Source organism: Spiroplasma citri (genome assembly GCF_001886855.1).
In the GTDB taxonomy this organism is placed as follows: domain Bacteria; phylum Bacillota_I; class Bacilli_A; order Mycoplasmatales; family Mycoplasmataceae; genus Spiroplasma; species Spiroplasma citri.
Window position 1 is genome coordinate 57,672 of sequence record NZ_CP013197.1, and the last position, 230,686, is coordinate 288,357.

Sequence of the window (230,686 nt, forward strand, 5' to 3'; positions counted from 1 at the left end):
TTTATGGGGCATTTCCTTTTTATGAATAAAGATAATCTTTGAATTGGGGCAAGAAAACTAATGAGGGACTATCGTAAAAAAGATGATTATGGTAGCAATCCACCATCAGAAAGCAAAGAAGAAAGAATTAAACGATTAGAACAAGAACTTGCTGATTTAAAGAAAGAACACAATGGTTAATTTTAGAAAAGGATAATATCATACCAAATTGCACTTCATAATGCAATTTTTTTATAAGTTTTTTTTGGAAATATGATATAATTTAACTATAAAGAAATGAGGCAGGAGGACTACACGATGTACATCAATCCATTCGAAAGAATGAAAAATTTAAAATTAAATACTGATGAAACAAATACAATAAATATGAAAAGCAATGATCGAAACATAAATTTATTACAAGGCAATAATGAAGATGGGGAACTAACAGGAGATTCTCTAAACAATAATAATCATAATATTAAAACTAATGAACTTAAGATTGATGGAATTACATTATCAAGTTTTGAAATTATTCGTGATTTAATGAAAATATTTAAAGAAAAAAATAACGAAATGCAGTTTTTCTTAGCAGTTATGGACAAAGGAAATTGTGATTCAATGTCTGAAATTGCTACTTCATTTTTTTCAATGCCGCTTGTTAATATTAATTTATTACGTATTGAGTTATATGCTTCACCATTTTTATTTCTACTTAAAAAAATTATTAAAGGACTACCGAAAGTTAATTTAGAAGATAAAAAAGTTTTATGAGATCGTGTTAAACTATTTGCACGAACTTTAAAACAAAGTGAATCGTTAGAACAAGTTAATGATTCGAATTCAATTGTAATTGTTAATGAGTTAGAATTTGATGATCCATTAGAATATATTAGAAGAGAATTTGAAGAAATTCTACGTGCTTATGACATTACAGAAAATATTGTAGTAATTTTTAATAATATTGATTTAGTGGAATATGTCAAATTTAAACAAATATTTAGTCTAGTACAAGCTATTTTTAAAGGAATTTTACAGTTTAAATTTATTGCTGGATTAAATCCACTTTTAATTGAAACTTATGTTAAACAAATGTATGGCAATTATGCAACAGACCAATTGGTTGCACATGAAGTTAGTGTTTATAACAAACGATATATTATTAAAAATGAGGATGATAATGTCGTTACTAAAGAACCAACAAAAGAAGCAGTTGATTCTTATCATCCAATGTCAGATTTTGCTTCTGTTTCTGTTGAAACAGAAGATGAGGATGATGAAACGATTGGCTTTGATTATTGAGCTATGCGCGGTGGAAAGTAAATAGAGGAGGATAATTAAAATGTTTGTGTTTTTAGTAACATTAGGGTGAAGCCTAATGATAATTGGAGCGATAGTTCAAATTTTTATTGCTATTTTAAACCTTTTGGTAATGCAATCTGTTGCGCTTCCATCAATTTTAAATTCAATGAATGATATTTTCCAAAAATCAATTTTTAAACAAGAACAAATTTTAAGTTATTTAACAGGAGATATTTGAGGATATACAATTATTGCTTTAACAATTTTTGTTGCATTATTGGTTATTACATTAGTATCAGTTCAACTGCATCGTGTTAAAAAAGGGCAATTAATTGCAAAACCATATATTAAAATGATCTTTGTTACATTAATTATTGCAGCACTAATTTATGGGAAAGTAGCAGTATTAATATTAGCAGCATTAATGTTTATTGGTTTATTATTCATTGAATCATCATTATTTGATGTTGAGTTTTTACAAAATTTTGTTGAAGAACGAAATATGATTGTTATTTACCACCAAGATAAAAAACTTGAAAGAGAGGTAAATAAAGAGGGAAAGTATCATGGAAGCGTAACTTTGGGAGTTGACGCGACTATCGCAGGGATCGGAGAAACCGAAAGAAATTTCAAAAACAATGATTACGTAAGAGAGGATGATAGTAAAAAATTATCTCATCAAAAATCAAATTCATTTTTTTTATCAAATGAATTAAATAATTTATTTAATTCTGATAAAAATGATGTTGATGAACATGAATTAGCAAATTTAATTAATAATATGACACAAACTATGACAAATCCACCAAAACCAGCGGTTTTTGAAACAAAATTAAATACAACGGAAACTAATTTAAAGCAAAACGAGTCTAAAGAATTATCAAAACCACCAGTTGTTAATGAAGTTGAGCAACAGGAAACATCAAAATTGGAATTAGAACAATTAGAAGAGCAAAATTCATCAAATGATGAAGACTCACAAGGTGAAACAGTTGCGGAAATCCCTCTTCCATTCTTGGATACCAAATCAAATGATGATTATAAGTTCAATGCTGATATTAAAGGTTTTGTTGATAAAACGGCTGTAAACGAAAATAATGATTTTAATGAATCAGAAGATGAAAAACTAAATTTTTCTTTTTTAGATGATGAATTTTTAAATTCATCATGAGCAGCAGACAAAACAATGACAAGAAAAGAAAAGAGACTTTATAAGAGACTTTATGATAAATGAAGTGAAATGCAGCAACAGGCTCTTAATATCAAACAAATGGTAGAAGAAGAAGTAGAAATAGCAGAAGTAAAACCTAAATTTATTAAAAAGAAAGCTAAAATTTATAATGTCCTTGCTAAACAAGCAAATGGATTAGTAAAAAAATTGAAGTTAGGACCAGAGCATGAATTAAAATTAATGCGTATTGCTGAAATATTTAGTAATAATTCGCAAGCCACAGTTGATTTTCTTAATGACCAAATTTTAGCAACAGATAGTAATGTAATTGATAATGTCTTGAATGACAACATTAATATTGATGAGAAGTTTAATGAATCATCAGAAAATATTAGTTTAGAAATTAATACTTTTAATAATGTTGTAGATAATGATAAAACAAAAAAAGAGATAGAAATTATGAACAAAAATATTAAACTAGAAAACCAAGAAATACAACGTACAGGAATTATTTTTATTCCATCTGACCATAATATTGATAAATTAAAAGGAGAATTATTACCTGATATTAAAACATCAGATGATGAAGAATCAAAGACAGATAATGTTTCAGATAATTATGATTATCCTTTTGCTGAACTAGTAGGGTTAGATGATTCACAAGTTGAGCATAATGATGAAATTAATTCAGTTGTAAATGAAAATAATTATGATGATGAAATAAAACCTTCTGAAAAAAATGACCTTTCAGAACTATCAGTTGAGCAACAAACAGAAGAACAAATAGAAAACAATTTGGCAGAGTTAGTTGAAGATGAAATAAAACCAGAAAATGAGTTAAAAACTGATGCAATTAATTTAGAATTAACTCCTGACCCACTAGATACAGCATTAGCAAACAATATGGCAACAGATATATTTAATATTCCAATGAATGAAAAAGAAAATATTATTTTAAGAAAAACAGAAGATAGTACACTTGCAGAAATACTTACAACAAATGCTGAAGCAACAAATCAATTAGAAGTTAAGACAGATGAATCAAATGAAAATAAAGAAGAAACTTATCAAAGTCAATTATTGCATGATGTTGTCTCAAGTGAAATAAATGAAACGCTACAATTAGAAATTAAGCCAATTTTAAAAGAAGAAGTGTCATATAGTTTAGATGAATTAGATGATAAAATTATGAATGGTGATTTTTCAAATTTGGATGATGAAGTAATTGAATACTTTAATCAGCAAAAACCAGAACCTATTAAAGAAACAGTGTTTGCAGAAGAACCAGTATTAAAGGAACAAGCACCACCATTACAACAAGTTATGCCAAATGATTTTGAATGTCGTTTTGAAAAAATTGAAGGATTAATTAAAGATTCAATTAACTTGCATACAGCACACACAAAAACATTAGGAGAAGTACAAGAGCACTTAAAAACTTTAACTTTAAAAGTAGAATCATTAGAAACAAAATCAGCTGATTTTGCAAAAAAAATTAAAGATGTTGAAACTAAAAAACATATTAAACATCATGGTGTTGTACCGATTGATCAATTTTATCCTCAAATTAGTGATATTAATTTAGTATCAACACGTTATAATTTATATAATAAAAAAGGATATTCTAATACATATGGAGTTGCTAATTCTAGTGAAAGTTCATATGGCTTAGGTAATTATTATCGAACTAAAAATGGTAGTTCATCTCAAGAAGAAATAAGTGTAAATAATAATCAATTTGCTGACTATAATCACCTTAATTTACATAATATTTCCAAATATACTAAACAAGATATTCCTTTTGAAACAAATTGTCCATTTTGTAAAAAAAATAACAAATAAAAATTATTATTTTGTTGATTAACATTGTAAATAATTTTATTAAAAAAGTTAAATTTAGGTTAATTAAATTTAACTTTTTTTATTTAGAAAGTAGTTTTTCTTTTCATTCGTTTAAAAATATGTTAAAAATAGACTAGCAATGAGATATTTCATTGTTAGGACATTAAACATAATAATTTAAGTATGAAAGGAAATATTCAATTGCTGAATAATAATTAATAGTAAATGAGAGGAAATAAACAATGAGAAAATTGTTCAGTGTTTTTGTAGCAGCAACTTTGCTAAATGGTTCGAGCCTTTTTCTTGTTGCATGTGCCAAAAAATATTATTTCGATAGTAATATTTGAGTTATTACCAATGCTGGTATTGTGACCGATGCATCTTTTAATGAATCAGCATGAGATGGAGCAAGTAAATATGTTGTTTCACAAAAAGATAAAGAAATTTTACCATCAAATTGAAAAACAAGTCGTTATCGAGCTAGTTATTATGAACCAGCAAGTCATACACCATCTGACTTTAAAACAGCTTATTTAACAGCATATATTGCCGGAGCAAAAACATTAATTATACCAGGTTTTGTTCATGGTAATACAATTGGATGAGCCGCTGAATTAGCTGATAATTTAATTTATATTGATGGAAGTAGTCAAAATATTCATTTAGGAATGGACCCCAAAAAACCCTTAGCAACAAATGTTGTTGGAATAAGTTATGAAGCTGAATCCTCTGGTTTTTTTGCGGGAATTGCAGCAGCATTATGATTAAATGCTAATCAAAGTAAATATCCTTCGGGTTTAAAAATATCTACATATGGTGGAATGGATAATCCTGGTGCTGTTTCAAATTATATGTGAGGTTTTTTAGTAGCTGCTGATGTTTTTAATACAATCATTAGTAACAACAATTTTCCAAACTTATTTAAAATTAGAGCAGATATTTTAGCACAAGTTCAAAAAATGAATCCAGCAATAACTTCTTTACAAAAAGTTGAAAAAGTACAAAATGTTATAAAAAATAATGAATCATGATTTTCACAATCATTTGAAGTTGGACATGGGAAAGATATTTCAGATGAATTACTTTCTCGCAGAGCAAGCATTATTTTCCCTGTTGCAGGTCTACAAACCCAAGATACTATTGACCGAATTAAATATAATAAATCACCAGCTAAAGTTATTGGTGTGGATACAGAACAATCTAAAATTTATGGAGAAGACATAATTGTAACAAGTGCTTTAAAAGAAATTGTAACCTCAACCCAAGAAGCTCTACAAAATATTTATTCGGATAAATGTGGCTATCAATCTAATAGCAATACTTGAGATAATAATAAAGTAACATCGGAATGTTGAATTAATACTGACCAATCATCAGTACAACATCCAACTTGAACAGGGATTGAAACAACAAAGTCAATTAATGAAAATACTGTTAACTTTATTCATAATAAAACTGATAATTTAACAAAGGATACAGCATTTGATAAGATCATTAAAGTATTACAAGATGTTTATTCACGAGGAATTGGTGATATCCCTCCTGTTGCAGCGAAAGTATTTACAACAACATTATTAAATACATATCAAAATAGTGATAGATTGAAAGCTTATATTTTAGATGCAATTGAGGCTGCTTTGCAATAGAAGGAAAGGACATAATATATGAAAAATAATAATGAATATGTAATTGAAATGAATAATATTACTAAAGTTTTTGGTGATTTAATTGCAAATGATGATATTACCTTAAAAGTTAAAAAAGGAGAAATTCATGCTTTAATTGGAGAAAATGGAGCAGGAAAATCAACATTAATGAGTATTTTATTTGGTTTGTATGAACCAACAAAAGGAGAAATCCTTATTAATGGAAAACCAGAATATATTAATAATCCTATTAAAGCAAATAAATTACGGATTGGTATGGTTCATCAACATTTTAAATTAGTTGATATTTTTACTGTACTTGATAACATTACGTTAGGATATGAACAGCTAAAAGGGAAAGTATTTTTAGATCGTTCAAAAGAAGCCCGTGATATTGCTCAAATTGCAATTAAATATAATTTGCAAGTTGATTTTGGTTCAAAAATTGCAAACATTTCAGTTGGAATGCAACAACGGGTTGAAATTTTAAAAATTTTGTATCGTGGAGCAGATATTTTAGTTTTTGATGAACCAACAGCTGTGCTAACCCCACAAGAAATTGAAGGTTTATTGAATATTATGCTAGCTTTAAAAAAAGATGGGAAAACGATTATTTTTATCTCCCATAAATTAGATGAGGTGAAAAAAATTGCTGATCGAGCAACGGTTATTCGGCGTGGAAAAGTTGTTGAAACTTTTAATGTGCAAGATAAAAATGAAAAAGAAATTGCTGAAGCAATGGTTGGACGTAATTTAGTTGAAATTAAAAATTCAGGGCAAGCACCACAAGAAGATGTTTTATTAAGAATTGAAAACTTATCAGTGAAAAAAAAAGGTCTAACTCGTTTGATGGCTTTAGATGATTTTAATTTAACCGTTCATGCGGGAGAAATTGTTGCAATTGCTGGAGTAGAAGAAAATGGACAGACCGAATTAGTGAATGTCTTAACCGGATTAGAAAAAGGAACCTCGGGGAAAATAATTTTTAATGATATTAATGTAACCAAAAAAAGTATTTATGAGCGCTATCAAAATGGAATGTCCCATATTCCTGAGGATCGTCATAAATATGGCTTAATCTTAGAATTTAATGCAATTGATAATGTTGTTTTACAAAATATTAATCAAAAGCCATTTTCAAATTGTGGTTTATTAGATAAAGGAGCAATTCAGTTATATGCTCAACAAATTGTTAATAAATATGACGTGCGAGGTGCAAATTCTGGATTTGCTGTTACACGTAGTTTATCAGGAGGTAATCAGCAAAAATTAATTATTGGGCGAGAGTTATCACGGCAACATAATATTTTAGTTGTTGTCCAACCAACAAGAGGCTTAGATGTTGGGGCAATTGAATATATTCATAATAAAATTTTAGAAGAAAAAGCACAGGGGAAAGCAGTCTTATTAGTTTCATATGAATTAGAAGAAATTATGAGTTTAGCAGATCGCATTGTTGTTTTACATAATGGACGCATTACTGGTGAAGTTGCTGGCAATAAAGTTAAACGTGAGGAAATTGGTTTAATGATGGCAGGAAGATATCAAAAGAAAGGAATAAAAATTAATGCAAACACAAATTAAAAATTATGGGTGATTATTAAAACAAAAAACAAGAATTTTCTTTTGTTCAAATGAATTTAAAACTAAAATGAATTATTTTAAAGCATCTATTTGTGCAATTATTGCAGGAGTTTTTCTTAGTTTTATTATTATTGGTGCAAATGCATCAGATCCATTATTATTTTTTAGTTATGTTTTTCGGTTAGCTTTTCACCCATTATTAAAAGATTCAACATTAACTTATTGAGCAATTTATATTGTTGCAGGATTAGCTGTTGCGGTTGGTTTTAAAGCCGGACTATTTAATATCGGTGTTCCTGGCCAAATGTTATTAGCGGGTAGTATGACAATTGTTTTAGGTTTAAAAAACCCAGCAATTAGTCAAGGTACTGGTGTAATTGGAGCATTATTTATTTCAATTATTGCTGGTGCAGCGTTAGCAACAATTGCAGGAGCATTAAAAGCTTATTTTAATATTCATGAAGTTGTTTCAACAATTATGCTAAATTGAATTGTTTGATATGTTATGAAATGAATGTTTATGAATCCAGCGCATGGAATGTGAAATTCAAATCAAAATTCAACAATTGATATTGTGACAACAGCCCCAAATTTTAATTTAGTATTGAATGGACAACTGTGAATTATTCCGTTTATTATTGCAATGTTACTATTAGGAATAATTGTTTTTATTATGAATTATACTGTTTTAGGGTTTCGAATTAAAGCAGTTGGAAAATCAAAAAATGCTTCTTTATATGCTGGAACAAATGTCAAAGCATATACTATTGTTTCAATGGCACTATCAGGTGCTTTAGCTGGCGTTTTAGGAATGTTATATTATATGACGCAATCAACAGTATTACAATTTACAACAGATGCATTACCAGTTGTTGGATTTGATGCAATTGCTGTTGCATTAGTTGCTTTTACAAATGGGTTTGCTATTTTACCAATTGCTTTACTATGAGGAATTATTAAAACAGCTGCTTTGCAAGCAACGCAATTACCTGATTTTCAAATGTCAAAACAGATGGGTCAATTGATTTTTGGAATTATTATTTATATGACTGCAATTTCTACTTTATTTATTTATTTTAAACCAATCTTTTGATTGCGTCGTTGATGAAATATTCAACACAATGTAGGATGAAAGCAAGAATATAATAAATATCAAGCACAAATAAAGGATTATCAAAAACAAATTAAGAATACAAATAAAATGTATCGAATTAAAATGCAAGAATTAAAAAAACAAGGAACTAAAGAAGAAATTAAAGCATATCGGAATGAAATTAATGATCAATTGACTTTATATGCTGGAAAAATTACCACTTTAAAAACAGAAATTCGTTTTTTTGAAAATTTAAAATATAAAGAAGCAACAAAAATTGGACAATGTGGTCTTAAAACAAAATATAAATTAGCAACATTTATTGCCCTTGGTTCGGCATTAGATCATTTTGTACAAGTAAAAAATGAATATTTATTAAAAAAACAAAAAATTAGTTTTTTAAAAAATAATTATTATCAAGCAGTATGGAAAGTAAAAGGACAAGCAAAACAAGAATTATCACAGTTTTATAATTTGCCAAAAAAAGAATTGTATGCTAAATTAGCACATTTACAGTCACAATATGTTGACTTAGTGCTAAATCAAGAGGAAGCTATTAAAAAATTGCGTGAAAGTTATTATCCTGTTTTTAATCAAATTCAACAAAAATATTTAAATGATTTTAAAACATTGCAAAAAAAAGAAGCAATGATTACTAAAAAATTAAATCAAGAAATTAAAGCATTAAAGCGCCAACAACGTCATGAAATGTATCAATTTAGAATAACAAATTATCAAAGCAAGAAAAAAATTAAACGGGAATTAAGAGTGATTAATTGTCAAATAAAAGGAGATGTTAGGGTTCAACAAGAAGTGGCACTGTTAAAACAAAATTTAAAACTGCAATTAAAAGAGATGAAACAACAATTTAATATTGAATATCAAGTTATGCGTAAAAAACATAAAACAAAGATGCCACAGTGAAAAAATGAATTAAATCAAAAATTAAAGCATATTAGAAAAGTTGTTTCAGAAGATAATAAAATTTTAAAAGCAGAATATCATCGTCAAAATGCCACTTATCAAGTGCAAAAAGGAGGAAAAAAATAATGGAAGCAGTTTCACAATTATTTGCTAATGGGTCAGTTCTTTTTGCTGTATTATTAATTGCCGCAATGGCGGGTTTGTATTCAGAACGAGCAGGAGTTGTTAATATTGCTATTGACGGAATGATGATCGTTGGTGCATTAGTCTATGCGTTGCTTGGAAAAGTATTATCACAATATGGTAATGGAATGCAGATTATTGCTTTATTAATTGCCGCAATTTGTGGTGGAACCTTTGCCTTATTACATGGTTTTGCTTCAATTACTTTAAAAGCACAACAAGTAATTTCTGGAACGGCGTTAAATTTATTAGCAACTGGAATTGGATTATTTTTTGTTAGTATTCCATCCTTAGCAGCTGGAAATATGATTAAAACAGACTTTAGTACAATTGGGATTGATTCATATCAAATTATTAATATTTTCTTAATTATTGCAATTGCTTTAGCAGTTTTTACCTTTGTTTTCTTTAGATTTACAAAAACAGGATTACGTTATGTTGGGTGTGGTGAGAATCCTAATGCAGTTGATGCAGCGGGAATTAATGTAATTAAAATAAGATATAAGGCAGTTATTATTTCTGGATGTTTAGCAGGACTAGCAGGGGCAATGTTTACCCATTATGTTTCTGGACAATTTCGTGGTGATGTTCAAGGACAAGGATATATTGCTTTGGCAATTATGATTTTTGGACAATGACGAATTCAATATATTACATTAGGAGCAGTTTTATTTAGTTTTTTAATTGCTTTAGCAGGAACATTATGACGTTTTGCTGGTTGAAATATTGCGTATCCATCAAATCAATTATTAAAAATTTTACCATTTGTCTTTGCATTAGTAACAATGGTTATTTTCTCGAAATATTCGAAAGTACCAAAAGCATCCGGAATCCCATTTGATAAATCATTACGATAAAAACAACCGATATTGGTTGTTTTTATTTACATTTTCTTATTTTTTTATAATTAATGTATTCTGAGGATATATTCTGTAAAAAATAAGGGGAAAAACTATTTATGAAAAAACTATTCATTATTTTTAGTGTTGTCGTATTATTTATCACTGGAATAACTAGCAAAATTACAAGTTGTCGAATGATCAAATATCGTGATGCTAATTATAGTAATTCAAATTTACAAAATGATATGTTAATTTGGATGAAAATTGCCAGTGATGTTAGTAATGAGATAACAAATTATGATAACGATGGAAATATTAAAAATTCAAACGAATTTCCAGAATTAAATCAGTTTTATAATTTAGTTAATCAACATAATCAGTCACTTGTTCTTGACCGTTCAAATGATCAGATTAATTTAGGATTAAGAAAGTTTCAAAATGAATTTAAGGAAATATTTCAAAAATTAACTGTTAAAATTAGTGAAACATATCAAAATTATTTTAATACTTTAGAGAAAAAACCATTATATCATCTTGAAGAAGAAGATAAATTTATGACCGCGTAAAATATTCGGTTGGTATAAAATTTCCAAAAAATAAGAAAAAGATAGATATAAAATTCTATCTTTTTTAATTAGGTTAAAATTGTCGTTAACCTTGCTTAGTTTTAAAAAATAACAGCAAAACCAACCAAATAAAACTCTCCTACTTGGAAAGTCGTAAAACCAAGCAAGCGAGGATAAACAATATAGGAGTGACCGTACCGCTACGACATAATGGAGCCAATTCTTTTAGGCAATATAAAAGAGTTATTGTGGTTTGGGGATAAATCTTTAACCTGCAATCGTTGAAGGCTAAGTGTTCCACAATAAAAAAATTTAGAAATCTTACTATTTATAAGGAGGATTTGAAAGTGTCTTTAAAAGAACTCTGTTGAAAAGAGTTAAAAATTAAATTAGCAAATAAGACAGTATTAATTAATAAATGTCAGTGTTATATCAATGAGTACTTTACAAAATTAACCAAAAACAAAAAAGGTGGATGATATTGTAAAAAGTATGCTCGGCATTGTTTAGCAAGATTAGAATTTATTAACAAACAAAAAATAAGTTATAATCTTTGATTTTTGACTTTACAATGCAAAAATAATCACCAAATTATTAAAAAATTAATTTTTAAGAAAAATAAAAGATGAATTATTAATATCAAAAATTAGAAAGGAGAAATTATATGGTTGAAAATAATATCAAAAATACAATTAGCGAGTTAATTAACGAGATTAAAACAACAACAGAAAACAATTTAAACAATTTAGAACAAATTATGGAAGCTTTAATTGATAAAGTTAATAATATTGAAAATATTTTAAATCAAATACGATAAAAAATTAAACCAACTATTTATTAAAATTAGTTGGTTTTTTATTTTTGATAAATAAAAAAGAAAGGAGATAAAAATAATGAGGAAAAGTTGTCCTAAATGTAGATCAAAAATAGAAGGTGATAATAAACATTTATGATGCACAAATGTTTATTGTATTTTTGCAAAAAACCCATATATTTTTAAAAAGAAAAAATAGATAAATATGTTTGTTTGTGACTCTTATTTTATTTTGTTTTTTATTTAAGTTTTTAGATGATCGCTTAGTTATTTAAAATGTTGTGAAATATTAGAAAATTTGGAGAAAATTTAATATGTTTGATAAAAAGCAATATAAAGAATGAAACATATTATCAAAATATTTAAGTTAATATGAAATATTTAGATATTTTAAAAGAGTTTATGATTATAAAAATGAAGAACAATTAAATCAAACACTTAATAATTATTTATGGGTGATAATTATAATTCAGAATCAATTAAATTTAACAAACTTAAAGAAGAAAATGAAAAAATTAAAAAAGAACTTGCTGAAAAAGATAAAGAAATTAATAGTTTTAAACAACAAATATATATGGCACATAATTTTAATCAAAATTTAGGCAGTGAAATTGAATAATTAAAACAACAACAATTATATAAAGAAGATTTTTATTATCAAAAAATATGTAATGATTGTGATTATTTATCAGATAATTTTAAATTAAATATTAATGACGATAGTTATTGCCAAAATTGTTCAAAAGATAGTTTTGATTTGAAAGAATTTACTGAAATTATTTGTTTTAAAGATAACTTAAAATATGACACATTACCTAGTAAGGAGGATAAAACATGTATTTAGTTATAAAAGATTCAGATAATATAAAAGATCATTATAAAATAACGGATTTAATTTCAAAAAAATACCGATCATGAAGAAAAAGAAAACTTTTGATGTAAATTTGGTTTAGAACAATATTGAACGGGATATTGTTGATCAAGCGGAATAATAAATTATATAAAAGATATTGATGAATATTCAACAAAAACGCTTTAATGATTTAAACGGAAATACACAAACACCATTTTATCAACACAAATTTATTTATGTTGATAAAAATAAAAGTTCAAATTATGGATATTTTTTAAATTCAGTTAATAACCAAAATGCTAGTGATTTTTGAAATACAACACAAGGAAAACATTTAAAAAATTATATGATTAACTATAAAAAGTGAAATTCAGATAATGATTTATCAAAATTAACTTATGAAGCGGTTTTATCATATTGACGAGATTATGTTTCAGATATTCGTAATCATTTAGCGGTTAATGAAAGCATCAATAATTTTAAAGCATTAAATGATTTAAATATTAGTGCTTTGAAAATGAATGCCAAAGATATGAAAACTATTAGAAATAAAATTGAAAACTTTGTTTGAAAAGAAATAAATAAAGATTATATTATTCAAATATATAAAAATAACAAATGACAGAAATTAACTGATGATGATTTAAACCAATTAATAACTAATCAACAAGAACAAACAAAAGAAATAATGCTAAAAATCAAAGCACTAAATACATCAATGTTGTTATTTGGTGAAACAAACCAATTTAAAGTTATTAATAACTTAAATTATGATGAAAATAAAGTAATTGATTTAAGTAAAATTAAATATCAAAATCAAGAATATAATTTTAAAGATAAAAAAATGATATTTTTAATAATTATATTATGAAATATATTAAGCAAGGTTTTAAAATTAATAAATTAGATGAAATCTTGAAACAAGATATTGATTATCAAATATCATTACAAGGATTAAATGGGCAAAAGATTAATATTAATGATAATGAATTACAGGAATTTATGAAAAAAATTCAAGAAAATAAATATAGTGAGCTAAAAATTACTATTTATGCTTTGAATAATAGTTTAAAAGCAGTTGGGAATGTTTTATATAATTTAATAAACAACCCAATAACAGAAAATTCCCCCAACAAACCAAATGAAATTCCCCCAACAGAGGGAATAATACCGAACATTCCTAATAGATCAAATGGAAATAAAGAAAATAATGGGAATGAAGAGAATAATAATCCAAATAAACCAGAAAAACCAAACAAACTACCCGATCCCAATAATCCTAATGGAAATAATGAAACAGGATGCAAAAAGTTTTTTAAAAAACCAGTTAATTTATTTTTTATGACTTTGATTAGTTGTGGGATAATTGGTGGTTTTATAACTTGAATTATCATTAAAAATCAATTAAATAAAAAAATTGGTGGAAAAATAGAAAATAAAAAAGTAAAAATAAAAAAATAAAAAAACAATAAATAATATCTATTTATTCCCCTTTCATATTAATATCCTTATTACGCATTTTAAGGGGCAAATTATCAATGAAAAAGTTATATTATATAAATTTTATATATAATCTCATATATCCTTTATAAAATAATTATTTTAAATATAAAAATAGTTTTTAAAAGAAAGAGGTGCAGAAGATGAAAAATGTAATACCAAAAAAAATAAAAGACGCTAAATATCGTTTTTGACGCAATATAACAATAACAGATGTTTTGATAATTGCTGCTTGAGTTGGATTAACAATTATGTTTATATTTGGTTTTCAATGAAAACTATGAATAAAATTATTATCATCATCAATCATGATTTTAATTAGCTTACCACTAATTATTACAAATAAAAAGACTAATTTAAAAAGATGACAATACTTGTATTATAAAATAAATTTCCTATTTAGTTATAAGAAATATAGTAAAAACAAAACTATTTTACTGGTGCCATATAATAAAGTTATTGATGATAATTATATTGCAACACACGTAATTTTAAAGGGTACTTTAAAAAAACTTTAATTGGAGCAATTAAAATAAAGGGATTCGATATCACTTTATTAAGTGGCGAAGAGCAAATATTAAGATTACGAGACTTGCAAGATGTTTTTAAATTTGCTAATTTTCCAATAACTTTTTTAAAGTTAGAATTACCATTAAATTTTGATGACAACATTAAATATTTACAAAAACAAATTAATAAAACGCAAATTCGTTATAAAAACAAAGAAATTAGTTTTAATCAATTTGTAAAAATTACAAAACAAATTAAAAATAATATTGCCTTTTTTTAAAAAAAGAATTAATTAAAATAAACGATGAAATTAAAACTGAAAAATGTTTTTTTATTTTTATATATGGAAATAGTCAAAAAGATTTAAATGAAAAAATATTATTTTTAGAAAATAAATTATATAAAGGAAAAATTAATTGCAATACTTTATCTAATTACGAAATAACAAAAATCTTAAAATTAATGTGAAATCCGTATGAAAAACCATTAAATAAAACAGATTTTAATAAAAATAAAGATAATTTAGCAAAATTATTGCAATTTAAATACCTAAATATTAAACAAAATTATTTTATAGCAAATGATTTATATTATTCAATTAATACCATTCAGGACTACCCTTTATTTATTAACGATTTATGAGGAGCATGTTTATTTTCAAATGAGCAAACTATTATATTATTTGAAATATAAATCCTTTAAATTATGATGAAACAAAAAAAGCAATCAACAGTGCCATTCAAACAACCCAAACAAGACAAGTAATGACAAAATCATATGTTAATACAAATGAAAATAACTATGAATTAGAAACATACTACCATTTAATTGATGAGGTTAATGGTGGTGGTGAATTATTAAAAAATGTTAATATTTTATTTTTAAATTATGGAACAAATAAAAAAAACATTACTACAAGCACAAACACGATTAACAAAAGCATTAAAAGAAATGGATATTAAACTTAATCCATTGTGATATCAACAATTTAATGGTTTAAAAGGTTTTATACCATATAATAATAAGGTCATAATAAAAAAATATGGTCGATAAATGCCAACAAGTACCTTAGCAGTATCATTTCCATTTATTGATAGTGGTTTACATGATAAACAAGGAATGTACTTAGGAACAAATAATATGGGAAATGTTGTATTGTTGGATCAATTTAAAATTACAAGTAAAAGAACAAACCATAATATGTTTATTCTTGGTTCATCAGGAATGGGAAAAACATATTTTTTAAAAAAATAATAATAAATTTTCATATTCAGATGGGGCGAAAAGTGATTGTTACTGACCCTGAAAGAGAATACCAAGAATTATGCAAATATTATGATGGAAATTGAATTGATGCAGGAGATGCTTCTATAGGAAAAATAAACCCCCTACAAATTTTAGATAATAACTTTATTGATGAATTAGAAAATACCAATTCATCACCCCTGTCAAATCATTTACGATTTTTAGAACAATGATTCAAAACGCTTTATCCTGATTTTAACGGGCGAGAAATTAATTTATTAACAAAATATTTGAAATTATTATATCATCAATTTAAAATTACAAATAATAGTGACATTAATAAAATTAATAATAATGATTTTCCAATTATGAATGATTTTTATTATTTATTAGAAAAAGAATATAAAAACAATAAAAATCAACTTTTAAAAGAATTTATGGATTTAATAGCAACTGATTTTTTAAATGATGGAAAATATCAAGCACTTTGAAATGGTCACACAACAATAAAATTTAATAACAACTTTATTGTTTATGATGTTTATAATTTGTTTGATTTAGATGACAAAAAAACAAACGCAGCACAATTAATTTTAATGCTAAATATTATTAAAAAAGAAATAAAAGAAAATCGTTTTAAAGATAATAATCAAATTGTAATAATTGTTGATGAGGCTCATTTAGCAATCGATAAAGATAATCCAGCTGCCTTAAATTTTATGTATCAAATGACAAAGCGAATTCGGAAATATAATGGTGCTTTGGTTGTGGCAACACAAAATATCGCTGATTTTGTAGAAAATGAAACAATTTTTAAAAAAACAACAGCAATTATTAATAATAGTCAATATTCGTTTATTATGGGGCTAAAACCTAATGACCTAGAAAAAGTTATTAATTTATATAAAAGTTATGGCCGATTAACATCAGTAGAACAAGATTATATTGCTCGTAGTGTAAAAGGACAAGGGCTATTTTTTGTTTCTGGATTTGAAAGATATCGTATTGAAATTCAAGCAAACAAAAAAGAAAAAGCAGGGTTTGGAAAAAAAGATAATTAAAAAAACAAGTAAATTTAATTGTTTTTTTTAATTTTTATGAAGAATTTTATTAAATTTTTACTTTTTTAGCAAAAAATAAAAAAGAGGATAAAAATGTTAAAAACAAATTTAGGAAAATTAATAAATGGTGACGCATTAACTTTTATTAAAAGTTTAGAAAATGATATCGTTGATTTAATTTTAACTGATCCACCCTATTTATATAATTTACCAAAAAGAAAAAACGAGCAAATAAATAAAAATAATATATCAAAAAGTATAAATAAATATATTAATGCTATCTATGATAATAATTTGCATAATTCATTTGATATAAATACTTATTTAGATGAGTTTTATCGAATTTCAAAAACTAAATTTATGTTAATTTGAATGAATAGATGACAAATTAAAGATTATTTAGATTGAGTTTATAAAAATAATATGAATTTTGATTTTTATTTTTGAGAAAAAACAAACCCAATGCCAACTAATAATTTTATTTTGCAAGATAAAGAATATTGTATGATTATTTACTCTAAAAAACACCAAATTCCAAATTATCAAAATAACTATGAAAATAAAAAAACAATATTTAAAAATTCAACAGGATCAGCTTATAAAATAACAGAACATCCAACAGAAAAACCACTAAATATATTTTACGATTTAATTCAAAAATATAGAAGAAGATTGAAATAAGCAACAACAAAAATATAGTGAAGCACAAAAATCAACTTTTAAAGAGTTTTGTAATAAACATAATACTTATATAGAAATTGTTTTGCCAGCAACAAGACAAGAATGATTTGAAAAAATGGGAATATGTCAATTTACAGATATTCAAGTATGAGATAAAAAAACAGATACGCGTAAAATGGGACAATTAATTCCTGAAAGTATAAATTATTATAAATTAAATGAATGAGTTAATATTGAAATAAATTTTATGAAACAATGAATGAAAAATAATCTTAAAACAAAAATTTAATAATTATCATGCTAATTATTTAACAAAAGCAGGTTATGAAATAGAGCCTGGTGAAATTGGAGGTAAAGGTAGTCATAATGCAATGAATTTTCGAGAAGTTAAAGAATTTGAACGAAATAAATTAGAAAATGAAATTAATAATCTATTTGATGAATACAAGTCTAGCAAAGGCAATATTAAAGAATTTAGCAAAATTAAAATTATTAGTGATGATTATGATGGCTTAATTTATGAAATTAAACAATATTTAAAATATGAAAATAATTTTAAAGATTATGAAATAAACCAATTAATTAAATATTTAGATTTAGCAGAAAAAATAAAATATTACAAAATTATCAAGACCATTCCTAGTGCAAAAGAATCAGATTTTAAAAATATGAGTTTAATTGAACAAGAATTTAATGAAATGGTTTTTAAAATCAATCCGATTATGCAAAAAGGATATGATTTGGTGAGAAGTCTAGAAAGAGAGTTATAAAAATATGTGAAATAAAATTAAAAAGAAAAAAATAATTTTATTGATTGGTTTATGTTTTGTTCCAATCATTTTTATTTTTTGTTTAACATTATTTGGAATAGGTTATTCAATTTTTATTAATTGAAAAGAAATTACAATATTTATCAATGAAATTAAGCAATTTCAAATATTATCCTGATGAAATTATATAATTAAAAATGAATATGGATTACTAATAACAGTTGGATTAAGTTTAGCGCTTTATTGCTGGTTTTTTTATTTTGTTTTATTTAGTAAAGTGAAGAGTAAAGAAACTGCAATTAAAACAACCGATAAAATAGATTTTGGTGATAGTAAATGATTAAGTGTAAAAGAAATTGATGATATTAGTGAAAAAATAAATATCAAAGATAATTATAAAAATACAGGCTTTGTTTTTAATTGTAATAAAAACAAAAAAGATTTATTGTTTAATTTAAAAAACAATATTCATAGTGTTATTGTTGGCTCAACAGCAAGCGGAAAAACACAAGGCATAGCATTACCAACAATTTATTTAAATGGAAAATCAACTGCTAAACCAACTATGATCATAACCGACCCCAAGGGAGAATTATATAATTTAACTAGTGGGTTTTTAGCAGAAAATAGTTATAAAATAAAAGTTATTGATTTTCGTAATTTAGAGAAAGAAAATACTTGAAATCCATTAAAACTAATTTATGACGACTTTATTAAAATGATAATGACAAATAACAAAAAAGAAAAAATGAGATGAAAAATAAAATATCAAGATAAAATTAGTTCACTTAGTCATATGTTAATTGACAAAAATATTGAAGATGAATTTTGAAATAATTCAGCAAGTATTATTATTCAAGGAATTATTTTGGCAATATTAGAAGATTATGAAGATAAAATAAGCAAAAATAATTTAACAACAGAAATAGAAGAAATTTTAAAAAAAGAATTATTTTTCAACAAATTTAATATGGCTTTTGTTGCTGCCATTGCTAGTATTAAAAAAGTTCTAGTTGAATGACTTAATAATCGTAAAAATACCAGCATTGCCAAAATAACCGCAAGCCAAGTTTTAGTTGATAGTAAAGAAAATCGAACACTAGATGCTATTTTAATGACTGTTGCAAAAAGTTTAGAAATATTTAACAATGATTTTATTCGCAATTTAACATCTCAAAATGATATTAATTGCAATGATTTTATCGAATATTCAACAGTTTTATACATCATATTTAGTGATGAAAATGATAATTACTATAAATTAATAGCAATATTAATTAGTCAAATTTATCAATTTTTAACAAATAAAGCAAGTGAAATAATTGAACAAAAACTAGAAAAACCAGTATATTTTATTTTAGATGAATTTGCTAATTTAACAAAAATAAACAACATTGAAAAATGAGTTAGTATTTCGCGCAGCAGAAACATATTTTTTCAATTTATTTTACAAGATATCAACCAATTAAAATTAAATTATGGTGATACAATAGCAAAAATTATTTTAAATAACTGTGGGATGCATATTTTCTTACATACCAATGATTTAGAAACAATAAAATATTATAGTGAATTATTTGGAACAAAAACAATCGAACAAATTAGTATTAATGAAAATAAAAGCAATATTAGTGTTTCGAAAAATTTAAAAAGTCACCTCTTAATGTTAACTAGTGAGTTAGCAAATTTAAAACAAGGACAAGGAATTTTTAAAATAGCACGCTATAACTCAATGAAAATAACTTTAAAACTATGAAAAGATTTAAAGTTAGTAGAAAAAACAAACATATTTCAATTAAAAGAAATTAATTATATAAATTTTAATAAAGAATATTTTTATGATATTAAAAATAACAAAAAAGAAATAAAAGAAAATGAAATTAATGAATTTGTCAATTTAACAACAACAGAAATTAAGACAAATATTAATAATTTAAAAATGCAATTAAGAGAGTATGAAAATACAAATTACAAATCTATTCAAAATAAAACAATGATAAATTTATTTTTACAAAAAATCAAAAACCTTGAAATAGAATTAATCAAAAGACAAGAAACCAATAATTATTCTGAAAAGGAATAATTATTTTTTATAAATAGTAAGATTTCACAAAGTGGTCAAGCTGGAACACTTAAAAATGAATGAAGTGTGAGGATATCTCTAAGGTTAATCAACTAATTAAATTAGTACTACATGGGGCAGAAGCGTAGTCGCAAGTGATTAACTAAACCATACCTAAGGGAAACTCTATCTAAATGATAAAAACAATAAAGTTATTTAACAAATAACTAGTGAAATTAAAAAAAGTATAAATGCTTATTTTATATCTTTCTTTAACAATTTTAATATAATAAAATTAAATTATTATTACTTTTAATAAAAATTTGGTTTTTTATTATATAATTAAAATTATTACGAAAGAGTAAAAATGGAAAATAAATGTATTAGTGAATCTGAATTAGAAAAAAAGCTTATTAATAATTTAAAAATTGAAGGTTATGAATATATAAAATTAAATAATGAAGAAGATATTAAAATTAATTTTAGAAATCAAATTTTTAATCATAATAAAAATGAATTAAATAATAAACCATTAACTGATAAAGAATTTGAAAAATTATTATTTAAAATTATGGGTAAAAGTATTTTTAATTATGCAAAAATATTAAGACAGAAAATTACAATTGAGCGTGATGATTTTAAAAGAGAAGATTTAGAATTATTTAATAAAGATAAATGATGTGATAATATTTTTCAATTTACTAATCAATTAACAATAAAAAGTATTTTTCAAAATAGATATGATATAACAATTTTAATTAATGGTTTACCTTTAATACAAATTGAGTTAAAAAAACCAGGAATAAATTTTAAAGAAGCTTTAAATCAAATTAATAGATATAAAAAAGAATCTCATAAAGGATTATTAAAATTTATTCAGTTTTTTATAATTTCTAATCTTATAGATACTAAATATTTTTCAAATAATGATGGTAATATTTTATTTGAAAATTCTTTTTATTGAACTGATGAATTAAATAATAGAATAACTAATTTATTTGATTTTACTAAAAATTTTTTAAATAAATGTCATGTTAGTAAAATGATTGCAAGATATATGATTTTTAATGAAAGTAAAAAAATATTAATGATAATGAGACCTTATCAAATTTATGCAGTTGAAAAACTTATTAAAACAGCAAGCGAAACTAATAATAATGCCTATGTTTGACATACAACTGGATCTGAAAAAACTTTAACTTTTTTTAAATTAAGTCAAATTTTAAAATATATGCCAGAAAAAGAAAAAATATTTTTTTAGTTGATAGAAAAGATTTGGATTTTCAAACCATTGAAGAGTTCAATAAATATGAAAAAGATAGTGTTGATTATACTGAAAGTACTTATAATTTAATTAAAAATATTCAAGATTCCACTAAAAAAATAATATTAACTACAATTCAAAAAATGGCTAATGCTTGTAAAAATGAAAAATATAAATCAATAATGGCTAAATTTAAGAATAAGAAAGTGATTTTTATTATTGATGAATGTCATAGAAGTCAATTTGGAAAAATGTATGTTAGCATTAAAAAAATTTTCGAACATGCACAATATTTTGGATTTACTGGCACACCACGATTTGAACAAAATCAATCGGAAGATGGAAGAACAACAGCAGATATATTTCATAAATGTATCCATAAATATTTACTTAATAATGCAATAGCAGATGGTAATTTTTTAGGTTTTAATGTTGACTATATTGAATCAATTAGAAATAAAAAAGACACTAATGATGAATTGATTGAAGATATTAATAATGATGAATTATTAATAGTTGATTCCAGAATTAACTCTATTTCAAAAAATATAATAGAAACATTTTCAAAAAAAACATACGGAAAGAAATATAATGCTATATTTGCTGTTAAAAATATTAATATGGCAATTAAATATTATAAAACATTTAAAAATTTAAAACATAATTTAAAAATTGCTTCAATTTTTACATTTGAAGCAAATGAAGATTTAAATAATAAAGATTTTTCTTTTAAAATAGAATTATAAAAAATAATTAAAGATTATAATATAAACTTTGATACTAATTTTAATATAAACAGATTTAATGAATATTTTATTGATTTACAAAAGAAAGTTAAAAACAAAGAAATTGATTTATTAATTGTTGTTGATATGTTTTTAACAGGTTTTAATTCACCCATAACTAGTGCATTATATTTAGAAAAATTATTAAAATATCATAAATTAATCCAAGCATTTTCACGAACAAACAGAATTATAAATATTACTAAACCATTTGGTAATATTGTTTGTTATCAAACTACTAAAAAAACTGTTGATGAAGCAATTTTATTGTTTTCTAATAGTACAAATACTGATCAAATATTAATGAAACCATTTGATTATTATGAACTAGAATTTATTAAGTTAGTGAATAAATTAAAAAAAGATTATAATTGTGCTTATGATGTAGGAAATGATGGTGACGAAGTTAAAATTAAAGAATTTATTTTTTTATTTAAAGAAATAGTAAAAATATTATTAAAATTAGAAACATTTATTGAATTTGATATTAATAAAAGTAAATATAATTTTAGTGAAAATGAATATAATGAATTTAAATCTCGTTATTTATCATTTAGTGATGAAAAAATTAAAAAAGAAAAATTATCTGTATTAGCAGATGTTGATTTTGAACTAGAATTAATTTATAGTAATAAAATTAATGTTCATTATATTTTAGAATTATTAAAAAAAATAGATTTAAACAATATTAAAAGAAAAGAAAAACAAATTAAAGAAATAAAAAAAGGATTACAAGAATCAACTGATCCAGTATTAAAATATAAATCACAATTAATAAATTCATTTATTGAAAGAGTTATTTCTACTCTTAAAAATACTGCAGATTTAGAAGTATTATATGAACAATTTTGTGATAAAAAATATGAACAACAAATAATTAAAATTAGTAAAAAATATAATATAGATAAATTAGATATTAATGAAATTATTAGTGAATATCGTTTTACTAATCAATTGCCTTCTAACTTAATTAGAGAAAAAATTAATCAACAATATACTGAAAAAATAGCTATTAATAGTATCTAAAATAAAAGCAAAAAATGAAGTAAAAAAAGAATTAGAATTAAATATAATTAATTTAATTAATGAGTTTGAAAGTTAGGAAAAAATATTATGACAACACATGAAAAACAAAATGTACAACAACAATTATTTTCTAAATTATGAGATATTTCTAATACTCTACGAGGGACAATGGAGCCATCCGAATATAAAGAATATATATTAGGATTAATATTTTATCGTTATTTATCAGATAATGTACAATCTATAATAGAAAAAGATTTAAAAATAGAAGGGATTGATTATCAAACTGCTTTAACTGACGAAAAATATCGTAATGATTTTTTAGAAGTTTTATATGATAATGATAGTGCTGGATATTATATTGAACCGGAATATTTATGACAAGAAATAATTAATAAAATTAATATTGGAAAATTTGATATTTTCTTATTAAGAAAAGCGTTTGAAAAATTAATTGAATCAACAATTGGTTATTCATCAGAAAAAGAATTTGAAAATTTATTTGATTCTGTTGATTTAGATTCTAGTAAATTAGGAAAAACAGAAGCAGAGAAAAGTAAAATAATTGCTAAAGTAATGTTAAAAATTAATGAATCAGAAATTGATATTTTAGGTGATGCCTATGAATATTTAATTAGTAAATTTGCTTCTGAATCAGTAAAAGCAGCAGGTGAATTTTATACACCACAACCTGTTTCTAAATTATTAGCTAAATTAGTTAGTCAAGGAAAAACGGAAATTAAAACTGTTTATGATCCAACATGTGGTTCAGGTTCATTATTATTAAGAGTATATAAAGAATTAAAAATTGGTCATTTATATGGTCAAGAATTAAAAACCAACTCATATAATATTGCAAGAATGAATATGATGTTGCATGGTTTAAAGTATAATAAATTTAATATTTATAATGGTGACACATTAGAAGATGATGGTTTTAAAGGACAAGAATTTGAAATAATTGTTGCAAATCCGCCATATAGTTCTCATTGATCGGCAAATCAAAAATTTTTAAGTGATGAGAGATTTAGTGCTTATGGAAAATTAGCACCAAAAACAAAAGCTGATTTTGCTTTTATTCAAAATATGATTTATAAATTATCTGATAATGGCGTAATGGCTGCTGTTATTCCTCGTGGAATTTTGTTTAGGGGTAATGCTGAATTAATTATTAGAAAATATATGATTGAAAAAAATTGAATTGATAATATTATTAGTTTACCAGTTAATATGTTTTATGGTACATCAATTCCCACTTGTATTATTGTGATGAAAAAATGTAAAATTGATAATTCAATTTTGTTTATTGATGCTTCGAAAGAATTTCAAAAGCAAGGAAATAAAAATACTTTAACCGATAAAAATATTATTAAAATTATTAATATTTTTAATAAAAGAAAAAATATTGATAAATTTTCTAATTTAGTTGATATAGAAATAATTAAAGAAAATGATTATAACTTAAATATTGCTCGTTATGTTGATAATACAGAAGAAAAAGAAATTATTAATATTAAAGCATTACAAGATAACTTAATTAATAATGAAAAAGAAATTCAAAAATTAGATGAAGAATTTAATTTAATGTTAAAAGATTTGGTGATTAATAATGAATAAATATTTGGTGCCAAAAATTAGATTTAAAGGATTTAATGATTTTTATTATAAAACAACTTTTAATAAGTTTTATAATAAGGGTAAATCTGGAGGAACTCCAAGTACAAAAAATAAAGATTTTTATAATGGAGAAATATCATTTTTATCAATTAAAGATGTTACCAATCAAGGCAAATACATTTTTCAAACTGAAAAAACAATAACTAAAAAAGGACTTAAAAATTCTAGTGCTTGATTAGTACCAAAAAATTCATTAATATACTCTATATATGCTTCTGTTGGGTTTCCAACAATCAACAAAATTCCATTAGCTACTAGTCAAGCTTTTTTTTCTATGGAAATTAATAATTTATATTTTTCGACAGAATACTTATATTATTTATTACTTAAATTTAAGAAAAAAGAATTAAATAAATTTATTATAAAACAAACACAGCCCAACCTTTCTAAGAAAATAATTAATCAATTTATTTTTAAAATACCTAGTTTACAAGAACAAACTAAGATTGTAAACTTTTTTAGTATTATTGATAGAAAGATTGAATTAATTAAAGAACAATTAAGTTTATTAGAAAAACAAAAGCAATATTACTTAAATAATATGTTTGCAAATGAAAAAAGTTATCCAAAAATTAGATTTAAAGGATTTAACGATGAATGAAAAAGTAAAAAAATAAAAGAATTAGGTAATATTAAAACTGGTAAAACACCTTCTACAAAAAATGAAAAAAATTGATTAAATGATGTTCTTTGGATTACTATTCCAGATATGACAAAAAAATATTTAACAAATTCTAAAAAGAAAATTTCTTTAATGGCAAGTAAAAAAAACCCTATAGTAAAAGAAAAATCAATTTTATTTTCATGCATAGGTACAATTGGAAATATTGGTATTACAACAACTATAACATCATTCAATCAACAAATTAATTCTATTTCTTCAATAAAAGATGGTGTTGAATATGTATATTATTTATTTCAATATAATACTGAAAAAATAAAATCTTATTCTTCGGCACAAACACTTCCTATGATTAATAAAAATTATTTTGAAAATATTGAGATTTTTGTTTCACTTAATTACAAAGAACAAACTAAGATTGCAAACTTTTTTAGTATTATTGATAGAAAGATTGAATTAATTAAAGAACAATTAAGTTTATTAGAAAAACAAAAGCAATATTACTTAAATAATATGTTTATTTAATTTATGGTTTTTATCTGATTTTTATATAAAAATAAAACTTTTACAAAATTAAAGTAATTTTTTGGTTTTTGTAAGTGTTTATATTTTGATAATGGTAAAAGTATTAATACCATCAATTATTTTCTACAAAATTAAATGAGATTATTGCTGACATTCATTTTGAATCATTATAAAATTTTACTATCATGCAATGATGATTTAAAAGGAATATAATTATATGTTAAATATTTTTAATACTATTAATTTTAGAGAAAAAGTAAATACTGATGTTAATGAAATAGGAAAAAAATTAATATTAGAAGAATGAGAAAGAACTGATCAAGAATTAAGAAAACAAAATTGTAATGGCCAAAATGGATATATTATGTGGGGTAAAAGACCTTTTACAGAAAAAACAGAGTATGGTGATATTACCTTTTTTAGAACATTATTTCGTTTTTTTAATAAAGATACTAATAAATATGAATTTGTTTTCTTATTTGACAAGAAAGTCGGAAGAAAAAAACGAAGTAGAATTAGTATTTTTATTAAAATAGCAATTTGAAAATTAATGGATAGTGCTAAAAGACAAAGAGATATTATGGATATGTACCCAAAATTAAATATATCAAAGATGACAATCACAAACATTAATAAGGAAATTGATTTTACTAAATTATTTAAAGAACAATTAAAAACAAAGACTGAAAAAATAATTGTCCAAACACCATATTTGTATGCTGGAGTTGACGACTCTTTTAGTAATTTAACAAAATATAGAAAAATAGAAAAAAATATGTTTAGAACAGCATATTTTCATACTGGGTATGATGAAAAGATATGTATTTATTAATTAAAATTAATAAATTTTTTTAGTATGTTTAAATATCGATAAAATAAAAGAAAAATTAAAATATTTTTAATTTTTCTAAATTTATGGTTAATTTTTGTAATTTTTATTATATTATTTAATTAATAAAGATTTTTTGCACTTCATTTTGCATTTTGCAAATAACCATTTAAGGTTTCTTGATAATCAAAATATAATCCAACAACTGTATTTGTTGCATCATAAATAGCACCATGTAAAAATATTTTAGGATGATTTATTCCTAGTCATAAATGTTCACTAGCATCAGCTTGTAATAATTCCCCAAAATATTTGCTGCGTTCTCTTAAAGGATGTGATTTATCTTTTTCTCTTAATTTCTGTTTTCTAGGAGATTTTATTTGATTTAGAGACATTAAGTTGTACAAAACTGAATAAGAAATTTTTATTTTTTCATTTTCAAGTAATTTTTTTAAAATGTATAAAATTAAAATCAATATATTTAGTTTTGTAAAGATTAAGAATATTTTCACAAATTTCTGGTTTTGTTTTGTTATATGCTGTTCTACCACGTGAATGATCGGCAAAAGAAGTCATATTTTGTGTATCATAAATTTTCATTAATTGTTCAATTCTACGAATAGACAAATCTAAAATTTTAGCAGCACGTTTTTTTTGTTATTTCATTATTAATAACTTTTCCAATAGTTTTATATTTATGTTTTTCTGTCATTGTTAATTTTCTTTCCATAGTTATCACCAAATTAATAATATAAATAATTGCGAAATTTTTGCTAGATAACTATTACGAAATTATCACAAGATAAGGACAATTTTTAATAAAAAGAATTGACTTTTGTCTCAAACCAATATAAAATTTATAAGCGTATATTGTGAAAAGTGAGGTTAATAATTAATGGCATTAAAAGAAAAAGAATTTGGGCATTACGCTAAAAGAATTGATTACACAAAAGTAAGTGGGAATTTAGATTTACCAAATTTAATTGAAATTCAAACTGAAACATATGATTGATTCAAAAAAACAGGGATTAGCGAAGTGTTCCGGGAGGTATTTCCGATTGTTGGGCATGAAGGAAATATCGTTTTAGAGATGTTAGATTGAGAATTTAGAGAGCCACGAAGAACAATTTCTCAAGCAAAAGATGAGTCAAAAATTTTTGAAGCACCAATTTATTCAAATTTAAAATTAACAATTAATTCAAAAGATGTAGAAGTTGAAAAAGCAATTGTTAAGGGAGAACCCGAATTAATTAAAGCGTGAATTGAAGAACGTGTTGGGCATATGATTACAATTTTAAAAAAAACTACTGATGTTATTTATTATGATATTCATTCTGGCGATGAAATAGCAACATGTACAGTAACAATTAAAGAAAGATTAGATGATAAACTAATTGTTGATATTACAATTGAAAAAGAAGGTGAAGTCTTTTTTGGTGATTTTCCACTAATGACAGGAAAAGGAACTTTTATTGTTAATGGTTCAGAAAAAGTTGTTGTTTCACAATTAGTTCGCTCACCCGGAGCATATTATAAAATTGATTTAAATCGTAAAAATGGAGAAAATGTTTATTATGTTGATTTAATTCCGTCACGAGGAACATGGTTAGAATTTGAATCAGATCATAAAAAAATTAAAGTTGGAAAAGAAGAAAAATTTGAGAATGTTTTTTATGTAAAAATAGATAAATCTAGAAAAGTATCGGTTGCTAATTTCTTAACAGCGTTAGGAATTATTAAAGAAGATGCCCTAGATATTTTTGGCGATAATAAATTAGTAAAAAGTACTTACGAATTAGATCCTTATACAGGTGATATTTTATATGACCAAAGTATTGCTGTTCAAGAAATTTATAAAAAAATTCGTTCAGGAGAAACGGCAACACCAGATGGTGCGACAAAATATTTATATGGATTATTATTTGATAAACGTAAATATGATTTAACAAAAGCAGGACGTTTTAAATTAATTCAAAAATTATCAGTTGAAAACCGAATTTATAACAAAATATTAGCTGAAGACATTAAAGATGTAAATGGTAAAGTTGTTTTTACCGAAGGAACTTTAATGGATAAAGAAGCTATTAACAAGTTAAAAGGAATTTTAAAAGCAGGTGCTTGTTTACAAGAAGTTAAATTTAGTGATGAAATTATTTGTTCTAATAAAATCCAAAAAATTAAAGTATATGTTGATAATGAAGTTCGTTCTCGTGTGGCAAATATTATTGGAATTGATCCTAATGCAACTGATGAATATGTAACAGTTCCTGATGTCTTGGCAACATTTTCATATTTATTAAATTTAACAGATGGAATTGGGGAAGTTGATGATATTGACCATTTAGGAAATCGTCGTGTCCGAACAATTGGGGAATTATTACAAAATCAATTTCGAATTGGATTACTAAGAATTGAAAAAAATGTTAAAGAAAAAATGTCAACTTCAAATTTATTTAAAATGAAACCTTCAAATATTATTAATAATAAACCCTTATCAGCGATTATTGGGGAATTTTTCAATTTATCACAGTTATCACAATTTATGGATCAAACAAATCCTTTAGCTGAATTAACAAATAAACGTCGATTAACAGCCCTAGGGCCAGGGGGGCTATCAAGAGAACGTGCTGGATTAGAAGTCCGAGATGTTCACTACTCACATTATGGTCGTATTTGTCCAATTGAAACACCAGAAGGACCAAATATTGGATTAATTAATAACTTAGCAACATATGCCAAAATTAATTCATATGGTTTTATTGAAACACCATATCGCCGTGTTATTGGTTGCAAAGTTACCATGGAAAATGATTATTTAACAGCGGATGAAGAAAAAAATTATGTTGTTGCACAAGCTAATATTCGTTTAAGTGATAAGGGTGAAATTTTAGATGAACAAGTGGTTGCACGTTTCCAAGGAGAAAATATTATTGCCGGACGAAATGATGTTGACTATGTTGATGTTTCACCAAAACAAATTGTTTCAATTGCAACAAGTTGTATTCCATTTTTAGAAAATGATGATGCCAATCGTGCTTTGATGGGAGCCAATATGCAACGACAAGCAATTCCTTTAATTGCTCCAAATTCACCATATGTAGGAACAGGAGTTGAATATGCTGCTGCTCGTGACTCGGGATTAGCAATTGTTTCACAATATGATGGAATTGTTGATTTTGTTGATGCAACAAGAATTGTTTTAAAAACAAAAGAAGGGTTAAAAAATTATAATTTAGACACTTTTGTTCGTAGTAACCAAGGGACATCATTAACTCATGTGCCATTAGTGCGTCAAGGACAAAAAGTTGAAAAAGGACAGGTTTTAGCTGATGGACCATCAATTGATAAAGGGGAACTAGCCTTAGGACAAAATGTGGTAGTTGCTTTTACAACATGAAATGGTTACAACTATGAAGATGCTATTATTGTTTCAGAACGCTTAGTATCAGAAGATGTTTTTACATCAATTCATATTGAAGAATATACAATTGAACGTCGTCAAACAAAACAAGGACCAGAAGAAATTACGCGTGAGATTCCTAATATTTCTGAAAATGCACGCAAATTTTTAGATGATGATGGATTAGTTATTATTGGGACAGAAGTTAAACCAGGTGATATTTTAGTTGGGAAAGTAACACCAAAAGGACAAACCCAATTATCACCAGAAGATAAATTATTGCAAGCAATTTTTGGTGAGAAATCAAAAAATGTTAAAGATAATTCATTACGAGTTCCAAATGGTGGTGAAGGAATTATTCAAGCAATTAAACGCTTTCCACGAGAAAAATATGAAGTATCAGCTGATGTTTTAGAAGTTATTAAGATTTATATTGTTCAAAAACGAAAAATCCAAGAAGGAGATAAAATGGCTGGTCGTCATGGAAACAAAGGGGTTATTTCGAAAATTTTACCATTGGAAGATATGCCACATATGGAAGATGGAACACCAGTTGATATTATGTTAAATCCATTGGGGGTACCATCACGGATGAATATTGGACAGGTGTTAGAAATTCACTTAGGAATGGCAGCGAAAAAGTTGGGACAAAAAATTTCAACCCCTGTTTTTGATGGGATGATAAATGAAGAATTAATTGAAATTATGGATAAAGCAGGAATGAAAAACTTTGGGAAAGAAGTTTTAATTGATGGTCGAACAGGTGAAAAATTTGATAATCCAGTTTCGGTAGGAGTAATGTATATGTTGAAATTATCACACATGGTTGATGATAAATTACATGCGCGAAATGTCGGACCATATTCATTAATTACGCAACAACCATTAGGAGGAAAAGCTCAAAATGGGGGACAGCGTTTTGGAGAAATGGAAGTATGAGCATTAGAAGCTTATGGTGCAGCCCATACATTGCGTGAAATTTTAACAATTAAGTCTGATGATATTAAAGGAAGAACACGTGCATATGAATCAATTGTTAAAGATAAAAAGATTCCAGAACCAGGGATTCCAGAATCATTTAATGTGCTAACTCGTGAAATCCAAGGGTTAGGATTTAATATTCATATGATTGATGAAAAAGGAAATATTAAAAATATTAAGAGTTATGATGAAGCAGATTATGTTGATGAAGATTTATTAACAGATTGTGATGAATTTGAAGATGAATTTGATATTGATAATTTTATTTTAAGTACTAATCGTGAACCACAAAAAAAAGAACATTTAGAGGACTTTGTTAAAGTTGAAGATAGTTTTGATTTGGTAGATAACTTAGATGATAATGAACTTGATGACATTGACAATGAGATTGATGAAATTAATGATCAAGATGAATTAGATTAAGGGGGAAGAAAAAAATGATTGAAAATAATGAAAAAAATAATCGTATGATTAAAATCGGCTTAGCAAACCCCGATGATATTCGCAGTTGGTCATTTGGGGAAGTAAAAAAACCAGAAACAATTAATTATAAAACATTAAAACCAGAACGTGATGGATTATTTGATGAAAAGATTTTTGGCCCAACCAAGAATTTTGAGTGTGCTTGTGGGAAGTACAAAAAATCAAAAAATAAGGGAAAAATTTGTGAACGTTGTGGTGTAGAAATTACTGAAGCGATTGTTCGTCGTGAACGAATGGGACATATTGAATTAGAAGAACCAGTGACACATATTTGAATGTTAAAAGCAGCACCAAGTCGGATTGCTTTAATTTTAGATATGAAGACAAAAGAACTTGAAGAAGTTGTTTACTTTGTTTCATATATTGTGTTAGATGCTGGTGATGCAAAATCATTAAAACAAAAAATGGTATTAGATTTAGGAAATGCTAAAACATCAGCCCAAACACGTCAACGATTAACAAAAACATTACGTGAAATTTTGGATACACTAGAACCTGACACAATTGCTTATGAAGCGGGAGAAACAATGATTGAAGATTTAAAAAATACTTCGTTACCATTTTCAATGGATGAATGTGCCCAATTCATTAATCGTCATACTAATGCACGCTTTGGAATTGGCGCAGAAGCGGTGGAAGTATTATTAAAAAACTTAAACATTGATGATGAAATTGAAAAAATTAAGCAAGATTTAAAAGATAAAAAAACACAATTGGATCAAAATAAATTAATGAAACGTTTAGAAGTTTTAGATTCGTTAAAAAAATCAGGTTCACGACCAGAATGAATGATCTTACGAGCAGTACCAGTAATTCCGCCTGATATTCGCCCAATTATTCAATTAGATGGTGGTCGTTTTACAACATCAGAGATTAATGATTTATATCGTCGAATTATTATTCGAAATGAACGATTAAAAAAAGTTAAAGCAATGGGAGCACCAAGTGTTATTGTTAATAATGAAAAAAGGATGCTACAAGAAGCCGTTGATGCTTTATTAGATAATGAACGCAAAGCGCGACCAGTAACTGGAAAAGATAAACGCCCATTAAAATCATTAACAAGTATTTTAAAAGGGAAACAAGGTCGTTTCCGTCAAAATTTATTAGGGAAACGAGTTGACTATTCAGGACGTTCAGTTATTGCAATTGGTCCTGACTTAAAAATGTATCAATGTGGATTACCACGTGATATGGCTATTACATTATTTAAACCATTTGTTATTAGCAAATTAGTTAAAGATGGTTTAGCAGCAAATATTAAAGTTGCGGAAAAACTAATTTTAAATCAAGACGATAAAGTATGAGAAGTTTTAGAAGAAGTTATTAAAAGTCGGCCAGTGTTATTAAACCGTGCACCAACTTTACACCGATTAGGAATTCAAGCATTTGAGCCAAAATTAGTAAAGGGGAAAGCAATTAGATTACATCCATTAGTAACAACTGCTTTTAATGCTGACTTTGATGGTGACCAAATGGCGGTTCATGTACCAATTACAGAAGAAGCAGTTGCTGAAGCACGAAGTTTAATGTTAGGAAGTCGAAATATTTTAGGTCCAAAAGATGGTAAGCCAATTGTTACACCAACCCAAGATATGGTGTTAGGGAATTACTATTTAACCTATGAAGAAAAAGGACAATTAGGAGAAGGAACAATCTTTAAAGATTTAAATGAAGCTGTTATTGCATATGAAACTGGAGCTGTCGCTTTGCATGCTTTAGTTGCCATCCCTGTTGCTGGTTTTGTAAATAAAAAATTCAATTCAGAACAAATGAAAGATTATATTATTACAACACCAGGAAAAATTATTTTTAATCAAATTTTTAAAGAAGAGTTTCCATACTTAAATGAACCTAATATTGAAAATTTAACAGCATTACCAGCTCGCTCATTAATTAAAGACAATGTTAACTTGGTTGAATACTTAGCTACTTGAAAAGTTAATCCACCGTTTAAGAAAAAAGATTTATCAAATATTATTGATCGCTACTTTAAACAATATGGAGCTAATAAGACGGCTGAAATGTTAGATAACATGAAAAACCTTGGTTTCAAATATTCAGGGAAATCGGGTGTAACAGTATCAGCAGGCGATGTTAAAGTATACGACAAAAAACACGAAGAATTTAAAGCGGCAGATCAAAAAGTAAAAGAAATTAATGATTACTTTAAAATGGGAATGCTAACAAGTCGTGAAAAACAACACCGTATTATTAGCGTTTGATCAAAAGTTAAAGATAACATTCAAACTGAATTAGAACATGTTTTACGTGAAGACCCAAAAAATCCAATCTTTATGATGGCGGATTCAGGTGCACGGGGAAATGTCTCAAACTTTACCCAATTAGTTGGGATGCGGGGATTAATGAATAATCCAAAAGGAGATATTATTGAATTACCAATTAAGTCTTCTTTCCGTGAAGGCTTAACAGTGTCAGAATTTTTTATTTCAACCCATGGGGCGCGAAAAGGAATGGCGGATGTTGCTTTAAAAACAGCTGACTCGGGATATTTAACAAGACGATTAGTTGATGTTTCGCAAGAAATTATTATTACAATGAAGGACTGTAATGCTCGTCGTGGTTTTGTTGTATCAGATATTATTGAACAAAAACATGCTAATATTATTGTGCCATTATTTGACCGCTTAGTTGGTCGCTATAATTTAAAAGATATTAAATTAAAAAATGGTGAAGTTATTCTTGCTAATACATTATTGAGCGAAGAAGATACTAGAAAAATTGTTGATAATGATATTAAGGAAGTTATTATTCGTTCTGTTTTAACTTGTGAAGCAGAAAAAGGTGTTTGTCAACGTTGTTATGGAAAAAACCTTGCAACAGGAATGGAAGTTGAAATTGGTGAAGCAGTTGGTACAATCGCTGCGCAATCAATTGGTGAACCAGGGACACAGTTAACAATGCGAACATTCCATACTGGTGGTGTGGCTGGGGGAGCTGATATTACCCAAGGGTTACCACGGATTAAAGAATTATTAGATGTAACCACACCAAAAGGATCAATTGCTGTTATTTCTGAAATTGATGGAAAAATTAGTGACATTCGTGATGAAGGTGGAATTCATACAATTTATGTTAAATCAGATAGTGATGAACGAAAATATAAAACACAATATAATGCTGTTTTAAGAATCAAAATTGGTGATAAAGTTGTTCGTGGCCAAAAATTGACTGAAGGTTCAATTAAAATTAAAGAATTATTAGAAGTTGCCAAAATTGAAGATGTTCATAATTATATTTTAAAAGAAGTGCAACGAGTTTACCGCTTACAAGGAATTGAAATTTCTGATAAATATATTGAAATTATTATTAAACAAATGTTGAATAAAGTTAAAATTATTGATGCTGGTGATACTGAATTATTACCAGGGGAAATTGTAACGGTTAAACGTTATCGCAATGAAACAATTAACGCTGTTCGTTCAATGAAAAAACCGCCAACGGCAAAACATGTTATTTTTGGAATTAAAAAAGCGCCATTAGAATCTGAATCATTCTTATCATCAGCGTCATTCCAAGATACAACACGAGTATTGGTTAAAGCAATTATTAAAGGCAAAGTTGATTGTTTAGAAGGATTAAAAGAAAACATTATGTTAGGACATTTAATTCCAGCTGGAACAGGGTTAAAAAATCCAAAAGATATTATTACGGCCGGAATTGCAGCGAAAGCTGAAGAATATTAAAAAGACCATACGGTCTTTTTTTTCTTGGGAATATTGCGGATAAATATTGACTTAATTTTTTGTTTTATGTAATATTATATATGGATTGTATTCTTTGATACACTCGGGTATGTGAAACAGAAAGGAGAAAGTTTAATGCCAACAATTAATCAATTAGTGCGTAAACCACGTAAAGATAAAGTGTGAAAAACAAAAGCTCCTGCTTTAAACAGAGGGCTAAACTCTTTACAAAAAAAACCTACTAATGTTAAGGCACCACAAAAAAGAGGTGTTTGTACAAGGGTTGCAACAATGACCCCAAAAAAACCGAACTCAGCATTACGAAAATATGCTCGTGTTCGTTTAACAAACGGAATGGAAGTAACAGCATATATTCCTGGTGAAGGACATAACTTACAAGAACATAGTGTTGTATTAATCCGTGGGGGAAGGGTTAAAGACTTACCAGGGGTTCGTTACCATATTATTCGTGGTACTTTAGATACTGCTGGGGTTAATAAACGCCAACAAGGAAGATCACTATACGGAACAAAAAGACCAAAAGCTACAAAAGCTTAATTAAACAGAAAGGAGGATTATTACGATGCGTAAACACCAAGCAGAGAAAAGAGATGTTTTACCAGATCCAATTTATAGTTCAAAATTAGTAACGCGTGCAATTAATAAAATTATGATTGATGGAAAAAGAGGAGTTGCTCAAACAATTTTATATGGAGCATTTGATATTGTTAAAGAAAAAACAAAGACTGAACCGTTAGAAATTTTTAATAAAGCAATTGAAAATATTACTCCACATTTAGAATTAAAAGTTCGCCGAATCGGAGGAGCTAATTACCAAGTTCCAATCGAAGTAAATGAAGAGCGGAAAGTTACATTAGGATTAAGATGATTAATTAATTATGCAAGATTACGTAATGAAAAAAGTATGATTGATCGTTTAGCAAATGAAATTATTGATGCTTCAAATGGAATTGGGGGAGCAGTTAAGAAAAAAGATGATACTCATAAAATGGCGGAAGCTAATAAGGCTTTTGCTCATTATCGTTGATAAAAAATAGAAAGGAAAAGAAAAATGGCAAGAGAATATTCTCTAGAAAATACGAGAAATATTGGAATTATGGCACATATTGATGCTGGAAAAACCACAACAACAGAACGCATCTTGTTCCATACTGGTAAAATTCATAAAATTGGTGAAACCCATGATGGAGCTAGTCAAATGGATTGAATGGCTCAAGAACAAGAACGTGGAATTACAATTACTTCTGCAGCAACAACGGCATTTTGAAAAAATATGCGTTTAAATATTATTGATACTCCAGGACACGTTGATTTTACTGTTGAAGTAGAAAGATCATTACGAGTATTAGATGGGGCAGTTGCTGTCCTTGATGGGCAATCAGGAGTTGAACCCCAAACAGAAACGGTTTGACGTCAAGCAACAACTTATGGTGTACCACGGATTGTCTTTGTTAATAAAATGGATAAAATTGGAGCTGACTTTTTATACTCAGTAAAAACAATTCATGACCGTTTACAAGCTAATGCCCATCCAGTTCAAATTCCAATTGGAGCTGAAGATCAGTTTACAGGAATTATTGATATCGTTGAACGAAAAGCTTATCATTATGATGGCGCAGCAAACGAAGAAGCAAAAGAAATTTCAATTCCAGATGATTTAAAAGACTTAGTTGAAGAATACCGTATGAAATTGATTGAAGCAGCGGTTAACTTTAATGAAGAGTTAATGTTAAAATACTTGGATGGGAATGATATTTCAATTCCAGAAATTAAAAGTGCAATTCGTGCTGCAACATTAACTGGTGATTTTTTCCCAGTCTTTTGTGGAAGTGCTTTTAAAAACAAAGGAGTTAAATTAATGCTGGATGGGGTAATTGATTATTTACCTTCACCACTTGATATTCCATCAATTAAAGGTGTTCTAGAAGATGGAACCGAAGTTGAACGTCATGCTGACGATAGTGAACCATTTTCAGCGTTAGCATTTAAAATTATGACAGACCCATTTGTTGGAAAATTAACATTCTTTCGTGTTTACTCAGGAGTGTTAAAAAAAGGAAGTTCTGTTTTAAATTCAACAAAAGATAAAACAGAGCGCATTGGTCGTTTGCTAAAAATGCATGCTAATAATCGTGAAGAAATTGAAGCAGTGTATGCTGGTGATATTGCAGCAGCAGTTGGTTTAAAATTAACAACAACGGGAGATACACTTTGTGATGAGAAAAACGAAGTCATCTTAGAATCAATGGTTTTTCCAGAACCAGTTATTAACTTAGCTTTAGAACCAAAAACAAAAGCTGACCAAGAAAAAATGAGTTTAGCATTACAAAAATTAGCAGAAGAAGATCCAACTTTCCGAACATGAACAGATGAAGAAACAGGACAGACAATTATTGCTGGAATGGGTGAGTTACACTTGGATATTTTAGTTGACCGAATGAAACGTGAATTTAAAGTGGAAACCAATGTTGGAGCACCGCAAGTCTCATATCGTGAAACATTTAAAGATAGTGCTGAAGTGGAAGGAAAATACATTAAACAATCAGGAGGGCGTGGACAATACGGACACGTATGAATCAAGTTTGAACCAAATCATGATAAAGGATTTGAGTTTGTTGATGCAATTGTTGGTGGAAAAATTCCAAAAGAATTCATTGGTTCAGTTAAAAAAGGATTAGAAGAATCAATGCAAACAGGAAAATTAGCAGGATATCCAATGATTGATATTAAATCAACGTTATATGATGGGTCATACCATGATGTCGATTCGTCACAAATGGCTTATGAGTTTGCTGCTAGTTTAGCATTAAAAGAAGCAGCTAAAAAATGTAAACCAGTTATTTTAGAACCAATTATGGCTGTTGAAGTTACTGTTCCAGAAGAATACTATGGTGATGTAATGGGAAACTTATCTTCACGTCGTGGTCAAATCGAAGGAAATGATCAACATGGAAATGCCCAAGTTGTAAAGGCAAAAGTTCCATTATCAGAAATGTTTGGATATGCAACTGACTTACGAAGTTTTACCCAAGGACGTGGAACTTATACAATGTTGTTTTCACATTACCAAGAAGCGCCAAAGTCAATTACTGAAGAAATTATTAAAAAAGTAGGAAAATCAACAGACTAATTATTACAAAATGGTTTAATCTACCATTACTAAAAAAAGATTGCAAAGTAAAAAGAATTAATTTACAATAGTTATGACATTTGTCTATTAATTAAAAATATAGGAGGAAAAGATTAAAATGGCAAAACAAAAATTTTATAGAAGTTTACCACACGTAAATGCTGGAACAATTGGCCACGTTGACCATGGTAAAACTACTTTAACAGCAGCTATTACAACTGTATTAGCTAAAAAAGGATTTGCAGAAGCCCAAAAATATGACAATATTGATAAAGCTCCTGAAGAAAAAGAACGTGGAATTACAATTAATACTTCACACGTTGAATATCGTACTGATAAAAGACACTATGCGCATGTGGACTGTCCAGGACATGCCGATTATGTTAAAAACATGATTACTGGTGCTGCGCAAATGGATGGTGCAATTTTAGTTGTTGCGGCAACAGATGGTCCAATGCCTCAAACAAGAGAGCATATCTTATTATCAAGACAAGTTGGTGTACCAAAAATGGTTGTTTTCTTAAACAAATGTGATATGATGGATGGCGATACTGAAATGATGGATTTAATCGAAATGGAAGTTAGAGATCTATTAAGTGAATATGGTTTTGATGGAGAAAAAACACCAGTTATTAGAGGTTCAGCCTTAAAAGCTCTTGAAGGTGATGCTCAATGAGAAGAAAAAATTATGGAATTAATGGATGCAATTGATAAATGAATTCCTGAACCAGAAAGAGATACTGCAAAACCATTTATGATGCCAGTTGAAGATGTTTTCACAATTACAGGTCGTGGAACAGTGGCAACAGGTCGTGTTGAACGTGGAATTGTTAAAGTTAATGAAGAAGTTGAAATTGTTGGCTTAAAAAGCGAAACTAAAAAAGTTGTTGCAACAGGTTTAGAAATGTTTAGAAAATTATTAGATGATGCTAAAGCTGGAGATAATGTTGGGGTTTTATTACGTGGAGTTGATCGTAGTGATGTTGAACGTGGACAAGTTATTGCTAAACCAGGTTCAGTTAAACCACATAAAGAATTTAAAGCACAAGTTTATGTTTTAACAAAAGAAGAAGGTGGGCGTCATACACCATTCTTCGGAAACTACCGCCCACAATTTTACTTCCGTACAACTGATGTTACAGGTTCGATTAAATTACCAAGTGGTGTTGAAATGGTTATGCCAGGGGATAATGTTGAGATGACAGTTGAATTAATTGCCCCAGTTGCAATTGAAGAAGGAACAAAATTCTCAATTCGTGAAGGTGGACGTACAATTGGTGCCGGAACAGTTGTTTCAATTAGTAAATAATAACATTAAAAAATAACTCGCTTTGAGTTATTTTTTTATTAATAGAATTAATCTCGTTTTTATATTTTTTTCTTATATAATATTAAGTAAGTCCTGAAAGGAGTACTAACAATGGGATATAATCCAACAGTTAATAATGCAGAAGTTCCAGCAACAAGTAGTTTTTGAGGAAAATTCTTTGTATACATTTCATTTCTTTTAATTACCCCAATTTTCTTATTTATTTTATCAAGAAATAATTTAATTAGAAATAAAGAAAAAATTGAAGAAACAGCTTCTGATATTGATGTTCAATTAAAACGAAGAGTTGATATGTTAACAAAATTAATTGATAGCACAAAACAATATATGAAATATGAAAAAGATACTTTATCAGCAGTTGTAGAATTGCGTAGTCAAGCAAATAAAAACTTAAATGTTAAGGAATTAGATCAAATTAATAATGCTGTTACAAGCCAAGTAGGTAAAATTAATGTATTAATTAATGTATTATTAGAAAATTATCCAGATTTAAAAGTAATAACAGTGTAATTGAATTATAAGCAGGAATTAGAGATTGTGAAGATAATATTGCAGCTGCACGACGTTTTTATAATTCAGCAGTTCGTGACTTTAATGCTAGTTTAAAAACATGGCCATCAAATGTTGCGGCAAGTTCATTAAAATTAAGTACATTCTTATACTTTGAAGCTAATGTTGCTGACCGCCAAGATGTTAAAATAGATTTAGGCCAATAATTATTTTGGTTTAATTCTATTTTTTAATTAATTAAAAAAATATAAAAGGATAAAATAAAAATAATTAAATCAGACTTAGAAACAATTGTTGAACATGATTTTCAATTATTAATGCAAAAACATAAATTAAAAAATCTTAATTTTAAATATTTTAAAAAACGATATATTTTTTTAAATTTTATATTAGTTGTTATTACTTTTTTCTTATGATTTTTACTATTATCAATAATTATGCAAATGACACTTAGTTTTTTAAAAGGATTATTAGGAATAGGTATTGCTGGTAAAATTATTTTAATTCTTAGTAGTTTAGTTACTTTAAGTTTAGGAATTTGGTTATTTACAAAGTATTATCAAGCAGCAAAATTACAAAAAATTATTATGCAGGAATTACCATTTGAGAAATTTTATCAAATTGGACTTAATGCTTTGACAAAAAACAGTATCAAATTGCTACTATTACTCAAAAATTTAATCTTTTTTCACATATGGGAGTGCCCAATACGAAAGATATTAAAGAAGACTATGTCATTAATTTTTATGAAAATAATATTAATTACTCATTTGGAACATTAACACGGCGCGAAGTAATTGGTTGAGGGAAAGATGAAGAAATTATTTATACGCGATATCCATATTTAACACTTGATGTTAAAGAAATGCCAGGATTAGTTGCTACAATTAAAACAATGCAAATCTTCTTAAAAATTTTTAAAACAAGGGATAATACAACATTAGAGTCAACAGAATTTAAAAAGATGTTTTCTGTTAACGCAAATGACCAAATTTTAATACGAAAATTAGTAATTCCAAAAGTAATAGTTAATTTAATTGAATTAGCAAAAGAAGAAAGAAAATTTCCAACGATGCACTTTGATGATGGATATTTAACAATTGTTTTTGATAATTATTTTGTTAATAGTTTTGATGATCCCCAAGGACGATTACTTGGATTTTATTTTATTGGAACTTATCAAGACATTTTGACAAATATTATTGAGGTTATTCAACAAGATGTTGAATGATTATTGACTGTTTTGCAATGAGTTTTAGTGTATGCTTTTAAGCAGTAGATTTTTGTGGTGAAATTGGTTTATTTAAAATAATTAAATTAATGGTATTAAATCCACCAATAATTGCACAACTTCAGAGAACATATCCTAAGCCAACATATCACAATTGCTTAATTACAAGACTAAAACTTGTTTTTAAAATTAGTTGGATAGAAATTAAAGTTAAAAAGAAAAAAACAATTGTAATTATTAAAACAAAAAAATAAAAGTATAAACTCAAACGTAATCGATTTTTTTCATTGTCATAATAATAAATTTTTGAAAAAATAAAGGGGTTTTTAATAATTAAATAATTAATAAATAACATAATTAAATTAACAACAAGAAAAATTGAACAATAAATTAACTTATCTTGTGATGAAATGTTTTTTAATGCTAAGAAAATAATTATAAAAATAATTGTTACAAGACCTAATGCAACAAAAAGCCATAATAAATATCACTTAATTTTTTTAAGATAACTTCGGATACGAATAATTTCCATTGTTGTCTCCAATCATTTTATTAGTTGAATATATCTTACTATAAATTTTAATGATAATATTATTTTTTCATTTTTTATGCTTTAATATAATAGAAAAAATGAGGAGGGCATTTATGTATAAAGTAATTAAAGTGACACCATATTTTTCAGAACGTTTATGAGGAGGACGGAAATTAGCCGACTTTGGTTTTCAATTACCAACAGATTACTTGTATGCTGAAGCGTGAGTGATTAGTGCATTAGACAATGGAATGAGTTATATTGCAAATGGTCCAGAGGAGTATCATTAAAAACATTTTTTGCAAATCATCCGGAATATTTTGGTACGACAGATAAAGAATTTCCTTTATTATCAAAATTATCACAGCAAATGATTATTTATCCGTTCAAGTTCATCCTAATGATGAATATGTTTTAAAACATAATAAAATGTTAGGTAAACCTGAATGTTGATATATTCTTGATTGTCCGACTGATGCTAAAATGATTTATGGACATTATGCGCAAACAAAAGTTGAATTAATTCAATTGGTTGAAAAAAAGTCTGGGCATAATTATTTACAGAAGTAAAAGTGCAAAAAGGTGATTTTTTATATGTTCCTCCTGGCAAAACTCATGCCATTACCCCAGGCGTAACAGTTTTTGAGTTACAACGTTCATCAGATATAACTTATCGTTTTTATGACTTTGATCGCGCTGATAAAGATGGAAACTTTCGCCCCCTTCATTTACAAGAATATTTTGATGTAACAACAGCTCCTGATACAACTGACCAAGTTATTCATCGAAATGAAGGAATTTTAATTGATAATGAATATTTTACATTACATTTATTAACAAAAACACAAGAACTTGATTTAACTAGTATAAAATGAGGGCAAATAACAGTTGTTGAAGGAAAAATAGCAATTGAAACAACAGAACTTTTGGCAGGAGAATCAGCAATAATTGTAGAATTAGTACAAAAGATAACAATAAATGTTGCTGGTAAAGCATTATTAAGTTATAAAAGATAAATTCAAGTTATGCCATTATTAGCAATTTTAATTTTTACTTCAAATTTAGATATCATTTATATTGTATTAATTATGCAATCAGTGGACAGTTTAAAAGCAATTTGAGCATTAATTATTTTAAAACGAAAAAAATGGGTAAAAAATTTAACAGAAACTAAGCATATTACAGAATTTGATAATAAAGTAAAAAAAATAAAAATAAATGTGAAAGAAATGTAAAAATTTTGCATTTTTTTATTTTTTGTGTATAATGTTATTTTTTATTTTGATACTAAAAAACAGGGAATGTATGATATAATTATTTTGTAATAAAACGGTTATAAAAGTGGCTAAACTAAATTTAATAAAACATATTAAGTTTTTTTGAATGGGGTAATCAGAAACAATGGAAAAAATTAGATTATTAACGCTAGAAAAGAAAGGAATTTTAAAAAAATTCTTGTATCAGAATGAAGAGGTTAAATTAGGTGATGAAATTGCTTTAATTGAAAATGAAAATGGTGAATCTATCATTACAACCCCAATGGATGGAATTATTGTTAAGCCAATTAAAGAAGGTACTAAAATTAAACCCAATACTGTTATTGCTCATTTGTTAACAACTGAAGATGAAATTGAAAAGTATTATTTTAAACGTCTCGAAGATAAAAAATTTACTCGCTTAAATAAAAAAGGGATAAAATTTTCGACAACAAAAAATGGTCAATATGGAACAAAATGAAAAGATGTTGAAGAAGATGATTATTCAGGAATTAGCATTGCGAGCGAAGATACTTTACATCCAACTTTTACGCCACCTTTATTGAATCAACATCAAGCTTACAATAATGAAAACATTATTAATTCAAGTGCTGTATTAATTAATGATCAGCAACCATATGATAATTCAATATTATCGCAAAACTTTAGTCAAAATAGTGGAGAACCTTTATTTGAAGAGAATACTATTAATAATATTCCTTATTTTTCAACAAATATTGAACAAAATCAGCCTATTAATTTTCAACAACAAAATAATATATCATCACAAGAACAACTTTTTGAAGAACCCACTAAAATAAAACAAGAAGAACACAAACGATGAGATGAAACAAAATTATCTTTTGGTCCTAAGAAAGCACGCAGATTATCATTTAAAAATTTAAAAATTGATGATAATGATATTATTAATAATCGGGAAAAAATCCCTTCAATTGATACAATTAAAAATCCAATGAATCAAGAAAGAAAAAGTGAGGCGAAATCAACAATGGTTAATATTCCTAATTTAAATAGTAATATGTTTCAAGAAAATAACTTTGAATCACAAACAAATAGTTTAAATCAGCCGCCGCTGCTTCCTAACCAGAATATTGTAACAAATGCTGTTTCAATTGGGCAAGCAGAATTAATTGAACAAAATCAAGTAAAAGAATATGCAAAATATTTAGTTAACACAACAAAACAACAAGATGAAGCACCAATTAACGCAGCAGCATTTTTAGGAGGCCAAAATGAAAATACTAGTTTTCGTAATCTTGTAAATCAACGTCGTGAACAATTACATAATAATAATGATTTTCATGAGTTATCATTAGAAAGTGATAATTCTAAAAATTCAATGGATTTTTTAGCTGAAGATGGTCGTCCTAAAATTTTACGTAATATTGTCCAAGGAAGAATGAATGATTTAATTAAAAGAAATGTATCACCAGAAGTACAAACTGGGTATAGTAGTTCTGATTCTAATTATAATGATAATGTTAATACTTTTAAAACAAGTGAAAAAAAATTATCTGATGAAATTTATATTTCAGCTGATGGTTATACAATTGATCCAAATGAATCAAAAGAAGCGAAAGAAAAAAAACCAGGGTATTTTTCACCATTAAAATCTTATCGTGATCGTTTATATGAAAAATTAAATGATAATGGGCAACGAGAAAAAATTTTAAAAACAAGAAATCAACGAGAGTTAATTAAGAAAAGAATGGAACAAATTGCAAAAGGAAATGTTGAAGTTGATTCTGTTTTAGGAGAAATTAGTAATTATCAACGTCCTTCTTTTGAGGAAATTGAATCACAATATGAAATGTTAGATAATGAATATTATGATAATAATAATTCGCAACAGAAAAAACCAAATGATGATATAATTAAACCATCTTCACTAAACGAAAAACAACAATCATCTAAACAGTTAATTCAGCCTGAAAACCATGATGAAAGTAATCACGGCTCAAGAACAACATTATCATTACAACAAGGTGTAAATGATAATAATGTAATGATTGAATTGGCAATTTTAAAAGAGCGTTTAGCTAATCAAGAACAAAATAATCGTCAAAATGAATTATTACGAGAAATTCAAAGTTTACGTCAAGTAAATAATAATACAGATGGAACAAGCATTGAAAAAATGATGCAATATATGTTAATGCAACAAATGTTAAAAACAATGAATGAATCAGATCCTGTTTTAAAAGAAATGTTAAAAGAATTTAAATTTAATAATAAGCAGGGGAATGAACTAAAAACTGAACATAATTGTGAAACACATAATTTACAAGTTAAAAAATTTAATTCCGAAGAAACTACTATTCCTAATACTTATGGAAACTTGGTACAACCATTAAATAACAATTTGAATATTATTAATACTAATAGTCAAATTGAACCACAGGGATTAGAAACAAGAGAAGAAATTAAATTGACAAGATATCCTGCGATTCAATCAATGATTATGTCTCAAGCACATGTGCCACCATTAACAATTAATAGTGAAATTGATATGTCATCAATTATTGATCAACAACGAAAATTAAAAAATGCTAATGCTGACCATGGTGTTCGTTTTTCAACAATGAGTTTTTTAGTAAAAGCAGTTTCGTTAGTTCTAAGTGAATATCCAAAATTAAATTCATATTATGATTCTAAAACGAATCAAATTGTAATTAAAAATTCGCAACACATTGGTTTAGCAACAGAAACTAGCGAGGGATTAGTCATTCCAGTTATTAAATTTGCTGAACGAATGAGTTTAAAACAAATTGCAATTAACATTCAAGAAACAATTGAACGTTTACGTCAAGGTGAATTATATGATTATGAATTAAAAGGAAGTACTATTACTATTGCCAACTATGGAATGGTTGGAGCAGTTAATGCAACACCAACAATTTTTTATCCTAATTCAGCAGTAATTGGTGTTGGACGTATCGTTCGTAAACCAATTGTTATAAAAGGCGATAAACTAGTAATTCGTTCAATAATGAATCTTGCTTTAACAATTGATCAACGAATTATTGATGCTGCAGAAGCAGGGATTTTCTTAACACGAGTAAAAGAAATTTTAGAGTCACCAGAATTAATTACATTATCATAAAAAAATCTTATTAATTTGGCATCATGTAATCGAAGTGCAACAAATCAATTCTGAAAGGAGTTGATTTTTTATTGAAAAGAAACATTATTTTATTTTGCGGTCCTTAGTAACTAAGTATGGAAAAGATATTGTTATTAATACTGTAAATAAGATAGTAATTAATAATTTAAAAGAAAATGAATAAATTATCCGCGTAATTTATTAGCGGTAATTTATTCAATATTGTTTATTTTGAGCGTAGCGAACACGCGGAGCGTGACGCGATATTTTTTAGAAAGGAGATGTATTATGCCAACTTGATTAACGACAATATTTAGTGTTGTTATTGTATTAGCAATTTTTCTTTATTTTGGTTTATTAATTTACCAAAAAATTAAACAAATTCGAGGAAAGAAAAAAGATAAAAAAGAAATTGAAAGAAAGGAGAGTAATAAATAATGTTAGGTATGTATTTAACAACAGCGTTTAATTTTTTAACAGCACCTACACCTAAAACTATGTCTGAGGGTATGACTGGTATTTGAACTGATTTATCTAGTGCATTATGAAAAGTTAAAGAAGGTATAACAAATATTTTACCTGAGATAATGGTTTTCTTAGGTGAAGCGTGAGTTATATTAATTCCATTTGCTATATTTTGTATTATTAAAATCTTAAACTTTTTCCGTGTTATGGTTAAAGGATTTTAATATTTATTATAATCTATTATATATCTTAGCTATGGCACACTAGCTTTTATGTGAATTAAATAAATAATTTTGTTGTTTATTTTTGCACTATACACTGTTTACAAATTTATTTTTTAATAAACTTTATTACTATCGTTAATATTGGGATAATAAATATCCCTATTATACATATAAATTTAACTATATTTTCTATAGTTGATAACTCTATATTGTTTATTATTCATAATATTGAGTCTGTTATGAAAAATATTTTTTTAGTAGGATTTAATAAAAATAAGAATATTTCTATTAAGGGTCATACTAGTAATAGATTTGGGAAATAAATTTTTATAATATTTTTTATAAATACACCTACTTTTTTTAAAAACTTGTAAACAGTATATAGTGTAAAAATATCAACTTAATTATATTTAAGGTATTATTATGGTTTTCTCTCTGTATAAAAATATTTATAAATTTGTTAATTTATTAAAAATTCAAATAATAAATTTAAAAGTTATTATTAAAATTATTATTAGTGAAATAATTGTTTTAATTGGTGATACCATTCATGATAATCAAAAAATAGATGGTATCACATTTGTAAAAAATGAATTTATTAAATAGAAAAATGAATTTATTATTTCTTCGATATTTTATTTCTTCTTTCTATTTAAAATAATTTATACAGAGAGAAAACCATAATAATATCAACTTAATTATAAACTTATGATTTTATATTTTAATAACTATTGTTAAAAATTAAATAGTATTTTTCAGTGTGCCAATTTTTATTATTTTTATATTTAACAATGTTTATTAACAGTGTTTATTAAACATTAAATAAACAATATATTAGCATTATGTATAACATTGTTAATAATCAGTGTTTATTACAATTAAAAAACATTATATAAACATTATTTATAACATTGTTTATTAAACAAATATTTAGTTAGGAGATTATCTTATGGATATAAAATTTAAAACAACTAAGGAATGTAAAAAATTAAAGAGAGATTTTATTATTAGGAATTTTGTTTTTGGTTTTGTTTATTTTCAATTTTTCATTGTTCTTATTGAAATTATTGTAGGTCTTGTTTTGTTTTCAAATAGAGAAATAATTGTTGGTATTTTACTTTTTTCTTTATTTTTATTTTTAATATTTATTCTTTTATTTTTTATAATTCAATGTCATATATGCGAAATTAAAGAATATAAAGTTATGTTGTTAAAGAAAAGAATGTTACCGTTAGAAAATATAATTGGAGGATTAGGAAAAGGCACAATGTTAAGACCAGTAAGACGAGGAGATGATAAAATTGAGTAATTTTGTTAAGAAAAATCATAATGTAGAAAATTATTTTATTAGTAAGGAATTTATCCCTTTTACAACAGAAAAAGCAAGTTTTATTAATTTACCTAATCATAATCGTCATATTGGTTTTTGATTGAGTAATAAGTTTATTTATCCGAGTGAAAAACATTTGGAACAAGTAGCAATCGGTTTGATTTATGATAATTCTTACCCTATTGTAAAATATGATGAAAATTTAAAGCGAAATATTTGAAAATATTTAACTGGAACAGAATTAATCAATTTATATAATCAATATAAACAAAATTATTTTACTAAAATGAAAAAAGCGTTATTTTCAAGTGAACCTAAAAAAGTAAAAGCAAATAATAACAATAATAATTTAACAAATTGAAGTGTTGAAAAAGAACAAGAATTAATTAATGATTTGAAAGACTTAAATTAAATGAGTTTATATGATTATTGAGTTCAATTTGTTAGTTATATTATTGGTGCAAATGCCCCCTGAGTTTTTATATGTTATATCTTTTGTGTTATTTGTTGTTTTATTTTTTGGAATGTTTTTTAAACTTATTCAAAAAATATGGAGTTTTTAAAAATGCAAAATGATTGAATTAAATTAAAAGAGTTTTTTATTCATATATTTTTGTTTATCGATAAAACGAATGTTGAAAGTATTACAATGTGGAATTTAACGCAAAATGAATATTTAACCTTGATGGTTGGTGTTTGAGTTGTGATTTTGTTTTTAACTTGGTTTTTCTTGTGAATGGTTTTTAAGATAGTTGGGTATTTTAAATAATGAAAAAATTTATATTTTTCTTTAAAAACTATTGTTATATTAGTGGTTCAATGCTTTTGTTTAGTTTAATTGATTTATTACTTTGGTTAATTTCTTTGTATTGTGTTGGTTTAGTATTTTGAATATTATTTGCTTTGCAATGTGTATATTTTGTGTGATGATTGTGAAAAAATATTTTTTATCAGTTAAATTCTTTTGGGTTAGTAAATTTTGTTTGAGATAATCCGTTATCGGTAATTATTGGTAAGTTAGGAACTGGTAAAACATTACTTTTAACTTATTTGTCGCAAACTATGAAATTATTGACAGATGAAATTTATAGTAATTATCCGTTAGAAGATGATAAGGTTAAAGTTTTAACATTTAAAAATTTAGATTTTACTGATAGAACAAAACCCGTTCCCCTAGATGATAGTGTTATTTTATTTGATGAAAGTTATTTATATATTGACGGAACTAGTCCTCACGATGAAAAAAAAGTTCATAGTGGTAAAATACCGTGAATTGTTTTAGCGAGACATTTTGGACATCGTGCGTTGTTTACTGCTCAGCGTGAGGGTATGATTTGAAATAATATTCGCCAGTTAGCAAGTGGAATTATTATTCCAATTTCATTGAAAAAACCAGTTATTAAGAAAGGGTTTAATTTTTTTAATCGTTTCTTTATTATGCGAATTGGTATTTTTCAAGATATAACGGATTATGAAATTTGAAAAACAAAATCAGTAGAACGAACAGCAGAAGGTAAAAGAGTAAAACATAAGTCGGATGTTGGGTTAGGAATTCGGTTTTTTAAAATAATTATTCCCCTTGAATTCGCTAATAAGTATGATAGTCAATGGTTAAAGTTTGTGCGTGATTTAAAGAATGATGAAATTGTTAATAAAAAAGAATATTATTGGTCGGAAATCACAAAATTAAGTGTTAAAGAACGATTGGAGTTATTTGATATTGATATTTTGAAAAAGAATTTAAAACCTAAAAAAGAGAAAGGAAATGGTAAAGATGATTAATTTATTAGTTGAAAATAATAATAGTAATTGAGACAAGATTTTTAGTTTTGTTTTTGATATATTTTTGTTTATTTTTGATGTAATTTGAAATACAAAATTACCGATGACAAATACGTCAATTGCTTATTTTTTAATCTTTTTTATGGTTATTAAGTTATCGATTTATGCAATTCACGGGACATCAACACAATATAATAATTTAGGTTCAACAGTTAATAATGGTGTTTCACAAGTATATTCTTCAACAGTTCGCGGTGTTTCTGATACTAAACAAGGTATGCAAAAACATATTAAAGAGCGTAAACAATTTAAAATTAATCGTAATAAAAAACAATTATCAAGTTTAGCAAAACAAGCAAAAACAAGAGAACAAGGATATAGGAGAGTGCATAAGTAATGATTAAATTAGTTTTATTGGTGGCGGCGATTGCGATATTTGGAACTGGTTTTATTACTGTTATTATTAATCAATTTACATCAGCAAAAAATATTATTATGGATTTATATAATTCTGATACTTGGTTGATTTGATTATTTGGTAGAATGGCAGTTTTGTTTAGTCATCCGTTAATGTTAACAATATCGAGTTTATATATTGTTGGGTTTATTGTTTCAAAAACATTGTATAGTTAGGAGTTGAGTTTATGAAAAAATCGTTATCTTTATTTGCCATATTTATTTTAACTTTTTTGGGTTTGGTTATTCCATTTATTACTTTAACGGCGTTTAGACCCTTAAATGAGGAGCAATATACGCTTAAACAAGAAAGTAGTACTGGTAAAGGTATTAATGAAACTGATTTTATTAATACAATGTTTTTACGCAGTAGTTTTTTTGAAAATTGGTCGGAAACAAATTATTTTATTAATCCAACTTTAAAAACATCAAAAAATTTATTGTTTAATGATAAATGGTATTTAGATTTTTTACAAGATAGTTATTCAACCGGAGTTGTTTATGATAAACCTGGTGAAATATTTTTGAATTATTATCGACAATGACATAGTTTAAAAAATAAGTATATGGTTGAAAAATTTTATGATGTTAAAAAAGAGAATTTTTTGAATGATTTAACTGATTTTATTTATGCCTTTGCTGTAAAATATAAGATGTTTAATGTATCGAAAGAAATTGTGGAAAATGTTGACCGTTATAAAGAAAATCATTATCCAAGAGTTAAGTTGAACCAAGATAATTGAAAATTAATTGAAAATAATTATAGTAATGAAATTAAAAATATAAATAATAAAAATTAACAATTTTATAATTTCCAAAATTAAAAATAACTGAATATCATTTATTATTTATATTTTTAATTTCATTACTATAATTATTTTCAATTAATTTTCAATTACTACCTTCTGGTGGTTTTTGTGGATTATATGATGGTTTTGGTGTCGGTTTATTTTCTTCATTATTATTTGGTTTTTTAGATTTTTCACAACTGATTAGTGTTGTTGTGCTTGTTGCGTTTAATCCAATTGCTCCTATTATGCTAAGTCATTTTTTCATATATATTGCTCCTTTTTATTGTTTTATATATAATTGTTTTTATCACATATCAATTATATATCAATTATTCGTATTAAATATTAATTTTATAAGTTAATGAAAGGTATATAAATGTTATGTATAGTCATTTAAGTTTTATGGATAAAGTTAAATTAGAACAATTATTATTATCAAAAATTTTTTTAAAAAAGAATGGTGAGCAGAATATTTCTGCAATTGCTAAATATTTGAATAGACATCGTAGTACTATTTTACGAGAAATTAAGCGTTTTAAAACTATTGATGAATATAGTACTTATAAGTCAGATAAAATGTATTATGAGAAAAGAAAAAAGAATAATAAAAGATTTAAGTTTACAGAAGAACAATTAAATTTTATTCATCTGAGATTTAATGTTTATCATGATTCACCATCAGAACTTATTTATCGTTATTTTTTAAAATTTAAAGTTAAATTTCCCGTTTGTGTTAAAACATTGTATAAATGAATTCGTTTAGGTTTTTATGGTTTTTTAAAACAGAATTTACGACACCATGGTAAAAAATACAAAAGAAAAGGAAAATCTGATAATCGTGGTAAATTAACTGATTTTAAGTCAATTTGAGATATTGATAATAAAGTTTCTAATGTTGGATGACTTGAAATGGATACAGTGGTTGGTAAAGACCATAAATCTGCTATTTTAGTTTTAGTAGAACAATTAAGTAAAAAATATTTTGCAATAAAATTAGAAAATTATACTGCTAGGGAAGTTGAGAAAAAGTTTAAAGATATTATTATAAAAAATAATTTAATTGGAAAAATAAAAGGAATAATAACAGATAGAGGGAAAGAATTTAGTAAATGAAGAGAAATGGAAATATTTGCTGAAACACAAGTATATTTTTGTGATGCTGGTTCACCACAACAAAAACCTTTAATTGAATATATGAATAGTGAATTAAGACATTGATTTCCTAAGGGAACTGATTTTAATAAAGTTAGTCAAAAACAAATAGATTGAGTAGTTAATGTTATAAATGATAAACTCCAACCGTGTTTAAATTGAATAAGTGCAAAAGAAGTATTTTTACAGAATATTAAATAAATTTATTAATTAAAATTTAATAAATTGTTTTTTAGTGTGTTTAAATGTGTGTAAAATAAAAGAAAAATTAAAGTATTTTTAATTTTTTTAAATTTATGGTTGATTTTTGTAATTTTTATTATATTATTTAATTAATAAAGATTTGTTGCATTTCATTTTACATAATTCATTTTTAATTAATAAGATTTTTTAATTTTTTAAAATTTTATAACTATAGATTTTTCCTTTAATAATTAAATTATCTAATTCAATTAATACGCTGTTGTTACGATCAATAATTATAGTAAAAATTAAGTCACCACGATAAATTAATCTAGATATAATATTAATTTTATTTTTGTCTAAAAGTTCTCGTAAAAATACTTCATTTAATGACCGTAATAAAATTCCAATTTTAATTTGTTCATTAATTTTTTCTAATTGAGCAGAATTTAAAATAATACGTGTAATTGTTGCATATCCATTTTTAATTCAATCTTCGGGTAAACTGTAAATTGGATTAAAATACCGAAGAACTAGAACAATAATATTTGTTATATTTTTTTCAATAATATTTTCTAAGATAGTTTTTCCTGCAATATGTCGTGTTTCGCCGTTATCAGTTTTGTAAATATTTTCACGACGATTTCCAATAACATATGCATACACATTATAATTTGCTTTTTTATCTTTATACTTTTTTAAGAAGTTAATAACATCTGTTTCTGTTTGAACGTAACTAGCGAAACAAAGAAATTTAACATTACGAATTATTAATTCTTTAGTTAAAATTTTATTTTTCTTAATTATATACATTTTGTTATTCTTTTTCTATTTTTACTCCCTCAGGCACTACATATTTATACCTATTACATTATATAATATAAAATTAATGATAAGATTTATTAACATAATAATCCTTTTTTAAACTAATGCATTATTTGTTTTAATGTTCCAAAAAATATGTTTTTAAGATGTACAATTAATTCTATGTCAATATCTAGCTAAAATTTCGTAAATTTATTTAATTGATAATTGTTTCATAGTATATCTTTCAGTTCATGGATGATTTGATTTGGGTTTATGAGCTTTAGATTTTGGTAATGTTTTTTCTGTATTTTTAACTGTTGGAATATATTCTAATAGATTATAAATTTTGTTTTCATACTTAAGATACAATGTTTTATCAAATGCATTAATTATTGTAACATTTGTTTTTGAATTAAAAACTTTTAGTTTTTTATTATCATAAGCTAAGTACTTTTTATTGGCATAACTAATTGATGATCCATTACCTGTTCTTCTTGTTGAAGTTATTGATAAAAGTAAATTAATTTTGTCACTTTCTGGTGCATCAACAAAAGCAGAATTGTTATAATCAATGGGAAGAGCAAAGTGTTTATTGAATTTAGGCAGAAATTCTTTTAAGAACTTATTTGTTTCTTCAAGAGTAGTTACTTTTGCAAGACTTAATTCATTTTTTAGACGATCTTGTAAAGCACCTCATAACCGTTCAATTCGACCTTTTGCTTGAGGAATTGAAGTAGTTATGATTTCGACACCTAATTCATTACAGCATCTGCTGAATTGAGTAAAGGTGTCTTTTTCTTCGTTTTTACTATTATTTTTTTGATAAGTAAAAATTGTTCGCTTATCTGTATAAAATTCCATAGGAATACCATAGTTTTTTAAAATTTGATATAAAACATTATAATAACCATTTAAGGTTTCTTGATAATTAAAATATAATCCAACAGCTGTATTTGTTGCATCATCAATAGCACCACGTAAAAATATTTTAGGATGTTTTATTCCTAGCCACAAATGTTCACTAGCATCAGCTTGTAATAATTCCCCAAAACATTTGCGGCATTCTCTTAAAGGATGTGATTTATCTTTTTTTCTTAATTTCTGTTTTCTAGGAGATTTTATTTGATTTAGAGACATTAAGTTGTACAAAACTGAATAAGAAATTTTTATTTTTTCATTTTCGAGTAATTTTTCTTTAAAATGTATAAAATTAAAATCAATATATTTAGTTTTGTAAAGATTAAGAATATTTTCACAAATTTCTGGTTTTGTTTTGTTATATGCTGTTCTACCACGTGAATGATGGGCAAAGGAAGTCATATTTTGTGTATCATAAATTTTCATTAATTGTTCAATTTTACGAATAGACAAATCTAAAATTTTAGCAGCACGTTTTTTTGTTATTTCATTATTAATAACTTTTCCAATAGTTTTATATTTATTTTTTCTGTCATTGTTAATTTTCTTTCCATAGTTATCACCAAATTAATAATATAAATAATTGCGAAATTTTTGCTAGATAACTATTATGAAATTATCACAAGATAAGAACAATGTACAATTAATTCTATTTACATTTTTTTGTTTTAAGTTATAATGAATAGGGTTATTTATATAATCAAATATGGCGGTTGTGGCGAAGAGGTTAACGCTCCGGATTGTGGCTCCGGCATTCGTGGGTTCAAGTCCCATCAGCCGCCCCATTTTTAACTACAAAAGTAGTTTTTTTATTTTTAAAAGAAAAAATATAATATAACATAATAAAAAACTCCCCTATTAAAGTTGTTAAGCAAATAGGGGAGTTTTTTTACTTAACTATAAGATATTGTGAAAAGCAATATATGAATTTATAATTTCCAAAATAATTTATTTCCGATAAAAAAATTTCTAATTAGTTAAGGCCTGTCTATTTACTTAATAAATACAACTGATATAATGAAAATGTTGACGTATTTAAAATAGCATTTTATTTTAAAGTAATTAATATCAAAATAAAATTATATATTATGGCAATTTAAATTTAATAATTTTACATAATTTTTTATTGTATTATTTTTAGTTATTTTTTTTGCTGTAATTTTAAAAATAAATTATGGGAGGTAACATTATGGACTCGTTACAAGTTGGAGATAGTGTCTTAGTACATGCTTATAAACATAATGGTTCAGTTTACCGTAGTTGAGAATCGGCGGTTGTTTTATTACTAGAAGAAGAATATATTGTTTTAGTAAATGAAGATGTCACTGTTACAGAATTGAATGGTAGAAAATGAAAAACAAATGAACCAGCAATTTGGATTTTTAATCGGAAAAATTGAAGTAATATTATTTGTATGCTTAAAGATACCGGGATAAATTACTATTGTAATATTGCATCGCCATTTATTATGGAGCAAAAAACAATTAAATATATTGATTATGATTTAGACATTAAAGTTTTTGCTGATGGTAGTTATAAAATTTTAGATCTAAAAGAGTTTAATCGAAATCGTATTGCTTGAAAATATAGTCGTGATATTGTTAATGCAATTTGAACAGAAATTGATAATTTAAAATATTTAATTAAAAATAAACTTTTTATTTTTGAACATAGTCATGCAGAAGCGTTATGACAACAATATTTAGCATTAAAATCTAAATTACTTAAATAAGGTTTTATTGTTTATTTTCTAAATAATAGATATAATAAAAGATATAATAAAAGTGTTTTAGAGAGGAGATTTCTAATGGGGCAATATAATTTTTAAAAAAATTTTTTATGAGGTAGTGCTTTTCTGGTCCTCAAACAGAAGAGACATTTTTGGAAGATGGAAAATCTGCATCAAATTGAGATCATTGATTTAGTTTAGAAAAATATCGTTTTTTTAACCAACAACCTTGTTTAAATGATTTTTACCATCGTTATCAAGAAGATATTAAAATTGTAAGGGAGTTAAATTTTAATTCATTATGAACATCAATTCAATGAAGTAGATTAATTCCTGATGGAAAAACAATTAATCCAAAAGGAGTTGAATTTTATAATAATGTAATTAATGAAATGGAATCCTGTAAATGCAAGCAGTAATTTTTGCCTCTTGTTAATTTGATGATAACATCATTTTTAACAAATGCAACTCTTTTGGCATCGTACACGATGCCTTTTATTTTTTCTCAAATTGTAATATTTTTCATCCATCGGATGCTAAATCTAAAATATCGTTAATTTTGTAATGTTCCATATAAGATGCAATAACGCCTCATTTATCTTTAAATAAATTTAAGTACATTTTGGTTCATTCTAAACATTGCAAATCATAATGTTTTTTATGATGTGAAATACGAAAATCAATAGGTTGACAATTAACTCAATCAAATGATGTTGTTATTTCATCTCAAGTTTTATTAATATATTTACTTTTATATTCTGTCATTTTTTAATTCTCCTTAATCCAGAAGGGATTAAATTTTATGATGATGTTTTTAAAACATTAGTTGAAAATGGTATTAAACCAATTCTAATTTTATATCACTGAGATACGCCAATGTGAGCAGAAATTCAGGGTGGATTTGAGAACCGTAATGTAATTGAATGATTCCGAAAATATGTCCGCGTTGTATTTCAATACTTAGAGAAATATAGTAATTTATGATTTGTTAATGATGAGAATTCTACTTTTACATTAGATGCTTATATAAAACAGCATTTGCTAAAGCAATTCATCATTTAAACCTTAGTACAGCAATTGCGAAAGAAGAATTTGATTTAGCTAAGTCAAAAGTTTATCTTGCTAACGATGCATTGTTAGGAATTGACCATGATTGAGCGCCACCGTATCAATTCCGAGAAGGTGACCAAGCAGCATTTGAAAATATAACGGATGATTTAAAAATTTCTTTTTAGACCCAAACTTAAAAGGAACTTATCCAGATGTTTTTTTTCAATGGTTAAAAGATGAAAAAATTAATTTTATGATTAGTGATGAAGATTTAAACTTATTAAAAAAACATCAATTGGATTTAATTGGTTGAAATTATTATCGCCCATGTTATATTACTGGGGATAATTATGTTGATAATTTAAAAGAATTGCACCAAAAAAGTCATGCTTTTTTGTACCGGGTTTTAAACAAGTATTTCCAAAAGGCATTGAATATACAAAATGAAATTGAATTATTGATCCAAAGATGTTAGCGACTGGAGCGGAAATATTATGAAAAGAATATCAAAAACCCTTAATGATTATTGAAAATGGAATGGGTGATTTTGATGATAAAGCAGCACCATTAATTTTAGATCAAGATCGAATTCGCTATTTAAGTTTACATTTAGCAGAAGTATTTAAAGCATTTGACCGTGGAGTTAATTTAATTGGTTATTCATTATGAACTTATTGTGATATTTTTTCGCCAAGCGGAGGATAGCGAAAAGATTATGGCTTGGTTTCTGTTAATTTTAATAGTAAAATTAAAACGCGAACACCAAAATTATCTTATGTTTGATATAAACGAGTAATTACAACAAATGGTAAAAATCTTGCATATGATGATATTGATGTTTTAACGAATTTATTAAAAACCGAATTAACAACATGAGACTTTTGACAACAATAAGGAGGCTGACATGAAAATTGTATTAATTGGAGCAGGACGAATTACAAAATGATTTTTAGATGATTTACAAAATACAAAATATAAAGATCAAATTACTTTATTTGGAATTTACAATTTAACTTATGTAAAAGCTTTACAATATAAAGATACTTACCAAATTCACAAAGTCTATCAATCATTAGATGAGTTAATTAAAGATGCTGCAAATTTTGATTTAGCATATATTGGGATTAAATAATGCTTATGCAACCCATAAGGTAATTTCTACTTCTGTTTTAAATATTCATCATAAAAATCAGGGCATTTCAACAATTATTGCTAGTGATAGTTTATCCAGTGATTTATCAGCACAAATTTTAGGAACAAAAGGTTATATTAGAGGGTGGGGTAATTTGCAAAAGTACAATGCTGATTATCAAAAAGATTCTTGTCATATAGCATATACTTATCAAGTTTATGATTTATAAGGTAATTTAATTAAAACTGTTGATGAACCATTTACAACGGCTGGTGAAGGACTACGGTTTGAGATTGAGCATGTCTATGATTTATGAAAAAATAAAAAAAATGAGTCAAATGTTGTTACGAAAGCAATTTCATTAGAAATTATTAAAATTTTAGAATTAACAAATAATACTAATGATCATCAAATTATTGAATTATAGAGAGGAACAAAATTAATGAATGTTTTAGCAATTGACTTAGGTGGAACTAGTTCTAAGTGTGCTGTTTTTTCAGAAAAAAAAGTTATTCGTTGTGAATTTAAAGTTACAACAAATAAAGCAGCAATTTTACAAACCATAAAAGAAGAAATTGATCAACAATTAGAAAAACATCAAATTGATTGATCAACAATTAGTCAAATTGGTTTTGCAATTCCGGGTTTCTTAGATGAAAAAAATGGAATTGTTGCTTTAGCTGGCAATTTAAATTGACGTAATTTTAATATTAAAGGAGAAGCTGAGAAAATTTTTCAAAAACCAGTTAATATTATTAATGATGCTAATGCAGCTGCATTAGCAGAATATTGAGATCGTATCTATGATAAAAAAGAATCATTAGTTTTATATACATTAGGAACTGGAATTGGTGGCGGAATTGTTTTAAATGGTCAATTGTGAACAGGTGCAAATGGCTTTGCTGGTGAACTTGGTCATGGTGGTTGTTTTCAAACTTTATTTGCCTGTACTTGTGGATTAGAAAACTGCATTGAACCAGTTTCTTCAGCGACAGGTTTAACAAAATTAATTAACCAAACTGCTGATGAAAATCCGGGTAGTTTATTACACCAATTAAAAGAAAAACATGATTTAAAATTAGTTGATATTAAACCATTATTTGATAAAAATGATGAATTAACAATTGCAACAATTACTAGAGGATTAATTCCATTAGCATATCATATTGTAACAATGTTATATATTCTAAATCCAGAAGTAATTATTTTAGCTGGTGGTGTTACTAATTTAGGGGTAAAATTGAAAAATATATTACAAGAGTTAGTAAAAGCACGAATTGGTGATTTTATGTTAAAAACTTTTACAATTGAGATTTCAAATTTACAAGATAAGGCAGGAATGTATGGGACAGGATATTATGCTCTTTCTAAAATGGATGAAACAAAATAAGAAATGGAGAACATAAAAATGAAAGAAATAAATTTTGAAGAAATATCATTTGGAATTATTACTTATGCTGGTATGGCAAAATCAAATGCATTAATTGCAATTAAGTCTGCAAAAGAAGGAAAAACTATTGATGCTAATAATTTAATTGCAGAAGCAGAACAAAATATTATTGAAGCAGAAAAGCAACATATGACGATTATTCAAGAAGAGGTACAAGGGACTAAACATCAAATTCCCGTGTTATTTATGCATGCCGAAGATCAAATGATGACAGCACAAATGGTTATTGAATTAGCAAAAGAATTTATTGAATTATATGATAAATTACTTGCAAAAAAAGTTTTGGATTAATTGTTATGCGCCTTGGTGTTAGCTTATATCCACATTTGTTTACAGAAAACTATGATTTAGAGACATATTTAACAAAATGTGCAAAAGCTAAAATTAAGGTTATTTTTACTACCTTGATTAATGTTAAAAAAGTGATCAAAAGTTATTTAATCGCTTTTTACAATTAACAAAAACAGCAAATAAACTAGGAATTGATGTTTATGGTGATGTGAATGGTGCTGTTTATGAGGAATTTGAATTAGATAAAAATAATCGTGAACAAGTTATGGATTTTTTTATGACTGAATTAGGATTAAAAGGAATTCGTTTTGATTAAGGAATTAGTGGTGAAGATGTTGCAAAATTAACACATAATAAAGAAGATATTAAAATAATTTTAAATGCATCAAGTCCAACCCAAGAATTAGCATTTTTATTATCATTAAATGCAAATAAAAATAATTTGGTTGGATGTTGAAATTTTTATCCGCAACGTTATACAGCTAGTTCGTTAATGTATTTTATTGAAAAAAAATCTATTTATAAAAAGTTAGGAATTCCATTACAAGTTTTTGTTGCTTTACAACGAAATGATGCACAAGGACTCTGACAATATAATGATAAATTACCAAGCATTGAAATGCATCGTGATTTAACATTGACCGCGTAAAATATTCGGTTGGTATAAAATTTCCAAAAAATAAGAAAAAGATAGATATAAAATTCTATCTTTTTTAATTAGGTTAAAATTGTTGTTAACCTTGCTTAGTTTTAAAAAATAACAGCAAAACCAAGCAAGCGAGGATAAACAATATAGGGGTGGCCGTACCGCTACGACATAATGGAGGCAATTCTTTTAGGCAATATAAAAGAGTTATTGTGGTTTGGGGATAAATCTTTAACCTGCAATCGTTAAAGGCTAAGTGTTCCACAATAAAAAAATTTAGAAATCTTACTATTTATAAGGAGGATTTGAAAGTGTCTTTAAAAGAACTCTGTTTAAAAGAGTTAAAAATTAAATTAGCAAATAAGACAGTATTAATTAATAAATGTCAGTGTTATATCAATGAGTACTTTACAAAATTAACCAAAAACAAAAAAGGTGGCTGATATTGTAAAAAGTATGCTCGGCATTGTTTAGCAAGATTAGAATTTATTAACAAACAAAAAATAATTTATAATCTTTGATTTTTGACTTTACAATGCAAAAATAATCACCAAATTATTAAAAAATTAATTTTTAAGAAAAATAAATGATGAATTATTAATATCAAAAATTAGAAAGGAGAAATTATATGGTTGAAAATAATATCAAAAATACAATTAGCGAGTTAATTAACGAGATTAAAACAACAACAGAAAACAATTTAAGCAATTTAGAACAAATTATGGAAGTTTTAATTGATAAAGTTAATAATATTGAAAATATTTTAAATCAAATACGATCAAAAATTAAACCAACTATTTATTAAAATTAGTTGGTTTAATTTTTGATAAATAAAAAAGAAAGGAGATAAAAATAATGAGGAAAAGTTGTCCTAAATGTAGATCAAAAATAGAAGGTGATAATAAACATTTATGATGCACAAATGTTTATTTTATTTTTGCAAAAAACCCATATATTTTTAAAAAGAAAAAATATATAAATATGTTTGTTTGTGACTCTTATTTTATTTTGTTTTTTATTTAAGTTTTTAGATGATCGCTTAGTTATTTAAAATGTTGTGAAATATTAGAAAATTTGGAGAAAATTTAATATGTTTGATAAAAAGCAATATAAAGAATGAAACATATTATCAAAATATTTAAGTTGATATGAAATATTTAGATATTTTAAAAGAGTTTATGATTATAAAAATGAAGAACAATTAAATCAAACACTTAATAATTATTTAAACAATTTACCAATTAAGGATATTGAAGAATATGAAAGAGAGATTTTAAATAATGACAATAACAGAATCAATTAAATTTAACAAACTTAAAGAAGAAAATGAAAAAATTAAAAAAGAACTTGCTGAAAAAGATAAAGAAATTAATAGTTTTAAACAACAAATATATATGGCACATAATTTTATTTAAATTAAATATTAATGATGATAGTTATTGCCAAAATTGTTCAAAAGATAGTTTTGATTTGAAAGAATTTACTGAAATTATATGTTTTAAAGATAACTTAAAATATGACAAATTACCATAAATTATGCCTCAGTTTTAATTGCGATAATGGTTGTATTATCACAAGTAATGCGAATCCAAATTATTCCAAGAACATCAATTCCATTATTTTTATAAGTGGAGTTATTTTAAATTGATATTGGTGTTTGTTAATTGGATTTATGGGACATTTTCTATCAGATTTAACATTATGAGGTTTTACTGTGGGATGATTATGTTGAAATATCGGGACAGGTTTATTAGCAGTTTTAATTAAAATAATTAATTGAATAAAAATAAATCATAGTATTAAAATTATTCTTATTTTATTATCAAACATAATTATTTATCTTCCGATTGATTTTGTTCTTTTTTGATTAAATCTTGGAGTTTTAAGTATAGAACAAATAATTATCGGAATATTAATTACGAACACAATATGTTTGCCAATTTTCTATTTTATAACATTAAAAATTAAAAAAAGATTAAAAATAATTTTATAGAGAAAGGAACTATCAAAATGAAAGAAACAGAAAAATATATAAGTTATCAAGTTATGACAAATAATTTAATTTTAACAAAATCTTATTATGATATTAAAGGTAATAAATGAATTGAGTTAAGGATAAAAAATTTATTGTATCCTTATGCAAGTATTAATATAAATAGCAAATATTTTAAATTACAATATAACAAAGATTATTGTTTTATTACAATTTTTAAAAATAAAAACTTTTATATTAAAAATAAAGATGGAAAAATTGAGGGTGAGATTAGTTTAAAAAAATCCACCCTTTTTTATTAGAAATGAATAAGCAAGTTTTAATTAAAAAAGCAGAACAAAAACAAATATACCAAGAAAATTTAAAATATTTTAATAGTAATAAATTTCCAAAAAAAGATGATTAATTAGACAAAATAAAAATGAAATTTTTCAAATATTTTGGCAAAGCCAAAATGTATGATGAGCAAGCATTTTGGCTTTATAAATTTAATAAATTTTAAAAGGTAAAAATTTCCAAAAAAGGGAGGATAAAAAGATGAAAAAAGAAAATAAACTTAGGTCATCACCACCAATTGCAACTTTTAAAAAATATAGTAGTAAAAGTGTTAATAAACTAATAAGACATAATTTTAGAATTGGAATACCTGAAAATATTAATCCTGAGTTTACAAAATATAATTTTTATTGAAATAAATTTTATGAAACAATGAATGAAAAATAATCTTAAAACAGATATAGGATATTTGTATTCAGCAGTTCACATGGATGAAACAACACCCCATATTCATTTTGGTTTTATTCCAATTAGTAAAGTTTTTTCAAAAAAACTTAATAAAGAAAGATACATAATTAGTAATAATCTTATTTTTGGCGGTAAAAAACAACTACAAAAATTCAATAATTATCATGCTAATTATTTAACAAAAGCAGGTTATGAAATAGAACCTGGCGAAATTGGTTGTAAAGGTAGTTATAATGCAATGAATTTTCGACAAGTTAAACAATTTGAACGAAATAAATTAGAAAATGAAATTAATAATCTATTTGATGAATACAAGTCTAGCAAAGGCAATATTAAAGAATTTAGCAAAATTAAAATTATTAGTGATGATTATGATGGTTTAATAATATTTAAAATATGAAAATAATTTTACAGATTATGAAATAAACCAGTTAACTAAATATTTACATTTAGCAGAAAAAATGAAATACTACAAAATTATAACTACTGTTGCTAACCCAAAAATAGCAGATTTTAAAAATATGAGTTTAATTGAAGAAGAATTTAATGAAATGGTTTTTAAAATCAATCCAATTATGCAAAAAGGCTATGATTTGGTGAGCAGTCTAGAAAGAGAGTTATAAAAATATGTAAAATAAAATCAAAAAGAAAAAAATAAGTTTATTAATTGGTTTATGTTTTGTTCCAATTATTTTTATTTTTTGTTTAACATTATTTGGAATAGGTTATTCAATTTTTATTAATTGAAAAGAAATTACAATATTTATCAATGAAATTAAGCAATTTCAAATATTATCATGATGAAATTATATAATTAAAAGTAAATACGGATTATTAATAACAGTTGGATTAAGTTTAGCGTTTTATTGCTGATTTTTTTTATTTTGTTTTATTTAGTAAATTGAAGAATAAAGAAACTGCAATTAAAACAACCAATAAAATAGATTTTGGTGATAGTAAATGATTAAGTATAAAAGAAATTGATGATATTAGTGAAAAAGTAAATATCAAAGATAATTATAAAAATACAGGCTTTGTTTTTAATTGTAATAAAAACAAAAAAAGATTTATTGTTTAACTTAAAAAAATAATATTCATAGTGTTATTGTTGGTTCAACAGCAAGCGGAAAAACACAAGGCATAGTATTACCAACAATTTATTTAAATGGAAAATCAACTACTAAACCAACTATGATTATAACCGACCCCAAGGGTGAAATGTATAATTTAACCAGTGGTTATTTAGCAGAAAATGGTTATAAAATAAAAGTTATTGATTTTTGTAATTTAGAAAAAGGAAATACTTGAAATCCATTAAAACTAATTTATGATGACTTTATTAAAATGATAATGACAAATAAGGAAAAAGAAAAAATAAAGTGAAAAATAAAGTATCAAGATAAAATTAGATCACTTAGTCGTATGTTGATTAACAAAAATCCCGAAGATGAATTTTGGAATGAATCAACAAGTATGATTATTCAAGGAATTATTTTAGCAATATTAGAAGATTATGAAGATAAAATAAACAAAAATAATTTGATAACAGAAATCGAGGAAACTTTAAACTAAGAATCATTTTCCAATAAATTTAATATGGCATCAGTGGCAGCAATCACTAGTTTTAAAAAAGATTTAGTTGAATGACTAATAATCGAAAAAATACCAGCATTGCCAAAATAACCGCAAGTCAGGCTTTGGTTGATAGTAAAGAAAATCGAACACTAGATGCTATTTTAATGACTGTTGCAAAAAGTTTAGAAATATTTAACAATGATTTTATTCGTAATTTAACATCCCAAAATGATATTAATTACAATGATTTTATCGAATATCCAACAGTTTTATACATCATATTTAGTGACGAAAATGATAATTACTATAAATTAATAGCAATATTAATTAGTCAAATTTATCAATTTTTAACAAATAAAGTAAGTGAAATAATCGAACAAAAACTAGAAAAACCAGTATATTTTATTTTAGATGAATTTGCTAATTTAATAAAAATAAACAACATTGAAAAATGAGTTAGTATTTCGCGTAGCAGAAACATATTTTTTCAATTTATTTTACAAGATATCAACCAATTAAAATTAAATTATGGTGATACAATAGCAAAAATTATTTTAAATAACTGTGGGATGCATATTTTCTTACATACCAATGATTTAGAAACAATAAAATATTATAGTGAATTATTTGGAACAAAAACAATCGAACAAATTAGTATTAATGAAAATAAAATCAATATTAGTGTTTCGAAAAATTTAAAAAGTCACCCCTTAATGTTAACTAGTGAGTTAGCAAATTTAAAACAAGGACAAGGAATTGTTAAAATAGCACGCTATAACCCAATGAAACTAACTTTAAAACTATGAAAAGATTTAAAGTTAGTAGAAAAAACAAACATATTTCAATTAAAAGAAATTAACTATATAAATTTTAATAAAGAATATTTTTATGATATTAAAAATAACAAAAAAGAAATAAAAGAAAATGAAATTAATGAATTTGTCAATTTAACAACAACAGAAATTAAGACAAATATTAATAATTTAAAAATACAATTAAGAGAGTATGAAAATACAAATTACAAATCTATTCAAAATAAAACAATAATAAATTTACTTTTAAAAAAAATCAAAAACCTTGAAATAGAATTAATCAAAAGACAAGAAACCAATAATTATTCTGAAAAGGAATAATTATTTTTTATAAATAGTAAGATTTCACAAAATGGTCAAGCTGGAACACTTAAAAATAAACGAAGTGGGAGGATATCTGTAAGGTTAATCAACTAATTAAATTAGTAATACATGGGGCAGAAGCGTAGTCGTAAGTGATTAACTAAACCACACTTAAGGGAAACTATACCTAAATGAGAAAAAGTTAATAAAGTTATCTAACAAATAACTAGTGAAATTAAAAGAAAAAAAGAAAAAGAAGGTTAATTAATTTCTCTCTTTCTATCGATAAAAATAATGTAATAAAACTGATGACAAATTATTTTAAGCAGTATAAAATTTTACTATCATGCAATGATGATTTAAAAAGAATATAAGTATATGTTAAATATTTTCAATACTATTAATTTTAGAGAAAAAGTAAAAATTGATGTTAATGAAACAGGAAAAAGATTAATAAATATTAGAAGAATGAGAAAAAATTGGAATGGCCAAAATGGCTATATTATGTAGGGTAAAAGACCTTTTACAGAAAAAACAGAGTATGGTCACATTACCTTTTTTAGAACATTATTTTGTTTTTTTAAATAAAAATACTAATAAATATCAATTTGTTTTTTTTATTTTATAAGAAAGTCGGAAGAAAAAAACTAAGTAGAATTAGTATTTTTATTAAAATAGAAATTTTAAAATTAATGGATAGTACTAAAAGACAAAGAGATATTATGGATATGTACCCAAAATTAAATATATCAAAGATGACAATCACAAACATTAATAAGGAAATTGATTTTGCTAAATTATTTAAAGAACAATTAAAAACAAAAACTGAAAAAATAATTGTTCAAACACCATATTTGTATGCTGGGGTTGACGATTCTTTTAGTAATTTAACAAAATATAGAAAAATAGAAAAAAATATGCTTAGAACAGCATATTTTCATACTGGGTATGATGAAATAAAAAGCACTAAAAATAAAAATGTTCTAAAAGATAAAAAAATTTTTATTATTATGAAATCAGTAAAAAATAAATACTATCTTATTAAAAAATATAAAAAAGAATTTTTACATTTTTTAAATCAAAATTTTAATATTGAAAATTGTAAATTAACGCTAGCAGGTGATGGAACAAAATGAATCCAAAAATTTGCCAATGAAATTGGTGCAATTTTTATTTGATGAAAGAATTAAAAACAATATTTTCTTATCGAATAAGAAAAATTAACTAAAAATTTAACCGATAATGAAAAAATAAGAAAACAAATTTATTGAGATATGAATAAATTATTTAAAAATGGCGATCCTGATGAAGTAATAAAATATTTAAAAAAATTAATTACAAGAAAAAATATTAAAGAATATCCATTTTTAAAAGATAAAAAAGATAAAATCAATGGTTTCATTAAATATATCAAAAATAATTCTGAGGGTATTAAAGTTTATAAAGAGAATTGATATATGGGGTCTTATACCGAACCACAAATTTCGCATAATGTAAAATGATTAAAAAAATATGGTGCTAAATCATATAGTGAAAAAGTTTTTAAAAATATGATTGCATTGAAAATGACAAAAGAAAATGGTGTTAATTTAATTGAGTTTTATCTTAATAAATTAAACAAAAAAAATGAAAAAGAATATAATTATTATTTTAAAAATGAAGATAAGTATAATCAGCAATTTTTAATAAATAAAAATGTTGCTCACCAAGCACAATGTTTTGTCTAAAATTTAAAGTAAAAATCAATAATTTAAAATAAATTTATTAAATAATTTGTGAATTATTATTTTTTGTATTGTAAATTATTACTTTTATGTTATGATTAAATTAATTAAAAAAGATAAATTTATCTTTTTCTTAGGAATTTTATTTTAATAGATAAATATTTATTAGAATAAGGTATCACCAACCGAATAATTTACTCCCTCTTTAACGTTAGATTTTCAAGTTCGTCATTTTGTGGCCTTATGTGTAGAAGACATTATTGTATCAACGCAGTTTTTAAATGATGATGAGTTTACAACTTTGCAAAACATTAATTTACATTTAATTACATTAAACTTAAAAACAGATAGTGGAGTATCCCCTACTGAAAAGGGGATACTCCTTGATCAAACAATTCATTTTGTTCGCCCAGATTTAGCAGAGTATATGATTCGTAGTACGCTTGTTCGGATTAAATATCAAGATTGTGATTTGCATGCTCGGCCTTTTAATGGTAAATATTTTGAAAAAGGTGATTTTGTGATTTTAAATAATAAGGCACAAAATTATAAAGTTGAAGTTCAAATTATCACAAAGCGGATTATAAACGACGGTATTCGTAATCTCGTTGGTCAATTAGATGAAAATGAGCAAAAAATTGTTGATTGTTTATTACCAAATCGAGAATTTAGATTTAATTTAAGTTAAAAAAGCTGTAGTTAAAACCTATGGCTTTTTTATTTTAAAATAACTTTTATAATCAAGTGTTATGAAATAATGCATTAAGAAGAACAAAAATTGACTATCAAACAGAAAAAAATTAATTTAACAGCATTAGGAATTAATAATTTAAATGACTTAAAACATTCTCGGTAGTTAGTTTGTCTGACCTTGAAATGACAGTTTCTTTAATAATATCTTGTGTTTTTGAATGGATATTAACCCTGGGTTTTTATATTTAAAATTATTTTATAGTTTTGATATTATAAAAAAATGCTCATCTTCTTATATTAATCTAAGATTAAAATTAGGTTCAATATTAGGAGCGGTAAAAAAATCATTAAAGATTAAAAAAGAAAATAAGTTTGAAATATTTATTGAATTATTTTTAAAAATCTAAGTAATTCCAAATTAAATCTTAGTATTATCTTTATAATTATGTTAAAATCTAATAAATTAAGGAGGAAACGTAATTAATGTCATTTACTGTAATAAAACACCCGTTAATTTTGGATAAATTAACAAGAATGCGCAAAAAGGAAAGTAATTCAAAGGTCTTTAAAGAAAATTTAGATGAAATTGCGCAATTAATGACGTATGAAATATTTCGAAATATTGAATTAAATGAATTTGAAATTGAAACACCAGTAGCAAAAACAAAGGGATATAAAATTGCAAATGATATTGTTTTATTTCCAATTTTAAGAGCAGGATTGGGGATGGTTAATGGAATTATTAATTTAGTCCCAAATGCTAAAATTGGACATATTGGATTATACCGAGATGAAAAAACCTTAGAACCACATGAATATTTTGCCAAAAAACCAGAAAATATTAATAAAGCAAATGTTTTAGTTTTAGATCCAATGTTAGCAACAGGGGGCAGTGCTAATCTTGCAATTCAAAAAGTTAAAGAATGAGGAGCAACTAATATTAAATTAGTATGTTTGGTAGCTGCACCTGAAGGAAAAAAATGCGTTGAAGAACATCATCCAGATGTTGATATTTATGTTGCTGCATTAGACGAACGCTTGGATGAACATGGCTATATTATTCCTGGCCTAGGTGATGCAGGAGACCGTATTTTTGGAACTAAATAAAAAAAATAAATTAAATTGAAAAAACCATTTTAAAGGTGTAGAATATAAACTGTCAATAATAAGTTTAATAATTTTTTTGGGAATACTAATAGTATTGACGATGATATATTTGACATTAAAACGAGATTGAACTTTATACACAGGATTATTCTTGGGGTATTTGTTTTCTCTTATAGGTTTCTTAATCATTTGTTTTTCTGGATGATTGTTAAGTATAAGTCTAAATAAGTACTTTTTTATCTTATTGTACCTAGTTCGCTTAGTTATTTATGCTATACCTATAGTTATTTATGCTGAGAATACTAGTTTTTTTAGTATCTACACAATAATTGTCGGAATTAGTTTATACCCATTTTCATCGTTATTTGCAAATGTTAAATTTCCCATTCATCAACGCAGAAAGGAAGGAAAAAATGGCAATGAATAGTAGCTTTGGTCAATTTCTTACAATGGATTTAATCCCTGATCCAAATAAAAGTGGAATGGATGCATGAAGTTATACAATTTTATTACCGCAATTAATAACGATAGTTATTACTACCTTTATTATTATGCTTTTATCAATTGGTTATTATAAACGCTTAAAAAAACTTGGCCCAACCGATGTTCCAACTGGTTTAGTACTTTTTGCTGAAATTACAATTAAGTGAGTTGAAAAACAAGTTGTTGATTTGATGGGACCAAAATATAAATTTTTAACAGTTTATGTTATGTACTTATTATTGTATATTGGGATTGGAAATTTAATGAGTGTTGTTGGGTTTGAATCACTTGCAACGGCTTATACTGTCCCATTATCAATGGGATTGGTTACTTTTCTTGGAATATATTATTTTGGGATTAAATATCAAAAACTAGTATATTTTAAAAAGTTTTTTATCAATCCGTTAGAATTATTAACCCAATTTGTTCCTTTGATTTCAATTTCATTCCGTTTATTTGGAAATATTTTGGGAGGAACAGTTATTATTACCTTGTTCACAGCTTTAATGAACTTTATTTGAGGACATATTCCTTATATTGGGCCTGTTGATTTATTGGCTGGTGTATTTTTACCTTTTTTAAGTATTTATTTTGATGTTTTTGATGGTTTAATTCAAGCATATATTTTTTCAATTTTAACAATTGCTTATTGGGCAAGGGAAATGAAAACAGAAACGAAAGAAAAAAAAGAAAAGATAATTAAGGTGAAAAAAGAACAAAAAGTTAAAAATGTTAATTTAAATGGCTAAAAAAGGATTAAAATAAAATTATATATTTGTTAAGGAAGAGGAGAATTATAATATGATAAATTTTATGACAATAGATTTGCTATCAAATATGATGACAATATGATTCATGGCTGGAATTACTGATGGATTTACAAAGGGAATGTCATTATTGGGAGCAGGATTAGCTGCCATTGGTTGTTGCGGTTCAGGAATTGGACAAGGGTATACTGGTGGAAAAGCTGTTGAAGCAATTGCTCGAAATCCAGAAGTTGAAAGTAAAGTTCGAACACAATATATTATTGCTGCTGCCATTACTGAATCAGGGTCAATTTATGCATTAGTTATTGCAATTATTTTAGCATTTGTTACTGGTTAATAAAAAGTAAAAATTGGAAAGAAAGAAGGCTTAGATGTCTATGACAATGTGATTAATGTCAAAACCAATTGAACCAGCAGAAATTATTAATCAATTATTTCCTAATTTATGGGTTTTTATTGCCCATGTTATTGCGACAGTTATTTTATTAATTTTGTTATCAAAATGAGTTTATAATCCATTTCGAAAAGCAATGCGTGCTCGTCGCAATAAAATTCGAGAATTAATTCAAGATGCTGCTGAAAAGCAAGCAAAAGCAAAAATTGATCAAAAAGAAGCATCAAAATTGTTAACAACGGCAAAAGTAGAAGCAAATAGTATTATTGTTGCAGCTCGAACTGAAGCAGAGGCAAAACGTCATCAAGTTTTGGAAACAGCAAAAGCTGAAGTTATGCAGTTAAACGAACAAGCCCATAAAGAAATTCAAAAAGAAAAAGAGCAATATTATGATGATATTCGAAAATCAATTATTAATGTTGCTTTTAATGCAGCTGAGAAATTATTAGGTAAAGAAATTAATAAAGAAAAAAATGAGAAATTAGTAGAAGAGTTTATTAAAGAATTAGAGTAGTAAGATTATGTTAATTAGTGAAAAATTTATTGATAATTATGCTGCTGCTTTAATGGACTTGGCGCTTGAAACAAAAAAAAATGATCATTTCTTAGAAGTTAGCAATATAATTGTGGAATTATTTAAACAGGAACCAGATTATATTAAATTAATGATGAATGCTGACATTCCAAAAGAAGAACGAAAGAATATTTTAGCAAAACCATTTCAAAAAGTTATTGATCCATTAATTTTAAATGCCCTTTTTTTATTAATTGATCGCGAAGCTTTTTGCTATGTTAGAAGAATTTTTAAACGGTTAAGAAAACTAATTAATATTAGTTATGATGTTCAATATGGAAATATTTATTCAACACAGCCATTAACAAAAAAACAAATTACAACAATTGAAACAAAATTAAGTAAAAAATTTGGCTATCATATTGAGTTAGTTAACAAAATTGATTCATCTTTATTAGGCGGAGTTCGAATTAAAATTAAGCACGAAATTATTGATGGTTCAATTGCAGGACAATTAGAAACAATGCGACAAAAAGCAATACATAATAAATAGAAGATGGGGTGAAAAAGTGGCTTTAAATGTAAATGAGATTTCCGAAATAATTAAAAAGCAAATTAAAGAATATGGTAAAAAAATTGAAATTCATGAAGAAGGAACTGTTGTTACGGTTGGAGATGGAATTGCTTTAATTGATGGTCTTGACAATGCAATGATGAGTGAATTGCTAATTTTTCCGAATGAAATTTATGGTATGGTATTAAACTTAGAAGAAGGAGCTGTTGGAGCCGTTTTAATGGGGGATGATACAACTGTTCGTGAAGGTGATCAAGTTCGCCGATCAGGAAAAATTGTTGAAACTCCAGTTGGTGATGCGTTGTTAGGGCGTGTTGTTAATGCATTAGGGCAACCAATTGATGGGAAAGGACCATTAAAAGCAAAAAAAACACGCCCTGTTGAGCGAATTGCGCCGGGAGTTATGACTAGAAAATCAGTTGATGAACCAATGGAAACAGGAATTATGACAATTGATGCAATGATTCCAATTGGAAAAGGACAACGAGAATTAATTATCGGTGATCGTCAGACAGGAAAAACAGCAATCGGAATTGATACCATCTTAAATCAAAAAGGGAAAAATGTAAAATGTATTTATGTTGCAATTGGGCAAAAAGCATCGACTGTTGCACAAATTGTGGAAAAATTACGTGCTGCTGGTGCATTAGAATATACGACAGTTGTTTCAGCCACAGCAAGTGAATTAGCACCATTGCAATACTTAGCACCATATACAGGTGTTACTATTGGTGAAGAATGAATGGAATCTGGTGAAAATGTCATTATTATTTATGATGATCTTTCAAAACATGCTGTTGCTTATCGAACAATGGCACTATTATTACATCGCCCACCTGGCCGTGAAGCATATCCTGGTGATGTTTTCTATTTACATAGTCGTTTATTAGAACGCGCAGCACGAGTAACAAAAGGATATGGAGGCGGAAGTATTACTGCTTTGCCAATTATTGAAACACAAGCGGGTGATATTTCAGCATATATTCCAACTAATGTTATTTCAATTACTGATGGGCAAATTTTCTTAAATAATGATCAGTTTAATGCTGGGATTCGCCCAGCGGTTGATGCGGGATTATCAGTGTCACGGGTAGGTTCAACAGCACAAATTAAAGCAATGAAACAAGTTGCTGGTTCTTTAAAATTAGAATTAGCACAATATCGTGAACTACAAGCCTTTGCTCAATTTGGCTCTGATTTGGATGATGCGACAAAAGAAGTATTAGAACATGGGAAACGAGTGATTGAAATTTTAAAACAAAAACAATATTCACCCCTTTCACAAATTGACCAAGCAATAATTTTACTAGCAGTTAAGAAAAAAAGAATTCGTTGAATTCCAGTTGGTAAAATTCAAGAATTTAAAGAAGAAATAATTGAACATTTTAATACAAAGGCCCAAAAATATTATACTGAATTAGCAAAAGTGAAAGCCTATAGCGAAACATTAATGACTAATATTGATAATGAAATTATTAGTGTTGTTAAAAAAATTACCAATAAAATTGCTGATTATAAACCAGAAATGTTTGGGCAAATTGAAGAGTGAAACCAATTAGGACAATAAGGTAAAAAGAACCAAATGGCAGTCGGAACAGGTTTAAAAAAACAAATTACTTCAATTACTTCAACATCTAAAATAACACAAGCAATGAAATTGGTAGCAACAGCAAAATTAAAAAAAGTTGGTAAACGAATTTCTAATTCAAAACCGTATTTTGCTGAAGTTTGTACTGTTTTTAATGACATTATTAGTAAAGCAGATGATTCAATTTATCAAAAAAAAGATGGTACAAAAGTTAGTGAACGTACTTGTTGAATCATTGTTAATTCAAATTTAGGTTTATGCGGTGGTTATAATATTAATATTAATAAGTTAGTGTTACAACAATTAAGAAAAAATGATTGTATTATTGCGATTGGTTCTAAAGCAGAAACATTTTATGCCCATAAAGGCTATGAAATTATGCAGACAAGAAAAGATATTGATATTAATTTTTCTTATGATGATGCTCGTGAGTTTGCACAAGAAATTTTATCTGGTTTTAATGGGAATACTTATGATGAAATTAAAATTGCTTATACAAAATTTATTAATAATGTAACTTTTGAACCAACAATTTTACAATTATTGCCAATCATTAAGGCAGCGCAGCATGAAGAACCAAAGCACATTAATGTCATTACTGAATTTGAACCAGATCCAACAACAATTTTAGAAAATGCGGTACCAATGTATTTAAATACAATTTTATTTTCATCAATTGTTGAATCACAGGTTTCAGAACAAGCATCACGGCGAGTAGCAATGGAAAATGCAACAGATAATGCAAATGCGATGTTAGAAAAATTATCGTTATTATATAACCGTAAGCGACAAGCAGCAATTACACAGGAAATTACGGAAATTGTTGCCGGAGCTGGCGCACAAGAAAATTAAGAGGTGGTTAAAAAATGGAGAAAAATGGAAAAGTAGTACAAGTGTTAGGACCTGTTGTTGATGTACGGTTTACCGAAGAGTATTTGCCTGAATTATATAATGCTATTACGGTTAATAATAATGGAACAAAGTTAGTTTTAGAAGTTGTTCAACATATTGGTGATGACACCGTACGGGCAATTGCCCTAGGGCCAACAGAGGGAATGGTTCGGGGGATGGATGTTATTGATACGAAAGCTCCAATTACAGTCCCTGTTGGTGAAGAGGTTTTAGGACGAATGTTTAATGTTCTTGGAGAAGCAATTGATGAAAAACCACAACCAAAAACAAAGTTAATGCGTCCAATTCACCGCGAAGCACCATCATATGAAGAACAACAAACAACAGCGGCTATTTTAGAAACAGGAATTAAAGTTGTTGATTTATTAGTTCCCTTTGCAAAAGGAGGGAAAATTGGTTTGTTTGGTGGTGCTGGAGTTGGAAAAACAGTACTAGTGCAAGAACTAATTAATAATGTGGCAAAAGCACACGGAGGAATTTCTGTTTTTGCTGGTGTCGGTGAACGAACACGAGAAGGTAATGATTTATATTATGAAATGATTGAAGCTGGCGTTATTGATAAAACAGCCTTAGTTTTTGGCCAAATGAATGAAACACCAGGAGCTCGTATGCGAGTTGCCTTAACTGGATTAACAATTGCTGAATATTTCCGTGATGATAAGAACCAAGATGTTTTATTGTTTATTGATAACATTTTCCGTTTTACCCAAGCTGGTTCTGAAGTATCAGCCTTATTAGGACGAATGCCATCAGCAGTTGGTTATCAACCAACTTTAGCAACTGAAATGGGAGCTTTGCAAGAACGAATTACATCAACTAAAAAAGGAAGTATTACTTCTATACAAGCAGTATATGTACCATCGGATGATTTAACCGACCCAGCGCCAGCAACAACATTTGCTCATTTAGATGCTAAGGTTGTTTTAGACCGGGAAATTGCAGCATTAGGAATTTATCCGGCGGTAGATCCACTAGGAAGTTCATCACGGTTATTAGACCCCTTAGTGGTTGGTGAAGAACATTATGAAGTAGCGCGAGGAGTACAAGAAATTTTACAAAAATTTAAAGAATTGCAATCAATTATTGCAATTTTAGGAATGGATGAATTATCAGATGAAGATAAATTAGCTGTTGCAAGAGCACGAAAAATTCGTAACTTTTTATCACAATCATTTTTTGTAGCTGAAAAGTTTTCTGGAAAAACAGGAAAATATGTCCCTGTGGTAGAAACAATTCGTGCTTTTAAAGAAATCTTAACAGGAAAGTATGATGATTTACCAGAACAAGCATTCTTATATGTTGGAACAATTGATGAGGTTGTTAAAGTGGCTGAAGCTTTAAAACATAATTAAAATGGCAAATCAAATTAGTTTAAAAATTATTACACCACAAGGTGTGATTGTTAATCGCTTAGTTGATATTATAACAGTGAAAACAATTACGGGATATATAGGCATCTTATATGGACATATTCCTCTTGTTTCAACAATTGTTCCATCTGAAATGACATATAAAGTTAATAATAAAGAATATAAATTAAGTATTGCTGGTGGAATTTTACAAGTTGAGCAAGAATTTGTTAAAATTCTTGCTGACGAGGTTGAACCGATTAGTTAGATACGAAAATAGAAATCTCTTTTTGAGATTTTTTTGTTTTAATTTTCTTAATTATAAATACAAAATAAAACATGATAAAATAATAATATGTGAGACTACTTATATGATAAAGTAAGTAATATTAAAAGAAAGTAGGCAATGCAATGATAGTAAAAATGATTGTGTGTGATATTGATGGAACATTAGTAACTGATAAAGAAAAAAAGATTCCGACTGCAAACATTGAGGTTTTAAAAAAGGCCCAAGCAATGGGTATTTTAGTAACTATTGCTTCAGGACGGGTTCCTAGTAGTTTATCTGATTATGCAACAACATTAGGAATCCTTGAACATTGCCCATATGTTATTGGCTCTAATGGCGGGGCAGTTTTAAATTTAAAAACAAAAGAATATGTATATGATGAAATAATTTCATATCAAGATACATTATGGGCAATTAATATTGTACGAGAATTTGGTCATGACTTTTATTTAGCACCACTTAATGAACAAGAGGCTTATGTTTCACAAGCAAGTATTATTAAAGATGATCTTTTTTTATTTCGTAATACTGACATTAAAGCAATTGTTTTAGATTGAAACGAAATTCCTCAAATGCGTAAGGTTGTAATTTCTTGCCATGATGAGCAAAAACAAAATTGATTACGACAACAAATTGCGGTTAGCAAAACATTAAGAACAGAAGTTACTGGATATGGGTTTATTGAGATCATTCCTAAAAATGTTAATAAATGACAGGGAATTTTAAAATTAATTGAAGTGCTTAAGCATAAAGAAAATTGCCATCTTGATTCAGATGAAATTATGTGTTTTGGTGATCAAATGAATGACTATGAAATGATTAAAAATTCAAAATATGGAATTGCATTAGCTAATGCTACGCCGCAATTAAAAGAAGTTGCTTTTGCAGTTACGGAAAAAGATAATAATGCTGCAGGAATTGCTGATTATCTTTATAAAACAATATTAAAATAGAAGATGAGGTTGCAATGTTAAAAATTAATGGTAATCAAATTAAATTAATTGTTACTGATGTTGATGGTACATTGATTACTGATAATCAAGAGTTACCAGCCCTTGTTCAAAATAAATTACTTGCATTGCAAGAAAAAGGAATTGCTGTTTCAATTGCATCAGGACGAATGCCCCTTGGTTTTGATAATTACACAAGAGAATTAAAAATTAAGGATTATTGCCAGTATGTTGTTGGTGCTAATGGTGCTTTAGTGTATGATGCTAAAAATAATGAGCCAGTTTATAGTAATTTAATACCAATTTCGGATTTAGTTGTTGTAATTGAAATTTTATTAAAATATCAATGTGATTTTACAATTTCGTATCAAGATGATAATAATTTATATTGTGCTGGTGAAAAATTATTAGAAATTAAATCAAAACCATGCGCATTTTTAGATGGAATGAAACAAGCAAAACCATTTTGTCGTGATGACATTAGAATAGCCAATAAAATTGTTGCAAAGCATTCATCTAATATGATGTTTCAAGAAATGTATACTGTATTAAAACAAGTTTCAAATATTAATGTTGAGCCATTATCTGACTATGGGTGCGATATTGTCCATGTTAATTCAAATAAAGGACAAGCAATTTTACATTTAATTGATATTTTAAATCAAAGACAAGGCCGAGAAATTAAATTAGAAAATGTTTTATATTTTGGTGATAATTATAATGATCGTTCTGTGTTTGAAATTTTACCTTATGCAATTGCAATGGAACATAGTCCAACTACAATTTTAGATTTAGCATACGATATAGCTAGCAGTAATAATGCAGCAGGAATTTATCATTATTTAAATAGCATTGAAAAAAATAATTAAAATTAATTTAAAATGCAATAATTTTGGTAATTTTATAGTATTATTAATAAGAAAATAATTTAATTTAGAGAGGGATGTTTTAATGAACTTATCAAGTATGATGTTTTTAGCAATTGAACCACAAGTAGCCAATACAATTATTTATGTTTTTGAAATAATTGCTTTAATTGTATCAATTATTATGATTATTGTTGGTTTATTACAAAACAAAAAAGCACAAACGGGATTAAGTGCTTTAAATGGTGGTAATGATGAATTATTTGCTAATAGTAAAGAACGTGGGTTAGATCGAACATTGTCAATTTTTATGTTAGCATTTGGTTCAACATTATTAATTATTACATTATTGATAAATTTATTAACGAAAGTTCTATTGTAATAATTAAGTTTTTAAAAATATCATTAATTGAAAAGAGATTTAAAAATGTCTCTTTTTTCATTTAGGGGGAAAGGTATATGCACGAGCAAATTGTAGCCATTTTAAAAAAACAAACGAAACCAATTGATACGATTGAATTAGCACAGTTATTAAATATTAATAAAATTGATGATAATAAAATGTTGTTAAAGGCTTTAGTTGAATTAGAAAATGATAATATTATTGGAGTAACACAACAACATCGTTTTTACTATTTTGATCCAAAAATTTATTTACGAGGACTTATTAGTATTAATAAAAAAGGTTTTGGTTTTATAAAAATTAATGAAAACCAAGAAGAATATTATGTTAAACAAGATGATTTAAATAATGCCTTAGACCAAGATCAAGTTTTGTTTATTTTAAAAAAACAAAAAAATGATAATAATTCTAAAAAAGCAGAAGCACAAGTAATTAAAGTTTTGAAACGAAATAATGAATATGTCGTTGGGGTTATTAAAAAGAATCGTCATCAACAGAAATATTTAGAAATTTTAAATAATAAATTAACCCAATATCGTGCTGAAATCATTAATTTGGATGAGGCAATTGAAAATACAATTGTCAAGGGAATTATTACAAGTATTAATAGTAAAAACAATTTAATGCAAGTTAAAATCATTGAGATTATTGGTAATACTAATCAAGTCGGTGTTGATGTTTTAGCTATTTTACATGAATTTAATATTCGTACTAAATTTAATGAAGAGGCATTAACTGAGGCGAACCAAATTAACCAAAATATTGATGTTGCAACGATGTTAGCAAATAAATCACGCCGTGATTTACAAACAGAAATGTTTGTTACAATTGATGGTAATGATTCAAAAGATTTTGATGATGCTATTTTAGTTAAAAAAAATCAAAATGGTAATTATTTATTATTAGTTGCAATTGCTGATGTTGCACATTATGCTCCACATAATAGTTATCTTGATAAAGAAGCTTTTGAACGAGGGTGTTCAGTTTATTTAATTGATCGGGTTGTCCCAATGTTACCAGAAAAATTAAGTAATGGGATTTGTTCCTTAAATCCTTTTGAGCCACGATTAACATTAATTTGTGAAATGGAAATTGATCAACAGGGACATGTTGTTAATTCTAGTATTTATGAAGCCGTGATTATTTCAAAAGCGCGATTAACTTATGATGAGGTTAATAAGTTATTTTGCCAGGAAAAAAAATCATATTTCAGCCGAAATTGCTCAGATGTTGTTTTTAGCGCAACAGTTATATCAAATTTTAGTTTGAAAAAAAGAACATGATGGGGTTGTTGATTTTGATTTAGATGAACCAAAGTTTATTGTTGATAAAAATGGTAAGATTAAAGACATTATTGTACGAGAACGTGCTGACGCGGAAAAATTAATTGAGAGTTTTATGATTCGTGCTAATGAAACAGTAGCAGAAACGATTTATTGAATGGATTTACCATTTGTTTATCGAGTTCATGATAAGCCAAAGCCAAAAAAATTGTTTGACTTGTATACCCAATTATCTTATTTAGGTTTAAATATTAAAGGTAAGTTAGAAAATATTCATTCTAAAGATTTACAGCAAATTTTAAATAAGTTAAAGGATAAGGAAAATTTTAAAGTTATTTCAGCGTTAGTGTTACGAAGTATGGAAAAAGCTAAGTATAGTGATATTAATGATGGCCATTTTGGTTTGGCATCTTGATGTTATACGCACTTTACTTCGCCAATTCGGCGCTATCCCGATTTAGTTGTTCATCGTTTATTAAAAGAGTATTTATTTCAAGGAAAAGTTAAAATTACTGATTTAGAACAAACGCGAGCTTTTGTTAGTCATGCTAGTCAACAGTCATCCCTTGCAGAATTACGTGCAATGGAATGTGAACGAGAAGTTGATAAAATGAAAGAAGCCGAATATATGGAAGATAAAATTGGATATGAATATAATGGTATTATTGCAGGGGTTACTTCGTTTGGAATTTTTGTTGAATTACCAAATACAATTGAAGGATTAGTTCATATTACTGATTTAAAAAATGACTATTACGTTTTTGATGAAAAAAGTTTAAAATTAATTGGAGAACGAAAACGGAAAGAATATTTTTTAGGAAAAAAAGTACGAATTAGAGTAAAGAAAGCAAGTAAAAAACTACGACAAATTGATTTTGAACTAGTTGATTAAGGAGTTGATATTAATGTTGACAATTACAGTTAATAAAAAAGCACGGTATAATTATGAAATTATTGAAACCTATGAAGCTGGCATTGTTTTGACAGGCAGTGAGATTAAGTCAATTCGGAATAATGATGTATCAATTAATGAGGCGTTTGTTATTATTCGAAAAAATGAGGCGTTTGCTATTAATATGATAATTGCTCAATATAAATTTTCAACAGCATACGTGCCAGATGCTGACCGTACTAGAAAATTGCTTTTACATAAAAAAGAAATTAAGAAAATTTTGCAACGAATTAAATTAGAACGTTTAACGTTAGTACCATTAAAGTTATATCTTAAAAATAATTATGCTAAATTAGAAATTGCTTTAGTTCGTGGGAAGAAGAATTATGATAAACGTGAAACAATTAAACAACGGGATAATGAGCGTTTACGCCGGAAGTATTAATTCTTAAACTATGATATAAATTTTAAATTAATAAGGTTCAACATCATAATCGCCTTTATTTTAAGGCTTTTTATGATATAATTAACTTAATTAATTGATAATAAGGGGTAAACAAATATGAAGTGAGAACCGCAACAAACGATTGAAATATTAAAAGAATATGTTTATAGTAAAAATAGACTTGATGAATATCGTAATCGTGTGGCTTTATCAAATTTACAATTACCACCTTTTTATTTAAAAGAAGATAAAAATCAATCTGTTTCTTCCGTTGTTGTTCGTTTTATTAATGAAAAAGAAATTAAAAAAGCATATGATAAGAATACTTATCAATGAATTATAAATAGTTTAGAAGAAACTATTTTAAGTTCGTTAAAAATGGGTGAAAATGTTACTGGAATTCATCGCCATGAAAATATTTATTTAGCATTATATGAAGATGATGGGGATTTAAATTATTTAATTGAAATTGCTAATTATATTAATACAACTGTTAAAATTATTAATTATACATTATATGAAAAATACCAAGTTGTTCGTGAAGTTAGAATTGGAATTGGAATTGCTAATGATCCATCAATTGAAAAAATTAATGATTTAGAGGATAGTTTTATTGTTCCATTTGATGAAGAAATTAAAGATAGTGTGCAATTAGCAGAAACATATGCGGCAGAAGTTATTATGTTTAATAATTTACCAGTTTGTACTGATGCCTGGGTTTTTATGAATTTAACTGATGAAAATCAAGAACTAATTCGAAAAAATTCACGTCAATATTTTAATTTAAGAACACCTCGCCAACGTTTATTTACGGATTTAGTTGAACCTAATGTTGCGGTGGAACTTGAACGAGGTACATTGCAAGTTGAAGAATAGGATAAAAATAATTAGTTTAAAGTTATTTGGTCTTGTTCTTTTTTTGTTTAACATCATTATTATTTCGGTATAATCATAAGTAGAAAGTGAAGTGGAAGAAAATGCAAGCATTAATTTTTCAAGGAAAAAAGAAGATTGAATGAGCCGAAACTAACGAGCGAATTATTAAAAAAGCAACAGATATTATTGTAAAAATTGAGGGGTTTACTTTTTCACATGCGGATTATCGCCCATATTTAGGCTATGATAATAGTGTTGTTCCTAACACAATTATGGGACACGAAGGAGTTGAAATTGTGACAGCAATTGGAGATGATGTTACAAAACTTAAAATCGGCGACCGTGTTGCGATTGGATGTGTTACTCACTGTAATATTTGCCAATGATGTGAACAAAAAGCATTTGCTAATTGTACGAATGGTGGTTTTATTTTGGGAACTAAAATCAATGGAACGCATGCTGAATATGTTCGTGTCCCTTATGGGGAGAATAGTGTTATTAAAATTCCAAAAAAAAATGAATTTAACTGATGCATTAATGTTAAGAGATGTGTTACCAACAGGATATGAAAATGTTATTAAAAAAATTAATTTAAAACAAATTAATAATGTTGCAATTATTGGTGATGAGCCAATTGGTTTAGGGATTTTATTGTTGTTAAATAAATATAATAAAAAATTGATATTTATGGTCATCATAGTCAAAAATTAAATTATTTTAAAAAAATGGGGGCGCATAAAATTTATGATAGTACTTTAACTACTTTTGATGTTAAATATGATTTAGTAATTGAATGTGTAGGTAATAACCGAGGTACTTTTGAGCAGGCACAACAAATGATTAATTTTAATGGTACAATTATTACAATTGGTGTTTTCAAAAAACCAGTTGTATTTAACTTACAACAATTATAAAATCAAAATATTACTATTCATACCGGAATTTTAAATTGTTATACTTTAAAAGAACTTGTATTAAAAATTGAAAATAAAGAAATTATTCCAAAGTATTTAGTATCAAAAACTTTTAATAAAAATGAAGTGTTAAAAGCATATGAAACTTTTATGGAAACAGATATTTTTAAAGTTGTTGTCAAATTATAACAAGCAATAGAATAGGGTGAAGGAAAGAAATGGGTTTTTTTCAAAAATTAAAAGCAAAACGTGAAGAAAAGAAGCAAATTAAATTAGAAAAGGCGTTACGCAAAACGCGCTTAACTTTTTCTAATGATATTAAAAAATTAGCACATAAGTATAAAAAATATGATGATCAATACTTAGAAGAATTAGAAGAAATTTTAATTGCAAGTGATATGGGAATGAATATGGTTTTACAAATTACTAATCAAATTCGAAAAAAAGTGCGAAAAGGTTGAAGTATTGAAGATACAAATGATTATTTAGTTGAAGTAATTATGGATTTATATAATGATCCAAAAAGTAAACAAAATAAATTAAATATCAAAGACCAACGATTAAATGTTATTTTAATGGTTGGTGTTAACGGTGCAGGTAAGACAACAACTATTGCTAAATTAGCAAAACAATTTCTTGACCAAAAGAAAAGTGTCCTATTAGTTGCTGGTGATACTTTTCGTGCAGGGGCTGTTGAACAGTTAAACCAATGAGCAGAACGTTTGTATGTCAATATTGTTAAACCATTAAAAGAAGGTCAAGATCCAGCTAGTGTTATTTATGATGGATTAGTTCAAGGAAAAAAAGAACAAGTTGATATTATTATCATTGATACAGCTGGGCGTTTACAAAATAAAGTTAATTTAATGAATGAATTAAATAAAATTAATCGTATTATTAAGCGAGAAATTCCTGATGCTCCACATGAAACATTATTAGTAATTGACGGGGTTACTGGTCAAAATGGTATTTCACAAGCAAAGAACTTTTCAGAGGTAACCGATGTTAGCGGTATTGTTTTAACAAAAATGGATGGTACGGCTAAAGGGGGCGTTGTTTTAGCAATTAAAGACCAATTAAATATTCCTGTTAAATTAATTGGTTTAGGTGAGCAACCAGTTGATTTACAAGAATTTGATATTGAACAATATATTTATAATTTGACGAAAGACTTATTTAACAAGAATGAAGTGGAAACAGAATAATGAAAGATTTGGAAAAATCAAATGAGTTAATTCTTTTATATGAATTATATCGGGAATTATTAACAACAAAGCAAAAAGAATATTTTGAGTTATATTTTTTTGATGATTATTCCTTAAGTGAAATTGCTGGTTTAAAAAATGTTTCTCGTAATGCTGTATATGATTCATTGATAAAAATTACAAATGCTTTGCATAAATTTGAAAATAACTTACAATTAGAATATAAGCAGCATCAGCGAGATATTCTTTATCAAGAATTTGAAAATATTAAGGAATGTGCTGGATTAATAAAAAAATTAAAAAAAATTGATAGTGATTAAGGAGAAACTAAAATGAATATTGTAATGATTGGTGATATTTATGCACAAGCCGGACGAATAGCTATTAATAAATATTTGCCACAAATAATAAAAAAATATAAGATTGATTTAATTATTGCAAATGGTGAAAATACTACCCATGGGAAATCGTTATCCAAGCATCATTATAATGAATTAAAAGAATTGGGGATTAATATTATTACTTCCGGGAATCATATTTTTCGTAATCCAGAAGTTTTAAATTATATTGAAGAAGTAAATGATTTATTAAAACCAGCAAATATGAATTCGTTTACGCCAGGAAAAGGAACAGTTGTTGTTAAGATTAATAATAAAAAAATTCGTGTTACTAATTTAATGGGGCGTAGTTTTATGGACCCAGTTGATAATCCTTATACAATTTTTGAAGAGATTATTAATAATGATAATAGTGATCTTCATTTTGTTGATTTTCATGCGGAAGCTAGTGCAGAAAAATTAGCTTTTGCTTGGAACTATGATGGTATTATTACTGGTTTTTTTGGAACACACACCCATGTTCAAACGGCAGATAATCGAATATTGCCAAAAGGAACAGCATATATCACTGATGTTGGGATGTGTGGTAGTTATAATTCAATTATTGGAGCAAATCCAGAGGAAATTATTATTAAAGAAAAAACTGGTTTACCAGTGCGTTTTGAACCAGCAACTGAAAATGATAAATTAATTTTTTCAGCAGTATGATTACAAGTAGATGATAAAACTAATCAAGCAGTGAAAATTGAACGAATTTTAATTCGTCCAGAAAATGAAACTGATTTTTTAGCATAGATAAAGGAGCAACTTAAATGACTAGTTTAATTAAAACGAATGTAATCATTATTGTTATTTGTATTATTCTAGGAATTTTTTTGTGTTGTTATTTTTTTCTACGTTGTTATCGTCTTTTAAATAAGAAAACAAAACGAGGAGAAATTCAATTGCCCGAATATATTGAAAATAGACACTTTATTACTTCTGATCAATATGAATTATCAACATTAGGAACAATTGATAAAACTGGTCAGGATATTATTTTAGCAGTTCATGATTTATATGGTAGTAAGGAAAATTTTGCTGGTTGAATTAATAATGCGACATGAGCTAAGAATAAAGTTTCAGTAATTGCTTTTAATCAACGAAATGTTAGGGATAATGTACCAACTAGGATTAAAAATGTTGGAATTTTAGTTAATGATATTATTGATGTAATTACAGCTTTAAAAAATAAATATGAACAACAAAGAATTGTTTTATTATTAGAAGGATTTTCATGTGGTTTAATTAATTTATTATTAGAACAAAAACCATTAATTGAAAAGGTTATTTTTGTTAATCCAATTACAAATTCAAATGGAATAAGATTTTCAATACTTAGTAAAATTGGGATTGGATTTGGATTTTTATTTAATTTAAACAAAATTCTTAAAATTCATATTGATTATCAACTTTTAAGTCAAAATGAAGCCTATAGTACTTTAAAGATAGAAAAAGAACAAACTTATTTTTTAAATCAAATTTTACAATTCAATTATCTTAATAAAAAGATAGTAAAACAAATTAATAATCTCAAAGTAAAGACTTTAATATTGCAAGCAGAGGCTGATAAATTTTATAATGCAAAACAAGTAGTTTTAATTACTAATCCACTGGTTAAAATAAAAAAAATTGAGACAGCAAAACATTATTTATTTACTAATCAAACTATTAGTGCTGAAATTTTTAATGAAATAATTAATTTAAATTAAAATTAACTAATTTTTAAGTTATAATATATTTGTTGTCAAGTAACAACATAAAAATTATTCAGAAGTGGTTAGTACGCTAAACAATGATCCACTAGCAACCCTATATTTAACTAGAAGGTGCTTTTAGCAGGGCAAAATGATATGCTACCAATAAGATTTATTAGTTATTGAATAGGACTTAACTGTTAATTTATATGTAAACATATTGTTATTAATGCCACATTATTCTGATGTGGTTTTATTTATGATTAAGGAGAAGAAAAGATGGGAAAAGAACGAATTTTATTTACATCAGAATCAGTATCAGAAGGACACCCGGATAAGATTTGTGATCAAATTTCAGATGCTGTTTTAGATGCATGTTTAAAAGAAGACCCCTTATCACGAGTGGCATGTGAATGTTTTATTACAACTAATCGGGTTATTATTGGTGGTGAAATTACGACAAAAGCAAAGGTTGATTATGCCAATGTAGCACGGAAAGTGTTAAAAGAAATTGGGTATAATAATGCAGAATGAGGAATTAATTGACAAAATTGTGAAGTTGAAATACTAGTTAAAACACAATCACCAGATATTTCTATTGGTGTTGATAAAGCCGGAGCTGGTGATCAAGGAATTATGTTTGGTTATGCAACAAATGAATCAGATAATTATATGCCGTTAGCAATTTCAATTGCTCATGCCTTAGTAAAGAGAGCAAGTATGCTACGCAAAAAAGGAATGTTTATTGGGGCACGACCAGATATGAAATCACAAGTAACATTAGATTTAACTAATGTTAAACATATTTATATTGATACAATCTTAATGTCAATTCAACATGATGAAGATATTGATGAAGCTAAATTTAAGCATTTTGTTATTACAGAAATTATGGAACCAGTTGTGCAAGAATTTAAAATGAATTTAGATTTTAAAGTTTTAATTAATCCAACTGGTCGATTTGTAATTGGTGGGCCAAAAGGTGATGCTGGATTAACAGGACGAAAAAATATTGTTGATACATATGGTGGATATGCTCGTCATGGTGGTGGTGCTTTTTCGGGGAAAGATGGAACAAAAGTTGATCGTTCAGCAGCATATATGGCTCGTTATGTCGCAAAAAATATTGCTGCAGCAGGACTAACTGAACGATGTGAGATTCAATTATCTTATGCAATTGGCGTGGCTGAACCAATTTCAATTTTTGTTGAAACATTTGGAACTAATTTTGTAACAAATGATATTATTTTGCAGGCAATTAAAGAAAATTTTGATTTTCGTCCCCAAGCAATGATTGAAACATTAGATTTACAAAAACCAATTTATCAACAAACTGCAACTTATGGACATTTTGGTCGTTACCATACTGAACTACCATGAGAAAAATTAGATAAAGTTCAAAGTTTAATAAAATATTTACCAGTTGTTTAATTTTTAGATATAATTAACATAAAGAATAAGAGGAGAAAAACTAATGAAGTATAAGTTAATTGCTCTTGATTTGGATGGTACAACAGCAAGGAGAAATCGAATTTCAAAGCAAAATGTTACAGCCATTAAGTGAGCATTGGCAAATGGAATTAAAGTAATTATTGCAACTGGCCGTAGTATTGGTGCCATTAGAAAAGTAGCAAAAAAATTAGGCATTATTGAAAATAAAATGCCAGTAATTGCTTTTAATGGTGGAGTAATTTATGATTTTCCGAAAGAAAAGATTATTCAACAAAATGTTTTTTCTAATGATGAATTAATTAATGTTTTTTATCTTGCTAATGAATGTAAAATTCAATTATGAGCATATTCAGTTAAAAATGAGCATTTAGCTTATGTTAATACTAAGCATAGTTTGATGATTAAATGAATGAGTTTTCACACAAAACGAAAAAGAATATTAGTGGGTGAACCTACTGCTTTGTATGATCAAGCTTACAAGTTTGTTATTAGTGGTAAAAAAGAGAATGTGTTAAAATTTAAAGCAAAAATTTTAGTAAAATATGAATTTAATATTTTTGATTGGTCATATTTACCAAACCAAAGTTTAAATTTAGAAATTAGTCCAAAAGATAGTGACAAAAAAGATGCTTTAGAATATCTTGCTAAAATATATAATATTCAACCAGCAGAAATTATTGCAATGGGGGATGGTTCAAATGATTATGAAATGTTAAAATGAGCTGGTGTTGGAATTGCAATGGGGAATGCCAAAGCGGATATTAAAACTATTTCTGATGATACAACTGCCCATTATCGTCGCTCAGGAGTAGCAAAAGCAATTAATAAATATTTTAAAAAATAAAAAATATCATCAAAACTATTGATATTTTTTTTGTTTTTTTTATAATTAATGTGGTCGTAATTTAAAAACAAAAAGTTTAGTATAACTAAACAAAATTACTAAAGGAGGGGTGTCTATGCTACTAGGAGAAAAAATTAAACTATTACGTCAAAAAAATAATTTAACAATTGAAGAATTAGCAAATCGTTGTGAATTAACGAAAGGTTTTATTAGTCAACTTGAACGCGATATTTCTTCTCCGAGTATTGAAACACTAGAAAGTATTTTAGAAGTTTTAGGCACCAACTTAGCAGATTTTTTTAAACAAGAAAAAAATAGAAAATTCGTTTATGCAGCAGAAGAACATTATAAAGTTGAACAAAATAATTATCGTATTGAATGATTAGTTCCTAATGCACAAGTAAATGAATTAGAACCAATTTTAATTCAAATTAAACCGCAAGGAGAATCAGAACGCATATTACCATTTGAGGGTCAGATTTTTGGTTATGTTTTAAAAGGTACAGTGTTAGTTTATTCTGGACAAAAAGTACAAAAAGCACATACTCGTGATAGTTTTTATTTATATGGTAATAATCAACACTATTTAAAAAACGAAACAAATGAAATTGTTGAAGTATTATGAATATCAACACCACCAATATTTTAAAAGATTAGAAAAGGAGCAGGAGCATTGGAAACAAATATTTTAGAGTTACGAAACATTTCAAAACAATATGATGGGAAAGTGGTTTTGAAAGGAATTAACTTAAACATTAAAGAAGGAGAATTTGTCACATTACTAGGACCATCAGGATGTGGGAAAACAACAACATTAAGAATTATTGCTGGATTTGAACAACCTAATAGTGGGGAATTATTATTTTTAGGGAAAGACTATTTAAAAACACCCGTTCATAAACGAGAAGTTAATACTGTTTTTCAAAATTATGCCTTATTTCCGCATTTAACTGTTTTTGATAATATTGCTTATGGATTAAAAGTTAAGCGTAATAAATATGATGTTATTGAAACTGAAGTAAAGAAATTTTTACAATTAGTAGGATTAGAAGGCTTTGAAGATAAATCAGTTGAACAATTATCGGGAGGGCAACGCCAACGTGTTGCATTAGCACGAGCATTAATTAATAAGCCAAGGGTTTTATTATTAGATGAACCAATGGCTGCATTAGATGTTAAATTACGAAAAAAAATGCAAGCAGAATTAAAAGCTTTGCAAGGAGAAATTGGAATTACTTTTATTTTAGTAACACATGACCAAGAAGAAGCATTAACATTGTCTGATCGTATTATTGTAATGAATGATGGAGCAATTCAACAAGTTGGTACACCCGCGGAAATTTATAATGAACCAGAAAATTTATGAACAGCACAATTTATTGGTGACTCAAATATTATTTCAAATGCAATTTTTATTAAAGATAATTTAGTAACAATTGATGGTAAAAAAATTGTTTGTGTTGATCGTGGATTTGGTGAAAATGAAAATCAAATTGATATTATTATTCGTCCTGAAGATATTGATATTGTTCCAGTGGGAAAAGGATTCTTTACAGGAACAGTTAAAAGAGTTAATTTTAAAGGAGTTCATTGGGAAATTATTGTTAAATGTAAAGAACGAAAATATTTAATTCATTCAACAGATAGAGTTGAAGAAGGTGACCAAGTTGATATTTCGTGAAATGTTGAAGATATTCATGTTATGTGGAAAGAGATTGATGATTAAGGAGCAAGAATGATGGAAAACAAAAGTAAACCACCAAAAAAGGGTAAAGGATGATTTAAAAAACAAGATAGTAAGGTTAAATCAATTAGTCAACATTTTGCTGCTTGATGTCGAACAAAATATTTAAACATTTCTTATCATGCGAAACAAAACAAATGGTTTAAAAGAGGATTTAATCCAATTTTATGGCCATATCTTATCATTATGATTTTGTTAATTGTTGTACCATTATTAATTATTTTATTATATTCATTTATTCAACCAACGGGAAATAGTTTAGGTTTTGAAATTAATTTTAAAAATTTTGTAACTTTTTTTTCAGAGCAAAAATTTGTGATTGCACTTTTCTTAGCTTTAGGATATTCATTAATTGCGGCCTTAATTGCAATTGTGATTGCGTATCCAGTTGCTTATGTGATGGCGTTTTGTAAATCAAAACTATTGTCAAAAAATATTTGAATTTTAGTAACCTTACCAATTTGAATTAATATGTTACTAAAAATTATTGGATTACAAACACTGTTTAATATTATTGCTCCAAGTTTACTTGGAACACCAATTTCGGTTGTTATCGGAATGATTTATGCATTTTTACCATTTATAATTTTACCAATTTATAATAGTTTAGATAAAATTGATACATCATTAATTGAAGCTTCAAAAGATTTGGGAGCAAACGGTTTTAAAACATTTTGAAAAGTTATTTTTCGTCAATCAATCCCAGGAATTATTGCAGGTGGAACATTATTATTAGTTCAAGCAGCAACTTCTTTAATTATTGTTAAATTTATGGGGAATGGTTGAATTAATTTAATTGTTGATGTGATTGAAGCATATTTCTTTAAAGGAGAAAACTTTGGAATTGGCGCAGCAATATCAGTTGTCTTAGCCCTTATTGTTTTTTTAATTATTGTGTTATCAAATGCATTATCAAAATATTTTGAAATAAGAAAGGGGCGTCGCAATGAAAAAGTTTTTTAAATCATCTTATATGGCATTAATTATGTTATTCATTTATATTCCGATTATGATTTTAATTTTATTTTCATTTAATAGTGGTGAAAGTATGAGTATTTTTAATGGTTTTTCTGATCGTTGGTATAAACAACTTGCTAATGAACAACCTTTTTTACAAAGTATTATTGTTTCAGTCTTTACAGCGATAATTGCAACTGTTGTTTCAGTTATTATTGGAACTTTAGCTGCAATTGGATTAAGTCGGGCACGCCGAGTTACACAAAAAATGACATTATCAATTACTAATATTCCGTTAATTAATGCTGATATTATTACGGCTGTTTCGTTAATGATGTTATTTATTGCCTTAGGAGGAAACTTTGGAATGTTAACATTAGTTTTAGCACATATTTCATTTGATGTACCATATGTAATTATTACAGTATTACCACGCTTACGGAAAGTTGATCCAAAATTAATTGAGGCTTCATTAGATTTAGGTGCAAAACCATCTCAAACTTTACGAAAAATTATTTTACCAATTTTAAAACCAGCAATTATTGCAGCTGCAGCAATTGCCTTTGCAATGAGTTTTGATGACTTTATTATTTCCTATTTTACTGGTGGTGATGATGTCAATGTTGCAACTTTTATTTATACAATGAAACGAATTAAGCCTTTTATTAATGCTTTTGGAACAATTTGTATTGCAATTATTGGAGTTGTTATTATTGGATGAAATGGGTGAAATGTTTATAAAATTAATTATAATAAATTTCGTCGAGAAATGCTAAAAGGAACTTATAAAGATAAAGATATTATGCGTTATGAAAAAAAATTAGCTTTACTTTATCATCAATTAAATAATAAAAAAATTAATAATGAAAAACAAAAAGAACAATTACGTTGAAAAATTGTTAGACTAGAAAAAAAATACGATAAAAGTGTTTTATGAATTAAGAATAAAAAACAAACTTTTATTGAGCGTCAAGAAACTAAAGAAAATATTAACAAAATATCACGGAAAAAATTCCGTTGATTGGCAAAAAGTTGAAAACCATTGTTACTAGCAACAATTTCAGTTGGTTCAATTGTGTTACTAACAGCAGTTTATATTAAAAATAATATTTATGATTTAGCAGTGGCAAATTGAGGTGAATATATTACTTCCGATTTAATCCGTGATTTTGAAAAAAAATATAATGTAAAAATTAAATATAGTGTTTATGATAGTAATGAAACATTATATAACAAATTATATACGACACATTATGATGTAATGGTTCCAAGTGATTATATGGTGAATAAGTTAGCACAAGAAGGCCACTTAGAAGAAATTGATTATCAAAAATTAAATGATGTTGATAAGAATTTTAACATTATTAAACCTAACCCAAATTATCATGGACAAGATGTTACAGAAAGAACAATGGGAAATGAATATTTTAATGATTTAAATGTTGATATAGCAACAGTACAAAAAACAAATCCAGAATTTTATCAAAATTGTATTGTTCCTTCTACTTTGGATCCAACAACATCAAAATGTTTTGATAAAAATTATGCGGCATCATTAGTTAATGGATTATTAAATGTTTTAAATAAAAATAAATTGAAAAAAGTTATTCTTCAAAGTGGAGAGAGTGAAGTTACTCAAAAAACAATTGTCAATTATAGTTTACCTTATTTTTGAGGGGAAGTATCAATGGTGATTAATCCAACAGAAAGTAACTTAAATTTTTTAAATGATATGTTTGCTAAAGCAAATCAAAATTTACCAACAACAGCTCAAGGTAAATTTGGTTATCAACGTGAAAAGTGAGCATCTAGTGCAAATCGTGACCAAATTAAACTTAATGATGTTAAAAATAATAATGTTATATCAAACGGAATTTCATGAGATATTTTATGACAAGCAGCAGCAAATAAACGAGTTTTAATTAATAATGATCCACGAAATTTATTTATGTTAACTAGTGAAAAGAATTATTTCAAACCAGTGCCAACAACGCAAATGGAGGTTGATCATGGTTACAACGAATTAGCAACATTATTAAAACATAATAATGTTGCCTTAATGAATGATGAGTTAATAAACGCCGTTGGTGATGGACATTTTGATTTTGCTTTTATGTATAATGGCGATGCAATTTATGCTGATACATTATTTGCTAAAAGTCATCAAGAAGCTAGTGGAACAAAATTAATTATTACCCGCCCACGAGCAACAAAGGCGTGAACACCAGAAACAATTGAAGGAACTAACATTTGAAGTGATAACATGGTTTTATCAAAAAATGCTAGAAATCGAGACTTAGCTTATAAATTTATGAATTTTATTATTCAAAATTCATCCGCATTAACAGAAGAAGCAAATTATACTTCACCGTATCAACAAGTAATGGACTATGAAAATAATTATAATTATAGTAATGCTCATGATCCAGAATCTGGTGCAATGGTTAATTATCAGCGTGATTATGTTCCTGTGGCAAAACTTAATAAGAAGGGAATGTATGTTGCTCAACCAGAAATGGCAGATGGTTCATTTGAGATAACTGATTTAGATAGTTATGTATTAAATAAATATAATATTTTAATTGCTGGAAAAAACTAATAATTATTTTGAAAATAAAAAATAGGAGTCATTAACTTCTATTTTTTTTATTTTTAATATTAAATTTTAATTAACAAAAGGAAAATAAAAATAACATGATTATATAGTAATTTGAAAGTAGGGGAGAACAATTAAAAAGCAGGGGTATTTTATGTTTACAATTTTATTTGGAGTATTAGTTACTTTAATTTATTTCTTATTTTCTTTTCGTGATAATAATTATCAAAAAAATAAAACTACAACAGATTTTAATAATAATATTTATCAAATTGTTTTTACTAATAAATATAATTTGCCATTACTTAACAAAAATATTATTCCAACCCCACTTCAAATAACTGAACAAATGCTTGGCATTTCAATTGAAGAAATTTTATTAAAATTTAATTTTAAGTTCCAAAATTATATGCCAATTAATAAAAATACGATACAAAAAAATATCGACAAATGACAAGTATTGGCTTAATTCCAAACCCAAAATATATTAAATGATATCAGCGCCATTTAATTAACAAACAACTTTTAAATCAGGTTTTAATCCCGCAATTTTTACAGTCTTAAATCATAAATATTTTACAATTAAAAATTGCTGATGCAAAAATAATAGTAAATAAATTACAACAATATTTAACAGGAATTTATGTGAAATATTTTAATATTATAAGGTTATTTTGTGTTTTTTAATTTAAAATCTAAATTAAAATTTTTAAAATAAGAACAATTTTTATTGGTGGGTGGTATTATTGGATTTAATTATTTATTATTAATTAATAGTTATTAGTCAATTTTAGTTATTTTAGGTTTAGGTTTTATTTTGATTTGACAACAACAAAAAATTTATTTAGGATTATTAATTTTTGTAATCATTATTTCAGCATTATGTCATTATTATTTGCAACAACCAAGTTTCCAAGAAAACAACATTGTTTATGGTAGAATTCAAAAGCACGGGAATGGTTATTATTATTTGAGTGTTGGTTGAAAAAAATATTTTTTAAAAACAACTATTAATTTTAATTTACATGATCAAATTTGTTTACAAGGCTATTATTCTAACATTAAATCAGCATCTAGTGTGTATGAATTAAATATGCAATCGTTTTTAAATGCTAATAACATTTTTTATCAATTTAATATAACGAAAGTAATTGCTGTTAAACCTGGAAATACGGTTCTTGCTAAAATAACAAAGTTTTTTAATAGTTATGATGACCTAACAAAAGATACGCTTGCTTTATTTTTGTTTGGTCAAAAAGCAAAGGCAACGCTTGTTTTATATGATTATTTTATTCAATTGGGTGTTATTTATTAATTGTTTCAGGCTATCATCTTAATATTTTGTTTTATATTTTAAGCAAAATTTTTAAACGAATAATGCGAAGAAAAGATTATTATATAATTTACTTATTCTTATTTTTTTATTTATATTTGTTAAATTTTTCTTTTGCTAGTGTGAAAGCAATTATCTTGTTATCGTTATCACTATTTAATGCTCATTTTTGAAATTATAAATTAACAGCAAAATCAAAATGAAATTTAAGTATTTTATTAATATTATTATTTTTTCCATACAGTTTTTTAGGAAGTGGATTTTGACATAGTTTCACAATAACATGTCTATTTTTAAACTTAAATTCAAAAACAAAACATTATTATTTTTGACAGAAATTACTATACTATAACTTAATGGCGTTTATTTTTTTACTTGGATGAATGTTATATTTTAGTTATCAATTAAATTTTTCTAGTATTTTATTTAATTTGTTATTGCTCCCAATTTTATCATTAATTTATTTGTTTTCTTTAATAATTGTTTTTATTCCACCATGCTATTTTATTTATCAATATTTTTATTTATTTTTAATCAATTATATGGTGATTTTAAATAAAATTAATTTAATTTGGAATGTTGGTTATGTCCCTGTGTGATATCTTTTGTTATATTATATTCTTTTATGAGGAATAATGAATAAGAGTGAATTTGTAAATAAGATATTTAGAATATTTTGCATTCTGTCAATAATTTGCTATGGTTTACAACCATATTTTACTAGTATTCATTATTTAATGGCAATGTTAAATGTTGGTAATGGTCAAACAATTGTTTTTCACGACAAGCGAGATTGAAAAACAGTTTTATATGATGTTAGTGTGGGATATGGTCGTTTAAAACAATTAGTTAGTAATTATTTAAAATGAGCAGGTATTAATTGAATTAATGCTATTTTTATTTCTAATCACCATGATGATCATAATAATAATTTAACAATTGTAAAAAAATATTTTAATGTTAAATAAGTGATTCAAAATAATACAAAGTTTAGAACATTTCAATTTGGAGGATTAAAATTTACTGTTTTGCATAAAAGAATTAATGATGAGGATGAAAACAATAATAGTTTAGTGCTTTTGGTTAAAATAAATCAATACCAAATTTTATTAACAGGTGATATTAGTAAAAAAATTGAGATAAATTTATTAAAAGAACAATTATATCCAATCACTTTGCTACAAGTGCAACATCATGGTTCAGAAACTAGTTCAAGTTTAGTATTTTTGCATAAAATAATGCCAAAAGTTTGTTTTATTTCTGGTGAAAAAACAAAACGCCAAAATTATCCAGCACCAATAGTTATTGAAAATTTAAAAACTATTAGATGCCAAATTTATTTTACAAATGGTAAACAGAATCTTCAATCTGCACTTCGATTACACGATTCCTGTTTTTAATTATGATTTTTCTGTTGCTAATAATTATAATATTAACTCAAATTCGGGTTATGTTTTTGGTGGTGATTTACAAAATAAATATGGTTTGCAATATAAAAAAATTGAAGAACAAAAAAATCGGTTATAATGTTTTTGAATTGCAAGCACAAAAAGAGAATGATATGTATCGATATTATGATTTTAATTTTGGGATTTATAATTGGCAAGAGATTAATAATGGTTGTTTGTTCCCCGATAAGCAATGATTTCAAGTGCAATATATAACTCCTAAAGGTTGATGAGATTTAGAAACTCATATTAAAAATGCGGTGATTTGAATTGTTAATACTATTCCGGGAGTTAAACAAGTTAACGAATTAGCGAGCGGTGTTGGTAAGGTTTTTGAAACAGTATATAGTTTTTTTAGTCAAATATTTGAAGTATGAAAATTTAAGGTAGTATAAAAAAAGTAGGGTATAAAAATATAAAGAAATTAAATAAGAATAATTAAACCATTTACTAAAATGGTTTTTTTATTTGAAAAAACCTAAAATAACTAATTGATTCAAAACAAGGACAGCATCTTTAAATATTTATAATTTTTAAAATAATAAAAAAGTTGTTTCCTTTCTGAAAAAAACCATATTAAATTAAGAAATTATTAAATAATCCATATATCTACTTAGTAAAGGTGTTGTCCTTGTTTTGTTTCACTTAGTTATATTAATAAATCAATCGTTAAATATTAGATTGGAGAAACTAAAAATGGAAAAAATCAATATTATGATTAGATGCAGTAAGTGCGGAATGCCAAAGCGAATTCATAAAGTTAAACATCGCGAAAAAACAGAATGATTTGAAGATATTTATTATAGTCAATATTAATTTTGATTTATAAAAATGAAAATTATTAAACAACAAAAAATATGTGATGTTATTAATTGTTATAAATTATCATCATTTATCACCGAAGAATTTGAAACAAATAAAATTTTATGAACTTGTGAAAATCACAAAGTTTTATTAAATCAAATTAAGTATATAAACAAAGAAAAAATTTGACTTTATAATAATTTGGAAAATTCAAGGATAGATGTTGATTGAAAAACTGGGTATTTAAAAATCTTTTTTAGTAAAATTAAATAATTCTAATATAACAAGATGGATAACTCATCTATGGCACACTAGTTATGTTATTTGATTTATTAATTTTAATTTTATATTTCTTTTATTAAACTTGTTAATAGTTATTTTCAGTGTGCCAATTTTTACTATTTTATATTTTTAATAATGCTTACAATGTTTATTAACAATGTTTATTAAACAATAAATAAACTATAGATAAACAATATATAAACATTAAATAAACAATAGATAAACATTAAATATAACAATGTTTATTAAACAATAAATAAACTATAGATAAACAATATATAAACATTAAATAAACAATAGATAAACATTAAATATAACAATGTTTATTAAAAAAAGGAGTGTGATTAATTATGTTAGGAATTTGAATATTTTTTTTAAAACGTAAATGTCAAATTTGTCATTCTATTTTGAATAAAAAAATTGTTGGTAGTTTGTATTTTAAGTTAAATGTTTGTTCAATGCAGTGTAACCGAAAGCGAGTTGATTTGAGTAATGTATCAGAAACCAAGTTATAAGAAGAATATTAACGTAGAAAATTGCTTTATTCGAAGAGAATTTATAGTTTTTAGAACAGATAAAGCTTCATTTATAAATTTACCTAATCATAATCGTCATATTGGTTTTTGATTGAGTAATAAGTTTATTTATCCGAGTGAAAAAAATTGTAATCAAGTAGCAATCGGTTTGATTTATGATAATTATTATTCTATTGTAAAATATGATGAAAATTTAAAGCGTAATATTTGAAAGAGTTTAACTGGAACGGAATTAATTAATTTATATAATCAATATAAACAAAATTACTCTACTAATATGAAAAAAGCATTATTTTCAAGTGAACCTAAAAAAGTAAAAACAAATAAAAATAATTTCACAAATTTAAGTGTTGAAAAAAAAGAACAATTAATTAAAGACTTAAAAAGTTTAAATTAAAATATTCCCAAAAAAGTTTTAAATAATATACAAAGTTTTAAGATTATATATTAAATAGACATAACATAGAAAGCTCACTGCATATTTTAAAACACAATAGTATAGTGCCTGCGATCACCTTTAAAGTGAAGCGAAAGGCAAAGGGTGAAAAAATGTTTAAAACAAATTTAGGAAAATTAATAAATGGAGATGCTTTGGAATTTATAAAGACATTAGAAAACGATAGTGTTGATTTAATACTAACTGATCCGCCCTATTTATATAATTTATCAAAAAGAGAAAACGAACAAAAAAATGAAAAAAGCAATATAACCAAAAGCATAAATAAATATATTAATGCTATCTATGATAATAATTTACATAATTCATTTGATATAAATACTTATTTAGATGAGTTTTATCGAATTTCAAAAAATAAATTTATGTTAATTTGAATGAATAGACAACAAATTATAGATTATTTAGATTGAGTTCGTAAAAAAGATATGCTTTATGATTTTATCCTTTGAAACAAAACAAATCCAATGCCAACTAATAATCATATTTATCAAGATAAAGAATATTGTATGATAATTTATTCTAAAAAACATCGAATTCCGAATTATAAAAATGATTATGAAAGTAAAAAAACAATTTTTAATTATTCAATCGGAAAAAAATTAACAAGACACCCAACAGAAAAACCATTATATATATTTAATCGATTAATTAGTAAATATAGTAAAGAAAATGATTTAATTTTAGATTGTTTTTTAGGAAGTGGTACAACCGCGTATGCTTGTGAACAGTTAAAACGAAAGTGATTGGGTTGTGAAATAAATAATGAATATTACAAAATAATTAAAAAAAGATTAAAAAATATTCAGTTTAAATTTGAATTTTAATAGAAAGGAAATAAAAAAATGAATATTGCTTCAATTTTGGCTAAATTAGAAAAAATAGAATTAGAACAACAAAAACAAAGTATTTATTTAATTGCACTATCTAATAGTTGTTTGTCTGATTTACAAAAAACAGAATTATTAAATAATATTAATTTAATTGATGAAGAATATAAACAAAAACAAAAAGATAAACGGCAAGCTAAAAAATTAGGACTTAGTTATGTTAAATATAAAAAAATGCAAAAACAATAATTATTTTTTATTAATTAAAAACATAAATTATATAGCAGTTTTAATTGCGATGATGGTTGTATTATCACAAGTAATGCGAATACAAATCATTTTAAGAACATCAATTCCATTATTTTTAATTCCAGTTTTTATTAGTACTTTTATTTTAAATTGATATTGATGTTTATTTATTGGTTTTGTTGGTCATTTATTAGTTGATTTATCATTATGAGGTTTTACTCTAGGATCATTATGTTGAAATATTGGCACAGGTTTATTTGCAATTTTATTAAGAATTATTTATTTAATAAAATGTCATAATTTTTGAAAAATTACTCTACTCTTATTCATGAATTTAATAATTTACTTTCCAATTGATTTTATACTTTTTTGATTAAATCTTGGTGTTTTAAATATAGAACAAATAATAATTGGAGTGTTAATTGTAAACACAATATGCTTACCATTTTTTTATTTATTAAGTATCAAAATAATAAAAAAAATTAACCAAGGAAATTTAAGGAGATAAAAATGAAAAAGTTAAATAAAAAAACTATTAACAAAATACATGAATTAATGCTTAGAAGTTATCCAGTGTCATTTGAAGATATTACTGATGAACATTGAGCATTAAATACTAGAAAGAATTAGGAGGAATTACTATATGAAATGTCAAAGAATTAATTGTAATAATAAAAATGCTTATTGTGGAAATAGTTATATTGAAAAAAGTAATGATAAATTAGAGTGAAATTTAGGTTATAAAAAACAAATTATATTATGTGAAGAACACTGATTACAAACTTATCAATTAGAAAATTTAAGTGTAAATAAAAAGAATTAGGAGGAATTAAATTATGACTAAAAAATACTTATTAATTATTAAAAATGAATATTTAACTACTTATGCTTATTACACACTAGAAGAAGCAAAAGTGCGAGAAAAAATTGAAAATAATAATTATGGCTTATCAACGGCAATTATTGATTTAAAAGATATTGAATGAAAAGGAAATAAATAATATGAAAGAAATTAGAAATGTACAATTATCAGAATTTCAAAAAGAAATTATTAATAAATTAGATGATAAATACTGCTATAAAATTTCCCGTGGAACTGGAATATATAGTGGATATAATGCAATTAAGATTTTTAATAAAAAAATGGAACACTTATTCACAATAGATGAAAGAGATAATACTGTATCAATAAATAATTACATTAAAAATAGAAAAAAGGAACTGGAATTCTTGGAACTTATATTAAAGGAAAATAAATAATGTGTGAAAAGATGAAGATGGCAAAGTTTACACAAAAGAAGATTTATTTAATGAAGCATTAGAAGAATGTCACTCAGAAGAAAGTGCTTATGACTATATTGATACTTTAATTGCAGAAAAGAATTTGGAGGAAATTTAATAATGAGTAAGTTTATTTCACATTGTAATTATTGTGCTGGTTATTTTGATTTCTCAGATTATGATATCAAAAATAAACCATTAGAAACAATTAATAAATTTAAAATTAGAAATCATAAATATTACTTTAATAGTTATCAAGGAATTAAAAATATTAAAAATAAGGAGGAATTATAAAGTGAAAACATTAGAAGATATGATTAAAGATTTAACAGGAATAACTGTTGAACAAAATAAAATCAGTAAATATTTAGAAAGTGAAAAATTAGATTTACGATGTGTTAATTTACGTTGGACTGATTTAAAAGGCGCTGTTTTACGTTGGGCTGATTTAAAAGAAGCCGATTTACGTTGGACTGATTTAAAAGGTGCTGTTTTACGAGGTGCTGATTTAAAAAATATTAAAATAACACAACAACAATTAGACCAATTAACTGTTATTGAGGAGAATGAATAATGTTAGAAAATGAAATTAATTATAAAAATGCTTGATTAACATTTATTGGTGTAAATTGAAATAAATGTAAAAATAAAAAATATAAATGTTATTGAAAAGATAATTCTATTGACATATTAACATTATCAGAATTATATTTTAATTTTTCAAATACAAGTGAACTAAATAATTTATTAATAATTAAGGAAATTGAGGAGGATGAATAATGGGAATTACTACAACAGATATACTTGTAGCAGAAAATGAAGCACTTGTAGCAGAAAATGAAGCACTTAAAAATAAACTTGCTGAATTAAAACAACAAATATTATATAAAGAAGATTTTGATGCTCAATATTATTGTAGTTATCACGGACATTGAGACCAATGTATAGTTGAAGATGAAGAAGAACCAACAGAAGAACAATTATCAAAGTATATTCTAATTTTAAAAGATAATTCTAAATATGACAAATTACCTAGTAAGGAGGAAAAATAATGGATGTAACAGAAAGAATTAAATTTAACAAACTTAAAGAAGAAAATGAAGCACTTAAAAAAGAACTTACTGAGTTAAAAGAACAACAATTATTTAAAGTAAGTGCCGAACTTGTAGATGAGATAGAAGAATTAGCACAATTAAAAAATAATTCATTATATTACAAATTACCTAGTAAGGAGGAAAAATAATGGATGTAATAAAAAGCGAAAATCAAATAAATCAAATTATTAAAACAAATAAAGATTTAGATGATTTTAAAAATAAAGATGAATTTATTATCTCAACATTAAAAAAATGTGTGGCAAATAATTTACTTTTTTTAAAAAATATTGATAATGATTTAAAAAATTTGAATAATTTAATTAAAAATATTAACAATTTTCAAGTTAATAACAAAAGTGATGCAGATTATGGTACTGAATTAAAAATATTATTAAAATCTACAATTAAAAAAATAATAACTCCAATTGTTAATAATCGATCAGAACTTAAAATAATTGATAGTTTGTATAGATACATTACTAAATCTTTTGAAAAATTAGAAACAGATGTTATTCAAATTGAAATATTGACTAAACAAATTAATTGAATGAATGCGGCTGAAAATCAATTAAAAGAATTAAATAATAATAAAGAAAATAATTTAATTTCTGAAATTTTGAATAAAGAAGACATAAAAGTTAAAGGTTTAAAAACAAGATGAGATTTAAAAATAAATATTATTGATATTGAAAAAGTGCCAGAAAAATTTATTATTAAAACTATTGATGAAGAAGCTATTAAAAAAGCAATTAAAGAAAATAATAATGAAATTCCAAATATTAATGGTTTAGAAATATTATATGAAAAGAAACATCATTTTTAAAGATAATGCAATTTATTAGTAATAATATTAAATTAAAATATAATGTAAATTTTGAAAAAGATAACCATTCTTATTTTATAGATAATATTATTTTCCCCAGCATTACCGCTATTATTAGTTATATAACGAAGAAAAAAAATTAATAAAAAGACACCTTGGAAATAAAGTTGTTTTTAATCATACATATATATTAATTTATGGGCGAATTATTGAAATTGAAGAAGATACAGAATATGAATTACAAGCAACCAATAGAAATTCAATTAAAAAAATTATTTTTAATATTAATTTGAGAACAAAAAAGAACGAAATTAAAATACTAACAAACGAATTATTAAATGAAAGTAATTTATCATGAGAAGATATTAAAAATGAAGAATGAAGCTATGATATTGAATTATTTACTTATCAATTACAAAATAACACAATTTACAATATAAAAGAAAATCAAAAATATTGAGAAGACTTAAAACCACACACAAAACTAAACAACGATCTAAACAATAATTTTAACAACTTTGAAGAAACAATGAATAAAAACATGATTGCTAATAACGCATTACATAGTGAATGAGATAAAACATCTAACAAATTAGAAAAAAAATATTTATAAAAGAGAGGTAAAAAAATGGCATTTAGATTTATAACATTTGACAATACAGAAGATTATTTAACAGACCGCGACCAAGCAATATACTATGATTTTTTGTTAAGAAACCAAACAATCCCCCACTATGCTAATAAAGAATTAAGCAATAAAAACGCTATAAACTTATTAGGCAATAGCGATAATTATAACGAAGGAATGTTAAAACTATGTGATAACAATTCAACTGGTTTTTTATTTTACGGATTTGGCGAACAAGAAAACTTAGAAGCAGAATTCAAATATGAAGACAACGGAATTCAAGTAAAAATAAAAACAAAAAAAGGAAACAAAGAAATACCATTTTTTTATTTAAGCATTTGCGGAAGAATGATTAAAGTAGAAAACAACACCACAAACGATATCAACGACTTAATTCCCTATGCAAAAAACCAAGCAGAAACAACAACAATATTTTTAACAATTAAAATAGATATGTCAAAAGCACCATTAGTATATCCAATCCCCGATATAGACAACCCAGATGAAAACTACCAATATATTAATAAAAATTTTATTGAAAGTTTAGGAGAAAACAAAAGCGAACAAATTGAAAAATTAACAGAATTATTAGAACAATGCCCCATTAACACTAAAATTGACGAAGTTGAACCAAGCGGAATTGACAATAAATTCTATTTTGAAAAAACCAACGAAGAAGAAAACAAACCATGAAAAAATATTAAAAGTGCCATGACTTGAAACGATAATTCAAAAACAATAGCAACCGCCATAATCGATAACATTAATCAAGTAAATGATTTTAAATACCAAGCAATTTATCAAAATAAATGTGCCAGCGAATATTTTGTATGAACAGACAAAGGAAGATTAACCCAAGATAACTTAAACACAAGACATAAAGACGGAATTTATGAATTCCCTATTCTTAGTTTTAATTTACCCCTAAAAGGAGAAAAAATAAAATCCTTTAATTGAGAATATACCGCACGCGCTCCCATTCGTTATCAATCAATTAAAGACCCTAACAATTTTATTAATTTTTGCGAATATGCCCAAGAAAAAAAGAAGAATTCAATAAAAAATGAACCAAAGAAATGGAAAAAATGGATCAAAAAATAGCACAACTAGACAAAAGAATTAGAGAAATGCCCTACAAAATAGAAAGCAGTGCCAAATATGTCAAAAGCAGATTAAAAGAAATGACACCAGACGAAAAACCTTTTAATCAAGTTGATAATAAATGATATTATGTTGTTTGTCGCGGCAATGAAAATGATGTTTGAGAAATTGTTAAGTTTAAAAATGATACAGAAATATATTTTAATAAATGAAAAAAAATAAAAGAATTTAATAATTTTGATATTGTATTATGTTATACAACATTTGGAAATAATTTAGCAAAGTATAAAACTGCTATTTCTGGTATATATAAACCTGGAATTACTGGTTTTATAGATGTATGAGAAAATATTAATAATTACATTAAAGCAGTTTATCGTTGAAATGGTGGAGAAGAATGATCACCGATATTAAAATATGATGGTGGGATGATTAAATTTTGAGTATGAAAAGATTTTAAAACATGAGATAAAGCGCAGCGTGGTATTGCGACAACGGCCGCTATTGGTTTAAGAGCATTTGGAAGTTGAGAACCATTAATTTGATAATAAGGAGAATAAAAAATGAGTGAAACTATTTTAGAAATTATTGTTTTGGTTATATCACTTTTTACTGGTGGGACAACTGGCATAACAGCAACTATTTTGAGTAAAAAACAACAAAAAATTAGAGATGAAAATAAAGAATTAAAAGAAAAAATAAACGATATTAAAATTGAAATTAATAATATTAATACGAAATTAGATGTTATTACAATTATAAATAATAAATTGGCTAATAACAACAAAATAAATATCAGACAAAAAACAAGGATGGTAATAAAAATGAAAAAGAAAAAGACTAAGTTATTTTTTCTACGATTAGCATATTGAATAGTTCACGGTTTAACATTGGGATTGCCAATTTTATTCACTGAAATTAATAAACTAATGCTAAAATTAAAAGAAAAAATTAATAATGAATGTATTTTGCTAGGTGAAAATAAAGAAGATAATATTAATGACATAATTAAAAAAGATGATGAAAAAGAAAATTAAATAAATTAAAAAAGCAATTTAGTAAAAATTGCTTTTTTTATTCACTATTAACTTTTACATTGCCATTATTATCAACAATTAAATCAGGTAATTTTTGCTCATCACCATTTCAACGATAAACTGCTTTAATGTAATTATTAATATTTTCTCATACATCTATAAAACCAGTAATTCCAGGTTTATATATACCAGAAATAGCAGTTTTATACTTTGCTAAATTATTTCCAAATGTTGTATAACATAATACAATATCAAAATTATTAAATTCTTTTATTTTTTTTCATTTATTAAAATATATTTCTGTATCATTTTTAAACTTAACAATTTCTCAAACATCATTTTCATTGCCACGACACACAACAAAATATCATTTATTATCAACTTGATTAAAAGGTTGTTCTTGTGGGCAAATTCATTCTAAGTTTTCTTTTATTTCTTGGAAATTTGTATTTATTTGGTTTTCTTGTTTTAGTTGTTGTAATTCATCTTCGTTATATTGTGGTATATTATTACAAGCAACTAAACTTGTTGTGCTTGTTCCTAATAATGTAATTGCTCCTAAAAAACTTAATCTTTTTTTCATAAAAAGTCAGTCCTTTCTTAATATTTTATTTATATAAAAATTATATAATGAATATAAATATATACAAAGAATAATGATAAAAATTTATTTTTTTGATAATATGTTATCAAAAGAAAAAAAGAACAAGTGGAGGAAAAAGTGGAAAAAGAATCTAAAATTGAATTTGAAACTGAATTTGAAAAAATTGCAGCAGAAATAAGATCTTCTTTTGAATATTTTTTAAAATATAATCCAAAAAGTGAAGAACAAATAAAAAAAGAAAATTAATTTTTTAAAGAAATATTTTGAGAAAAATATAATAAACATGTTAACGATGAAAAATGTCAATTTACTGGTGCAAGAGGATTGTGTTATAGAAAAGCAAAAAAAGATATGAATGTATTGTATGTAATAGTCCATGTTGCTACATTTGTTATAAAAATTATTACAATTGTAAAAAATGCCTTTTTTGTTTTAGTGATGATGATTCTGATTTTAAATATTATTTAAAAATTTAATTTTAACGAAAATTATTATAAGCAAGGTTAAAAAATCTTGTTTTTTTATTTTAAATTAAGATATAATATTTTTGTTATCAAAAAAGTATCAAAATTGTATTAAATAATATTAAAAAAATTAAATATTTGAAAAACAAGTTAAAAATAACTTGCTTTTTTTTAGGTGTTTATTTTAATGTGTGTGATGATTTATTTTTAAATCACGAAAGGAAACAACTTTAAAATGAATATTAATAATATTATTAATGGGGAAAACTTTTTTAATAAAACATATGAAGATTTGAATAGATATGCTGTTGGAGAAATTGCATATAGGTTAGAAAATATAGATGATTTTATTTTTCAAAATTATAAAAATGATGATAAATTTAAACATTATCGAGTAAAAGAAATAAGAACAAAAACATTAATTACTTTAAAAGGTAAAATAACATTTCGCAGACGACGATATTATAAAATTAATCCAATAACAGAGAAAGAAGAATATATTTTTATTTTAGATAAATTTTTAGGAATTAAAAAATGACAAAGACTGGGGAATGACGTCAAAGAAAGAATTTTATTGTTTTTAAGTGATGATAAAAAATACCGTGATATTTTAGATGCCTTAGAACAAGCAAAAATTAGTTTAATGACAATTTCAAATACAATAAAAAACACAACAACAAACGACAAATATTATATTAATAATACCAATATCAAAATAAATGTTCCACATACTTTATATATTCAAGTGGATGGAACTTTTCTTAAAATAGAATACGATAGAAAAAGGATTAAAAAACACACCTTATTATCTACTGTTCATACTGGTTATGATCAAGAAAAATCAACCGAAAAAAGACATATAATTGCAAATAAGTTAGGTGTTTACGAAATAGATAATATTCCAATTTATATTTCTAAAAAAACAAAATTAACCCGTTTTGTTGTTAAATTAATACTTTTGATAATAAGTAATTATAATATTCAAGATGATACTGAAATTATGATTTTAGGTGATGGAGCAAATTGAATTAAAGGGGTTAAAAAAGATATTGCAAATCGTTTTCCTAATAACAAAGTTCATTATACAATAGACAAATTTCATTTAGTAAAAAGATTTAAGGATTTATTACCCCACCGAAGAATAATTAAAGAAAATAAAGAAACTTTTAAACAAGTTGTTGATTATTTTTATAATGGAAAATATTATGAATTATTACAATGTTTAAAAGAAAGTAAGTCATTTATTCCTAGTTCTAAAAAGTTTTTAAGAGAAACAATTAACTTAATTAAAAATAACGAAGAGGGTATTAAAAATCAAACATTATGAAATAATATTGGGTGTCATATGGAGGGCGATGTCTCCCATTATGGTAAGGGCGCATTTTCTAAAAAAGGAATTTATAGCGAAAAAACTGTTAGAAATAAATTGAATACTAGTATGCTAAAATTAAGAAATAATATTAAGGATTTTAAACAACCAGAAAAACCACCAGAAAATAATAGTATTTTATATAATAATTTTAATAAAACCGAACAACAAAACTTACATCTTTATTAATTTTATTTTTAAATTAAATAATTTTAATAAAAATGCATTTTTTGTTGTGATTAAATTTAAAAAAATATAAAAATTTGTTGACAATAAAATTAAATATGGTATCTTTAAATTAAGTAGATGGATTATTTATTCAATAATTTCTTAAAATATATTAAATACCCTTAAATAATTTATACAGTCAAATTAATCCAGCATTGTATAGTACAATAACAAATATCTTTTTATTAATTATTTTTATGAAATTTGTGCGATTAATATAAAAAAGGAACTGTTATTAAGTTTCTTTTTATTCTTTTCAGTCAGTAATTTCACCGGTGTTTTTTTCAATAGTTGGTGTTTGTGGTTCACCATCACCATCTCAACGATAAAGACCTTTAAAAGAATTATTTTTAATGTAACTTTCTATTTTCATATCATAACGTATATTATGTTTAAATTTCATTATTTCTCATTCTTTACTATAAGATTGTTTCCAAATTACAAAATAATATTTATTATCAAAATTATCTTTAAGTCAATTATAATCAGTAATTAATTTTCAATTACTATCTTTTGGTGGTTGTTGTGGTTTATTATCTCCTTCCCCGTTTTCATTATTATTTTCTTTATTACAACTGATTAATGTTCTTGTACTTATTGTGGTTAATCCGATTGCTCCTATTATGCTAAGTCATTTTTTCATATACATTGCTCTTTTTTATTGTTTTATATATAATTGATTTTATCATATATCAATTATATATCAATTATTTTGTATTAAGTATTAATTTTATAAGTTAATGAAAGGTATATAAATGTTATGTATAGTCATTTAAGTTTTATGGATAAAGTTAATTTAGAACAATTATTATTATCAAAAATTTTTTTAAAAAGGAATGGTGAACAGAATATTTCTTTAATTGCTAAATTTTTGAATAGACATCGTAGTATTATTTTACGGGAAATTAAGAAGTTTAAAAATATTGATGAATATAGTGCTTATAAGTCAGATAAAATGTATTATGAGAAAAGAAAAAAGAATAATAAAAGATGTAAATTTACGGAAGAGCAGATTAATTTTATGAAAATTAGACTTAATAAATGTCGTGATTCTCCGAGAGAATTTATTTATTGTTATTTTTTAAAATTTGGTGTTAAATTTCCGGTTTGTGTTAAAACATTGTATAAATGAATTCTTTTAGGTTTTTATGGTTTTTTAAAACAGAATTTGCGACATCGTGGTAAAAAATATAAAACAAAAGGAAAAAAGATAATCGTGGTAAATTAACTAATTTTAAATTAATTTGAGATATTGAAAATAAAGTTTCTAATGTTGGTTGATTAGAAATGGCTACTGTTGTTGGAAAAGAACATTTATCTAGTTGTTTAGTTTTAGCAGAACAATCAAGTAAAAAATATTTTGTAATAAAATTAGAAAATCATACTGCTAGGGAAGTTGAGAAAAAGTTTAAAGAAATTGTTATAAATAATAATTTAATTGGAAAAATTAAAGGAATAATAACAGATAGAGGGAAAGAATTTAGTAAATGACGAGAAATGGAAATATTTGTTGAAACACAAGTATATTTTTGTGACGCTGGTAAACCTCGTCAAAAACCTTTAATTGAAAATATAAATGGTGAGTTTAGAAAATGATTTCCTAAGGGCACTGATTTTAATAATGTTAGTCAAAAACGAATTGATTGAGTAGTTAATAATGTAATAAATGATAAACTCCGACCGTGTTTAAATTGAATAAGTGCTAAAGAAATGTTTTTGCAGAATATATAAACAATAAATATTTAAAAATGTACATTAACTCATAAAATATGTCATTAAAATAATAAAATATGTATTTATTAATTAAAATTAATAAATTATTTTTTAGTGTGCTTAAATATTTATAAAATAAAAGAAAAATTAAAATATTTTTAATTTTTTTAAATTTATGGTTGATTTTTCTAATTTTTTTATTATATTATTTAACTAATAAAGATTTGTTGCACTTCATTTTACATAATTCAATTTAATATTATGTCAGCCTCAGCAGCAATTAAATTATTTTAAATCACCAATTTATTTTTTACTTTTATGATAATATTACTTTATCATAGGTTTTAGAACATTTTAAAGGAGTTTTAAAAGATGTTTTTAATATATGGAGAAGATGCTTTTTTAATTAAAATGAAAAAAAATAAGATTTTAAAAAAAATTAATCCTGATAATGAGTATGATTTACAAGAATATAATTATTTAGAAGACTCACTACCATCTATTTTGAATGATGCTAACACGATACCAATGTTTTCAGAAAAACGAGTAATAATAGTTAATGATAGTTACTTTCTTACAGAAGAAAAAATTAAGGCAAAAATAGATAATAAAAACCATTTAACAAGTTTAATGGAATATTTAGCAGCCCCAAATCCGAGTACTTTTATTATTTTTATTTGTCCAGTAAATAAGCTTAGTAATCGTTTAAAAATAACTAAGCAAATGCTAGCATTAACTAGTGTTTTAAAGGCAATAAATTTATCATATAATGAATTAATCAAGTTTATTGATGATTATATTACAAAGAATAATGGAACTATTAACCAAAATTTAATTCCTAAGATTGTTGAATATTTGCCAAATAATTTATATATTATTAAAAATGAATTAGAAAAATTGTTATTGATAAATTCAAAAATTACGATGGATTTAATTGCAAATAATATGACAAAATATTTAGATACAGATATTTTTAAATTAGTTGATGATTTACTAAAAAATGATTTAAATAGTTTTTTAATAAATTATCATTATTTACAAGAACGAGGTTTAAATAGTATTGCTTTATTAGCATTAATTACCAATAGTGTTATTTTTACAAGAGACATTATTGTTTTATCTGTTTTAAAGAAAACACCTTCACAAATTGCGGAAATTTTACAAATTCATCCTTTTCGAGTAAAAAAGATTTCAGAACATATGCATAATTTTAGTATTAATAAAGCAAATAATATTATTCAAGAATTATTTTGAATTGATTATAATATAAAAAAAGGTATAATAAGAAGAGAAATTAGTAGTGATTTGTATTTAATTAAATTATTTGATATAAATTAAATTATCACAAAAAGAGAGATGAGGGACATAAATAAATGAAAGAAAATAAATTATATGCCCATATAGTTTATACATTATATAATATCTTTAACGATGATAATATTAAGGCACAAGTAATAGTTAACCCAGATTTTAAAAAATTAGTAATTCAACAAATTTGTAATTTATTAACATTAGAAAAAGAATTTAATGCAAATTTAAATGATAATAAATTTACTCTTTCATTTGCTCAAGTTTTGGCTGATATTACTAATGAATCAGAAATTATTGAAAAGGTTGATGGTGCTACTTTTAATATGTTAGATGAAGAATATGCTGCTTTTGTGCAATATATTGTTTCAAATTTTGCTGTTGAGAAAAATTATATTACAAGAGAAAACATTATCACTAGTGAGTTAATTGATGCCACAGCAGATTTTACTGATGAAAAAGCAATTGATAATGCTCGTGAAAAGTTAAATAAAGTTAATGAAGATGAGGCAGCTGAATCTCAGTTTGAAGTAGGACGACGACCGGCGACAAGAATAGGAGGTATAGGGGCTCCAATGGGCGGTATCGGACCAGGAGACTTTAGTAATCCAAACAAATTTGATATGTCACAAATGATGCAACAAATGGCAAATATGCCAATTCATCCACGCTTAGACCCACGGTTTTATTTCTATACTTTAAAACCAAAGTATATGCCAATTTTAAAGAAAATTGTTGCTGGTTTTGTTATTTTAGCTTCTGCTTTGTTAGTTTTATTGTGATTTTTAAATTCCTATCTAAATATCCATTTAGAAACAAAAGTAATTATTTATACAATTCCGGGAACTGGTTTACCTGTGATTATAGGTGGTGGGGCTGATAGTGCTTTACATAATACTAACAATAATTTTAGTGAAGTATTTAGCTTTGGTTCAAGATATAAGTTTTTATTAATGCAATCCGCTGGGCTACAAATCTTTTCGGGAATTTTATCGATCTTACCGGGAATTTTCTTGGGTTATGAATTGTTAGGGAAAAAACGTTTTAAACGTGATAATTATGTCGTTAGGTTTTGACCAGTTGTATTATCAATTGTTATTCTTCTTTATTCTTCATTGTCATTAATTCAAGTATTATTACCAAATGTTGTTGAAAAATATTTTAATAGTAGATCGGTACCTAATGGTGGATTTTTAATTCAAAACGATCCACAATTAGCAATCACAGGGTACTTATTATTACCAGATTCAGATTTAGCTATGACAATTAATAGTTTAGTAAGTGAAGTTTATAATAGTACAACTTACCAAGTATTACGTATTTTTACAATTATTTCAATGATTGCTAGTCTTATTGCTGGTATTATGGTTATTATTTTAGCAGTTTTAGCTCCTAAAACAGACCGTAATAAATTGATTCGTGCCAATACAGAATATCAAAAAGCCCTTACTGCAATGATGAATGGCCAAAAATATGAAATGGATCCAACATTATTTGATGATGAATTTAAGGATGATAATGTTTTTGAAAAAGATGATTCTAATAGATCAAAAGATAAATAAAAAAATCATAACTAGTTATGATTTTTTTATTCTTTTAATATTTACTGTCTTTGTTGAAAAGGATTTTAAAATTAATGTGTTTTAAGCATTAATCTGCTTTTAACATGAGCAGCTTTATTAGCATGATAAATTCCTTTAGTAACTGCTTTATCAACTAAAGTAATTGCAGTATTAACTAATTCTGATGCGTTTGCTTCTTGTGCGGTAATAGCGATTTCTGCTTTTTTTATTGCTGTTTTTACTGATGATTTAAAAGATTTATTTGCTAAGTTAGTTTTTGAATTTGTTTTAACTCTTTTAATTTGTGATTTAATATTAGCCATTTTTGCTCTCCTTTCGACTTTTAAGACACAAAGGAATTATAGCAAATAGATAAAAAAGTGTAAAGAAAAGTAGTACTTTTTTTAACATTTTATCATTATTTTTTAATATATATATGTATAATAATATAAAGTAGGTGGATAGGAATGGGATATTATTATCAACACAGTTTAGGGTTTTCTTTTCATTGTTTGCAACGAATTCGGGAACGAATTCCTGCTTTTACAAATGAAAATGATTGAATTATTAAAGAAAAAATTATTAAAATGATTGATAATTCTTCTGATCGCATTGAAACAACAAAAAATTTATATATTAAATTAGATAATTTAAAAGGGAACTTATATGTTGTGGTTACAAAACACACAAGATTAATTGTAACAGTAACGCCAATGAGACCTGAAAAATTATTGGATATTATTACAAGGAATTAATTTTTATTTTTTATTTAAAAAAGCAATGTTATAGTTAAATTGTAGGCAAAGGAGAATAACAAGGATGAAAATTGTGATTGGGAATGATCATACAGGGATTGATATGAAAAAAGCAATTGTTAAGCATTTAATTGAACAAAAACATGAAATTATTAATTTAGGCACAGATAGTATTGAAGCGGTTGATTATTCTGATATTGGCCAAGCTGTTGGTGAAAGAGTAATTAAAGAAAAAAATAGTGTTGGGATTATAATTTGTGGAACAGGAATTGGAATTTCAATTGCTGCAAATAAAGTAAAAGGAATTCGAGCAGCATTGTGTAATGAAACAGTGCTAGCAAAATTAGCACGCGAACATAATAATGCTAATGTTTTAGCATTGGGAGCTAGAGTTATTGCAAATCAAAATGCAATTTGAATTGTTGATATGTTTTTAAATACTACTTTTGATTCTGGACGTCATGCTCTTCGTGTTGAAAAACTTAATAACCTTTAGGGGTGAATTATTAATAATTGAGACAGTTTATTTTTGTATCCTTTTTTAACAATTTTATTTATGTTAGGTTATATAATTAATTTGGTTAAAAAAGGAATAAAATCTTTTTATCAATGAGTTTTTATTGTTCAGCATTTTTGTTTTTGGTTAGCATTATCATGTTCACTAACTTTAAATTATAATTTAATTATTTTTGATTTTGCCAAAAATATTAATTCAATTGCTATTTTATTAACAGTTAGTACTTCTTTGTATGCAGCAATTTTTTTATTCCAGCTTCATGAATTACAGGATTATTTCGAAGTCGTAAATTATGGTTTTGAATTTCTTATGGTTTAATGTTTTTAGGAATTTTATTAGTTTTTATTTTACCGCAAAATTGAAGTGCTATGATTTTTTGCACGATTGTTTTTGGATTTGGTGTTTCAACAAATTCATTATGATATTTAAGTTTTAATGAGATTTATTTATATCGAACTAATCCTTTTGCAACAGTAACTTTAAATTTACCAATTGTCATAATAGCAAATATGGTTGGTGCTAATGTATTGATGTTTGTTAAAAATTTTAATAAGGGTGAATTAACTTCACATTATATTATTTTTGGAATAATTACTATTGTACTAATATTTTCGTTTGTTTTTTGCTTTTTTATGCCGGAAATTAAAACTAATATTGGTGCTCTTGCTCCGAAAATTTTAAAGCATTTTAGTTTATTTTCATGATGAAAAATTATTGTTATTCTTAGTTTATTATTTTTTATTGCTATTTTAAGACAATTAAGTCAAGGTGATTTTTTGAACATTATTTTAGCACAAGAAACTTGAGTACTTTATCACAATAAAATAATGGTGGAATACTATTTACATTTAGTTCAAGAAATTTGATGGTTTGCTCAAATTATTGGAGCAATGTTTATTTATTTTTTTATTAGAAAAATTGGAATTAAGAATTCATTAATTTTAGCATTAATAATTTGATCTTTATATTTTGTTTTTGTTGCTATAATTTCAATTCCTGAAGTTTTATTAATTTGTCAATTATTAAATGGCTTTGCAATGATATCTTTATTTGGAATTTTATTTTCAATGACAATGATGTGGAATTATCGGATTCAAAATCGACCTGTCACGGGTTACTTTTCAGCATTAAATGCTTTAGCAACATTTCTTGTACAGTTTTTAATTCGTGTTTTTGCGCACTATCAAGTTGGTATTTTTAGTAATTTAAATTTAGATTGAAATTTACCATTTGTTAAAAATGATTTATTTTTAGATTCATTAAAACAAGTTATTTTATATTTATCTTGTGCTATTAGTTGTTTTATTTTAATTGCTGTTGTTTTCTTTAGTGCTAAATTTATTAGTGGTGAATATTATAATCCAAACCAAGTTGAAAGTAAGATTACCGAATTAGTCGGAATGGTTTTTGACCAACAGCTTGACCAAAAAAATGTTTTAAAGAAATATTTACAAAACAAAAAAGAAGTTACATAATAACTTCTACTGCGATAATATCCGGCATTTCTTGTTTAACAATTTGTTCAACACCATCTTTAATTGTTGAATCAATTAATCCACAACCAACGCATGCTCCTGCTAAACGAACATAAACAATATTATTTTTAACTTCAACAAATTCAATATCTCCACCATCTTGGTTGATATAAGGTCGTAGATTATCAATAATATCTTTTGCTTGATTTGTTTGTGTCATTTTAATCACCTTCACCATTTAATTATAGCATTTTTATAACAAAGTTAGTTTAATTAATTATGGATATGTATATAATAATAAGTAGAAATTCAATTTAGAATTTTTATTGGAGCTTAAATGTTTAAAGGAGGACTAATGGAAGAAAAAAGTTTTAGTATATATGGCCTGTCTGCTGGAATAAAATTAGCAGATGAAATTTGTAAAATTTTAGGTGTAACAAGACAAGGAATGGAAACTGTTCGTTTTGCTGATGGTGAAATTTTGGTGCGCGCAATGAATTCAGTACGGGGGAAAGATGTTTATATTATTCAGTCAACATCTTGACCAGTTAATGAAAATTTAATGGAATTATTAATTGCGATTGATGCTCTAAAGCGTGGTAGTGCACAAAGCATTAATGTGATCATTCCTTATTTTGGATATGCTCGTCAAGACCGAAAAGCACGCGGTCGTCAACCAATTACATGTAAATTAGTGGCAAATATGTTAACAACAGCGGGGACAACAAGAGTAATGACTGTTGATTTACATTCACCACAATCAATGGGATTTTTTGATGTTCCAGTTGATGATTTACGTTCAACACAAGAATTAGTAAGAACAATTGTTCGAAAAATTGAAGAAGATCATCTTAAAGAAGAAGTAACAATTGTTTCTCCAGATCATGGTGGATTAGTAAGGGCACGAGATGTGGCTAATCGTTTAGGGAATTTGGCTGGGAATATTGCAGTAATTGATAAGCGCCGTCCAAAACCAAATGTTAGTGAAGTTCAATTTATTTTAGGAGATGTTAAAGACCGTATTTGTTTTATTGTTGATGATATGATTGATACGGCTGGAACAATTTGTAATGCAGCAAAAGCGTTAAAACAGCATGGGGCAAAAGCAGTTTATTTATTAGCATGTCATGGGGTATTTTCACCCCCAGCAAAAGAACGTTTAACAGAACTTATTAATGATGGGACAGTTAAAAAAGTTATTGTTACAAATACAATTGATATTAATCAAGACCGATTATTTGTTGGGCTAGAAATCATTTCCATTGCTGATTTAATTTCACAAATGATTAAAGCAATGATTGAAAAACGTAGTTTATCGGATGTTTATTCAAAATGTAATGAACAAATAAAAAAAATAATTGAGAAAATAAAAAAGTAAAATAGTTGGTAAAGTTTGCACTCTTTAACTGGAAGGAATGCAAACTTTTTTATAACATTTAACTTTAAAAAATAAAAAAGTAAATAAGTTTTATTATTTTCTTATTAATTATTAAGCCTACTGCTAATAATTCGGGTAGTAAGAAAAAAGCTTAGTTTTTATAAAAAATATAAATAAAGTAATTAAATATAAATTAAAGTAATCGCTTATAAGAGCGATTTTTTTAATTGCATTATTCATCAGATAGTATCTTTAAAATTAAAAATTAACCTATTTTCTCCATTAATTAGTTAATTTTTATAATTTCCTTTCTGTGATTTATTATATTTTTTCGGTTTAACAGCTAATAATATCAGTTTTAAATAAAAGGTACTATCTGATGAATAATGCAATACTAAAATTTAATATTTTGATGCTTAAAGATGGATAACTCATCTATGACACGAACCCTTAAAGAAAGTGTGAAAGCGACTAGATTTAACCATATTTATTTCTTTAATTCTCGGCGGGGTTAGTCGCCCGCGAAATGTCAGAGCGTGTGTTTTTGGCTTGTTTCATAAAAAGAGTGCTGTTAAACCGAAAAAAACAATATCGGACACTAAAAAACAAGAGGGAGGAGCTCCAAAAGGTTATTTTCTTTATATAAAGTTGTGTAGGGATGGATGAAGCGTAATTAATAACTGGGTAAATTATTTTTTGTTTATTTCTGTGTGTGGGGGGTAAACTCTATCAAAATATCCTATCCGCCCCCGCTCACCCCCGAAGTGAAGCGGGCGGCGAAGTAATTAAATACTAAAATAAATTATCTACTAAATATCAAAATATTAACCAATAAAGGAATATTATGTTTTTTTACAGAAAGGAAATTATAAAATGAAAACATTATACGAAATGATAAAAGATTTAACAGGAATTGATGTTGAACAAAATAAAATTAATAAATATTTAGAAAACGAACGATTAGATTTATGCGGCGCTAATTTACGTTGTGCTTATTTACAAGGTGCTGAATTAGAGGGTGCTGATTTAATGGGTGCTAATTTACAAGGTGCTGATTTAATGGGTGCTAATTTACAAGGTGCTGAATTAGAGGGTGCTGATTTACGATTTGCTAATTTAAAAGATATTAAAATAACACAACAACAATTAGAACAATTAACTGTTATTGAGGAGGATAAATAATGAATATAACAGAATTAATTGATGCACTTAATAGCCACACTCAAACAATTAAATGAGAAAATGATGCACTTAATAGCAAAATTCGAGCACTTAAAAAAGAACTTGCTGAATTAAAACAACAAATATTATATAAAGAAGATTTTTATTTACTTTGTGAAGAAGATAAACTTACATATGATTGAGAAAGTTTACAAACTGATGAAATAACAATTGAAATGCACTTAAAATATTGTGAAAGTAATAATCATAGATATTGCCTAATTAAAGATATTAATAATTTACCTAGTAAGGAGAGTGAATAATGAAAAAGTTAAATAAAAAAGGTATCAACAAAATAAATGAATTAATGCTTAGAAGTTATCTAGTTTCATTTGAAGATATTACTGATGAACATTGAGCATTAGGTAAAACTAATTAATGAAAGGATTATTTATAATGTCAGAATATAAAAGTAAATATATTAATAAAACTTGAAATGAAATAACAACATCTTTTGATTGAGTTAATTGTCAACCTATTTATTGTCGTATTTCACATCATAAAAAACATTATGATTTGCAATGTTTAGAATGAGCAAAAATGTGCTTAAATTTATTTAAAGACAAGTGAAATCTTATTGCTTCTTATATGGAACATTACAAAATTAACGATATTTTAGATTTAGCATCAGATGGATGAAAAATATTACAATTTGAGAAAAAAATAAATCAAGTAAATTAAAATATATTATTGCAATTGATCCTGCTGGAATTGGACAAACTGGTATTATTATTTATAATTTTTTGAAAAAGAAAATAATTAATAATATTACTTTTAGTTCTAATTCTGAAGAAGAAGCAATAAATAATATGTATTTAATATTAAATGATTTTAAAAATAAAATTTGTTCTTATTTAAGCAAAGTTATTGTAATAATTGAAGATTACCAACTTCATAAAGGTTTAAAAATAAAAAACCCATTATCTACTCCTAAATTTATTGGTGGTTTAAAAGTTTTATGTAAATATTTATTTAATTTAAATTATGTTTTACAATCGCCAGTTGTTAAGAAAAATTATATTTATAAAGGAAATATTAAAATGACAGAGCATGAATTAGATGCTTGGAAACATTTACAATATTTTTTATTAAAAGGAGTTGATAAAAATGGCACAAACAAAAAGTAATTTATCTAAAAAATCAATAACTAATAAACCTAAAATAAAAAATAAAAAAGTTAATAAGTTAGAATTAACTGTTAAATTACATGAAAATCCTATTAAAACTAAAATTAAAGCACTTGTTGCTGGTGGCGTTGAAGTTGATGTTTGTTCTGCTAAATGTCAGTGAGACGGATTAAATTATTCAACATTATCAATATATAACCCATCTGTTTTAACTGAATTTTTGAAATTAAAAAAAGAAGATGAAATAAAAATTAAAGGCTCAGTATTTAATCAGTTAAATATAAAAACTAAACGCTATTTTTTATCTTTTCGAGTAGATAGTTTTGAAATTATACAAAAAGCGATTAGAAAAAGAACAAATACAAATATTAAAAAATAAGAGGAAAAACAATGGCATTAAAAAATGTAAAATATGTTCTTATCAATGAAGAAAATGAACCAATTAAAAATGAAGATGGTAGTTTAGATATTAAAACTGCTGAAATTGAAGAATTTAATGCAAGTAATTTAGAAAATAGTAATCAACAAATCAATGAATTACAAACAAAAAATACTGAATTAACTTCTCAAATTGAACAACAAACTCTTCAATTAAAACAAATTGAAGTAATTGACTTTATTAATTCTTTAACTGATAATGAAGAATTTAAAAATGTTTTATTAAAATCTTATGATATTAATGATGATATTGAAATCATCAAAACACAATTGCAAAGTGTTTATGATGAATTAATTAAGGTACAAACAGTTAATACTGGTGGAGTACCAAAAACAGAAGAAAAACAAAACAATATTTTAGATACAGACAATGTATTTAATAAATAGAAAGAAGGTATAAAATTATGGCACAAAACCCACAAAGAATTTTTGAAGATATTGTTAATCAAGCAACAGTTAATGATAAAGAAACATTTGAACAATGATATTTACAAACTTATCAACAAAAGTTAAGTTGAGAAGCTTTATTTGCGTGAAAAGAAGCAAATAAATTTGGTTTAAAATATAAAATAAAGAAAAATATTAAATATAAACAAGGTCTAGGAAAAAATGGACAAGTATTTAATACAGATGATAATTTATTAAAATATTCAGCAGTAGAATTTGACGAAGGAACTGTTGAATTAGATACAATTTTAACTTTTGCTCGTAAATTAGACCCCATAGAAAGTGATTTTAACCCTAATTTATGGGCTGTTGATATTTAACAAGCAATGGATAGTGAAGTTGCTTATAAACGAAATAAAATTTTAGAAATTATTAATAAAGGAGAAGTTACAACTATTCAAGGAAATAAAGCAGATGATACAAATGCTTTACAAATCGACGATGAAATTATGGACAAAATATATGAAAATGGTTTTACACCATCAGAAACAGTTGTACTAGGTTCAGCAGATTTTATCCGTGGAATTTGTAATAAATTACAACTACAACTTGGAGCAAATGACCAAATTAATAGTGTAATTGAAACAAGCGGAGCAATGAAAACTGTTGAAGGAACAACATACTATATGGTTCCTAAAAAATTACCAATTATTAATGAAGGTGGTTCAGAAGGAACAATTACTTTATTACCAAATGGTGTTAATGCAATTGCCTTTAAATTTAGTAAAAAATATGATCCACTAATTTTACGCAAAAAAGACCACACCCCATTAAGGGTTGGTGCAGCAGCATTAGGTACTGGAATGGGTAATACTTTAATTATGGAAAGAATTTTAGAATTAGGTGGTGCAGTAGTTGAACCAAAAGGAATTATTAAACACACCTATGTAATACCTTTATCAACAGTTATTACAACACCTAATTTAGGTCAAATTACAATCCCCAACAACAGCAGAATTAGAAACTGCTATTAAAGTAAAAAATAATAATTATCAAAATGGAGATGCAACATTCTCTAATATTACATCTACTGGCGCATTAGCAACTGGAAATCCAAATAAATATAGTGGAACAGTTACTTTAATTTATTCAAAGTAAGTAGCGCCATAGATATCCACGATAAAATTAAAAATGTTGATAGTTTAACAGATGATGAAATAATTAAAGGAATTATTGTACCTCAAAAAGTAGCAAGTGAAGATTTAAGACCACTTTTAAATGATAAAGTTTTAAAAGCAGTTAAAACAGTTGATGCAAGTTTAACAACAGATGATTATGATTGATGACCGTTATATTATCAAGGTTCACCCAAAACTTTTGATATTACTAAAACAGATATTAAAGTTGATATTTATATTGCTGGTAAAAATAAAGCAACTGGTGTTTCCCAAGTTCAGCTTTATAAAGTGCAAAAAGTAAATCAAATGAGTGTTTAAAAAATTAGTTTTAGTTGAGTTGGACCTTTAAAAAAACCTTGATATAGTGATATTCCTAATTTAACTAAAAAAGCAGATGTAATTGCAGAAATGAATACTGGTATTTTAATAGCAATTCAAAAACTTAATGCTGGTTTAAGAACATCAGATTATACTGTTAATATTTTAGATTATGAACATAAAACCTTTAATGACCGTGATGAAGGTGATTTTAGTAAAGATGTAGATATTTTATACAGTTTAATTGGTACAAATTGATTAACTGAAGAAACAGTAGGTGCTAATTTAACTGTTCCTGCTGCTACTAAAAAACCCAAAATAAAAAATAAAAATGCCAATTGGAACAAGTAAAACTGCTCTTATTTATGCTGTTAAAACGCCAACCAGATTATCAATTCAACAACAAGAAAAAAACTTTGGTTTACAATTATTAGAATTTTTAGGAATACAAGTTTTAGCACTTGGTTTATCAGTTTTAACTGGTGGGATTGCTTCTGCTGTTGGATTGGGTGCTGGATTATCTAATTTTGCTGCTGCCCTTGTATCTTTTGGAGTAGAAACAGCAACCGATTTTGCAGTCAATCAAATATATGATAAATTAACCTCAGAAGTTACAGCAAAAAGTACCGCTTTAAATTTATTGCCAGCAATTGAGGGTATTGGTAAATTAACTCGTGCTGCTAGAATAACAAAAGTTTTAAAATTAGCAAAAGAAACTAAATTACTTGAAAAATTAGGAATAGTAACTGCTAAAAATTTAGAAGATGTTGTTAAACAAGTAGCGGGTAAAAAGATTTTATTTAATAAATTAATATTTGATTTTACTAAACAAGCAAATAATGAGACTTTATTATATACAATTGGAAAATTAGCACGAAATGATTTTTCTAAGGGTTTTAAAATTTCTAATTTAGGGAAAATTAACAATCTATTAAAAATTGAAAAAAACTTACAAAAAATAAGTCCAAAGTTGGTACAAAAAGCACCTAGATTAACAAAAAAATATCAAGGATATGTTAATAATTGATTATCAGAATATGGTTTAAATTTTGAAAAAATAACAAAAATAAGTACTGATGAATGATATAAAATTATGACTGATTTACATAAAAAAGGAATTGCTAAAAAATTATTATTAAATGTTAATTTAATGCGAGCAAATAAAATATATAAAAATAAATTAGTTAATTTTATCGATAAAACTCCAATCAAATTAAATAAAATATTAGAAAAATTAGAAAAAATAAACCCAAATTTTTATATTCAAAAAGCAACTAAAAAAATATTAGCACCAATTGAAAAAAAGAATAATCAATATTAAACAAAAAGTAATTCAAAAAATTAATGAACAAACTAGAAAAGTATTATCTAAATTTGAAACGAAGGCTATTCAAAAAGGACAATTATTACCTTTTGCTTATGGTTCTGATGTTTTTTTAGCAGTTAAAATTATTCCAATAAGTGTTGCGGGTGAAGTTGCTTTGACAATATATTATAAAAATCCTAAATATTCCCCAATTGTTGTTACTACAACTGTAATTAAAGCTGAGCAGTTTATTTTAGCAAAAGAACCTTTTAAATTTTATATGAATAGTGAATGGTTTATTGGTTGGGGATTTAAAAAAACAAGTTTATTTAATTTAGTATCTTTTGCCCCAGCTGTTTATCGCCAAGTAGTAAAAGATAGTTTTAAAACATATCGGACAATTGCTAAATTTTTAAAGTTAAGAGAGCAAATAAAAAATAATTGGAACAAAAGTGAAATGTTAAAAAATGTTGAAGATAGTGTGGCAACTATTTTATTAGGTAGTGGATTAGTTTTTAAAACATATAAACAATTTAGAAAAAACAAAAATTTAAGTAAAACAATTAAATCAAAAACATTATTAAATAGTAGAAAATTTATATCAAAAAAAATATATTCTAAAAAAAGAAAATGATAAGGAGATGGTTAAATGTTAAATGAGTTATGAGATGGTGTTACTTTAGAAAACTATAATAATTTTAATCCAATGACAGGTAAAATTACCCAAGTTCCAGTTCGTTATAATAAATTTTTTAAAAATGATGTAGAATTGTGATTTAAAACTTTTGCATTAAGAGCACAAAATATGATTAATTCATATTTAAATTATCCTTTTACAAAATTAAAGTTTGAAACATTTAAAGACCCATTATTAAAGAAAATATGTATTAATATGGTATTTATTACTATTGAACATTGAACATTTAATCGGATCCCAGTTGAGTTTTTACTTCTGCAACAATGAATATTGGTGATATTAATTATTCTTCACAAAACGACCCAATGGCAACATGGCAAGGTCTATTGCCTACTTATGCAAAATCATTGGCTAATCTAACAACTTTAAAGAAAATGTTTCGCACTTTTGAAGAAAAAGGAATTGATTTAACAATGATAGATTTAGAAGCATATTATACACAATTAGAAGTTGATGCGTTAATAGAAGAAAAAACTAAAATTGATAATAAAGCAATTATTAAAAATAAAAATAATGAGTTATCAGTTCCTTTTGATAATGATACGATTTATTATGAAAATAATGTATGAAAAGCAAAACAAGGTGGTGATATACCATCTGATGTTATTAAAGATAGTGATTTAAATAAAGATTATATTGATAAAGAAGATGGAAAATATATTGTTAAAAAAGCACAAAGTGGTAGTTCAATAACAGTTAATGCCCCATTACATCAAAAAGATGATAGTAGTTTAGAATTATTATTATCAAATGACTTTGATATTGAAAATAATAAATTATCTTTAGATAAAGGTTTAAAAGATACTATTGAACAAATGTTAAAATGAGTGTTTGAAATGAATAAAAAAATTATATGAGAAGAAGTATCGATATCATATGCACCTGATAGTTCAACCTATATTGATATTCCTGAATTTTCAGAAAAATATCGTTATGACGTTAGAATATCACCAACTAATTTTAAAAAAACTGAGGGGTTTCTATTACTTCGACCACCTTATTTTACCGAAACAAAAGCAAATAAAACTTTAACAAAACAACAATCAAATTGTTTTGCTGGTGAAATGGGGAAAATCCCTTATGACCTTTCTTTATATAGTGTTACTGGTCGGGTTTTTTTAACTGATGTTTCTACTGGTGCTAATACAAAAATTAATAGTGTTCGTATTTTCCGACAAGAAGTATAGAAAGAAAGTGAGGTGTTATAAATGGATTTAAAAGAATATAAATCAGAAATTTTGTTATTAATTCGCAAAGTATTTATTTGAGGATTGGGTGCTATTTTAATAATAAGTGCAATTGTATTATTTTTTTGTAAGGTATTTAAAGTAATTGAGATTGATTGACCAGAATATTTTTATATTGGATTATCGCTGCTTATTACTGGGTCTTTTATTTATTTAATTGATAAAGTTTTTGATTTTTTCAAAAAAGAAAAAAAAGATAGTATTGAAGATGTTATTAAAAAAGAAGATACAAAATAAGAGGTGTTATAAATGGGATTATTACCAGCAAAGAAAAAAATAAAAAAAGAATATGATATTGATAGTTATTATCTTAATTTGGCATCAACTATTAGCAATCGTAAAAATGTTAATGTTCAAAAACATAATGAGATTTTAGAAAAAAGAATATGTGAGGATAATGCTAATTTTTTAAATCCCCGTGAATTAGAGATTAGTATTAGTAATCCAGTTACTAATCAAAAATTAGATACTAAATTAATTAACAACTTTTTAAAAATGCAAGACTTTACTAATAAAAATTGATATAACGAATATAAAATCAACAAATATGGTAAAGGTGCATATTTTATTTTTGTTAATAATTCAAAACTTAATTTTATTACAATTGATTTTTACAATGACCAGTATGACGAATTGGGCAATTTAGTTTCTTGTACTTTTGATTATGACCCATATATTAAAAATAATCAAAGTATTTTTATTACTGAAAAATTAGAAATTGATGCTATAACTAAACAAGTAAAAGTTATTAGAACATTAAAAACACGATTATATAGTACTATTACCGATTTATATATTGATGATACTAAATGGAATAACTATACTTCTTTACAGCGCGAGGAAATATTACCACTTAATTTTATCCCGATTGAAATTATCCCTAATAACCCTAATTTTGAACCCTCTGCTCGTTACGGTAAACAATTTGCTAGTATTTTAGATATTATTGCTGAAAAGATTATGTTAGACCCATTATTAAATAGTGGTAAATTTACTATTAATACTAACTTTAAAATTATTTAATCAAATCACATATAAAAACTAGTGTGCCACATTTAAAATACATGATAAATAATAAATATAAATACTAAAATCCTTTAACCATAACATGGAAAAAATTTAAGATTTTAATAATACAAAATATAGCAAATGGAATTAATATAATTCACGCTTCACCTAAGAAAACCATTATCTAGGGTAAAATATTTGTTATACCTTCTTTAACTTTTCATAATGCACTAGTCAAACTCGTTCAAATACCAGTCATACCCTCAGTCATAGTTTTAGGTGTAGGTGCTGTTAAAAAATTAAACGCTGTTGTTAAATAAATACCTAACATTATTTTTTATCCTCCTTTATTTCAATTTCTTTTTTTCTTTTTTCTTTTCTCGAATTTGTTTAATTTTTTGATAAATTAATAAACCAATTCAAGCAAAAATCCCTAATATAATAACAACACTAAATATTGTCGTTAATCAAGTTGGCATATTACACCGCCTCTCTAAAAACTAAAAAATTGAAATTTTCAAACTCGCTCCGCTCGTTGTCGCTTCGCTCCATTAAAAACACTATTGAATAAATTATTCTGCTAATAAATTACGCGGAATAATTTATTCTTTTACTTTTTAATTTCAATATCTTTTGCAATCTTATTAAAAGTACTAATAACATTATTTTTACCCTACTTTTTCACTGGCAACTGCAAAATAAAATATTGCTTTGTTTGCATAATTTCAACTCCTTAATTAAAAATATTATAAAAATTTTTAGTTCAAAACTGTAAAAACCAAAAATAAAAAATGTGTGTGGTCGCTACAATTAAAGTAAATCCTGATTAAATTGAATTAGTTATCAAATCAAAACCAACTGGTAGTACTTCGGGTGAAAAATTAGTGGTTGGAAATTATGAACTTACCTTATCAGCAAAAACTAATGCAAAAACAGTGCAAGGAACAGGTAACTTTAGTATTAATGTTGTTGACCAAAGTAAATTTAAATTTGATTTAACAACTATTTCAGCAAAAGGGTTTAATTGTAATTTAACGGTTAATAATACTGTCGGTGATTTGAAAAAAGCTCTTCAACAATATATTGAAGGAAAAGTAGCACCAGCAGTTAAAAAAGATGAGATTGAATATCAAGTTGAAAAAGAAACTGATGATACAAAAAAACTATTAGAACAAGCATATAATGTTACTGTTGCAGCACCAAATACAGCAACAAGTGTTACTAAAAAAATTCAAATTACATTTAAGGTTGTTGGTGAGCCAATGATTAATTTAGATTTAACAAAGTTTACAAATAAAATTCCTGCCCCTTCATTTTTAAATAATAATTTCAAAGAAGAAGACTTAGAAAAAAGTGTTAAAGCAGCTGTTATGGAATGATTACCAAAAGAATATCGTGCTGGAATTTCTTTAAATACGGTAATTAAGCAAAAACCAACTGGAGCACCTGGTGCTGAGTTAGTAAAAGGAGAATATATTGTTACAGTTACACCTAGCCGGGGAAAAGTAACAGGTAGTTATGAAATGAAATTTAATGTAATGCAATTCACAACCAATGAAACAATTGATCTTTATTGAGCTGGCGTTGACATTCCTGTTGCTAATATTACTAATGGATAAAAAAGTAAAAGGGATTTTACTTTTTTATTTTTAAGATAATTATAAGGAAGATTGATATAATTATTAAAGAAAAACAAAACTATAAAGGAGTAGTGAAATAATGTTTAAATTAACATCTAATTATTTACCAGCTGGTGATCAACCGCGGGCAATTGAAAAATTAACTACCAATTTATTCGCAAACAAAAAGCATCAAGTTTTGTTAGGAGCAACCGGAACTGGAAAAACATTTACAATGGCAAATGTTATTGAAAATTATCAGAAGCCAACATTGGTGATGGCTCATAATAAAACATTAGCAATGCAACTATATGTTGAGTTAAAAGAAATGTTTCCAGAAAATCGTGTTGAGTATTTTGTTTCAAACTTTGATTTTTATCAACCAGAAGCTTATTTACCAGGAAAAGATTTATATATTAATAAAGATGCTCGCCAAAATATGGAATTAGACATGATGCGGTTAAGTGCTTTTAATGCTTTAACAACTCGAAAAGATGTTATTGTCGTAGCTTCTGTTGCTGCCATTTATGGGGCACAAGATCCAAATGAATATAAAAAATCTTTTTTACAAATTAATCGTAATCAAAAAATTAGTAAAAAAGATTTAGCCAATTTTTTAGTATCATCAGGATATGTTCGTAATGATATTGAATTAATTCCAGGTACTTTTAGTGCTAAAGGTGATGTGATTAAAATTGTTCCAGGCTGAAATGTTAAAACATTTATTCGAATTGATTTGTTTGGTGATGAAATTGATGATTTAGCTTATATTGATGGAATCACTGGTGATGTTACACAGCGGTTATCAACATTAACAATTTTTCCAGCGCAAGATTATATTACTTCTCCAGAACGATTAGTTGAAGCAATTAAACGCATTGAAGCAGAGTTAAAGGTTCGCTTAGTTGAATTAGAAGTGGCTGGAAAAATTGTTGAGTTACAACGTTTAAAACAACGTACGGAATATGATTTAGATTTACTCCGTGAAAGTGGGATATGTTCTGGAATTGAAAATTATTCACGACATTTAGATTTACGAGAAGAAGGTGAAGCTCCTTATACTTTGATTGATTTTTTTGGCGAAGATTTTTTAACTATTATTGATGAATCACATATGTCATTACCGCAAATTCGAGCAATGTATAACACAGATCGAAGTCGAAAAGAAACATTAGTAAATTATGGTTTTCGTTTAAAAAGTGCATTAGATAATCGCCCCCTAAATTTTGATGAATTTAATCAAAAATTAAAAAATGTTATTTATGTTTCAGCAACGCCGGGGGATTATGAATTAGGTTTAGTGAATAACCAAGTGGTTGAACAAATTATTCGTCCAACAGGGTTATTAGATCCAACAGTAGAAGTAAAATCAACAGTAGGACAAATTGATGATATTATTGAGCAAGTAAAAATACGCCGCAAAAAAAATGAACGTGTTTTTATTACTACTTTAACAATTCGTATGTCAGAAGATTTAACAAGTTATTTACAAGAACAAAATGTTAAAGTTGCATATTTGCATAGTGAATTAAAAACTTTAGAACGTAGTCAAATCTTATTGGATTTACGAAAAGGAGTATATGATTGCATTGTTGGTGTTAACTTAATTCGTGAAGGGATTGATATTCCAGAAGTATCATTAATTTGTATTCTTGATGCTGATAAGCAAGGATTTTTACGAAATGAACGAAGTTTAATTCAAACAATTGGACGTGCTGCAAGGAATGCTGCTGGACATGTTATTTTATATGCTGATACTGTTTCTGAATCAATGGAAAAAGCAATGCAAGAAACTGCTCGTCGACGTCAAATTCAAGAGGCATATAATTTGAAATATCATATTACTCCAACGACAATTATTAAGAATATTCGTGATTATACTAATATTAAACGGCAAGATGATAAATTACATAAAATTAAAAATAAAAAATCAAAAGAATATAAAACAGCTAAAGAAGGATTACTACAAGATTTACGAAAAGAAATGTATGAAGCAAGTAAAAAACTTGATTTTGAACGAGCTGCAGAATTACGCGATATTATTATTGAAATTGAAGCAGAATAATGATTTGTGATAGTATTAATTTACAGGGAGGGACTGGAAATGACAAAATTTATTGTAAAAGATATTGTTGATAAATTTGGCTATGAGGTTTTAGCTGGAGCCGATGGTATTAATCGACCTATTAAAATTTATGGTCTTAATCGACCAGGGTTAGAATTAGCTGGTTTTGATTTTGAAAAAAATAATAGTAATCGCCGGGTAGTTTTGTTATCAAATAAAGAGCAGTTATTTGTGAATACTTTAAGTGAAACAGTAAAAAGAGAACGCTATGAGTATATTTTAAATGAAAACATTCCGATGATTATTTTAACGGAAAAATTTACTGATAAATTATTATTAGAAATTGCGGAAAAACATAGTTGTCCAGTTGTTCGTGCAAGCAATATTACAACAAGCCGTTTATATCAAATGGTATTAGAATTTTTTGATGAGCATTTTGCACCAGTAACAGAAGAACATGCATCATTAATTAATGTTTTTGGAAAAGGAATTTTATTAAAAGGAAAATCGGGAATTGGGAAGTCAGAAATAACACTAGAATTAATTAAAAAAAATCATTTGTTTGTTGGTGATGATCGTATTATTGTTCAGCAACGAAATAATAGGTTATATGGCCAATCTCATGAAATATTAAAAAATTTAATTGAGGTTCGCGGTTTAGGAATTTTAGATTTAAGTAAAATTTATGGTTTACAAGTGCTATTAGATGAATCAAAAATTGATTTAGTAATTGAATTAATTCATTTAGATGATGAACAATATAAATCAATTGACCGATTAGGAAGTAAATATAAGCATATTAAAATTTTAGATACAAAAGTACCAATTGTAACAATTCCAGTTACATATGGGCGTAATGTTAGTGAATTAGTTGAGACAGCAGTTTCAAAATTAAAATTAGATGAAGCGGGAATTTCTTCAATGCAAATTTTACAAGATTGTTTTAAAAAATATTCAAAATAGAATTGAGAAGGAGTTTATAGTGTGAATTTAGCAACATGAATTGCCCATGATACTTATGGAAATTGATTTCGTCCTTATTGATTTTTAATTTTTTGTGGTTTTGCAATTACCATTATTTTATCGTGGGTTAATTTTTGTAAGCGTGATATTCCGACGCAAGGATTTTACTGAGGAATTTTTGTAATTACTCCAATTGCGTTATTGGGAGCCAGTTTTTTTGGCAAATATGATGTTAAAAATCCAATTTTCTTTTTTACATTATTTGCCTTCTGAGAACCGGGAATGAGCATTCATGGGGGGCTAATTTTTGGTTTAATTACATGTTGAATTTGATTTGGTTTTGAATCACGAAAGCATAATATTTCATTATGAGTATATGCAGATTTAATTGTTTCAAATATTTTATTAGCACAGGCAATTGGACGATGAGGTAATTTTTTTAATCATGAGTTGTTAGGAGCACCAATTGCTCGAGAACAATTAATGTGATTACCAAGTTTTATTCGTGATAATTTATTTAAATGATATGTTCCAACTCCGGTACCAAATAATTTTCATCCAACAGAGGCAATTGGTATTAATGGAAATCCCGCTAATCCAACTGATTTTAATAATGTGCAATATTTTCAACCAATTTTTTTATATGAATCATTGGCTAATATTTTATTATGATTTTTAATTGTGATTGCATTACCATTAATATTACGTTATAGTTATTATTGACGGTTTAAAAAAGAAGAACCCGATTTTATGCAGTTATCGTGAAAAGGTGTTTGAGCAAAATGATACTATGATATCAAACCTGATCCAATGCTTGTCAATAATTTAGCACAACAAGTAAATTTGAAAAAAGTTTATTTTAAAAATAAACATAAGATGACAAAAAAACAAGTGATAAAAGCACATTGGGAATATTATGGTTCACGATTAAAACAAATTTTTACAGCTGATGTCCGAGAATTAGAAAAAATAGAAAACCCTCATCGTTTAAAAATTTTACGTTGTGGAATTAAAACTGGGATGTATATTGCTGGTTATAATTTAATTCGGATTATTTTAGAAACACAACGAGATGATCATGATTTATTTTTAAAAAATATGCGAACATTGGATTATGTTATTCTTAGTTTAATGATTGTAATTGGTATTATTTTAATATTATTTGCCCAATGAATAGCTGTTATAAAATGAAGAAAAGGCGGATGATTATATGAAAAACAATACTAATGAAATATATGATATTTTAATTATTGGGGCTGGCCCTGGTGGTATGACTGCAGCAATTTATGCTGCACGAGCAATGGCAAATATTGCAATGATTGAAAAAGGAGCACCCGGGGGAAAAGTAACAAAGACAAGTGAAATTGAAAATTATCCTGGTTTTGATAGCATTCAAGGTTATGAATTAGCAATGAAAATGTTTGACCAAACGCAAAAATTAAAAATTACATATATTGCCGATCGTGTAACAACCATTACAAAACAAGATAATTTATTTAAATTAGAGTTATTTTCAAAAAAATTTTTATTAGCAAAAGCTGTTATTGTTGCAACTGGTACAGTTGAACGAAAATTAGGAGTGCCTGGCGAATTAGAATTAGAAGGACATGGAGTTTCATACTGTGCGGTTTGTGATGGGGCATTATATAAAGGAAAAGATGTAGTTGTTGTTGGGGGAGGCTACGCTGCTCTGGAAGAAGCCCTTTATTTAGCTCGTTTTGTCAATAAAGTTTATTTAATTCATCGTCGTGCTGAATTTCGTGCTGATCATAATATTGTTAATAAAGTAAAAGCACATCCTAAAATTAATTTTATTATTGATACAATAGTAACTGAAATTAAGGATGTGACCGAAAAACGAGTGACAACAGTTGTTATTAAAAATGTTAAAACAAGCAAAATTGATAATTTAGCAGTTAGTGCTATTTTCCCATATATTGGGGCGATTCCAATTAGTGATTTTGCAAAAAACTTAGGGGTTTTAGATAAAGAAGGTTATTTTATTGTTAATAATAAATGTTTAACAGCATTGCCTGGATTATATGCCGCTGGTGATGTAACAAATACAACATTACGACAAATTGCAACTGCAATTAGTGATGGGGCAAAAGCAGCTCAATTTGTGTTAGAATATCTTGATAGTTGTCATTAAAAAGTTATTTTTGCGGTAAGATATATATTGGATAAATGTGAAAAAGAAAGTGAGAAGGATTTATGACAAACAAAAAAGAATTAAAAGATGTTCAAGTTAAAGGAAAAAAAGTTTTAGTCCGTGTTGATTTTAATGTGCCAATGAAGGATGGTCAAGTTACTGATGATAATCGTATTATTGCAGCTTTACCAACAATTAAATATTTGATAGCACAAGAAGCAAAAGTAATTTTATTTTCTCATTTAGGGAAAGTTAAAACAGCTGATGATTTAGAAAAACATGATATGGCTCCAGTAGCAAAGGTATTAGAACAAAAATTAGGACAACCAGTTAAATTTATTAATGCCTTTGAAGGAAAACAATTGGAAGAAGCTATTAACGAAATGCACAATAAAGAGGTCATTTTATTTCAAAATACACGCTTTGCTGACATTATTAATAGTAATGGTCAAATTAGTGTTGATAGTGAGGGCAAAGCAGCGGCAAAACGAGAAAGTAAAAATGATTCTGCTTTAGGGAAATATTGAGCAAGTTTAGGAGATGTTTTTGTTAATGATGCATTTGGAACTGCACATCGTGCTCATGCTTCAAATGTTGGTATTGCAGAAAATATTACTGAATCATGTTTAGGCTTTTTAGTGGAAAAAGAAGTAAAAATGTTATCACAATGCGTAGACAATCCAGTTAAACCATTTGTTGCTATTATTGGTGGTGCAAAAGTTTCAGATAAAATTGGGGTAATTGAACATTTATTAACAAAAGCAGATAAGATTCTAATTGGTGGTGGAATGGCATATACTTTTTTTGCTGCACAAGGTCACAAAATTGGAAAATCATTATTAGAAGTTGATAAAGTTGAAATTGCTAAAACCTTTTTAGCAAAAGGACAAGGGAAAATTATTTTACCAATTGATGCGTTAGAAGCACCAGAATTTGCTGATGTTCCAGCAAAAGTTACAACAGGTTTTGATATTGATGATGGTTATATGGGATTAGATATTGGTCCCAAAACAATTGAATTGTTTAAAAAAGAATTAGCAGATGCAAAAACAGTTACTTGAAATGGGCCAATGGGAGTTTTTGAATTTAAAAATTATAGTATTGGAACAAAAGCTGTTTGTGAAGCAATTGCTGAACTAAAAGGAGCCTTTACTTTAATTGGAGGAGGAGATTCAGCGGCAGCAGCAATTCAATTAGGGTATAAAGATAAGTTTACGCATATATCAACTGGTGGTGGTGCTAGCTTAGAATATATGGAAGGTAAACCGCTACCTGGAATTGAAGCTGTTCAAAGTAAATAACATAATAAAACGACAAAAATGTCGTTTTTTTGTGGCAACATATAACATAATGGAATAACTATACCAACTATTATTTTTTATGATAAAATAAGTATGAATGTTTATAATTATATAGAATAGAGGAGATAATTAAATGGCAGTTAGCGATCGTAAAATTGTAAAAAAACATGGCAAAATAGCAGATAAAATTATGGCGTTAGATAAAACAATGCAAGCATTATCTGATGATGCATTAAAAACAAAAACAAATGAATTTAAGGCTAAATTAGCAGAAGGTGTATCATTAAATGATATTTTAATTGAAGCATTTGCTGTTGCCCGTGAAGCAGCTCGTCGAATTTTAGCATTACATGCTTATCGTGTCCAACTAATTGGGGGTATTGTTCTTCATGAAGGAGATGTAGCTGAAATGAAAACAGGAGAAGGAAAAACCTTAACTGCTTTAATGCCAACATATTTAAATGCTTTAACTGGGAAGGGCGTTCATGTTGTTACTGTTAATGAATATTTATCGAGACGGGATTCAGAAATTAATGGTCAAGTTTTTAGCTTTTTAGGTTTAACAGTTGGGTTAAATTCTCGTGATATTACTAAAGATGCAAAAAGAGAAGCCTATAGTTGTGATATTACTTATACTACCAATGCTGAATTAGGATTTGATTATTTACGAGATAACATGGTAAAAGTTTACAGTGAGAAAGTCCAACGAGGATTAAATTATGCCATTATTGATGAGGCTGATTCAATTTTAATTGATGAGTCAAGAACGCCATTAATTATTTCAGGAGGACGACAAAACCGAACACCACAATACCAAGCAGCTGATCATTTTGCAAAATCATTATCTCGTGATAATGATTTTGAAGTTGATTTAGAAACTAAACAAGTTTATTTAACTCCAGAAGGAATTACTAAAGCAGAAAAGATTTTTTCAATTAATTCTTTATTTGATATTAAAAATACTGAATTATACCACTTAATCTTAAATGCCTTAAAAGCTAATTTTGTTTTTAAAAATGGTGTTGAATATGTTGTTCAAAATAATGAAATTATTTTAATTGATCAGTTTACTGGTCGTTTAATGCCGGGACGTGCTTATAGTGATGGTTTGCAACAATCATTGCAAGCAAAAGAACGTGTTGAAATTGAAGAAGAAACAGTGACAATGGCAACAATTACTTACCAAAACTTTTTCCGATTATATAATAAATTAAGTGGGATGACTGGTACTGCAAAAACAGAGGAAGAAGAATTTATTAAAATTTATAATATGCGTGTAATTCAAGCCCCAACTAATAGACCATTAATTCGCCGTGATGAACCTGATTATATGTTTGCAAATCGTGATGCAAAAATGCAAGCAATGATGAAAGAAATTATTACCTTGCATGAAAAGGGACAACCAATTTTAATTGGAACAACTTCAGTTGATTCTTCAGAAATTGTGTCACATTATTTGCGAAATGCTAAATTGAAATTTGAAATGTTAAATGCAAAAAATCATGAACGTGAAGCAGACATTATTGCAATTTCTGGTGAAAAAGGAGCTATTACATTAGCAACAAATATGGCTGGTCGGGGAACAGATATTAAATTAGGTGAAGGTGTTAAAGAAATTGGTGGACTAGCTGTTTTTGGTGTTGAACGAAACGAATCACGTCGAATTGATAACCAGTTACGAGGACGAGCAGGACGACAAGGAGATCCTGGTTTTTCACGTTTTTATGTTGCAATGGATGATGAATTAATGATGCGTTTTGGTGGTGAACGTTTGCGTCGAATTTTTGCACGATTAGGTTCAAATTTTATTCAATCACGAATGTTAACAAGAGCAATTTCTAATGCGCAAAAAAAAGTTGAGGGGATGAATTTTGATCAACGAAAACATATTTTAGATTATGATAATGTTTTAGCACAACATCGTGAAGCTATGTATGCGCGGCGTGATCAAATTTTAACAGCAACTGATTTAAAACCAATTATTAAAAAAATGCAATATTCTGCAGCTTATGATTTAACAAAAATATTTGGTAATGAATCGCATGGGGAATGATTCATTCATTATGATAACTTAATTAAAGGAGTTAATAATAAAGCTGTTGCAGCTAATGTCTTAGATAAAGCAGCTATGGAAAAAATGACTCGTGAAGAAGTTGCTAAATATGTTGCAACAAAAATGTATGAATTTTATTTAGCACGAACAGAAGATGTTCCTGCTGATGTTATGAATCAAATTGAACGGAATGCAATTATTACTTCGTTTGATGATTATTGAACAAAACATATTGACCAAGCAAGTAAATTACGAAGTGGAATTTACTTACGAAGTTATGCTCAAACAAATCCATTGCACGCTTATGTTGAAGAATCTGCAAAATTATTTGAGCATATGCAATTGTCAATTGCACATGAAGTTGTAATTAAATTAGCAAATGTTGTTATTCGCAAAGTCGATGGTGACATTGAAGCTGACCCGTTTTATGATTCAGAGCAAGAAGTTCGAGAATTCAAACAAAAAGGTTAATTAATGAGCCACTATTCTAAAGTAATGGTTTTTCTGTATTATTAAATTATTAGAATGGAAAATAAACATGAGTTTTGCATTGGAAGTAAAAGAGGAAATTGTTAGAAAAGAATTTGACCAAATGTGCCAGAAAGCTTTTTTAAGTGGTTTTGTTAAATATAATATGACATTAAATATTAGTAATCATTTTTTTAACTTTGAAGTAACCTCAATTAGTAATTTAATTATTCGAACAATTTATACGTTTTTAAAAAATTTATATCAAGTTAAAATTGACATTATTATTATTCAAGGCACAAAATTAAAAAATAACAAAACTTTTAGTTTACGAATTAAAGAACGAGCTACTGAAATATTAAAAGATCTACAAATTTTTGATGCAAAAACTAATCAAAAAATTATTACCATCCCATCAGAAAGAAATGAACGACAACAACGGGCTTATATTGCGGGAATTTTTGTTGCATGTGGTAGTGTTAATTCACCAGAAACAAGTAATTATCATTTAGAAGTTCAGTTTAATGATGAAGTTTCAGCACAATATTTTCAAAAATTATTGTATAAATTTCATTTTCCTTTCAAGATAATTGTGCGTCATGATCGCTATGTTTGTTATTTAAAAAAATCAATTTTAGTTTCAGATTTCTTGAAATTAATTGATGCAATTAATAGTGTATTAGCTTTTGAAAATACTCGTATTTCAAGGGATATGGTTAATAGTATTAATCGTTTAAATAATATTGAAATTTCAAATCAACAAAAAGCAATTAAAGCTGGAGAAGAACAAGTTACAATGATTAATTATTTACTTGAACATGATTTGTTTGATGAACTAAATGAAAATACCAAAAAAGTAGCTCTATTACGGATTGCTTATCCTGATGCATCGTTACAAGATTTGTCAGCATTATTAGAAAATGAAAGTAATATTGAAATTTCCAAATCTGGAGTAAACCACTTATTCCGTGAAATTAAGAAAAAATATTATGAAAATATAAAATAATTTATGTTATAATTCATTTATTATTTTTTATTAAAAAATAGGTCATTAAAAAATGGAGGAAAAACTAATGGGAAAGCCTAAAAAGCACGTTAAATTTTTTGAATTTTTAACTGTTTTTTCAACAGCAATTGGAATTACAATTGGAGTTGGAATTTATTTAAAAAATGATACTTCAGAAGGACATCTTTTATATTTTACTCAAAATCCTTATTTATCAATTGGGTTATGAATTTTAGTTGGGATTTTAGGAATGGCAATGATTATGGTCTTTATTGAAGTTACATCAGTAAAAACTAAAAGTGGACATGGTACATTACCATCTTGGGCTAATGTTTTAATTGGTCGGCAAGTTGGTAGTTTAGTAGCATTATTTTATATCTTTTTTTATTTCCCAATTTTATTGGGTATTTTCCCAATTTTTAGTATTAATGCAATGTTTGAAGGAATTGAAGAGCAAAGCATTAGTAAGGGAACACAACATATAATTGCGATTATTGTTGGTCTTGTTATTTTAATTTTATTTTACTTAATAAATATTTTTTTACGAAATGCTGGGAAATGAGTTCAAACAATTGGAACATTTATTAAATTTATTCCGTTAATAGTTAGCTTAGTTATAGGTTTTGTTGCTCCAATTGAAAATAATGTTTTTAATAAGTATAAGGAATTAAATTTTGGTAATTTCTTTATGGGGATTTTACCAGTACTATTTTCATTTGATGGTTTTATTTATGCTGCAGGATTGCAAAAAGAAGTTTCTAACAAAAATGTTGTTCCGAAGGCATTATTTGCTGCAATGTTATTCATTAATATTTTTTATATTTTAGAAGTTATTTCATTATTTTTAGGAACAAATGATGGTAGCGTTTTTACCTTATTTAAAAATCTACTTGGTGGTCCAGTTGCAAAAATCTTAATGTGATTTATTATGTTAACAGCATTAATGAGCATTAATGGTCTAACCTTTGTTGCCCCTTCATTTGGACATACAGTGCAAGAAGAAAATCTTGTTTATATTGGAAAGAAAGAATTAAGTTATCAACAAATTGGTTTAATTCAAATGACAATTACTGTTTGTTTCAATTTAGTATTAATGGGACTTAGTCTTGGCGTTGTAGGCGATCCAATGTATTTATTAGATCTTTCTTCCAATGCAGTTAGTTTTACCGCTTTTCTGTGCTATATTAGTTTAATTATTGCTGTTTGTGTTAATCGTTATACAAAACGAGTAGAAGTAACAAAAGTAAAAGGAATATATTATTATGCTGGTTTTTCTCTTTTCTTACTAATAGGATCAATTGGTTATATTATGTATAATTTCTTTGCTTATAGTAGTAATTATAAAACTTTATATAGTTTGTTAATTATTATTGGGGAAACATTAATAATATGAGGTATTAATGAATTGTTATTATGACATAAAGCAACACCAGCTGATGGTGAAATAAAAATAAAAACCCCATTGATTAATAATGTTAATCAATAGGATTATAAGTAAGAATTTTATCAAGTTCATCAAGCTGATGAACTTTTTTTCATCCGCCAAGAAGAATATAAACTTTAAAATTATGCTTTTTTAATAAACGGTATAAATCTAAATGAGAATGACCAGCACTTGAAACAAAAAGAATCTTTTTATTTTTAGTTACTTTTTTTGAATAAATTAAACGGAAAAGATGATGAGGAATATTAATACTATTAATAATATGACTTTCAATTCATTCTTCTTTTGGTCGAATATCAATAATTAATCATTTTTCTGAATTATTAATTTTTGGCAGTTTCTTAATTGATTTAGTATTGTATTTCATTTGGAATGCTGATAAAAACATCTTTACACCTCTTTGAAAACATTATAACATTAAGAAAGTTAATATTTTATTAAGAAATCATTAAAATTTAAGTATATAATTAAAATGTTATATAGAAACGAGGGAGAAAAATGCGAAAACCAATTATTATTGGAAATTGAAAAATGCATAAAACAATAAATGAAACAATTGATTTTTTAAAACAAGTTGATCATGTCTGTCATGATTTAAAACTTGATGCTGGTATTGCGATACCGTTTGTTAATTTAGCAGTGGCAAAACAACATGCACATAATTTAATTATTGCGGCACAAAATTGTCATTATGAAGATTTTGGTGCTTTTACTGGTGAAATTTCAGTTGAAATGCTAGAAAATTTAAAGATTACTCATGTTATTATTGGTCACTCAGAACGTCGTGAAATGTTTAATGAAACTAATGAAACAGTAAACTTAAAAGCAAAAAAAATCTTAGCAAAAGGGATGGTACCAATTATTTGTTGTGGTGAAACATTGCAACAATATGAAAATAATGAAACACAGCAAATTGTTGAAACACAAATTGAAAAAGCATTACAAGGAATTGATTTTGAAGATGCAAAAACAATTGTTATTGCTTATGAACCAATTTGAGCAATTGGAACAGGGAAAACAGCAACAGCTGAAATTGCCCAAAATGTTTGTGCAATAATTAGAACAAAAATTGCTAGTCTTTATGATGAAGTGGTAGCAAATGTGATACGAATCCAATATGGAGGTAGTGTTAAACCGGAAAATATTCAAGAATTATTAGCTCAACCAGATATTGATGGAGCCTTAGTTGGCGGAGCTAGTTTAGAACCAAAAACTTTTTTAGGTTTAGTAAAATAACTAATAAAAAAATAATGAAAACTAATTCTTAATTACTTGAGATTATTTAGCGATTTTTATTGCTTTTTTTTATAATGATTTTATAAAAGAAAATATAAAATCTTTTATTATATCAAAATACATTGGAAAGGAAACATATAGAATGAAAAAATTGTTAATGCTATTAACAACAGTAGGATTAGTAACATCACCAACCTTATTGGTTAGTTGTCAAATTAAAAAATCAATAAAAGATACAAACTTAGAAATATTGTTAGAAGACTTTGCCCTTAAAAAATTAAAAGAAACAGATAAAACTAATGAAGAGGGTATTAAAAAGGAAATTCTAGCACAAATTGAAGACAAATATCCTAACTTAACAGGTAAAATTAAAATTTCAATTGATGGTACAATAGCAACCGATTACGCTTAAAGATGATGCTAAAATTGATGGAAGTAATCTTGTTGGTACAGTTGAACTTCAATTTGAATTATCAGTAGAAGATACAAACTTAGAAATATTGTTAGAAGACTTTGCCCTTAAAAAATTAAAAGAGACAGAGGTAGAAAACATAGGCAATATTAAAAAGGAAATTCTAGCACAAATTGAAAACCACGATGCTAACTTAATAGATAAAATTGAAATTTCAATTGATGATACAATAGCAACGATTACACCTAAAGATGATGCTATCAAAAAAGGTTTTAAACTAAATTCTTAGTTATTTAAAACTACTCAGAACTAGCTTTCATCTTTTTATTTTTTTAACCAAAGAAGAGAAGGTGAGGTTAAAAGCGATAAGATATTTTAATTTTCAATAAAATAAGATATAATTATGTCTTGGAATAAAGGATTGAGGTTAAAATGAGTTTAATTAATATTGAAAATTTAAGTCATGCTAACGGGGGAAAAGTTCTCTATAAAAATTCAGCAATTCGAATTAATAAAGGTGAACATTTAGCTTTAATTGGAGCAAATGGAACAGGAAAAACAACATTATTAAGTATTATTTATGGGAAACTTACTCCTGATGAAGCAAACATTGAAGTGCATCCAAGAGTAAAAATTGACTATTTAGACCAACACCAAGAGTTAGATGGAACATTAACAGTCGAGCAATTTTTAAAATTAACATATCAACATTTATTTGAAATTGAGAAAAAAATTCATGCAATTTATGAAAAAATGAGTCTTAATTATGATGAAGATGAACTTGTTAAATCACTCAAATTACAAGAGCACTTAGATCAAAATGGTTTTGAAACAATTGATAAGGAAATTCGTAGTTTAGTTGATGGTTTAGGAATTGACCCAGAAAAATTGAATGTTAAATTATCAGAATTATCAGGTGGTCAACGAGGAAAAGTTATTCTAGCAAAGTTATTATTATCGGAAAATGATTTTTTGTTATTAGATGAACCAACTAACTTTTTAGATTTAGAACAAGTTGAATGATTAGCTAAATTTTTGCAAAATTATGAAAAAGCTTTTCTAGTTGTTTCACATGATATTGACTTTATTAACAAAGTAGCGAAAATAATTTATGCTATTGAAAATTTAAGCATTAACCGCTATGCTGGTAATTATCAACAATATTTAGCATTAAGTAAATTAAAAAATGAACAATATGATAAAGTGCAAAAAGGACAAGAACGTTTAATTAAAAAATTAGAAACTTATGTTGCAAAAAATAAGGCTCGTGCTTCAACAGCAAAAAGTGCTCAATCACGACAAAAACAAATTGATAAAATCGAAGTAATGGATAAAAGACATGAATTAACAAAACCAAAATTTATTTTTAAGTATAAGAGGCCCGCTAGTACAACTATTGTTAGTGCTGAGCAATTAGCAATAGGTTATCAATTTCCTTTAATTAAACCATTAACATTTGACATTCGGGATGGTGAAAAATGTATTGTGCGAGGATATAATGGAATTGGAAAAACAACCTTTCTAAATACTTTAGCGGGAAATCTTCCTAAGTTAGGCGGGACATTAAAAATTGATAATGGAGTATTCATTGCTTATTTTCATCAAATTGAACAATTAATGGATATTACGCCAATTGAATATTTAAAAAACTTATACCCAGACTTGGAAGAAGGCCGAATTCGAAGTATTTTAGCCAACTTTGGAGTTAAAAGTACTTTAATGCAAAATCAGATGACAAAATTATCGGGTGGCGAACAAACTAAGGTTCGGTTATCAGCATTATCTTTACAACCATGTAGTTTACTAATTTTAGATGAGCCAACAAACCATATTGATGTTTTAGCCAAAGAAGCATTGTTAGAAGCAATTCAAGCCTTTGATGGAACAGTTCTAATTACAACTCATGATATTAATCTTAATGTTAATTGAGCTGACAAAGTTCTTGATTTTGAAACGATGGTTTAAGATATTATGCCAAAACATTATTTTTATGTCTTATTCTGTGCTGATGAGACTCTCTATGCTGGTTATACAGTTAATTTAAATCGGCGTGAACAAGAACATAATATGGGGGCTGGAGCAAAATATACATCTTTAGCAAAACGACGACCGGTTAAAATAATTTATAGTGAAGAATATGCAACCCGTTCTGCAGCAATGCAACGCGAGGCGGCTTTTAAACAATTATCTCGGTTAGAAAAAATTATGTTTTTACAAGACCATAATATTAATTTACCATTTGTAATTTTGTCAGATATGGTAAAATCATAATAGGAGCATAAAGCGGGGGTAGGATGGATAGTAATATTAAAGTTTTAGTTGATGAATTAACTAAACTATATCATTGTTATCAAATAGAATCACTGCGGAATGATATTATGACTTGTTTAGATATTTTAAAATATTATGATTTTAATGATAAAAATAATCAAATTTTTATTGGCTATGTCTTACGAGCTTTGTTTATTGTAACAGTAAAGGTTGACTAAAATATTGATTTAACAACAGATTTATCAAATTTAGTTGCTAAAGGATATACAACCGGTAATAATCGTAATATTTTCCGTCCAAAAAAGTCAAAAAATACTAATGACTTTGAAAAAGAAGTTGAGTTTTATATTAAACGAAACTATTTTGATGATGAATATGATCGCTTACAACGATTGCTTTTAAAAAGTACGACCAAACTAATTGGCCCCGTAAATGATTCTTTAGCAGGATTTAATTATGAAAAAATATTAACTAATGCTATTCAATTATTGGATAATCAAGAATTAGTATTAAGATTACAGAATGTTGTAATTCTAATTTTAAAACCATTTGAAATTGAAGAAAGTGAATTTTTAACGAAAAAAACATTAATTAGTAAGCAATTGCTTACAATTAATAAACATCGTGAGCAATATTTAAAACAATATAACAAATTATTTATCTAAACAAATAATTAATTTATATAGTACAATATAAGTAGTTTAAACAAGGGAGGAAGTTATGAAGCCAGAATTAAAGGAATTATTATTAGAAATTAAAACTAAAATTAATGATGATAAAATTTTTCGTGATTTTGTTGGTGAAATTCTAAATGAAGCTAATTACAATAATTATTATGAACAATCAGTTGTTGATGAAGAAATTGCAGAGCAATTAGTTGAAATCTATTTTATTGAAAATTATAGTAGTGATGAAGAAGTTTCAGACCTAAAAGAAAAAATCATGAAAATTTTATTCTTCTTAGAAGGACAAGAAGAATTAATTAAAGAATATGCTTATTTTGTTGAAACCAAAGTAAGTCAAATTGTGACAGAACTTAACTAATTTTATTAATCGGACAGTTAATGTTAGTTTTTTAAACTTAGATTTAGTCATTTTTACATGTTAAAAATTTATAATTTTCTTTTTTAAAAATAAGATTATTTTATGATGCTAATTTATAAAAAACTAATTAAGAGGGTGAGAAAATGGGAAAAGATTGAATCGTTGTTAAAGGTGCTCGAGAAAATAATTTAAAGAATATTGATGTTAAAGTACCTAAAGAGAAATTAGTTGTTTTTACTGGTTTATCAGGAAGCGGAAAATCATCATTAGCTTTTAATACCATTTATGCGGAAGGACGACGTCGTTATATTGAAAGTCTATCAAGTTATGCTCGCCAATTTTTAGGTGGAAATGAAAAACCTGATGTTGATGCAATTGAAGGATTATCACCAGCGATTTCTATTGACCAAAAAACAACTAGTCATAATCCCCGTAGTACTGTTGGAACAGTTACAGAAATTTATGATTATCTTCGCTTATTGTATGCACGAGTTGGTACGCCATATTGTATTAATGGTCATGGGGTTATTAAATCTGTAACAGTTAAAGAAATCATAAATAATTTAAAACAACTTTTAACAGAAGGTGAAAAATTTATGATTTTATCACCAGTAGTTCGTGATAAAAAAGGTAGTTTTAAAGATTTATTTGCACGTTTGAAGCAGGAAAGTTTTATTCGGGTAAAAGTTAATGACGAAATCAAAACTTTAGATGAAGAAATTGAATTAGATAAAAATAAACGGCAAAATATTGATATTATTATTGACCGTTTGGTTTATAAAGAATCAGCAGATTTATTAAGTCGAATTCATGATGCAATTGAAGTAGCATTAAAATATGGTAATGCATTAGTAAAAATTGATTTTGTTGATCAAAAAAAAGAAATGCTTTTTTCAACTAATTATTCATGTAGTATTTGTGGTTTTGTTATCCCAGAATTAGAACCACGGTTGTTTTCATTTAATTCACCATCAGGGGCTTGTAGTGAATGTAAAGGCTTAGGAGTAAAATTAGAAGTTGATGAAGATTTATTGATACCTAATCGATCATTATCAATTTTACAAGGGGCAATAATTTATTTAAAAAATATTGTTAATACAACAAATATTGAATGACAAAAGTTTAAAATTTTAGCTAATCATTATCATATTGTGTTAGAGCAACCAGTTAGTGATTTAACAAAAGAGCAACTAGAATATTTGATTCGTGGTAGTGGTGAACCAATTGAATATAATTTAAAAACAGCTAGTGGAAACATTATGCGGGGATATGATTATATTGAGGGAATAGGGGAGTTAATTGAACGTCGTTATACGGAAACATCAAGTGAATCAGCACGTGAATATTATAAACAATTTATGACGGATAAAAAGTGTGGAACTTGTTTAGGAAAGCGGTTAAATGAAATTTCTTTGTCAGTTAAAATTAATAATATTAGTATTTCTGAATTTACTGATTTATCTGTTGAGGATGAATTAAAAGAAGTTTTAAATTTAAAATTAACAGAATCACAACAAGAAATTGCGCGGTTAATTATTAATGAATTAGTTAATCGTTTGGATTTCTTAAGTCGAGTTGGCTTAGGTTATTTAACGTTATCACGTAATGCTTCAACATTATCAGGTGGAGAAGCCCAGCGGATTCGATTAGCAACACAAATTGGCAGTCAGTTAACAGGGGTTTTGTATGTGCTAGATGAACCTTCAATCGGATTACATCAACGAGATAATGATAAATTAATTGAAACATTAAAAAGTTTACGTGATTTAGGAAATACTTTAATTGTGGTCGAACACGATGAAGATACGATTCGTGCTAGTGATTATATTGTTGATATTGGTCCACATGCAGGGATTAATGGTGGTGAAGTTGTCGCTGCAGGAAGCATTGATGATATTAAACAAAATCCAAATTCAATTACTGGTAAATATTTAACTGGTGAATTAGCAATTAATGTGCCAAAAAAACGGCGTGGTGGTAATGGTTTAGTATTAGAAATTAAAGGAGCACGAGAAAACAATTTAAAAAATATTAATGTTACAATTCCTTTAAATAAATTTGTTTGTTTGACAGGCGTTTCAGGAAGTGGTAAATCAACTTTGATGAATGAAATTTTATGAAAGGGTATTAAGAAAAATTTAGGTTTAGCAACTGAACGTCCAGGTGCACATGATAAAATTGTTGGGATTGATAATATTGATAAAGTAATTAATATTTCCCAAGATCCAATTGGGAAAACACCACGTAGTAATCCTGCGACTTATACATCAGTTTTTGATGATATTCGTGATTTATTTGCGAATACGAATGAGGCTAAAGCACGAGGGTACTTAAAAGGTCGTTTTTCTTTTAATGTTCCAGGCGGACGTTGTGAACACTGTCAGGGTGATGGAATTATTAAGATTTCAATGCACTTTCTGCCAACAGTTTATGTTTCTTGTGAAGTTTGTGAAGGAAAACGCTATAATGATGAAACATTATTAGTTAAATTCAAAGATAAAAATATTTATGATGTTTTAGAAATGACAGTTGACCAAGCTTGTGATTTTTTTGCAGCGCAACCAAAAATTAACCAGAAGTTAGCAACAATGCAAGAGGTTGGTTTAGGTTATATTAAATTAGGACAATCAGCAACAGAATTATCTGGTGGAGAAGCGCAGCGGGTTAAGTTATCAACCTTTTTGTTAAAACGGACAACTGGTAAAACTTTATTTTTATTAGATGAACCAACAACGGGGTTGCATGTTGATGATGTTAAAAGATTGTTGGTGGTTTTGAATAAAATTGTTGATAATGGTGATACTGTTATTACAATTGAACATAACTTAGATGTTATTAAAATGGCTGATTATATTATTGATTTAGGACCCGAAGGTGGGATTGGTGGTGGGACGATTATTGCAACAGGAACACCAGAACAACTTGTTTTAAAAAGTGATACTAGTTATACTGCACAATATCTAAAACCATTATTAAAGTAAGAGGTTACAATGGATGTTAAAAAACAACTTTTTAAGGCAACATTTTTTCAAAAAAAATATAATTTGGCAAAATTATTAACAGAAAAATATGCTGATGCACAAAATAAAATTAAAGTAATTAATGTTGTTGGCACAAATGGAAAAGGATCAGTTTCAAATTACTTACACCGTCAATTGATGTTAAATTATAAACGGGTGGGTCTTTTTACTTCGCCAGCATTTTTAAAACATAATGAACGAATTAAAATTAATAATAAGATGATTAACGATAATGATTTAAAACGAATTATCAAAGAAATTAAAGGCGAAATTAAAACTTATCAGTTAACTTTTTTTGAAATTTGAGTTTTAATTTGTATTAAATATTTTTTAGAACAAAAAATTGATATTGCTATTATTGAAGCTGGGATTGGTGGTTGTTTAGATGCAACTAATGTTTTTAACAATCAATTAGCTGTTTTATTAACTTCAATTGATTATGAACATACTGAAGTGTTAGGCAATAGTTTGGATAGTATTATTCAAAATAAAGTTGGAATTGCAAAAAGCAATTGTAAACTTTTTATTAGTGCTAGTTGTAAAAAATATTTTAATTTTATTGCAAAATATCATGATTTGGATAATATTATTACAAGCGAAATTTGCCCACAAGCAATTAATTATTATCAAGAATTTAATGTTGGTTTAGTTATTAAGTTTTTAAAAGTTTTTAAGTTTAAAATTAATTATGAGCTTTTTAAAGTAAAACCAATCTTAGGGCGTTTTACCCAATTAAGTAAAAATCCATATTTTATTATTGATGGAGCACATAATCCAGAAGGAATTCGTGCCTGTATTCATACTTTTGAAATCTTACATAATTTGAATCGAAATGAAGTATTAGTATTGTATGCTTCTTCCCAAAAAAAAGATTATATGCAAAATTTAACTTTATTGAAGGAACATTTTGGTAACGATTTATATATTACGGAATTTCAACATCCAATGTCATGGGACATTAATAATATTAAGATGCAGAATAAGATTAAAAATTGAAAAAAATTATTATTGCAAAATAAAACAAAAAATATTTTAGTTTGTGGGTCACTATACTTTATTCCATTAGTTTATCAGTTTTATTTAGAAAGGATGTAAAATATGATATATGTATTAACAAACATTGGTGCTTGGTTAGGGATTGCTATTTTATTTTATATTGGAGTATTATTAAATTATAAAAATTGAAAAAAAATTAGTATTTTAACAATTACAATTACAAGTTTATTAATTGCATTATCTGTCATTTTAACAAATGTCATTAGTTATACTATTCCATTTCCATTTATGGGAGGAGGAGTAATTAAATTAGCATTAGGTAACTTTTTAATTTTTGTGATTGGAATGTTATTTGGACCATTTTTTGGTGTATTAAGTGGTCTGGCTACTGACGCTTTAGGGGCTTTGGTAAATATTGCTGGAACATATCATAGTGGTTTTGCTTTTAATCTTGCTTTGTATGGTTTTTTAGGAAGTATGGTTTTTTTATTTAAAAGTCATAAATTTTGAATATTAAAAACAATTATCTTATATACAATTAGTTTTGCTTTAATTTCATTTGCATTTAATGTTTTATGATTATATGCAACGGGTCTGAAACAAGTATTTTTCCCAATGGCTTTTGTTGTTAGAACAATTAAGTTTCCAATTCAATTGGCAATTTATTTGCCAATGGTTATTTCCAGCTTTACTATTTTATATAAATTAATTATTTTACGTCATAGCATTGCTTTATGATGTACACAGAAAGGATTATTAGTTTTAACACCAATTAAATTTAAAAAACAGAAAACATGTAATAGTTAAAATTGTTTATATGTGGAAAAGTTTTAAAAACTTAATAGTTATAACTATTTTTATTAAAAGAGATTGTGGATAAGTCAGCTAATAGCATTATTTTAACAAATTATATTTACTTATTAATTGTTCGTTGTAATATTATTAATGATTAAACAAAGAGGAACGGGAAAATGATGGAAAAGGAAACTACTTATTTAATTAAACAAGAGTATCAATTGTCAGATGATGAACGTATGTTACTTTTATGTTTATATCGTCCAATTATTGGCGATAAAGCACATATGTTATATATTGCTTTGACAGCACAAGATTTCATCTTAGAATTAAATACTAAATATCATTTAAATAGTCTTTTAACATTATTACAAATATCATATGACGAATTTTTAGTAGCAAAAAGTAAATTAAAAACAATTGGCTTATTAAAAATTTTAAAACGAGAAAAAGGAAAGCATTATATTTTAAAACCACAATTACCAATTTCCGCAATTGCTTTTTTTGAAAATCAAATTTTAAGTAATTATTTATTAAATATTGTAGGAGAAAAATCTTTTGCAATTATTAAAGCTAAATTTATTGTTAATAATCAAGAAGACAAACAAAATCTTAATGATTTATCTGACCAATTAAGTAATAAAGTAATGACATTTGATTTTGTCTATATTGATAAATACTTAGCATCAAAAAATGCAAATCATAAATTATACTTACCATATCGTGAAAAAATTATCCAATTAGCAAATTATTATAATGTTTTAACAAAAAATCTTGCTATTTTTATTTACAAAAGTATTGAGTTAACTGCCAAAGAACGAATTTTTAATTATGAGACATTTCAACATTTGCTATCTGATTTTCATCAAAAAACAGTATTAAAAAAACAACTTAATGAGGAACAATTAAATTTAATTGTTAGTGATGAAAATATTATTAAGCGAACTAACATGTTAGAAGCAAAAATTAATGAAATGGTTTCAATTGATCCAATTCAATATTTAACTTTACTACGAGAAAATAAGAAACCAACACCAATTGAGATTGAATTAATTCGTGATTTAATTATTAATTATTCATTAACCCCGGGAGTAGTTAATTGTTTAATTGAATATGTTTGATTTAAAAATACTCATCGAATTGAAAGAAAGTATTGTGAAAAAATTGCAAATACTTTTCATCAACTACAAATTAATACTGTTGATAAAGCTATGGAGCATTTACGTAGTGCTTATGCAAAAACACAAAAAAGTAAAGTTACAAAAGATGCTATTAAAGCAAAAACATATCAATGGAAAGAAAAAACAGTTAAGCATAATATGGCTGAATTAGAATATAATAAAATTTATGAACAAAAACGTCAAGAACAGGGAATTAAGAAAGTTAATCTTCCACAATTATTAGATGATTTAAAAAATTTATAATAGTAAAAATGAAAGAGAGATGGAGGCAATGTCAAAACTAAATTTGTTAAAACAACTTCAAAATAACGCAGAATTAATGCTTAATTTACAAGAAATTGAGTTTAATATTAATAATTATCAACAGTTTGAGCCACTCTTTCAAGAATATTTAAATAATTATCATCAATGTGAAAAATTATTATCTTTATCTTTATGCCAACAACCATTTAAAGGTTATAAATATTATATTAAAAAAGAAAATGATAATTTGTTTTTAACACGAATTGAATGTGAGCATACAATAGCTATCAAAGAAAAAAATAAAGTTAAAAATAACTATGTTTATTATGACTTTAGTGATGAATTATTAAAATTACGATTAAATGATATTAAAAAAGATGAAAATTTTAATAATATGCATATTATTATTGGGGAAATGGTCAAATTTGTTAAAGGCCAACGAAAAAAAGGCTTATATATTTATGGCCAACCAGGAGTTGGCAAAACTTATTTATTAATTCGCTTAGCTAATGTTTTGGCAAATAATAATCGTAAAGTTGCTTTTATTTCAATAATTAATTTAATTAATCGAGTAAAAGAATCATTTAATCTTTTTAATAGTGAATCATCTTTAGTTGAAATTCTATTAGGAGCTGATGTCTTATTTTTAGATGATATTGGGGGAGAAACTGTTTCTCCATGAGTTCGTGATGATTTATTATTTCGTATTTTAAATGACCGTATTAGTCGTCAGTTACCAACTTTTTTTTCATCAAATTTTACAACAACAGCTTTAACAACAATTTATGCAAATATCAAAACTGAAATTAATGATAAAGAAATTAACAAAGTAAAAGCATTAAGAATTGTTGATCGGATCCGAGGATTAGCAACAGAATTAGAATTGTTAGGAAATAGTAGAAGAACTGATGAGGACTATGTGGAAAAATTAACAATCTAAGGAGATTTTCTCTTAGCCACATTTGTTAAAAGCAGTATGATTATATGTATTGTGGTTTCTAAAAATAAAGATGTTTTAATTATTTAGAAGTAATTAAAGAATTGAAATGGAAACAAGATATGAAAAGAATTTTTAATTTATTATTTACTACAACAACATTTTTTGAAGCTATTCCAAATTTACTGGGTAATAATTCAAATGAAATTCAAGAACAAATAACTATTTGGTTAGAAATGGATGAAACGGAGCGAAATCAATTATTGAATCATAGTATTGATGATTTAGAAATTACGCAACGTACACAAATTTGTTTAGAAAAAGCAAAAATTTATAGATTATCTGATTTAGTTTCAAAAACAGAAAATGAAATTAAAAATATTAAAAATTTAGGAGAAAAATCATTAACAGAAATTAAAGAAAAAATGCATGAGTTAGGTTTACACTTTCGACATTAAATTGGGAGATAGAAAAAACGAAATATTATAAATTATAAATACAAGTGTAATATTTTTATAATTATAATGTAAGTCATAAAATTACGGATGTAAAAGTTATTAATGAAGATTAATAACTTTAGACAATATTTGTTAGTTTAATAATAAAATATTACGTAGGATATAAAAATAGTTTTAATTAGTATTGTAAGCAATTAACAAGTTCAAGTTTTTCCTTAATAAAGTATTTGAAATAAAGCATCCTATCAATAAGATAACCTTTATTTGGATATTTTCTAATTTTCTTGCAAATTAGGCCTATAGGTTGTAAAATATATAATAAGTATGCAATGTTTTTATTGCAGACTAAGAGTATTAAATATATGTAGAGGAGAAAAAGTAGATGACAAAAATTGCAATTAACGGATTTGGACGTATTGGCCGTTTAGCTTTTAGAAGATTATTTGACGAAAAAAATGTTGAAATTTTCGCAATTAACGATTTAACAGAGGCAAAAACTTTAGCAACATTATTAGAACTTGATTCAGCCCAAGGAGGGTGAAAACGAGGAAAAATTTCTTCAGAAGAAGGATTTATTATTGTTGATGGGAAAAAAATAAATGTTTATGCCCAAAAAGACCCTACTGAGTTACCATGAGGTAAATTAGGAATTGATGTTGTTGTTGAATCAACAGGATTCTTTGCTGATCGTGCTGGTGCTTCAAAACATCTTACAGCCGGATCAAAAAAAGTTTTAATCTCAGCTCCAGCAAAAGGGACAGATGTTAAAACAATTGTTTATAATGTAAACCACAAGGAAATTAAAAAGGAAGATACTATTATTTCAGGAGCAAGCTGTACAACTAACTGTTTAGCACCAATGGCAAAAGTATTAGATGAAAAATTTGGAATTGAAAAAGGATACATGACAACTGTTCACGCGGTAACAAATGATCAAAGATTGTTGGACTTAGCACATGATGATTTAAGAAGAGCACGTGCTGCTTTTTCAAATATTGTTCCAACTAAAACAGGAGCAGCAGCAGCCGTTGCGTTAGTATTACCACAATTAGAAGGTAGATTTGATGGAATGGCATTACGTGTTCCAACTATTACTGGTTCAATCGTTGACTTAGCAGTTGAATTGAAAAAAACAACAACAGTTGAAGAAATTAATAATGCAATGAAAGCAGCAGCTTCAGAAACTTTTGGTTATAATACACAACCAATTGTTTCATCAGATATTATTGGTGAAACACATGGATCAATTTTTGATGCAACATTAACAAAAATTATTGAACGTGATGGTAAACAATTAGTTAAAGTATATGCATGATATGATAATGAAATGTCATATGTATCACAAATGGTACGTACATTATTATACTTTGCTACAGTTTAATTTAAAATATACAAAACACTAAAAAATATTTTAGTGTTTTTTTATTTTTCTAAAAAAGATATTTCTTATGCTATGATGTTTATATAAGAATTAATCTTATAAAAATAATCTAGAAAACTATCGTTACTATCGCTGGTTTATTTACGAGTTGATAATGGAGACAATTAAAGCAATTAAGGAGAGCAAAAAAATCAAAAATCCTATTTTAGAAAAGCATTTTAGTAATATTCGTGATCAACTAAAGTTAGTTTTAAATACAGAAAAAATTAATGATTCAACTCCAATTCAATTATTATATGATAATGTTCTTTTAATTCGGAATAATGGCCGTGTTATTACTGATGAAGATTTTACATATCGTTTAGAATTAGTCTTGGCTGATACTTATAAAACACTGTCATTACTAATTGATTCATTATTACAAAATGCTAAAACATTGGCTTTTAGTTATTTTAAAGAAAAATTAGATATTAAAGAATGACACGATAATTTATATGCTGATGCTGTTCAAATATTGAAAGAAAAATATTCTGATAAACTAATGCAAATAGATTTTATTTTATTATTTTTACAAAGGCATTAATTACCTTTTAAAAACCCTTATTTTATTGGTAAAAATACGATATAATTTATATTGTTAAACATATAACAATGAGAGGGATATATTATGAGTCAAAACAAGAAATTATTTTATGTTACAACCCCAATTTATTATCCAAGCGCACAATTACATATTGGACATGCATATACCACGACATTAGCTGATATTCTTAATCGTTATAAAAAAATGGCTGGCTATGAAACTTTCTTTTTAACAGGTAGCGATGAACATGGTGAAAAAATTGAAAAGAAAGCAAAAACTGCGGGAATAACGCCATATCAATTTATAACAATGATTGTTGATAATTTTAAATTATTATGAAATAAATTAGGAATTGAATATTCAAAGTTTATTCGTACCACTGATAAAGAACATGAAGTTGGAGTCCAAAAGATTTTTAGTAAATTATATAATAATGGGGATATTTACTTAGGAGAGTATGAAGGTTTGTATTGTGTTAGTTGTGAAGAATTTTTAACTGAAGCACAAATTGATAAGATAACAAACCAATGTTTAGTTTGTGGTAATAAGCCACAAAAAGTAAAAGAAGAAACATATTTCTTCAAAGTCTCAAAATATAGTCAATTTTTAATTAATTATTATAATAATCACCCCGGTTTTATTGAGCCAGAAGCAAGAAAAAATGAAATGTTAAATAATTTTATTTTACCGGGCTTAACTGATTTATCTGTTACTAGAACAACTTTTTCTTGGGGAATTAAAACATTAGAAAATGATAAACACATTATTTATGTTTGAATTGATGCCTTATCAAATTATTTAACAGCATTAGGTTATTTGTCAAATGATGATGCATTGTTTAATAAATTTTGAAATAATCCGGATGTTGAAATTTTACAATTATTAGGAAAAGAAATTGCTCGGTTTCACACTATTTATTGACCAAGTATGTTAGAAAGTTTAGGATTACGGCAACCTAATAAACTTTTATCGCATGGTTGAATTTTATTTAAAGATACTAAAATGAGTAAATCAATTGGAAATGTTGTTGATCCATTATATTTAATTGATAAATATGGGCGTGATACATTACGGTTTTATTTAGGATATGAAATTCCAACTGAAAATGATGGTAAATTTTCTTATGAAATGTTTTTAGAATCATACAATGCTCATTTAGTCAACAATATCGGGAACTTGGTATCACGAGTAAGTAATATGATTAGCAAATATTTTAATGGACAGTTAGTAAAACAACAACAATTGGATAATGTATTAATTGAAAGTTGTGTTCAAGCGGTGCAAAATTATCAACAAGCAATGGATGCTTATCAAATTTCAGAAGGATTAAGCATGATTTTAGAACTATGTAATAAGGCGAATAAATATATTGAAGAAAATAAACCTTGGGAATTAGAAAAAAACAAAAATATGGAGCAATTACATGAAACTTTAGCAAGTTTAGCTTATACTATTATCGTTAGCGCCTTTTTATTGCAGCCAGTTTTAGTTGATAATGCCCAAAAGATTGCCGATTATTTTAATGTTAATTTAACTAATTTAACATTTAAAACAATTTTAATGCAAGAAATCATATATAATAAAACGATAGAGAAAAAAGAAAACTTATTTAATCGTGTTAATGTAGAACAAGAATTAAAACAAATTGAAACAGAATTAAATTAATATAAAAGTAATAAAGGAGGGAGTTTAATGAAAAAATATGATGTAATTGTAATTGGTGCTGGTCATGCTGGAGTTGAAGCAAGTTTAGCTGCAGCAAGAATGCAGAAGAAAACATTATTAGTTACTTTGCATAAAGATAAAATTGCATTAATGCCATGTAATCCCTCAATTGGTGGTCCAGCGAAAGGGATTGTTGTTCGTGAAATTGACGCCATCGGTGGTGAAATGGCAAAAGCAGCTGATGCAACAGCTTTGCAAATGAAATTATTAAATTCTTCGCGAGGGCCTGCTGTATGAGCTTTACGTGCTCAATCAGATAAAATTCAATATGCAAAATATATGCAAAAAGTAATTGAAAAGCAAGATAATTTAGATTTATATGAAGGAGCAGTTCAATCCTTATTGGTTGATGATGATAATAATTGTTATGGGGTAATGTTAAAAGACCAAACACAATTTTTTGCCAAAAAAGTTATTTTAACAACAGGAACATATATGCAATCTTTAGTGTTACAAGGAATGACAAAAAAAGCAGAAGGACCTGATGGCGATATTACAACAGCAGGGTTATCAACGCAGTTAAAACATTTAGGGTTTGAATTATTTCGCCTAAAAACTGGCACACCAGCACGAGTTCTTAATACTTCAATTGATTATAGCAAAGCACAACCAGAACCAGGAAGTGATTTGCAACTAGCCTTTTCTTATTCAACAAAAACATTTACACCGTTAGAAGAGCAAGAATTATGTTGATTAATTCATTCAACACCAAAAACACATAGTATTGTGCAAAACAATTTAACAGCATCAGCAATGTACTCTGGGAATGTAAAAGGAACGGGACCACGTTATTGTCCAAGTTTTGAGGATAAAATTGTGCGCTTTGCTGATAAACCACGTCATCAAATATTTTTAGAACCAGAATCAAAGAGTTTAAATACAATTTATGTTCAAGGGTTTTCAACTTCAATGCCAATTGATGTACAAGAAAAGATGCTCCGTTCCTTGCCTGGATTCGAAAATGTTGAAGTTTTAAAATGAGCTTATGCAATTGAATATGATGCGGTTGTACCAACACAGTTAAAACATACATTAGAAACAAAAAAAATTAAAAATTTATATACAGCAGGTCAAATCAATGGAACAAGTGGATATGAAGAAGCTGCTTGTCAAGGTTTAATGGCTGGAATTAATGCTGTTTTAAGTATTGATCAAAAAGAACCTTTCATTTTACGTCGTGATCAAGCTTATATTGGAGTATTAATTGATGATTTAATTACAAAAGGAACGGAAGAACCTTATCGTTTATTAACTTCCCGTGCCGAATATCGCTTATTATTGCGGAATGATAATTCTGAAGAACGGTTAAAAAATTATGCTTATCAATTAGGTTTAATTGATCAAAAAAGTTGAACAGAATATCAAAATAATGTGCAAAGTTATAATGAAGTAATGCAATTATTAAAAGAAACTTATTTCACGGCAAAATCACCATTAATTCAAAAGTTAGATAACTTAGGTGTTACCAAGATTACAGAACGCATTTCTGGTTATAATTTATTAAAACGACCAAATATTGAGTTAAAATATTTAGAGGATGAGTTACCACCGTTAAATAATTTAAAATCATTTTTAAAACAAAACTTATTAATTAATATTCGCTTTGAAGGATATATAAAAAAAGAACAAGAAATTGCTTTAAAAACAATTAAGTTGGAAAATAAATTAATTCCGGCTAATTTAAATTATGACTTAGTAGATAACTTAGCACTTGAAGCACGAGAAAAATTTAAAAAGATTCGACCAATTTCAATTGGTCAAGCAAATCGAATTTCAGGAATCAATCCAGCTGATATTCAAATGCTTTTGTTTCATTTAAAAAAAAGGGAATTGGATGCAAATAGATAAGAGGGTGAAGTATGAAATTATATAATACTTTGACTCGTAATTTTACAGATTATAGTCAAACAAAAAAAATTAATATTTATGGTTGTGGACCAACTGTCTATAATTACATTCATATTGGTAATGCTCGCGCAATTATTACTGTTGATTTATTAGTTAGTTTTTTACAATTTCAACAAATTGAGGTTAATTATATTCAAAATTATACGGATATTGATGATAAGATTATTGCTAAAGCAGCAGCAGAACATAAAACTGAACAAGAGATTGCAGAATTTTATATTAAAGCTTTTGAAGAAGATGTTTTTAATTTAAATGTTAGAACACCAACTAAGTGAGTACGAGTAACAGACCATGTTAAAGATATTGTTACTTTTATTCAAAAATTAGTTAAAATTAATGCTGCATATGAAGTTAATGGTAGTGTATATTTTGATATTGCAAAATATCAAACACAATATGGACAATTAGCTAATAAAAAAATTTCAGAATTAGAAGCTAATGCTCGAATTGAGCATGATGCTAACAAACATAGTCAATATGACTTTGCATTATGAAAGCAAACAACAGAAGGGATTTCTTTCCCCTTTTATGATCAAAAAGGTAAATTATATCAAGGTCGTCCAGGATGACATACTGAATGTGCTGTCTTAATTGATAAATTTTTTCATAAAGAAACAATTGACATTCATGCCGGAGGAATTGATTTAGTTTTTCCTCATCATGAAAATGAACGAATTCAATTTTTCGCAAAAAATAATAAGGAAATCGCAAAAATTTGAATGCATAATGGGCATTTAAATGTTGCTGATAAAAAAATGAGTAAATCTTTAAATAATACTATTTTAGTTCGTGATTTTATTAAATTATATGGGGCAAATACATTACGTTACTTATTATATGCAACTAATTATACACAACCATTAAATGTAACAGAAACTTTAATTATTAGTGCGCAAGGTGAAACAGAAAAGATTTTTAAAGTGTTAAAAGCAATAAATTTATATTTAGTTGAATATGATTTAAATTATAATTTAACACAACATGGCCACAATGTTAAGGAAGTCCTTGCTGAGTTAGCAAATAATTTGAATAGCCCGAATGTTTTAAATATTATTAGTAAAATGACTAAAATTATTAATACTCAATTACGTGACAAAAAACTTAATTTACAACTTGCTAGTGATTTTTATAATATTATTTTTAATATTATGAATTTTAATTTTAAATTACCATTAATTAGTAGTGAAATTCGTAAATATTTATTAGAATGAATTAAGTCAAAAAATAATAAGGATTTTGTCAAAGCAGATGAACTTCGTAAGGTTTTAGTAGAAAAAGATATTTTGTAACATAATGAAACAAAAAGAAATTAATGTTATTGGCGCTGGGTTAGCAGGCTGTGAAATTGCTTACCAGTTAGCAAAACTTGGTTTAAAAGTAAAATTATATGAAGCAAAAACATTATTTAAAAATCCAGTTCAAAAATTAGATACATTTGCAGAATTAGTTTGTTCTAATTCTTTTCGTAGTGTTTCGAAAGAAAATGCAATTGGTATTTTAAAAGAAGAGTTAAAATTATTAGATTCTTTAATTTTAAAAACAGCTTATGATGTCCAAATTACTGCTGATGATGCGCTTAGTGTTGACCGCGAGTTATTTTCACAAAAAGTTACAGCAACTTTAATAAATCATCCTAATATTAATATTATTTATGATGAATTTATTAAAATAGATCCAAAACAAATTACCATTATTGCTGTTGGACCATTAGTAACAGCAAATTTTGCTTTTGAACTTAAGAAGTTAATTGGGTAAGAAAGCATTGTGTTATTATGATGGTTCAGCTCCAATTATAACAAAAGCTGGAATTGTTTTTTCAAAAGCATATTATGGCGCACGACACTCAGAACAAAAAGATTATATTATTTGTCCATTAACAGAAGATGAATTTAATCAATTAGTTACCGAATTAGTAAAAGCAAAACGAGTACCTATTGCAGATTTTGAAAAATATTTTAAAGGTTATCAACCAATTGAGATTATGGCACAAACATCACGAAAAATTCTTTTGAATGGTCCAATGAGTAGTAATCATTTAATAGGCAAAAATGGTAAGCAACCGTTTGAGGTGGTTCAATTACGACAAGATAATGTAATTGATAGTTTATATAATTTAGTAGGCTGACAGACAAATCTAACGTGACCAGAACAAAAACGAATTATTAAACAATTTATTCCAGGGTTAGCAAAAGTAGATATTGTTCGATATGGAGTTTTACATAAAAATAATTATATTAATTCTCCAAAAGTTTTAAATCAATTTTTACAATATAAACAAAATAATATTTTTTTTTGCTGGTCAAATTATTGGTGTAGAAGGTTATTTAGAATCAGCGGCAGCAGGATTATTATATGCCTTAAATGTCTATCAATATGTAATGGATTTACCATTAATTAAATTTCCTTCAGAAACTATGCTAGTAGCATTAGTTAACTATGTTACAAATCCAAAACAACGAGATTTAAAACCGATGAAAGCAAATATTGGCATCGTGCCAACTTTAACAACTAAATTCAAAAGTAAAACAGAGAAAAATTTAGCAATTTATTCTCGAACAATAAAAAAATTAAAAGAAACTATTAAAAAATATCAAATTAAATTATAATACTTATAAAGAAATTTATTAATATTGGTTATGGATAATAAAACAGGAAAAGGAAGAAAATATGCAAGAATATATATACATTTATGGAATTAATCCTGTTGTGGAATCATTATTAAATCCAGCAGTGAAAATTAATAAACTTTATTTATTACCACAAGGGAAAAATAATGATTATTATTTAAAACTAGCTAAAAGTCGTCAACTTAAGGTTGTATTTTGTTCAGCAGTTGAAATGACAACGCTTGTACAAACTAGTAAGCATCAAAGTTTGATATTAGAAATTTGTAAACCACAAAATTATTCATTAGCTTCGATAACAACAAAAGCATTACAAAATAAACATCCATTTTTATTAGTTCTTGATCAAATTTCTGACCCACATAATTTTGGTGCAATTTTGCGAACTTGTGATTTGTTTAATGTTGATGGGGTTATTATTTTAGATAAACGACAAGTTGATATTAATGCTACTGTTGCCAAAACATCTGCCGGTGCTTTTAATTATGTTCCAGTTTGTCGAGTAAATAATTTAACTAATGCAATTGAATATTTAAAAAAACAAGGGTTTTGAATCTATGCAACAAGTTTAAACACAAAAGCACAAAATGTAAGTGAATTAAAATATGATATCCCAATTTGTCTAATCGTCGGTAATGAAGGAACAGGAATTAGTGCAAAATTATTAAAGCATGCTGATTTTAATATTTATATTCCAACAGCAGGTCATCTTGATTCTTTAAATGTATCGGTTGCTAGTGCTATTTTAATTTATCAAATTAAAATGTTGCAACAATAGAATTTAATTTAGAAAGGATTTGACTATTGTTACGATGAATGAATATGAATTACTTTATTTATTTCAAGAAGGTCATAATAAGACAGCATTATTTAGTTTATATAAATTTTATGCGCCCTTTCTAGAAAATGTTAAGCGACGAGCTTTTTATAAGTATTTTGGGTTACCAATTGAATTAGCTGATTTAGAAAGTTTAAAATATTTTTCAGTATTAGAAAGTGCCAAAAAGATGATAATTTTTCTAATAAAATGGCTTGTTTTGATGAACAAAAACAAATTATTAAAATATTTTATCAACGATTGTCGCCCTTAGAAAAAGAAGTATTTCGATTATGGTTTGCTGGTGAAAATATTTATAATATTCATCAGTTATTAGGGTTGAATTATTGCCAAGTTGATAATGCAATGCAACGAATTATGCAAAAAACAAGAGATTTTTATAAAAATAGTTAATTAAGTATATGAATATTGTTATTAATATACTATAATTAGTTATGGTGAATATTATGCGCGAAAAGATTATATTAGTATGTTCCGAATGTTTAAATCGAAACTATACAACATTTAAAAACAAGATGGCACAGAAAGAACGATTAGAAATAAATAAGTTTTGTAAAACATGTAATAAACATACTAAACATAAAGAAACAAGGTAGGTGTTTGCAATGGAAAAAAATGAAAAATCAAAAAAGAAAATTAAAACTGTTTTAACAAAAGAAGAAAAAAAAGCGTTAAAAATTCAAAAGAAAAATGAAAAAGCAGCGCTAATTTTTCAGAAAAAAGCAAGTAAAACAGCACCAATTCAAGTTGGAACAAGAAAAATAAGCACAACACCAGAAGTTGATGAAAATGGTGAACCAATTAAAAAAGGTCTTTTTAAGCGTAAAAATTCAAATAAAAGTAAAAAAACAAATTGAAAATTAGCTTTTCGTGAATTTCCTGTCAAAATGGCAAAAGAAGTTACAAGAATTCGATGAACAAGTAAGGGTAGTTTAGGGCGCAAGTTTTTAATCACAATTTTATTTATTATTGCTTTTGCGGTGTTTTATTTAGTATTAGATTTAGTTTTACATCATTTATTAACTGTTGCTCGCATTATATAATTAATAAATAGGTTTAAAAGGAGTAAAGTAATGTTAGGAAAAAACACAATAACAGATGAAATCATTGATAATGATAAAAGTGAAGACAAAGAAACTTTAGAAGATATTACGAAGTATCCTGGAAAATGATATGTAATTAATTGTTATTCTGGGCATGAAGATCGTGTTCGTGATGACTTAATTCAGCGGGTAGAATCATTAAATATGAAAGATGTTGTTTTTGATATTAGAGTTATAAAAGAGACAGTTTCAGCCAAAAAAGGAGGAAAACTAATAGAAAAAGAGAAAAATCTTTATCCAGGTTATATTTTTATTAATATGATTATGAATGATGAAGCTTGATATATTGTTCGGAACACAACAGGGGTTACTGGATTTATTGGTTCATCAGGGCGAGGAACAAAACCTTTTCCTTTAACAGATCAAGAAGCAAGAACAATGCTTTCAAAATCATTGGCAGCTAAAAAAACAGCAACAAAGCAAGGAAAAAAAGTTAAAAAAGTATTTGTGGCAAACTTTGAAGTTAATGATTATGTTCGAATTTTATCAGGAACTTTTACTGAGATGGAAGGACAAGTAACAAAAATTGACACTTCAAAAGGGATTGCAATAGTAAATTTAGAAATGTTTGGTCGTTTGACACCTACTGAGGTTGAATTTGACCAATGTGAAAAAATTGGGTAGGTTAGCATAGCAAATTAATATTAATTTTTGTTATGCTTTTTTAAAATGATAAATGTAAACCGTTTAACTGATGATACTTTTTTTATGCAAAATGCTGTTGTTGTTGCACGCGAATTATTAGGAAAATATTTAGTTCGAATTATTAATGGGAAAAAAATTGTTTGTAAAATTATTGAAACCGAAGCTTATGATGGACCTGATGATGATGCTAATCATGGGTTTAACAATAACCGTAGTTCTCGTAATAAAACACTTTTTTGAAAAGGCGGTTTTGCACATGTTTTTCTAATTTACGGAATGTATTATTGCTTTAATATTGTTACTGATAAAACTGATTATCCAAGTGCAGTTTTATTACGCGCTGGTGAAATTATTATTGATGAAACAGTTCCTGGCTTTGTTTCAACACCACAGTTAGCAAATGGTCCTGGGAAGTTGTCACGCTATTTAAAAATTACTAAAGCTGATGATGGTCATGCCCTGCTAGAAAGTTCGGTTTTATATCTTGTCGAAGATATCGTTCTACCTACAATTGACATTACAACAACATCACGAGTCAACATTGAGTATGCAACAAATTTTAAATTAAAACCATATCGATTTTATATTACAGATCACAAGGCAGTTTCGAAAAAATAAGAGGTTAAAATGAATAAAGCAAAAAAAGCAGAAATTTGAAAGGTCCACCGAGAATTTCCTTATCTTGAGATTAGCAATATGGGACGTGTTCGTAATATTGTAACAAAGAAAATTAAGGAATTAAAGAAACCCAAAAACACTAATTATTATTTAATTCGTCGTCGTGAAGACGGAAAAACAAAAACAAGACCATTACATAAATTGGTTGTTGAATTGTTTATTGGTTCAGTTCCACCAAATATGACAATTGATCATATTAATGGTAACCCACGTGATAATAGAGCAGAAAATTTAGAAATTGTTTCAAAACGAGAAAATACAATTCGACAAATTAGGATGTGATCACATCCGCATAGTTTTTATAATCGTGATTTAGTGGAAGCACATAGTGAGAAACGATGAATGTATCGTGGTGAACTATATAATTGAATTGAAATTTTAAAACTATTACATGCTAAAGGAATTATTTACTATCAAGTTAAATGAAAAGGAAGTAGTAAAGGACGCATTGGTCAATTACCAAATGGTGAAACAATTATGCGTGTCAAAAATATTGATTCTAATAATGATGATGATGATGATTTTTAAAAAAACTATTATGTTGTTCATTCATAATAGTTTTTTTAAAAAACAACTTGTGATTTAAGCCCAATACTAGCTGTTAAGTCAACAGTACCATGATAGTTTAATTTAATAGCATCAACAAGCGTTGCTGAAACACAAACATCTAAAGCAACACCAACAATGACTAAGTTGGTAACCTTGTGTTCTTGAAGAAATTCATGTAATCCATTTGAAGTTTGATTATCACTAAAAAAACCACTGTAACTATCAGCATCTTGTTGTGTTCCTTTTAAAATAATATGATCAAATTGCGTTGTAGTTAATTTATAAAACTCACTGCCAAAGGTATTTGCAATACAATGTGGACCTCATTTGGCAAATGAGCAATGATTATTAGGATGAAAATCTTTTGTTGCAATAACTAAATCATCATTATTCTGAAATTCAGCAATTAAAGCAACAATTTTTTCATATAGTTTTTCTGCTCCTGGAACATATAATGCTCCATTAGGGTCAACAAAATCATTTTGATAATCAACGACAATTAAAGCTTTTTTATTCATTTTATACTCCTTTTAATTATTTCTTAACTATTTATATATTACCAAATATATTGTTATAATGTTAAAAGCAATTAAAAGTTATGGGGGATATCGATGATTAAATTAATTAAAACAGCTTTACCAGCATTACAAATTACACCTGAACAAGAAAAACAGTTACAAGTATATTATCAATATTTAATTGAACAAAACCAAATTATGAATTTAACCACAATTATTAAGGAAGAAGAGGTTTATCTTAAACATTTTCTTGATTCAGGATTATTATTAAAAGAATTCTCATTTTCTAAGGAGATGACAGTTAGTGATGTTGGTAGTGGGGCTGGTTTTCCAGGGCTTGTTTTAAAAATTCTTTGTCCAACAATTAAATTAACAATTATTGAATCGTTAGAAAAACGATGTTTATTTTTACAACGATTAGTGCTGAAGTTACAGTTAAAAGGTGTTGAAATTATTCATGCTCGAGCAGAAGAATATAGTTGAGCGCATTCTGAATCTTTTGATATTGTTGTTTCTCGTGCTGTTGCTAATTTAGGTATGCTATTAGAATTGGTAGTGCGAATGGTTAAAACATCAGCAATGATTATTTGTTATAAAGGACCAAATGTTAATGCTGAATTGCAGGCAGCGCAAAAAACTTTATCTGTTTTGAATTTAAAATTAGAAAAAATTCAACATGAAACAATTTTACAACTTGGTGAACGGAACATATGTTATTTTATTAAGACAAGACCAACTGTAGAACCGTACCCACGTCGGTTTAATCAAATAAAAAAATTTCCAATTGGATAAAGTGTTATATAATAATAATGTATAAAATTATAAGATGCAACGGAACAGAAAGGACAATTATGGGAAAAATTATTGCAATCACAAACCAAAAAGGTGGCGTTGGTAAAACAACAACTTCGATTAACTTAGCGGCCGGATTGGCACGTACTGGACGAAAAATTTTATTAGTTGATATTGATCCCCAAGGAAATGCAACAACGGGGACAGGGGCTAATAAAGAAGAAATTCATGAAAGTATGTATGATGTTTTAGTTGGACAAATCCCATTAAAAAATATTATTATTTCAGACATTATAACTAATGTTGATTTAGCACCAGCAACCATTTCATTAGCGGGGGCAGATATTTATTTGATGGAAAGAACAGAAGATAACCAAAGCATTTTATTAGAGCGGATTAAACCGGTTCGTGATAAATATGATTTTATTTTAATTGATTGTCCTCCTTCTTTAGGATTGATTAATCGAAATGCACTAGCTTGTGCTGATTCTGTTTTAATTCCAATTCAAGCAGAGTATTATCCGTTAGAAGGTTTAGCACAGTTATTAACAACAATTCATTTTGTTCAAAAAATGTTTAATGAAAGTTTAACAATTGAAGGAATTGTTTTAACAATGTTTGATTCAAGAACAAAATTATCATTTGAAGTGATGACGGAAGTTAAAAAATATTTTAATGAAAAAGTTTATCGAACACATATTCCAAGAAATGTTAAAATTAGTGAATCACCATCACATGGTTTAAGTATTTTTGAATATGATAAAGGTGGTGCAGGTGCAGTTGCGTATGAAGAATTAGCGAGAGAGGTGTTGGCAAACAATGGCGAGTAATACTAAAAGTCGACTAAGTTCAAAAGGGTTAGATAAAATTTTTGGTGAAGGAATCAACGAAGTAATTAAAGGGATTGAAAGTAATGATGCTTTAAAAGAAACAGCAAATGAAATTGCATTAGCGGAAATTTTTCCTAATCCGCATCAACCCCGCAAAAATTTTAACGAAGAAGAGTTAACAGAATTAGCACAGTCAATTAAAGAATATGGTTTAATTCAACCTATTATTGTGAAAAAAACTAATAATGGTTATTATTTAGTTGCCGGAGAACGTCGTAGTCGTGCCGCAAAATTAGCCGGATTAACAACGATTCCAGCAATTGTAGCTGATTTTAATGATCAGCAAATGAAAGAAGTTGCTTTAATTGAAAATATTCAACGAGTTGATTTAAATTCAATTGAAGAAGCTAATGCTTATAAAGAATTGATTGAATTATTACGTTTAACACAAGAAGAATTAGCACAACGAATTGGAAAATCACGTAGTCATGTCACAAATACAATGCGATTATTAAATTTACCAACTGAAGTGCAAACCTTGTTATTAGAAAATAAAGTAACAATGGGCCAAGTTAAACCATTAATTAGTTTAAATGTTGACAAAAATGAATTTAAAAACATTATTAATAAGATTATTAATTTAAATTTAAATGCGCGTCAGGTTGAAGAATTAGTAAAAGAATACAATCCAAAAATAACGAAACCATTGATTGAACATTCAGAGAAGGATTCGTCAAAAAGAGCTGTTAATGAATTTTTGGAAAATAAAATAATGCGAAGATTAGGAACTAAAGTAGTCATTGATACTGATAAAATTCTTATCAAGTATACTGGAATTAAAGATTTAAACCGTATTTTAGAATTATTAGGTTTAATTGACGATTAATTAATAGTAAGGAAGAACATAATGGCATTAAAAATGGGAATAGTTGGCTTACCAAACGTTGGTAAATCCACTTTATTTAACTCAATTACAAATTCACAAGTTGAAGCGGCTAATTATCCATTTGCAACAATTAATCCAAATGTTGGAACAGTGGCCGTTCCTGATGAACGAATGGATACTTTAATTGCCCTTTGTGCTCCCGATAAGGCAATTCATAGTACTTTTGAATTTTATGATATTGCAGGATTAATTGCGGGAGCTAGCAAAGGCGAAGGTTTAGGAAATGCTTTTTTGCAAAATATTCGAGAAACTGATGCAATTTCTATGGTTATCCGTTGTTTTGATAATAAAGATATTACCCACGTTGAAGGAACAATTGATCCAATTCGTGATATTGAAATTATTAATTTAGAATTAATTATTTCTGACCAAGAACAAATTAAAAAACGAATTGATAAAATTGGTAAAAAAGCACAAACTTTTAAACAAAAAGAAGATGTTTTTGAATATGAATTGTTATTAAAGTTAGGGACAGCATTAGAAGAAAATAAATTATTAAAAGATTTAACATTATCAGATGATGAACTAAGAGTAGTAAAAAATTTTAATTTATTAACAATTAAACCTTTTATTTATGTTGCGAATGTTGCAGAAAGTGATTTAAATCAACCAGATAATTTTTATGTTAAAACAGTTAAAGAATATGCTCAACAAAAAGAAATTGAAGTAGTTGTTATTTGTGCTAAAACTGAAGAAGAATTATCAGCATTAGAACCAGATGATCGGAAGTTATTAATGACTGATTATGGTATTAAAGAAGCCGGTTTAAGCCAATTAATTAAAAAATCTTATGCTTTATTAGGCCTCCAAACATTTTTTACTGCTGGCAAGCAAGAAGTACGAGCATGAACTTTTAAAAAAGGAGCTACAGCGCCAATGTGTGCAGGAATTATTCATTCTGATTTTGAGCGCGGTTTTATTCGGGCAGAAGTTTATTCATATGATGATTTAGTTAAATATGGTAGTGAAAAATCTGTCAAAGAAAATGGACGTTTACGAAGCGAAGGAAAAACTTATGTTATGCAAGATGGTGATATATGTTTTTTTAAATTTAATGTCTAAGGAAAAAATGCGAGTTGGCAATAGCTATGATTTACATAATTTAAAAATGGGAACAGGTTTTTATTTGGGGGGAATTCTTATTCCATGCCAATACCAAGTTGAAGCTGTTTCTGATGGTGATATTTTGTTGCATACAATTAGTGAAGCAATTATTGGAGCCTTAGGATTGGGTGATTTAGGTGAATGATTTGATGAAACAAATAAAAAAATTAATTCACAGTTAATTTTAAAAAAAGCATTAACATTAATGGCTGAGCAGAATTATCAAATTAGTAATATTGATACAACAATTATTATTGATGAACCACGTTTACAAAAACATAAAAAAGCAATTAAAACTAATTTACAAAAATTATTACAAATTTCAGCTGAAAAAATTAATTTAAAAGCAACAACTACTGAACAAAATTTTCCAAATATTATTCAAAGTTATACAACATTATTACTATTAAAAGAAAATGATTAGGTAAAAGGTTAGAATAGGGGATTAAAATGAAGCAAAAAGTTAGATTACGTTATGCGCCAAGTCCAACGGGATTTTTACATATTGGTAATACAAGAACGGCATTATTTAATTATTTATTTGCAAAACATTATGATGGTGTTTTTGTTCTACGAATTGAAGATACAGATATTGAACGAAATGTGGAAGGAGCAATTGCATCACAATTAGATAATTTACGTTGATTAGGGATTGAACCAGATGAAACAATTGATCGCCCAGGAGCTTATGGGCCATATCGACAATTAGAACGATTAGAGCTTTATCAGAAATATGCACAAAAATTATTAACAACAAAAAAAGCATATTATTGTTTTTGTACTGCAGCTGAACTTGACAAAGATCGTGAAGCACAATTGGTAAAAGGATATTCTTCACCACGTTATAATCGCAAGTGTTGACAATTAACTTCCGAACAAATTGCTGAAAAATTAGCGAAACAAATTCCGTATAATTTACGTTTTTTTGTTCCAGATGAAGCAAGTTATGATTTTAATGATTTAGTCCGCGGATCTGTTCATTTTGAAGGAAAAGATCTTGGTGATTGAGTCATTTTAAAATCAAATGGGATTCCAACTTATAACTTTGCGGTAGTCATTGATGATATGTTAATGGAAATTAGTCATGTTGTGCGGGGAGAAGAACATATTTCGAATACGCCAAAACAATTAATGATTTACGAAGCATTTAATGCGACCCCCCCCGTTTTTGCTCATTTAACCTTAATTGTTAATGAACAACATAAAAAGTTGTCAAAACGAGATAGTCATTTAATGCAATTTATTAGTCAATATCGAACATTAGGATATTTACCAACAGCATTTTTTAATTTTATTAGTTTATTAGGATGATCCCCCCCGGGTACTGTTGAAATTTTTAGTCATGATGAGTTAATTAAAATTTTTGATGAAACACGATTTAGTAAATCACCAAGTATGTTTGATGTTAAAAAATTAACTTGAATGAATAATTATTATCTTAAACAAATGTGTGATGAGGATTATCTAACTTTTGTCCGACCTTTTTTAGCAGCGGGCTATGATTTAACAAAAAAAACAACCGAATGAGTAAATATGTTATTATTAATTTATAAAAAAGAACTCCAATATGGGGCAGAAATTGTAGCATTAACAAAACCATTTTTTGAACCAACAACAAAATTATCAGCAACAACGCAAGCAGTGCTAACAGAATTAAGTGGTTATGAAGAAATGATAACATCTTTTAAAACAGCGTTAAGTCAATTGCCAGTTTGAGATGAACCAAATATTAAGCAATTAATTAGTAAAATGGGGGAACAATATCTTATGAAAGGAAAGAATTTATTTATGCCAATTCGAATTTTCACTTCTCATCAGGAACATGGACCAGAACTAGCAAAGGTTATTTATTTATTAGGGAAAGAACAAGTAATTAGTAATATTACTAAATTGCAATAACGAAAAAATGAAATTACCACTAACAATCCGAGATAGTGTTCATGGCGATATTGAAATTAATGAAGAAATTACTGTAAAATTAATTAACACTCCAGAATTCCAACGCTTGGATCGCATTAGCCAATTAGCAGGGGGGCAATTTGTTTTTCCAAGTGCTTCTCATACGCGTTTTTCACATTGTATTGGTGTTTATTATTTAGTTAGTAAAATGTTAGAAACAACAAGTTTTCAAGAAATGTATAGTAAGCATGAACAATTATTGGTTAAATTAGCAGGATTACTGCATGATGTTGGACATGGACCATTTTCCCATACATTTGAAATTACTAATCAAGTAACAAAACAAAATATTAGTCATGAAAATTATTCGTCTTTATTAATTAAAGATCCAACAACAAATATTAATAAAATTTTAGCGGCCGAATTTAGTACAGACGAAATTAATGAATTATGTATGATGATTGAAGGCAAACATCCTGATGGAGTTTTATCATCGTTAGTTTCATCTCAATTAGATGCTGACCGAATGGATTATTTATTACGTGATGGGCAAACGAGTGGCGTAGGATATAGCCATGTTGATACACAGTGAATTATTCGGCATTTGTTTATTAAAGATAAAAAGATTGTTTTTCCGTTAAAAGTACAATATGCAATTGAATCATTTTTAATTGGTCGTTATCATATGTATAAGCAGGTTTATTTACATTCATTAAGCATTGGATTTGACTTAACTTTCCAAATGATGTTTAAACGATTGTATGATTTATATCACAACAAGTATCAGTTTAAAAATAAAGCAATTATTATTTTATTAACCCCGGTGTTGGAAGGAAAAATGATGAGTCCGAACCAGTATTGTACGTTAGATGATTATACATTATTTACCTATTTAAAAATGTTAGAAAGTGAAAATGATGAGATTTTAGTTACATTAATTAAAATGTTAACGATGCGGAATTTTCTTCAAAAAATAAACCCAGAAAAAAAAAATTTCGAAGAAATTAAAAATAATTTGATAAAAAAATATAAAAACCATTATAATTATTTTATGGTTGAATACAACCTAAAACCAGTTAAATTATATGATAGTGATACTAAACCAATTTATATTGATACACCAAAAGGAATTAAATGTATTATGGAAGTTTCAGAAGTCTTAGCGTTTAAAAATAATAGTAAAAAAACAGCAACAACAATTTGGTTTTCAATTGGGGAAAAATATGAGAATGATTGATAAGAAAGGTTTAAATTAATGAACGATAATGTAGAATTGTTAGAATTAGTGTATTCATATTTAAAAAAGAAAAAAAATAGTGATACTTTTGAAAATATTTGAAATGATATTGCATCAAAAAGTGATGTGACAGTTCACGGAGCCAGCAAAGAAGATGTTATTGCGGAATTATATACTGATTTGGTGTTAGATAACCGTTTTGTTTTGACAAGTGAAGGTATGTGAGGATTACGTGAATTCTTAAAATATGATGAAATTAAAAAACAATATGATTATACTGATCAGTTTGAAACAACAGAAGAATTTGAAGATATTGATTTAGATGATGAAGACGAAGATGAAAATGAAGAAGAAGCATTAATTGGTACTCTTGATTTTGATGATACATTAGATGATGATGATAACGAGGAAGATGATTTTGTTGAAATAGGAGCTGATGACGATTTAATTGAAAATGATTATTCTATTGATGATGACGACGAAACAGTAGCAGCTAAATTGGGTATTACAGAAGAAATTGACTGAAAAGCTCTTGAAAAAGAAATGGAAGAAAATAATTAATACCAAGATTAAAGAGTTTTAGAAGTGACAACCCTGTTAATTTCTAAGCTCTTTTTAATTTGAGGATGAAAGGATGATAAAACAATGGCAAAATATATTTTTGTAACTGGTGGAGTTGTTAGTGGTTTAGGGAAAGGGATTACAGCTTCTTCAATTGGTGTTTTATTAAAAGCAAGTGGGTTAAATGTTTTTATGCAAAAATTTGATCCATATTTAAATGTTGATCCTGGAACAATGAGCCCTTATCAACATGGTGAAGTTTTTGTAACAACAGATGGTGCAGAAACAGATTTAGATTTAGGACATTATGAACGTTTTATTGATGAAAATTTAACTAAAGAATCAAATATTACTTCAGGACGAATATATAAAAATGTAATTGAAAAAGAACGTCGTGGCGAATATGATGGTGGAACAGTTCAAGTTGTTCCACATGTTACAAATGAAATTAAAAAGAAAGTTTATCATGCTGCATCAACTTCAAAAGCAGATATTATTATTACTGAAATTGGGGGGACAGTTGGAGATATTGAATCGTTACCTTTTATTGAAGCAATTCGTCAAGTTCGAATGGAACAAGGACGAGAAAATGTTATTTATATGCATGTTTCCTTAGTTCCATATATTGCAGCATCAAAAGAATCAAAGACAAAGCCAACCCAACATTCAGTCCGAGAACTATTATCACTGGGGATTCAACCAGATATTGTTGTTGCCCGCACTGAACAAGCTCTAGATGATAACGTCCTTGAAAAAATTGCTCTATTTTGTAATATCGAAAAAAGTAATGTTTTAGTAGCTACTGATGTTGCTAGTATTTATGAAGTACCATTAAAAATGTATGAACAAAATGCTCAAATAGTAATTAGTAAGTTATTAAATTTAAAAATCACTAAAACTGATATGTCAGAATGAAAACGGTTTGTTGAAAAAATTAATCAGTCTCAACAAGTAATTGAAATTAAATTAGTTGGAAAATATATTGAACTTCCAGATGCTTATTTATCAGTTAGTGAATCGTTGCGAATTGCTGGATATGAAAATAAGGTTAAAATTAAAATTGATTGAATTAAAGCAGAAGATGTTAATAAAAAAAATTATCAACAATTATTAAAAAATGCCAAAGGCATTTTAGTTCCTGGTGGCTTTGATGAACGTGGTTTTGAAGGGAAAATTTTAGCATGCCAATTTGCTCGTGAAAATAACATTCCGTTTTTTGGAATTTGTTTTGGAATGCAAGCAGCTGTAATTGAATTTGCCCGTAATGTTTGTCATATTCAAGATGCTAATTCTTCAGAATTAACAGAAACAAAAAATGCAATTATTGACATTATTCGTGGAAAAGATAAAACTGATGCTTTAGGAGGAACATTACGCTTAGGTAATTATAAAACAACTTTTGTTCCAAACACATTAGCCCATAAATTATATGGCAAAAATGAGGCTTTAGAACGTCATCGTCATCGCTATGAAGTTAATAATGATTATCGTGAACAATTAGCGCAAGCAGGGCTAGTATTTAGTGGCCTTTATGTTGAGAAAAACTTAGTAGAAGTCATTGAAATCCCCAAATACCCTTTTTACCTTGCTGCTCAATATCATCCCGAATTTACTTCTCGCCCAAATAAACCGAATCCATTATTTAATGGTTTTGTGCAAGCAGTAATTAAAAATAAATAAAATGAAAAATTTAAAAAAATAGGCAGATTTATATTAAGATTAAACCGTAGAAAGGTTGGGAATAAGTTATGAGTGGTACAAATTATCGAACATTAGCAATTGTTGGGAGCCAGTGAGGTGATGAAGGAAAGGGCAAAATTACCGATTATTTTGCTCAACAAGCAGATCTTATTGTTCGTTGAGCTGGTGGTGATAATGCTGGACATACAATTGTCATTAAAGGAACAAAATATAAGTTAAGTATTGTTCCTTCTGGTGTTTTTAATAAAAAATCAATGAATGTAATTGGGAATGGTTGCGTTGTTAATTTACGTAAATTAGTTAGTGAAATTAGTTATTTACAAGAACATGGTTTTGATTGTAAAAATTTACGAATTAGTGATCGTGTCCATTTAATTTTTCCATATCATATGAAAATTGATGAGTTGCAAGAAGAGTATCGTCAAAAAGACTCAATTGGAACAACAAAAAAAGGAATTGGCCCTTGTTATCAAGATAAAGCCGAACGAATTGGCATTAGACTAGGTGATTTGTTTGATGAAAAAGGATTTTTACAAAAATTAGAAAATAATTTAAAATTTAAAAATGAAGTTTTAACAAAAGTTTTTAATAGTAAAGGATTTGACCCAAAATTAATTTGAAAAGAATATTTGGCATTATTTCAACAAATTAAATCTTTAGTAACTGATACTTCAATTTTAGTTGATAATGCAATTCATAATCATCAAAAGGTTTTATTTGAAGGAGCACAAGGTGTAATGTTAGACTTAGATCACGGTACTTATCCTTTTGTTACTTCATCAAATCCAACAGCATCTTCAATTCCTGTTGGTGTTGGGATTGCACCTCGTTATATTAACAATGTTTTAGGAATCGTTAAAGCATATAATACCCGTGTTGGGACAGGACCATTTCCATCCGAAATTTTTGGGGAAGTTGAAACGTATATTCGTGAAGCAGGACATGAATATGGAACTGTATCTGGGCGAGCACGACGAATTGGGTGATTTGATGGTATTTTAATGAAACATTCACTGCGAATTAGTGGTTATACTAGTATGGCAATTATGTTATTAGATGTTTTAACTACTATTAAGGAATTAAAAATTTGTGTTGGATATGAATATCAGGGGCAACAAATTGATTATGTTCCAAGTACAATTAAAGAATATGAGATGTGTAAACCAATTTTAATAACAATGCCGGGATGAGATGAAGACATTAGTAATGTTACAACATTTGAAGGTTTACCACATAATGCCCAACAATATTTAATGAAATTAGAAGAAATTGTTGGTGTTCCAATTAGTTTATTTTCTGTTGGTCCTGATCGTGAACAAACTATTTTAATGAATAAGGAGATTTTTTAATGATTGAACGCTATTTTGTTACAGAAATTGGAAAAATTTGAAGTGATGAAAATAAATATAATACTTGAGCAAAAGTAGAATTATTAGTTTGTGAAGGATGAGCACAAATAGGATTAATTCCTCCAACAGATATTGAAAAAATAAAAACTAATTTAACAGTAAATTTACCACGAATGTTAGAATTAGAAGCCGAAACGAAGCATGATGTTGTTGCTTTTACCCGCATGTTATCGGAAACACTAGGGCCAGAAAAAAAATGAATTCATTATGGTTTAACATCAACTGATATTGTTGATACTAGTCAAAATTATTTGATGAAAGAATCAAATCATATTGTTGCAAAATATTTATTTGAATTAAAAACTGCGTTAAAAGAAAAGGCTCTTGCATATAAAAATCAATTAATTATGGGACGTACCCATGGAATGTTCGCAGAACCAACCTCATTAGGATTGAAATTTTTACTTTGGTATGCTGAATTAGAACGCAATATGATGCAATTTGAAGCCGCAGGCTCAGCAATTGCTGTTGCAAAAATATCGGGTTCAGTTGGTAATTATGCGCATGTTGAAGTTCAGGTTGAAGAATATGTGGCAAAACAATTAGGGTTAAACCTTGATCCAATTACAACACAAGTAACATCACGCGATTATCATATTGCACTATTTACAAGTTTTAGTAAAATTGCTAGTTTATTAGAAAAAATGGCGCTTGAATTTCGTCATTTACAACGTTCAGAAGTGGGGGAAATTGCCGAAGGATTTAGTAAAAGTCAAAAAGGGTCATCATCGATGCCACATAAAAAAAATCCAATTAGTGCGGAAAATATTGCTGGTCTAGCTCGTTTGATTCGTAGTAATATGAATGTTACATTTGAAAATAACTTATTATGACATGAACGTGATATTTCACATAGTAGCAATGAGCGAATTATTATCCCCGATACATATCATTTAGTAGTTTATTTATTAAAGCGAATGATAGGTGTTATTAATAATTTGGTTGTTAGTCCGGATAAAATTATTGAACATTTACAACAAACTAATCAAATTTATTTTAGCCAAGTTGTTTTAACAAATATTTTGAAAGAAACTAACTATTCGCGAGAAGAAATTTATGATTTTATTCAAAAATGTACTTTAATAGCACAACAACAGCAACTTGATTTTAAAAATGTTTTAATTGATAATAATGTGGCAAAATATTTGTCCTTACCAAAATTAGAACAATTATTTGATAACAATTATTTTTTACGAAATATTGAACAAATTTATCACCGAGTGCTAAAGTAAAAAAAGGAGCGAAATAATGAAGTTAATTGTGGGTTTGGGGAATCCAGGCAATGAATATACTTATACAAGACATAATATTGGTTTTTTAGCAATTGCTAAGTTGGTAGATAAATTTGATTTAGCAAAGCCAAAAAATGCTTTTAATGCTTTAATATGAGAAACAACAATTAACAACGAGAAAGTTCTTTTTTGCCAACCACAGACATTTATGAATTTAAGTGGCACTGCCGTTTATCAAATTAAACAATTTTATAAATTAATATGAGAAGATATTATTGTTATTTATGATGATAAAGATATTCCTTTTAATGTTATTAAGTTAAAAAAGAATGGTTCAAGTGCTGGCCATAATGGGATTAAAGATTTAATTCAAAAATTAGGTAGTGAAAATTTTTTAAGGATTCGTATAGGAATTGGCAAAGATTTCCAGATTCCAACCCGAAACTGAGTACTAGGAAATTTTTCTCCTGCTCAGTTAGAAATTATTAATAATGATTTATTAGAAAGAGTTTATCAAATTATGGTGCAATATTTAGTAAAAGCAACTAGTTTTGATAAATTAATGAGTCTTTATAATGGCAAATAAAATTAAACAATATAGTTTTAAAAGCAATAATCCCAAAATTTACTTAATTGCAACTCCAATTGGTAATTTGCAAGAAATGACACCGCGAGCAATTGAAGTTATTAAAAATAATGTTCAAAAAATTTATTGTGAAGATACCCGTAACACGATTAAACTATTAAATTATTTTAATTGTAAAAAACAGTTAATTTCTTTAAACAAAGAAAATGAAATGCATCGTTTAACAGAAATGTTAAATGATTTAGCACAAAACTTATCAATTGCAATTATTAGTGATGCTGGTTATCCACTTATTAGTGATCCGGGTTATTATGCCGTTAATCATATTTTGGAACATTATCCTTATGATGTAATACCGATTAGTGGCGCTAATGCTGCTTTAAACGCTATTGTTAGTTCGGGTCTTAATCCGCACCATTTTTTATTTTTTGGGTTTTTAAATAAAGCAAAAACAAAAAAGATTAATGAATTAGAAAAGTTGTTATCATTACCATACCCCATTATTTTTTATGAAGCACCCCATCGAATCTTAGAAACATTAAAAATAATTAAAACAGTTTTTGGTGACCGTAAAATTGCCGTTGGTAAGGAAATTACAAAAATTCATGAGCAATGATATCGTGGTCATTTAAGCAAAGTGCTTTTATTTTTACAGCAAGAAGAAAATGTTTCTGTTGGTGAATATGTGCTTGTTGTTGATGGTGTGGGGAATGTTACTGACCCTGTTATTGCAGATGAAATTTTGGTTGCTGAAATTGACCAGTTAATCATAAAACAAAATTATCGAGTTAAACAAGCAATTGATTTTGTTGCAAATAAATATAAAATTAGTAAAAATGTTTTATATAATAAATATCATCAGCAAAAGGAACAAGATGAAACAAACAGAACGAATTAAACACTTAGTTTTTTGTAGCATTCTCTTTAGTTTAGAAATTATTATTTTACTTTTAACTTATTTTTATAGTTTATTTTATTATCAATTGAATTGATTAAGTTATTTATGATATTTTGTTAGTTGATGAATTGTGCAAACTGATTGTTTAATTTTATTATTTGCCTTAGGAGGATTAATTTATTTTACAAAATGTATAATGTACGATGAAGCGGCAAAAAAGCAACTCTTGTTAAAGGGTTGTTTTTTTATTTGAAATAAAACAACTCCTAAAAGGAGGTAATGATAATTAAACAACAAAAAATATGTGATGTTAATGATTGTTATAAATTATCATCATTTATCAACGAAGAATTTGTATCAAATAAAGTTTTATGAACTTGTGAAAAACATAGAAATTTATTGAATAAAGTAAAAGATAAAACACAAAAGCAATTTTATCAAAAACTAGAAAATTCAAAAATTATCTTTGATTATGAAACTGGTTCTTTAAAACTTTGATTTTATAAAACAACTTAATGCAGTGTGGGACGGTTATTTTAAATAACTAAGTGCTTCCATAAGAACATGAGTTTATGCTCATTCCCACAGCCGTCCGAGGCAAGTACTGAAATAGTGTATGAGAAAAGAGGTAAATCGGCGTTGGTTATTATTTTTAATAACTTGCGATAGTGGTGATGTGTCCAAGGCTAACATCGAACCACAATAAAAATAGAGATGGTGACACAAACAATTAAATTTGCGATTAGCATTCGGTCCTTCATATGGGTGCAAGTAAATTTAATTTCAAAAACTGAGCGTTGCCTCCTTGAAAAAGGAACGGAAGAAGGAAGACATATATGTCTGGCGTCTTAACTATACAAACAACTACAAATTGTAGAACATTGTAGTTAATATACCAACAATTACCAAAATTAATAATAAGGAGGTAAAGATGAAAAAGAATAGTTGTCTTAAAAAAAGATATTGAGGTTATTGCTTTAAATGTGATAAACAAAATAAATATATCCCTACACACAATGAAATTACTGATGAACATTGAGCATTATGTTAATTGACAAATATATACACAACAAAATAAAGGCGGCGGTGATGTTAAATTAAGAGCAAGTAGAATTAATAAAAACTTATTAGAATTAAATAAAGAAATAAATCGTTATAGTACTAATTTTTATAATACAAAAGATGCTAAGTTAAATAAAAACAATCAATTTATTGATAATAAAAATTGATTAATTCAACAACGAGAATATGCTACTAATTTAAAATTAGGTTATCAAAAATTACATTGCATCCTGTAATCGAAGTGCAACAAATCAATTCTGAAAGGAGTTGATTTTTTATTGAAAAGAAACATTATTTTATTTTGCGGTCCTTAGTAATTAAGTATGGAAAAGATATTGTTATTAATACTGTAAATAAGATAGTAATTAATAATGTAAAAGAAAATGAATAAATTATCCGCGTAATTTATTAGCGGTAATTTATTCAATATAGTTTATTTTGAGCGTAGCGAACACGCGGAGCGTGACGCGATATTTAAAAATTTTGAAAGGAGATATATTATGCCAACTTGATTAACGACAATATTTAGTGTTGTTATTGTATTAGCAATTTTTCTTTATTTTGGTTTATTAATTTACCAAAAAATTCGTCAAATTCGAGGAAAGAAAAAAGATAAAAAAGAAATTGAAAGAAAGGAGAGTAATAAATAATGTTAGGTATGTATTTAACAACAGCGTTTAATTTTTTAACAGCATCTACACCTAAAACTATGTCTGAGGGTATGACTGGTATTTGAACTGGTTTATCTAGTGCATTATGAAAAGTTAAAGAAGGTATAACAAATATTTTACCTGAGATAATGGTTTTCTTAGGTGAAGCGTGAATTATATTAATTCCATTTGCTATATTTTGTATTATTAAAATCTTAAACTTTTTCCGTGTTATGGTTAAAGGATTTTAATATTTATTATAATCGATCATATATCTTAGTTAAGGCACACTAGCTTTTATGTGAATTAAATAAATAATTTTATTGTTTATTTTTACACTATATACTGTTTACAAATTTATTTTTTAATAAACTTTATTACTATCGTTAATATTGGGATAATAAAAATCTCTATTATACATATAAATTTAACTATAAATTTAACTATATTTTCTATAGTTGATAAATCTATATTGTTTATTATTCATAATATTGAGTCTGTTATGAAAAATATTTTTTTAGTAGGATTTAATAAAAATAAGAATATTTCTATTAAGGGTCATACTAGTAATAGATTTGGGAAATAAATTTTTATAATATTTTTTATAAATATACCTACTTTTTTTTAAAATTTGTGAACAGTGTATAGTGTAAAAATATCAATTTAATTATATTTAAGGTATTATTATGGTTTTCTCTCTGTATAAAAATATTTATAAATTTGTTAATTTATTAAAAATTTGAATAATAAATTTAAAAGTTATTATTAAAATTATTATTAGTGAAATAATTGTTTTAATTGGTAATACCATTCATGATAATCAAAAAATAGATGGTATTACATTTGTAAAAAATGAATTTATTATTTCTTCGATATTTTATTTCTTCTTTTTATTTAAAATAATTTATACAGAGAGAAAACCATAATAATATCAACTTAATTATAAACTTATTATTTTATATTTTAATAACTATTGTTAAAAATTAAATAGTATTTTTCAGTGTGCCAATTTTTATTATTTTTATATTTAATAATGTTTATTAACATTGTTTATTAACATTGTTTATTAAACATTAAATAAACAATATATTAGCATTATATATAACATTGTTAATAATCAGTGTTTATTACAATTAAAAAACATTATATAAACATTATTTATAACATTGTTTATTAAACAAATATTTATATTATTAAATATTTAGTTAGGAGATTATATATTATGGATATGAAATTTTGAACAACTAAGGAATATAAAAAAATAAAGAGAGATTTTATTATTAGGAATTTTGCTTTTGGTTTTTGTTATTTTTTATTTTTAATTTCTTTTATTATGTGTATTGTTTGTTTTATTATTTCCATAAATTTTGAAGTAGAAATAATTTTGGTTATTTTATTTCCTTTTTTACTTTTAATTTTATCAGTTTGGAATTTATTTGATTTAATTATGGAGCATATATCAGAAATTAAGCGATTTAAAGTTACAGTATTAAAGAAACAAATAGAAGAGTTAGAAGGTAAAATGCTAAGAGGATTAAGAGTAGGAGTTGATAAAATTGAGTAATTTTGTTAAGAAAAATCATAATGTAGAAAATTATTTTATTAGTAAGGAATTTATCCCTTTTACAACAGAAAAAGCAAGTTTTATTAATTTACCTAATCATAATCGTCATATTGGTTTTTGATTGAGTAATAAGTTTATTTATCCGAGTGAAAAACATTTGGAACAAGTAGCAATCGGTTTGATTTATGATAATTATTATTCTATTGTAAAATATGATGAAAATTTAAAGCGTAATATTTGAAAATATTTAACTGGAACAGAATTAATCAATTTATATAATCAATATAAACAAAATTATTTTACTAAAATGAAAAAAGCGTTATTTTCAAGTGAACCTAAAAAAGTAAAAGCAAATAATAACAATAATAATTTAACAAATTGAAGTGTTGAAAAAGAACAAGAATTAATTAATGATTTGAAAGACTTAAATTAAATGAGTTTATATGATTATTGAGTTCAATTTGTTAGTTATATTATTGGTGCAAATGCCCCTGAGTTTTTATATGTTATATCGTTTGTGTTATTTATTGTTTTGTTTTTTGGAATGTTTTTTAAACTTATTCAAAAAATATGGAGTTTTTAAAAATGCAAAATGATTGAATTAAATTAAAAGAGTTTTTTATTCATATATTTTTGTTTATCGATAAAACGAATGTTGAAAGTATTACAATGTGGAATTTAACGCAAAATGAATATTTAACCTTGATGGTTGGTGTTTGAGTTGTGATTTTGTTTTTAACTTGGTTTTTCTTGTGAATGGTTTTTAAGATAGTTGGGTATTTTAAATAATGAAAAAATTTATATTTTTCTTTAAAAACTATTGTTATATTAGTGGTTCAATGCTTTTGTTTAGTTTAATTGATTTATTACTTTGGTTAATTTCTTTGTATTGTGTTGGTTTAGTATTTTGAATATTATTTGCTTTGCAATGTGTATATTTTGTGTGATGATTGTGAAAAAATATTTTTTATCAGTTAAATTCTTTTGGGTTAGTAAATTTTGTTTGAGATAATCCGTTATCGGTAATTATTGGTAAGTTAGGAACTGGTAAAACATTACTTTTAACTTATTTATCGCAAACTATGAAATTATTGACAGATGAAATTTATAGTAATTATCCCTTAGAAGATGATAAAGTTAAAGTTTTAACATTTAAAAATTTAGATTTTACTGATAGAACAAAACCCGTTCCCCTAGATGATAGTGTTATTTTATTTGATGAAAGTTATTTATATATTGACGGAACTAGTCCTCACGATGAAAAAAAAGTTCATAGTGGTAAAATACCGTGAATTGTTTTAGCGAGACATTTTGGACATCGTGCGTTGTTTACTGCTCAGCGTGAGGGTATGATTTGAAATAATATTCGCCAGTTAGCAAGTGGAATTATTATTCCAATTTCATTGAAAAAACCAGTTATTAAGAAAGGGTTTAATTTTTTTAATCGTTTCTTTATTATGCGAATTGGTATTTTTCAAGATATAACGGATTATGAAATTTGAAAAACAAAATCAGTAGAACGAACAGCAGAAGGTAAAAGAGTAAAACATAAGTCGGATGTTGGGTTAGGAATTCGGTTTTTTAAAATAATTATTCCCCTTGAATTCGCTAATAAGTATGATAGTCAATGGTTAAAGTTTGTGCGTGATTTAAAGAATGATGAAATTGTTAATAAAAAAGAATATTATTGGTCGGAAATCACAAAATTAAGTGTTAAAGAACGATTGGAGTTATTTGATATTGATATTTTGAAAAAGAATTTAAAACCTAAAAAAGAGAAAGGAAATGGTAAAGATGATTAATTTATTAGTTGAAAATAATAATAGTAATTGAGACAAGATTTTTAGTTTTGTTTTTGATATATTTTTGTTTATTTTTGATGTAATTTGAAATACAAAATTACCGATGACAAATACGTCAATTGCTTATTTTTTAATCTTTTTTATGGTTATTAAGTTATCGATTTATGCAATTCACGGGACATCAACACAATATAATAATTTAGGTTCAACAGTTAATAATGGTGTTTCACAAGTATATTCTTCAACAGTTCGCGGTGTTTCTGATACTAAACAAGGTATGCAAAAACATATTAAAGAGCGTAAACAATTTAAAATTAATCGTAATAAAAAACAATTATCAAGTTTAGCAAAACAAGCAAAAACAAGAGAACAAGGATATAGGAGAGTGCATAAGTAATGATTAAATTAGTTTTATTGGTGGCGGCGATTGCGATATTTGGAACTGGTTTTATTACTGTTATTATTAATCAATTTACATCAGCAAAAAATATTATTATGGATTTATATAATTCTGATACTTGGTTGATTTGATTATTTGGTAGAATGGCAGTTTTGTTTAGTCATCCGTTAATGTTAACAATATCGAGTTTATATATTGTTGGGTTTATTGTTTCAAAAACATTGTATAGTTAGGAGTTGAGTTTATGAAAAAATCGTTATCTTTATTTGCCATATTTATTTTAACTTTTTTGGGTTTGGTTATTCCATTTATTACTTTAACGGCGTTTAGACCCTTAAATGAGGAGCAATATACGCTTAAACAAGAAAGTAGTACTGGTAAAGGTATTAATGAAACTGATTTTATTAATACAATGTTTTTACGCAGTAGTTTTTTTGAAAATTGGTCGGAAACAAATTATTTTATTAATCCAACTTTAAAAACATCAAAAAATTTATTGTTTAATGATAAATGGTATTTAGATTTTTTACAAGATAGTTATTCAACCGGAGTTGTTTATGATAAACCTGGTGAAATATTTTTGAATTATTATCGACAATGACATAGTTTAAAAAATAAGTATATGGTTGAAAAATTTTATGATGTTAAAAAAGAGAATTTTTTGAATGATTTAACTGATTTTATTTATGCTTTTGCTGTAAAATATAAGATGTTTGATGTATCGAAAGAAATTGTGGAAAATGTTGACCGTTATAAAGAAAATCATTATCCAAGAGTTAAGTTAAACCAAGATAATTGAAAATTAATTGATAAAAATAATTTTGATAATGAATTTAGTACAAAAAATAATAAATCATATTTATTTCTTAATTTATTTGATGTAGGTAGATATGGTATATATTTAGCAAAAAATAATGGTAATATATCACAAAAAAGAAATAATATTTGATATTTAGAAACATATAATCCAAAAGATTTCGTAATGTTTAACACTGCAAATATAAAATCACTTTATCGTTGAGATGGGGATAGTGAACCACAATTACCAACTATCGACAAAAACACCGGTGAAATTACTGACTGAAATAGTTATCAACAAACTCGCGTAAAAGAATTTATTGGTTTGTCTTTATATTCTGTTTTGCAAGAAAATATTAGGGTTCAGCAAGGCGGAAGTGCTGATTATGAAAATCCGAATAAGGTTGGTACAAAGCGGATAATTTTTGATTTTGAGACGGTTGATGAGTTGGATGTTAAAAATATTAAAAAAGCAATTTATCGGATGATTTTGACTGTTGATGAAGCAAATTTAATTATTTCTGGTAGTTTAGAGTTAAATAATATTAATAATGATGATTTAAGTTTTAATTTTAGTTTTATGCGAACGGGAATGGGTGAGGTTTTTAATTTTAATGGTTCAATTTATTCATCATTAAATAGTAAAGATTTAAAGTATTATCAACAGTTTAGCGGTCAGTTTGATTTATCTAAGTTTTTACAGTCGTTTTTTGCAAGTGCATTGGTGCCAGTGTTTCAAAATCGTAGTTCTTTTATTGAAAATGGATATATTGATAATTTACAATATGATACTGTTTTAGTTAACTTTTTTGCGTTGAAATTACAAAATTTTAATAATATTTTGTTGAGTGAAAATATTAACGATAAATTACAATTTGATAAATTATTAAATAGTATGTTTAAGATTTCACAGAAATTTTATACTAATTATTTACGTACGATTTTTGATTTAGAAAATAATACTTATGTTCAAGGTTATAATAAAAAATATGGTTTGTTAGTAAATAATGGTTTTAAAATTTACCCACGATATTTTTATTTTTCTGATAAATATAAGCAATTAGATATTAAATTATATTCAGCATTTAAAAATCGGTTTTATACCATTAATAATTATGGTAGTGTTTTTAATTATGATTTTTCGGTTGCTAATAATTATAATATTAAGTTAAATTCCGGTTATGTTTTTGGAGGTAATTTACAAAATAAATATGGTTTGCAATATAAAAAAATTGAAGAACAAAAAATCGGTTATAATGTTTTTGAATTACAAGCACAAAAAGAAAATGATATGTACCGATATTATGATTTTAATTTTGGGATTTATAATTGACAAGAAATTAATAATGGTGGGTTGTTCCCCGATAAGCAATGATTTCAAGTGCAATATATAACTCCTAAAGGTTGATGAGATTTAGAAACTCATATTAAAAATGCGGTGATTTGAATTGTTAATACTATTCCGGGAGTTAAACAAGTTAACGAATTAGCGAGTGGTGTTGGTAAGGTTTTTGAAGCAGTATATATTTTTTTTAGTCAAATATTTGAGGTATGAAAATTTAATCCAGCATTGTATAGTACAATAACAAATATCTTTTTATTAATTATTTTTATGAAATTTGTGCGATTAATATAAAAAAGGAACTGTTATTCAGTTCCTTTTTGTTCTTTTCAGTCAGTAATTTCACCGGTGTTTTTGTCGATAGTTGGTAATTGTGGTTCACTATCCCCATCTCAACGATAAAGTGATTTTATATTTGCAGTGTTAAACATTACGAAATCTTTTGGATTATATGTTTCTAAATATCAAATATTATTTCTTTTTTGTGATATATTACCATTATTTTTTGCTAAATATATACCATATTTACCTACATCAAATAAATTAAGAAATAAATATGATTTATTATTTTTTGTACTAAATTCATTATCAAAATTATTTTTATCAATTAATTTTCAATTACTATCTTTTTGTGCTTGTTGTGGATTATATTGTGGTTCTGGTGTCGGTTTATTTTCTTCATTATTATTTGGTTTTTTAGATTTTTCACAACTGATTAGTGTTGTTGTGCTTGTTGCGGTTAATCCGATTGTTCCTATTATGCTAAGTCATTTTTTCATATATATTGCTCCTTTTTATTGTTTTATATATAATTGTTTTTATCACATATCAATTATATATCAATTATTCGTATTAAATATTAATTTTATAAGTTAATGAAAGGTATATAAATGTTATGTATAGTCATTTAAGTTTTATGGATAAAGTTAAATTAGAACAATTATTATTATCAAAAATGTTTTTAAAAAATAATGGTGAACAGAATATTTCTGCAATCGCTAAATGTTTGAATAGACATCGTAGTACTATTTTACGAGAAATTAAGCGTTTTAAAACTACTGATGAATATAGTGCTTATAAGTCAGATAAAATGTATTATAAGAAAAGAAAAAAGAATAATAAAAGATGTAAATTTACGGAAGAACAGATTAATTTTATTCAAATTAGATTTAATAAATATCACGATTCACCGTCAGAACTTATTTATCGTTATTTTTTAAAATTTGGTGTTAAATTTCCGGTTTGTGTTAAAACATTGTATAAATGAATTCGTTTAGGTTTTTATGGTTTTTTAAAACAGAATTTGCGACATCGTGGAAAAAAATATAAAACAAAAGGAAAATCTGATAATCGTGGTAAATTAACTGATTTTAAGTCAATTTGAGATATTGAAAATAAAGTTTCTAATGTTGGATGATTTGAAATGGATACTGTTGTTGGAAAAGAACATTTATCTAGTTGTTTAGTTTTAGTAGAACAATCAAGTAGAAAATATTTTGCAATAAAATTTGAAAATCATACTGCTATGGAAGTTCTAGTAAAATTTAAAGAGATGGTTATAAATAATAATTTAATGGGTAAAATGAAAGGAATAATAACAGATAGAGGTAAAGAATTTAGTAAATGACGAGAAATGGAAATATTTGCTGAAACACAAGTTTATTTTTGTGATGCTGGTAAACCTCGTCAAAAACCTTTAATTGAAAAAATAAATGGTGAATTAAGACATTGATTTCCTCCTGGAACTGATTTTAATAAGGTTAGTCAGAAACGATTAGATTGAGTAGTTAATGATGTAATAAATGAAAAATTAAGGCCTGTTCTGAATTGAAGAACAGCAAAAGATGTATTTATAGATAATTTTAGATAAGTTTATTATATTTTAATTAATTAATAATATGTAAATTAATTCATAAAATATGTCAAAAATGTATATTAAATTATAAAATATGTCATTAAAATAACAAAATATGTCATTAAAATAATAAAATATGTATTTATTAATTAAAATTTAATAAATTCTTTTTTAGTGTGTTTAAATGTGAATAAATTAAAAGAAAAATTAAAATTATTTTTATTTTTTTTAATTTATGGTTGATTTTTTTAATTTTTATTATATTATTTAATTAATAAAGATTTGTTGCACTTCATTTTACACGTTTCACATACTAGAATAATATCAAAACCAAAAACCATCAATATTTATAATGAAATTAAAAAAGGATTTAATATAATTAAAAACCCAATAAATACAACAAAAAATAAAATAAAAAGGAAATAAATCCTTTTTATTTTTTAGTAGCAGCAGGAACAGTTAAATTAGCACCTACTGTTTCTTCAGTTAATCAATTTGTACCAATTAAACTGTATAAAATATCTACATCTTTACTAAAATCACCTTCATCACGGTCATTAAAGATTTCTTGTTCATAATCTAAAATATTAACAGTATAATCTGATGTTCTTAAACCAGCATTAAGTTTTTGAATTGCTGTTAAAATACCAGTATTCATTTCTGCAATTACATCTGCTTTTTTAGTTAAATTAGGAATATCACTATATCAAGTTTTTTTTAAAGGTCCAACTCAACTAAAACTAATTTTTTTAACACTCATTTTATTTACTTTTTGCACTTTATAAAACTGAACTTGGGAAACACCAGTTGCTTTATTTTTACCAGCAATATAAATATCAACTTGAATATCTGTTGTAGTAATATCATAAGTTGATGGTGAACCTTGATAATATAACGGTCATCAATCATAATCATCTGTTGTTAAACTTGCATCAACTGTTTTAACTGCTTTTAAAACTTTATCATTTAAAAGTGGTCTTAAATCTTCACTTGCTACTTTTTGAGGTACAATAATTCCTTTAATTATTTCATCATCTGTTAAACTATCAACATTTTTAATTTTATCATGGATATCTACGGCACTACTTACTTTGAATAAATTAAAGAAACTGTTCCACTATATTTTTCTGGATTTCCAGTTGCTAATGTGCCAGTAGATGTAATATTAGAGAATGTTGCATCTCCATTTTGATAATTAGTATTTTTTACTTTAATAGCAGTTTCTAATTCTGCTGTTGTTGGGGTATTACCCGCCATTGTAATTTGACCTAAATTAGGTACTGTAATAACTGTTGATAAAGCAGGTAGTGTTGGTGGTACTAAACTTATTCAAGGTGCTAACTCAAATGTATAACCTTTTTTATTTTGAGCATTAGTAATATCATTATTTGTTGGAGTTCCAGTTACAAATAATCAATGCATTTGTCGCATAAATGTTGGTAATGAATAAATTCCACGCCCCATATAACGAATATTACCTGTGTTTTGATTAATTACTTGTTGAATACTTTTTCAACCTTGTGGCATAGCACAATCTTCTTTATGTCCAATAAATCCTCATGCTCCAACTGTTTGTGAAAAGTTTAAATTAAAATCTAAGTCTTTATTAATTCCAGTTTCTTTACCTTTATTAAATTGGCGACCTAAATATCAACTTTCAAATACATCAACACCAACAATTATTTTTCTTCATAATTGACCAGTTGCTAATGTATCTGCTGCAATTTGGTCTAAAATCTTAGTATATGCTTTTGTAAATTGAGCAAATGCTGGCATAGCAACATGTACCATTAAATCTTCTTTTTTAGTACCAAACATTAATGCATTTATTTTTTGTACTAAATTAATTGCAGTATCATTAATTTTATAAAATGTTTGTTGTGCAGAATCTGCATCTGTTGGAATTGGTAATATAATATATTGACCAGTTGCAATACAACTATCTATAACACCTTGTAAATAAATTGCATTCATATTTGAATATCAATTACGAGTAATAGTACGCATTCATTCTCCGATTGTATTAGTTCTTACTTCAACAGGAGATTCCATAAAACGAACAGTATCAAATGAAGGAACATCATACTTAAAAGTTAGCATTTGATCCATCATAACTGTTGCTCTTCGTACTCCTACTGATTGTTGTTCAGCACCAGCAGATGAATCATAATCATTTCCTCAAACCATTCTTTCAGGAAAGACATATTGCCCTTGTTCAAAACCATCTTCCATTGAAATTTGTTTAGCAGACATCATCATCATTTCTGTTGCATCAATATATTGACTATCTGCTTCTAAAATTTTTTTAATTTGTAAAACTGCAACATCACCAATTGCTTTTTCTGTTGGACTATTTCCACCAATTTCAAAAAGAGTAGGTAATGCAATACTTGATTTTCCACCTATTTTTGCCATAGGTTAATCCTCCTTATTGTCATTGTAAATTTTTAGCAATTTCAATAATATCTTCATCAGTTTTAGCACCATTTTTCTTAATTTCTTCTAAACGATTAGATTTAATTTCTTCTTGTCTTTTTAACATTTGGTCAATTACAGAACCACCGTCAACAGTACCATCAACTTGATTTAGATTATATTCTTCTGCTATTTTATTTATTCTTTCTTGTTTAGATAAATCATTATATTTTTCATTATCAATTAATGAACTAATAATTTTTTTATCTTTATCTGTAAAATTTTGTAAATATAATTCATTTTCTAATAAATTACTTTTATTTTTTTAATTCTTGTAATTGAGCATTAACAGTTTCTCAATCTGTTTTTTCAACTACATCTTCACGATTTTTAATTGATTCACGAATTTGTTTTGCTTGAGCATCTAATAATTCATTAACTGCTTGTGCTTTTTCATCATCAATATTTAAAATCTCTTTAATTTTTTCTACATTTGCCATTATTTTGCACTCCTTATTTAAGTGTTGGATTAACACTTTTAACAAATTATAGTTAAGACTCTTTTTATGGAAAAAGATTAAACCATTAACTTTATTTTACACTATTATTTTACCAATACAATACTTTTTATATACAAATACTAAACAAATAACATAAAAGTGTTATAATAAAGTTGAAAAGAGGTAATAAAATGACATTTTTAGATTTTATAATTCTCCAATAAATATAATTATAATAAACTTAATATATTTCATTGCTAATATACCCCTTAAAACAAGTAATAAAGGTATTTACACAATATAAAAAAGAGATTATTAAATCTCTTTTTTTAATTCTTTTTAACAATCATAGTATCAAGCATATTTTTATATTCTTTATCTTGATTTGCCATATATATCATTGTTTCTTTAAGTTTTATTTGAAATTCTTTAAAATGATTAATGCACAACTGCACAGGTCAATCACCTTGCATTTGTCTTACTAAATCACCATTTTCATCTTTTTTAAATTTTGCTAATACCTTATCTTTACAATCAGGCATCTCACAATCTAACGATTTTTTAATAACTGCCATCTTATTCACCCTTAACTTTTACATTACCATCAGTATCAATAACTAAATTGGGCTCTGCTGTATCTAAATTTCAACGATAAACTGATTTAAAATAATTACTATTTATTTCTCATCATTTACTAGCCTCATAAGTAAAATCATATCTATTTATTGCTAAACCTTTTGGGCAAACCAATAAATCATGTTCTATATAATGATCCAGTTTTCTTTTTAATGAAATAGAATTTAAATCTATATCGTTATTAAACTTACTTAAATATCATTCTTTATTTTCATTACCACGTCATACTACATAATATCATTTATTATCAACTTTATTAAATGGTTTTTCTTGTGGTGCTATTCATTCTAAATTGTCTTTAATGTTTTGATCTTTTGTATTTATTTGGTTTTCTTGTTTTAGTTTTTTTAATTCATCTTCGCTATATTGTGTGTTACAAGCAACTAAACTTGTTGTGCTTGTACCAATTAGAGTGATTGCTCCTAAAAGACTTAATATCTTTTTCATTATAATAATAATCCCTTTCGTTAAATCTTTTTACAATCACAATTATATATATAATCAAGTAAAAAACCTAACTTCGTGGAATTAATGTAATACTAACAGGATTATTACTTTTATTTCTAATACCTAAAATATTTGAATTATCAATATCTATTGATATGTTTTTATCATTACCAAAATATTGATAAAGTCTTTTATCTTTAAATTTAAAAAATGAAAAATCAGGAAAAACCACTTTTGTAAATCTAATCTTTAATTTCATGTCATTAGTATGTCATGCTTGTACATACAATTCTTTAATTTTATTATCATCATTATCAGATAATTTTGTTATTTGTAATAAAAAACTAAAATCACAATTTTTAGAAAAAGAATAGCGATTTTGATAATATCCACTAGGTAAGCCAGTAGTTTCACCAGTAAATAATGTTGTCTTTTTATTTTCTTTTATATTAGCAAGGTCATATATTAAACTACCATTAAAATTAACTTTATCAATTTGTTTATCACCCTTAAATTTTAATTTTCCGTTGGAAAACCAGCCTAAATTATTTTCACAAGTAGAATAACCACCAAGAATATTTATATTTCTATTAGGAATAAAATTCTCTATATTTGGTGGGGCACATTTAACTTGTAAATTATTAAGATTATTAAATTGAATTGATGAATAAGCATTTAATAATTGTTCTCAAGTAGTAATTGTTGTGTTAATTTGTTTTAAATCAACTTCTAATTCATAATATACATTATCATACTTGTTGTTAAATAAATTAATTCAGTCTTTTTGTCAAATAAAAGAAATGCTTGAAGTACATTGTTTTGCTGCTGTTATGTTAGCTTTTAATGGTCTAATTGTATTAGAATCTAATATATTTACTGTATATGGTTTATATGTAAATGGGTCTGGTGGTAATACTGCTTGGGGGTAAAAGAATGTTGTTTCTTCAAGTAAATCATAATCTAATGCACTTGTTTTAATAACACTATTTCATGCTTGTACATTCCCATTTGGTTTAATAAATTTTGCCATTGTTTGTCATTCACCTTGAAAATTTTGAAATGCAGTAATATTATCATTTAAAGTAAATGGATTTTCTGAATATGTTGTAATTTTAAAATTAGTTTTACCAATAGTTTGTAAATTAATTAAATCAATTACATAACTTTCTAATGTTCCATCTGCTGTCGGATTAAAATCTAATTTATTATCTAAATTAGTTAATGGTGTATCTTTATCTAATGCTTGAAAATCTTGTGATAATATTACAATTTCATCAGTACCACCATTAACATTAATTCTATTTTGCCCTAAATCAATAGTAGAATAAACTTTTGTACCTAAATCTTGACCAGTTGCAGAATAATAATGTGTTTTAATTTTATCAGTTAATTTAAGCATACAACCAAATGTTAATGAATTACTTCCAATTAAACCACCAACTTGATCTTCTGTTTCATTACGAAACATATCATAAGGAATATTACCTTTTCCAGCACTATTATCTTTTCATAAACTATTTTGAATAATTTCATAACTTAAATAATCAATAAAAGCATTTAATTGGGCTATTTTTGGTATTAATTGCGTATTTTTTTGACTCATTAATTTAACTGGTAAACCTAAATCAAAAAATGAAATTATTTTACCAACAATAGGTAAATTATTAAGACTAAATTTAGTAAATTCATTAACATCTCAAGGTAATAATGAAATTGATGAATGTGTATAACGATTAGCATTTAATACATCATGAAATGATGAAGATTTTAATTGTGAATAATCAAATGATGCAACACCAAAAGGGGCTTTTTTATATTCTGGGTCTTGATAAATAAATTTACGAATTTGTTTCGTATCATAAGCACCATTAGGTTTAAATTGTAATCCACTATCTCAAAAAGGTGTTTTATTAGGATTTGTTGCTCTAGTAGCAATTAAATCACTTCCTAATACACCTTCAGCATTTTTCTTTGCTAATGGATCTGCTAATGCATTAAAAATATTAGTTCATTCTCCATAAGTAGTTTGATTAGATGGTTTTAAACCTTGTAAATTATATAAAACATTAGCAGGATTAGAATTAGTTAATAAAGTATCAGGCATTCCACTTAATTCATCTGAAAATAATAAATCTCGTGGTTGATATACTCTTTTATTAATTTGTCCTGATTTAATAGGGCGACCAATAACAGTTAAAGAACTAAATGCAGTTAAACCTAATACTTTTAAATCAATTCATTTAACACCAACATCTTCAGCTAATACTGGGTCATAATCAACAACTCCATTAATAATTCTTGGAAAAAAATAACCTTCACCAATAGCACCATGTTGTATTTTTTGTCATATTGCCATACCTGATTTAGATAAATGGTCATTAACACTACTAAATGTAATTTCTTGAAATAAAAACTTTTTATTATCAAAAGGATCATAGTAATCTGTAATATTAGAAATATATAATCATTGAATAGATTGATTATATTCATAAGTATTAATAGTTTCTCCACCAATATTTTCATTATTTTTATTTAAAACAACATAAAGGTTTAATTCATCATTTTGACCAAATTGTTTATCTGTTGATAATAAAGTATATTGTCTTTGAGTTGAAATACCTTGAAAAATAGGGTCAGGCGTTCCTTGCGATGAAAAATATGCACCACTTGTACTATTTTGTAAATATGCTTCATACATATCACCACGATTAGTAGGGTAATGCATTGGATTAATAATTTTAGTATAAAAATTATCAGCATCTTTAAAGTTTTTTTCTTCTGTTCCTTTATTAACTTGTTTTAATTTAAAAGCATTTTTTCATTGAGCAATAATAGTAGCATTACCAGTAATTGCTAAAGTAAAATCTGAATAATCTTGTGGAATACTATTAATTGGTTTATATCCACTTGTAGTTAATGGAATAACACCATTTGTAATAACAAAAGGAAAGATAAATCATTTATCTAATTCTTGGATTTTACGCTTAATAACTTTACTATCAGTAGATGCCATTCGCATTGCAGTATATAATACTTGATTATTAATTTGGATTGCTTCTTTTGAATTATTTTTGTTTAAATTCATCTTTTATACCACCTGTATTTTCATTTTCTTCATTCTCATTTTCTAACCCAAAATTATCATTATATTCCATTTGTTCTTTATCAATTTTTTCAACTTCTTTTATAGCAAAAGTCATTGGAATACTATCAACAATATGAATATAATTTGCCCGAGACATTGTACCATTTTCTAATCTTGTATTATTTGTATCAACTAAACGCATTTGGTCAATAATTCCTGCTGGTTTAAATTTTAATGAGTAGGGGCGTTCAATTTTATCTCAATTATTATTTTCAGCAATTCAATATTTATGAAATATTCATCAACAATCAAATAAACGATATAAATAATCTAATAAAAAATCTTGTCATACTGCTTGTGATTCAATATCTTCTGATTGCATAATTAATGTTTGATTTTGATTAGTATAAGTTCCTTGTTCATCTGCTTGTCAACTTAAACCAATACCACGAAAAACAATTTTTAAAATATGGTCAGTATCTAAATTATAATCATTTGAATTATATTGCCCTTGAGTATAATTAACAGTTGATCTACCACCTTTTTCATCATAGTTATTTAATACATTTTGAATAACAAAATCACTTTCATAATCATTTCAAGATTTTTTATTCTCTTTTACATTATCTATTTCTTCACTTGTTGCTTGAATATAACCTCTTGCTCGTGAAAATCTTCTTGTTTTCTTTTTAATAAATAAATTATCTTGTAAATCTTCAATTAATCACATAGTAGGGTAAATATCGGGATAAGCATTTAACATTGTACTTGATGCTTGACCTTGTTGATTAGCACGAATAAAATTAGGAATTTGAATTAATGGAAAACGACCTAATTTATTAATATAAGTTCTTTTTTCAATTCTTAAACTTTTATCTATTTTTCCAGTAGTTGCACCTGCTTGAGTATTTTCATCATTAGGATATGAATCAATTTGAATATATTTATCATTAATAACAACATGAAAGATATAACCAGTATCATCTTGATTTGGTAATATTCAAATATCTGCTGCTTGCTCTTCTTCATTAATTTTTGATACAAAATTAGTAAATAATGCTGTTCCTAACATAACATCTAAATCATTATCTTTTGTTTCATATATAAACATAACAGCAACACCTAATAATGATTTAGTTCATGACATTTTAATTAATTTTTCATAAATTTTTCTTTTATGATATCAATTTTGTCAATGTATTAATGCTTGTTCATTTTCACTATCACAAAGTAAACCACGTCCAATTTCCATTCTTACTTTTCTTTGTGCAACAATTAAAGGCACATTTATTTTTCAATCACGATTATTAAATGATAATCAATTATTTATATTATTATTCATTTTTATTTACTCCTAATCTAGCAAGATGACAAATTAATATCTTACTGTCTTTTTCTACTTTATCTACTTTTAAAACTTTATAATCATTTTTATATTTATAAACAAAAATATTATTTTTAGGGATATTCTTTTTATATTTTCCAATAATTTTATCCATATCAATTAAATATATATACATTTTAAATATACTCCCTTATTAATCTATTAGTTGATGATTGAACAATCTCTCTTATATATTCTGATAATGCATAATAATCAGCATCAAATTCATCATCATATAAATCAACTATTTCTTCTTTTCCACCATTAGGTTTTTCTTTTCATTGAATCATTGGATATTCCGTATTAGTTTCTTCTAATATTAAATCATGGGTCATTTTATCACTAATCATTGCTGCAATAAATGAATTAACTCTATTAGTAACTGACCACATACTTTTATCAACTTCTTCAAATCTTAATAATTTACCATATCTATATTTTATTTTTTCTTTATTAAGAACATCAATAAATGCTCTACCACCAGCACCATAATCAACATTAATAGTTAAACCACTTTCAATAAAAATAGTACTATTTTTTAAACTAGATAAATAAAATTGAATAATATCATTTGCTTGTTCAAAGGTATCTTTATATTCCATTGTTGCATTAGAATGTGTATATTTACCTATTTTATGTACTTTTTTTAAAGTTGAATTATATACTCATAAACTAGCACTTGTTTTATGTCCATTAGGACTATCTGCTTGGGCAAAATCAACACCACCTAATATTTTGTCAAAATTTCAAGTTAATTTAGTAAATTTAAGATATCTAGCAAAAACAGCACCTTGTACTTGCCCAGGTAATCCTCAACTTCATACTCTTGCTCTAACTGGGTCTAATTTTTCTGTTTCTAATTGGTCAAGAATTACATTATCATCTAAATAAGGATTAAGTCTTCAACTAGAATAATGTATTATTACTGTTTTAGTAAGTTTTTTATTCTTTTCATAATAATTAATTTTAAATTTACCTATTTGATCAGGATATTTAGATAATAATATTTGTTCATTAAATAACATTATTTCATTACAATATTTAATAATATAACGGTGTAATGATTCAGGATTAGATGAATTAATAATAAATTTTCTTTTAGCACCATGAATAGCATATTTTAATTCACTCATATCATCTTTTGTTAATTGGTCTGCTTCTTCTCTTCATTCAATAGCAAATTCATATTTATTTAAATCAGCAAAAGCTTTTAATTTTTCTCTTTTTGTTTGTGAATGTAAACCTTTACAAATAATATAAGTACCATTATCTAATGTAAAAGAATTCTCAGATAAATTAACTTTATAATTAATATTCATATCATTAAGAGTATTTTGAATATTTTTAAATACTCCATTTCTAATATCTTTATTCATTTTCATAACAGCAATAATAAATATTGGCTTACCCACCAATAATGATATAGCACAGCATTTGCCAACTACATTATCTTTTATCATAAAAGTTTTAGCACTATAACGACTTCCTATTTCATTATATTCATCAGCAGGATTATATATTTCTTTTCACGGTGCATTAGGGACATGTTGTTGATAAAATCATCTTGGAATTTCATCTAAATGTAAAAAATGTTTAAGCATCTTTAATCACCTCATTTATTTTAGGTAAATCAACATTATCAAAATTAATAACAATATTAGCATTATTTATATTTGTATCTTTAACATATTTCTCAACATATATTTTCTCCCCCCCGCCATATTTGTCATTTAATAAAGCCAATTCCAATTCTATTTCTAATTGATTTATTGTATCTTTAATAAAATAAGCGGTTTTTGTATCAACTTCATCTTGTCAATTATCAAATGGTAGTTTTAAATAGTATAAATATGCTCTTTTATTACTTAATTTGTCCGCTTTTTTTCGTAAAAACTCCTTAGTTTTACCCGAAATAGTCTTAAAAGTTACCATTTTTTACTCCTTTTTGCATATTAAAATTGCTATTATTTAAACAATATGGTTAAATAAAAGAGTAATAAACAAACCTATCAAGAACTAAAAACGTATCACAATGTATTAAAGAACTTAATATTATTTTTATTATGTTTATTTTACAATTAAAAAAGGACTTTTTCAAGTCTTTTTTTTGTAAAACAAGTATAGAGACAGATATTCGCAACTTGTTATAAATTAATTGTATAACTTTAAAAATAATTGTCAATAGTTTTTTAAAAATAGTGTATAAATAATTTTAAAAAGATTGGAGACAGAATATATGAAAGATTATACACATCTAAAATATGATGAACGAAATTTATTTAAGGATTTATTTTTATCTGATAGTTGTAAAAAGAAAAATGGTACACTTAATTTATCTGAAATTGCAAGACAAACAAATCGCAGTGTGAATACTGTTAAAAGAGAAATTAAAAGATTTAAAAATATAGAAGATTATACAGCAATAGAAGCACAAAAAGATTATTATAAAAAGCGTAAAAAATGTATTAAAAAACTACCTACATTTACAAAAGAACAATTAAATTTTATTCATCTGAGATTTAATGTTTATCATGATTCACCAGCAGAAATTATTCAACGATTTTTAATAAAGTTTGGTATCAAATTTCCCGCTTGTGTTAAAACATTTTATAAATGAATTTTTTTAGGTCTTTTGGGTTTGTTAAAGAAAAATTTATTAAATGGTGGTAGAAAAAATAGAACAAAGAAAAGACCTGATAATCGTGGCAAATTAGATGAAAGATTTAAATCAATATGAGATATTGAAAATAAAGAATCTAATGTTGGATGACTTGAAATGGATACAGTGGTTGGTAAAGACCATAAATTTGCTATTTTAGTTTTAGTAGAACAATTAAGTAAAAAATATTTTGCAATAAAATTAGAAAATCATACTGCTAATGAAGTTTTAGAAAAACTTGAAGAATTAGTTAGAATTAATGGGTTAGTTGGAAAAATTAAAGGAATAATAACAGATCGCGGAAAAGAATTTAGTAAATTTGAAGAGATGGAAAAGATTACTGGTTCTAATGTTTATTATTGTGACCCTGGTTCACCAAAACAAAAACCCTTAATTGAAAGAATTAACCGTGAATTTAGAAAACGCTTTCCTAAGGACACTGATTTTAATAATGTTAATCAGAAAAGAATAGATTTAGTAGTTAATGTTATAAATGATAAACTCCGACCGTGTTTAAATTGAATAAGTGCAAAAGAAATGTTTTTACAAAATATTAAGTAAATTTATTAATTAAAATTTAATAAATACTTTTTTAGTGTGCTTAAATATGGTTAAATTAATTTATATTTATAAAATATTTTATTTTTTTTAAAAAAAGAGTTGCATTTGTTAAAAATGATGTTATCATCAAATTAACAAGAGACAGATTTTGCTACTTGAATTTACATAATACAAAATTAAGAAATTCTGGCTTTGTGAAAAATCGGTTTTTTATCTTATATATTGTCTTTGCCGCTTTGTTAACATTTTTATTTTTTACACTTGGTACAATTATCGGTGCGGTTACTGGTGAAAAATTTACTGGCAGTTGGCATAACATAGCAATTTATTGAATTAGTACAACAGTGTAACATTGGGTTTGTCCAGTTATTTTTATTATCTATTTTTGCATATTGGTAGAAAAAGAATTTATAAATTATAAAGATTTTTGTTTACAAAAATTATATAAGTTTTATCTTCATCCAATTTTTTACACCATTTTTATTGCTGTCCGCCAAGGCGTTTTATTATTAACTCCAGTTGATGAAAAATTATGAAATTATAGTGTTCCAACGAATAATTATTATGTGCCATATTTTTTTCAAGATTTTCGCCACTTAGAATATTATATTTTATATTTACTTGTGTTAAGTATCATTATTGCTTTATTAATAACATTTGTTGTTAATTTAAATAATTTATTAGTTAACCGTCAAAAAATTAAAGAAATGAAAGAAAAGATAAATTAAATTTAAATTATTATTATTTTAAGGTAAAATTGAAATACATAAAAATTATAGAAGAATAGAGGGAAAAAAATGACACAACAGAGTAATTTCTGAACAGATGTTGAAAAAGGAATGATGAGTTATTTAACAAAATATATTAATCTTTTTGAAACAGACTATGCAAAATACACAGCGGAAAAAAATCCAAAAATAGAAGCTTTTTTAGCGGGGGCAAAGTTTAAAACTAATTTTGAAGATTTATTTAATTTTGTGAAAACAGAAATCAAACCATTATTTGATGATATTAGAGAAGAATATTTACAAGATAAAAAACCAGAAGAAATTGACCAGAAAAAAGTTACAACATTAATTGAAGTAAGCAAATTATTTAACGCAATTATTCCATTGCCACGATTTTTAAATGATTTTATGACTAGCGCAAAAGAAGCTAGCCCTGTTGATTTAAATAAACTTTTTGTAAATATGATGAAGGTAGAGATTGGTGAGTTAACAAAAATTTATGATGATGAGATAAAAGATCTTGATCCAGCACTTGATAAATGTTTAAAAGATATTAATAGTGCTAATGATGCTTTAGAAATTTGAAATTTAGTAAATCAATTAGGCTTATTTTTACAACGTGATATTATGTTAACTGATTTTTCTCCTGAAAAAGAAGAAGAAAAGTTAAAAGGGCAGTTAGAAAATATTAATCAAATTGAAAAAGATTATAATGATGGAAAAATTAAATTACCAGAATTTAATAAAGAAAAAATTATTGAAGAAGTCCAAGCGTATCATAATTTTGTCATTGCATTAAACCCGAAAAAGCGATTAGAAATTGTTGAAAAAACAACAGAATATCGTAATAAAGTTGTTCCTTTAGTTCAAATTATTCAATGTTTACATGATTTATTAATTAATATTTTAACTACAACAAATATCATTAATACAACATAAAAAACTTTAAAGAATTGTTTTTAAAATTAAAAAGAATAATATAAAAGTATAAGGATAAAAAGTAAACAATGGCATTTTTACTTATGCAATATGGAAAAGTGTATTGCTTTAAATATATTTTATAAAAGGATAACATAATCAATCTTGAGTATATTTATTTAAATGACATTAAATGACATTACAATTTGATAGGTATTCTGTGTATTTAACAGCAATTTGCATTTTTTAGTTTTGCATGTTTATCTTTAATTTTTATTAAAGGATTTTAATAAAAATGCACGTAGAAAGAGAAGAGGACAAGTAACATGATAGAAAAATATGGTATTAATGTTTATTCAGAAATAGGTAATTTGAAAACAGTATTACTACATCGTCCTGGCGATGAATTAGCTAATTTATCACCAGATTTATTAGAACGATTATTGTTTGATGATACACCAGATTTAGCAGTTGCACAAAAAGAACATGATTTTTTTGCACAAACTTTTAGAGATTTAGGTGTTGAAGTATTATATATTGAAAAATTAGTCGCTGAAGTTTTAGACACTGATTCAAAAATGCGGCAAGAATTACTAGAACAGTTTTTAAAAGAATCTGGTGCTAAAGAAGAATACATTAGTAAGTTACGTACTTATTTAGGTAAATTAGATAATCAAGCTCTTGTTAATAAAATGATAGCAGGAGTAACAAAATACGAGTTAGGAGTAGAAATTACAGATAATTATCCGCTAGCGGTTGATCCAATGCCAAATATTTTATTCCAACGTGATCCATTTGCATCAATTGGAAATGGTGCAACTATTCATAAAATGTTTACGGTTACTAGAAATCGTGAAACATTATTTTCTGATGTTGTTTTAAGACATCATCCCCGTTTTAAAGAAAAAATTAATTTTTGATATGATCGTAACGAAAAAGAAACTTTAGAAGGTGGAGATATTTTAGTTTTAAATGCAAAAACATTAATTATTGGTGTTTCACAAAGGACATCGATGGAAGCTATTAAAATAGTAGCAAAAAACTTAATTGAAAATGATTCAGTTAGTTATGAAAAAGTAATTGCATTAGATTTAAAAACAAAAAATCGTGCTTTTATGCATTTAGATACTGTTTTTACTAATATTGATTATGATAAATTTATCGCGCATCCATTAATTTTTGAAGCAATGGGTGAATTTAAAATTTTTGAAATTACAAAAAATGGAGTTAAAGAAATTAAAGAAACAATTAAAGATTATTTATCAGAAGAAGTTGGTAAGCCAGTTCAAATTTTTAAATGTGGTGGAGAAGATCCAATTGCACAGGCAAGAGAACAATGAAATGATGGGACAAATGTTATTACAATTCATCCTGGTGAAGTGATTGCCTATTCAAGAAATCAAATTACAATTGAAATTTTAAAAGAAGCTGGTGTTAAAGTCCACGTTATTGATTCAGCTGAATTATCACGTGGGCGTGGAGGGCCTCGCTGTATGTCAATGCCAATTTGAAGAGAAGATATCTAAAATATTAATATTATATTTTAAAAGGAGAGAAAAAATAATATGGCTGTAAATTTAAAAGGAAGAAGTTTCCTAACTTTACTAGATTTCACGCAAAGAGAAATTTACTATTTATTAGATTTAGCAAGACAATTAAAAGAAGCAAAATATGCTGGAACTGAACAAAAACCATTAGCTGGAAAATCTGTTGCTTTATTATTTGCAAAAGATTCAACACGAACAAGATGTGCTTTTGAAGTAGGAACATTTGATTTAGGTATGCACCCTGTTTATTTAGGGCCAAGTGGTAGTCAAATGGGGAAAAAAGAATCAATTGAAGATACTGCAAAAGTGTTAGGGAGAATGTTTGATGGAATTCAATTTCGTGGATTTAAACAAACTGATGTTGAAGCATTAGCAAAATATTCAGGTGTTCCAGTATGAAATGGATTAACTGATGAATTTCACCCAACCCAAATGTTAGCTGATATTTTAACATTGCAAGAAGAAAAAGGGCAACGCAATATGAAAGGGCTAAAATTTGTTTATTTTGGTGATTCTCGTTTTAATATGGCAAATAGTTATATGGTTATTAGTGCTAAATTAGGAATGCATTTTGTTGCTTGTGCGCCAAAAGACTTATGACCAAATGCAGAATTATTGAAAAAAGTACAAGCAATTGCGAAAGAACATGGTGGTTCAATTACGTTAACTGAAGACCACAAAACAGCAGCAAAAGATGCTGATGCAATTGCCACTGATGTTTGAGTGTCAATGGGAGAAGATCCTGCCGTTTGAGGAAAAAGAATTAAGTATTTAACACCATATCAAGTAACAATGGAAAAAATGAAACAAGCAAAAGAAGATGCTATCTTTTTACATTGTTTACCAAGTTTCCATGATGGGAATACAGATACTGCACAACAAGTGATTAAACAATTTGGTGGAACTGGAGAATTAGAAGTTACTGATGAAGTTTTCCAATCAAAATATTCACGTGTTTTTGAAGAAGCAGAAAATCGTTTACATACTATTAAAGCAGTAATGCTAGCAACAATTCGTGGCTAGGTTATTTATGAAAGATTAAAAGGGGGTGCAAAAATGGATATAAAAAAGAAAAAAAAGTTTAAATTTAAATTACCCACAGCATTTACAATTTTATTAGGAATTACGCTTTTAATTATTATTGTATCTTGAATTCCAGGAACAACTGGCCAATGAAAAGATTCTGATGGAAACCTTCACAATGGTGGTCCTGCCGGAATTTTTGACTTATTTTTAGCTCCAATGCAAGGATTTAAAAATAAAGTTGATGTTATTGTCTTTATTTTAGTTTTAGGAGGATTCTTAGAAATCGTTATTGAATCAAAAGCATTAGATGCTGGAATTGGCCGTTTAGTCGCAAAAATGAAAGGCCGTGAAATTTGAATTATTCCAATTGTAATGTTTTTATTTTCAGTTGGTGGTACAACTTATGGAATGGGTGAGGAAACAATTGCCTTATATCCAGTTATTATTCCTGTTTTATTGGCTGCTGGTTTTGATGTTTTAACAGCGGTAATGGCGATTTTATTTGGTGCCGGGATTGGTTGTATTGGTTCAACATTAAATCCGTTTGTTATTCAAATTGCCGCTGATAGTGCTGGTGTGCCTGATTTAACATCAACAACAGGAATTATTTGAAGAGCTGTGTGATGATTATTATTAACAGCTGGTGGAATTTCATTTGTTGTTTGATATGCATTACGTGTTCGCCGTACACCAGGGAAATCACCATTGTTTGATAAAAAAGATTTTTATGAAGCAGAATTTGCAATTGTTGATGATTTACCAGAATATAATGGTAAACTAAAAGCAATTATGGCAATTTTTATGATTAGTTTTGTCTTGATGATTTTTTCATTAATTGGATGAGACAAATTTGGAATTCCTGCCTTTGTTAATTTTACAAAATTAGTTAGTGAACATGCCCCATTTATTGCCAATTTCTTTGCACCATTAGAGCAGTGATCATTTATGGAAATTTCAGCATTATTCTTTATTGCATCAATTATTATTGCATTAATTAATTGAAAAGGAGAAGAAAAATACGTTAATAGTTTTATCAGTGGTTCAGCTGATATCTTATCCGTTTGTTTAGTTATTGCGTTTGCAGCTGGAATTGGGTTTATTATGACAAATACTGGAATGCAAAACAAATTAGTTAGTGGATTATCTGCACCAATGTCGAAATTAGGAAAAACAGGTTTTATTATGGTAGCCTTCTTCTTCTTCCTAATTATCTCATTTGTAATTCCATCTAGTTCAGGATTTGCTCAAACTGTTTTTCCAATTTTAGGTCCTGTTGCTAATGGGGTAGCAACTGGTTTAACATCAGGAACAATTACTGCCTTTTCATTCGCAAATGGAATTATTAATTTAATTTCTCCAACAAGTGCAATTTTAATGGCAGCTTTATCAATTTCAAAAGTTCCTTATGGTAGTTTTATGAAAGCATCATGACCATTAATTGTTGGAATTGTTATTGCAACAATTATCTTATTAGGAATTGGAACTTTACTACCAATTTCAAACACTAGCCCTTGATTTTAAATGCCAATTGATTAAGAAAGTTTTCATTTTAAGAGAAAGGATATGTAAATTATGGCAAGAATAGTTGTTGCGTTAGGAGGAAACGCATTAGGAAATTCCCCCAGTGAACAACAAGAAATTGTAAAAGATACTGCGAAAGCAATGGTTGACATCATTGAAAATGGTGATGAATTAATTATTGCGCACGGGAATGGACCACAAGTTGGAATGATTAACAATGCTTTTGATGAAGCTGCACATGTGAATAATAAAATTCCAATGATGCCATTTCCAGAGTGTGGAGCAATGTCACAAGCCTATATTGGCTATCATTTACAAAATGCAATTTTAAATGAATTAAATAAACGTAAAATTAAGAAAAATGTTGTAACAATTGTAACACAAGTTGAAGTTGATCAAAAAGATTCTGCTTTTAATAATCCAACAAAACCAATTGGGGCGTTTTATTCCGAAACAGAGGCAAAAGGATTAGCTGAAAAAAATGGTTTTACTGTTAAAGAAGATGCTGGACGGGGATGACGACGAGTAATTGCATCACCACAGCCAATTGATATTGTTGAAAAAGAAATTATCGAAGATTTAATTAAGCAAGGACATATTCTAATTACCGTTGGTGGTGGGGGAATTCCTGTTGTAAAAACAGGAACTGCTTATCAAGGCGTTCCTGCTGTTATTGACAAAGATTTTGCGAGTGCAAAGTTAGCGGAGTTAATTAAAGCCGATAAATTGATGATTTTAACATCAGTAGCTAAAGTTGCAATCAATTATGGAAAACCTTATCAAAAGGCGTTAGATGTTTTAACTTTAACTGATGCAGAAAAATATATTGCCGAAAATCAATTTGCGCCAGGTAGTATGTTACCAAAAGTACAAGCTGCAATGAAATTTGCTAGTTCTGGGTCACAGAAAATGGCAATTATTGCGGAGTTAGCCCAAGCTAAAGCAGCATTAGCGGGTAAAGCTGGTACAGCAATTAGGAAATAAATTCATAGTAGTTATTAAAACCTTTTTTCGCTAAAAATTGCTTTTTCTAAAAAGTACAATTAAGAAAGAAGGTTTTTATTATGGTAAAGTTAGCAAAAAGAAGGCATAAAAAACAGTTTGAAATTTAAAAAAAATATTTTTTGCTAAATTTGAGTAATAATAAGATTAAGAAAAAACTTAATAATTATTTAAACTATTTATTAAAAATTTACAAAAGAATAAAATTAATAAAAAGAATGAAAAAGCTAAAACAACTAATACCATAATTCAACCCGAGATAACAAAAGATATTAATCTAATTTAAATAAAGAATGAAGGATAAGGAATGAAAGAGGATTTAAATAGTATTCAACATCAAATTTTAACACAAGAAGATAATTTGGATAAATTTGTTACTGATTTATATTATTTTAGTACGTTACTAGAAAACTTAAAAAAAGATTTTAAAAATCATTTAACAGATTTAAACAGTTTAAAAAAGAGCAAAAAAATAACAATAGAAGAATATCAAACTAATTTAAAAACATTAAAAAATTTATATAAATCTAAAATGATACAATTAAAACAAGATATTAATAAAATGGCTGATTTATGTATGTTTACATTTGAAAAAAATATTGCTTTTAAAAAAGCACATAAAATTGAAGTTGCAGCAGAACTTATAAAATTAAATAGTGAAATCAAAGATTTAAAGAAAAAAGCAAGTTTAGAACAAGCAACAATGTTAGAAACTTTAAAAGAGGAAAAGCTTAAAACCAGAAAACCAATTAGTACTAAAACTTTAGTTTTAATAAGTGTTATTAGTTTATCACTATTAATTATTGGAACATTATTAATTAATTACTTACTTTACTTTCCAAAAACAAGAAATGAAAGTTTTGATTTAACAAAAAAAGAATATTTAATTGCTTTTATTATTGTTTTAATAACCTTAATAATTATTATTGGTTATTTTATTTTAATGTTAAAAGTTGTTAAAAAGACTTATATGGATCGTGAAAAAAATATTTTTAAGATAACAGCAATTGGTTTTGTTGGTTCATTTTTAGATACAATTGGAGTTGGTAGTTTTGCTGTTGCAACGGCAGGATTAAAAGCAACAAAGATTGTTAAAAATGATGCATTATTACCAGGAACAATAAACATTGGGCTAGGAATACCAAACTTAATTGCTGGAACCACCTTTGTTGCTGCAATTAATGTTGAGGTTTTAACATTAGTATTATTGGTTGTTGGAGCAATTTTAGGTAGTTTTGTTGGTGCCGAATTAACAAAAAGAATTAGTGCGAAACATATTAGTTTAACAATGGCCATTGTGTTAGCAATTGTTGCAATCCTAATGATTTTAACACAATTAAATGTTTTACCAAGTGGAAATAAAACTGGTTTGGAAGTATGACAATTAGGACTTGCCTTTATTTTATTTATGGTTTATGGTGGATTGCAAGCATTCGGAATAGGGTTATATGCTCCCGCGTTAGCAACAATTGCATTATTAGGAATGGATATTAAAGTTGCATTTCCAATTATGACATTAGCGTCAGGATCAGCTTTTCCAGTTGCAGCATATTCTTATTATAAAAATAATAAATATCAGCCAAAAACAGGATTTGGTTTAATGCTAGGGGGGCTCTTGGCGTAGTATTAGCTTTTTTAACAGTTTTTGTTGGTATTGAAGTTGGGTTAGGTGTTAAGCCCGATGTTTTTACTAATTATTTAAAATCATTAGCAGTTATTGTCGTTTTTTATGTAGCTATTATGCTATTATTATCTTATTTAAAAATTAGAAAAAAACCAAATGCTAATAATTTAACGACAAGAAAGATAATATTTTCACCGGAAAGCTATGATCAATGAAATGAAAAATTAGTTAATCAACTTGATGATTATTTACTAGCATATTATGACAAACGACAATTTTATAATGATTTACTTAATAAGTATTTAGGAAAGGAAACAAAGACATGAAAATAGGAATTCCAAAAGAAATTAAAGCACAAGAAAATCGTGTTGGGGTAACACCAAGTGGTGTGATTGAACTAGTAAAACATAAGCATGAAGTTTATGTTGAAAAAAATGCTGGTCTTGGAAGCGGTTTTACTGATGATTATAAAAAAGCAGGATCTATTATTTTAGATAATCCGGCTGAAATTTGGACAAAGGAAATGATTATTAAGGTGAAAGAACCATTAGAAAGTGAATATAATTTTTTATGAAGGACAAATTATTTTTACATACTTTCATTTGGCTTCAGATAAAGCATTAACTAAAGCATTACTTGATGCAAAAGTAACGGCAATTGCTTATGAAACAATTCAACTTGAAGATAATTCATTACCATTGTTAAGACCAATGAGTGAAGCTGCAGGAAGATTAGCAGTTGCTAATGCAATGTATTTTATGTTTAAAACAACTGATGGTAGTGGTTTATTAATGAATTGTACACCTGGAACAGAACGAGCGAAGGTTACTGTTATTGGTGGTAGTGTTGAAACAATTACTAAGGAAACAACCCATGATAATCCAACTTTCATTATGCATGATGTTATCCATTATTCAGTAGCAAATATGCCAGGCGCAGTAACAAGAACAAGTACAATTGCTTTAACAAATGCAACAATTCAATATGCTCTAGCAATTGCTAATACTGATTTTAAAACACTATGTAAAACACATCCGCTAATTCGAAAAGGAATTCAAACAGTTGAAGGTAAACTTGTTTTTGCCCCAGTTGAGGAAGCACATAACTTGGAATATGTTGATGTGTTATCAATTTGTTAATTATTAACTTGTCAGAGTATAAAAGTTTTTTAAAATAAAAATAATTGAAGCTTTCTTCAATTATTTTTATTAAAAGTTATTTTAATCTAATTTATTTTGTAAGGATAAAAGGCAGGTTCTTAATAATAACGCGCTAATAGAAGAAAATATTATTTTATGATATAATAAATGCAAGTGATTAATACAAGTAGGGTGAATATATGTGTCAAAATAGCAAGAAGGGTCATAACAGTAATTGTCACAATAATTGTCGGATTCATCATCCGAATTTTTTTAATTATTATCGATATCCTATTTTTCCTTCTTATGGATGTGGAACACCACCATTAATTCAATATTCAATTCCACAGCAACCATATCCGCCATTATTTTCCCAGTATCAATATTCTCCAATTATTCAATATCCAATGCCAGGGCCACAACCAAATCAAAGTTTGCCCCTAGGACAACCCTATCAATACAATCCTTATAATGTTGGACAAAATTTTAATAATTTAGCAAATAATGCTAGAATTAATGATAATTTTCAATATCAACCGGTTAGAGAAGATTATTATTTATCTCCTTATAATTCTCGCATTCCATTAGGAACACAACTATATTATAATGATTTTCGTCGTCCAATTTCACCATTAAGCGCTGAAGAAGAATATAATTGAGCAGTGTATATTTCTGATATTTTAGATGAGTTTATTGGGCGTCATCGTAGTCGACCAAAATCTAATTTTGATGAATATCAAAACTTAAAACAGACATTAGATACGTCATTACGTCATTTGAAAGAAGCAGAAGCACTAAACCAAAAGTTAGTTAATGCTTGAGAAAAAAAAGATAAAGAAACAAATCCTAATTCAGCAGATGATGATACAAGTAATGATGGTCCTATGAATTTACCAACAGATAATAATGATTCAACATTATTAAAGCAAAAAACTGACCAATCTGATGCTTTAAATGAAAAAAATGTTTCGCCAATAATTGCTAGTTCTGAACCAGAAAAAAGTTCATCTTTAACTGAAGAGAATGTAGAAGATAAGTTTAATTTCCTTGATTTTGAAGAGGATTCAATTAATAACTTTAATCCTGAAGATGATGCGCATAGTTTCTTTTTTAATGATGAAGAATTTAAAGAAGCAGATTCCCCCGAAAAAAAAGACAATGATATTTCAAAAAATGATAATGATGTTAATAATATTGTTGCTGAAGATATTCATGATTTTTTAGGTGTCAAATCACCAGATTTTGATTTAATGGAATCTAATCCAGAAATAATAGAAACAAATGTTTTAGATGAAGAATTAAAATTTGTTGATATTGATAAAGTAAAGGATACAAAACCAGTTTTCTGGACATATAAGGATTATACAATTAAGACATCATTAGGGGAAAAACAAGCTAGTGAAATTTATCCCAAAATATTTGATGAATATGGTCATCTTAAAATGGACCATTTTGAAGCAATGGCACATTTTGGTGTGACAGAAAAACAATATGATCAATTAATTGAAAATTTTTATCGTGCAAAAGAAAATAAGACAAAAAAAATTAAAAAAAATGAATTTGGCGTAGTTGTTAAATCAAAATTTAATGTTAAAGCTTTTTGAATTACTATGGGTATTTTAGGTGTTATTTTATTATTAATTGCAATAACTGTTATTTTGTATTTTACTGTTCCTAGTGTTGCTGAAGGAATAAATACAATAACTGCTAAAATAAAAAAAATATTTTAATTTAGAATAATAAATTTAAAAATAGTTTTTTAAAATATTATGTATAATAATTATTGATGTGTTTTAAAAAATAAAGGAGAGAAAACATGGCACAGACGCTGGTAATAATGGAGTCCCCAACTAAAACGAAAGCAGTTGAAAAATATCTTGGCGAAAATTATTTAGTTTTATCATCAGAAGGACATATTCGTAATTTATCAACAAAGGGTGAATATGGATTAGGAGTAGATATTAAAACTTTTGAACCAAGTTATAAAATAGAACGTGGAAAAAAAGAACTTGTTAAAAAATTAAAGCAAGAAGCCAAGGTAGCAGACTTGGTTATTCTAGCGACTGACCCTGATCGAGAAGGAGAAGCAATTGCGTATCATTTAAATGAAGTCTTAAATTGTGGTGAGAAATCACGCCGTGTTCGCTTTAATGAAATTACAAAAGAGGCAGTGTTGGATGCATTTCAACATCAAACAGATCTTGATATGAATTTAGTTCGTTCACAAGAAACACGACGAATTTTAGATCGTTTTATTGGTTTTCGCTTAAGCAAATTATTACAGAAAAAGATTAAGTCAAAATCAGCAGGTCGAGTACAATCGGTTTCTTTAAAGTTAGTTGTTGAACGAGAAAAAGAATGACAAAACTTTGTGCCAGAAGAATATTGAACTGTTGAAGGATTATATAAAAAAGCAGTCGTTAAATTAATAAAATTTAAGGATGAGAAAATTGAATTAAAAGTAGAAGAAGATGTTTTAAAAGTTAAAAAAGCTTTAAAAAAAGATTTTGTTGTTGTTCAAATAAAAGAAAGTGAAAAACAACGAAAATCGCCAAATCCACATACGACTTCAACAATGTTGCAAGAAGCAAGTAGTAAAATGGGTTTTGTTTCAAATAAAACATCATTAATTGCCCAACAATTATATGAAGGAATTAAAGTTAAAGATAATATTACAGGGTTTATAACATATCCGCGGACAGATTCAATTCGGTTAAGTGATAAGTTTGTTCAGGATGCTTTTGATTATATTACAATTAAATATGGCACAGAATATTTAGGCGAAGTTAAAACATCACCAAAAAATAAAAAAAATGTGCAAGATGCCCATGAAGCGATTCGCCCAACTAATTTAACGATGACACCAGAAGTGGCAAAAGAATATTTAAGTCGTGATCAACTACGTTTATATAAGATTATTTATAATCGTGCGTTAGCTAGTTTAATGGCTAATGCAAAGTTATTAAGTAAAGCAATTATTTTAGATAATAATAATTATGAATTTCGAATGACAGGAAGTACCATTCAATTTGATGGGTTTTTAAAATGTTATGTTTTAGAAGGTGATGAAGAAATTGCAAAATTACCAATGTTAAAATCAAATCAAATTATTAATTTAAATGAGTTATATGGAATTCAACATTTTACTAAACCACCAAGTCGTTACTCTGAAGCTAAATTAATTAAAACATTGGAGGAAATTGGGGTTGGCCGTCCATCAACTTATGCGCCAATTATGCGAACATTAAAAGATCGTGGCTATATTATTGTAGAAAATAAAGCAATTAAAGCAACTGATAAAGGGATTTTAACAAGTGACAAATTACAAGAATATTTTAGTGATATTATTAATGAAACGTATACTTCCACAATTGAAGAAAATTTGGATGTGATTGCACATGGTGATGCTGAGCCAAAGCCATTATTAAAAGAATTTTGAGAACGATTTGAGCCCCGCATTGAAGCAGCAATGGAATTAATGGAAGAAATTCCAGTTGAGAAGGCGGGGATTGAATGTCCAGAATGTGGAAATGATTTAGTATATCGGTATGGAAAATATGGTAAATTTATTGCATGTTCAGGGTTTCCTAAATGTCGTTATATTCATCAAACTGGTCCAAAATTTGGTCCTTGTCCAGAATGTGGAGTTGGTGAAATTATTTTGAAATTTAATAAGAGACGCCAACGCTTTAAAGCCTGTACTAATTATCCAAGTTGTCATTACACTGATTCATATAAAGAAGAAAAGACAGAACAAGAAGAAAATAGTAACGAAAATAACGGATTGTATCGAATTAATTTATTAAAATAATAAACGATACTTTTTTTATGCTTAGGCATTTATGTAAAATATTTTATTATTTAGAAAATGATTTTCATAGTTCTGGCGGTATAATTAGTACAGTTTCAGAAAGGGGATGTGACGAATTATGTATGTAAAAGGAAGCAAAGTTCTTGCAAAAGTTACAAACATTACACCGTTTGGTGCATTTTGTGAATTAAAAAATGCTGCTGGATTAATCCATATTAGTGAGATTTCAGATTACTATGTAAGAGATATCAAAGAATTTGTTAATATTGGGGACAGTGTTTAAGTAGAGGTGCTAGACTATGATCCAGTTAAGAAACAAGTGAAATTAAGTTATAAAAATTGTCGACCTGAATTATTGAAAAAGAATAATAGTCAAATTCAAGAAACAGGAGTAGGATTCCAAATGTTAAGTGAAAAAATTAATTCACTAACAAGTAAATAAATTAAAATTTTTACAAATGGAAGGTTTTTTTAGATAGAAAGTAGGCATATTATTAAAATGATTAAAGTAGATTTTACTAATGCATTAGCCGAATCTGTTTTTAACAAATATTTAGGGCGAGTTAAAGATATTCACCAAATGATTCATAATAAGACAGGATTATGAAATGATTTCCTTGGTTGAGTTGAATGACCAAATAATTATGATCAAGCAGAGCTTGCAAAGATGAAACAAACAGCAAAGCAATTAGCTAGTGAAATTGATGTTTTATTAGTAATTGGAATTGGTGGGAGTTATCTTGGCGCACGAGCAGCAATTGAAATGATTAATGGGTTATATAGTCAACAAAAAGTAGAAATCATTTATATTGGAAATACAATGTCTTCAACTTATACAGCACAAGTTTTAAAATATCTTCAAGACAAAAAATTTGGGATTTGTGTTGTGTCTAAATCAGGAACAACAACTGAACCAGCAATTGCATTTCGTCTTTGTAAAGAGCTTTTAGAAAAAAAAGAAGGAAATCTAAAAGCAGCTAACTTAATTGTTGCCATTACAGATAAGCAGAAAGGAGCCCTAAAAACATTAGCTGATAAAGCAGGATATCAAACCTTTGTTATTCCAGATGACATTGGTGGAAGATATTCAGTGTTAACGCCAGTTGGTGTTTTTGCAATGCTAGTAAGTGGTATTAACATTGATAATGTTTTTAAAGGAGCACAACAAGCTTATCAAGACACTTTAATTGATGATTTCACTAATCATTCCTATAAATATGCTGTTGGACGTTATATTTTAAATCAAGAGGAAAAATATAAAGCAGAAATGCTTGTAACTTATGAGTTACAAATGCAGATGATTACCGAATGATGAAAACAATTATTTGGGGAATCAGAAGGAAAAAATTCAAAGGGTTTATTACCTTTATCATGTGTTTTTTCAACAGATTTACATTCTCTTGGCCAATTCATTCAAGAAGGGACAAAAAATATTTTATTTGAAACAGTTATTGCAATTAAAAAAGCACAAATTGATCTTAAACTGTCAAAAGCAGAAGTAGATACTGATGGTTTAAATTATCTCTCTGGAAAAACATTACATGAAGTAAATACCATTGCTGTTCAAGGCGTTGTTGCTGCGCATAGGAAAGTTGGCCATGTGCCAAATATTGTTTTAGAATTTGCAACAATGGATGATAAAATGTTTGGTTATTTATCATATTGATTTATGAAAGCTTGTGCAATGTCAGCTTATTTGTTAGAGATAAATCCATTTGATCAACCCGGAGTTGAGATTTATAAACAAAATATGTTTAATTTATTGGGAAAATAAAAGACAAAATAAAAAAAATATTGAAACTCAATATTTTTTTTATTTTTTTAATTGCTTAATTTGGTTTAAAAAAGTTGAAGAAATTTCATTCAAACCATAATCAGCAATAAAAAAAATTGTTTCAAGATCTTTATTTAATTGTTTATTAGCAAACGCTAATTCCATTTCATATTTTAAATCGTTATTATTTCGTAATCCTCGAATAATATATTTAGCACCTAATTGTCTAGCAAAATCGCTAGTTAACATTTGGTCATTAATGACAATTTCAACATTTAAATTAAGGTTTTGACAAGCTATGACAGCTTGTTTAGCACGAGTTTTAATATTTGTTTGGTTTGATTTTTCTAAATTATTAGTAATTACAACATATAATTTTGAAAATAAAGCACTTGCTTTTTTAATAATATTAAGATGACCGTCATGAATTGGATCAAAACTACCAGGAAAAATTGCTTTCAAGATTATTTTCACATCCTTTTAAATATTATTATTTTAACTGAAAAAATGTGTTATGATAATAGTAATATGATATTTTTCCGATTATTTGGATATTTTTTTAATACTAATGTAAAATAATTAAGATTACATTTATTTAGAGAGATTACATTTATATTATTAAGGGGAAAAATGTAAATAAGTATTAATTAATGAATAGAAAATAGAAAGTAGACGATTTTAATTATGGCAAAAATTAATTTTTTCGCTCTTGGTGGATTAGATGAGCGAGGTAAGAATTTATACTGTATCGAAGTAGAACAAGATATTTTTATTTTTGATGCAGGGACAAAAAATCCGGAGCGTGGAATTTTAGGAATTGATGTAGTAATTCCTAATTTTGATTATCTAAAGGAAAACCGTGCTCGCATTAAGGGTGTTTTTATTACAAAGCCTTCCGATGAATGTTCTGAAGCAATTACTTATATTTTAAAAGAATTAGCATTACCAGTTTATGGAAGTGATTTAACTTGTAATATTTTAAAATTTCATTTACAACGCTTTAAAGTTCGTGGTAAAGAAGAATGTTTTAATGTTATTAATGCAAAAGATCTTCTTGATTTTGATTTATGCAAGGTTGAAGTATTTTCAACAACAACAAATATGCCCAATAGTTATGGTTTTGCATTGCATACACCTGATGGCACAATTATTTATACTGGAGATTATATTTTTGATGCTAAAGCAGACCCTAATTTTGCAACAGATTTACAACATTTAAATCAAATTATTGCTAAAAATAAAGTACTATTATTTTTATCAGAAGCTTCATCAGCTTCACGTCGTGACTATACAGCACCAAACCATAAGATTAAAAATTATATTGAACGAGCTGTTAAAGAAACAGAAAGTCGGATTATTTTAGCTTGCTTTGATCAAGATTTACATAAAATTAGTGAGTTATTTGATTTAGTTCGGGAAAATAATATTTCAGTTGGAATTTATGGTCAAACTTTATTGGAGTCATTAAAAGTATTATCTGATAGTAAAAAACTAAATTTTAATGGAATTAATTTAAAAGGATTACAAGAAGCAGTTAAAGAAGAAAAATCATTAATTATTGTAACTGGTAGTGGAGAACGTTTATATAGTCGTTTAATTAAAATTGCTTCTGGTAATGATGATATTTTAGATATTAAAGAAAGCGATACAATTATTTTAGCAACACCGCCAAACCCAGGAAGTGAACTAAATCATGCCAATGTTTTAGATGAATTAGCTCGAACTGTGGCAAAAACAATTGCCTTATCAGATAAAAAAGTTTGAACAATTACAGCAAGTTATGAAGATGTTAAATTAATGAGTTCAATTATTAAACCAAAATACTTTGTTCCAGTGAAAGGATTATATAAAGATTTTGTGCAAGCGAGAATGGCAGCAATTGAAGCTGGAATTAATCCAGAACATATTTTTATTGTTGATAATGGGGAAGGGCTTGAGTTTATTGATGGTGAATATACAAAAAAAAGTAATAAGGTAAAAACCTCTGATTTATATGTTGATGGGATTGGTGTTGGTGACATTGGAGCAGTTGTTTTAAATGAAAGAAAACAATTGGCTACTGATGGCGTTGTTATTATTGGAGTTTCAATTGATAGTAAAACAAAAGAATTAGTTTCTTTAATTGATACGCAAATGCGCGGAGTAATTTACATTCAAGAAAATAATGATATTTTTCGTAAAATGCAAAAAGTTATTATTGAAATTATTGAGAAACATTATAAAAAAGCTGTTGTTGGTGAAATTTATGATGTTAATGAAGCAAAAAATGAAATTAGATCGACAATTAGTTCATTTGTTAAAGCAGAAACAGGAAAAACACCAATTATTTTAGCAATTGTGAATGAAATTTAATTTTATGATATATTTATAGTAGATAAATATTTGAAGCTTTTAAATGTATGGTCATATTTAAAGTAATTTCTAAATATTTAGAATTTTAGGAGGGCTGCACTATGGGGAAGGAATCTTATGATGATCAGAATGAGAAAACTGCAATCTTAAAAGTCGAAAAAAAACCGCGTCGTAATGATTTCATCGGGTGAGTAATTGGAGCATTATTAGTGACATTTTTTACTATTCTTGCAGTAGCACGAATTACTTTAATTGGGCAATTTATTGATGATGTTTTATTTACATTTGCGTTTGGTTGATTTAAGTATTTAATGTATTTTGTATGTTTAGTATTAGGACTTACAATTTTTATTGGGGTACGAATTCGATTAAAATCACGGGTAATTTGAATGATAGTAACCTTTATTATTTTGTCATGCTGATTGGTAAGCAGTATTTTATTAATTTATCAATATGCTAATGGTCAAATGTCATATTTTGATAAAACTGTTTTTTTAGATGTTGTTAAGAATTATTTGCAACGATGACAAGATGCATCGATTTTTAATCCTAATCACCCAGTGACATTTGTTAATTTTAATGGTGCTTGAATTACTTTATATGCTGCTGGTGGTATAATTGGAAATTTTCTAGCGGGGATTGCTAGTTATACTACCATTTTTGGTTGTTTAATTTTGTGTTTATCAGTTTTTTTATTATGAGGAAGTTGAGTAACGACAGGAACAGCAATTGGAATGTTTTTGCCAAAAAATGAACGTAAACAACAAGGAGTGCGTGTTTTGCGTTTATCAGCAAATCGCCGTCAAAAGCAAAATATTTACCAAAATTTTAATATTCCGGATGAGGAATTATTTTCTGCTCGTCAAGTTATGCATACCACAGAAGCATCAGATATTACAATTCAAATGCCATCATACACAGCTTTACATGACCAACATTTAATTGATGATTTAATTGACGATGATTTTGTTGGCAAGAAAAAAATGAAACAAAATTATGTTCGTTTTGATAATCAAAATAGTTCCACCCCAGAATTACGAAAAGAACCTTTTAATGATTATCATTCAATGCCTTCGCAACCATCACATTCTTCATCACTACCACACCGTTCAAGAATGCAATTAACTCCTGACCAATATATTCAACCACGTAATCGCCGTAGTAATAGTACTCATCTTAATAAAAAACTTGATGATTTACCAGTTTATGGTTCTTCATATGGAAAAGATATTAATATTGATGTTGCACGAGATAAGTTGAATTCAGCAACCGATATTACACCTTTTGGTAAAATTAATCGAGGTGGTAATTCAACAACTTTAAAGCAAACATCATTTTATGATGAACAATTACCAACGGAAGAATTTAATCCAACTCCATCAGAGCAATTTGAAACAGTTGATATTAATGAAGGAATTTATCATCGACAAAGTAATCAAGAATATCATCATACATTAGAACCATACCAAGATGAGTATTATCCTAATTATGAGGCACCATTAATGGAACAACAACATTTTGACATGCCTTATCAACCACAACACCGTGTTGTGAAACCCAAGTCAATTGAAATTAATAAAAAATTTAGTCAAACTGTTTCATGTCAAAATACTTTTAATAATCCGCATTATAAATTACCAAATTTAGGTTTATTAAGTCCAAAGGAAGATAATCGTCGTAATAATGAACGAAATAAACTTGCTGCACAAAAGAAAGCAGTGAAAATTAATCAAGTTTTTCAACAATTTAATATTGCTGCTAGTGTACAAGGTATTAATATTGGGCCAACTATTACAAAATTTGAGGTTCAAATGCAACCAGGAGTAAAAGTTAATAAAATTATGCATTTAGAAAATGATTTAAAATATGCTTTAGCTACTCAAAATGTTCGAATTGAAGCACCAATTCAAGGAAAGTCAGCAGTTGGGATTGAAATTGCTAATGAAATTAGTAATAAAGTAACATTACGTGAAATTATGGAGCGATTACCATTAGAAAAACAAGATCGTAAATTATTAGTTGGAATTGGTCGTAGTGTGAATGGGGGAATTATTTTTGTTGAATTAGATAAAATGCCACATTTATTAGTTGCTGGTTCAACGGGTAGTGGAAAATCTGTTTGTATTAATACCATTTTATCATCACTAATATTACGAACAAAACCATCGGAAGTTAAATTATTATTAATTGATCCAAAACAGGTTGAACTAGCTGTTTATAATAATTTGCCACATTTATTAGCCCCAGTTATTACAGACACTAAATTAGCAAATTCCGCCTTGAAAAAAATAATTGCTGAAATGGAGCGTCGTTATAGTATATTATCAGAACGTGGAGTTCGTAATATTGAATCCTTTAATAAAAAAGTTACGCCAAAAGACTTTTTACCTTATGTTGTTGTTGTAATTGATGAGTTAGCTGATTTAATGATGACAGCTGGAAAAGATATTGAAGATTCAATTATGCGAATTATGCAATTAGCGCGTGCTGCTGGAATTCATATGGTGATTGCAACACAACGACCATCAACAGATGTTATTACTGGAGTAATTAAAACAAATATTCCATCACGAATTTCCTTTTCAGTTACCTCGGCAATTGATTCTCGAACAATTTTAGACCAAGGTGGTGCAGAAAAACTAATTGGTTATGGTGATATGTTATATGCACCAGCAGGACAAAATATTCCAACTCGTGCACAGGGAGCATTTATTTCCGATGATGAAATTCAACGATTAGTTGATTTTTGTCGTGCGCAACAAGAACCTGATTATGATGAAGAGTTTTTAAATATTGAAATAAATAGTGAAACAGGTGGTGGCAATGAAAATGATAATATTGATTCATTGTATCAAGAAGTTAAACGCTTTGTTATTTTAAATCAAAAAGCTTCAACATCTTTAATTCAACGAAAATTTTCAATTGGATATAATCGTGCTAGTCGCTTAATTGATGTTTTAGAAGAAAATGGCATTATTGGTCCTCAAAATGGTGCAAAACCACGAGATGTATATGTTCAAAATATTGACTTAGATGATAATCCTTTTAATGATGGCGGTTATTGATAAAACACAAGTAATTTATAAAAAAACAATGATTTATTGTGTATTTATAATTTTTATATATAATTAATGGTATAATTGGAAAGATAAAATTTCAATTAATATTTTTAAATATTAAGTATATAATTAAAATATTATGTAAAAAACATTAAGGATGAGAAAAGATGGCAAAAAAAACAAAAAAAACAAAAAAAATAAATGCAAAGTTAAAGAAACTAAATGATATTTCATTAAAATTAACTGATGTTGAATTTCGCTATAGGGAAAATCATCCTAATGCTGTTGATGGAGTTAGTTTTGAAATTAACCATGGGGAATATGTTACAATCATTGGTCATAATGGTAGTGGAAAATCAACAATTAGTAAAATTATTATCGGTGTTTTACGTCCACAAAAAGGGAAAATTGAAGTTTTTGGTAATGAGGTTCATTCATCAACAATTACAGGAATTCGAAAATTTTTAGGGATTGTGTTTCAAAATCCAGATAATCAATTTATTGGATCAACAGTTCGTGATGATATCGCATTTGGCCTTGAAAATCGGCAAATTCCACAAAAAGAAATGCAAGCAATTATTGATAAAGCTGCTGCAAAAGTTGGCATGAATAATTTTCTTGACCATGAACCATTAATGCTATCAGGAGGACAAAAACAGCGAGTTGCAATTGCTTCAGCACTAGCATTATCACCAGATATTATTATTTTTGATGAGGCAACAAGTATGTTAGATCCAAAAGGGCGAAAAGAAATTAAACAAATTATGGTTGAATTGAAAGAATCACGTGAGAAAACAATTATTTCAATTACGCATGATATGGACGAAATCTTAAATGCTGATAAAGTGATTGTTATGAATAAAGGCCAAATGGTTAAATGTGGTAAACCACATGAAATTTTGTATGATGAAGAGTTTTTAAAATCAATTCATTTAGATGTGCCTTTTGTTTCAAAAGTCGTTGATAGTTTACGCTTAAATGGTTTAGAAGTGAAAAATACACTAGATCTTAGAGAGTTGGTGGATGAGATATGTCAAAAGTAAAAAAACAACCTAAAATTGAAGCATTACAAAATGTTGATATTACATTTACAGATGTGTCTTATGTTTATGCTCCTAAAACGCCTTATGAATATACTTCATTGCAAGATATTAATGTTGTTATTAAGCCTGGGAAAATTACTGCTATTATTGGGTCAACAGGAAGTGGAAAATCAACTTTAATTCAACATATCAATGGTTTATTAATTCCAACCACGGGAGTTGTTGATGCAAATGGCTTTATTATTAAAGCAAAACAAAAACGAATTAAAAATATTAAACAATTACGAAAATCAATTGGTTTAGTGTTTCAGTTTCCAGAATATCAATTGTTTGAAGAAACAATCGAAAAAGATATTATGTTTGGTCCAGTTCACTTAGGTGAAAGTAAAGAAGTTGCTCGAGAAAATGCCAAAAAATACTTAGAAATGGTTGGCTTACCATTAAACTATTTAGAACGTTCACCGTTTGATTTATCAGGAGGGCAAAAACGCCGGGTTGCCATTGCAGGGATTTTAGCAATGGAGGGTAATACTTTAATTTTAGATGAACCAACCGCTGGGTTAGATCCTGAGGGTGAAGAAGATTTTATTAAGTTATTTCAACGGGTTAATAAAGAACAAAATAAACGGATTATTTTAGTAACTCATAATATGGATCATGTTTTAGAAATTGCTGATGAAGTTATTGCTTTAAAAGAAGGGCGAATTTTAAAAGTTGGAACACCATTTGAAATTTTTAAGGATAAAAATTTATTACAAGAATTGTTAATTGAACCACCAAAAATTTATCATTTAATTTATCAATTGCAAGAAAAATGTCTTGACTTAACAAATGTTAATATTCGGAATATTAACCAATTAGCAAAAGAAATTATTCAGCATAAAGAACAAAAAAGAAAGGGATAAAAAAGATGCGCTTATCATTTGGACGTTATATTGCTTATAATTCCCCAATTCATCGAATGGATCCACGGGTAAAATTATTTATGTTGTTATCATTGATGATATCAATCTTTTTTTCAACTGGTTTTACCGGTTATACTATTTTGGGAATGACAATTTTTAGTTTGTTCTTTTTAGCAAAATTACCACCAAGGTTATTACGAGCATTACTAAAACCAATTTTATTTATGTTTATTATTTTGTTGTTAATTAATTGTTTTTTAGTCACTGATGGTTATATTGGATGACATTGAGGTGGGAAAACAACAGCAACAGGGCCTGTTGCTGTGGGAGGAAAAAGTTGATTTGCTTTTTCCGAAAAAGCAATTTTTAATGCCCTTTACATGGCGTGCCGGATTTATTTAATGATTTTAATTACAACAATTTTAACGGCAACAACACAACCATTAGATTTAACCTTAGCGTTAGAAGATTTATTAAGTCCATTAAAACTAGTTCGTTTTCCAGTCCATATTTTATCAACAATTATTTCAATTGCCTTACGAATGATTCCAACTTTAATTGAAGAAGCAGGACGGATTATGAAAGCGCAAGCCTCGCGTGGGGTTGATTTTAAGAATGGTCATTTTAAAGATAAAATTAAGTCGACAACAGCTTTAATTATCCCATTATTAGTATCAGCATTTCAAAAAGCTGAAGATTTAGCATATGCAATGGATGCCCGCGGTTATGACCCACATGCAAAACGAACACGTTATCGTCATTATCGGATTCATTTTCCTGATGTGTTATTATTTATTTTTGGGGTTGGGATTGCTAGCATTATTATTGCTCAATCAGTAACGATGGGTCAATATGAAACCTTTTATGAAGTTTGACATTGAGATACTGATTCCAATGGATGAATATTTGGTAAAATTAAAACAGGATTTTTACAAATTCGTATTTCACATATTGATGAATTTGTTTTAGGGTGATAATGTTATATTTATTATTAAGTATTGAATATGATGGTTATGATTATAGTGGCTGAGTTAAACAAAAAAATGCTTGAACAATTCAGGGTGAATTGGAGAAAGCATTTTTTGGCATTTGTCATCAAAAAATTTGAACTTTAGGTGCTAGTAAAACTGATGCTGGTGTACATGCTTCTGACCAAAAGGTATTAGTAAAACTACCATTTCAATCACAACATTTAGTTTTTTTTATTAAAACTGTTAGTAAAACTTTACCACCAAATATTAATATTAAAGGATATCAGCTTGTCTCAGAAAATTTTAGTGTTCGAACTGCAAAAGTAAAAGAATATGTTTATACAATTAATGATCAAGAGTATGATCTTTTTAATCATCGTTATGAACTTAAAGTTAATACACCATTAAATGTTAGAAAGTTACATCAAATTAGTCAAATTTTTGTTGGAACACATGATTTTGGATATTTTGCAGGGGTTAAACCAACCGAAAATATTGTAACACAACGAACAATTAATAAGATTTGAGTTAAACGAAACAAGGCAAAAAAAATTGAAATTCATTTTATGGGGAAAAGTTTTATTCGTTATCAAATTCGAATGTTAACACAAAATATTTTAGCTTGTTATGCTGGTAAAGTTAGTTTAAGTGAATTGCAAGCACAGTTAAAACATCCTCCTCAAGGAGCAACAACAAAGTATTGTGCAAAACCATATGGTTTATGTTTGAAAAAAATAAAATATTAAGATAGTTTCTTAATTTATTTGAAATAATCTAATTATATTATTTGTTAAGATAAAATTATTTTAGTTAATTTAAGGTTTAAGATTAAATTTAATTAAACAAAAAAATTTAACATTATTTAAAAAAATAAATATTAATTTTAATTAGTCTACTTTCCTTTAAAAAATAAATATGATAATATATATTATTTCACTTTTTATGGTATAATTTATAGTAACAAGTATGTGTAGAAAATGTGGCAAATGAGGTGCAAAAATGAATAATGGTTTTTATATTTTACCAAATGAAGAAGGATATTTAGTAAAGTCACATGATACTAATAGTGAAATTGCATTATTTAGAAGTCGTCGTGATGCAGAAGTGTTTATTAGCACTTTAACATTATCACCAACACCTTCATTTTCAAATAATTATTTACCAGGAACTTCAATTCCTCACTATTCATCTCAACCTCAACAAATTATTACACCGTATCCAACTAATGGTGCTTCACCACAAGTTTTTTTTATTCAACAACCAGCTCCAGCACAACAAGTAACGCCATCACCATATCCATTTTATCCGATGATGCCACCAACGCCGCCAATGGGAGGAATGTGCCATGGTATGTATCCAAATTATTATGGTCCACAAAATAATAATTATGGGTCAGGAGGCTGTGCTTGTGGGAATAATAATTCAGATTATAATGAACATTTTGAAAAAAATTATCCCAGTAAAAATAATGAAGATTTAAGACCAAATTGAAATAATGCCAGCAATGATTTAGACATAAAAAAAAATAATGAATTAGAAGATGATACAGTTTCTTGAACACAAGAAAATGATGAATATTCAAATAATGGATATGAAGAACAACTAGTTCAAACTCCGGTTGAAGAATATAATTCTGAGACAGTTACTAATTCAGAGCCGATAGTAACCCCAAATTTTTATTCGGAAGAATTAGAACAACAAGCAAATCATTCCCAACCAACAAATAACCAACCATACTATGAACAAGCTTTTGTTTCTAATCCCGTTTTTCTTAATCAACAATCAGAGCAATCAGAGCAACCACAACAAGTGGCACGATCAATTACTGATGATGAATTCTTTAAATATGCTAATGAACAAGAATTTAATCATAATTCCAAAATTTCAAAAAAGGAAACAAAACGTTTAATGAAAGAAGAATTAAAAGCAGCCAAAACACAAGCAAAATTAGAAAAACAGAATCGTAAAAAGGCAAAGCGTCAAGGAGCACTTGATATTGAGGAATTAGACCCAATTGTAGAATAAAAAGCAAATTAGTTTGCTTTTTATTTTTTTAAAATATTATAAATTTATGGTTGTTTTTTGAATAAAATTAATGTTATAATGATTTAGGTTTTCGGGCTATAGCTCAGCTGGTTAGAGCGCACCCCTGATAAGGGTGAGGTCGATGGTTCAAGTCCATTTAGCCCGACCATTTTTTTATAAGAATTTTGGGCCCGTAGCTCAGCTGGGAGAGCACCTGCCTTGCACGCAGGGGGTCGACGGTTCGATCCCGTTCGGGTCCACCATTTCAAATAGATTTAAACAATTAATTAAAAAAGCATATTAAATTATTAATATGCTTTTTTAATTTGACTTAAAGGTAGTCTTTTCCTAATATCCTTAATTTTTTTTGTGTGTGTGGGTTTAATAAAATGGCTTTTTTGGTATAATATATCTAATGCAAAACAAAATATAAACAGGGGTGAAGTATGTCAATTTTTGATAAAAATGAAAACGAAAGATATGCATATTTTTTAACGAATTTTAAAGAAATAGTTGCAGACTGAGCAGTTATGATTAATGATCAGTTTATTAAGTCATCATTAGATAATTCATCAACTAAATTATTTGGAATGAATGTTGATAAAGCAATTTTATTTTTTGATATTAATTTAGATGCAAATAGTGAATTACATGAATTAGGAATTATTAAAGAAAGTTATAGTATTGATTTAACAAATGATTTAGATTTAAATTTAGCGAAAAAAATAAATAAGAAAAACGAAGAAAAAAATTATGATTTAATTTATAATCAGATTGATAATTTTTTTATTGAAGATTCAGAATTATTAAAATTTTGTGAATATACGTTAAATATTACTAATTTATCAATGGAGACAGATGGGCCAACAATTAGTTCCTTAAATAATTACAAGTCAGTTGCTTTTAATAGTTATCCAACAAAAATTTATGAATTACTAGATTGATTTAACATTGAAATTGTTGATGCAATTAATAATGGATTAAAAATAAAACGCTTTGGAGTTAAAGAAAATAGTCATAGTAATAACAAAATAAGAAGAAAACCAAGATTAATGTCAAACAAAACTTTAAAAAATATTGACAATGATGATGACAAAATTAATAAAGAAATAATTTTTACTGAGTATTTTGCAAATAATGGTAATATTAGTGCTAAATTAATTGCTTTAAATAAGTTGTTACCATTGTTAGAAGAAAAACGAGCTGAAATTAAAGAGTTTAATCCGAAGTTAGAATATGATATTTTTAGTTTTTTACAACATACAAAATATCGGAACTCTTTAACATATCAAGAAGATAGTGATGCTGAAAAACGTTTAGATAAGGTTTTTAAAAAAGCGGTGCTATCTTTATACTTATTAGATATTGATTAAAAAACGAAGAAAATAATTCGTTTTTTATTAATTAAAATTATTTTAAGAAGTTTTTCCGTTATAATTTGTAGTAGGTGATTATGATGAAAGTTATTTTAATTAAAGATGTTAAAAGAAAAGGAAAAGTTAATGATGTAATTGAAGTTGCTGATGGATATGCAAAAAATTATTTAATTAAAGAAGGTTTCGCAATTCCAACAACTTCTGCTAATTTAGCTAAGTTAAATGTTGTTTTATCACAACAAGCAGCACAAGAGGCAGCTACAAAAGCTTCTTTAGAAGAATTAAAAGCAGCATTAGAACAATTAACATTGAATTTTAAACTAAAAGTTCATAATAATAAAACGTTTGGTTCTATTTCTTTAACACAAATTGAAGATCGATTAGCGAAAGAATTTAACTTAAAAATTGATAAAAAGAAATTTATTGATAATAATAATTTAACAAGTTTTGGATTACATTACTTAAAAATTAAATTAGCTCCAAATATAATTGCAACATTAAAAGTGATGGTAGAAAAAAAGGAGAGTTAATTAATGGAAAACATCAGTAAAACAGAATTAAATAAACTTAATGTACTTAAAGATGCGGAAAAAAATGTTTTAGCAATAATTGCTCACTCTATTACTGCAGCGGAAGAAGTTTTTTCAATTTTGACAGAAGAAGATTTTACTGTAATGAATTACAAAGTGATTTTCAAAGCTTTACAAGAACAATTTTCAGCGAAGGTTGCAATTAATATTACAACATTAAGTAATTATATGTTAAAAAATAATATTTTAAATAAAATTGGTGGTATTGAATTTTTAACTGATTTATTTCAATCCTATACAACAGATGCTAATTTATCTGAATATTTAGATATTATTATTAAAAATACAACCTCACGCCGCTTGAAGGCTGTTGTTGATAGTATTAATCGTCAGATTGATGCTCATCAGCCAATTGATGAAGTTGTTAGTCATGCAGAAAAAGAAATCTTAGATGTTAAAAAGGAACGAAAAGGTAATTTATTTAAAACTTCATATGCTGAAGTTGATAAAGTCTTACAAAAAATTGAATTGTTAGAAAATTCTGGAGAAATGTTAACAGGAAGCCCAAGTGGTTTTCGTGATTTAGATCGTATGACATCAGGTTTTCAAAAAGGGGATTTTATTATTTTAGCGGCACGTCCTTCAATGGGAAAAACAGCATTGGCTTTAAATTTTGCTGTTAAATCAGCTGCACAATCAAAAAAAGCAGTTGCTATTTTTTCAGTTGAAATGCCAGCAGAACAATTAATTCAAAGAATGCTAGGAAGTTATTCAACAGTCGATTCTGTTAAAGTTCGAACTGGTAAAGGGTTACAAGAACGCGATTGAGAAAATATTACTAAGGCGGCAGATTTTTTAAAACAAACAAAATTATTTATTGATGATACGCCAGGTTTGAAAGTCATTGAATTGCAATCAAAGTTAAGAAAATTATGTCGTGAAAACGAAGTTGGTTTAGTTGTTATTGATTATTTACAATTACTTAGCACTGGAACTCATTTTGGTGATTCACGTCAACAAGAAGTTTCAACAATTTCCCGTCAGCTTAAGGCATTAGCACGTGAATTAGAGGTTCCGATTATTTGTTTATCACAATTATCACGGTTGGTTGAAAAACGAGAAGACAAAAGACCAATTATGTCTGATTTACGTGATTCAGGAGCAATTGAACAAGATGCTGATATTATCATGTTTTTATTTCGAGAAGAATATTATACTGCCCAGGATTCAACCAATTTGGGGGCACCAATTTTAGAAACAGAAAAGGCACAATTAATTTTATCAAAGCATCGAAATGGTCCAACTGGGAGTGTTGAATTATTATTTGTAAAAAAACATGGTTCATTTGCTGATTATGGTTTGCAAAATACAAAAATTTAGGATACTATATTAATTAGTAAAAAAATAAATTAGTGTTTAAGAAACGAGGTCTACAATGCGTAAGTTATTATCGATTTTTGCAGCAACAACTTTAGTTACAACATCAGCAGCATCAGCTGTCGCTTGTAGTGGTGCACCACAAGGAAATCTTATTCCTATTTTTATGTATAATGGAAATCAAAAATTTAGCCATGCGCCAACAGTAACTCGTAAATCAATAAATGGAATTGATGATGTAACACAATCAGGAAAAGATGAAAATGGTGCTCCCTATGAATACAGTTTACAGGGAGGGCGAATGGGTTTAATTAATGGTTTAATTAATAATGCAATTAACCCTATTTTAAATGGGATAAATTTAACAAAAGATAATAGTGCAACAACTGGTAAGGGAGCAAAGTGAACTGATGAGCAAATTGCAGCTGGGTTAGAAGGACAAAAAGAGCAACTAGTTCAAACTGCAAAAACTGATGCGCAAGACCCTTTTAATAGTAGTAAAAAAATTAATCAAAAAGCAATATGAAAAGATTTGTTCAACAATTATTCGACTAGTTTTGACTCATCCTATAGTCAAGTTGCTTTCCTTGCAAATGAAAATAAAGCAATTTTAAATAAAACAAATGATAATTTGGTTACAATGACTGGAAATGCAGAAAAAACAAATAATAAAAATTGAGTTAAAGAACATACTTGACCAGATGGCAAAAAAAGTCCTTATACACCTTCATCATTAAAAGTATTATCACCTATAGCATCGATTCTTGAATGATTCAATGATCCAAAAAATAGTTATAATCAAGGTTATAATCAAATTGACCAAAATCGAGGATATCAATCAGCACGTTATCTTGCAATTGCTATTCCTAATGTTACAATTCGCTTTGAGTTTCAAGGAGAACATAATCGTTTTACCTTTACAGTAACAATTGATAAATTAGTAGCATATGCAAATTACCTTGTTTACGAAAATCCAAATAGTACAAAAGATAATCCAAGTTACGGTCACCAATGATTTTTCCTAAGTTATGGTTTTTATGACTTTGAGAGTTTAAAAGATGATGATTATCATCACTATAATTTTAATGCTATTCCAGATGATGTTAAGATTGATAAAAATATTAAAGTTGCATTAGGATTTTTCAAAAAAAATGATGACAAAGGAATCTTGACAGCGGATGAAGATAAGGAAGTTGGTAAACGTGGTCAATTCCCGACTGCAGAAACAGATTATACTTTCCCAGCTCTAAAATGAAAAATTAATGTTAATTCGATTACTGACCAATATAAATAATGGATATTAAAATTCTGGCAATTGGTTCATTAGATAAAAAGTATTTGGTAATAGGTTGTGAAACTTTTCTTGAACGAATTAAGCATTATGCAAAATTAGAAATTATTGAATTAAAAGAAGTTAACAATAAAACTGAACAAGTAACAATTAATGAACAAACGGCATTAGTAATAAAAAAACTATTAGATTATCCGGAATATTATAAAATATTATTAGCCTCACAAGGACAAATATTAACAAGTGAACAAATTGCTGCATACATTACGGAAGTTAAAGATTTTAAAAAAGCAAAGTTATTATTTATTATTGGGGGTAGTCATGGTTTTAATAATAATGAACTATTACCAAAAGTTAATTTTCACCTGAGTTTTGGAGCAATAACTTTACCGCATCAATTATGTCGATTAGTATTATTAGAACAAATATATCGTAGTTTTAAGATAATTAATAATGAAATTTATCATAAAGTAATTTTAAAAAAAGAACAACCAGATTATATTTTTTTGGTTTTAGTTCTTTTTTTATTTTGGAGAGCTTGTTCCATCATTGCAATTTTTCGTTTTCGCGCTAATTCTGATAAAGCATTTGTATTTTTTTCTAATAATAATTGGCGATAATAAGGACTATTTTTTTTAGCTAATTTGATAACTTTAATTCGATCAGCAACAGTCATATTATTAACATCAATATAATTAGGATCATTTGCTTTAAAAGCTTGTTTTTTTAATTGATTATTCTTTTTTTCCGCATTTAATAAAATTTTATACATTGGATTATTTTTGTCAATAATTTTCTTTTTATCTAATTGTGGTTTTTTCTTTGTTTTACTGTAAATTTCATGACTTCGTGATGTTTTGCGTGCTAAACTTTCAATCTGGAGCTTAACCACTTGTTCTTTATGTTCTTGAATTTTTTGATAACGCAAATCATGCTCATTATCTTTTGTTTTTTTTCATATAATAGTTTTATTTTCTATCTGTTTTACCATTTTTCTCCTTACTTTTTAATATGTAGTTATTCTAGTTCTATTATAATATTAATTATAATGAGATGAAACAAAGAAGTAAAAAAAGATAAAATATTTCATTTTTTTCTTAAAAA

The 230,686-nt window shown here is 26.6% G+C and carries 267 protein-coding genes, 3 tRNA genes and 10 pseudogenes; 252 read left to right on the forward strand and 28 right to left on the reverse strand.

Translation table 4 applies throughout. The features are described 5' to 3' along the window. Positions 1-21: 21 nt before the first annotated feature. From SCITRI_RS10905 to SCITRI_RS00405, 27 genes and pseudogenes are all read left to right on the forward strand, one after another. Positions 22-180 (forward strand): hypothetical protein, encoded by a 159-nt coding sequence (locus SCITRI_RS10905; protein WP_237237984.1) that lies wholly within the window; start codon positions 22-24, stop codon positions 178-180. Between the two features lie 117 nt (positions 181-297). Continuing rightward, positions 298-1,302 carry a hypothetical protein gene (locus SCITRI_RS00295; protein ID WP_071890412.1) on the forward strand — a complete coding sequence of 335 codons (1,005 nt, stop codon included), beginning with the start codon at positions 298-300 and terminating at the stop codon, positions 1,300-1,302. Positions 1,303-1,321: 19 nt separating this feature from the next. Next, positions 1,322-4,294, forward strand: a complete 2,973-nt coding sequence (locus SCITRI_RS00300) for a hypothetical protein (RefSeq protein WP_071890416.1) — start codon at positions 1,322-1,324, stop codon at positions 4,292-4,294. 242 nt (positions 4,295-4,536) lie between these two features. Beyond that, a complete protein-coding gene (locus SCITRI_RS00305; protein WP_071890421.1) occupies positions 4,537-5,940 on the forward strand; it encodes a BMP family ABC transporter substrate-binding protein in 1,404 nt (467 codons plus the stop codon). A gap of 18 nt (positions 5,941-5,958) precedes the next feature. Continuing rightward, a complete protein-coding gene (locus SCITRI_RS00310) occupies positions 5,959-7,524 on the forward strand; it encodes an ABC transporter ATP-binding protein (protein ID WP_071890423.1) in 1,566 nt (521 codons plus the stop codon). Next, entirely contained in the window at positions 7,508-9,667 is a 2,160-nt protein-coding gene (locus SCITRI_RS00315) for an ABC transporter permease subunit (RefSeq protein ID WP_071890426.1), read from the forward strand. Before SCITRI_RS00310 ends, SCITRI_RS00315 begins: the two co-directional genes overlap by 17 nt. Then, positions 9,667-10,581, forward strand: coding sequence for an ABC transporter permease (locus tag SCITRI_RS00320; RefSeq protein ID WP_071890427.1), 915 nt, complete (start codon positions 9,667-9,669; stop codon positions 10,579-10,581). The genes SCITRI_RS00315 and SCITRI_RS00320 overlap by 1 nt, the downstream gene beginning before the upstream one ends. Positions 10,582-10,682: 101 nt before the next feature. Then, a complete protein-coding gene (locus SCITRI_RS00325; protein ID WP_071890431.1) occupies positions 10,683-11,132 on the forward strand; it encodes a hypothetical protein in 450 nt (149 codons plus the stop codon). Positions 11,133-11,479: 347 nt separating this feature from the next. Beyond that, positions 11,480-11,782 carry a hypothetical protein gene (locus SCITRI_RS00330; RefSeq protein WP_071890433.1) on the forward strand — a complete coding sequence of 101 codons (303 nt, stop codon included), beginning with the start codon at positions 11,480-11,482 and terminating at the stop codon, positions 11,780-11,782. 14 nt (positions 11,783-11,796) lie between these two features. Continuing rightward, positions 11,797-11,949: a hypothetical protein gene (locus SCITRI_RS09720; protein WP_155522066.1), complete on the forward strand. Its 153-nt coding sequence runs from the start codon at positions 11,797-11,799 to the stop codon at positions 11,947-11,949. Between the two features lie 448 nt (positions 11,950-12,397). Then, positions 12,398-12,565, forward strand: coding sequence for a hypothetical protein (locus tag SCITRI_RS09725; protein ID WP_155522067.1), 168 nt, complete (start codon positions 12,398-12,400; stop codon positions 12,563-12,565). Positions 12,566-12,959: 394 nt separating this feature from the next. Then, positions 12,960-13,706: a hypothetical protein gene (locus SCITRI_RS00335; protein WP_071890436.1), complete on the forward strand. Its 747-nt coding sequence runs from the start codon at positions 12,960-12,962 to the stop codon at positions 13,704-13,706. Continuing rightward, positions 13,667-14,260 carry a hypothetical protein gene (locus tag SCITRI_RS00340; RefSeq protein ID WP_071890439.1) on the forward strand — a complete coding sequence of 198 codons (594 nt, stop codon included), beginning with the start codon at positions 13,667-13,669 and terminating at the stop codon, positions 14,258-14,260. Before SCITRI_RS00335 ends, SCITRI_RS00340 begins: the two co-directional genes overlap by 40 nt. Positions 14,261-14,442: 182 nt before the next feature. Further along, entirely contained in the window at positions 14,443-14,817 is a 375-nt protein-coding gene (locus SCITRI_RS00345) for a hypothetical protein (protein ID WP_071890443.1), read from the forward strand. A gap of 74 nt (positions 14,818-14,891) precedes the next feature. Continuing rightward, a complete protein-coding gene (locus tag SCITRI_RS00350; RefSeq protein WP_071890446.1) occupies positions 14,892-15,089 on the forward strand; it encodes a hypothetical protein in 198 nt (65 codons plus the stop codon). A 367-nt stretch (positions 15,090-15,456) separates the two neighbouring features. Next, positions 15,457-15,771: a hypothetical protein gene (locus tag SCITRI_RS00360; RefSeq protein ID WP_071890453.1), complete on the forward strand. Its 315-nt coding sequence runs from the start codon at positions 15,457-15,459 to the stop codon at positions 15,769-15,771. Between the two features lie 91 nt (positions 15,772-15,862). After that, on the forward strand, positions 15,863-16,063 hold the full coding sequence (locus tag SCITRI_RS00365) for a hypothetical protein (protein WP_071890458.1): 201 nt from the start codon (positions 15,863-15,865) through the stop codon (positions 16,061-16,063). Between the two features lie 32 nt (positions 16,064-16,095). Then, positions 16,096-17,115, forward strand: coding sequence for a TraG/VirB4 family ATPase (locus SCITRI_RS00370; protein WP_071890463.1), 1,020 nt, complete (start codon positions 16,096-16,098; stop codon positions 17,113-17,115). Positions 17,116-17,208: 93 nt separating this feature from the next. Further along, positions 17,209-17,796 (forward strand): site-specific DNA-methyltransferase, encoded by a 588-nt coding sequence (locus tag SCITRI_RS00375; RefSeq protein ID WP_071890466.1) that lies wholly within the window; start codon positions 17,209-17,211, stop codon positions 17,794-17,796. A gap of 82 nt (positions 17,797-17,878) precedes the next feature. Next, positions 17,879-18,085 (forward strand): hypothetical protein, encoded by a 207-nt coding sequence (locus SCITRI_RS09730; RefSeq protein ID WP_147076637.1) that lies wholly within the window; start codon positions 17,879-17,881, stop codon positions 18,083-18,085. A gap of 82 nt (positions 18,086-18,167) precedes the next feature. Beyond that, positions 18,168-18,566, forward strand: coding sequence for a hypothetical protein (locus tag SCITRI_RS00380; protein WP_071890468.1), 399 nt, complete (start codon positions 18,168-18,170; stop codon positions 18,564-18,566). Between the two features lie 4 nt (positions 18,567-18,570). Beyond that, on the forward strand, positions 18,571-20,649 hold the full coding sequence (locus tag SCITRI_RS00385; RefSeq protein WP_071890469.1) for a VirD4-like conjugal transfer protein, CD1115 family: 2,079 nt from the start codon (positions 18,571-18,573) through the stop codon (positions 20,647-20,649). A gap of 346 nt (positions 20,650-20,995) precedes the next feature. Next, entirely contained in the window at positions 20,996-21,889 is an 894-nt protein-coding gene (locus tag SCITRI_RS10655) for a type I restriction endonuclease (protein WP_204305188.1), read from the forward strand. 14 nt (positions 21,890-21,903) lie between these two features. Beyond that, positions 21,904-23,703, forward strand: a pseudogene (locus tag SCITRI_RS12385) (type I restriction endonuclease subunit R, EcoR124 family). An 87-nt stretch (positions 23,704-23,790) separates the two neighbouring features. Beyond that, positions 23,791-25,320: a type I restriction-modification system subunit M gene (locus SCITRI_RS00395; protein ID WP_071890474.1), complete on the forward strand. Its 1,530-nt coding sequence runs from the start codon at positions 23,791-23,793 to the stop codon at positions 25,318-25,320. Beyond that, complete coding sequence (locus SCITRI_RS00400; protein WP_071890478.1) at positions 25,313-26,527, forward strand: restriction endonuclease subunit S; 1,215 nt, start codon at positions 25,313-25,315, stop codon at positions 26,525-26,527. Before SCITRI_RS00395 ends, SCITRI_RS00400 begins: the two co-directional genes overlap by 8 nt. Before the next feature lie 217 nt (positions 26,528-26,744). Next, a complete protein-coding gene (locus SCITRI_RS00405) occupies positions 26,745-27,359 on the forward strand; it encodes a UPF0236 family transposase-like protein (protein ID WP_071890481.1) in 615 nt (204 codons plus the stop codon). A 158-nt stretch (positions 27,360-27,517) separates the two neighbouring features. Here the strand turns inward: SCITRI_RS00405 and SCITRI_RS12565 are convergent. Continuing rightward, positions 27,518-28,075 (reverse strand): annotated as a pseudogene (locus tag SCITRI_RS12565) (ISNCY family transposase); the annotation flags it as partial. Positions 28,076-28,251: 176 nt separating this feature from the next. Here SCITRI_RS12565 and rpoB point away from each other — a divergent pair. The 9 genes from rpoB (at position 28,252) to SCITRI_RS10910 (ending at position 42,197) form a co-directional block, all read left to right on the forward strand. Continuing rightward, on the forward strand, positions 28,252-32,160 hold the full coding sequence (gene rpoB, locus SCITRI_RS00420) for a DNA-directed RNA polymerase subunit beta (protein ID WP_071890492.1): 3,909 nt from the start codon (positions 28,252-28,254) through the stop codon (positions 32,158-32,160). A 14-nt stretch (positions 32,161-32,174) separates the two neighbouring features. Continuing rightward, the gene (gene rpoC / locus SCITRI_RS00425; protein ID WP_071890497.1) at positions 32,175-35,927 is read left to right on the forward strand and encodes a DNA-directed RNA polymerase subunit beta'; all 3,753 of its coding nucleotides are present in this window, start codon (positions 32,175-32,177) and stop codon (positions 35,925-35,927) included. A gap of 135 nt (positions 35,928-36,062) precedes the next feature. Further along, positions 36,063-36,485, forward strand: coding sequence for a 30S ribosomal protein S12 (rpsL, locus tag SCITRI_RS00430; protein ID WP_071890501.1), 423 nt, complete (start codon positions 36,063-36,065; stop codon positions 36,483-36,485). Positions 36,486-36,510: 25 nt separating this feature from the next. After that, on the forward strand, positions 36,511-36,978 hold the full coding sequence (gene rpsG / locus SCITRI_RS00435; RefSeq protein ID WP_071890505.1) for a 30S ribosomal protein S7: 468 nt from the start codon (positions 36,511-36,513) through the stop codon (positions 36,976-36,978). Between the two features lie 21 nt (positions 36,979-36,999). Continuing rightward, entirely contained in the window at positions 37,000-39,078 is a 2,079-nt protein-coding gene (gene fusA, locus SCITRI_RS00440) for an elongation factor G (RefSeq protein ID WP_071890509.1), read from the forward strand. A 118-nt stretch (positions 39,079-39,196) separates the two neighbouring features. Then, positions 39,197-40,387 (forward strand): elongation factor Tu, encoded by a 1,191-nt coding sequence (gene tuf, locus SCITRI_RS00445; RefSeq protein WP_071890513.1) that lies wholly within the window; start codon positions 39,197-39,199, stop codon positions 40,385-40,387. Positions 40,388-40,498: 111 nt separating this feature from the next. Next, complete coding sequence (locus SCITRI_RS12000) at positions 40,499-40,918, forward strand: LemA family protein (protein WP_250638242.1); 420 nt, start codon at positions 40,499-40,501, stop codon at positions 40,916-40,918. Between the two features lie 38 nt (positions 40,919-40,956). Next, entirely contained in the window at positions 40,957-41,124 is a 168-nt protein-coding gene (locus SCITRI_RS12005) for a LemA family protein (RefSeq protein ID WP_250638252.1), read from the forward strand. A gap of 488 nt (positions 41,125-41,612) precedes the next feature. Then, entirely contained in the window at positions 41,613-42,197 is a 585-nt protein-coding gene (locus SCITRI_RS10910) for a DUF3137 domain-containing protein (RefSeq protein ID WP_237237985.1), read from the forward strand. Here the strand turns inward: SCITRI_RS10910 and SCITRI_RS00460 are convergent. Beyond that, the gene (locus SCITRI_RS00460; RefSeq protein ID WP_071890516.1) at positions 42,187-42,681 is read right to left on the reverse strand and encodes a hypothetical protein; all 495 of its coding nucleotides are present in this window, start codon (positions 42,679-42,681) and stop codon (positions 42,187-42,189) included. The genes SCITRI_RS10910 and SCITRI_RS00460 overlap by 11 nt on opposite strands. 113 nt (positions 42,682-42,794) lie before the next feature. On the opposite strand from SCITRI_RS00460, the gene SCITRI_RS10915 reads away from it, so the two are divergent. The 16 genes and pseudogenes from SCITRI_RS10915 to SCITRI_RS00525 form a co-directional block, all read left to right on the forward strand. Then, positions 42,795-42,971 carry a hypothetical protein gene (locus tag SCITRI_RS10915; RefSeq protein WP_237237986.1) on the forward strand — a complete coding sequence of 59 codons (177 nt, stop codon included), beginning with the start codon at positions 42,795-42,797 and terminating at the stop codon, positions 42,969-42,971. A 139-nt stretch (positions 42,972-43,110) separates the two neighbouring features. Beyond that, positions 43,111-43,251, forward strand: a complete 141-nt coding sequence (locus SCITRI_RS10920; RefSeq protein ID WP_237237987.1) for a hypothetical protein — start codon at positions 43,111-43,113, stop codon at positions 43,249-43,251. A gap of 2 nt (positions 43,252-43,253) precedes the next feature. Then, positions 43,254-43,697 carry a hypothetical protein gene (locus SCITRI_RS10925; RefSeq protein WP_237237988.1) on the forward strand — a complete coding sequence of 148 codons (444 nt, stop codon included), beginning with the start codon at positions 43,254-43,256 and terminating at the stop codon, positions 43,695-43,697. A 9-nt stretch (positions 43,698-43,706) separates the two neighbouring features. Next, complete coding sequence (locus SCITRI_RS00470; protein ID WP_071890521.1) at positions 43,707-43,916, forward strand: hypothetical protein; 210 nt, start codon at positions 43,707-43,709, stop codon at positions 43,914-43,916. Positions 43,917-44,082: 166 nt separating this feature from the next. After that, a complete protein-coding gene (locus tag SCITRI_RS00475) occupies positions 44,083-47,061 on the forward strand; it encodes a 2-oxo acid dehydrogenase subunit E2 (RefSeq protein WP_071890524.1) in 2,979 nt (992 codons plus the stop codon). Positions 47,062-47,095: 34 nt separating this feature from the next. Next, positions 47,096-47,245 carry a hypothetical protein gene (locus SCITRI_RS09735; RefSeq protein ID WP_155522119.1) on the forward strand — a complete coding sequence of 50 codons (150 nt, stop codon included), beginning with the start codon at positions 47,096-47,098 and terminating at the stop codon, positions 47,243-47,245. Positions 47,246-47,349: 104 nt separating this feature from the next. Continuing rightward, positions 47,350-47,499: a hypothetical protein gene (locus SCITRI_RS00480; protein ID WP_071890527.1), complete on the forward strand. Its 150-nt coding sequence runs from the start codon at positions 47,350-47,352 to the stop codon at positions 47,497-47,499. After that, on the forward strand, positions 47,499-47,750 hold the full coding sequence (locus SCITRI_RS00485) for a hypothetical protein (protein ID WP_071890530.1): 252 nt from the start codon (positions 47,499-47,501) through the stop codon (positions 47,748-47,750). The genes SCITRI_RS00480 and SCITRI_RS00485 overlap by 1 nt, the downstream gene beginning before the upstream one ends. Positions 47,751-48,173: 423 nt before the next feature. Beyond that, positions 48,174-48,356: a hypothetical protein gene (locus SCITRI_RS00490; RefSeq protein WP_233485479.1), complete on the forward strand. Its 183-nt coding sequence runs from the start codon at positions 48,174-48,176 to the stop codon at positions 48,354-48,356. A gap of 343 nt (positions 48,357-48,699) precedes the next feature. Then, positions 48,700-49,059 carry a hypothetical protein gene (locus SCITRI_RS00495; protein WP_071890535.1) on the forward strand — a complete coding sequence of 120 codons (360 nt, stop codon included), beginning with the start codon at positions 48,700-48,702 and terminating at the stop codon, positions 49,057-49,059. Then, complete coding sequence (locus SCITRI_RS00500; RefSeq protein ID WP_071890537.1) at positions 49,043-49,492, forward strand: DUF3627 domain-containing protein; 450 nt, start codon at positions 49,043-49,045, stop codon at positions 49,490-49,492. The genes SCITRI_RS00495 and SCITRI_RS00500 overlap by 17 nt, the downstream gene beginning before the upstream one ends. A gap of 153 nt (positions 49,493-49,645) precedes the next feature. Then, positions 49,646-49,849: a DUF2649 domain-containing protein gene (locus tag SCITRI_RS00505; protein WP_071890543.1), complete on the forward strand. Its 204-nt coding sequence runs from the start codon at positions 49,646-49,648 to the stop codon at positions 49,847-49,849. Beyond that, complete coding sequence (locus tag SCITRI_RS00510) at positions 49,849-50,862, forward strand: hypothetical protein (RefSeq protein ID WP_071890544.1); 1,014 nt, start codon at positions 49,849-49,851, stop codon at positions 50,860-50,862. Before SCITRI_RS00505 ends, SCITRI_RS00510 begins: the two co-directional genes overlap by 1 nt. Then, a complete protein-coding gene (locus SCITRI_RS00515) occupies positions 50,855-51,259 on the forward strand; it encodes a hypothetical protein (protein ID WP_015979226.1) in 405 nt (134 codons plus the stop codon). Before SCITRI_RS00510 ends, SCITRI_RS00515 begins: the two co-directional genes overlap by 8 nt. Then, on the forward strand, positions 51,259-51,495 hold the full coding sequence (locus tag SCITRI_RS00520) for a hypothetical protein (protein WP_015967964.1): 237 nt from the start codon (positions 51,259-51,261) through the stop codon (positions 51,493-51,495). Before SCITRI_RS00515 ends, SCITRI_RS00520 begins: the two co-directional genes overlap by 1 nt. An 11-nt stretch (positions 51,496-51,506) precedes the next feature. After that, positions 51,507-52,112 (forward strand): annotated as a pseudogene (locus tag SCITRI_RS00525) (spiroplasma phage ORF1-like family protein); the annotation flags it as partial. Here SCITRI_RS00525 and SCITRI_RS00530 read toward each other — a convergent pair. Continuing rightward, the gene (locus SCITRI_RS00530) at positions 52,093-52,374 is read right to left on the reverse strand and encodes a lipoprotein (RefSeq protein ID WP_071890551.1); all 282 of its coding nucleotides are present in this window, start codon (positions 52,372-52,374) and stop codon (positions 52,093-52,095) included. The pseudogene SCITRI_RS00525 and the gene SCITRI_RS00530 sit on opposite strands and share 20 nt — an antisense overlap. 116 nt (positions 52,375-52,490) lie before the next feature. Between SCITRI_RS00530 and SCITRI_RS00535 the strand changes: the two genes are divergently transcribed. Further along, positions 52,491-53,462 carry an IS30 family transposase gene (locus tag SCITRI_RS00535; protein WP_071890554.1) on the forward strand — a complete coding sequence of 324 codons (972 nt, stop codon included), beginning with the start codon at positions 52,491-52,493 and terminating at the stop codon, positions 53,460-53,462. 189 nt (positions 53,463-53,651) lie between these two features. Here the strand turns inward: SCITRI_RS00535 and SCITRI_RS00540 are convergent, their stop codons facing one another. Then, positions 53,652-54,257 (reverse strand): YigZ family protein, encoded by a 606-nt coding sequence (locus SCITRI_RS00540; protein WP_071890558.1) that lies wholly within the window; start codon positions 54,255-54,257, stop codon positions 53,652-53,654. Positions 54,258-54,461: 204 nt separating this feature from the next. Continuing rightward, the gene (locus SCITRI_RS00545) at positions 54,462-55,712 is read right to left on the reverse strand and encodes an ISNCY family transposase (RefSeq protein ID WP_147076658.1); all 1,251 of its coding nucleotides are present in this window, start codon (positions 55,710-55,712) and stop codon (positions 54,462-54,464) included. 166 nt (positions 55,713-55,878) lie between these two features. Between SCITRI_RS00545 and SCITRI_RS00550 the strand changes: the two genes are divergently transcribed. From SCITRI_RS00550 to SCITRI_RS00560, 3 genes are all read left to right on the forward strand, one after another. Beyond that, positions 55,879-55,954: transfer RNA gene (locus tag SCITRI_RS00550), tRNA-His, on the forward strand. A 404-nt stretch (positions 55,955-56,358) separates the two neighbouring features. Further along, the gene (locus SCITRI_RS00555) at positions 56,359-56,901 is read left to right on the forward strand and encodes a DUF402 domain-containing protein (protein ID WP_071890565.1); all 543 of its coding nucleotides are present in this window, start codon (positions 56,359-56,361) and stop codon (positions 56,899-56,901) included. A gap of 149 nt (positions 56,902-57,050) precedes the next feature. Beyond that, entirely contained in the window at positions 57,051-57,317 is a 267-nt protein-coding gene (locus SCITRI_RS00560; protein ID WP_237237989.1) for a family 1 glycosylhydrolase, read from the forward strand. Between the two features lie 76 nt (positions 57,318-57,393). Here SCITRI_RS00560 and SCITRI_RS10465 read toward each other — a convergent pair whose 3' ends face one another. Then, positions 57,394-57,663 carry a hypothetical protein gene (locus SCITRI_RS10465; RefSeq protein WP_071890567.1) on the reverse strand — a complete coding sequence of 90 codons (270 nt, stop codon included), beginning with the start codon at positions 57,661-57,663 and terminating at the stop codon, positions 57,394-57,396. Between the two features lie 388 nt (positions 57,664-58,051). Between SCITRI_RS10465 and SCITRI_RS10930 the strand changes: the two genes are divergently transcribed. From SCITRI_RS10930 to SCITRI_RS00830, 63 genes and pseudogenes are all read left to right on the forward strand, one after another. Then, a complete protein-coding gene (locus SCITRI_RS10930) occupies positions 58,052-58,423 on the forward strand; it encodes a family 1 glycosylhydrolase (RefSeq protein ID WP_071890572.1) in 372 nt (123 codons plus the stop codon). Further along, the gene (locus SCITRI_RS10935) at positions 58,417-58,653 is read left to right on the forward strand and encodes a family 1 glycosylhydrolase (RefSeq protein WP_071890575.1); all 237 of its coding nucleotides are present in this window, start codon (positions 58,417-58,419) and stop codon (positions 58,651-58,653) included. The genes SCITRI_RS10930 and SCITRI_RS10935 overlap by 7 nt, the downstream gene beginning before the upstream one ends. 15 nt (positions 58,654-58,668) lie before the next feature. Beyond that, entirely contained in the window at positions 58,669-58,842 is a 174-nt protein-coding gene (locus SCITRI_RS10940; RefSeq protein ID WP_237237990.1) for a hypothetical protein, read from the forward strand. Between the two features lie 10 nt (positions 58,843-58,852). Next, positions 58,853-59,080: a Gfo/Idh/MocA family oxidoreductase gene (locus SCITRI_RS10945; RefSeq protein ID WP_071890578.1), complete on the forward strand. Its 228-nt coding sequence runs from the start codon at positions 58,853-58,855 to the stop codon at positions 59,078-59,080. Next, a complete protein-coding gene (locus SCITRI_RS10950; RefSeq protein ID WP_071890581.1) occupies positions 59,067-59,309 on the forward strand; it encodes a hypothetical protein in 243 nt (80 codons plus the stop codon). Before SCITRI_RS10945 ends, SCITRI_RS10950 begins: the two co-directional genes overlap by 14 nt. A gap of 213 nt (positions 59,310-59,522) precedes the next feature. Next, positions 59,523-60,470: an ROK family protein gene (locus tag SCITRI_RS00590; protein WP_071891571.1), complete on the forward strand. Its 948-nt coding sequence runs from the start codon at positions 59,523-59,525 to the stop codon at positions 60,468-60,470. An 18-nt stretch (positions 60,471-60,488) separates the two neighbouring features. Continuing rightward, positions 60,489-60,821: a PTS lactose/cellobiose transporter subunit IIA gene (locus SCITRI_RS00595; RefSeq protein ID WP_071891576.1), complete on the forward strand. Its 333-nt coding sequence runs from the start codon at positions 60,489-60,491 to the stop codon at positions 60,819-60,821. Between the two features lie 190 nt (positions 60,822-61,011). Further along, positions 61,012-61,470: pseudogene (locus SCITRI_RS00600) on the forward strand (MupG family TIM beta-alpha barrel fold protein). Positions 61,471-61,778: 308 nt separating this feature from the next. After that, positions 61,779-62,081 (forward strand): hypothetical protein, encoded by a 303-nt coding sequence (locus SCITRI_RS00605; protein WP_071891581.1) that lies wholly within the window; start codon positions 61,779-61,781, stop codon positions 62,079-62,081. 14 nt (positions 62,082-62,095) lie between these two features. Beyond that, positions 62,096-62,272 carry a hypothetical protein gene (locus tag SCITRI_RS09740; RefSeq protein WP_157092835.1) on the forward strand — a complete coding sequence of 59 codons (177 nt, stop codon included), beginning with the start codon at positions 62,096-62,098 and terminating at the stop codon, positions 62,270-62,272. Between the two features lie 285 nt (positions 62,273-62,557). Beyond that, positions 62,558-62,770 carry a hypothetical protein gene (locus SCITRI_RS00610; RefSeq protein WP_071891586.1) on the forward strand — a complete coding sequence of 71 codons (213 nt, stop codon included), beginning with the start codon at positions 62,558-62,560 and terminating at the stop codon, positions 62,768-62,770. Beyond that, positions 62,748-62,882: a hypothetical protein gene (locus SCITRI_RS12095; RefSeq protein WP_257785682.1), complete on the forward strand. Its 135-nt coding sequence runs from the start codon at positions 62,748-62,750 to the stop codon at positions 62,880-62,882. The genes SCITRI_RS00610 and SCITRI_RS12095 overlap by 23 nt, the downstream gene beginning before the upstream one ends. Positions 62,883-63,477: 595 nt before the next feature. Then, on the forward strand, positions 63,478-63,762 hold the full coding sequence (locus SCITRI_RS00620; protein WP_071891591.1) for a hypothetical protein: 285 nt from the start codon (positions 63,478-63,480) through the stop codon (positions 63,760-63,762). Positions 63,763-63,997: 235 nt separating this feature from the next. Continuing rightward, entirely contained in the window at positions 63,998-64,183 is a 186-nt protein-coding gene (locus SCITRI_RS00625; protein WP_071891595.1) for a hypothetical protein, read from the forward strand. Beyond that, entirely contained in the window at positions 64,161-64,610 is a 450-nt protein-coding gene (locus tag SCITRI_RS00630; RefSeq protein ID WP_084566865.1) for a plasmid recombination protein, read from the forward strand. The genes SCITRI_RS00625 and SCITRI_RS00630 overlap by 23 nt, the downstream gene beginning before the upstream one ends. 55 nt (positions 64,611-64,665) lie before the next feature. Further along, positions 64,666-64,827, forward strand: coding sequence for a hypothetical protein (locus SCITRI_RS09745; RefSeq protein ID WP_155522070.1), 162 nt, complete (start codon positions 64,666-64,668; stop codon positions 64,825-64,827). Between the two features lie 278 nt (positions 64,828-65,105). Then, positions 65,106-65,282, forward strand: a complete 177-nt coding sequence (locus SCITRI_RS09750; protein WP_157092836.1) for a hypothetical protein — start codon at positions 65,106-65,108, stop codon at positions 65,280-65,282. Positions 65,283-65,308: 26 nt separating this feature from the next. After that, positions 65,309-65,776 (forward strand): type IV secretory system conjugative DNA transfer family protein, encoded by a 468-nt coding sequence (locus SCITRI_RS00635; protein WP_257785693.1) that lies wholly within the window; start codon positions 65,309-65,311, stop codon positions 65,774-65,776. A gap of 71 nt (positions 65,777-65,847) precedes the next feature. Continuing rightward, complete coding sequence (locus tag SCITRI_RS00640; RefSeq protein ID WP_071891606.1) at positions 65,848-66,912, forward strand: type IV secretory system conjugative DNA transfer family protein; 1,065 nt, start codon at positions 65,848-65,850, stop codon at positions 66,910-66,912. Between the two features lie 360 nt (positions 66,913-67,272). Beyond that, entirely contained in the window at positions 67,273-67,404 is a 132-nt protein-coding gene (locus SCITRI_RS12100; RefSeq protein ID WP_257785683.1) for a hypothetical protein, read from the forward strand. A 182-nt stretch (positions 67,405-67,586) separates the two neighbouring features. After that, complete coding sequence (locus SCITRI_RS00645) at positions 67,587-68,084, forward strand: UPF0236 family transposase-like protein (RefSeq protein ID WP_157092837.1); 498 nt, start codon at positions 67,587-67,589, stop codon at positions 68,082-68,084. A gap of 84 nt (positions 68,085-68,168) precedes the next feature. Further along, a complete protein-coding gene (locus tag SCITRI_RS00650; protein WP_071891614.1) occupies positions 68,169-68,621 on the forward strand; it encodes a hypothetical protein in 453 nt (150 codons plus the stop codon). 232 nt (positions 68,622-68,853) lie between these two features. After that, entirely contained in the window at positions 68,854-69,306 is a 453-nt protein-coding gene (locus tag SCITRI_RS00655; RefSeq protein ID WP_237237991.1) for a DUF871 domain-containing protein, read from the forward strand. Positions 69,307-69,794: 488 nt separating this feature from the next. After that, the gene (upp, locus tag SCITRI_RS00665) at positions 69,795-70,418 is read left to right on the forward strand and encodes a uracil phosphoribosyltransferase (protein WP_071891621.1); all 624 of its coding nucleotides are present in this window, start codon (positions 69,795-69,797) and stop codon (positions 70,416-70,418) included. Beyond that, positions 70,387-70,845: an MG406 family protein gene (locus SCITRI_RS12390; RefSeq protein WP_374941391.1), complete on the forward strand. Its 459-nt coding sequence runs from the start codon at positions 70,387-70,389 to the stop codon at positions 70,843-70,845. The genes upp and SCITRI_RS12390 overlap by 32 nt, the downstream gene beginning before the upstream one ends. Continuing rightward, the gene (locus SCITRI_RS00670; protein ID WP_171283330.1) at positions 70,832-71,650 is read left to right on the forward strand and encodes a F0F1 ATP synthase subunit A; all 819 of its coding nucleotides are present in this window, start codon (positions 70,832-70,834) and stop codon (positions 71,648-71,650) included. Before SCITRI_RS12390 ends, SCITRI_RS00670 begins: the two co-directional genes overlap by 14 nt. A 52-nt stretch (positions 71,651-71,702) precedes the next feature. Further along, complete coding sequence (gene atpE, locus SCITRI_RS00675; protein WP_071891625.1) at positions 71,703-72,005, forward strand: ATP synthase F0 subunit C; 303 nt, start codon at positions 71,703-71,705, stop codon at positions 72,003-72,005. A 40-nt stretch (positions 72,006-72,045) separates the two neighbouring features. Further along, positions 72,046-72,576 carry a F0F1 ATP synthase subunit B gene (atpF, locus tag SCITRI_RS00680; RefSeq protein WP_071891628.1) on the forward strand — a complete coding sequence of 177 codons (531 nt, stop codon included), beginning with the start codon at positions 72,046-72,048 and terminating at the stop codon, positions 72,574-72,576. A gap of 7 nt (positions 72,577-72,583) precedes the next feature. Continuing rightward, positions 72,584-73,129, forward strand: a complete 546-nt coding sequence (locus SCITRI_RS00685; RefSeq protein ID WP_071891633.1) for a F0F1 ATP synthase subunit delta — start codon at positions 72,584-72,586, stop codon at positions 73,127-73,129. A 16-nt stretch (positions 73,130-73,145) separates the two neighbouring features. Next, entirely contained in the window at positions 73,146-74,717 is a 1,572-nt protein-coding gene (atpA, locus tag SCITRI_RS00690) for a F0F1 ATP synthase subunit alpha (protein ID WP_071891637.1), read from the forward strand. Between the two features lie 15 nt (positions 74,718-74,732). Beyond that, positions 74,733-75,590 (forward strand): ATP synthase F1 subunit gamma, encoded by an 858-nt coding sequence (atpG, locus tag SCITRI_RS00695; RefSeq protein ID WP_071891642.1) that lies wholly within the window; start codon positions 74,733-74,735, stop codon positions 75,588-75,590. Positions 75,591-75,604: 14 nt separating this feature from the next. Continuing rightward, positions 75,605-77,002, forward strand: coding sequence for a F0F1 ATP synthase subunit beta (gene atpD / locus SCITRI_RS00700; RefSeq protein ID WP_071891647.1), 1,398 nt, complete (start codon positions 75,605-75,607; stop codon positions 77,000-77,002). Between the two features lies 1 nt (position 77,003). Continuing rightward, a complete protein-coding gene (locus SCITRI_RS00705; RefSeq protein WP_071891651.1) occupies positions 77,004-77,267 on the forward strand; it encodes a FoF1 ATP synthase subunit delta/epsilon in 264 nt (87 codons plus the stop codon). Between the two features lie 143 nt (positions 77,268-77,410). Next, a complete protein-coding gene (locus SCITRI_RS00710; RefSeq protein WP_071891655.1) occupies positions 77,411-78,241 on the forward strand; it encodes a Cof-type HAD-IIB family hydrolase in 831 nt (276 codons plus the stop codon). A 14-nt stretch (positions 78,242-78,255) separates the two neighbouring features. Then, complete coding sequence (locus tag SCITRI_RS00715; RefSeq protein WP_071891660.1) at positions 78,256-79,107, forward strand: HAD family hydrolase; 852 nt, start codon at positions 78,256-78,258, stop codon at positions 79,105-79,107. Between the two features lie 82 nt (positions 79,108-79,189). Continuing rightward, complete coding sequence (gene secG / locus SCITRI_RS00720) at positions 79,190-79,486, forward strand: preprotein translocase subunit SecG (protein ID WP_004028344.1); 297 nt, start codon at positions 79,190-79,192, stop codon at positions 79,484-79,486. A gap of 77 nt (positions 79,487-79,563) precedes the next feature. Next, complete coding sequence (locus tag SCITRI_RS00725) at positions 79,564-80,838, forward strand: RNB domain-containing ribonuclease (RefSeq protein WP_250638243.1); 1,275 nt, start codon at positions 79,564-79,566, stop codon at positions 80,836-80,838. After that, a complete protein-coding gene (locus SCITRI_RS12010) occupies positions 80,735-81,682 on the forward strand; it encodes an RNB domain-containing ribonuclease (RefSeq protein ID WP_250638244.1) in 948 nt (315 codons plus the stop codon). The genes SCITRI_RS00725 and SCITRI_RS12010 overlap by 104 nt, the downstream gene beginning before the upstream one ends. A gap of 13 nt (positions 81,683-81,695) precedes the next feature. Further along, the gene (smpB, locus tag SCITRI_RS00730; RefSeq protein ID WP_071891665.1) at positions 81,696-82,127 is read left to right on the forward strand and encodes an SsrA-binding protein SmpB; all 432 of its coding nucleotides are present in this window, start codon (positions 81,696-81,698) and stop codon (positions 82,125-82,127) included. Positions 82,128-82,244: 117 nt separating this feature from the next. After that, positions 82,245-83,003 carry a hypothetical protein gene (locus SCITRI_RS00735; RefSeq protein WP_071891670.1) on the forward strand — a complete coding sequence of 253 codons (759 nt, stop codon included), beginning with the start codon at positions 82,245-82,247 and terminating at the stop codon, positions 83,001-83,003. Between the two features lie 101 nt (positions 83,004-83,104). After that, on the forward strand, positions 83,105-83,584 hold the full coding sequence (locus SCITRI_RS10960) for an alcohol dehydrogenase catalytic domain-containing protein (RefSeq protein WP_237237992.1): 480 nt from the start codon (positions 83,105-83,107) through the stop codon (positions 83,582-83,584). Then, positions 83,541-83,714: a hypothetical protein gene (locus tag SCITRI_RS10965; protein WP_237237993.1), complete on the forward strand. Its 174-nt coding sequence runs from the start codon at positions 83,541-83,543 to the stop codon at positions 83,712-83,714. Before SCITRI_RS10960 ends, SCITRI_RS10965 begins: the two co-directional genes overlap by 44 nt. A 14-nt stretch (positions 83,715-83,728) precedes the next feature. Beyond that, positions 83,729-83,917 carry an MDR/zinc-dependent alcohol dehydrogenase-like family protein gene (locus SCITRI_RS10970; RefSeq protein ID WP_237237994.1) on the forward strand — a complete coding sequence of 63 codons (189 nt, stop codon included), beginning with the start codon at positions 83,729-83,731 and terminating at the stop codon, positions 83,915-83,917. A gap of 218 nt (positions 83,918-84,135) precedes the next feature. Then, the gene (ftsY, locus tag SCITRI_RS00745; RefSeq protein WP_071891675.1) at positions 84,136-85,122 is read left to right on the forward strand and encodes a signal recognition particle-docking protein FtsY; all 987 of its coding nucleotides are present in this window, start codon (positions 84,136-84,138) and stop codon (positions 85,120-85,122) included. Beyond that, a complete protein-coding gene (ylxM, locus tag SCITRI_RS00750; RefSeq protein ID WP_071891680.1) occupies positions 85,122-85,442 on the forward strand; it encodes a YlxM family DNA-binding protein in 321 nt (106 codons plus the stop codon). The genes ftsY and ylxM overlap by 1 nt, the downstream gene beginning before the upstream one ends. Positions 85,443-85,454: 12 nt before the next feature. After that, a complete protein-coding gene (locus tag SCITRI_RS00755; RefSeq protein ID WP_004028337.1) occupies positions 85,455-86,255 on the forward strand; it encodes a TIGR00282 family metallophosphoesterase in 801 nt (266 codons plus the stop codon). Between the two features lie 17 nt (positions 86,256-86,272). Beyond that, the gene (locus SCITRI_RS00760) at positions 86,273-87,211 is read left to right on the forward strand and encodes a hypothetical protein (RefSeq protein ID WP_071891683.1); all 939 of its coding nucleotides are present in this window, start codon (positions 86,273-86,275) and stop codon (positions 87,209-87,211) included. Between the two features lie 264 nt (positions 87,212-87,475). Next, positions 87,476-88,627 (forward strand): methionine adenosyltransferase, encoded by a 1,152-nt coding sequence (gene metK / locus SCITRI_RS00765; protein ID WP_071891686.1) that lies wholly within the window; start codon positions 87,476-87,478, stop codon positions 88,625-88,627. Positions 88,628-88,670: 43 nt separating this feature from the next. Continuing rightward, positions 88,671-89,492, forward strand: coding sequence for a Cof-type HAD-IIB family hydrolase (locus SCITRI_RS00770; protein WP_071891691.1), 822 nt, complete (start codon positions 88,671-88,673; stop codon positions 89,490-89,492). A gap of 115 nt (positions 89,493-89,607) precedes the next feature. Next, entirely contained in the window at positions 89,608-90,141 is a 534-nt protein-coding gene (locus SCITRI_RS00775; RefSeq protein ID WP_004028332.1) for a helix-turn-helix domain-containing protein, read from the forward strand. Positions 90,142-90,165: 24 nt separating this feature from the next. Continuing rightward, positions 90,166-91,218: a spermidine/putrescine ABC transporter ATP-binding protein gene (potA, locus tag SCITRI_RS00780; RefSeq protein WP_071891696.1), complete on the forward strand. Its 1,053-nt coding sequence runs from the start codon at positions 90,166-90,168 to the stop codon at positions 91,216-91,218. A 9-nt stretch (positions 91,219-91,227) separates the two neighbouring features. After that, positions 91,228-92,199, forward strand: a complete 972-nt coding sequence (gene potB / locus SCITRI_RS00785; RefSeq protein WP_157092838.1) for a spermidine/putrescine ABC transporter permease — start codon at positions 91,228-91,230, stop codon at positions 92,197-92,199. Then, positions 92,183-94,792: an ABC transporter permease subunit gene (locus SCITRI_RS00790; RefSeq protein ID WP_071891704.1), complete on the forward strand. Its 2,610-nt coding sequence runs from the start codon at positions 92,183-92,185 to the stop codon at positions 94,790-94,792. Before potB ends, SCITRI_RS00790 begins: the two co-directional genes overlap by 17 nt. Positions 94,793-94,943: 151 nt before the next feature. Next, complete coding sequence (locus SCITRI_RS10975) at positions 94,944-95,258, forward strand: hypothetical protein (protein ID WP_237237995.1); 315 nt, start codon at positions 94,944-94,946, stop codon at positions 95,256-95,258. A gap of 348 nt (positions 95,259-95,606) precedes the next feature. Further along, positions 95,607-96,104 (forward strand): hypothetical protein, encoded by a 498-nt coding sequence (locus tag SCITRI_RS10980; protein ID WP_237237996.1) that lies wholly within the window; start codon positions 95,607-95,609, stop codon positions 96,102-96,104. Between the two features lie 653 nt (positions 96,105-96,757). Then, the gene (locus SCITRI_RS10985) at positions 96,758-97,090 is read left to right on the forward strand and encodes a ComEC/Rec2 family competence protein (RefSeq protein ID WP_237237997.1); all 333 of its coding nucleotides are present in this window, start codon (positions 96,758-96,760) and stop codon (positions 97,088-97,090) included. Continuing rightward, positions 97,091-97,522 (forward strand): ComEC/Rec2 family competence protein, encoded by a 432-nt coding sequence (locus SCITRI_RS10990; RefSeq protein ID WP_237237998.1) that lies wholly within the window; start codon positions 97,091-97,093, stop codon positions 97,520-97,522. After that, positions 97,440-97,953: pseudogene (locus SCITRI_RS00810) on the forward strand (spiroplasma phage ORF1-like family protein); the annotation flags it as partial. The gene SCITRI_RS10990 and the pseudogene SCITRI_RS00810, both read left to right, overlap by 83 nt. Before the next feature lie 448 nt (positions 97,954-98,401). Further along, entirely contained in the window at positions 98,402-98,647 is a 246-nt protein-coding gene (locus SCITRI_RS00815) for a hypothetical protein (protein WP_071891715.1), read from the forward strand. 359 nt (positions 98,648-99,006) lie between these two features. After that, entirely contained in the window at positions 99,007-99,171 is a 165-nt protein-coding gene (locus tag SCITRI_RS10470; RefSeq protein ID WP_167693716.1) for a hypothetical protein, read from the forward strand. Beyond that, positions 99,149-99,589, forward strand: a complete 441-nt coding sequence (locus SCITRI_RS00820; RefSeq protein ID WP_053391433.1) for a DUF3627 domain-containing protein — start codon at positions 99,149-99,151, stop codon at positions 99,587-99,589. The genes SCITRI_RS10470 and SCITRI_RS00820 overlap by 23 nt, the downstream gene beginning before the upstream one ends. A 152-nt stretch (positions 99,590-99,741) precedes the next feature. Further along, entirely contained in the window at positions 99,742-100,473 is a 732-nt protein-coding gene (locus SCITRI_RS00825) for a DNA-methyltransferase (RefSeq protein ID WP_071891718.1), read from the forward strand. Between the two features lie 18 nt (positions 100,474-100,491). After that, positions 100,492-100,725 (forward strand): hypothetical protein, encoded by a 234-nt coding sequence (locus SCITRI_RS00830; protein ID WP_071891722.1) that lies wholly within the window; start codon positions 100,492-100,494, stop codon positions 100,723-100,725. A gap of 27 nt (positions 100,726-100,752) precedes the next feature. Here SCITRI_RS00830 and SCITRI_RS09755 read toward each other — a convergent pair whose 3' ends face one another. Beyond that, positions 100,753-100,974 (reverse strand): hypothetical protein, encoded by a 222-nt coding sequence (locus SCITRI_RS09755; protein WP_147076700.1) that lies wholly within the window; start codon positions 100,972-100,974, stop codon positions 100,753-100,755. A gap of 394 nt (positions 100,975-101,368) precedes the next feature. Here SCITRI_RS09755 and SCITRI_RS00840 point away from each other — a divergent pair, with 394 nt between their 5' ends. The 14 genes from SCITRI_RS00840 (at position 101,369) to SCITRI_RS00890 (ending at position 106,692) form a co-directional block, all read left to right on the forward strand. Further along, the gene (locus SCITRI_RS00840) at positions 101,369-101,548 is read left to right on the forward strand and encodes a hypothetical protein (protein WP_071891731.1); all 180 of its coding nucleotides are present in this window, start codon (positions 101,369-101,371) and stop codon (positions 101,546-101,548) included. 13 nt (positions 101,549-101,561) lie between these two features. Continuing rightward, positions 101,562-101,726: a hypothetical protein gene (locus SCITRI_RS09760; protein WP_155522072.1), complete on the forward strand. Its 165-nt coding sequence runs from the start codon at positions 101,562-101,564 to the stop codon at positions 101,724-101,726. Between the two features lies 1 nt (position 101,727). Further along, positions 101,728-101,985: a hypothetical protein gene (locus SCITRI_RS00845; RefSeq protein WP_053391429.1), complete on the forward strand. Its 258-nt coding sequence runs from the start codon at positions 101,728-101,730 to the stop codon at positions 101,983-101,985. A gap of 1 nt (position 101,986) precedes the next feature. Then, entirely contained in the window at positions 101,987-102,124 is a 138-nt protein-coding gene (locus tag SCITRI_RS09765; protein WP_155522097.1) for a hypothetical protein, read from the forward strand. Between the two features lie 2 nt (positions 102,125-102,126). After that, the gene (locus SCITRI_RS09770; protein WP_155522074.1) at positions 102,127-102,300 is read left to right on the forward strand and encodes a hypothetical protein; all 174 of its coding nucleotides are present in this window, start codon (positions 102,127-102,129) and stop codon (positions 102,298-102,300) included. Between the two features lies 1 nt (position 102,301). Beyond that, positions 102,302-102,580, forward strand: coding sequence for a pentapeptide repeat-containing protein (locus tag SCITRI_RS00850; protein WP_084566868.1), 279 nt, complete (start codon positions 102,302-102,304; stop codon positions 102,578-102,580). After that, the gene (locus SCITRI_RS00855) at positions 102,580-102,786 is read left to right on the forward strand and encodes a hypothetical protein (RefSeq protein WP_071891735.1); all 207 of its coding nucleotides are present in this window, start codon (positions 102,580-102,582) and stop codon (positions 102,784-102,786) included. The genes SCITRI_RS00850 and SCITRI_RS00855 overlap by 1 nt, the downstream gene beginning before the upstream one ends. Then, positions 102,786-103,058 (forward strand): hypothetical protein, encoded by a 273-nt coding sequence (locus SCITRI_RS00860; RefSeq protein WP_071891739.1) that lies wholly within the window; start codon positions 102,786-102,788, stop codon positions 103,056-103,058. Before SCITRI_RS00855 ends, SCITRI_RS00860 begins: the two co-directional genes overlap by 1 nt. Then, positions 103,058-103,249, forward strand: a complete 192-nt coding sequence (locus SCITRI_RS00865) for a hypothetical protein (protein ID WP_071891743.1) — start codon at positions 103,058-103,060, stop codon at positions 103,247-103,249. Before SCITRI_RS00860 ends, SCITRI_RS00865 begins: the two co-directional genes overlap by 1 nt. Continuing rightward, on the forward strand, positions 103,249-103,926 hold the full coding sequence (locus SCITRI_RS00870) for a hypothetical protein (protein ID WP_053391427.1): 678 nt from the start codon (positions 103,249-103,251) through the stop codon (positions 103,924-103,926). Before SCITRI_RS00865 ends, SCITRI_RS00870 begins: the two co-directional genes overlap by 1 nt. Before the next feature lie 289 nt (positions 103,927-104,215). Continuing rightward, a complete protein-coding gene (locus SCITRI_RS00875; protein ID WP_071891747.1) occupies positions 104,216-104,539 on the forward strand; it encodes a hypothetical protein in 324 nt (107 codons plus the stop codon). 15 nt (positions 104,540-104,554) lie between these two features. After that, positions 104,555-105,655, forward strand: a complete 1,101-nt coding sequence (locus SCITRI_RS00880; protein WP_071891750.1) for a hypothetical protein — start codon at positions 104,555-104,557, stop codon at positions 105,653-105,655. Then, complete coding sequence (locus tag SCITRI_RS00885; protein WP_147076706.1) at positions 105,640-106,203, forward strand: hypothetical protein; 564 nt, start codon at positions 105,640-105,642, stop codon at positions 106,201-106,203. The genes SCITRI_RS00880 and SCITRI_RS00885 overlap by 16 nt, the downstream gene beginning before the upstream one ends. 15 nt (positions 106,204-106,218) lie before the next feature. Continuing rightward, positions 106,219-106,692, forward strand: a complete 474-nt coding sequence (locus SCITRI_RS00890; RefSeq protein WP_071891758.1) for a hypothetical protein — start codon at positions 106,219-106,221, stop codon at positions 106,690-106,692. A gap of 37 nt (positions 106,693-106,729) precedes the next feature. Here the strand turns inward: SCITRI_RS00890 and SCITRI_RS00895 are convergent, their stop codons facing one another. Then, positions 106,730-107,275, reverse strand: coding sequence for a lipoprotein (locus tag SCITRI_RS00895; RefSeq protein WP_071891761.1), 546 nt, complete (start codon positions 107,273-107,275; stop codon positions 106,730-106,732). A gap of 126 nt (positions 107,276-107,401) precedes the next feature. Here SCITRI_RS00895 and SCITRI_RS10475 point away from each other — a divergent pair, with 126 nt between their 5' ends. From SCITRI_RS10475 to SCITRI_RS12395, 3 genes and pseudogenes are all read left to right on the forward strand, one after another. Further along, on the forward strand, positions 107,402-107,542 hold the full coding sequence (locus SCITRI_RS10475; RefSeq protein WP_164028148.1) for a hypothetical protein: 141 nt from the start codon (positions 107,402-107,404) through the stop codon (positions 107,540-107,542). Positions 107,543-107,995: 453 nt separating this feature from the next. Continuing rightward, on the forward strand, positions 107,996-109,318 hold the full coding sequence (locus tag SCITRI_RS00900; RefSeq protein ID WP_071891765.1) for an Mbov_0401 family ICE element transposase-like protein: 1,323 nt from the start codon (positions 107,996-107,998) through the stop codon (positions 109,316-109,318). A gap of 179 nt (positions 109,319-109,497) precedes the next feature. After that, a pseudogene (locus tag SCITRI_RS12395) lies at positions 109,498-109,578 on the forward strand (spiroplasma phage ORF1-like family protein); the annotation flags it as partial. Between the two features lie 26 nt (positions 109,579-109,604). On the opposite strand, the gene SCITRI_RS10675 reads toward SCITRI_RS12395, so the two are convergent. Then, positions 109,605-110,000 (reverse strand): lipoprotein, encoded by a 396-nt coding sequence (locus SCITRI_RS10675; protein WP_071891769.1) that lies wholly within the window; start codon positions 109,998-110,000, stop codon positions 109,605-109,607. A 117-nt stretch (positions 110,001-110,117) separates the two neighbouring features. Here SCITRI_RS10675 and SCITRI_RS00915 point away from each other — a divergent pair. The 3 genes and pseudogenes from SCITRI_RS00915 (at position 110,118) to SCITRI_RS00925 (ending at position 113,940) form a co-directional block, all read left to right on the forward strand. Further along, positions 110,118-111,088, forward strand: a pseudogene (locus SCITRI_RS00915) (IS30 family transposase). 354 nt (positions 111,089-111,442) lie between these two features. Then, complete coding sequence (holA, locus tag SCITRI_RS00920; protein ID WP_071891774.1) at positions 111,443-112,408, forward strand: DNA polymerase III subunit delta; 966 nt, start codon at positions 111,443-111,445, stop codon at positions 112,406-112,408. A 35-nt stretch (positions 112,409-112,443) separates the two neighbouring features. Next, entirely contained in the window at positions 112,444-113,940 is a 1,497-nt protein-coding gene (locus SCITRI_RS00925; protein ID WP_071891778.1) for a hypothetical protein, read from the forward strand. A gap of 71 nt (positions 113,941-114,011) precedes the next feature. Here the strand turns inward: SCITRI_RS00925 and rpsT are convergent, their stop codons facing one another. Beyond that, a complete protein-coding gene (gene rpsT / locus SCITRI_RS00930; RefSeq protein WP_071891782.1) occupies positions 114,012-114,263 on the reverse strand; it encodes a 30S ribosomal protein S20 in 252 nt (83 codons plus the stop codon). A gap of 144 nt (positions 114,264-114,407) precedes the next feature. On the opposite strand from rpsT, the gene SCITRI_RS00935 reads away from it, so the two are divergent. From SCITRI_RS00935 to SCITRI_RS00945, 4 genes are all read left to right on the forward strand, one after another. Next, positions 114,408-114,695 carry a hypothetical protein gene (locus tag SCITRI_RS00935; RefSeq protein WP_071891786.1) on the forward strand — a complete coding sequence of 96 codons (288 nt, stop codon included), beginning with the start codon at positions 114,408-114,410 and terminating at the stop codon, positions 114,693-114,695. 64 nt (positions 114,696-114,759) lie between these two features. Then, positions 114,760-115,191, forward strand: coding sequence for a ribose 5-phosphate isomerase B (rpiB, locus tag SCITRI_RS00940; protein WP_071891791.1), 432 nt, complete (start codon positions 114,760-114,762; stop codon positions 115,189-115,191). A gap of 60 nt (positions 115,192-115,251) precedes the next feature. Continuing rightward, positions 115,252-115,530 (forward strand): hypothetical protein, encoded by a 279-nt coding sequence (locus tag SCITRI_RS10995; RefSeq protein WP_237237999.1) that lies wholly within the window; start codon positions 115,252-115,254, stop codon positions 115,528-115,530. Then, on the forward strand, positions 115,530-116,687 hold the full coding sequence (locus SCITRI_RS00945) for an MFS transporter (protein ID WP_237238000.1): 1,158 nt from the start codon (positions 115,530-115,532) through the stop codon (positions 116,685-116,687). Before SCITRI_RS10995 ends, SCITRI_RS00945 begins: the two co-directional genes overlap by 1 nt. On the opposite strand, the gene SCITRI_RS00950 is transcribed toward SCITRI_RS00945, so the two are convergent. Further along, on the reverse strand, positions 116,680-116,907 hold the full coding sequence (locus SCITRI_RS00950; protein ID WP_004028319.1) for a NifU family protein: 228 nt from the start codon (positions 116,905-116,907) through the stop codon (positions 116,680-116,682). The two genes, SCITRI_RS00945 and SCITRI_RS00950, sit on opposite strands and share 8 nt — an antisense overlap. 135 nt (positions 116,908-117,042) lie before the next feature. On the opposite strand from SCITRI_RS00950, the gene SCITRI_RS00955 reads away from it, so the two are divergent. The 16 genes from SCITRI_RS00955 to SCITRI_RS01030 all read left to right on the forward strand — a co-directional run bounded on the left by SCITRI_RS00955 (position 117,043) and on the right by SCITRI_RS01030 (position 127,007). After that, positions 117,043-118,065 (forward strand): ribose-phosphate diphosphokinase, encoded by a 1,023-nt coding sequence (locus SCITRI_RS00955; RefSeq protein ID WP_071891794.1) that lies wholly within the window; start codon positions 117,043-117,045, stop codon positions 118,063-118,065. Positions 118,066-118,938: 873 nt separating this feature from the next. Further along, entirely contained in the window at positions 118,939-119,247 is a 309-nt protein-coding gene (locus tag SCITRI_RS00960; protein WP_071891797.1) for a pentapeptide repeat-containing protein, read from the forward strand. Next, positions 119,247-119,549 (forward strand): hypothetical protein, encoded by a 303-nt coding sequence (locus SCITRI_RS00965; protein WP_071891800.1) that lies wholly within the window; start codon positions 119,247-119,249, stop codon positions 119,547-119,549. The genes SCITRI_RS00960 and SCITRI_RS00965 overlap by 1 nt, the downstream gene beginning before the upstream one ends. A gap of 133 nt (positions 119,550-119,682) precedes the next feature. Continuing rightward, the gene (locus SCITRI_RS00970; RefSeq protein ID WP_071891803.1) at positions 119,683-119,967 is read left to right on the forward strand and encodes a hypothetical protein; all 285 of its coding nucleotides are present in this window, start codon (positions 119,683-119,685) and stop codon (positions 119,965-119,967) included. Continuing rightward, positions 119,922-120,413: a hypothetical protein gene (locus tag SCITRI_RS00975; RefSeq protein WP_071890316.1), complete on the forward strand. Its 492-nt coding sequence runs from the start codon at positions 119,922-119,924 to the stop codon at positions 120,411-120,413. Before SCITRI_RS00970 ends, SCITRI_RS00975 begins: the two co-directional genes overlap by 46 nt. Then, positions 120,394-120,792 carry a hypothetical protein gene (locus tag SCITRI_RS00980; RefSeq protein ID WP_071891810.1) on the forward strand — a complete coding sequence of 133 codons (399 nt, stop codon included), beginning with the start codon at positions 120,394-120,396 and terminating at the stop codon, positions 120,790-120,792. Before SCITRI_RS00975 ends, SCITRI_RS00980 begins: the two co-directional genes overlap by 20 nt. A gap of 11 nt (positions 120,793-120,803) precedes the next feature. Continuing rightward, positions 120,804-121,238: a hypothetical protein gene (locus SCITRI_RS00985; RefSeq protein ID WP_071891815.1), complete on the forward strand. Its 435-nt coding sequence runs from the start codon at positions 120,804-120,806 to the stop codon at positions 121,236-121,238. Positions 121,239-121,255: 17 nt separating this feature from the next. Further along, positions 121,256-121,618, forward strand: coding sequence for a hypothetical protein (locus SCITRI_RS00990; protein ID WP_071891818.1), 363 nt, complete (start codon positions 121,256-121,258; stop codon positions 121,616-121,618). Positions 121,619-121,624: 6 nt separating this feature from the next. Beyond that, the gene (locus SCITRI_RS00995; protein WP_071891822.1) at positions 121,625-122,272 is read left to right on the forward strand and encodes a hypothetical protein; all 648 of its coding nucleotides are present in this window, start codon (positions 121,625-121,627) and stop codon (positions 122,270-122,272) included. A gap of 552 nt (positions 122,273-122,824) precedes the next feature. After that, positions 122,825-123,085: a hypothetical protein gene (locus SCITRI_RS01000; RefSeq protein ID WP_071891826.1), complete on the forward strand. Its 261-nt coding sequence runs from the start codon at positions 122,825-122,827 to the stop codon at positions 123,083-123,085. Continuing rightward, complete coding sequence (locus SCITRI_RS01005; RefSeq protein WP_071891829.1) at positions 123,066-124,055, forward strand: hypothetical protein; 990 nt, start codon at positions 123,066-123,068, stop codon at positions 124,053-124,055. Before SCITRI_RS01000 ends, SCITRI_RS01005 begins: the two co-directional genes overlap by 20 nt. Beyond that, positions 124,030-124,677, forward strand: a complete 648-nt coding sequence (locus tag SCITRI_RS01010) for a hypothetical protein (RefSeq protein ID WP_071891833.1) — start codon at positions 124,030-124,032, stop codon at positions 124,675-124,677. The genes SCITRI_RS01005 and SCITRI_RS01010 overlap by 26 nt, the downstream gene beginning before the upstream one ends. Positions 124,678-124,689: 12 nt before the next feature. After that, positions 124,690-125,097, forward strand: a complete 408-nt coding sequence (locus tag SCITRI_RS01015) for a hypothetical protein (protein WP_071891836.1) — start codon at positions 124,690-124,692, stop codon at positions 125,095-125,097. Beyond that, the gene (locus SCITRI_RS01020) at positions 125,001-125,924 is read left to right on the forward strand and encodes a hypothetical protein (RefSeq protein WP_157092841.1); all 924 of its coding nucleotides are present in this window, start codon (positions 125,001-125,003) and stop codon (positions 125,922-125,924) included. The genes SCITRI_RS01015 and SCITRI_RS01020 overlap by 97 nt, the downstream gene beginning before the upstream one ends. 21 nt (positions 125,925-125,945) lie before the next feature. Then, on the forward strand, positions 125,946-126,221 hold the full coding sequence (locus tag SCITRI_RS01025) for a hypothetical protein (protein ID WP_071891843.1): 276 nt from the start codon (positions 125,946-125,948) through the stop codon (positions 126,219-126,221). Between the two features lie 12 nt (positions 126,222-126,233). Then, on the forward strand, positions 126,234-127,007 hold the full coding sequence (locus SCITRI_RS01030; protein ID WP_071891847.1) for a hypothetical protein: 774 nt from the start codon (positions 126,234-126,236) through the stop codon (positions 127,005-127,007). Between the two features lie 169 nt (positions 127,008-127,176). On the opposite strand, the gene SCITRI_RS11000 is transcribed toward SCITRI_RS01030, so the two are convergent. Beyond that, complete coding sequence (locus tag SCITRI_RS11000) at positions 127,177-127,323, reverse strand: hypothetical protein (protein ID WP_237238001.1); 147 nt, start codon at positions 127,321-127,323, stop codon at positions 127,177-127,179. A gap of 16 nt (positions 127,324-127,339) precedes the next feature. After that, the gene (locus SCITRI_RS01040) at positions 127,340-127,471 is read right to left on the reverse strand and encodes a hypothetical protein (RefSeq protein WP_084566869.1); all 132 of its coding nucleotides are present in this window, start codon (positions 127,469-127,471) and stop codon (positions 127,340-127,342) included. Between the two features lie 405 nt (positions 127,472-127,876). Here SCITRI_RS01040 and SCITRI_RS01045 point away from each other — a divergent pair, with 405 nt between their 5' ends. The 9 genes from SCITRI_RS01045 (at position 127,877) to SCITRI_RS01085 (ending at position 140,105) form a co-directional block, all read left to right on the forward strand. Then, on the forward strand, positions 127,877-128,611 hold the full coding sequence (locus SCITRI_RS01045; RefSeq protein WP_237238002.1) for a hypothetical protein: 735 nt from the start codon (positions 127,877-127,879) through the stop codon (positions 128,609-128,611). Positions 128,612-128,711: 100 nt separating this feature from the next. Continuing rightward, complete coding sequence (gene uvrB, locus SCITRI_RS01050; protein ID WP_071891852.1) at positions 128,712-130,676, forward strand: excinuclease ABC subunit UvrB; 1,965 nt, start codon at positions 128,712-128,714, stop codon at positions 130,674-130,676. Between the two features lie 39 nt (positions 130,677-130,715). Beyond that, positions 130,716-131,639: an HPr(Ser) kinase/phosphatase gene (hprK, locus tag SCITRI_RS01055; protein WP_071891856.1), complete on the forward strand. Its 924-nt coding sequence runs from the start codon at positions 130,716-130,718 to the stop codon at positions 131,637-131,639. Positions 131,640-131,660: 21 nt separating this feature from the next. After that, positions 131,661-132,866 carry a prolipoprotein diacylglyceryl transferase gene (locus SCITRI_RS01060; RefSeq protein WP_071891861.1) on the forward strand — a complete coding sequence of 402 codons (1,206 nt, stop codon included), beginning with the start codon at positions 131,661-131,663 and terminating at the stop codon, positions 132,864-132,866. Then, positions 132,850-133,791: a thioredoxin-disulfide reductase gene (gene trxB, locus SCITRI_RS01065; protein WP_071891865.1), complete on the forward strand. Its 942-nt coding sequence runs from the start codon at positions 132,850-132,852 to the stop codon at positions 133,789-133,791. The genes SCITRI_RS01060 and trxB overlap by 17 nt, the downstream gene beginning before the upstream one ends. Before the next feature lie 62 nt (positions 133,792-133,853). Then, positions 133,854-135,092: a phosphoglycerate kinase gene (locus SCITRI_RS01070; protein ID WP_071891869.1), complete on the forward strand. Its 1,239-nt coding sequence runs from the start codon at positions 133,854-133,856 to the stop codon at positions 135,090-135,092. Positions 135,093-135,225: 133 nt separating this feature from the next. Beyond that, positions 135,226-137,616: a preprotein translocase subunit SecA gene (gene secA, locus SCITRI_RS01075; RefSeq protein ID WP_071891873.1), complete on the forward strand. Its 2,391-nt coding sequence runs from the start codon at positions 135,226-135,228 to the stop codon at positions 137,614-137,616. A 67-nt stretch (positions 137,617-137,683) separates the two neighbouring features. Next, a complete protein-coding gene (whiA, locus tag SCITRI_RS01080) occupies positions 137,684-138,619 on the forward strand; it encodes a DNA-binding protein WhiA (RefSeq protein ID WP_071891877.1) in 936 nt (311 codons plus the stop codon). Positions 138,620-138,686: 67 nt separating this feature from the next. Then, positions 138,687-140,105, forward strand: coding sequence for an APC family permease (locus SCITRI_RS01085; RefSeq protein WP_071938043.1), 1,419 nt, complete (start codon positions 138,687-138,689; stop codon positions 140,103-140,105). Here the strand turns inward: SCITRI_RS01085 and SCITRI_RS01090 are convergent. Further along, positions 140,095-140,451, reverse strand: a complete 357-nt coding sequence (locus SCITRI_RS01090; RefSeq protein ID WP_071891883.1) for a rhodanese-like domain-containing protein — start codon at positions 140,449-140,451, stop codon at positions 140,095-140,097. The two genes, SCITRI_RS01085 and SCITRI_RS01090, sit on opposite strands and share 11 nt — an antisense overlap. A gap of 110 nt (positions 140,452-140,561) precedes the next feature. Here SCITRI_RS01090 and tpiA point away from each other — a divergent pair, with 110 nt between their 5' ends. From tpiA to SCITRI_RS01215, 27 genes and pseudogenes are all read left to right on the forward strand, one after another. Continuing rightward, positions 140,562-141,299, forward strand: coding sequence for a triose-phosphate isomerase (gene tpiA, locus SCITRI_RS01095; protein ID WP_071891886.1), 738 nt, complete (start codon positions 140,562-140,564; stop codon positions 141,297-141,299). Positions 141,300-141,441: 142 nt separating this feature from the next. After that, positions 141,442-141,711: a hypothetical protein gene (locus SCITRI_RS01100; protein ID WP_237238003.1), complete on the forward strand. Its 270-nt coding sequence runs from the start codon at positions 141,442-141,444 to the stop codon at positions 141,709-141,711. Between the two features lie 88 nt (positions 141,712-141,799). Continuing rightward, complete coding sequence (locus tag SCITRI_RS10480; protein ID WP_164023925.1) at positions 141,800-142,000, forward strand: hypothetical protein; 201 nt, start codon at positions 141,800-141,802, stop codon at positions 141,998-142,000. Between the two features lie 143 nt (positions 142,001-142,143). Continuing rightward, positions 142,144-143,676 carry an ABC-F family ATP-binding cassette domain-containing protein gene (locus SCITRI_RS01105; protein ID WP_071891891.1) on the forward strand — a complete coding sequence of 511 codons (1,533 nt, stop codon included), beginning with the start codon at positions 142,144-142,146 and terminating at the stop codon, positions 143,674-143,676. A 6-nt stretch (positions 143,677-143,682) separates the two neighbouring features. Further along, positions 143,683-143,982: a GIY-YIG nuclease family protein gene (locus SCITRI_RS01110; protein ID WP_071891896.1), complete on the forward strand. Its 300-nt coding sequence runs from the start codon at positions 143,683-143,685 to the stop codon at positions 143,980-143,982. 23 nt (positions 143,983-144,005) lie between these two features. Next, the gene (locus tag SCITRI_RS11005; RefSeq protein WP_237238004.1) at positions 144,006-144,200 is read left to right on the forward strand and encodes a hypothetical protein; all 195 of its coding nucleotides are present in this window, start codon (positions 144,006-144,008) and stop codon (positions 144,198-144,200) included. Positions 144,201-144,374: 174 nt separating this feature from the next. Continuing rightward, a complete protein-coding gene (locus tag SCITRI_RS11010; RefSeq protein WP_237238005.1) occupies positions 144,375-144,647 on the forward strand; it encodes a hypothetical protein in 273 nt (90 codons plus the stop codon). Positions 144,648-144,702: 55 nt separating this feature from the next. Next, positions 144,703-145,026 (forward strand): hypothetical protein, encoded by a 324-nt coding sequence (locus SCITRI_RS01120; protein ID WP_071891900.1) that lies wholly within the window; start codon positions 144,703-144,705, stop codon positions 145,024-145,026. Between the two features lie 143 nt (positions 145,027-145,169). Then, positions 145,170-148,007 (forward strand): excinuclease ABC subunit UvrA, encoded by a 2,838-nt coding sequence (uvrA, locus tag SCITRI_RS01125; RefSeq protein WP_071891903.1) that lies wholly within the window; start codon positions 145,170-145,172, stop codon positions 148,005-148,007. A gap of 9 nt (positions 148,008-148,016) precedes the next feature. After that, the gene (locus SCITRI_RS01130; protein ID WP_071891908.1) at positions 148,017-149,141 is read left to right on the forward strand and encodes a bifunctional folylpolyglutamate synthase/dihydrofolate synthase; all 1,125 of its coding nucleotides are present in this window, start codon (positions 148,017-148,019) and stop codon (positions 149,139-149,141) included. 3 nt (positions 149,142-149,144) lie between these two features. Further along, positions 149,145-149,849, forward strand: a complete 705-nt coding sequence (locus tag SCITRI_RS01135) for a folate family ECF transporter S component (protein ID WP_071891913.1) — start codon at positions 149,145-149,147, stop codon at positions 149,847-149,849. A 164-nt stretch (positions 149,850-150,013) separates the two neighbouring features. After that, positions 150,014-151,261, forward strand: a complete 1,248-nt coding sequence (locus SCITRI_RS01140; protein ID WP_071891918.1) for a DnaD domain protein — start codon at positions 150,014-150,016, stop codon at positions 151,259-151,261. A gap of 28 nt (positions 151,262-151,289) precedes the next feature. Further along, positions 151,290-152,201: an ATP-binding protein gene (locus SCITRI_RS01145; RefSeq protein WP_071938044.1), complete on the forward strand. Its 912-nt coding sequence runs from the start codon at positions 151,290-151,292 to the stop codon at positions 152,199-152,201. Between the two features lie 119 nt (positions 152,202-152,320). Next, a complete protein-coding gene (locus SCITRI_RS01150; protein WP_071891922.1) occupies positions 152,321-152,656 on the forward strand; it encodes a DNA-directed RNA polymerase subunit alpha C-terminal domain-containing protein in 336 nt (111 codons plus the stop codon). Positions 152,657-153,038: 382 nt separating this feature from the next. Next, positions 153,039-154,037, forward strand: coding sequence for a type I glyceraldehyde-3-phosphate dehydrogenase (gap, locus tag SCITRI_RS01155; protein ID WP_071891927.1), 999 nt, complete (start codon positions 153,039-153,041; stop codon positions 154,035-154,037). 154 nt (positions 154,038-154,191) lie between these two features. Continuing rightward, a complete protein-coding gene (locus SCITRI_RS11015; protein ID WP_237238006.1) occupies positions 154,192-154,620 on the forward strand; it encodes a hypothetical protein in 429 nt (142 codons plus the stop codon). Positions 154,621-154,704: 84 nt separating this feature from the next. Continuing rightward, entirely contained in the window at positions 154,705-156,285 is a 1,581-nt protein-coding gene (metG, locus tag SCITRI_RS01165) for a methionine--tRNA ligase (protein ID WP_071891931.1), read from the forward strand. A gap of 24 nt (positions 156,286-156,309) precedes the next feature. Then, a complete protein-coding gene (gene mnmG / locus SCITRI_RS01170) occupies positions 156,310-158,193 on the forward strand; it encodes a tRNA uridine-5-carboxymethylaminomethyl(34) synthesis enzyme MnmG (RefSeq protein ID WP_408641585.1) in 1,884 nt (627 codons plus the stop codon). A gap of 11 nt (positions 158,194-158,204) precedes the next feature. Further along, complete coding sequence (cysS, locus tag SCITRI_RS01175) at positions 158,205-159,542, forward strand: cysteine--tRNA ligase (protein ID WP_071891939.1); 1,338 nt, start codon at positions 158,205-158,207, stop codon at positions 159,540-159,542. Between the two features lie 4 nt (positions 159,543-159,546). Next, positions 159,547-160,859, forward strand: a pseudogene (trmFO, locus tag SCITRI_RS12400) (methylenetetrahydrofolate--tRNA-(uracil(54)-C(5))-methyltransferase (FADH(2)-oxidizing) TrmFO). A 61-nt stretch (positions 160,860-160,920) separates the two neighbouring features. After that, entirely contained in the window at positions 160,921-161,655 is a 735-nt protein-coding gene (rlmB, locus tag SCITRI_RS01185; protein WP_071891944.1) for a 23S rRNA (guanosine(2251)-2'-O)-methyltransferase RlmB, read from the forward strand. Between the two features lie 249 nt (positions 161,656-161,904). Then, complete coding sequence (locus SCITRI_RS11025) at positions 161,905-162,108, forward strand: hypothetical protein (protein ID WP_237238007.1); 204 nt, start codon at positions 161,905-161,907, stop codon at positions 162,106-162,108. Between the two features lie 53 nt (positions 162,109-162,161). Further along, on the forward strand, positions 162,162-162,311 hold the full coding sequence (rpmG, locus tag SCITRI_RS01195) for a 50S ribosomal protein L33 (RefSeq protein ID WP_071891946.1): 150 nt from the start codon (positions 162,162-162,164) through the stop codon (positions 162,309-162,311). 9 nt (positions 162,312-162,320) lie between these two features. Further along, a complete protein-coding gene (gene secE, locus SCITRI_RS01200; protein WP_004028374.1) occupies positions 162,321-162,758 on the forward strand; it encodes a preprotein translocase subunit SecE in 438 nt (145 codons plus the stop codon). A gap of 30 nt (positions 162,759-162,788) precedes the next feature. Beyond that, the gene (gene nusG / locus SCITRI_RS01205; RefSeq protein WP_071891950.1) at positions 162,789-163,442 is read left to right on the forward strand and encodes a transcription termination/antitermination protein NusG; all 654 of its coding nucleotides are present in this window, start codon (positions 162,789-162,791) and stop codon (positions 163,440-163,442) included. Between the two features lie 45 nt (positions 163,443-163,487). Continuing rightward, positions 163,488-164,081: a DNA-3-methyladenine glycosylase gene (locus SCITRI_RS01210; protein ID WP_071891953.1), complete on the forward strand. Its 594-nt coding sequence runs from the start codon at positions 163,488-163,490 to the stop codon at positions 164,079-164,081. 9 nt (positions 164,082-164,090) lie between these two features. Further along, positions 164,091-164,669: an HNH endonuclease signature motif containing protein gene (locus SCITRI_RS01215; RefSeq protein ID WP_071891957.1), complete on the forward strand. Its 579-nt coding sequence runs from the start codon at positions 164,091-164,093 to the stop codon at positions 164,667-164,669. Between the two features lie 35 nt (positions 164,670-164,704). On the opposite strand, the gene SCITRI_RS01220 is transcribed toward SCITRI_RS01215, so the two are convergent. Next, on the reverse strand, positions 164,705-165,208 hold the full coding sequence (locus SCITRI_RS01220; protein ID WP_071891961.1) for an isochorismatase family protein: 504 nt from the start codon (positions 165,206-165,208) through the stop codon (positions 164,705-164,707). A 93-nt stretch (positions 165,209-165,301) separates the two neighbouring features. On the opposite strand from SCITRI_RS01220, the gene rsmG reads away from it, so the two are divergent. The 27 genes from rsmG (at position 165,302) to SCITRI_RS01350 (ending at position 186,315) form a co-directional block, all read left to right on the forward strand. Next, positions 165,302-166,000: a 16S rRNA (guanine(527)-N(7))-methyltransferase RsmG gene (rsmG, locus tag SCITRI_RS01225; protein WP_071891966.1), complete on the forward strand. Its 699-nt coding sequence runs from the start codon at positions 165,302-165,304 to the stop codon at positions 165,998-166,000. Between the two features lie 59 nt (positions 166,001-166,059). Beyond that, positions 166,060-166,830 (forward strand): ParA family protein, encoded by a 771-nt coding sequence (locus tag SCITRI_RS01230; RefSeq protein ID WP_071891969.1) that lies wholly within the window; start codon positions 166,060-166,062, stop codon positions 166,828-166,830. Then, entirely contained in the window at positions 166,820-167,716 is an 897-nt protein-coding gene (locus SCITRI_RS01235) for a ParB/RepB/Spo0J family partition protein (RefSeq protein WP_071891973.1), read from the forward strand. Before SCITRI_RS01230 ends, SCITRI_RS01235 begins: the two co-directional genes overlap by 11 nt. 21 nt (positions 167,717-167,737) lie before the next feature. Continuing rightward, a complete protein-coding gene (ychF, locus tag SCITRI_RS01240; protein WP_071891977.1) occupies positions 167,738-168,838 on the forward strand; it encodes a redox-regulated ATPase YchF in 1,101 nt (366 codons plus the stop codon). A gap of 7 nt (positions 168,839-168,845) precedes the next feature. After that, a complete protein-coding gene (ispF, locus tag SCITRI_RS01245) occupies positions 168,846-169,304 on the forward strand; it encodes a 2-C-methyl-D-erythritol 2,4-cyclodiphosphate synthase (RefSeq protein ID WP_071938045.1) in 459 nt (152 codons plus the stop codon). Between the two features lie 26 nt (positions 169,305-169,330). After that, complete coding sequence (gene gltX / locus SCITRI_RS01250) at positions 169,331-170,779, forward strand: glutamate--tRNA ligase (protein WP_071891980.1); 1,449 nt, start codon at positions 169,331-169,333, stop codon at positions 170,777-170,779. A 7-nt stretch (positions 170,780-170,786) separates the two neighbouring features. Beyond that, positions 170,787-172,019, forward strand: coding sequence for an HD domain-containing protein (locus SCITRI_RS01255; RefSeq protein WP_071891983.1), 1,233 nt, complete (start codon positions 170,787-170,789; stop codon positions 172,017-172,019). Positions 172,020-172,034: 15 nt separating this feature from the next. Next, positions 172,035-172,577, forward strand: coding sequence for a DNA-directed RNA polymerase subunit delta (gene rpoE, locus SCITRI_RS01260; RefSeq protein WP_071891987.1), 543 nt, complete (start codon positions 172,035-172,037; stop codon positions 172,575-172,577). 84 nt (positions 172,578-172,661) lie between these two features. Continuing rightward, positions 172,662-174,257, forward strand: coding sequence for a CTP synthase (locus tag SCITRI_RS01265; RefSeq protein ID WP_071891990.1), 1,596 nt, complete (start codon positions 172,662-172,664; stop codon positions 174,255-174,257). A 68-nt stretch (positions 174,258-174,325) separates the two neighbouring features. Next, positions 174,326-175,627 carry an adenylosuccinate synthase gene (locus tag SCITRI_RS01270; protein WP_071891994.1) on the forward strand — a complete coding sequence of 434 codons (1,302 nt, stop codon included), beginning with the start codon at positions 174,326-174,328 and terminating at the stop codon, positions 175,625-175,627. Next, complete coding sequence (gene purB, locus SCITRI_RS01275; protein ID WP_071891998.1) at positions 175,627-176,919, forward strand: adenylosuccinate lyase; 1,293 nt, start codon at positions 175,627-175,629, stop codon at positions 176,917-176,919. Before SCITRI_RS01270 ends, purB begins: the two co-directional genes overlap by 1 nt. A 16-nt stretch (positions 176,920-176,935) precedes the next feature. After that, positions 176,936-177,505 carry an aminoacyl-tRNA hydrolase gene (pth, locus tag SCITRI_RS01280; RefSeq protein ID WP_071892002.1) on the forward strand — a complete coding sequence of 190 codons (570 nt, stop codon included), beginning with the start codon at positions 176,936-176,938 and terminating at the stop codon, positions 177,503-177,505. Continuing rightward, positions 177,495-178,403 carry a 16S rRNA (cytidine(1402)-2'-O)-methyltransferase gene (gene rsmI, locus SCITRI_RS01285; RefSeq protein ID WP_071892007.1) on the forward strand — a complete coding sequence of 303 codons (909 nt, stop codon included), beginning with the start codon at positions 177,495-177,497 and terminating at the stop codon, positions 178,401-178,403. Before pth ends, rsmI begins: the two co-directional genes overlap by 11 nt. Beyond that, the gene (locus SCITRI_RS01290) at positions 178,381-178,683 is read left to right on the forward strand and encodes a hypothetical protein (protein WP_071892010.1); all 303 of its coding nucleotides are present in this window, start codon (positions 178,381-178,383) and stop codon (positions 178,681-178,683) included. The genes rsmI and SCITRI_RS01290 overlap by 23 nt, the downstream gene beginning before the upstream one ends. Further along, the gene (locus SCITRI_RS01295) at positions 178,683-178,919 is read left to right on the forward strand and encodes a hypothetical protein (protein ID WP_071892014.1); all 237 of its coding nucleotides are present in this window, start codon (positions 178,683-178,685) and stop codon (positions 178,917-178,919) included. Before SCITRI_RS01290 ends, SCITRI_RS01295 begins: the two co-directional genes overlap by 1 nt. Before the next feature lie 512 nt (positions 178,920-179,431). Then, positions 179,432-179,701, forward strand: coding sequence for a hypothetical protein (locus tag SCITRI_RS01300; protein ID WP_071892018.1), 270 nt, complete (start codon positions 179,432-179,434; stop codon positions 179,699-179,701). Positions 179,702-179,706: 5 nt separating this feature from the next. Further along, positions 179,707-179,856 (forward strand): hypothetical protein, encoded by a 150-nt coding sequence (locus SCITRI_RS09790; protein WP_155522075.1) that lies wholly within the window; start codon positions 179,707-179,709, stop codon positions 179,854-179,856. A 109-nt stretch (positions 179,857-179,965) separates the two neighbouring features. After that, positions 179,966-180,115: a hypothetical protein gene (locus SCITRI_RS01305; protein ID WP_015979229.1), complete on the forward strand. Its 150-nt coding sequence runs from the start codon at positions 179,966-179,968 to the stop codon at positions 180,113-180,115. Next, on the forward strand, positions 180,115-180,366 hold the full coding sequence (locus SCITRI_RS01310) for a hypothetical protein (RefSeq protein WP_015979230.1): 252 nt from the start codon (positions 180,115-180,117) through the stop codon (positions 180,364-180,366). Before SCITRI_RS01305 ends, SCITRI_RS01310 begins: the two co-directional genes overlap by 1 nt. Positions 180,367-180,801: 435 nt before the next feature. Next, on the forward strand, positions 180,802-181,041 hold the full coding sequence (locus SCITRI_RS01315; RefSeq protein ID WP_015979231.1) for a hypothetical protein: 240 nt from the start codon (positions 180,802-180,804) through the stop codon (positions 181,039-181,041). A gap of 296 nt (positions 181,042-181,337) precedes the next feature. Continuing rightward, the gene (locus SCITRI_RS01320) at positions 181,338-181,679 is read left to right on the forward strand and encodes a hypothetical protein (protein WP_015979232.1); all 342 of its coding nucleotides are present in this window, start codon (positions 181,338-181,340) and stop codon (positions 181,677-181,679) included. After that, complete coding sequence (locus SCITRI_RS01325) at positions 181,672-182,112, forward strand: DUF3627 domain-containing protein (protein WP_084566904.1); 441 nt, start codon at positions 181,672-181,674, stop codon at positions 182,110-182,112. The genes SCITRI_RS01320 and SCITRI_RS01325 overlap by 8 nt, the downstream gene beginning before the upstream one ends. 152 nt (positions 182,113-182,264) lie before the next feature. Then, complete coding sequence (locus SCITRI_RS01330) at positions 182,265-182,468, forward strand: DUF2649 domain-containing protein (protein WP_071890543.1); 204 nt, start codon at positions 182,265-182,267, stop codon at positions 182,466-182,468. Beyond that, on the forward strand, positions 182,468-183,481 hold the full coding sequence (locus tag SCITRI_RS01335; RefSeq protein ID WP_071890544.1) for a hypothetical protein: 1,014 nt from the start codon (positions 182,468-182,470) through the stop codon (positions 183,479-183,481). The genes SCITRI_RS01330 and SCITRI_RS01335 overlap by 1 nt, the downstream gene beginning before the upstream one ends. Next, positions 183,474-183,878 carry a hypothetical protein gene (locus SCITRI_RS01340; RefSeq protein ID WP_015979226.1) on the forward strand — a complete coding sequence of 135 codons (405 nt, stop codon included), beginning with the start codon at positions 183,474-183,476 and terminating at the stop codon, positions 183,876-183,878. The genes SCITRI_RS01335 and SCITRI_RS01340 overlap by 8 nt, the downstream gene beginning before the upstream one ends. Beyond that, on the forward strand, positions 183,878-184,114 hold the full coding sequence (locus SCITRI_RS01345; RefSeq protein WP_015967964.1) for a hypothetical protein: 237 nt from the start codon (positions 183,878-183,880) through the stop codon (positions 184,112-184,114). Before SCITRI_RS01340 ends, SCITRI_RS01345 begins: the two co-directional genes overlap by 1 nt. An 11-nt stretch (positions 184,115-184,125) precedes the next feature. After that, positions 184,126-186,315, forward strand: coding sequence for a spiroplasma phage ORF1-like family protein (locus SCITRI_RS01350; RefSeq protein WP_071892025.1), 2,190 nt, complete (start codon positions 184,126-184,128; stop codon positions 186,313-186,315). Positions 186,316-186,326: 11 nt separating this feature from the next. Here SCITRI_RS01350 and SCITRI_RS10680 read toward each other — a convergent pair whose 3' ends face one another. Then, entirely contained in the window at positions 186,327-186,800 is a 474-nt protein-coding gene (locus tag SCITRI_RS10680) for a lipoprotein (protein WP_071936911.1), read from the reverse strand. 116 nt (positions 186,801-186,916) lie between these two features. Here SCITRI_RS10680 and SCITRI_RS01360 point away from each other — a divergent pair, with 116 nt between their 5' ends. Continuing rightward, entirely contained in the window at positions 186,917-187,891 is a 975-nt protein-coding gene (locus SCITRI_RS01360) for an IS30 family transposase (protein ID WP_071936912.1), read from the forward strand. 418 nt (positions 187,892-188,309) lie between these two features. Here SCITRI_RS01360 and SCITRI_RS01365 read toward each other — a convergent pair whose 3' ends face one another. The 10 genes from SCITRI_RS01365 to SCITRI_RS01410 all read right to left on the reverse strand — a co-directional run bounded on the left by SCITRI_RS01365 (position 188,310) and on the right by SCITRI_RS01410 (position 198,275). Continuing rightward, complete coding sequence (locus SCITRI_RS01365; protein WP_071936913.1) at positions 188,310-188,636, reverse strand: hypothetical protein; 327 nt, start codon at positions 188,634-188,636, stop codon at positions 188,310-188,312. A 326-nt stretch (positions 188,637-188,962) separates the two neighbouring features. Then, entirely contained in the window at positions 188,963-190,291 is a 1,329-nt protein-coding gene (locus SCITRI_RS01370) for a hypothetical protein (protein WP_071936914.1), read from the reverse strand. A 317-nt stretch (positions 190,292-190,608) separates the two neighbouring features. After that, entirely contained in the window at positions 190,609-190,791 is a 183-nt protein-coding gene (locus SCITRI_RS01375) for a hypothetical protein (RefSeq protein WP_071936915.1), read from the reverse strand. 329 nt (positions 190,792-191,120) lie between these two features. Beyond that, on the reverse strand, positions 191,121-191,366 hold the full coding sequence (locus tag SCITRI_RS01380; protein WP_071936916.1) for a hypothetical protein: 246 nt from the start codon (positions 191,364-191,366) through the stop codon (positions 191,121-191,123). 1 nt (position 191,367) lies between these two features. Continuing rightward, positions 191,368-191,874: a lipoprotein gene (locus tag SCITRI_RS01385; protein ID WP_071936917.1), complete on the reverse strand. Its 507-nt coding sequence runs from the start codon at positions 191,872-191,874 to the stop codon at positions 191,368-191,370. A gap of 67 nt (positions 191,875-191,941) precedes the next feature. Beyond that, positions 191,942-194,959, reverse strand: coding sequence for a hypothetical protein (locus SCITRI_RS01390; RefSeq protein WP_071936918.1), 3,018 nt, complete (start codon positions 194,957-194,959; stop codon positions 191,942-191,944). Beyond that, positions 194,940-196,301 carry a hypothetical protein gene (locus SCITRI_RS01395; protein ID WP_071936919.1) on the reverse strand — a complete coding sequence of 454 codons (1,362 nt, stop codon included), beginning with the start codon at positions 196,299-196,301 and terminating at the stop codon, positions 194,940-194,942. Before SCITRI_RS01395 ends, SCITRI_RS01390 begins: the two co-directional genes overlap by 20 nt. Beyond that, on the reverse strand, positions 196,294-196,479 hold the full coding sequence (locus SCITRI_RS01400) for a hypothetical protein (RefSeq protein ID WP_071936920.1): 186 nt from the start codon (positions 196,477-196,479) through the stop codon (positions 196,294-196,296). Before SCITRI_RS01400 ends, SCITRI_RS01395 begins: the two co-directional genes overlap by 8 nt. A gap of 1 nt (position 196,480) precedes the next feature. Then, positions 196,481-197,944, reverse strand: a complete 1,464-nt coding sequence (locus SCITRI_RS01405) for a PBSX family phage terminase large subunit (protein WP_071936921.1) — start codon at positions 197,942-197,944, stop codon at positions 196,481-196,483. Beyond that, positions 197,937-198,275, reverse strand: a complete 339-nt coding sequence (locus SCITRI_RS01410; protein WP_071936922.1) for a hypothetical protein — start codon at positions 198,273-198,275, stop codon at positions 197,937-197,939. Before SCITRI_RS01410 ends, SCITRI_RS01405 begins: the two co-directional genes overlap by 8 nt. 304 nt (positions 198,276-198,579) lie before the next feature. Here SCITRI_RS01410 and SCITRI_RS01415 point away from each other — a divergent pair, with 304 nt between their 5' ends. The 15 genes and pseudogenes from SCITRI_RS01415 to SCITRI_RS01475 all read left to right on the forward strand — a co-directional run bounded on the left by SCITRI_RS01415 (position 198,580) and on the right by SCITRI_RS01475 (position 214,653). After that, entirely contained in the window at positions 198,580-199,563 is a 984-nt protein-coding gene (locus SCITRI_RS01415) for an IS30 family transposase (RefSeq protein WP_071936923.1), read from the forward strand. 392 nt (positions 199,564-199,955) lie between these two features. Continuing rightward, entirely contained in the window at positions 199,956-200,291 is a 336-nt protein-coding gene (locus tag SCITRI_RS11030; RefSeq protein WP_237238008.1) for a hypothetical protein, read from the forward strand. Between the two features lie 69 nt (positions 200,292-200,360). After that, complete coding sequence (locus SCITRI_RS01425) at positions 200,361-201,230, forward strand: hypothetical protein (protein ID WP_071936924.1); 870 nt, start codon at positions 200,361-200,363, stop codon at positions 201,228-201,230. A 305-nt stretch (positions 201,231-201,535) separates the two neighbouring features. Beyond that, on the forward strand, positions 201,536-202,735 hold the full coding sequence (locus tag SCITRI_RS01430) for an arginine deiminase (protein ID WP_071936925.1): 1,200 nt from the start codon (positions 201,536-201,538) through the stop codon (positions 202,733-202,735). Between the two features lie 39 nt (positions 202,736-202,774). Then, positions 202,775-203,779: an ornithine carbamoyltransferase gene (argF, locus tag SCITRI_RS01435; RefSeq protein ID WP_071936926.1), complete on the forward strand. Its 1,005-nt coding sequence runs from the start codon at positions 202,775-202,777 to the stop codon at positions 203,777-203,779. Positions 203,780-203,812: 33 nt separating this feature from the next. Then, positions 203,813-205,303, forward strand: a complete 1,491-nt coding sequence (locus SCITRI_RS01440; protein WP_071936927.1) for a YfcC family protein — start codon at positions 203,813-203,815, stop codon at positions 205,301-205,303. Positions 205,304-205,354: 51 nt separating this feature from the next. After that, positions 205,355-206,287 carry a carbamate kinase gene (arcC, locus tag SCITRI_RS01445; RefSeq protein ID WP_071936928.1) on the forward strand — a complete coding sequence of 311 codons (933 nt, stop codon included), beginning with the start codon at positions 205,355-205,357 and terminating at the stop codon, positions 206,285-206,287. A 325-nt stretch (positions 206,288-206,612) separates the two neighbouring features. Next, positions 206,613-207,929 carry a TSUP family transporter gene (locus SCITRI_RS01450; RefSeq protein ID WP_237238009.1) on the forward strand — a complete coding sequence of 439 codons (1,317 nt, stop codon included), beginning with the start codon at positions 206,613-206,615 and terminating at the stop codon, positions 207,927-207,929. Between the two features lie 116 nt (positions 207,930-208,045). Then, entirely contained in the window at positions 208,046-208,261 is a 216-nt protein-coding gene (locus SCITRI_RS11035) for a hypothetical protein (RefSeq protein WP_237238010.1), read from the forward strand. After that, positions 208,252-209,068, forward strand: a pseudogene (locus tag SCITRI_RS12405) (alanine dehydrogenase). The gene SCITRI_RS11035 and the pseudogene SCITRI_RS12405 overlap by 10 nt, the downstream one beginning before the upstream one ends. 200 nt (positions 209,069-209,268) lie before the next feature. Then, positions 209,269-210,798, forward strand: coding sequence for a hypothetical protein (locus tag SCITRI_RS01460; RefSeq protein ID WP_071936929.1), 1,530 nt, complete (start codon positions 209,269-209,271; stop codon positions 210,796-210,798). Between the two features lie 107 nt (positions 210,799-210,905). Continuing rightward, on the forward strand, positions 210,906-212,879 hold the full coding sequence (topA, locus tag SCITRI_RS01465; RefSeq protein WP_237238011.1) for a type I DNA topoisomerase: 1,974 nt from the start codon (positions 210,906-210,908) through the stop codon (positions 212,877-212,879). A gap of 106 nt (positions 212,880-212,985) precedes the next feature. Beyond that, a complete protein-coding gene (locus SCITRI_RS11045; protein ID WP_237238012.1) occupies positions 212,986-213,162 on the forward strand; it encodes a S1 RNA-binding domain-containing protein in 177 nt (58 codons plus the stop codon). A gap of 6 nt (positions 213,163-213,168) precedes the next feature. Continuing rightward, positions 213,169-213,321 carry a hypothetical protein gene (locus SCITRI_RS11050; protein WP_237238013.1) on the forward strand — a complete coding sequence of 51 codons (153 nt, stop codon included), beginning with the start codon at positions 213,169-213,171 and terminating at the stop codon, positions 213,319-213,321. Positions 213,322-213,378: 57 nt separating this feature from the next. Continuing rightward, positions 213,379-214,653, forward strand: coding sequence for a glucose-6-phosphate isomerase (locus SCITRI_RS01475; protein ID WP_071936931.1), 1,275 nt, complete (start codon positions 213,379-213,381; stop codon positions 214,651-214,653). 39 nt (positions 214,654-214,692) lie between these two features. Here SCITRI_RS01475 and coaD read toward each other — a convergent pair whose 3' ends face one another. Then, positions 214,693-215,127: a pantetheine-phosphate adenylyltransferase gene (gene coaD, locus SCITRI_RS01480; RefSeq protein ID WP_237238014.1), complete on the reverse strand. Its 435-nt coding sequence runs from the start codon at positions 215,125-215,127 to the stop codon at positions 214,693-214,695. Positions 215,128-215,337: 210 nt separating this feature from the next. Here coaD and SCITRI_RS01485 point away from each other — a divergent pair, with 210 nt between their 5' ends. From SCITRI_RS01485 to SCITRI_RS01550, 14 genes and pseudogenes are all read left to right on the forward strand, one after another. Continuing rightward, positions 215,338-217,005: a ribonuclease J gene (locus SCITRI_RS01485; RefSeq protein ID WP_071936932.1), complete on the forward strand. Its 1,668-nt coding sequence runs from the start codon at positions 215,338-215,340 to the stop codon at positions 217,003-217,005. Between the two features lie 101 nt (positions 217,006-217,106). Beyond that, on the forward strand, positions 217,107-220,073 hold the full coding sequence (locus SCITRI_RS01490) for a DNA translocase FtsK (RefSeq protein WP_071936933.1): 2,967 nt from the start codon (positions 217,107-217,109) through the stop codon (positions 220,071-220,073). A 158-nt stretch (positions 220,074-220,231) separates the two neighbouring features. Then, positions 220,232-221,107 carry an energy-coupling factor transporter ATPase gene (locus tag SCITRI_RS01495; protein ID WP_071936934.1) on the forward strand — a complete coding sequence of 292 codons (876 nt, stop codon included), beginning with the start codon at positions 220,232-220,234 and terminating at the stop codon, positions 221,105-221,107. Then, positions 221,095-222,012: an energy-coupling factor transporter ATPase gene (locus SCITRI_RS01500; RefSeq protein ID WP_071936935.1), complete on the forward strand. Its 918-nt coding sequence runs from the start codon at positions 221,095-221,097 to the stop codon at positions 222,010-222,012. The genes SCITRI_RS01495 and SCITRI_RS01500 overlap by 13 nt, the downstream gene beginning before the upstream one ends. 5 nt (positions 222,013-222,017) lie before the next feature. Continuing rightward, the gene (locus SCITRI_RS01505; RefSeq protein WP_071936936.1) at positions 222,018-222,989 is read left to right on the forward strand and encodes an energy-coupling factor transporter transmembrane component T family protein; all 972 of its coding nucleotides are present in this window, start codon (positions 222,018-222,020) and stop codon (positions 222,987-222,989) included. Further along, entirely contained in the window at positions 222,989-223,729 is a 741-nt protein-coding gene (locus SCITRI_RS01510) for a tRNA pseudouridine synthase A (protein WP_071936937.1), read from the forward strand. The genes SCITRI_RS01505 and SCITRI_RS01510 overlap by 1 nt, the downstream gene beginning before the upstream one ends. A gap of 253 nt (positions 223,730-223,982) precedes the next feature. Next, positions 223,983-225,008, forward strand: coding sequence for a hypothetical protein (locus tag SCITRI_RS01515; protein ID WP_071936938.1), 1,026 nt, complete (start codon positions 223,983-223,985; stop codon positions 225,006-225,008). Between the two features lie 92 nt (positions 225,009-225,100). After that, positions 225,101-225,177: transfer RNA gene (locus SCITRI_RS01520), tRNA-Ile, on the forward strand. An 18-nt stretch (positions 225,178-225,195) separates the two neighbouring features. Further along, positions 225,196-225,271, forward strand: a tRNA-Ala gene (locus tag SCITRI_RS01525). Positions 225,272-225,454: 183 nt separating this feature from the next. Beyond that, the gene (locus tag SCITRI_RS01530; protein ID WP_071936939.1) at positions 225,455-226,381 is read left to right on the forward strand and encodes a hypothetical protein; all 927 of its coding nucleotides are present in this window, start codon (positions 225,455-225,457) and stop codon (positions 226,379-226,381) included. 80 nt (positions 226,382-226,461) lie between these two features. Then, entirely contained in the window at positions 226,462-226,914 is a 453-nt protein-coding gene (gene rplI, locus SCITRI_RS01535) for a 50S ribosomal protein L9 (RefSeq protein WP_237238015.1), read from the forward strand. A gap of 3 nt (positions 226,915-226,917) precedes the next feature. Continuing rightward, the gene (dnaB, locus tag SCITRI_RS01540) at positions 226,918-228,294 is read left to right on the forward strand and encodes a replicative DNA helicase (protein ID WP_071936941.1); all 1,377 of its coding nucleotides are present in this window, start codon (positions 226,918-226,920) and stop codon (positions 228,292-228,294) included. Between the two features lie 55 nt (positions 228,295-228,349). Further along, positions 228,350-229,585 (forward strand): lipoprotein, encoded by a 1,236-nt coding sequence (locus SCITRI_RS01545; RefSeq protein WP_071936942.1) that lies wholly within the window; start codon positions 228,350-228,352, stop codon positions 229,583-229,585. Then, positions 229,585-230,052: pseudogene (locus SCITRI_RS01550) on the forward strand (23S rRNA (pseudouridine(1915)-N(3))-methyltransferase RlmH); the annotation flags it as partial. The gene SCITRI_RS01545 and the pseudogene SCITRI_RS01550, both read left to right, overlap by 1 nt. Before the next feature lie 26 nt (positions 230,053-230,078). On the opposite strand, the gene SCITRI_RS01555 reads toward SCITRI_RS01550, so the two are convergent. Next, entirely contained in the window at positions 230,079-230,573 is a 495-nt protein-coding gene (locus SCITRI_RS01555) for a hypothetical protein (RefSeq protein ID WP_071936943.1), read from the reverse strand. Positions 230,574-230,686: the final 113 nt, after the last annotated feature.